The following is a 230686-nucleotide window of genomic DNA, read 5'->3' as shown; positions in this document are numbered from 1 at the left end:
AAGACGCCCGGGTCCGTCGCCAGGTTCCGGGCGGATCCCAACCACCCCTGGCCTTCACCGAGTACGTACCCATCACGACCGCTGTGACGCTCCGTCGAACTAGGCCAGTCGACCTCAATAGCCCGTTACCCGAGTCAGTTTTAAGCCAATTTTGCTTTCCCGCAAGGGTTACCGAGGGTCTCATGGACACCAGGAATCCCAGCAGGACAATGCTGGACATCCCCTCACGAGTGCGTGTACATGTGGAGACACTGCTAGCGGCGCAGAACGACATGGGGGTTTGCGATGCTATCGAGCAATACGCACCGGTCGGAAAGCCGGACAACATGAACGCCCCTCACGTTCCGAAAGTGGCCGGAATCGATTCCACGGTTCCCGCGCCCGCACACACTGTCGCGCCGACGGCCTCTTCCAAGAGTTCCGCTTCGGCCACCTCCTCCACCGGCCCCGGAGCCGTTCTCCAAGATCGGCTCGCCGGCTGGGTCTCCGATCTCACCACCCTCCACGAGCTCACCGAGCGCCTGGTGCGCACCGCGACGCTCGGCGACGCGCTCCAGGAACTGCTGCGCGCCGGAGCCGCCCTCGTGGGCGCCCGGCGCGGTCTCGTCGTCCTGGAGCCGGGCGACGGGCTCGGCCCGGACACCACCATCGGCCTGGGCCTCGCCCGCGCCGACCTCGGCCACATCGAGACCGTTCCGCGCAGCTGTACGGCGTACGGCCGGATCCTGGACGGGCTGCCGGGCGGCGACGCGGAGATCGCGCAACCGGATCTCTTCTCCGAGGACGGGCTCGACCCCCGCCACCGCGAGGTGGCCGCCCGCCTCGGCTACGCCGCGAGCTACGCACTGCCCCTGTCCACCCGGACGGCGGGCCGGCTCGGCGCCGCCGTATGGCTCTACGACGAGCCCGCCGAACCGGTGGAGCGCCAGCGTCACCTCGTCGGCCTCTACGCCCGCTACGCGACCGAACACCTGGCACGGCTGCTGGAACTGGACCGCACGCGCGCGTGCATGACGACGATCTCCGAAGAGCTGCTTCCGTCGCGGCTTCCCCGGGTCTCCGGCGTCCAGCTGGCCGCCCGGCACCGCACGGGCCCGCGCGGCGGCGGCGACTGGTACGACGCGCTGCCGCTGCCCGATGCCGCGCTCGGCCTCGCGGTCGGCTCCGTCACCGGGGCCGGGCCCAGCGCGGTCGCCGCGATGGGACGGCTGCGGGCCTCCCTGAGGGCGTACGCCGTGATGGAGGGCGAGGACCCCGTCGCCGTCCTGTCCGACCTCGAACTGCTGCTGCGGCTGACCGAGCCCGCCCGCTCCGCGACCGCCCTCTTCGCCTACTGCGAGCCCGCGCTGCGCAAGATCACGCTCGCCGGTGCGGGGCACAGCCCGCCGCTGATGATCGGCGCGCGGCGCACGGAGTTCGTGGAGACCTCCCTGTCCGCGCCCCTGGGCATGCTCGCCTGCTGGGAGGCGCCCAGCGTCGAACTGACCGCCGAGCCCGGCGAGACCGTGCTGCTCTACACGGACGGACTGCTGCACCGCACCGGTGACCCCATGGACCGTGCCTTCGCCCGGCTGCACACGGCGGCGGCGAGCGTCCCGCGGGCCGTGCGCGAGGATCCCGGCGCGGTCGCCGACCACGTCCTGCGGTCCGTGCTCCCGGACGGGCTCGACGAGGCGGACAGCCCGGAGGACGTGGTGTTGCTGGCGGCGCGCTTCGAGTGACCGTCTGTGGGCCGCCGGGCCGCCGGGCCGCGGCCTGCCGGGGCTTGGGCTGCCGGGCTGCCGACAGGCCTCCGATGGGCTCTGCCGGGGGCTGCCTCCGAGCTGTGGGCGGGACGGGGCTGCCAGCAGCCTGCCCACACACACGAACTACCTGCGGATGATCGGCGCACCGCCTACGGCCTACTTTGCCGCCCGCCCGCCTGCGTCCCGCCTGCGTCCCGCCTGCAACCCGCTTGCGTCCCGCCTGCGTCCCGCTTGCGACCTACTTGCGGGCCGCCTGTGCCTCGCCTGGGGGCTGGCTGCGGTCCGTCCGTATGGAGATCGACTGCGGCCTGCCTGGGGGTCGACTGCGGGCCCGCTGCGGGCCGCTTGCGCTGAGCTCTAGGCGTAACAGGTCTTCCGGCCCCGGGGCTTCTCCCGTACGACCGTACGATGGAGGCGGTCCAGAGTCGTATCTAGGAGGCAGACCGTGTCGGAGGCGCTCACCCCGGAGACCCCGGAAGCCGTGCTCGACGATGCCGCTGACGAAGCGGGCAAAGAAGAGCCGATCAAGCAGCGCAAGAACGTCCTGTATCCCGGCGTGTCCGACGAGCTCGCCGAGAACATGAAGTCCGGCTGGGCCGACACCGAGCTGCGCGGCCTGGAGCCGATCGCGCAGGCCGAGTACACCGCCGGCCGCCGCGCCGCACTCTCCGCGCGTTTCCCGGGCGAGCGCCTGGTGATCCCCGCGGGCAACCTGAGGACCCGGTCGAACGACACGGAGTACCCCTTCCGCGCCTCGGTCGAGTACGCGTACCTCACCGGCAACCTGGCCGAGGACGGCGTCCTGGTCCTGGAGCCCACTGCCGATGGCCACAAGGCGACGATCTACCTGCTGCCGCGCTCCGACCGCGAGAACGGCGAGTTCTGGCTCTCCGGACAGGGCGAGCTGTGGGTCGGCCGCCGCAACTCCCTCGCCGAGGCCGAGCAGCTGTACGGCATCCCCGCCTCCGACGTGCGCGAACTGGCCGACAAGCTGCGCGAGGCCACCGGCCCGGTCCGGGTCGTGCGCGGCTACGACGCCGGCATCCAGACGGCCCTGACCGACAAGGTCACCGCCGAGCGCGACGAGGAACTGCGGATCTTCCTCTCCGAGGCGCGACTGGTCAAGGACGAGTTCGAGGCCGGCGAGCTGCAGAAGGCCGTCGACTCGACGGTGCGCGGCTTCGAGGACGTCGTGAAGGTCCTGGACAAGGCCGAGGCGACCAGCGAGCGCTACATCGAGGGCACCTTCTTCCTGCGCGCCCGGGTCGAGGGCAACGACATCGGCTACGGCTCGATCTGCGCCGCGGGTCCGCACGCCTGCACCCTGCACTGGGTGCGCAACGACGGGCCCGTGCGCTCCGGGGACCTCCTGCTGCTCGACGCAGGCGTCGAGACGCACACGCTCTACACCGCCGACGTCACCCGCACGCTGCCGGTCAACGGCACGTACACGGAGATCCAGAAGAAGATCTACGACGCCGTGTACGAGGCCCAGGAGGCCGGTATCGCGGCCGTGCAGCCCGGCGCCAAGTACCGCGACTTCCACGACGCGGCGCAGCGCGTGCTGGCCGAGAAGGTCGTCGAGTGGGGTCTGGTCGAGGGCCCGGTCGAGCGCGTCCTGGACCTCGGTCTGCAGCGCCGCTGGACCCTGCACGGCACCGGCCACATGCTCGGGATGGACGTCCACGACTGCGCTGCCGCGCGGACCGAGACGTACGTGGAGGGCACCCTGGAGCCGGGCATGTGCCTGACCGTGGAGCCGGGGCTGTACTTCCAGGCGGACGACCTGACGGTGCCGGAGGAGTACCGGGGCATCGGCGTGCGCATCGAGGACGACATTCTGGTGACCGCGGACGGGAACCGGAATCTGTCCGACGGGCTGCCGCGGCGCTCCGCCGAGGTGGAGGCGTGGATGGCGGCGCTGAAGGGTTGATATCAACTGAACGGCCGGGTTGCCCTCTGGGTGCCCGGCCGTTCTTTTGTTCTTTCGGCTACGGGTCGTCTGTGGCTGGTCGCGCAGTTCCCCGCGCCCCTTGAACCGGCGGTGCGGTGGGCCGCCACGCGGGGCGCGACAGCCCACCACCGGGACCGGGTCAGCCGGCGACCCGTACCGGTGAACCGACCACCACCGGAAGCGAGTCCACGAACAGGGCACCCGCGAGCAGTCCCCCCGTGCCACGGGGGCTCCACGCGCGCGCGTGGAGGTCGTCGTCGAGGGCGGCCAGGGCCGTGCGGCCGGCCTCCGTCGCCGTGCCGCCCGCCTCCAGCACGCCCCGCGCACCCGCCTGGACATGACGAAGACCGTGCGGGCCCGCCGTGTACAGCAACTCGGTGTCCTGGAGGGTGGACATGACGGTCAGGAGGGCGTCGAGCCGGGCGTACGGCTCGGGCGCACCGGTGGAGCGGGAGGCGGCGAGCGCGTCCAACGCCCGCCGTATGTGCGGGAATCCGGCGCGGGCCTCGCCCCGGGCCCCGGCCGCACCGTACTGCGCGGACACGGACGACCCCCGGGAGGGCCGCCGTGGCGCCCGCCGGTCGGGGTGCGCCGCGATCCGCTTGGCGGTGGCGGTGACCTCGGTGCCCTTGGCCCCGGGTTCCAGGGCCGCGGCCGCGACCAGGAAGCCCAGGGCCCACAGCGCCCCGCGGTGGCCGCCGCCCGCCAGAGCCACCGAGTGCTCGGTGGACCGGCCGATCGCGCCCAGCTCCGTGCGGAGTTCGGGCGTGGGCCGGCCGGTGCGGCGGGCGACGGCCGCCATGGCCGCGAGGCCGGGTGCCAGCGCCTTGGCGGACCAGCGCAGGGAACACAGGTCCCGGCGGGTGGCCCGGGCGTCGAGATCGCGCGGGTCGGGCAGGCCGGGCTTGGGAGTGAGCTCCAGTTGCCAAGTCAGCGCGGCCACGGCGGCCCACGCCAGCGTCTCGTCCTCGGGACTGCTCATGGGCGAACCCTACGAGGACGCCGCGGACGCCGCGGACGCCGCGGACGCCGCGGATGCCGGGGACTCCGAGGACGCCGAGGACGCCGAGGACCGTCCGGTCGTCGGCGGTCGAGCCGTCCTCGCTCTCGGCGGGCGCGGAGCCGCCGGGGTTGGCGGTGGTGTAGCCGGAGTAGTAGCCCCAGGCGTCGCAGTGCCAGATCTCCACGGCCGCGCCCGCGACCGGGTCGCAGGAGTCGGTGGTGTCCTGCACGGTGATGCGCAGCGTCAGCGGGACGCCGCCCTTGCCCTCGGTGATGTCCTTCCGCACCAGGGCGCCGTCGAGGTAGTACGGCCCCTCGGTGACGCTGGACATCAGCACGCACTGGCCGCTGCCGGTGGATGTTGAGGCCGAGGCCGAGGTCGAGGTCGAGGTCGAGGTCGAGGTCGCCGAGGTAGTCGCCTCGGCGTCGGTGGTGGTGGTGGCGGCGGCGGTCGTCTCGTCGGCGAACGCCGTCTGGTAGCCGGCCACCGCGAGCCCGCCCGCGGCAACCGTGCCCCCGGTCACCGCGAGCGCACGGCGCCGGGTGATCGATGTGTCTTTGTGGCTTCTCGTCATGATCGGAAAGCTACGAAGGGCAACCCTCAGGGGCATGGGGTGGAACTGTGAGGGAGGTAGGAATGCTGAGAAAGCCGGTGGGACCGTCACCACGCGTACGGAAGATCCACCTCGATCTCGGTCGGCCCCCCGGCAGGGCTGTTCAGCCGCACGGTCCCGTCCAGCGCGGCGACCCGTCGGCGCATGCCCAGCAGTCCCGAGCCGCCCGCCTCTCCCTCAGAGCCGAAAGCCTGGGCGGTGCCCCCAGCGCCGCCCCGGCCCTCGTCGGCCCCGCCCCGGCCCTCGTCGCGTACGACCACGCTCAACCCCGTCGTCGTACGGGCGAGCCGGACCGACGCCCGCTCCGACCCGCTGTGCTTCGCGGCGTTCGTCAACGCCTCGGCCAGTACGAAGTAGGCGGCCGCCTCGATCGCCGCCGGAGCCCGGAGCCCGCTCTGCGCCCCGTCCTCCAGACCGTCCACCTCCATGGTCACGTCGAGCCCACTGCTCGCCGCAAGCGCCCGCGCCGCTCCGACCAGCCCTCGGTCGGTGAGGATCGGCGGATGGATGCCGCGGACCACGTGCCGCAGCTCGGTCAGTGCCTCTTCGGCCTGGTCCTGCGCGTCGTCGAGGAACTTGCGCGCGGTCTCCGGATCGCGTTCGTACGCCCGTTTGGCGATGCCGATCCGCATCGACAGCGACACCAGCCGCGCCTGCGTGCCCTCCTGCAGATCCCGCTCGATGCGGCGCAGTTCGGCCTCGTGCGCGGCCACCGCGCCCGCCCGCGTCTCGGTCAGTTCCTCGACCCGCTCGGCGAGCAGCGCCTTCGGAGAGGGCTTGAGCAGGGCGGTGGACCAGGCGGCGTCGAGGTCCGCTAGACGGCCGATCAGCGGCAGGACGAGCGGCGAACGGCCCAGCAGACCCTGCCGTACGCCGTCCACGAGCAGGCCCGCCGGCCAGAGCGGCAGCGCCAGCACGCCCAGGAAGCCGTAGGCGTAGTGGGCGACCATCCAGCGGAGGTCGTGGAAGGTGCCGGGGTCACAGACCGACGTGCGCAGCCGCTGACGGAGCGGGCCCTCGACGCGCTGGTACGCCTCCGGGATCTCCCGGCCGGTCCACTGCGCCACCTGGCGCCGCTTGGCCCCGGCGAACCGGCGCACGAGCAGCACCGTCTCGGGCAGCAGCCCGGCACCGACCACCGCGAGGGTGGCGACGGCCGTGAACAGCAGCACCGTGATGAAGATGATCGAGCCGAACGCCAGTGCGGCAGCCCTCGCCAGCTGGACCGTGGCCCGCGTCGCTTGCCGCACTGTCTTTCCCATGCCGACCAGGCTAGGCAGACCGAGGAGGCGGCGCGGGAGAGCGCGCTCCACATGAATGGTGTAGCCACCTACACCACCGGTTCGGGAGGGCGCTCTCTCGTGACGGCGGGCCCCGGACGGGATCGTTGAATCCGCAAGGTCAACGTCCCCCTCCGAAGGAAACCCCGTGAAGTCGCTGCTCTCCTCGACGCCGCTCTGGTCGCTGTTCCTGGTCGGCCTCGGTGCCGCCGCCGGCATGGGCCTCGTCTCCCTCGGAGCGGGCTTCGGCTTCCTCCAGAACCGCAAGGTCAGGCCCGACCCGGCCGGCACCGCCCCCGCGCGGCACCGACGCACCACCACTGCGCTGACGCAGGGCTGACGCAGCACGGATACGGCACCGGTGCCGCACCACTCGAAAGCACCGGTCGAAAGCACCGGTCGAAAGCACCACTCGAAAGCACCACTCGAAAGCACCACTCGAAGTACCCGAAAACCAGACCTTGGAGACCCCTCCCGTGGCTACCTTCCTCTATCGACTGGGCCGAACGGCCTTCCGGCGGCGCTGGTACGTCGCCCTCATATGGGTGGCCGTCCTGGCCGCCGTCGGCTTCGGTGCGGCCAAGGCGCCCGCCGCCCCCGACGACTCGAACGCCATGCCGGGCATCGAGTCCCAGAAGGCGTTCGACCTGATGGAGCAGCGCTTCCCCGGGGCCAAGGCCGACGGAGCGACCGCCCGGATCGTCTTCGTCGCCCCCGACGGCCAGAAGATCACCGCCACCGACAACAAGGCGGCCGTCGACAAGCTGGTGGACGAGGCGGCCTACGGCTCGCAGGTCGCCGGTGCGGTCAGTCCGTTCCAGGCGAACGCGGTGAGCAAGGACGGGACGACGGCGTACGCGACCGTCACCTACAAGGTGAAGGCCGACGACCTCACCGACGCGGCCAAGAACCACCTTGAGGACGCCATCGCGCAGGCCGAGCAGGCGGGCCTGACCGTCGAGGCCGGCGGTGACGCGCTGGCCACCACGCCCTCCGCGGGCGGCTCGGCCGAGGCGATCGGTATCGCCATCGCCGCCGTCGTGCTGCTGATCACCTTCGGTTCGATGGCCGCCGCCGGGCTCCCGCTGCTCACCGCGATCCTCGGCGTGGGCGTCTCCATGGCCGCGATCATGGCCCTGTCCAGCGCGTTCGGCCTCTCCTCCACCACCGGCACGCTCGCCACCATGCTCGGCCTCGCCTGCGGCATCGACTACGCGGTCTTCATCGTCTCCCGCTACCGCGAGGAACGCGCCAAGGGCCACACCCCGCAGGAAGCCGCGGGCCTCGCCACCGGCACCGCCGGATCCGCCGTCGTCTTCGCCGGCCTCACCGTCGTCATCGCCCTCGCCGGACTCTCCGTCGTCGGCATCCCCATGCTCACCAAGATGGGCCTCGCCGCCGCCGGAGCCGTCATGGTCGGCGTCTTCATCGCGCTGACGCTCGTCCCGGCCCTCCTCGGCTTCTGGCCGAACGCCGTACTGTCCCGCCGTACCCGCAAGCGCGGAAGGATCAAAGAGGCCGGCGAGAACAACGGCGGCAGCCGCTGGGCCCGCTTCGTCCTGCGCCGCCCGGTGCCCGTCCTGCTCGCCTCGGTCGCCGGTCTGGGCGCCCTCGCCGTGCCCGTCATGGACCTTCAGCTGGGCATGCCCGGAGCGGAGTCCAAGCCCACCTCGACCACCGAGCGCCGCGCCTACGACGACCTCGCCAAGGGCTTCGGCCCCGGCTTCAACGGCCCCCTGTCCATCGTGGTCGACGCCAAGGGCGCCGCGAACCCCAAGGCCGCGGTCAAGACCATCGAGGAGAAGATCAAGGCCACCGACGGGGTCGTGTCCGTCTCTCCCGCACGCTTCAACACCGCGGGCGACACAGCGATCTTCTCCGCCGTCCCGTCCACCGCGCCCACCAGCGAGAAGACCAAGGACCTCGTCAAGACCATCCGGAACGAACGCCCCGTCACCGAGGCCTCGACGGGTGCCGAGTTCGAGGTCACCGGCACCACCGCGCTGAACATCGACATGGCGGAGAAGACCCAGAAGGCACTGATCCCCTACCTGATCGTCGTCGTGGGCCTGGCCATCCTGCTCCTGATGGTGGTCTTCCGTTCCCTCCTGGTCCCGGTCAAGGCGGCCGTCGGCTTCCTCCTGTCGGTGCTGGCCGCCCTCGGCTCCGTCGTCGCGGTCTTCCAGTGGGGCTGGGGCGCCTCGCTCCTCGGCCTTGAGACGACCGGTCCGATCATGAGCATGATGCCGATCTTCCTGGTGGGCATCGTCTTCGGACTCGCGATGGACTACGAGGTATTCCTCGTCGCCCGGATGCGGGAGGCGTACGTCCACGGCGACAGCCCCAGCCAGGCCGTCCAGAGCGGCTTCCGCTACAGCGCCCGCGTCGTCGTGGCCGCCGCGCTGATCATGATGGCCGTGTTCTCCGGGTTCATCGGCGCCGGGGAATCGATGATCAAGATGATCGGCTTCGGACTCGCCATCGCCGTCCTGTTCGACGCGTTCGTGGTCCGCATGGCCTTCGTACCGGCCGTCCTGGCCCTGCTCGGCAAGGCCGCCTGGTGGATGCCGCGCTGGCTCGACAAGGTGCTGCCGAAGGTCGACGTGGAGGGCGAGGCGCTCACTCACCGGTCGGCCGTCACCCCGGCACACGCCGACCCGGCCGATCGAGAACCGGCCCACGTCTGACCGTCCCGAGGACCGGAGGACCGAGGGCCGGAGTACCGGAGTACCGGAGTACCGAAGGCCGGAGTACCGGAGTACCGAAGGCCGGAGTACCGGAGGGCCGCCCGTGCCGAGCACGGGCGGCCCTGGGCCTGTACAACCCGCCGCGCTCAAGCCCGTTCACCGGCCCGCGCCCAAGCCCCCGTACGGCCCGCGTCCCTCAGCCCCTCAAGTCCGTACGCCCCGTACACCCCCGTATGCCCTCACAGGACCGAAGACGGCACCCGACAGGAACCGGTGATGATCACCAACTGGCAGCGACACGTACGGAACAATCCCCGCGCCCAGGACACGACATCGGCCCTGCTGCTGTTCGCCGTCTCCTTCCCCGGCACCCTGTACGTCGCCACCGGCTCCGCCGACCCGGCGGCCCCTTGGTGGACCCCCGCGCTGCTGTCCTGCGTCTCCTGCACCGCCCTGCTGTTCCGCCGCGACCACCCGCGCACCGCCGTGGCCGTGGCCACCGTCGCCGCGGTGACCACGGCCGCGCTGGGCTACCTGCTCACCGTCCTGTCGCTGGCCCCCCTCATGGCGGCGACCACGGCCGCGCTGGGCTACCTGCTCACCGTCCTGTCGCTGGCCCCCCTCATGGCGGCGCTCTACTCGTTCGCGCTGCGTACCGACCACAACGCCCGCCGCAGGAGCTACGCCTTCGGTGTCGCCGCACTCCTGGTGATCACGGAGCTCATCACCGGGCCCGCCGACCGCTCGTTGGACCTCAAGACGGTCGGCCCGGTCGCCTGGGTCCTGCTGCCGACCGCCCTGGGCAGCGCGGTACGGCTCCGGCGCGCCTACTTCGACGCCGTGCGGACCCGCGCCGAGCACGCCGAGCGCACCCGCGACGAGGAAGCGCGGCGCCGGGTCGCCGAGGAGCGCCTGCGTATCGCCCGCGAACTGCACGACGTCACCGCCCAGCACCTCGCCCTGGCCAACGCCCAGGCCGGCACCCTCGCCCACCTCCTGCGCGGCCAGCCCGACCAGGTCCACCAGATCCTCGCCGGCCTCGCCACCACCACCTCCGCCGCGCTGCGCGAACTCAAGGCCACCGTCGGCCTGCTGCGACAGGAGGACATCGAGGGCGCGTCCCCGCCGACCGCGCCCGGACTCGCCCGGCTGGCCGAACTGACCGCTTCCTTCCGGGCCGCGGGTCTCACGGCCACCGTCAGTACCCAGGGGGAACCCCGGCAGCTCTCCCCGACCGCGGATCTCACCGCGTTCCGGATCGTGCAGGAAGCCCTCACCAACGTCACCAAACACGCCGTCACCGGGACGGCTCGCATCCGGCTCGCCTACTCCCACGACCTGCTGACCCTCACCGTCTCCGACGACGGCGGCGCCATCCCCACCACACCGATCACCCCGGCCACCGCCACCACACCAACCACCCCAACCACCCCAACCGGCTCAAGCAGTTCGAGCAGTTCGAGCAGTTCGAGCAGCCTGCCGGTCCGGAGCGGCGGCTTCGGTCTCATCGGTATGCGCGAACGCGCCCAGTCCGTGGGCGGCAGCCTCCTGGCGGGCCCCCGCCTCGGGGGAGGCTTCGAGGTCAGGGCCGAACTCCCGCTCGGCCGAACGGACGTCACGGTCCGCCGCTGAGCCCACGCACCCCTGACTCCTCGACTCCCGGCTCCCCGACTCCCGGCTCCCTGACTCCCCCTCAGGCACTACACCGCCAGCAAAGGAGCGTCCTTCTTCCACTTCAGGATCTTGTCGAAGCTGACCACCGCCCCGCCCCGCCCCGGCTCGTTGCCGATCTGGACGTGGTCGGCGAGCTCCTGGATCAGATACAGCCCGCGGCCGTGTTCGGCGTCGTCGCACAGCGGAGGACGGGTACGGACCGAGGTGAAACCCGGGCCGGAGTCGGCGACTTCGATGCGGCACTTCTCACCGTCGAGGTAGGCGGTCACCCGGTAGGCCTCGGAGGAGGCACCGGGCGCCGCGTGACCGCCGTGCTCGACGGCGTTGGCGCACGCCTCGCTGAGGGCGACGGAGAGGTCGTACGAGACGTCCGGGTCGACGCCCGCCGTCTCCATCGTGCCGAGCAGCAGGCGTCTGGCGAGCGGAACGCTCGCAGCTTCGCGCCGCAAATGGAGTGACCACCAGATGCTCATGCTCCAGCCTCCTGGCCGCGGCTCGACATACCGTTACGTATTGCCGCAGGCGCCCGTGTGCAATCGCCCCACATGACGTGATGCCGCCCATACGGCGGATGCGCGCGCGACAGAGCTCGGTGTATGTGCAGGTGGATTCGCCCAGATGGTGAGCTACCGCCGGATGGTGATCTACCGCACTTACCTCACGGAACGTCACCTTGTGGACCTGGCGTGGGGAGCGGATGGGCCGAGTGCGATGATGAGGCGGCCATGACTGCCCCCCACCAACGCAGGGCGCGCTCCGGACCCGAGCTCCGGATTCTGCGGGCCGCGGTGTTCGCCGCGGTCTGCGTCGTGCTGGCCGCGGCCGGTCATGGGATCGCTTCCTGCGCCACGGTTCCGCTGTGGACGCTGGGCGCCGGATTCCTCGTGGTCTTCGCCGTCGCCGCCGCACTGGCGGGACACGAGCGCTCACTGCCGGGCATCGCAGCGCTGCTCGCCGTCGGCCAGACCGCCCTCCACACGCTCTTCGGGCTCGGCGTGGCCGGTGCGACGACGGCCTCCGGCTCCATGCCGATGACCGACACCTCGCTCGTGGAGCGTGCCGCGCGCCTCGTGTGCGGTACCACCGCCGCGGCGATCAGCCCCGCGCAGGCCATGAAGATCATCGCCGACGCGCGGCTCGACACGGGCATGAGGGGGTCCATGCCCATGCACCACCCCGCGGACGCGATGTCGACCGCCATGGGTTCCTCGATGTCGGTGCTGCCGTCCGTGCCGATGCTGCTCGGCCACGTCCTCGCGGCCGTCGCCGCCGGTTGGGTGCTGCGCCATGGTGACCTGGCGCTGCTGAGGCTCATGCGGCTGTCCGCGCACGGAGTCACGGAGGGGGCGCTCGTACGGTCCCTGCGCGGGGCGCTCGCGCTCGTACGCGCCCTGCGGGCCGGCCTTCCGGGCACGCCCGGTATGGCACCCCGCACGCCGCGCACCGCGCTGCTCGCGCCGCCCAAACCCCGTATCACCGCACTCCAGCACAGCGTCGTCCGGCGCGGACCGCCACGCTCCACCGCTCTCGTCCTCGCCGCCTGACACGACGCGCCACTCCATCAGCCGCTGAGCCCGATGGGAGATGCCGTCGTACGGCACGCGCGCGTGCACGCCGTCGACGCCCCCGGGCGCCGTACAAGGCCTGCGTATGCGCCCTTCTGTCATGGATTTCACGGATTCCACGGAATCCAACGGACTGAAAGTGGAGTGTTCTCTTCCATGAAGGCTTCCCGTATCGCCGCCGCCGGTGCCGTCGCCGCCTCGGCCGTTCTCGCCGTCTCCGCCCCCGCCTTCGCGCACGTCAGCGTCCAGCCGGAGGGCGAGGCCGCCAAGGGCGGCTACGCCGTCATCGACTTCAAGGTCCCCAACGAGCGCGACAACGCCTCGACGAACAAGGTCGAGGTGAACCTGCCGGCCGATCACCCGCTCGCCTCCGTCATGCCGCAGCCCCTCGACGGCTGGTCCGTGAAGGTCACCAAGAGCAAGCTGGCCAAGCCGCTCACGATGCACGGCGAGAAGATCTCCGAAGCCGTCACCAAGGTCACCTGGACGGCCACCGGCAAGGGCATCGAGCCGGGCTTCTTCCAGAAGTTCCCGCTCTCCGTCGGCGCGCTCCCCGAGGACGCCGACGAACTCGTCTTCAAGGCGATCCAGACATACGACAACAAGGACGTCGTGCGCTGGATCGAGCCGCAGCAGGAGGGCCAGGAGGAGCCGGAGAACCCCGCTCCGGTGCTCGCGCTCACCGCCGCGTCCGCCGACGACCACCACGGGGCGTCCGCGACCGCCGAGGACGCCTCCGAGAAGTCCACGGCGGCCCCCGCCGCGGCCGCCGCCTCCGCCTCGTCCGCCGACAGTTCCGACACCACCGCCCGCGTCCTCGGCGTCGTCGGCATCGTCGTCGGCGCGGCAGGGGTGGCGTACGGCGTTCTGGCCGGCCGTCGGCGCACCACCGCCTGAGGCCCACCGCACTCCTCCGTTGCGCACCGGTGGTCGTACGGCGTCCTGAAACCGGCGTATGCCCTCGTGAACAGGTCATACGCCCGCGTCGACGGCGTCGTACGACCCCGGTGCACACCGGAGCCCTCACATCTGGGACATTTTTCTATGCGCAAGAAGACGTATGCCGCGGCCGCCCTGTTCGCCGCCGCCGCACTGACCCTCTCCGCCTGCGGCAGTGGCGACGACAGCAACAAGCCGATCGCCGACGTGTCCGCCGAGAGCGGATCGGGCAAGGCCGCGACGGTCCTCGACAAGGCGTTCGAGAAGCCCGACCTCGTCCTCACCGACACGAACGGCAAGAAGTACGACTTCCGGGCCGAGACCAAGGGCGCTCCGACGCTGGTCTACTTCGGCTACACCCACTGCCCGGACGTCTGCCCGACGACGATGAGCAACCTCGCCGTCGCCAAGAAGCAGCTGCCCAAGGCCGAGCAGGCCAAGCTCAAGGTCGTGTTCGTCACCACCGACCCGGCGCGCGACACCCCGGCCGCACTCGGCGAGTGGCTCAAGGGGATCGACCCCGCCTTCGTCGGCCTGACCGGCGACTTCTCCACCATCCAGGCCGGCGCCCGCACCCTCGGCATCTCCATCGAGCCGACGACGAAGGACAAGAACGGCAAGCTCGTCTCCGTGCACGGCACCCAGGTCATCGCCTTCTCGCCGAAGACCGACGGGGGCTATGTGATCTACGGCGAGGACGCCACCGTCGACGACTACACCAAGGACCTCCCCAAACTCATCAAGGGGCAGAACCCGTGAGGCGACTCGCGGGACGCGCGGCGCTGACAGTCACCGCACTGGCACTGGCCCCCGCACTGGCGGGGTGCGGCTCGGACGACTCCTCCTCGGGCCGGCCCGACCTGAAGGTCACCGGCGCCTACATGCCCGCCCCGGTCATGGACACCATGGCGGCCAGTTTCTTCACCGTCACCAACTCCGGCGGCGCCGACACCCTGACCTCGGTCACCAGCGGCCTCTCCGACGACGTCACGCTGCACTCCACCAAGGGCGGCGCGATGGAGGAGGAGAAGTCCTTCGCCGTGCCCGCCGACGGCACGCTCGACTTCGCCAGCGGCGGCAACCACCTCATGTTCGAAAAGCTCACCCACAAGCCCGTGGAGGGCGAGAAGGTGTCGGTGACGCTGCACTTCGCCAAGACCGGCTCCGTGAAGATCTCCATGCCGGTGAAGTCCGCGACGTACAACCCGAAGACCGGGCACTGAGGGAGGGATCACCGTGACGCAGACCATCGCTCCCCAGGCGACCGACCACCGTACGGCTGGGCGGGCCACCACTTCCGGTGTCGCTTTTCGGGACACGCACCGGGGCGTTTCCCGGCTACGAACGCTGGTGTTGCTGTTCCTCGCGGTGGCGGGCGCGGTCCTCGCCGGCGCCGCGCCGGTCTCCGCGCACGCAGCGCTGACCGGCAGCGACCCCCAGCAGGGAGCGGTGGTCAGCCAGGCGCCCACCCAGGTCTCGCTCACCTTCTCCGAGAGCGTCTCGATGTCCGACGGCTCGGTGCGCGTCCTCGACCCCAGGGGCAAGCGCGTCGACACCGGCAAGACGACCGACCTCGGCGGCACCACGTACGGCGTGAAGCTGCACTCGGGGCTGCCCGACGGCACGTTCACCGTCACCTACCAGGTGGTGTCGGCGGACAGCCACCCCGTGTCGGGCGCCTTCACCTTCTCCATCGGCGCGCCCTCGCAGACCTCCGTGGCGCTGTCCGACCCGGCGGTGGGCGGCGGAGTCGTCGGCACGCTCTATGGGATCGGGCGCTACATCTCGTACGCCGGATTCATCCTCCTCGTCGGCGGCGCGGCCTTCGTCCTGACCTGCTGGCAGCGCGGCGCCGGAGTCCGTGCGGTGCAGCGACTCATCGTCGCCGGATGGCTCGCGCTGACGGGCGCCACCCTCGCGCTGCTGCTTCTGCGCGGCTCCTACGTCGGCTCCGGCAAGATCGGCGACATCTTCGACCTGACACTGCTCGGACAGGTGCTGCAGACCAAGTCGGGCGCGGCGCTGGTCTCGCGCCTGCTGCTGCTCGCCGCGGGGGCACTGTTCATCGCGGTGCTCCTCGGGGCGTACGCGCGACGGGACGAAGCCGCGGACACCACCGGCGACGAGTCCGCGGACGCCGCTGCCACCGCCGCCACCGCTGATGGCGTCGATGGCGTTGATGGCGTCGGAAAGGACGTCGGAAAGGACCTCGACGAGGACCGCGAAAAGGACCTTGAGAGAGGCCTTGAGCGGGACCTCGAGAAGAAGGACCTCACCTTCGGGCTCGCGATCGGCGGCACCGTCGTCGCGGCGGGGCTGGCCGCGAGCTGGGCGATGGCCGAGCACGCCTCGACCGGCATCCAGGCGGGCCTCGCGATGCCCGTCGACGTACTGCACCTGCTGGCGGTCGCCGTCTGGCTGGGCGGCCTGTCGACGCTGCTCGTGGCGCTGTTCCGGGCGCCTGCCGACGCGCCCATCGAGGCCACGGCCGTACGGCGTTTCTCGCGTGTCGCGTTCGGCAGCGTGAGCGTGCTGGCCGCGACCGGGATCTACCAGTCGTGGCGCCAGGTCGGCTCCTGGTCGGCGCTCACCGACACGTCGTACGGACAGCTGCTGCTCGTCAAGATCGGCCTGGTCGCGGTCCTCGTCGGCATCGCATGGGTCTCACGGCGCTGGACGGCTCAGCTGTCCGAGGCGCCGGTGGCGAAGGTCCTGGCCACGGCCGGGGCGACAGCCACGTCGACGACTGGGGCGACAGCCGCAGCGACGAGCGGGGCGACGAGCAGCGCTACAGCCGGGGTCAAGCAGCGGGCGAAGGAGCCCACGACGGTTTCCGCGGACTCGGGTGGCTCCCGGCGTGCCGCCCAACTGGCCCGGCAGCGGACCGCCGTGGCCGACACGCGCCAGAAGCGCATCCGCGACGCCGATCCGGTCCGTACCGGGCTGCGCCGCTCGGTGCTCGCCGAGGCGGGCGTCGCCGTCGTCCTGCTGGCCGTGACGACCGTGCTGACATCCACCGAACCGGGGCGCACGGAGGAGGCGGCCCAGCAGACCACCGCCTCCACCTCCCAGCGGTCCGGACCGCTCTCCCTGAAGATGCCGTTCGACACGGGCGGCCAGGACGGCAAGGGAACGGTGGAGGTCACCCTCGACCCGGCCCGCACCGGCGGCAACGAGATGCACGTCTTCGTGGTGCGGCCGAACGGCAAGGCCTTCGACGTCCCCGAGGTGAAGGTCGCCTTCACTCTGGAGGCGAAGAAGATCGGGCCGCTGCCCGTGACCCCCGACCGCATCGCCACCGGCCACTGGTCGGCGATCGGGGTGCAGATCCCCATGGCCGGCGACTGGAAGGTCGCGGTGACCGTGCGCACCTCCGACATCGACCAGGCGACCGTGACCAAGAACGCGAAGATCGGCTGAACCTCACCATGGCTGACCAGTCCACTCCGGAAGCCACTTCCCAAGCCGCTTCGAAAGCCATCCCGGATGCCATCCCGGATGCCATCCCGGATGCCACTTCCAAAGGCACTCCCAAGGTCGCTTCGGAAGCCGCTTCGGAAGCCACTCGGGAAAAGGCCCCTCCAAGGGAGGCCGTCTCCGGAAATGCCACCCCCAAGGGGGTCTTTTCCCGTCGCCGACTGCTCGGCACCGCCGGAGCCACCGGGCTCGCCCTGGGCGCGGCCGGAGGTGTCGCCGGCTACGCGGCGGCGCCTTCCGCCGACCACACCGTGCCCCTGACCTCGCTCGGCGCGGACACGGTGATGTTTCACGGGAAACATCAGCCCGGCATCACCACCCCGCTCCAGGCCCGCGGTCACCTCGTCGCGTTCGACCTCGCCGCGGGCGCGGGCCGCAAGGAGGCCGCCGCACTGCTGCGCCGCTGGTCGACGACGGCCCAGCGGCTGATGGCGGGCGAGGCCGCCGCGCACGACGACACGGACGTGGCACGGGACGCCGGCCCGTCCTCCCTGACGGTCACGTTCGGCTTCGGGCACAGCTTCTTCGCGCGTACGAGCCTGGAGAAGCAGCGCCCGGTCGCCCTCGACCCGCTGCCCGACTTCTCCTCCGACCACCTCGACAAGACGCGCAGCAACGGCGACCTGTGGGTGCAGATCGGCGCCGATGACGCCCTGGTCGCCTTCCACGCCCTGCGCACGCTCCAGAAGGACGCGGGCGGCGCGGCCCGGGTGCGCTGGCAGATGAACGGCTTCAACCGCTCTCCCGGCGCCACCGCCCAGCCGATGACGGCCCGGAACCTGATGGGCCAGCTCGACGGCACCCGCAATCCGAAGCCGTCCGAGTCCGACTTCGACCAGCGCATCTTCGTACCCGCCTCCGGCGACCCGGCGTGGATGGCGAATGGCTCGTACGCCGTCGTACGCCGGATCCGGATGCTTCTCGACGACTGGGAGAAGCTCTCGGTCAAGGCCCAGGAGGACGTCGTCGGGCGGAAGAAGTCGACCGGGGCGCCGCTGAGCGGCGGTACCGAGACGACCGCGATGAACCTGGACAAGACCGACGCCGTCGGCAACCTGGTCGTCCCCCTCAACGCGCACGCCCGGATCACCCGGCCCGACCAGAACGGCGGGGCCGCGATGCTGCGCCGCCCGTTCTCCTTCCACGACGGGTTCGACACCGACGGCGTGCCCGACGCGGGCCTGCTCTTCGTCTGCTGGCAGGCGGATCCGCTGCGCGGGTTCGTCCCGGTGCAGCGCAAGCTCGACCGCGGCGACGCACTGTCCACTTTCATACGCCACGAGGCGAGCGGGCTGTTCGCGGTACCGGGCGGGGCGGCGCGGGGGGAGTACGTGGGGCAGTCGCTGCTGGAGGGGTGAGGGCCATCCCTGCAGGCGGCGGTTTCCACAGGCGGGGGCCTGGGTGCGCGAGGCCCACTAGGGTGAGGTCATGCCAGCCAGCTATGCGTATCTCGGTCCCGAAGGCACCTTCACCGAAGTCGCCCTGCGCACGCTTCCGGAGACCGCCACCCGGGAGCTCGTCCCGATGGTGTCGGTTCCCGCCGCGCTGGACGCCGTCCGCAACGGCGAGGCCGAGGCCGCCTTCGTCCCGATCGAGAACTCGGTGGAGGGCGGCATCACCACGACCCTCGACGAGCTGGTCGCGGGCACACCGCTGATGATCTACCGCGAGGTGCTGCTGTCGATCACCTTCGCCCTGCTGGTCAGGCCCGGCACGAAGCTGTCGGACATCAAGACGGTGAGCGCCCATCCCGCCGCCCAGCCGCAGGTGCGCAACTGGCTGAAGAACAATCTGCCGGACGCTCTCTGGGAGTCCGCCGCCTCGAACGCGGACGCCGCCCGGCTGGTGCAGGAGGGCCGGTACGACGCCGCCTTCGCGGGCGAGTTCGCGGCGGCCAAGTACGGTCTGGAGCCGCTGGAGACCGGCATCCACGACGCGGAGAACGCGCAGACACGCTTCGTCCTGGTGGGCCGGCCCGCCCGGCCCGCGGCGCCGACGGGTGCGGACAAGACGTCCGTGGTCATCTGGCAGCGCGACGACCACCCGGGTGCCCTGCTGGAGCTGCTCCAGGAGTTCGCGGTCCGCGGCGTCAACCTGATGCTGCTGCAGTCCCGGCCCACCGGTGAGGGCATCGGCAACTACTGCTTCGCGATTGACGCGGAGGGCCACATCGCGGACCGCCGTGTGGGTGAGGCGCTGATGGGGCTCAAGCGGGTCTGTCCGCAGGTGCGGTTCCTCGGCTCGTACCCCCGTGCGGAAGTCGATCCCAAGGACGTACGCCCGCCCCGGGCCGGCACGTCGGACAGCGAATTCTCCGCCGCGTCGGACTGGCTGGCACGCTGCCAGGACGGCCGCTTCTAACCCGCTCCCCGGCCAGTCCCGAGCCCGGTTCCCCCGGCCAGTCCCGAGCCCGGTTCCCCCGGCCAGTCCGGGCCTGGACCCCCGGCCAGTCCGGGCCCGGATCCCCGGCCAGTCCCGAGTCCGGATCCCCCGACTGGTCCACAAGCCGGGCACCGAAGCAGGTCCCCGGCCGGGCGCCGAAGGCGGTCCCAGGCCAGGCGCCGGGGCCGAGTTTCCCGGCCAGTCCCCAACCGGCTCCCGGGCCAAGCCGCCCTGCCCCAGTTCCAGGCCGGCCCCAGGCCGCGCCCCTGGCCCACGCCGGCCCAGCCCAGCCACACCGGCCCGGCCCGGCCCAGCCCGCCGGTCCTACGTCCAGATTTTCGTCATCCACAGACGTTATCCACAGGCGCGCTTCTCGACCTGGGGACAAGTCGACAACGAAGGGTTGCATCGTCGATAAATCGGCCTGCGGGGCCCTGGTTCGTCCACAGCCCTGCATGTCACCCCTCGTCCACTCTTTTCCCTTGATCAATCCGTTGGAGCGAAGCATTTCCACTCGAACGTGGGTGTACAGATGGTTTGACCCGCGAATCCTTCGTCCCGCATGCGGCTTTCGGAACGATCAGCCACGAAGTCCACAGATCTTCCACACACCCTGTGGATAACTCTGCGAGGGTGTGGACGCCTGTGGACAACCCCTTCTCAAGTCCCGTTCCCCACAAGGGAATCCAGTCAACCGCCGAGCGGCCATCTGCCCCGTTTCAGGGAGTACCGTCCCTTTTATTGACACCTCACCGGCGATCATCGACACTCATTGTCGATCAAGAGATTCGGCCCGGCATTTCACTCATAACACGGCAGAAGTGACGGAGTGGAATATCGAGTCGATGGCCGGAAGCGCGCACCGGTAGCCTTGAGGGGTGATTGACCTTCGCCTGCTCCGTGAGGACCCCGACCGTGTTCGCGCCTCCCAGCGCGCCCGTGGAGAGGACGTCGCACTCGTCGACGCCCTCCTCTCTGCCGACGAGCGGCGCAGGTCGTCCGGCATGCGCTTCGACGAGCTCCGTTCCGAGCAGAAGGCGCTCGGCAAGCTGATCCCCAGGGCCTCCGGCGACGAGAAGGCCGAGCTGCTGAGGAAGGCCGGTGAACTCGCCGCCGCGGTCAAGGCCGCCGACGCCGAGCAGCACGAGACGGACGAGGAGGCCAGGCGGCTCCTCCTCCAGCTCGGCAACCTGATCCACCCGGACGTCCCGGTCGGTGGCGAGGAGGACTTCGTCGTCCTGGAGACGCACGGCACGATCCGCGACTTCGGCGCCGAGGGCTTCGAACCCAAGGACCACCTGGAGCTCGGCGAGGCACTCGGCGCGATCGACGTCGAGCGCGGCGCCAAGGTGTCCGGCTCGCGTTTCTACTACCTGACGGGTGTCGGTGCCCTCCTGGAGCTCGCCCTCGTCAACGCGGCGATCGCACAGGCCACCGAGGCCGGCTTCACCCCGATGCTGACCCCGGCCCTGGTCCGCCCCCGCGCCATGGAGGGCACCGGCTTCCTGGGCCAGGCCGCGGAGAACGTGTACCACCTGGAGAAGGACGACTTCTACCTGGTCGGCACCTCCGAGGTCCCCCTCGCCGCGTACCACATGGACGAGATCCTGGACGCCGACCAGCTGCCGATGCGCTACGCCGGCTTCTCGCCGTGCTTCCGTCGTGAGGCCGGCACCTACGGCAAGGACACCCGCGGCATCTTCCGCGTCCACCAGTTCGACAAGGTCGAGATGTTCTCGTACGTCGACCCCGAGGACGCGGAGAACGAGCACCAGCGGCTCCTGGAGTGGGAGAAGCAGTGGCTGACCGGCCTTGAACTGCCGTTCCAGGTCATCGACGTGGCGTCGGGCGACCTCGGCGCCTCCGCGTCCCGCAAGTTCGACTGCGAGGCGTGGATCCCGACCCAGGGCAAGTACCGCGAGCTGACCTCGGCCTCGAACTGCGACGGCTTCCAGGCCCGCCGCCTGTCCGTGCGCATGCGCGACGGCAAGAAGGTCCAGCCGCTGGCGACGCTGAACGGCACGCTGTGCGCCGTCCCCCGCACGATCGTGGCGATCCTGGAGAACCACCAGTTGGCCGACGGTTCCGTACGGGTGCCGGAGGTACTGCGTCCGTACCTGGGCGGCCGTGAGGTCCTGGAGCCGATCTCCAAGTGAACGGCACCACTGGGTCGGCCGGGGCAGCCGCTTCGACCGGGCCGTTCCCCTACAAGCTCGTCGCGACCGATCTCGACGGCACGCTGCTGCGTTCCGACGAGACGGTCTCGGAGCGCACCCGTGCGGCACTCGCCTCGGTGACCGCGGCGGGCGCCGCGCACATCGTCGTCACCGGGCGCGCGGTGCCCTGGACCCGGCACATCCTCGACGACCTCGGCTACGAGGGGCTCGCGGTGTGCGGTCAGGGCGCGCAGGTGTACGACGCGGGGGAGCACCGGCTGCTCACCTCGGTGACGCTGGACCGGCAGCTGGCCGGTCTGGCGCTTGCCAAGATCGAGGCGGAGGTCGGCCCGCTGCTGCTCGCCGCGAGCCGCGACGGGCTGGACGGCGAGGTGCTGGTCGGCCCCGGCTACCGGAGGCAGGACGGCCCGCTCCCGGTCGTCCCGATCAAGGACGCGGCGGACCTCTGGTCGGCCCCTCTGAACAAGGTGTACGTGCAGCACCCGACGCTCTCCGACGACGAACTCGCCGCGGTGGCCTCGGAGGTCGCGGGCGGCCTCGTCGGCGTCACGATGGCCGGCGCGGGCATAGTGGAACTTCTCCCCCTCGGCCTCTCCAAGGCCACGGGGCTGTCGCTCGCGGCCCGCCGCCTCGGTGTCAGGGCCGCGGACACCATCGCCTTCGGCGACATGCCCAACGACATCCCGATGTTCGCCTGGGCGGCGCGCGGGGTGGCCATGTCGAACGCCCACGACGAGCTCAAGGCGGTCGCGGACGAGGTGACGTCCTCGAACGAGGAGGACGGGATCGCGGTGGTACTGGAGCATTTGCTCGCGCAACCGTAACCCACGCCCTGCTCCTGCTCCTGCTCCTGCTCCTGCTCCTGCTCCTGCTCCTGCTCCTGCTCGAACGTCTTGCGGAGGATGCGCGGATCGAACGCGCGCGGGCTTTTCGGGCCCGACCACGGCTTAGCAAGCCGGTGCCTTTCCACTCGGCCAATCCTCCGGGTGGGCGGCCCGCGCGAGATGCGCGCTCGAAGCGGCCGCCCCGGACAGCCCCCCGTGCGGGGTGGGTTCGACGGAGAGGTGACTACTCCGGAACCCGCCGCGGGCTGCCCTGTCGGGAGCTCGACGAACTGCTCCTGATGAACATCGTCGCACTCCTCTCCCAGAACGTGGCGCCGGCTCGATGCGGCGGCGTGGACAGAACCACTGTGCCCGCACGCCGACTTGGGCGCCACTGATTAAAGGCCGCCCCCGCGGGGGTTCACCGGCGGCGCCACCTGCGCCGACGGGCCTTGCTGAAGAACCACCCCGCGGGCGGTTCGTCGGAGCGCCAGGGCTGTGGATCGGGTCCCCCCTCGCGCCAACGGGCCGCGAGCATACGGGCGCGGGCGGACGGCTCGGCCGTTTCCGCGGACCGTATGAAGTTCTCGTCCAGTACGAGGCCGTCCCAGACGTCCTCGACATCCCCGGACCGCTCGCGATCGTCACTTTGTGGTTCCTCGACCGCCATCCCCGTTCCTCCTAGCCGTACGTCGGCCGTGCATCCCCTCGGCCCAGTGTGCCCGGACAGAGATGAAGTCGCTGTCAAGAAGCCGCTGTCAAGAAAAAAAGGGGGCTCCACGCAGAGGTGGAGCCCCCGCTCACTCCTCGCCGGCCAGCGTCAGCGACCGCAGCCTCTGCCCGGCGTACCAGGTGGCGAGCACGGTGACCGCGACCAGCAGCACCGTCGCGGTCGGCAGGCCCACGTCCGAGGTGACGAGGTCTCCACCGGTGACCTTGTGGCCCACCGCGAGCGCCCACTGCTGGACGCTGAGCGTGCGCGCGCCGGACACCAGCGACCCGAAGAGGGCCTCCCAGACAAGCGCGTAGACGAGTCCGAAGACCACCGCGTGCCGGGTCACCGTCCCCAGCAGCAGGAACAGTGCCGCGTACGCGATCGAGGCGACCAGCGCGGCCACGGTGTAGGCGACGGCGATCTGCTGGCCGTTGCCGTTCAGGATCATGCCCGCGATGAAGGTGGGCACCGCCGAGAACGCCATGGTCACGGCGACGGCGACGATCAGCTTGGTGAAGATGATCGTGGGCCGCTTCAGGGGCTTGGCCAGCAGATACACCACGGAGCCGTCGTCGATCTCGGGCCCGATCGCACCCGTGCCGGCGATGACGCCGATGATCGGCACCATGGTGGCGAGCGCGAACCCGCCGAGCAGGTCCGAGGCCACCTGGTCGTCGGCTCCGGAGAAGCCGCGTACGGCCACGGAGATCACGATGAGCAGGACGGGCAGCGCACAGAGGATGAGGGCCCGGCGGCGGCCGAGCAGGCCCCGATAGGTGAGCCGGGCGACTGTGGGGTCGTACATCTTGGGCCTCCTACGCCGCGACGAGATACGAGAAGACGGACTCGAGGGACTCGTCGGACGGCGAGACCGTGAGCAGCCGGATGCCGTGCTCCCGCGCGACACGCGGCAGCAGCGCGGTGAACCGGCCGAAGTCGACCGCCTGGATGCGCAACGCGCCCTCGGCGAGGTCCACTTCGATGCCGGACGTCGACGGGTCGGCGATCAGCGCGGCGGCCAGCGCCCGGTCGTCACTGGAGCGGACGAGGTAGCGGTGCGGGCGGTCGGTCATCAGACGGCGGATGCGCCGGAAGTCGCCGCTCGCCGCGTGCCGTCCGGCGACGATCACCTCGATGTGCGAGGCGAGTTGCTCGACCTCTTCGAGGATGTGGGACGAGAACAGCACCGTGCGGCCCTCGTCGCCCATGCGGCGCAGCAGATCCATGAGCTGCATGCGCTGGCGCGGGTCCATGCCGTTGAAGGGCTCGTCGAGCAGCAGCAGCGACGGGTCGTGGACGAGCGCGGAAGCCATCTTCACGCGCTGTCGCATGCCCTTGGAGTACGTCGAGATCTTGCGGTCCTGCGCGTACTCCATCTCGACCGTGGCGAGCGCCCGCTGGGCGGCCTTCGCGCCGAGGCCGTGCAACTCGGCGTTGGCGACGACGAATTCCTGTCCCGTGAGGAAGTCGTACATCGCCTCGCGCTCCGGGACGATGCCGATGTGCTGGTAGATCTGTTCGTTGCGCCAGACCTGCCGGCCGTCGAGGGTGACGGTGCCCGTGGAGGGGGCGAGGAAGCCGCCCATCATGTTGATGAGGGTGGACTTCCCGGCGCCGTTCGGGCCGAGCAGGCCGGTGACACCGGGGCCGATCGTCATCGTGATGTCGTTGACCGCCACCACGTTGCCGAACCAGCGTGAGACGTGGTCGATGTTGAGCGTGGTCACAGCCCGACCTTTCGGTAGCGGCGCATCAGGAGGCCGTAGCAGCCCGCGATGAGCCCCAGGACGACGATGAGGTAGACGACGCCCTGTCCGGACGAGGGGCCCTCCCCTCCGGGGAAGGCGGAGGTGGCGCCGAGGAAGGCCGTCTGCACTCCGTCGATGAGCGTGATGGGCGAGAAGAGCCCGAGCCAGGGGACGGCCGTGGAGCTGGACTGCTCGAAGGCGATGGCCTGGACGGTCGACACGGCTCCGTAGGAGATGGTCAGGGCGGCGATGACGGCCGCGATACCGAAGCCGCGGCGGGGGGTGATCGCCGAGATGACCAGGCCGATCCCGGCGAAGAGCAGCGACAGCAGCGCCACGGAGACCAGTCCCTGTCCGAAGCCCTTCGTCTGGTCGGCGAAGTCGAGCTTCGCCAAAAGCGCCCCTACGTAGAGCACGATCAGCGGCGCGGCCGTCAGGACGAACAGCGCCGAGGCCAGCGCCGCGTACTTGGCGCGTACGTAGTCGACGGTCTCGATGGGGCGCGAGAAGTACAGCGGTACGGTCTTGAAGCGCAGGTCGCGCGAGACGGACTGCGGTCCCTGGGAGGCGACGTACAGTCCGATGACGGCCTGCATGATCACCGCGTAGCGCGTGTAGTCGACGGGCAGGTCCTTCGCCTTGGTGGCGACCGCGACCGCCACCATGATGAGTGCGGGGACGCACATCACCACGAAGAGCAGCATCGGCAGCACCTTGGACTTGACCGAGCGGCCGAGGCCGTAGGAGCCGCGCAGGGACTGCGAGTACAGCGAGCGGCGGGCGTAGGCGCGGCCGAGGCGCGGGCCGTCGTAGTGGCGGTAGCCGATGTTGTGGATGCGGGTCTGCTCACCGCCCTGGGCATGTGCCGTCGTCCGGGTCTGGTCAATTGCCATGACCGACCGCCTCCTTCCGCTGCTCGTCGCTTCCCTTGGCGCCGTCCTCGTCGCTGTCCGTGAAGACCTCGGCGATGTGGTGACGGCGCTGTTCCATCCGGACCAGGCCGAGGCCGAGGTCGGCGACGACGTCGCGGACGAGGTCGTACGTCTCCTCGCTCTCGGCGGTCAGCAGCAGGATGTGTCCGGCGCCCGGCAGGCCGCTGCCGTCGTGGGTGTCGATCCCCCGCGCGTGGAGCGCGTCACGCACCGCGCGGGTACCGTCCGGGTGCTCGTCGGTGTCGGTGACCTCGATGGCGAGGGTCGTGGTGCTCTGGGTGAAGTCCGTGGTGGAGCTGGAGCGCAGCAGTTTGCCGCCGTCGACGACGACGACGTGGTCACAGGTCCGCTCCAGCTCGCCCAGCAGGTGCGAGGTGACCAGGACCGAGATCCCGAAGTCGGTGTGGATGCGGCGGATCAGGCCGAGCATCTCGTCGCGGCCGACCGGGTCGAGGCCGTTGGTCGGCTCGTCGAGGAAGACCAGCTGGGGGTCGTGGACGAGGGCCTGCGCGAGCTTGACGCGCTGCTTCATGCCCGTCGAGTAGCCGCCGATGGGGCGGTAGCGCTCCTCGTACAGGCCGACGTGGCGCAGGGTGTCCGCGGTGCGCTCGCGGGCCGCGGCCGGCGGGAGCCCGGACATGCGCGCCATGTGGACGACGAACTCGGTGGCCGAGACGTCGGGGGGCAGGCAGTCGTGCTCGGGCATGTACCCGACCCGCTCGCGGATGGCGCCGCCCTCGGTGGCGACGTCCAGGCCGAGCACCTGTGCGCGGCCCTCGGTGGCGGGGGACAGACCCAGCAGAATCTTGATCAATGTGGACTTGCCGGCCCCGTTGGCTCCGACGAGTCCGGTCACACCGGGCCCGACGTCCACGGAGAGCCGGTCAAGAGCGGTCACCCGGGGGTACCGCTTGCTCAGGCTTTCGGTCACGATCACAGTCACGTTCTCGAAGGTAGTGGCGCACGCCACAAGGGTCGTCAGCCCACGGAGCTGGATCCGCGTCAGACTCCAGTCGTACGGGCCCGTAGGGGTCCCCCTGAAGTCGAACAACCGGCGAGGGACTATCCACATCGGGCCGGTTGTCCACAGGCGCCGCGCAGGTCTATTGACGCAGCCTCTAACAACTGTCACATTCGCCAGTGTCAAGTTACGGACACGTACCGCAGTCGACGGGGACAGAGTGGGGCGGTGGCATGACGACGGCAGCGACGGGTGAACTCGCCGCGGAACTGCGGGGGTTCCGAAAGGTGCAGCGCCTCGCGTACGACTGCGCGGAGGCGGTCGCCGCACAGCTGCGGCCGGGCGTGACCGAGCGCGAGGCGGCGCGCATGCAGCGGGAGTGGCTGCGCGAGCGCGGGGTGCTCGACTGGTTCCACCTGCCCTTCGCGTGGTTCGGGGACCGCACGGCGTTCGTGGACTTCCGGATCCCGCTGCAGTTCTTCCCCACCAACCGCCGGCTGGAGCCGGGGATGCCCTTCATCCTCGACCTGGCCCCGGTCCACCGGGGATGCACGGCGGACGTCGGTTACTCCGGCTCCCTGGACCCGAACCCCGTCCAGGACAAGCTGATGGCCGACCTGGAGGCGCACCGCGAGCTGATCCTGCGCGAGGTGCGCGAGCGCAGACCGCTGCGCGAGATCTACGAGGACGTGGACCGGCTCATGGTCCGCCAGGGATATGCGAGCCGGCATCGCGCGTATCCGTTCGGCGTGATCGCGCACAAGGTGGACCGGGTGAAGGAGCGCGCCTGGTCACCCCGTCTGTTCGGGTTCGGTACGCAGTCCCTGAAGGGGCTGGCGAGTGACGTGCTCCACGGGCACCGGGACGGCTGGTCGCCGCTGTGGTCGCCGTACCGGTTCTCCGACCATCGTCCCCCAAGCTCTCGGCTTCGCTCGAGCAGGGGGGACCCCCATCGGCCGGGCCTGTGGGCGGTCGAACCGCATCTCGGATTCCGGGGCACGGGCGCGAAGTTCGAGGAGATCCTGGTCGTCACCGACTCCGGGGATCCCGAGCAGAGCGCTTTCTGGCTGGACGACGATCTGCCGCACGTGCGGCGCTGGGCGAAGGAGGGGTGAGTCCCGTGACTCTCGACGGAGCGCGCGAGCGCTGGGTGAGGACGGGCGGAATCGAGCTGTGCGTCGCCGAGTTGGGCGACCCGGCACAGCCCACGGTGGTCCTCGTGCACGGCTATCCGGACTCGAAGGAGGTGTGGTCCGAGGTCGCGACACGCCTCGCCGAGCACTTCCACGTGGTGCTGTACGACGTGCGCGGGCACGGCAGATCGACGGCGCCGCAGCCGCTGCGCGGCGGGTTCACCCTGGAGAAGCTGACGGACGACTTCCTGGCTGTCGTGGACGCGGTGAGCCCCGACCGTCCGGTGCACCTGGTGGGGCACGACTGGGGTTCGGTGCAGTCCTGGGAGTTCGTCACGGTCGCGCGCGCCCAGGGCCGTATCGCCTCCTTCACGTCGATGTCCGGGCCGTCCCTCGACCACTTCGGGCACTGGATCAAGCAGCGCGTCCGGCGGCCCACTCCGCGCAGGGTCGGCCAACTCCTGGGGCAGGGCGCCAAGTCCTGGTACGTGTATGTGCTGCACACGCCCGCTCTGCCCGAGCTCGCCTGGCGCGGCCCCCTCGGCAAGCAGTGGCCGAAGATCCTGCGGCGGATCGAGAAGCTGCCCGGGGGCGACTACCCGACCTCGTCGCTGCCGACGGACGCGGCGCACGGCGCCTGGCTGTACCGCGACAATGTCCGGGCCCGGCTGAACAGACCGCGCACGGACGCGTACGCGCACGCGCCCGTGCAGCTCGTCACGCCCCTGGGGGACGCGTTCCTCTCCGAGCGGCTCTACGACGACCTGGAGCAGTGGGCCCCGCGGCTGGTGCGCCGCACGCTCCCGGCCAAGCACTGGGTCCCGCGGACCCGGCCCGACCAACTGGCCTCCTGGATCACGGAGTTCGTCCACGCCAACGAGGACGGCGTTCCCCTGCGGGACACCGTGGCCACCGGCACGTACGCGGAGCGCTTCGGCGGGCAGCTCGTGCTGGTCACCGGCGCGGGCAGTGGCATCGGACGGGCCACCGCCTTCGCGTTCGCCGAGGCGGGCGCGCGCGTGGTGGCCGTCGACCGGGACGCGGCGGGCGCGGCCCGTACGGCGGAGATGTCCCGGCTGATCGGCTCCCCGCAGGCCTGGGCCGAGACGGTCGACGTCTCCGACGAGCAGGCCATGGAGAAGTTCGCCGAGAAGGTCGCCACCGAGTACGGCGTGGTGGACGTGCTGGTGAACAACGCCGGGATCGGGCTGTCCGGGTCCTTCTTCGACACGACTCCGGCGGACTGGAGGAAGGTCCTCGACGTCAACCTGTGGGGCGTGATCCACGGCTGTCGGCTCTTCGGCAGGCAGATGGCCGAGCGCGGCCAGGGCGGTCACATCGTCAACACCGCCTCGGCGGCGGCGTACCAGCCCTCGAAGGCGCTGCCCGCCTACAGCACCTCCAAGGCGGCCGTGCTGATGCTCAGCGAGTGCCTGCGCGCGGAGCTGGCGGGCCAGGGCATCGGCGTCTCGGCGATCTGCCCGGGTTTCGTCAACACGAACATCACCTCGACCGCGCACTTCGTCGGTGTCGACGCGACCGAGGAGAAGCGGCGCCAGAAGAGATCGGCGCGGCTGTACGGGCTGCGCAACTACCCGCCCGAGAAGGTCGCCGACGCGATCCTGCGGGCGGTCGTCCGCGACCAGGCGGTCGTGCCCGTCACCGCCGAGGCGCGCGGAGCCCGGCTCATCTCCCGCCTCGCGCCCGGGGCACTGCGCGCGATCGCACGGGTGGAGCCGCCGCTGTGAGCGACCGCCGCCCACAACAGAGCCGTGCACAAAGACCTGTTGCCCACCTGGAAGGAGCCCGGCACGGCCGTACCCCGTCGTCCGCGGCGGTCGTACCATCCCTCGCAGGAGGGCTCGTTGCGCAGGGCTGCCGCGTACCCGGCGCAGTCGACGGCGGCCCGCACGGCGGCGGGGGCGATCGGGCGGCCGGCGCGTAGCGTCCAGGGGAGCGGGAGGCAGGCAGCGTGAACGACGAGCCGGTCGGTGTCGCGTACCGCATCGAGGACCTGGCGCATCACAGCGGCGCCACGGTCCGCACGATCCGCGCCTATCAGGACCGCGGGCTGCTCCCGCGCCCCGAGCGGCGCGGTCGCGCCAATGTGTACGCGGACGCGCATCTGGCCCGGCTCCGGCAGATCGCCGACCTCCTCGACCGCGGCTACACACTGGCCTCGATCAAGGAACTCCTGGAGGCCTGGGACACGGGCCGGGGCCTGGGCGGGATTCTCGGGCTGGTGGCGGAGGTCGACGGACCGTGGACCGACGAGAAGGCGGTACGGATCTCACGGGCCGAGCTGGACGAGCGGTTCGGTGGCGTCCCGGACGACTCGGCGGTCGCGGAGGCCGTGGCGCTCGGTGTGCTGGAGCGCGTCCCCGGCGAGCACGAGGTCTATCTGGTCCCCAGCCCCCAAGAGCTGGCCGTGGCCGTGGAGTTGTACGCGGCGGGGGTTCCGCTGTCCGCGATCTCGGGCCACCTCAGGGAGTTGAGGGGCAAGGTCGAGCACATCGCCTCGCATTTCCTGGAGTTCACGACCGAGCACGTCTTCGGGCGGTATCTCGGCGAGCATCCGCCGAGCGACGCGGTAGCGGCCGAGGCGGCCTCCCTGGTCCGCCGTCTGCGACCGCTCGCGCAGCAGACCGTGGACGCGGAACTGGCCCGCGCCATGCGGCTGTTCGCAGTCCGGCACCTGCATGAACGCCTCAGCTCGGCGCAACCGCGCAGTCGTACGGACGAGACGCGTTCCGTGGAGATACCGCTGGCCACAGCACGGGCCGTGGAGCGGTTGGTTGGCGCGGAGCAGGTCGCGGACTTCGTCGCCGCCGCGGCCGAACGTGAGGTACAGGCAAGGATCTTGGATCGACTCACATCAAATGACCACGATGGAAATATTGTTGACGAAACACCCTGAATCATCGGTGAGTTGTCCACAGCTTCTTCAATTCCCCTGTGGATAACCGTACTTGGCTGTGGATCAAACCTCCGGACCAAAATCAAATGCGTGATCAGCGTCTCGTCAGGCACCCTGACGGGATGGATGAAAGACGCACCGTAAAGGTGTCGAAGTACCTTTCGAAGCATCTGCGACATCAGCCCGAGCGGATCGGGCTCACGCTCGGCGAGGGCGGCTGGGTCGAGATCGACACGCTGATCGCGGCAGCGGCGGCGCACGGCTTCCGGTTCACGCGCGAGGAACTCGACCACGTGGTGGCCACGAACGACAAGCGGCGCTTCGCCGTGGAGGGCACCCGCATCCGTGCCAGCCAGGGCCACTCCGTCGAGGTGGACCTCGGCCTGCCCCCGGCGACTCCGCCGGCGTACCTGTACCACGGGACCGTGGCCCGCAATCTGGACGCGATCCGCGCCGAGGGCCTGAGGCCCATGAACCGGCACGACGTGCACCTCTCGTCCGACCGCGAGACCGCCACCCGTGTCGGCGCCCGCCGCGGCCGGCCCGTCGTGCTCGGCGTGGACGCCGCCGCCATGCACCGCGACGGCCATGTCTTCCGGGTCAGCGCGAACGGGGTGTGGCTCACCGAGGCCGTACCGCCCGGTTACCTGCGGTTCCCCGGCCCGCACTGATCGAAGAACGACGTCGAACTGATCTGAGGACGACCACGCGCTGATCGAAAACCGACCTCGCGCCGATCAAGAGGTACCGGTGGAGTGATCACGGGGTGTCCACGACCACCCCGTGGCTCCGCTTACGCTCGATGCATGAGTCTGCGCCTGAGCACCGTGATCCTGCCGTACGTCCGCTGGCACGAGGGCGGGCGCGCCACCTGGCAACGTGCGGAGCAGCTCGGCTTCCACACCGCGTTCACGTACGACCACCTGTCGTGGCGGACCTTCCGGGACGGCCCCTGGTTCGGTGCCGTACCGACGCTCACCGCGGCGGCCGCCGCCACCGACCAGCTCCGTCTGGGCACCCTCGTGACCTCAGTCAAGCCTTTTTCGCCTATCGCGGCGTGACCTGGGCGGATTCGTTGTCTCCGACTCAGATGCCGATGAGTCGGACGCGGTCACCGCACAGCCGGGTCATGTCATCGACGTCGGACGTCAGCATGGCTACCGGCCCCGGCTGACGCAGTGCCACCTCGGCGACAGTCGCGTCGATCGCGTACCTGTGGCCGTGCAGACCCGCGGCCTTGAGCAGTTCCGCAGACGCTTTCGCCGCATCCTCGGTCACCGGCTCGACCTTGACGCGGGACAGCACCCACCGCAGCCGGGACATGTTCACCCGCGCATGGCCGACTTCCACGATGGTGTTGGCCCCGATGACGAAATCCGCGCCCATGGCATGGAAAACCTGGAACATCGCGAGAATCTTGCGATCCTGTGCGATCCAGGCGGAGAGCCCCTGGGAGTCCAGGACGACGGTCTCGACGTGCTCGTTCACGCAGCGCTCGCCGACCCGCCGGCGTCCGTCGTCCCGAAGATCCTGGAACGCGCCTCCGCCAGCTCCTCCTCGGTGAAGGCTCCGTTCTCCTCCTGGTGGCGCCGCAGGTCGGCGCCGAGCAGCTGGTGCCGCAGCTGACGCGCCACCGCTTCGGCGACATAGCCGGAGACGTTGTCGGTGAGCTTCCTCAGTTCGGCGACCTGCTCGGTCGGCAGCGTCACCGTGATGCGGGTCGTGTCAGCCATGACATCAGCATACTGCGATATGCGCCCCGTGGTCGTCTCGCTCGGCTCACGTCAGCAGGCGGGCGCAGGGTATCGACTGAGGGTGGACCCGAGGATGTGCTCGCCGAAAAGGGACCACCACCCGGCGTCCAGGTTTGAGCGCGGTGGTGCCCGGCCGTCATGATGGGCCTGCCCGGCGTCGACAAGCAGCCGACCGGCGTGTGTACGCCGCGTAGAGCAGGCCCGTACCTGAAAGGTGAGGGCGGGCCCGAGCGTGTCGGGTGGTGAGCGGGGCGCGGTGAGGGCCGCCTGGAAACGATGGGGCGAATGAGCGTGGCACGGGTCGTCGTACGAGAACCACGCACGGGCACGAGAGTCGCGCCGCCGCTGGCCACGCCGGAGGCAACCGCCTTCGCAAGGCGTCTGCTCGACGACGGCTGGGCGGCGGTGTTCCTGCCCGGCGAGCCCGCCCGCCTCGGACGGCTGCTGCTGTGGCAGCCCGTGGGGGCAGCCGTCGGCGACGGCGTGGCGCCCGCGGGCGTCGAGACCGAGTCGGTGGAACTGGTGCTGCCGCACGGCCGGTCGGTCCGGCGGCGCAGGGTGCAGGGCTACGCGCTTCCCATCGCCCTCGCCGTGTCCGCCCTGGCCGGGGCACAGCCGCCGCATCCGTCCGCCGCTGCCTGGCAGGCCGCCGCCCGCTTCGCGCTGCGGCTGCTCGCCGACGGCCGAGTCCACCCGGCCCTCACCCCCGCCGGCTACGACAGCTGGCGGACGGGCCCCTTCACCGCAGCTCAGCGGCAGACGCTGGACGCCCTCGCCGCCGCCTTCCCACCCCATGCCCACTGCCTGCCCGAGCCGGGCTCGGGCCCGCTGCGAATCGCCGAACCGGCCGCGCTGCTACGCCAGTTCTGCGACGCGGTCGCCGACGACCTGGTCCGCACTCCGGCCGCCCCGCTCGCCGTGGGAGCCCTGCCGTATGCCTGGCGCGAGGCGCGTGCCGTGCCTGCCCTGCGTGAGTGGGCCGAGGAGACCGTCGCCGCGTTCACAGCCGAGGTCGGCGTCTCGCTTCGCGTCGACGTACCCGAGGGGCGGCGCCGCCAGTTCCGGGCCGTCCTGCAGTTGCACACCGCGGCGGACCCGGCGCTCGTCGTCGAGGCCGCACGACTGTGGAACGAGCCGACCGAGGTGGAGCGGCTGCTCGGCCCGCGCGCCGAGACCGAGACGCTGCTCGCACTGCGCCGCGGTGCCCGCACATGGCCTCCGCTGCAGCGGCTGCTGAAGGACGCCGCCCCCGACGAGCTCCGGCTGACCGACGACGAAGCCTTCGACCTGCTGGGGGACGCCACCGACGCGCTGCGCGCGGCCGGTATCGACGTGCACTGGCCGCGCGAGCTGGTCAAGGCGCTCACCGCGACCGCGGAGATCGGGCAGCGGACCGCCCCCGGCTCCAGCGCGGGCGGCCTCCTCGACGCCGGCGCACTCCTCGACTTCCGCTGGCAGGTCTCGCTCGGCGGCGAACCGCTCACCGAGGCCGAGATGGACGCCCTCGCCGAGGCCCGCCGCCCTCTCGTCCGGCTGCGTGACCAGTGGGTGGTCGCCGACCCGAAGCTGGTTGCCCGCGCCAGGCGTCGCCGGATGGAACCGCTCACCCCCATGGAGGCGCTGAGCGCCGCGCTGACAGGCGAGGTGGAAAGAGACGGCGAGCCGATCCCCTGTGCGGCGGTCGGCGCGCTCGGCGACCTCGTCGCCCGTATCCGCGATCCCGAGTCACGTACTCCCGCCCCACAGCCCGCCGCGCTCAAGGCCACCTTGCGCGACTACCAGAAGCGGGGCCTGGCCTGGCTGGCCGAGATGTGCGGACTCGGCCTCGGCGGCTGCCTCGCCGACGACATGGGCCTGGGCAAGACCATCACCCTCCTCGCCCTGCATCTGCACCGCCAGACCGACCCCGCCACCGGGGGCCCCACGCTCGTCGTCTGCCCCGCCTCCCTGCTCGGCAACTGGCAGCGCGAGGCGGCCAGGTTCGCGCCCTCCACCCCCGTACGCCGCTACCACGGCGGCGACCGCCACCTCGACGACCTGGCCGGCGACGAGATCGTCCTGGTCACCTACGGGGTGCTGCGCCGCGACCGCGCAGTCCTCGCCGAAACCGCCTGGTCGCTGGTCGCCGCCGACGAGGCCCAGCACGTCAAGAACCCCTACGCCGTCACCGCCCGCGAACTGCGCGCCCTGCCCGCCCGTGCCCGCGTCGCCCTCACCGGCACCCCCGTGGAGAACAACCTCTCCGAACTGTGGGCGCTCCTCGACTGGACCACCCCCGGACTCCTCGGCCCGCTCACCGCCTTCCGCGACCGGCACGCCCGCCCCATCGAGGCCGGCGAGGATCCCGAGGCCGCCGAGCGCCTGTCCCGTCTCGTCCGTCCCTTCCTGCTGCGCCGCAGGAAGTCCGACCCAGGGATCGCACCCGAGTTGCCGGCCAAGACCGAGACCGACCGCGTCGTCGCGCTGACGGCCGAGCAGACCAGTCTGTACGAGGCGGTGGTCCGCGAGACCATGGCGAAGATCTCGGAATCCGAGGGCATCGCCCGCCGCGGCCTGGTGCTCAAGCTGCTGACCGCGCTGAAGCAGATCTGCAACCACCCGGCCCAGTATTTGAGAGAGCACAGCCTGCCCCAGTCCACACCGTTGCACGGCCGCTCCGGCAAACTGGCGCTGCTCGACGAACTGGTCGACACGATCACCGCCGAGGGCGAGTCTGTACTGGTCTTCACCCAGTACAAACAGATGGCAACCCTGCTGGAAAAGCACCTCGCCGAGCGTGGCATCCCCACACTCTTCCTGCACGGTGGCACCCCCGTCGCGCGGCGCGAGGAGATGGTGGAACGCTTCCAGCACGGCGAGGTACCCGTGTTCCTGCTGTCCCTGAAGGCCGCGGGCACCGGGCTCAACCTCACCCGCGCGACCCACGTCGTGCACTACGACCGCTGGTGGAACCCGGCCGTCGAGGACCAGGCCACCGACCGCGCGTACCGCATCGGACAAGACCGGCCCGTCCAGGTGCACAAGCTGATCGCGGAAGGCACTGTGGAGGACAAGGTGGCCAAGCTCCTGGAATCCAAGCGCGCGCTCGCCGACGCCGTCGTCGGCTCGGGTGAGGCCGCCCTGACCGAACTGTCCGACGCCGACCTCGCCGAACTCGTCGCCCTGGGGAGGCAGTCATGAGCCCCTCCGTCCCCGGACCGCGCCGCGCACCGGCTCGCGGCAGGCGCGGCTTCGCCACGACCTGGTGGGGCCAGGCATGGGTTGCGGCCCTGGAGGACTCCACCCTGGACTCCGGGCGTCTGTCCCGCGGACGCACCTACGCCCGGCAGGGCTTGGTCGGCCCGACCACCGTCGCCCCGGGCCAGGTCAAGGCCGCCGTCCAGGGCAGCCGACCGCGCCCGTACCGCTCCTCGGTCCATCTACCCGTCCTCACCGACACCCAATGGGACACCCTGCTCGACACCATCGCGGCCCGTGCCGGGCATCTCGCCGCCCTCCTCGACGGTGATATGCCCGCCGAACTCGTCGACGACGCCCGACAGGCAGGCGTCCCCCTGCTGCCGCAGCCCACCGAACTCGACCCGGCCTGCTCCTGCCCCGACTGGGGACACCCCTGCAAGCACGCCGCCGCGCTCTGCTACGCCATCGCCACCACCATCGACGCCGACCCGTTCGTCCTCTTCGCACTGCGCGGCCGCGGTCGCGAGGAGATCCTCGCCCAGCTGCGCGCACGCCGTACGACAACCCGGGAGACCGCAGGCCCACCGGCCCCGGCCGGCATCCCGGCCGCCGCCGCGTACACCCGCTGGGCCGAACACGCCCCCCATCTGCCCGAACCCCCCGAACCGGCCCCCCACACCGCCGCGCTCCCGGTCACCCCGCCGCCCGTCAGCGGCCTGGTCACCACGGACCTGGAGCGCCTCATGACCGACGCCGCCACCCGCGCCGCGCGGCTCCTCGCGGGCGACACCACCGACCTGCACCTGACCCGGCACCAGGACGCGGTACGGATCGCCGCGAGCGGCCCCGGGCCCGAGTGGTTCCACCGCCTGATCGTGAACACCGGCGCCAAACCGGACGCGTTCGCCCGCCTCACCCGCGCCTGGCGCCACGGCGGCCCCACCGGCCTCACCGTCGCCGAACACCCCCACACCCCCGCCCCGGTGACTATGAAGGCCGCCCGCACCGCCCTGACCGAGGCTCTCGCCGAGATGACCACCGCCCCGGTCCCCCTCAGGGCCTGGCGCAACCGCCTCACCCTCACCGACCACGGCATCCAGCTGCGGCTGGGCCCCGACGCCCGCTGGTACCCCTACTCCCAGGACGACGACGGCGAATGGTGGCCCGCTGCACCGGCCCACACCGACCCCGTCACCGCGCTCACCTCGGTCTGGCAGCCGACCAGGGTGTGACAGCGACGGCGGTTCCACCCCTGGACAGCGGCGCCGGGTCAGGGCAGACCGGTCAGGTGTAACCGAGTTCCTCCAGGCGGGCTCTGAGCCGTGCCGCAGCGGCCTCGCTCTGTCTCTCCAAGTCCGTGAAAGAAGTCCCGTACCGGTCACCCCATGAGCGGTAGACGTCGACCAGTTCCTGTCGCTCCGCGGCAACGAGCTTCTCCACCCGAGAGCAGAGATCGTTGCCAAGGACATCAAGCACTCGTTCGCGTGCCAGGCTCCCAGGAAGATACGAAGGTCGGCCGTCGGCCACCGCCCACCGATCGATCACCCCGGGAAAGCCCCGGAGGTCCAGGCTTCTGAGGTCGTCCTGCCGGTCGGCCCACCATGCCGCGAAGGTGCCGGTCAACTGGTACCGGTCCAGGATCCCGGCCGGCAGGAGCTCCTCGCGGAGGGAAGCCATGAGCCGGGAACGCAACATCAACAGCCTGCTGGTGCCCGCGAGTTCGGCAATACGCGATTCCGCTCCCTGCCACCAGGAACGGCAGTGGTCGATGAAGTCCCTCTCCCGGGCAGCGGCCAGGTCCGGGATACGCGCTGCGGTCGCCTCGCAACCGCAGCCGGGGAAATCGAGGTAGCCGGAACCCTTCGTCATGAACAGGTCGGCGAGGCCGATACCGAAGACCTGGAACTTCCTCATTTCCGCGTCGACTTCGCTTCTTGGCACCCCGCCGAACAGCGCGGCACGGACGTCCAGCGATGGCTCGGCGGGCGGACTGGCGTCGACGTAGCGCCGGATGTTGAGGTTGAAGTCGTTGTCCGCGATCTCGTCCGGAGAGACCACTCGCGAGAAGCCGGGGATGTCCGCCCACTCACGGAAAGCGCCCACGATCTTTTCCACGTTCTGCGGCTCCAGGCGGTTCTGTGACCGCCCCGTGACCACTTCGCGCTCGGCGTTGATGAACAGCACCTGGCCGCGCTGATCCGCCGGTGTTCCGTTCGTGCCCCGCAGCACCAGGATGCAGGCGGGGATGGCCGTGCCGAGGAAGACGTTCGGTCCAATACCGATCACCGCTTCGAGCCGGCCGTCCTCGACGATTCCCTGGCGGATCTCCGCCTCCGCCCCGCCCCGGAACAGCACACCATGCGGGGTGACCACCGCTCCGATCCCGTCCGGACGAAGTGTGGCCAGCACATGCTGGACGTTCATCAGATCGGCCTTCTTGCCCTGCCCGGGTGTCCAGCCGTACATCATCCGCTCCGGATGCCTCATCTCCTTCTCGGAGTAGTTCATCGAGAAGGGAGGATTGGTCAGCACACGGTCGAAGCGCCTGAGGTGCCCGTCCTCCAGAGAGTGGAGTGGGTCGGTCAGTGTGTCCCCGCAGAGCACCGAACTGTCGGTGAGTCCGTGCAGCAGAAGGTTCAACCGGGCCGTGGAGCACGTCGCGGCGTTCTTCTCCTGCCCGAAGAGGGCGAGATGCGCGCCCTCCCCGCCATGCTCGTCGACGTACTGCCCGGCCTGGACGAGCATGCCTCCCGAGCCCGCGAACGGATCGTAGACCGACTGTCCCTCCCGCGGCCGGACCAGGCGCACCATCAGCCGGACCACAGAACGGGGCGTGAAGAACTCCCCGCCCCGTTTCCCGGCACTGTCGGCGAACGCGCCCAGGAGGTGGTCGTAGGCGCGGCCGACCGCATCGCCGAACTCCAGGTCGCCGTCGTCGAGCGGAATACTGTCGAAGTGACCGACCAGTGCCTTCACCTCGGCACGGCTCAGCCTTACGTCGAAGTCGACGGCCTCGAACACACCCTTCAGGACTTCGGGGTTGCTCTGCTCGAGTTCCCACAGAGCCTCGTTCAGTACCCGCCCCGGCGCCTTGCCCTCGTAGTCGACGATCTGGGACCAGCGCGCACGGTCAGGCACCCGAAGGATGCCGGGCTGATCCGAGACCCGCTTGAGGACCAGCATCGCGGAGATGACCTCACGGTACTGCGACGCGTCCATCCTGCCGCGCAGGATGTCGGCAGCGGCGAAGAGGGCCCGCTCCAGTTGACCGACGGTAAACGGACTCATGTGCGCCTCGCTCCCTGGATCAGCTCTCCGAAGATGGCCGGCCGCAGTGCCTCCAGGCGATCGGCCATCTGCCGCTGGATCCTGATCCGGGTGTCGACATCCGCCAGGGCCTCGACGACAGCGTGCTGCCGGTCCAGGGGCGGCACGGTGACCGGCAACTCCTTCAGCATCGCCGAGTTGAGCGAGGGCACCGTACCCGGGATGGACTGGCTCAGCATGACCCGTTGCACGGGCGGATACGACAGATACGACACGAGGTACTCGGGCAGGAGGCGCTCCCGCTGGGGCCTGATGCGCAGACAGGACGAGCCGTAGAACCATGTGGCGTGTTCTGCCTCGATCAGCGCCAGCCGGCCGAGCGCCCCCTGCCGCACGATGAGGATGTCGCCCTCCCGCAGCGAGAACCGGGAGAGGCGTTTCGTCTCGTCCCACGGCACCCGCCGCAGCCGCCGGGTGTCCACTGTGTGGTGGGCGGTGAGATCCGGCGGTGAGATCACGGGCACTCCGTCGGGGCCGTCGTGCAGGCTGTCCAGCAAGGACCCGGACGGACCGGCCGTCACCTCACAAAGGCTCCCGAGCGGGATCTCGTGGTCCCAGATCATGGATACGTCGTCTCCTTTCACGGCTCCTCCGTCTCTCTTCCCGGCACTGCCGCTCTGCCGTGGTCCCGCGCGTGGGTGGCGGGGTGTGGTGCGGGTGCGCACCCGCACCACACCCCGCCACCCACGGTCAGGCGACGCGCATCCAGTACCGCATGGCGGCGCGCGCCAGCTCCTCCACGGCAGCGGCCAGCAGAGCCATGACGACCACGGTCAGCGCCGCCGCACCGTGCCCCACGGCAAAGGCGCCGACCACGGCCACGACGATGATCACTGCGAGCGGCACCACGGCCTTGATGGCCCGAGGCGGGAGGGACCATGCATGATGGGTAATGGCAATCCTCACGAGGATGTCCTTTCTGTCTTCGCACACTGTGCGGGGATGGGTTGAGCCGCACCCCCTGCCGGGCGTCCAAACCATGCAGGGTGGTGCGGCGGTTCACGTACGGCACCACACACGAAGTCCGGGTCAGGCCCGATCCTCGATGACACTGAAGACTCTACACCGCGAAGCTAGCTTCGCAGCATGTCGCGCACCCCAACTGCCCCGCAGAGGTCGGAGAGTTGGTCCGCATCCCCTGACGACGTCACCGCACCCGACGGGGCACCCCGACGGTCTCGCTTATCGTCGGGGGCATGCGTCTGAGCACTGTGATCCTTCCGATCCACCGATGGAACGACGGACAGAAGCTGTGGCAGAGAGCCGAGGACCTGGGCTTCCACACCGCGTTCACCTACGACCACCTGTCCTGGCGCGCCTTCCGGGACGGCCCCTGGTTCGGCGCCGTACCGACCCTGACGGCCGCCGCCACCGTCACCGACCGGCTGCGTCTGGGCACCCTCGTGACCTCGCCGAACTTCCGGCACCCGGTGACCCTCGCCAAGGAACTGATCTCCCTCGACGACATGTCGAACGGCCGGATCACCCTGGGCATCGGCGCGGGCGGCACCGGATTCGACGCCACGGCGCTCTCCAGGAGCGATCAGGAGCCCTGGACCCCGCGCGAGCGCGCCGACCGCTTCGGTGAGTTCGTACCGCTCCTCGACCGCCTGCTCACCGAGGACTCGGTGTCGTACGACGGGGACTTCTACTCGGCGCACGAGGCGCGCAACATCCCCGGCTGCGTCCAGCGCCCCCGACTGCCCTTCGCGGTGGCCGCCACCGGTCCGCGCGGCCTGAAGCTCGCCGCCCGCCACGGGCAGGCCTGGGTGACGACCGGCGACCCCAAGCTGTATGAAACGGGCACCCCCGAGCAGTCGGTTCAGGCCCTACGGGGACAGTCCGAGAAGCTGGCCGCCGCCTGCGCCGCGGTCGGCCGGGACGTCGCGGAGCTCGACAAGATCCTGCTCACCGGTTTCACCCCGGACCGCGGCCGTCCGCTGGAGTCCCTCGACGCGTTCGTCGACTTCGCGGGCCGGCACGCGGAGCTGGGCTTCACCGACATCGTGATCCACTGGCCCATCCCCGACTCGGACTTCGCGGCGGACGAGAAGGTCTTCGAGCGCATCGCCATGGAAGCCCCGGCGCAGCTGGGCTGACGGCCGCGACGGACACGGCTGACGAAGTCGGCAGGGCTGACGGCCGACGCCGTCCCGGGCGGCGAAACGGCGAGTTCCGCAAGGCCGCGAGTCCGCGAGTCCGAGCAGGGCCTGACGGCGTCGGCGAGCGCGGTGACCACTCACATGTGCGGACTCTCGCACGACCGTGCGGGCATATGCGCGAGAATGGCCCGGTGACCTCAGCGACTCGACAGCCCGAGACCCCGGCCTCCCCCAAGCTCTCGACCTCGCTCGAACAGGGAGGTACCCCCATCGTCCCCCCGCGGCTGATCGCCACGGACCTCGACGGCACCCTGCTGCGCGACGACAAGTCGGTGTCCGAGCGCACGGTCGCCGCCCTCGCCGCCGCCGAGGCGGCCGGTATCGAGGTCTTCTTCGTCACCGGCCGCCCGGCCCGCTGGATGGACGTCGTCAGCGACCATGTCCACGGCCACGGCCTGGCGATCTGCGGCAATGGCGCCGCCGTCGTCGACCTGCACGGCGGTCCCGGCGCCCACCGGTTCGTCAAGGTCCGGGAGCTGCCGCGGGCGAACGCGCTCGACGCCGTACGGCTGGTGCGCGAGGCCGCGCCGGGCACTGTGTTCGCCGTCGAGCAGACGTACGGCTTCTACCAGGAGCCCGCGTACCCGAAGCTGCACATGGAGGCTCCCGACACCCTCGCGCCCGCCGAGAAGCTCCTGGCACCGGACGGTCCCGGCGCCGACGAGCCCGTGCTCAAGATCCTCGCCTTCCACCACGAGCTCGACCCCGACGCCTTCCTCACCGCTGCCCGGCTGGCCGTCGGCGACCGGGCCACCATCACCCGCTCCAGCCCCAGCGCGCTGCTGGAGATCAGCGGCCCCGATGTCTCCAAGGCGAGCACGCTCGCGCTGTGCTGCGCCGAGCGCGGTATCTCCCCGGAGGAGGTCGTCGCCTTCGGAGACATGCCGAACGACGTCGAGATGCTCACCTGGGCAGGCATGTCGTACGCGATGGGCAACGCGCACCCCGCCGTGATCGCCGCGGCCTCCGGCCGCACGGTCGCCAACAACGAGGACGGGGTGGCGGTCGTGATCGAGCGGATCATCGCCGAGCGGCTGTAGAACGAGCGCCTGCGGAACGAGCGCCTGCGGAACGAGCGGCCCCAGAAGGAACGGCCGCAGAAGGAGACGGTCACGGAGGCGGGTCCGTTGCGATGCATGTCGGCCTCCGCCGGCCCTGGAGTGCGCTCAGTGTCCCCGTGTGTGCTCAGAGCGGCGCCTGCCACACCACCGTCGTACCGGCGCCGTCCTCACCGAGCCCCGGTCCGTACGAGCTGTCGCCGCCCAGCGACTCGGCGCGCCGTCCGAGGTTCCTGAGGCCGCTGCGCCGACCGCCCTCGGGGATGCCGACGCCGTCGTCCGCGATGGTCAGCCGGACACCCTGCCGCCCGTCGGGCAGCGCGACGGTCGCGTCGACGGTGACATCGATGCGGGACGCCCCGGCGTGCCGGAAGGCGTTGGAGAGGGTCTCGCGCAGGGCCGCGATGAGGTTCTTGCCGGTGAGTTCGCCGACCACCGTGTCCACGGGCCCGACGAAGTGCAGCGTGGGCCTGAAGCCGAGGGGCACGGCGGCCGTGTTGATCTCGCGCAGCACGCAGGTGCGCAGCCCGGACGGCACTTCCGCGGGCCCCTGCTGAAGCGCGAAAACGGCGGTGCGGATCTCCTGAATGGTGACATCGAGTTCGTCGACCGCCTTGCCGACGCCCTCCCGCACCTCGGGCACGGTGGAATTCCGCTGCACGCTCTCCAGCATCATCCCGGTGGCGAACAGCCGTTGGATGACGAGGTCGTGCAGGTCGCGGGCGATCCGGTCGCGGTCCTCGTAGACGGCGAGCCGCTCCCGGTCGCGCTGCGCCTCGGCCATCTTCAACGCGAGCGCCGCGTGCGAGGCGAACTGCGCCGCGAGGACGCGCTCCGTCCCGGTGAACGGGCGACTGCCCCGCGCTCGGGGCGTGACGAGGGCCCCCAGGAGGCGGCCGTCGCTCCGCAGGGGGAGCATCATCGTCGGCCCGTACTCGCGGGCGAAATCAGTGAGTATGGGCGCCTCGGTGGCCGCGTCCTCAAGGACCACGGCCACTCCGTCGAGGAGTTCGGCGACCAGATCGCTCTCCGGCGGGATGACGGCTCCGAGCGCCTCGGACGGGCTGTCCTTGGCGACCGCCGCGACCTCCAGGCCGCCCTCGGCGGCGGGCAGCAGGACGATCCCGGCCGCCGAGCAGGACAGCCGACGGGCGTGTTCGGCGACGACCTGGAGCGCGTCCTCGGCGTCGCCGCCCGCCAGAAGCGCCGTGGTGACGGCCACCGAGCCGTCGATCCACTGCTCGCGCTGCTGGGCGGCCTCGTACAGCCGCACGTTGCCGATCGCGATCCCCGCCTCCGCGGCCAGCACCCGGATCATGTTGAGGTCGTCGTCGTCGAATGAGCCGCCGCCGCGTTTCTCGGCCAGGTACAGATTCCCGAAGATCTCGCCCCGCACGCGGATCGACACCCCCAGGAAGCTGTGCATCGACGGATGGTGTTCGGGGAATCCGCAGGAGCGCCCGTCCTCGGCCAACCGCGCGAGTCGTACCGGCCCCGAATCGTGGATGAGCGCTCCGAGCAGCCCCTTGTGGCCGTCGGGCGGCCGCCCGATCCGCCGGGCGGTCTCCTCGTCGATGCCGTGGAAGACGAAATCCGCGAGTCTCTCGCCGTCCTCCGTCACTACCCCGATGGCCGCGTAGCGCGCATCGGCCAGCTCGGCCGCCGTCTCGCAGATCCGGTCCAGCGTCGAGTGCAGCTCCAGCCCCAACCCGACCGACCGCACCGCCTCCAGCAGCCGTCGTACGTCCGCGCCGCGGCGCGGGCCACCGTCCGGGACGTCGGCCGGGTCGGGCGAAGCGGAAGCTACTGACATGCCTAGAGAGTAATTAGTCCCATTTATTCAGGAAAGTCGGGCCGTTGCCGTTGCCCGGGAAGTCGGGTCCTACCGCGCCACAGCCCCGACCAGCAGATCTCCCGCCGCCTCCCGCTCCACCATCTCCCGCAGCGGCCCCTCCACCACGGACAGCTCGGCGTACGCGCCCCGCTGCACGACCCGCCCCGCCGCCAGCACGATCACCTCGTCCACCGCTTCAAGACCGGCCAGCCGGTGCGTGATCAGCAGCGTCGTACGGCCCTCGGTCGCGGTCAGCAGGTCCGCGGTGAGCGCGTCGGCCGTCGGCAGGTCGAGGTGTTCCGCGGGCTCGTCCAGGACGAGGACGGGGAAGTCGGCGAGCAGCGCGCGGGCGAGTGCCAGCCGCTGGCGCTGACCGCCGGAGAGCCTCGCCCCGTGCTCGCCGATCAGCGTGTCGAGCCCGTCGGGCAGCTCGTCCACCCACTCCAGGAGCCGGGCCCGCGCGAGCGCGTCGCGCAGTTCGGCCTCGGTGGCGTTCTTCCTGGCCAGCAGCAGGTTCTCGCGCACCGTGCTGTCGAAGAGGTGCGCGTCCTGGGCGCAGAGCCCGACCAGCCGCCGCACGTCGTCCCCGTCCATCCCGTACGCGTCCACACCCCCCAGCGTGTACGTCCCCGCGTCCGCATCCGCATCCAGGAAACGCAGCAGCACCTGCGCGAGCGTGGTCTTGCCGGCGCCGGAGGAGCCGACGACGGCGATCCTGTGGCCCTGTTCGAGGGTCAGGTCGAGTCCTGCGAGAGCGTCCCGGTCCTGTCCGGGATGGCGGGCCCGGAGCCCCTCCACACGCAGCGGGAACGGCGACGCGGGCGCCTGCTGCGGCCGCTCCGGTTCGCGTACGGGATCGGGGGCGTCCAGCACCTCGTACACGCGCTCCGCGCTCCTGCGCACCCGCTGCCGGTACTGCACGGCGAGCGGCAGCCCCAGAACGGCCTCGAACGCGGCCAGCGGGGTGAGGACGACCACGGCCATCGCCACGCCGCTCAGCCGCCCCGCGGCGACCGCCTGAGCGCCCACGAGGGCGGTCGCGGCAACGGTCAGCCCGGTCGCCAGCGCGGTGAGCCCGTCACCGAGCGCGGTCGCGGTGGCGGCCCGGGAGGCGATGCGGGTCAGCACGGTGTCGGCCCGCCGCACCTCGGCCGTACGGATGGGCAGCGCGCCCGCGACCGTCAACTCGGCCGTCCCGGTGAGGAGATCGGCGACGCGGGTCGCCAGGGCGCCGCGGGCGGGGGACAGCCGACGCTCCGCCCGGCGCGCCACGGCCCCGGTCAGGAGCGGTACGCCGACACCGGCCGCGAGCAGCCCGGCGGCGAGGGCGGCCCCCGCCTCGGGCAGCAGCCAGGCGGTGAACCCGACGGAGGCCGCGGACACCAGGACCGCCGCACCGGCGGGCAGCAGCCACCGCAGCCAGTAGTCCTGCAGGGCGTCCACGTCGGCGACGAGCCGCGAGAGCAGATCGCCGCGCCTGGTCGTCCGCAGTCCGGCGGGCGCCAGGCGCTCCAGGCGCCGGTAGACGGCGACCCGCGTATCGGCCAGCATCCGCAGCACCGCGTCGTGCGACACGAGCCGCTCCGCGTACCGGAAGACGGCCCGGCCGATCCCGAACGCCCGCGTGGCCGTCACGGCCAGCATCAAATACATCACCGGCGGCTGCTGGGACGCCCGCGAGATGAGCCATCCGGAGGTGGCCATCAGCCCGACCGCGCTCCCGAGCGCGAGGCTCCCGAGGAGGAGGGCGAGCGCGAAACGGCCACTCCTGGGCCCGGCCATGGCGCGGACCCTGCCTAGCACGCCTCCACGCCGCTGAGGGGCCCCGTACGCCGCTTCCGCGCCGACCGCGGGCACATCCCCCGGCTCGACGGGCCGGAGTTCCCTGGCGCCCTCGTTGTGCGCGGAGCCGGCCGCGACGACAGGTGTGCCGGGATCCAACCGCACCACCCGGTCCGCCACCCCCAGCAGCGCGGGCCGGTGCACCACCAGCAGCACGGTCCGCCCGGCGGCGAGCCTGCGCACGGCCGCCACGACCTCCGCCTCCGTCGCCCCGTCCAGCGAAGCCGTCGGCTCGTCGAGCAGCAGCACGGGCCGGTCCGCGAGGAACGCCCGGGCCAGTGCGAGACGTTGACGCTGCCCGGCGGAGAGTCCGGTGCCGTCCTCACCGAGGAGCGTCTCGGCGCCGCCGGGCAGGGCGTCCACGAACTCCAGCGCCCCCGCGTCGGCCAGCGCCCGCCGTACCGCCGCGTCCTCCGCGTCGGGCCGCGCCAGCCGTACGTTCTCGGCGATCGTGCCGGCGTAGAGGTGGGGCCGCTGCGGCACCCAGGCCACCTGGGAACGCCACCGCTCCACATCGGCCTCGGCGAGATCGACTCCCCCGATCCGCACCCGGCCCGCCGCGGGCTCCACAAATCCCAGCAGCACGTTCAGCAGTGTCGACTTGCCCACGCCACTCGGCCCGACGAGGGCCACCGTCTCACCGGGCTCGACCGCGAAGGAGAGCTCGCGGACCGCGTCCCCGGAGCGCCCCGGATAGCGGACCGTCACGCCTTCGAAGGCGATCTCCCCCTCCGGCGCGACAAGCGAGCCACTGGCCGGCACCGGGGTCTCCAGCACCGAGAAGATCTCCTCCGCCGCCGCGAGTCCCTCGGCGGCGGCGTGGTACTGCGCCCCCACCTGGCGCAGCGGCAGATACGCCTCGGGAGCGAGGACGAGGATGACGAGACCCACATACAGATCCATGTCGCCATGGACGAGTCGCATCCCTATGGTCACCGCGACCAGCGCGACCGAGATCGTGGCGAGCAGTTCCAGCGCGAAGGACGACAGGAAGGCGATCCGCAATGTCCGCATGGTCGCCTGGCGGTACTCGCCGGTGATCCGCCGGATCGACTCGGCCTGCGCCTTGGCCCGGCCGAAGACCTTGAGCGTGGGGAGCCCGGCGACCACGTCCAGGAAGTGACCGGAGAGTCGGGACAGCAGCCGCCACTGGCGGTCCATCTGGGATCGCGTGGCCCAGCCGATCAGCGCCATGAAGACCGGGATGAGCGGGAGAGTGACGACGATGATCGCCGCCGACACCCAGTCCTCGGTGACGATCCGAGCAAGCACGGCCAGGGGCACCACGATCGCGAGCCCCAACTGGGGGAGATAGCGCGAGAAGTAGTCGTCGAGCGCGTCCACCCCCCGCGTCGCGAGGGCGACCAGCGACCCTGTCCGCTGCCCGCTCAGCCACCCGGGACCGAGCGCGGTGGCCCGCTCCAGCAACCGTCCCCGCAGCTCCGACTTGACCGCCGCGCTCGCCCGGTGCGCGGCCAGTTCGGTGAGCCAGGCGACAACCGCCCGCCCGACGGCGACCGCGATCAACAAGAGCAGCGGCGTGCGGAGTTCGCCGGCCGAGTGACCGTGCTGGAAGGCGCCGACCACGACTTCGGCGATGAGCATGGCTTGGGCGATGACCAGCGCCGCCCCGGCTGCGCCCAGCCCCACGACCGCCATGAGGAAGAAGCGAGTGGCGCGGGCGTACCGCAGCAGACGCGGATCGATTGGTTTCACGTGAAACACACCCTTGGCTCATCCGGCATGTTTCACGTGAAACATGCCATGAGGGAGAAGTCGTGCCATGAGGTAGGCGCCATGCCTCGGGGGAGAAGTCATGCCATGGGCCAGGAGTCAGTGCGCAACATCCGCGGCGATGTGATGCGTACCGATCCGCTTGCGGAACACCCAGTACGTCCACGACTGATAGAGCAGGACCATCGGCGTGGCAATCCCCGCGCACCAGGTCATGATCTTCAGGGTGTACGGACTCGACGAGGCATTCGTGACCGTCAGACTCCAGTCCTCATTGAGCGAGGACGGCATGACATTCGGGAAGAGCGTCAGGAAGAGCATCGCGACGGCCGCCACGATGGTCAGCCCCGACAGCGCGAACGCCCAGCCCTCGCGCCCCGTCTGGGCCACCGCGATGGCAGCGACAAGGGCGACCACGGCCACGATCATCGCGACGAGGGACTTGGCGTCTCCATTGTCGGCCTGAGTCCAGATCAGGAAGACGAGCGCCAGCACGGCGGTCACGAGCCCGACCCGAAGCGAGAGTTTGCGTGCCCGCTCCCGGATGTCGCCGACCGTCTTGAGCCCGACGAACACGGTCCCGTGGAAGGTGAAGAGCGTCAGCGTGACCAGACCGCCGAGAAGCGCGTACGGGTTGAGGAGGTCACCGAAATTACCCACGTACTCGAAGCTCTTGTCGATCTTCACGCCGCGGGTGATGTTGCCGAAGGCCACACCCCACAGGAACGCGGGGATCACCGAGGTCCAGAAGATCGCCGTCTCCCAGTTGCGCTGCCAGTTCTCCTCGGGCCGCTTCACCCGGTACTCGAAGGCGACACCGCGCACGATCAGGCAGACCAGAATGAGCAGCAGGGGCAGATAGAAGCCGGAGAAGAGCGTGGCGTACCACTCCGGGAAGGCGGCGAAGGTCGCGCCGCCCGCCGAGAGCAGCCACACCTCGTTGCCGTCCCAGACGGGTCCGATGGTGTTGATGAGGACCCGCTTCTCGGTGCGGTTGCGCGCCAGCAGCTTGGTGAGGACACCGACGCCGAAGTCGAAGCCCTCCAGGAAGAAGTAGCCGGTCCACAGGACCGCGATGATGACGAACCAGACGTCGTGGAGTTCCATGACTCAGCAGCTCCCTGGGCCTAGTAGGAGAAGGCCATCGGCTTGTCGGCGTCATGGGAGTCGCCGCCGATCTTGGTGGGTGGGTTGAGGTCGGCCTCGGTGAGCTCCGGCGGTCCCTGCTTGACGTACTTGAGCATCAGCTTCACCTCGATGACGGCGAGGATCGCGTAGATGAGGGTGAACACGATCAGCGAGGTCAGCACCTCGCCCTGCGAGACCCCGGGCGAGACCGCGTCCCTGGTCCTGAGCAGGCCGTACACCACCCAGGGTTGACGCCCCGTCTCGGTGAAGATCCAGCCCCAGGAGATACCGATGAGCGGGAAGATCAAGGTCCACTGGGACAGCCGCCACCACCACACGCCGAGCTTGGGCGTCAGCTCCATGTTCTTGGTGAGCATGAGCTTCGGTACGTCCTCGTCCCCGGTGCGGTGTGCGGGTGCCAGCCAGAGCTTCCGCCTGGTCAGCCAGAGGCCGGCGGCGCACAGGGCCATCGACACCCCGCCGAAGCCGATCATCCAGCGGTACGCCCAGTAGGCGGTGGGGATGTTGGGGCGGTAGTCACCGGGTCCGAACTTCTCCTGCTCGGCCTTGTTGATGTCGTTGATGCCGGGGATCTTGGCGTTGAAGTCGTTCTTGGCGAGGAAGGACAGTATCCCGGGGATCTCGATGGCGACGGTGTTGTGCCCCTTGGCGACATCGCCGTACGCGAAGAGCGAGAAGGGCGCGGGCTGCTCCGAGTCCCACAGGGCTTCGGCGGCCGACATCTTCATCGGCTGCTGCTCGTACATCACCTTGCCGAGGGTGTCGGCGCTGACGACGGTGAGGATCGTGCCGACCAGCGCGGTGATCAGGCCGAGCCGCAGCGACATCCGCATGGTGCGGATGTGCCGCTTCTTGCGGAGGTGGAAGACGGCGATACCGGTCATGAAGGCGCCGCCGACCAGGATGGAGGCACTGATGACGTGCCAGAAGTTGACGAGCGCCGTCTCCTGGAAGAGCACCTTGGGAAAGTCGGTGAGCTCGGCCCGCATCGTGCCGTCCGCCTTCTTCACCAGCCGGTAGCCGACCGGATGCTGCATGAAGGAGTTGGCCGCCATGATGAAGTACGCCGACAGGACGGTGCCGATGGAGACCACCCAGATACAGGCGAGGTGGACCTTCTTCGGCAGCTTGTCCCAGCCGAAGATCCACAGCCCGATGAAGGTGGACTCGAAGAAGAAGGCGATCAGCGCCTCGAAGGCCAGCGGCGCACCGAAGACATCACCGACGAAGCGCGAGTAGTCGGACCAGTTCATACCGAACTGGAACTCCTGCACGATGCCGGTCACGACGCCCATGGCGATATTGATCAGAAACAGCTTTCCCCAGAACTTGGTCGCTCTGAGGTAGTGCTCCTTGCCCGTCCGCACCCAGGCGGTCTCCAGGATCGCCGTGAGGGCGGCGAGCGAGATCGTCAGAGGGACGAAGAGGAAGTGGTAGACGGTGGTGATGCCGAACTGCCAGCGCGCCAGAGTCTCGGGCGCCAAAGCCATTTCCACGTCGTCAGTCTCCTTACGCCGCGATGATTGCAGCGGCAGTTTGCCCCGTTCATGGCGCACATCATGGGACAACCGGGACACGCTTGTGAACGCATTCACATTCACAAGCAATTATGACGCATGCCCGTTCGAGACTGCAGAGGTGGGGGTCCCTAAGCCCGGTTCCGACCGGGCCCTGGCTCAAACAGGTCGGTCGGAACCCTGCCGGGCGCGGACTAGAGCTCCTTGCGGAACCCCTCCGTGGCCTTCAGGAAGATGTCGTTCGCCTCGGTCTCCCCGATCGTCACGCGCACCCCCTCCCCGGCGAAGGGCCGCACGACGACCCCGGCCTGCTCGCAGTGGGCGGCGAAGTCGAGCGTGCGCTCCCCCAGCCTGAGCCACACGAAGTTGGCCTGCGTCTCGGGCACCGTCCAGCCCTGGCCGCGCAGCGACTCGACCACGCGGGCGCGCTCGCACACCAGTGTGCCGACCCGGCCGAGCAGCTCGTCCTCGGCACGCAGCGACGCGACCGCCGCGTCCTGCGCGAGCTGACTGACGCCGAAGGGCACCGCCGTCTTGCGCAGCGCCGCCGCCACCGGCTCGTGGGCGATCGCGAAGCCGACCCGCAGGCCGGCCAGCCCGTACGCCTTGGAAAAGGTGCGCAGCACACAAACGTTGGGCCGGTCACGGTAGATCGCCACGCCGTCCGGCACCTCGATGTCACGGATGAACTCACGGTAGGCCTCGTCCAGGACCACCAGCACATCGCCGGGCACCCGGTCGAGGAACCGCTCCAGCTCGGCCCGGCGCACCACGGTGCCGGTCGGGTTGTTCGGGTTGCAGACGAAGATCAACCGCGTCCTGTCGGTGATCGCGTCGGCCATCGCATCCAGGTCGTGCACCTCGCCGGGTGTCAGCGGCACCTGCACCGGGGTCGCCCCGCTGATCCGCGTGATGATCGGGTACGCCTCGAAGGAGCGCCAGGCGTAGATGACCTCGTCGCCTGGGCCGCTGGTGGCCTGCAGCAGCTGCTGGGCGACGCCGACCGAGCCGGTGCCGGTCGCCAGGTGCGAGAGAGGGACCCCGAAACGATCCGCCAACTCGTTCATCAGGCCCGTGCACGCCATGTCCGGGTAGCGGTTGAACGACCCGGTCGCGGCCGTCACGCTCTCGATCACGCCGGGCAGCGGTGGGTAGGGGTTCTCGTTGGAGGACAGCTTGTACGCCACCGCACCGGCCGCGGCGGGCTTGCCGGGCTTGTAGGTGGGGATACCCTCCAGCTCGGTACGCAGCTTGGGGCTCGTCTCGCTCACCGCAGTCCTCCTCGCGACCACCGCTGGCTCATGACCACCACCGGCTACCAATGCTTCTCACCTTATGAGGATTCGGCGCCGCTGCGAATGGGCTGTGGACAACCACGCGATGCAGCCCGCCCGGGCCGGCGATCGGCCCCGTACCCCCTGGTGATCATCGTCATACTCCCCGATGATCACCCTCGTGCAACCCGGCGGCCATCTCGTACGTACGCGAGGGTCATCCTCGTACGAAGGCGTACGAAATGGGGGGGCGCGCCGCTCAGGAAGACATGCGCCGGTGGCTCACGCCGTGGCGCGCATCGCTCGTCAAGGTGAGTTGAGACCTCTTCGAAACATGGCCCAGTCGGCAGGCCCATGCGTGTCGACAAGTCACGTATTGCCATTGGATCGTTCAACTGACTTTGTTTCAAAGGCAATTGAGTCAATTTGACCTTGCAGAAACGTGCCTGTCAACGAGTGCATATGCGTCCGCACTACCCCACCGCATGAGCCCTACTATCGGCTCGCCATGACAGCAGCAGGGAAGCACCAGGTGAGCCGCGCAGAGACCTCCCGCCGAGGCGGTCGACCGGGCCGGGCGGGTATCAGAGACGTGGCCGCGGCCGCAGGGGTCTCCATCACGACCGTGTCCGATGCCCTCAACGGCAAGGGCCGGCTCCCGGACGCCACCCGACGCCACGTCCGCGAGGTCGCCGACCGGCTGGGCTATCGCCCGTCGGCCGCGGCCCGAACCCTCCGTACCGGCAAATCGGGCCTCATCGGCCTGACCGTGACGACATACGGGGATGAACCTTTCACCTTCACGGAGTTCGCGTACTTCGCGGAGATGGCCAGAGCCGCCACCTCGGCCGCGCTCGCCCGGGGCTACGCCCTGGTCATCCTCCCCGCGACCTCGCGCCACGACGTGTGGTCGAACGTCGCCCTGGACGGAACCGTGGTCATCGACCCGTCCGACCACGACCCGGTCGTCAGCGAGCTCGTCCGCCAGGGTTTACCGGTCGTCTCCGACGGCCGCCCCGCGGGCACGCTCCCGGTCACCGCCTGGGTGGACAACGACCACGAGGCCGCGGTGCTGGGCATCCTCGACCACCTCGCCGACGCCGGCGCCCGCCGGATCGGCCTCCTCACCGGCACTTCCACGGACACCTACACACATCTCTCCACCACCGCGTATCTGCACTGGTGCGAGCGGGTCGGACAGGACCCGGTGTACGAGGCCTACCCCGCCCACGACCCGTGCGCGGGCGCCGTCGCCGCCGACCGGCTGCTGGCCCGGCCCGACCGCCCCGACGCCGTCTACGGCCTCTTCGACCCGAACGGCACCGATCTGCTGGCCGCGGCCCGGCGCTACGGCCTGCGCGTCCCGGACGACCTGCTGCTGGTCTGCTGCAGCGAGTCCACCGTCTACGCCAGCACCGAGCCGCCCATCACCACACTCTCGCTCAAACCCCGCCGGATCGGCACGGCCGTGGTCCAGCTCCTCATCGACGCCATCGAAGGGGTCGAATCGGACCAACCGGTCGAGCAGGTGATACCGACGGAGCTGATCGTGCGGACGTCCTCCGAGCGGCGTCCGCCCCGCACGACGGTCAGCCCGCCCCGGTCACCCGAGAAGGGGTAGTCCGGCATCACCCGGGAAGGGGACGTCCGGCGCCGGCCGGGGAGGAATGTTCGGCGTCGGCGGGGAGAAACGCTCGGAGCCGACGGAGAGGAGTGGTCCGGCGGCCGCCGAGGTTGACGACCATCACACCCGTGGCGGGGCATCCACCAGGGAAAGCCCCGCCCAATTCGGGCGAAAACCGCAGTGAACAGGGCTCCTGCTCCGATTCACCACCCCTGGGTCACCACATGGCGCGATCCGCATTCCTATGATGGGCCCACGACACCGCGGGCCGCTGCGACCAGGCAGTCCGATCCGGTGCAGATGCGGCGCGATGGTGGTGGAGGGGTCGATGACTCAGGGGGCCGGTCAGGGACCCGAGGCGGTGCGGACGGAGACGTTGCGCGACTTCCGGGTGCCCGCGTACGTCCACGAGACCGGTCCGTACGCGCCGAGCACGGCTCTCGGCGAAAGTGCGGGACCCGCCGAGGAGCCCGAGGGCTACACGCCCACGCGGCGCGATCTGCCCATCATCAACCGGGGCGACACGGTCCAGGTCGTCATCGACCCCGAGGCCGTGCCCGCCCCGCAGCCCACCGACGGGCCGGGTCCGCTGTTCGTCGTCGGCGACGTGCACGGCTATCTCGACCAGCTGGTCGCCGCGCTCCAGGAGCAGGGCCTCATCGACGCGGCGGGCAACTGGTCCGCGGGGACCGCGCGCCTGTGGTTCCTCGGCGACTTCACCGACCGCGGCCCGGACGGTATCGGGGTGATCGACCTCGTGATGCGGCTGTCCGCCGAGGCGGCCGCGGCCGGCGGCTACTGCAAGGCGCTCATGGGCAACCACGAACTGCTGCTGCTCGGCGCCAAGCGGTTCGGCGACACCCCCGTCCACTCCGGCGCGGGCACCGCCACCTTCCAGGCCGCCTGGCTGCTCAACGGCGGCCAGAAGACCGACATGGACCGCCTCCAGGACCACCACCTGCAGTGGATGTCCCGCCTGGACGCCATGGAACAGGTCGACGGGCACCTTCTGGTGCACTCCGACACCACCGCCTATCTCGACTACGGCGACTCGATCGAAGCGGTCAACGACACCATCCGCGAAACCCTCACGCGCAACGACGCCGACGAGTGCTGGGACCTCTTCCGGAAGTTCACCAAGCGCTTCGCCTTCCGCGACGACGGCGCCGAAGCCGTCCTGTCCCTGCTGGACACCTACGGCGGCACACGCATCGTCCATGGCCACAGCCCCATCCCGTACCTCCTGGGCGAGGTCGGCTCGGAAGAGGGCGAGGACAACCCGACCCCCGTGGTCGAGGAACCACATCTTTACGCCGACGGGCTGGCCATCGCGATGGACGGCGGAGTGACCATGGCCGGAAAACTGCTGGTCCGGCAACTGCCCCTGGATAGCTGAGCGTTCTTCGGGCAGGCGTCCCCCACGGGGGACCGCGCTGGCCAGGGGGCAATTTCTGGAAACCCCCTGTCACGGCGTGCCGTCACCGCTCTACCATCGGCTTATCCGTAGCAGGCTCCCCTCCGTTTCTGCCCGACGGCTCGTCAGCGTGCGAGCCACCAGCCCTACGGAGCATCGGGGGATGCACATGAACAGCGTTCCGCAGCACCTGTTGAGTGAGGACCGCCAGGAATACGAGCGGATCCTCGATGAGGCGCTGCGCTCCGCCCCACACCACCCGGAACTCGCCGCCGTCGGCAAGCGGCTCAACCCCGAACAGCTGCGCACCATGGCGCTCAACGCCACCGCACTCATCACGGTGGCCGCGGCGACCGAGTACGCGCACTACGTGAAGGTCCGCGAGGAACTGCGCCACCCGGCGCCGTCCACCCCATCCGTGACCGAAGAGGCCGGCTCCATGGAGCCGGGCACGACCACGGTGGGGCTCGCCACCACCATGGGAGAGGTCACCGAGACCGCCGGAGCCGGCGCGATTGCCGTCGTCGCGGTGCTCGCCCCCGTCCTCGCCGGGACAGCCGCGGCGATCTTCCTGCTCGTGGGCTTCATCCTCAAGGTGCTCACCCCCGAGCTGGCCTTCGCCGAGACCCTCCTGACCACCGGGTGGGTCTTCGGCGCGGTCACGGCGGCCGCGATCCTGGTCGCCGCGGTCGGGCTGCTGCTCACCGCACTGCGCAACGGTTCGTCCTCGCTCCAGGCCGGAGCCCACGGCGAGCTGAACGAAGAGGTGGACCGGGCCAGGGAAGCCTGGCGCGAGGCCCTGCTGGAGCGCGGCATCATGCCGTTCCTCCGGGAGGCCCTCGCCGATCCGGGCACGGCGGTACTGGGCCGGCCGTCACCGACGCCGACCACCGGCCGCATTCCCCACCTCGGTTACAACCGACCAGGGTTCAGCAGCCCGGACGGCGGTCCCGCGGCGGGCCCCCGGCCGAGCTTCAGCAGCCCGGACTTCACCAGCCCGGACTTCGGAGGTCCGGAGCACCAGCCGGAGTGACACCCGAGGGGCCGACACCCGGGTGACGAGAGGAAGGGCCTGCGCCGATACGGCGTGGGCCCTGACCGGCGCCCGCGCCGACACGGCGTGCGGCCTCACCTGCGCCTGCCCCGCACACGTTCGTACGGTCCCTGGCGAGCGCCGTCAGATGATGCCGATCCGCCGGGCTGCCGTCACCCAGGCCGGGAACTGGGAGAGCAGCCGGTCGTACAGTTCCGGATCCGGTACGCCGCTGATGTCGTCCACGGCGAAGAAGCCGACGTTGTCGACGCGTCGGCCCGGCAGCACGTCGAACCGCTCCAGCACGCCGTAGTCGGACCGCCCCAGGCCCACGAACTGCCAGAAGATCGGCTCCTCCACCGCTGCCCGCAGCTCCTGCTCGATCTCCTTGTTGCGATAGACCCCTCCGTCGGAGAAGAACAGCACCAGTGTGGGATCGGCGGCCGGGTGCTCTCGCACATATGTGCGTACCTCGGCGATCGCCTTCTGCTCCTCGTTCTGGATACCGACGGCCCGCATGTCCACCTGCCCCGGGAGCAGTCCCTTCCGCGGCTTCTTGCTCCGCCGGAACAGGCTCAGCTCACCGACCCGGACATGAAGCCCGAGCCACTCGGGCAACTCGCCCAGGCTCAGATCCGGCAGCCGGGCCGCATGCGAGGCGAACGTCCACGCCTGCATCACACCGTCGTCGTCCAACTGGGCCGCCACCGCGGCCATCCGCTCCACCACATCGGCCACGACACCCTTCGCATACAGGAAGGACATGGAGCCGGAGGCGTCGAGGATCAGCACGACACGCGCCGTGATCCCCGCCGCGCCGTGCTTCCGCAGACTGACCGCCACCTGCTCCTTGCGCAGGGACAGCCGCTTGCGCATGTCGACGGGGAGCCGCTCCTCGCCCTTGCCGAGGCGTGGGGAGGGCGCCGGGAGAGCCTGCGGAGCGGGTGGGGAGACCGGGGCCGACGTGACCACCGGCGCGGCCGCAGGCGGCGCGACAGGCGTCTGCGCGGCCTGCCCCGGAAGCGGCCGGGTCGGCGTCACCGTGGGCGCGGCCGTCGGCTCCGACGCGGCGCCACCCGCCTCGTCGGACTCCACGCTGATGCCGAAGTCGGTGGCCAGCCCCGCGAGTCCGGACGCATACCCCTGTCCGACCGCGCGGAACTTCCACTGACCGCCGCGCAGATACAGCTCGCCCCCGATGAACGCCGTCTCCGTCGTGGCCTCCATCTCGAAGTGCGCGAACTCCTGCTGCGTCCCGGCGTCGAGCAGTCTCAGCGTCAGTCCGGACAGCTCGCCGAAGGTGCCGCCGTCGGCCGAGGCACACAGCACGACCCGCTCGATCTCCGGTTCCAGGGAGCGCAGGTCCACCTCGACCGTGTCCGTCGTGGCATCGCCGTCCCGCCGCTTCCCGAGATGCCGCACGGCGCGGGAGGCATGCTGCGGCTGGTTGTAGAAGACGAAGTCCCCGTCGTCCCGCACCCGTCCCCCCGCACCGAGCAGGAGCGCCGAGGCATCCGCGTCCGGCGCACCGGTCCCTCCTCTCCAGCCGAGCACGGCCTGCACCGCCCCGGCGGCGACGGGAAGATTGGCGCCCTTGCTCATGGATGTCGACGTCATGCGCCCAGTCTGCCGAGAGAACCCGGTCCCGGGGCCGTCCGATGCGCATACGTACGCATCGAACGGCCCCGGGCCGCCACGAAAGCCCGGCTCCACACACGACGCACCGCGTCCGTGCGCCTCAGTCGGCGAGCGGCAGATAGACCCGGTTGCCCGCGGCCGCGAACTCCTTGGACTTCTGGAGCATCCCCTCAGCGACCTCTTCCGGCGACGCTCCCTCGGCCGCCGCACCGCCGAACCGCTCTGCGATGCCTTGGCTGATCTTCATCGAGCAGAACTTCGGGCCGCACATGGAACAGAAGTGCGCCGTCTTGGCGGGCTCGGCCGGCAACGTCTCGTCGTGGAACTCCCGTGCCGTGTCCGGGTCGAGGGCCAGGTTGAACTGGTCCTCCCACCGGAACTCGAAGCGGGCGTCGGACAGCGCGTCATCCCATTCCTGCGCACCTGGGTGCCCCTTGGCGAGGTCGGCTGCGTGGGCGGCGATCTTGTAGGTGATGACGCCGGTCTTGACGTCGTCACGGTTGGGCAGGCCCAAGTGCTCCTTGGGCGTGACATAGCAGAGCATGGCCGTGCCCCACCAGGCGATCATCGCGGCACCGATGCCGGAGGTGATGTGGTCGTACGCCGGCGCGACGTCCGTCGTCAGCGGGCCGAGCGTATAGAACGGAGCTTCATCACAGATCTCCTGCTGAAGGTCGATGTTCTCCTTGATCTTGTGCATCGGGACATGTCCCGGGCCCTCGATCATCGTCTGTACGTGAAAACGCTTCGCGATCGTGTTGAGTTCCCCGAGCGTCCGCAACTCCGCGAACTGCGCCGCGTCGTTGGCGTCCGCGATCGAGCCGGGCCGCAGACCGTCGCCCAGCGAGTAGGTGACGTCGTACACCGCGAGGATCTCGCAGAGCTCCTCGAAGTTCTCGTACAGGAACGATTCCTTGTGGTGCGCTAGGCACCAGGCGGCCATGATCGAGCCGCCGCGCGAGACGATGCCGGTCTTGCGGTTCGCGGTGAGGGGCACATAGGGAAGGCGTACGCCCGCGTGGACGGTCATGTAGTCCACACCCTGCTCGGCCTGCTCCATGACCGTGTCCTTGTAGATCTCCCAGGTCAGCTCCTCGGCACGGCCGTCGACCTTCTCCAGCGCCTGGTAGAGCGGCACCGTGCCGATGGGGACGGGGGAGTTGCGCAGCACCCACTCCCGCGTGGTGTGGATGTTGCGCCCGGTGGACAGGTCCATGACCGTGTCGGCGCCCCAGCGGGTCGCCCAGGTCATCTTCTCGACCTCCTCCTCGATGGAGGACGTCACGGCCGAGTTGCCGATGTTGGCGTTGACCTTCACCAGGAACCGCTTGCCGATGATCATCGGCTCGATCTCCGGGTGGTTGACGTTCGCGGGCAGCACGGCACGGCCGGCGGCGATCTCCTCGCGGACGACCTCGGGGTCGACCTTCTCGCGGACCGCCACGAACTCCATCTCGGGTGTGACCTCGCCGCGGCGGGCATACGCGAGCTGGGTGACCGCCTCTCCGGGCCTGCCCCGGCGCGGCTGGCGCGGCCGCCCCGGGAAGACCGCGTCGAGGTTGCGGAGCCCCCCGCGCGGCGAGGTGCGCTTGACCCCGTCGTCCTCGGGACGGACGGGACGGCCCGCGTACTCCTCGGTGTCACCGCGGGCGATGATCCAGTTCTCGCGCAGCGGTACGAGACCCCTGCGTACGTCGGTGGCGACGGTCGGGTCGGTGTACGGGCCGGAGGTGTCGTACAGCGTGACGGACTGCCCGTTGGTGAGGTGCACCTGACGGACCGGCACCCGCAGATCGGGGCGCGAGCCCTCGACGTATGCCTTGTGCCAGCCGATGGATTTCCCGGCCCTCTGCGGCTGTTCGTCCTCGGCCTCGGCCACAGAAGGATCTCCGTCCGTCTGACTGGAGGCAGGCGTGCGTACGTCTTTGTCGGTCATGAGACCTACTCCCTACGCCGGCATTACCCGGTAACAGGTTCAGCGGTCGACGCAGCGGCTTCCGTCTGCAGACGTCTCTGGTGAAACATCGCTCGTTCCACGTGAAACATCGCGAAGACGGAGGTCAGCGCCCTCTCAGCCCGGTGCTCCGAGCTCCCGCGTGTGCAAAGGTGCCTCCACGCTAGCGTCATATCTGGCGCGGTGAACAGAGGGCCCTCGGCGTTCTTGCGATGATCGGGCGGTGACCACAACGCATCAGCCCCCGTTCCCGCCGTCCGAGCCTCCGCGCCGCCCCGGCCCCAGGGACGGCCATGGGTACGGCTCCGGAGGCGGGCAGGGACCTGGGCCGGGCGGTGGCCACGGCCCCGGGTCCGGAGGCGGCCACGGGCCCGGTCCGGGTGACGGACGTGGGCACGGCCACGGGCCCGGAGACGGGCATGGAGACGGACACGGCCACGGTTCCGGAGATGGGCACGGGCCCGGAGACGAACACGGGCGCGGGGAGGGACACGGTTCCGGGGACGGCCACGGGCAGGGCCACTCGCACAGTCACAGTCACGGCCCCGCCACGCCCGTCTCCAAGCACCTGCGCAAGGTGATCGCCGCCATTCTGATCCCCTTCGCCGCCGCGGTCGTTGTGGGGCTCGCGGTTCTCTGGCCCGGCGGCGCCCCGTCCCACGAGCGCACCGGCGTCGGCTTCGACCGGCAGACCCAGCAGGCCACGGTCGACAAGGTCGACAAGGTCGACTGCAAGTCCGTGAACGCCTCGGGGGAGACCCCGACCGGCGACACGTCCACCGCCGAGGGCTCCTCCGCGCAGCAACAGGCGACCGGCGACTGCAAGAAGGCGACGATCCGGGTCGACACCGGCAAGGACAAGGGCCGTACGTTCACGGAGATCGTGCAGCCGGACCAGTCACGGCAGTTGCACCAGGGCGAGAAGGTCGTGGTCGCCTACGAGCCCTCCGCACCCAGGGATCTGCAGTACTCGGTGACCGACGTGAACCGTAAGTTCCCGATGGCGCTGCTCGCCGGAATCTTCGCACTGGTCGTCGTGGTGGTGGGCCGGATGCGCGGCGTCATGGCGCTGGTCGCGCTGGCCGTCAGCTTCCTGATCCTGACGCTCTTCATCCTGCCCGCGATCCTGCAGGGCTCGAACCCGCTGATCGTGGCGGTGGTCGGGGCGAGCGCCATCATGCTGATCGCGCTCTACATGTGCCACGGTCTCTCGGCCCGTACGTCGGTGGCGGTGCTCGGCACACTGCTTTCGCTGGTGCTGATCGGTGTACTCGGTTCGGGGTTCATCGGCTGGGCGGCGCTCACCGGCAACACGGACGACAACACCGGGCTGATCCACGGCCTGTACCCGTCCATCGACATGAGCGGTCTGCTGCTCGCGGGCGTCATCATCGGATCGCTCGGTGTCCTCGACGATGTGACGGTGACCCAGACATCGGCGGTCTGGGAACTGCACGAGGCAAATCCCACCATGGGCTGGCGCGGCCTGTATCGCGCGGGCATCCGGATCGGCCGCGACCACATCGCCTCGGTCGTCAACACACTCGTCCTGGCGTACGCGGGCGCCGCGCTGCCGCTGCTGCTGCTCTTCTCGATCGCGCAGAGCAGTGTGGGCACGGTGGCCAACAGCGAACTGGTCGCCGAGGAGATCGTGCGCACCCTGGTCGGCTCGATCGGTCTGGTCGCCTCGGTTCCGGTGACCACCGCGCTGGCCGCGCTGGTGGTCTCGGCGGACCGTCCGGGCAGTGCGGAGGTCCCGGGGAATCCGGCGAATTCAGGGGGTACGGCCATCCCCGCGGAGTCCATGGCGAGCAGGGCACCGGCACGCGGTGGAAAGGGCCGTCGCCGCAAGCACTGAAGCCCGCCCGTGTCACGATGAGGAAGCGTTACGCCACTTGGGGGGCTTGGGGGGCGCGACAGCCCTTCAGCCCGCGCTCTGTTCCTCCGCCAGGATGCGGTCGAGCGCCTCGTCCAGATGGGTGTCGAAGTCCGCGAGGGAACGCTCCTGCCCCAGCGGCACCAGCTTGTCCGTGCGGTCGAGGAACGCCACGAGCGGCGCCGCCCCGGACCGGAACAGGGCGTGGTCGCCGCCCACCTGGAGCCGGATCAGCACCTCGCCGAATGCCTCCGGATCGGCCGGCGCGATATGCACATCGCCGTCGCCGCACGGCCGACCCACGCCGTCGATCAGCAGCTCCCGCCCGAACGCCCAGGTCACAGGCGCGTCGCCGGGCAAGTGAAAGGTGAGCCGCACGGCGTAGGGATCACAGGTCTCGTATCGCAGCTCCACCGGAATGCGGAAAGAGAGCTCCTCCGACACGAGGAAGCTCATCATGACCTCTGCCTGTACCGACTCGCGCATCGCCTACCCCGTCGTTTGCCGTCGACTGGCCAGGAATCATCCCCCTGACTCTGCTGAAATATTGCTCAACGTACACAAGAGATCACAAGGAGTGAGTTTTCAGATGCTGATAGAGATCGCGAGTGTCCCAAGTAGTCTGCCGATCTCACCTTGCAATTGTCGTGCCGCAGGTAGCAGGCGATCGGCCTGGTGAATAGGGAGAGAAATGGCCATTGTGGCCGCAATGGTGCCGGCCGTGATGGGGAGCGCGGCGCAGACCGTGCCCAGCGCGTACTCCTGCCGCTCGATGACGGGTTCCATCCGCCCCGTCCGTTCCAGGCGCCGCAACAGACTGGCACTGTCACGCACCGTGTAGGGGGTGATGGACTGCACCGGATAGCGGTCGAGGTGATCCCGGCGGGCCTTCTCGTCGAGTTGGGACAGCAGGCACTGGCCGATCGCATGGGCGTGCCCGGTCTCCCGGAAGTCGGCCCACTCCTCCACCGCCGGATTCGCGGGGGTGTCGGCCACGCACATGACCTCGATCTCGCCTTCGCGGTAGACCGCGTAGTACACGGGCACACCGATCGAGTCGCGCCACCGGGCGAGCGCGTCACTCACCGTGCTGCGACGTTTCTGCTGCGCTCCACTGCTGCTCAGCCGCTCGGCGGCCTCACCGAGGAAGAACAGCCCCTTCTCCCGGCACAGATAGCCCTCGTGGACCAGGGTGCGCAGCAGGTGGTACGCCGTCGGCAGCGCGAGACCGGCCTCGCGGGCAAGCTGCTTGGCGGGGGCGCCGTGCTCGCGCGCGGCAACGGCCTCCAGCAGCCGCATCGCCCGCTGCACGGAGCCGATCAGTGTCGTGGGATGCAGCTCCGACGAGGCAGGCTCCAGCTCAGGAGTGCGCGCCTCCGGCAGCGGAACACGTGCCTCCGCGGGGGAGGTACGTGGCTGGGCGGGTGGAAGACATGACCCCGTGGAAGCACTGGACCGCTGGAGGGGTGGGGCGGGCGATTCTGCGGGTGCGGTGTCAACCGTGGCCAAGGGGCACTCCCGAAGCGCGAGGGGAACCACCCGTGCGGGGGGACACGGGAGGGGGTGTGCGCTGCCGCGCGGGGGTCGGCCCCGCGGCGAATTCCGGACTTTAACCGCCTGCCACCGCCCGCTGACGGCCTCACCGGAAAACTTCCCTCGGCCGAGGGAACCTCGGGTTCCCTTTTCCGACCTGCCCGTTACCCGTTGCTCACCCGGTGGTGTGTCACCAGTCGCTTCGCGACGACGAACTCGACGTGAACTTCCGCACCACGTAGATCAATCCGCCGACGAGGGCCACGAAGATCAGCACCTTGAAAAGCAGACCGATCAGGACACTGAGCACACTGACGATCACCGTGCCGAAAACGACCAGAGCGATGACCGGCACCGCGATCCACTTCACCCACCACGGCATCCCGTTGAAGATCTCTCGCATCGCCCTGACCCTTGCCTCTCTTCGCCCGTCGTCCCAAGTCCGGGACTCTGCTTCCGGGTTCTCTGATGTCTTGCATTCGATGCTAGGGCCGAGGGCGGTCCGACGGGGGCCTCGCACCCCTTGTCCTCCCCTGACCGTTCCCCTAGGGAACCCTGAGACGGACGTCAGCTCTCGGGCGGAGAGAACATCACCAGAACCCGCAGATCCTCGGTGATGTGGTGGAACTTGTGGGCGACCCCCGCGGGTACGTAGACGACGCTGCCGCGTGCCACCTGGGTGGTCTCCAGACCGACCGTGATCGCGGCCCGCCCGCTCACGACGAAGTACACCTCGTCCTGCTGGTGCGGCTTCTGCGGATCCAGCTCACCCGCGTCGAGCGCGTACAGACCGACCGACATGTTCCGCTCGCGCAGGAACTGCAGGTAGGCACCGTCGTTGGCGGCGCGTTCCGCCTCCAGTTCGTCCAGCCGGAATGCCTTCATCGCCCTTGTCCGCTCCCGTGCTCCGCAGGCTGTGTCCACAGCCCCACTCGCCAGTCGATCTCGTCTGTCACGATCAGACACATGAAGAATTTCGTAGTCAAGACGATCGCCAACGCGGGGGCCCTGGCCATCGCCGTGTGGCTGCTCGACAAGATCACCCTGACAGGAAACAGCACCGGCAAGAAGATCGGCACGCTGCTGCTCGTCGCACTGGTCTTCGGTCTGGTGAACTTCCTGGTCAAACCGATCGTGAAGGTCCTGACCTTCCCGCTCTTCATCCTTACGCTGGGCTTGATCACCCTTGTGGTCAATGCCCTGATGCTGCTGCTCACGTCATGGCTGGCCGACAAACTCGACCTGAGTTTCCACGTGGAGGGCTTCTGGACCGCCGTCCTGGGCGGCCTGATCATCTCGATCGTGTCCTGGGCGCTCAATGTCGTGCTGCCCGACGGCGACAAGGACTGAGAGCGTCCGATGTCCTATCGCGTCTGTTTCGTCTGCACCGGCAACATCTGCCGCTCCCCGATGGCCGAGTCCGTCTTCCGTGCCCGGATAGAAGAGGCCGGACTCGCGGGCCGGGTCGAGGTCGACAGCGCGGGCACCGACGGCTGGCACGAGGGCGACGGTGCGGACTCCCGTACCGTCGCCGTGCTGGAGGCGGGGGCCTACGAGAGCGGTCATGCGGCCCGCCAGTTCCACGCCTCGTGGTTCTCCCGTCTCGACCTCGTCATCGCCCTCGACTCCGGCCACCTCAAGGCCCTGCGCCGGCTCGCACCCACTCCCGAGGACGCGGAGAAGGTCCGGCTGCTGCGGTCGTACGACCCCGCCGCGGGCGACGACCTGGACGTTCCCGATCCGTATTACGGACCCATGGAGGGTTTCGAGGAGTGTCTTGAGATGGTGGAGGCGGCGAGCCCAGGACTGCTCACCGCGGTACGGCAAGAACTGGAGGGACGCGCGGCATGACGTCAGGGGATTTCGTCACGGGGAGCGGCGACGGCACACGAGCGGTACGGGCGGGCCTGCCCGACCCTGTCAAGTACGAGCCGACGCTCCCGGGCCCGGTCTTCGCCGCGCACTTCCATCTGCCGGGCGATCCGACCGGCCCGTACACCTACGGCCGTGACGAGAACCCGACCTGGACGCTCCTGGAGCGCGCCATCGGCGAGCTGGAGGCGCCCGGGCAGGACGGTGTCGCCACGCTCGCCTTCCCCTCCGGGATGGCCGCCATCTCGGCGGTGCTCTTCTCCCGGCTGCGCGCGGGAGACGTGGTGGTCCTGCCCGACGACGGCTACCAGGTGCTGCCGCTGGTGCGTGAGCAGCTCACCGCGTACGGCATCGAGGTGCGCACCGCGCCGACCGGCGGCAACGCCCAGCTCGATGTGCTCGACGGCGCGAAGCTGCTGTGGATCGAGACCCCGTCGAACCCGGGGCTCGACGTGTGCGACGTACGACGGCTCGTCGCGGCGGCCCACGCCCAGGGCACCCTCGTCGCCGTCGACAACACTCTGGCGACCCCGCTCGGACAGCGCCCGCTGGAGCTGGGCGCCGACTTCTCCGTGGCCAGCGGCACCAAGATGCTCACCGGGCACGGCGACATCCTCCTCGGGTACGTCACCGCACGCGACGCCGATCTGATGGCGCCCGTGCGGCGCTGGCGGAAGATCGTCGGAGCCATCCCCGGCCCCATGGAGGCCTGGCTGGCCCACCGCTCCCTCGCCACGCTCCAGCTGCGCGCCGACCGGCAGAACGCCAACGCCCTGGCGATCGCCGAAGCGCTGCGGGGCCGGCCCGAGGTGGCCGGGCTGCGCTATCCGGGGCTGTCCGACGACCCCTCGCACAAGATCGCCTCGCAGCAGATGCGGCGCTTCGGGTGCGTGGTGTCCTTCACGCTGCCGACGCGGGCACGTGCCGAGCGTTTTCTCGACGCCCTGCGTCTGGTGGACGACGCGACCAGTTTCGGCGGGGTGCGATCGACGGCCGAGCGGCGCGGCCGGTGGGGCGGCGACGCGGTGCCGGAGGGCTTCATCCGCTTCTCGGCCGGCGCCGAGGACCCCGAGGACCTGGTGGAGGACGTACTTCGCGCGCTCGCCGAGTCCGCGAAGTGACCCATTCCTGAACGGCCGGTGAGTATGCTGCGGCACACATCCAGGCCGTCCGCTCAGTACCCCCGCTACGTACAACGGACGGTCCGAGCCTCCCCCCTCGTGGCTCGGACCGTCCCGGTTCTGCGCGCGAAGAACCGCGCGAACAAGGCTAGTTGACTCTGTGTCAGTGTCCAATCACAGTAGCGACAGCGACCTATCGACTTATTTATAGTTGGGGCTCGGCCGGGTGCGCCGGGAGGAGAGGGACACCATGGATCTGGCCCTGCTGCGCACGTTTGTGACCGTGCACCGGGCCGGTTCCTTCACCCGCGCCGCCGCGCTGCTCGGTCTCTCGCAGCCTGCGGTCACCTCGCAGATCCGCACCCTGGAGCAGCAGCTGGGCCGACCGCTCTTTCTGCGCCAGGCCCGTGGGGTGACCCCCACGACGATCGGTGACGAGCTCGCCCACAAGGCCGCGCCGCATCTGGACGCCCTGGTGGAGATCGCCGAGACAGGGCTCGACGAGGACTCGTCAGTACGCACCCTCCATCTCGCCGGACCGCCGGAGTTCACCGCCGAGCGAGCGCTGCCCGCACTGACGGAGCTGACCGGCGAGGACGGCCAGGGCTTCGCACTGCGCGCCTCCTTCGGGAACGCCGAAGAGACGCTGGAGGGACTCGCCGCCGGACATCATGATCTGGCCATCACCACGGCCCGTCCGCGCGGCACCCTGCTCACCGCGACTCCGCTCTGCGACGAGGAACACGTCCTGGTCGCCGCCCCGCGCTGGGCCGCCCGTATCGGTCCCGGAAAGCTCCGCCGCAAGGGTTCACCGGCGCTGGAGAACTTTCCCGTGGTCGAGGTGCACGAGTCGCTGCCGCTCGTCGCCCGTTACTGGGCGTCTGTCTTCGACTCCCGCCCGGCAGCCTCGGGCACCGTCGTCGTCCCCGATCTGCGTGCCGTGCTCGCCTGCGCCGCCACGGGCGCGGGGCTCGCGGTACTGCCCCGGTATCTGTGCGCCGAGGCACTGGAGCGCGGCGACGTCGTCTCACTCCTCGATCCGGCGGTGCCTCCGCTGCGGACGTACTTCTTGGTGGTGCGCACCGGCACACTGGCCATGCCGCACATCGCGCGTGCACACGACTGGCTGCTGCGTGCCGCAGCCGACTGGTCCTGAGACCTCCCCAGTACTCCCAGAGCTCCCTGAGTCCTCCCAGTGGCCTCCTGGGCCCCTCCTGAGGTCCTCGGGGCTCCACGATGTTTCACGTGGAACCAGCCGGGCCACATTTCTCCCATGACCGTCCGACCCGTGGTCAAGCGCACCGCCCGAGCCGTCCTGCTCGATGGTGACGACCTGATTCTGATCAAGCGCACCAAACCCGGCGTCGATCCCTACTGGCTCACACCTGGTGGCGGGGTCGAACCGGAGGACACGACTGTCGTCGAGGCGCTCCATCGCGAGGTGCACGAGGAACTCGGCGCCAAGATCATCGATGTGGTGCCCTGCTTCGTCGACACCGTCGAACACATCGGCGACGACGGCGGCGCCACCGGCGTGAAGGTGCAGCACTTCTTCGTCTGCCGTCTGGAGTCCATGGATCCAGCCCAGCGGCACGGCCCTGAGATGGACGAGCCCTGCGGCGAGTACGAGATCGTGCGGGTGCCGTTCACCCGGGTCGGCATCGCCTCCGTCCATCTCGTGCCGCTCTCCCTGCGGCACTATCTCGACGGGAACATCGAGGGCGTCCGGGCGATGCACGCACCCGACCTGGGCTGAACGTGCACGGTGGGGGCTTGTCGCGAACGAGCGGCCCCGGTCAGTCGCCGGCTGCGACAAGCTCCTCGACCGAGTCGTGGCGTATGCGGTCCGACGGGATGCCGGCGTCCTTCAAGGCGTCCACCCCGCTGCGGATCATGCCGGGTGGACCCGAGAGGTAGGCGTCGTACTCGTTCCACGGCCCGTACTCGCGCACGGCGTCCGGCAGCTGGAGATGAGCCTGTCCGTCGACGACCGGACGCACGGAAAGCCACGGGTGGCTCTGCTGCAGCCGCAGCATCGTGTCGATGTCGTACAGGTCGTGATCCGTGCGGGCGCCGTAGAAGACCTCGACCGGGCGCCGCTCCCCATGATCGGCGACATCCTCGACCAGAGCCTTGATCGGTGCGATGCCGGTGCCGCCTCCCAGACAGAGCAGTCCGCTGTCGGTGGTGTGGTCGACGGTCATCGATCCGGACGGCGGTCCCAGCCTGATGATGTCGCCCGGGCGGGCGCGGTGCACCAGCGCGTTGGACACCCAGCCCGCCGGAACCGCCTTCACATGGAACGACAGCAGCCCGTCGGACCGGGGTGCCGACGCGAACGAGTAGTGCCGCCATATCCGCGGCCACCACGGGGTCTCCAGGCTCATGTACTGCCCGGCGAGAAAGGGGTACGGCTGGTCGGGGCGGACGGTGATGACGGCGATGTCCGGCGTCCTCAGGTCGTGTGCGACGACCTCGGCGTACCACCAGGCCGGGGCACGCAGTTCGTCCGAGGCGGCCGCGTCGATCATGACCTGGGAGATCGTTGTGTACGCGCGAACCCAGGCAGCCTCGGTCTCCGCGTCCCAGATCGCCGAGGCGAACCGGCTGAGCGAGCCGATGAGGCACTCGCCGACGGCCGGGTAGTGCTCGGGCCGGGTGCCGTACTTGCGGTGTCCTCGACCGAGCTTCTGCAGATAGTCGACGAGGACCGGGGTGTTGTCGATGTGCTCGGCGGCGGTCAGCAGCGCCTTGAGCAGCCGGTCCCGCTGGGTGTCCATCGCCGCGGGGAACAGCGGCCGCAGATCCGGGTGGCGGACGAAGAGCAGCGCGTAGAAGTAGGACGTCACCTTGTCGGCGACGGGGCCGACCTCGGCCATGGTCCGGCGGATGAGCACGGCGTCGGGCGACGGCTCCGGCACGGGGACAGACCTCTGGGCCGGCAGCCGCGGCTCCTGAACTGCCGTCCCGGGCTCGGGCGACCGCGACGTTGGAAGCGGTGCGGGCGGCTCGGGCAACCGGTGCTCCTGGACGGGCACACGTGGCTCGGGCGCCCGGTACTCCTGGACAGGCACGCGGGGATCCGGGTCGAGGCCGGGCTGTTGTCGCCGGAGTTCCCTGCGCTCCCGTTCAGGAACGGACTGCTCCGGGGTGACAGCGGAGTGGGGAGCGCCGTGGTCGGGCCGGGCAGGACCTGCCGGCGGTCGTACGGATGCGTGGGCAGGCTCCGGTTCGGGGCGCGGTGTCTCGGCAGGCGGAGCCTCATGGGAAGTCGGGGCTGCTTCCACGGCCGAGGATATTCGTTCCTGCTCCACCGTCCCCCGACCCGTCACGGGCCGCCCTACGGGGCGCATCGCTGCCAGACGGCGACCGTCGGAGGGCTCCCGCTCTGTGCCGGATGACGCCGGTTCCTTGCGCGGGGTGAACCAGCCGGCCCCGCCATTGCCTCCGGAAGTGCCGTTGTCGGCCGACGTGGTGGTCGGAGCGTCCATGGTGTGCCTCGCCTCGAACATCTTTCGGTCGGTCTGCGCACCTCCGGCGGTCGGAAGATGCCTACTTTCCCCCGTAGAAGACTTGCTTGCCTGCCCCCGTTCAGCCCCCACCGGCCAATGCCGCCATATTCAACCCGGGTTCCCGCTCTCTACGGACAAGTAAGGCGAGAATGTGACATTGGCCGCACTACCCTCACGGCAGCATCCCACTCCGAGTCAACACCCGTTCGCACAACGGAAAATGCGGCTCTTCGATCTCTCCGTCCCGTTAGGCTGCATTGGCCTGCGTTCGTGCCCCACGAGACATGCATACATCGCGGCGGACGCGAACCGGAGTCGACCATACCGGCAGTCGCCTCACACACAAGCCCTGCCTTCCTTCAGCACGAATGGGCGCGCTCCCACCGTCAATTACCGTAATTACGGGGCGCGTCGGACCAATTCATAGGCATCCCACAGGTCACGTCCCACGTAGGAGTGCGTGGCAAGACCTGCCAGATGTCGATCCGCATTGACCGCGACGGATAGCGGCACCGCCGCGAACAGATCCTTGTCCGAGAGCGAGTCCCCGTAGGCGACACAATCGGCCCGGTTCACACCGAACTCTTCACAGAGCCGGTCCGCGATCTGCACTTTTGCCGCGGCACTGAGAATGCCGGCGAGGTCCACGGGCTCGGCGAAGGGAAGGGCGGGGAAGCGTGAACCGAATGCCGCATGCGCACCCCACCCCGTCAGTCGCTCCACGAAAAAGGAGGGCGAGAGCGAGACGACGGCGCAGTAGTCGCCGTTGGCTCCGATCTCCGCCCAGACGTCTTCGATGCCGGACAGCCACGGCGCTCCCTCGAAGGCCGCCGCCACATGTTCCTCCGTGAGATCGGCCCACAAGGCGTACACCTGCGTGGCGTACTCCGGCGGGCCGATCCGTCCTGCCGAGATCGCTTGCTCAAGCGCGATGGTCTCGGCCTCCAGGCCGATCTGCCGCGAGATCTCCAGGGGCGCTGAACTCCCGTACAGCAGCGTTCCGTCGAGGTCGAAGAGATGAAGTCGTGCCATGTGCACCGAGGCTAGCGGCAGGAACGCGGCCCGCTGTTTCACGTGAAACGTCTGTCCACATGCTGCGCGAAGGGACTCGGCATGGCCAAAAGCGCATACGTCCGAGGGCAAACAGGTGGACGTCAGAGGTGTATGTCAGACAGCCTGACCTGCGTGTCCACACCTTCCCCCGCCGTTCTGCCCATCCGTCGCCTGACGCCTCGCGATCTCACCGCCTGCGCCGACTTGTCCGAGGACCGGGGGTGGCCCCGCGAGGAACACAAGTGGGGTCTGCTCCTCGCGGCAGGGACGGGCTACGGCATCGACGACCCCGACGGTGGTCTCGTCACCGCTTGCGTCGTGACGGAGTACGGAACTCCGGGGAGGCCCGATCTGGGAGCGATCGGAATGGTCCTGGTAGCCGAGCGGCATGCGCGCCAGGGGGTGGGACGACGACTGATGCGGCACGTCGTGGCAGAGATGGGCACCACCCCGCTGACCCTTCATGCGACACCGTTCGGCAGACCGCTCTACGAGGAGCTGGGTTTCAAGGCCACGGGTCGCGCCGAGATGGTCCGTGGACACTTCGTCCCCGGCGGTCCGGAACCCGAGGCCACCACGCGCCCGGCCACCGCCGAGGACCTCTCAAGAATCCTCCGGCTCGACGCGGAGGTCTTCGGCTCGGATCGCACCCATCTGATCACGCGGCTGCCCGCCTTCTCCGACCAGTTGCGCGTCGCCGAGGACAACGGCCGGATCACGGGATACGCGGCCGCCTGGCCCAACACGCACACCCATGTGGTGGGTCCGCTGATCGCCCGTGACACGGAGACGGCGAAGGCGCTCATCACCTCCCTGGCCACCCGCACCGACCGCCCGGTGCGCACCGATATCGACGTGCGGCACGAAGAGCTGTTGTCGTGGGTGAAGGAACGCGGCCTGGAGTCCGTCGGCTTCAACACGGTGATGACGCATGGAGTCCCGGAGCTGCCCGGGGACTGGACACGACGTTTTGCACCGCTGACTGTGGCGGCCGGCTGAGGGCCACCGGGACACCGCCGCGCTCCCCACGCGGAGAAGCGCCGGGCCCGACCGATGTCGGGCCCGGCGCTTCTCCGCGTGGGTGCGGTCAGGCGAGTGTCTCCACGGCGGCGACGGCAAAGCCGTGGTCCTGCTCGGGTGCCCCGCCGCCGACTCCGATCGCGCCGATGAGACGGCCGTCACGGTGGACGGGCACACCGCCCGCGATGAACAGAAGGGGGCGGTCGAGGGCGGTGGGCAGGGTGTGGAAGGGAGCGCCGGGCTGGACCGCGTCAACGAGGTCGGCCGTGGCGGAGTCCAGCTGGAGTGCCGTGTAGGCCTTGCGTGTGCTGGTCTCCCCGGAAATCAGCACGGCGCGGTCGTCACGCCGGAAGGCGAGCAGATGGCCGCCCGCGTCGAGGACGGTGACACTGACCGTGGCCCCGGCGGCCTGGGCGGCGCGGTGGGCCGCGGAGACGAGAGCCTCGGCATCCTGGATGGTCAGGGGCGCGACGGCGGCGGTAGTGCTCATGTGGGGCTTTCTCCTGTGGGGCTGTGCTCGACCGGGGTCGGTCGAGGCTGTGGTGAGCCGTTGATGGTGGCCGACGGTTTCTCGGCGGCTCAGTCGTACTCAGCGGCTCGGTGGTACTCAGTGGCTCAGTGGTGAACGGCAGCTCAGTGGTGAACGGCCGCCCGCCGCTCGGTGGGTGTGCCTCCGGCGACGACCGAGCTGCGGACATCGGCGCGGCGTTCCAGGGCGGCCGAGAAAACGGCGAGGACCAGGGCGCCCGCAGCGAGTGCGGCACCGACCCAGTTCGGGGCGGTGTAGCCCAGGCCGGCCGTGATGACGAGACCGCCGAGCCAGGCCGAGAGGGCGTTGCCGAGGTTGAAGGCGCCGATGTTCACGGCTGAGGCCAGCGTGGGGGCGCCATGCGCCTGGTCGAGGACGCGCTTTTGCAGGGGCGGTACCGTCGCGAACCCGAGGGCGCCGATCAGAACGATCGTGACGGCCGCGAGGATCTTGTTGTGCGCGGTCACGGTGAACAGCGCGAGCACAACGGCGAGGCCGCCCAGGGACACGTACAGCATCGGCATCAGCGCGCGGTCGGCGAACTTGCCGCCGATGAGGTTCCCGCCGACCATGCCGAGGCCGAAGAGGACCAGCAGCCAGGTGACGGAGCTGTCGGCGAACCCGGTCACATGCGTCATCATCGGCGCGATGTAGGTGACGGCCGCGAAGACGCCGCCGAAGCCGAGCACGGTCATCGCCATGGCCAGCAGGACCTGGACGTTCTTGAAAGCGGCGAGCTCGTGACGGAGGTGTACGCCTTCGGGCTTCGGCATCTCGGGGACCAGCTTGGCGATGCCCAGCAGCCCGATCACTCCGAGCACGGCGACACCCGCGAAGGTGACCCGCCAGCCCGCGGACTGTCCGATCAGCGTGCCCAGGGGTACACCGACGACGTTGGCGATGGTGAGTCCGCTGAACATCATGGCGATCGCACCGGCCTTCTTCTCGGGCGCGACGAGTTCGGCGGCCACGACCGATCCGATGCCGAAGAAGGCACCGTGGGCGAGGGAGGCGACGACCCGGCCCGCCAGCATCAGGCCGAAGGTCGGAGCGACGGCGGAGAGCAGGTTGCCGAGCACGAACAGCCCCATCAGCAGCATCAGCATCCGCTTGCGGGACACCTTCGTGCCGAGTGCGGTCATGATCGGCGCACCGATCACCACGCCGAGGGCATAGCCGGTCACCAGCAGTCCGGCGGTGGGGATGGAGACACCGAAGTCACCGGCGACTTCGGGCAGCACACCCATGATCACGAACTCGGTGGTTCCGATTCCGAAGGCCCCGATCGCGAGAGCCAGAAGCGCGAGAGGCATGGTGGGGTACACCTTCCCAAACGATTGCAGGAGCGCTTTGCGTGCGTTCACAATAGTTGCAGACGCGGGCTATATGCAAGAGCGGGCTATTGCGCTCGTGCTCTATCCTGGTGGCAGCCGTTCCGGAACGGAGGAACACGCCATGACAGCCACGGATCCTGCGCTCACCGCCCTCGCTCAGGGGTGGTGCGCCCTCTCCCTGCTGCACGGAAGGATCGAGGCCCACATCGAGCGCGCTCTACAGGCCAAGCACGGCCTGAGTGTGCGGGAGTACTCCCTGCTCGATGTGCTCAGCCGACAGCACGACGGCGAGGGCGGTCATCTGCAGATGAAGCAGGTCGCGGACGCGGTCGTGCTCAGTCAGAGCGCCACCACGCGGCTGGTCACCCGGCTTGAGGACCGCGGGCTGCTCTCCCGCTATCTGTGCCCGACGGACCGTCGCGGCATCTACACGAACGTGAGCGAGGCCGGCCTCAAGCTCCTCGGCGAGGCGCGGCCCACCAATGACGCCGCCCTGCGCGAGGCGCTCGACCAGGCGGCCAAGAACCCTGAGCTGGCTCCACTGGTCCGCGTCGTGGAATCGGCGAACGTACTCGCCTAGTCCGACGGAGATGGCCTTCCCCGCCCGTACGGCGACCTGGATAGGCTGCCGCCATGGGAGATCTTGAGATTCGACCGGCTGCCGCTGATCACATCCCAGCCATTGTCGCAATGCTCGCCGACGATCCGCTCGGCGCCCAGCGGGAGTCGCCGGACGACCTGACCCCCTACTTGGCCGCGTTTGAGCAGCTGAGCGGTGATCCCCACCAGCACCTGATGGTCGCGGTACGCGAGGGACGTGTGGTCGGCACCCTGCAGCTCACCGTCATTCCCGGGCTGTCCCGCAAGGGCTCAACCCGCTCCCTCATCGAGGGCGTGCGTGTCCACGCCGACGAGCGTGGCAGCGGCCTGGGCACCCGGCTCATCGAGTGGGCGATCGACGAATCCCGACGCCAGGGCTGCCAGTTGGTCCAGCTGACCTCCGACGCCACCCGCACCGACGCCCACCGCTTCTACGAGCGGCTCGGCTTCACGGCCTCACATGTGGGCTTCAAGCTGGGGCTCTGAGGGCCGGCCTCGCCAGACTCCGGAGGGAGCATCCCCTGCATCCCCCGCATACGCCGAGGGGGCCTGTTTCACGTGAAACAGGCCCCCTCGCGCTGCAATGGCCCCTACTTGCCGCCTCGCCAGCCCTCCGGGTCCACCCCGCCCGGCACAGGAGCCCCCTCGTCGTACGGCTGGCGCGTGAAGACGAACGACCCGAGGTCGAGGTGGCTCAGCGAACCGTCCGGGCGCCATACGGCCCTCAGCGGCTCCCCCGTGTAGTAGCCGTCGAGTCCTGTCCAGGTCCCGTCACCGTTCGCCCGGAAGCGCGAACCGCGGCCGCCCCCTGACAACGGACCCAACTCGACCATGCCGTCGGCCTTCAGCCGCAACGCGCACGCCTGGGTGCCCCAGTACCAGGGCCCTGCCATCTCCAGTGCGCAGTGGTCGACTTCGACGGCCGGGCGCCAAGGCTCGGGGATGCGTGGCTCGGCCTCGGCGACGATGCGTACGAGATCGGTGGCCACCGTCAAGGACCTCACACCGGAGGTGCAGTTCGACAGCACCACCGCTGCCACATCGTCTTCCACACCGATCACGAGAGCCGCCACAAAGCCGGGCAGGGACCCTGAGTGACCTGCCAGGACCCGACCCGACCGATGCAGAACCTGCAGCCCCAGCCCGTAGGCATCCCCAGAGGCCAACTCCTCCGGCTCCAAAGGAGCCGCGGGGGTGCGCATCTCCCGGAGGGACTCCGCGCTGAGCACCCGCTCGTCCCCCTTGGCCAGGAAGACCGCGAAGCGCGCCAAGTCTCCGGTGGTGGACCACAGTTGCCCGGCCGGAGCCATTCGGCCGAGGTCCTCGGCAGGCTCAGGCATCATGACATCCGCCCAGGGGTGTACGGCCCAGCCTCCCGCGTGGGGTGCCTGCGGCTCCCCACTGGTGCGCTGCAGTCCCAGCGGTTCGAGCACCTCACGCCGCAGGACCTCTTCCCAAGGGGCTCCCCGCAGTTCCTCGACCAGCGCGCCCAGCAGCGTGTAGCCGGGGTTCGAGTAGTGGTGCAGCCGCCCGACCGGATGCAGGAAGGGCTGTGCGCCGAGCACGTCGGAGAGCTCGGGCCGCAGCGAACCGGGTGTGCGCTCCCACCAGGGTCCGGGCGTCTCGGCCGCCAGCCCGGCTGTGTGCGCGAGGAGTTGGGCGATCGTGGCCTCCCCCGCGCCAGTGCCCGCCAGGTGTTTCTCCAGTGGGTCGCCCAGGTCGAGCAGCCCCTCGTCACGCAGCCGAAGCACCAGCACGGCCGTGAAGGTCTTGGTGATCGAGCCGATCCGGTACTGCACGTTCTCGTCCGGACCGTGCCCGTCCACCGAAGTGCGCGATCCGTGCCACACGGTCTCCCCGCCGCGGACGACCGCAGCGACCAGCGACGGCGCCCGTCCCTCGGCCTGAGCGGCGGCGATGCGGTGCAACAGAGCCCGGCGCGTGGCGGGAAGGAGTTGTTCCTGGGGTGTCGTCATGCCCCCAGTCCACCCGGCCCCGCACTGCACGTCGAGTGCATTTCCGCGAAGACCGGCCGCATGTCCTCCGCATTCCCGCCAAGAGGTGTAGGGTCTCGCCGCTCGTGACATGTCGATCTTGCGTGACCTGGGCGTTCTTGGCTGTCTCACGGCCTTGTCACCCATGATCAGTCTCAAATCCGTGGCATTTCCTCGCGAGGGCGAGGTCGAGATCAGGCGGCTTGTCCGAGTCGGCCGAGTACACCACGCTGAGCCCCGAGCACGAGGGCTACCGGCGAGCCCAGATCGCGCACCGATGCGTTTCCCGCGCCGCGCTGGTCTATACGCCGGACACCCACGGACGGAAGGCTGAGCCATGCGGAAACTGATCTACGGCATGAACCTGACCCTGGACGGCTACATCGCCGCGGCCGGCGACGACATCGGCTGGAGCGGACCGCCGAGCGACGAGCTGTTCCAGTGGTGGCTCGACCACGAGCAGGCGAGTGGTCTGTCGCTGTACGGGCGCAAGCTGTGGGAGACGATGAGCTCCTACTGGCCGACCGGCGACCAGCAGCCCAACGCCACCCCGGCGGAGATCGAGTTCGCGCGGAACTGGCGGGACACGCCGAAGGTGGTGTTCTCCTCGACGATCGACAAGGTCGACTGGAACACCCGCCTGGTCACCGGCGACGCGATCGCCGAGATCACCCGGCTCAAGGCCGAGGACGGCGGCCCAATGAACATCGGCGGCGCAACGCTCGCCGGGGCGGCCATGCGCGCCGGGCTGATCGACGAGTACGTGATCGCCGCCCATCCGGTCCTGGTGGGCGGCGGCACGCCGTTCTTCACCGCGCTGGACAGCTGGGTGAACCTGAACCTGGTGGAAACGCGGACGGTTCCCGGCGGCGTGGTCCTGACCAGGTACGAGACGAGGCGCTGAGCAGCAGCACCCACGCGCTAGTCTCACGGTGATGTCGTATACGACATCGGTACGACACGGCCCGTGAGATTACGACATCAGCCGCGAGACCCTACAAGAGGACGGGTCAGGTCTGTGCCATGTCCACGAAGCGCGAGTAGTGGCCTTGGAAGGCCACCGTGATCGTGGCCGTGGGACCGTTACGGTGCTTGCCGACGATGATGTCCGCCTCGCCCGCGCGCGGTGACTCCTTCTCGTACGCGTCCTCGCGGTGCAGCAGGATCACCATGTCCGCGTCCTGCTCGATCGATCCCGATTCACGCAGGTCGGAGACCATGGGTTTCTTGTCCGTACGCTGTTCGGGACCACGGTTGAGCTGAGACAGCGCGATTACCGGCAGCTCCAGCTCCTTGGCCAGCAGCTTCAGGTTTCGCGACATGTCGGAGACCTCCTGTTGCCGGCTCTCCGACCGCTTGCCACCCGACTGCATCAGCTGCAGATAGTCGATGACGACGAGCTTCAGGTCTGCGCGCTGCTTGAGGCGACGGCACTTGGCGCGGATCTCCATCATCGACAGGTTCGGGGAGTCGTCGATGTAGAGCGGCGCTGCCGAGACGTCCGGCATACGGCGTGCGAGCCGGGTCCAGTCGTCGTCGGTCATGGTGCCGGACCGCATGTGGTGCAGAGCGACGCGGGCCTCGGCGGACAGCAGACGCATCGCGATCTCGTTGCGGCCCATTTCGAGCGAGAAGATCACGCTGGGCATGTTGTGCTTGATCGAGCAGGTCCGGGCGAAGTCCAGTGCGAGCGTCGACTTACCCATGGCGGGACGCGCCGCGATGATGATCATCTGGCCCGGGTGCAGCCCGTTCGTGAGCGAGTCCAGGTCCGTGAACCCGGTCGGTACGCCGGTCATCTCTCCCGACCGTGAACCGATCGCCTCGATCTCGTCGAGTGCGCCTTCCATGATGTCGCCGAGCGGCAGGTAGTCCTCCGTCGTGCGCTGCTCGGTGACCGCGTAGATCTCGGCCTGGGCGTTGTTGACGATCTCGTCGACGTCGCCGTCGGCCGCGTATCCCATCTGTGTGATGCGCGTTCCGGCCTCGACCAGGCGCCGCAGGACCGCGCGCTCGTGGACGATCTCCGCGTAGTACTCGGCATTGGCCGCCGTGGGGACCGTCTGGACGAGGGTGTGCAGATAGGAGGCACCGCCGACCTTGGTGATCTCGCCCCGTTTGGTGAGCTCGGCGGCGACGGTGATCGGGTCGGCCGGCTCGCCCTTCGCGTACAGGTCGAGAATCGCCGTGTAGATGGTCTCGTGCGCGGGCCGGTAGAAGTCGTGACCCTTGATGACCTCGACGACATCGGCGATGGCGTCCTTGGACAGGAGCATGCCGCCGAGAACCGACTGTTCGGCGTCCAGGTCCTGGGGCGGTACCCGCTCGAAGGACGAACCTCCGCTCTCCCACGGTCCGTTGTCCCGGTCGCGGTCGTGCTGTTCGTCGCGGCCCCGGCCACCTTCGCGGCGCTGACGGGAAACGGGCAGACGATCACTTGGACCGCTGTCGGCCCACGGGTCGTCCAAGGGCTCGGAAATACTCACCGAGCCACCTCCTCCCGTCCGCCGAGCGGACCTAGCCATGCCCTTCATTTCTACGGCACGGCACTGACAAATAAGAGGCCCAACTCCGGTTCTGACGCGTCGGTTTTGCGAGGTTTCCGAAGGCGGAGGAGAGAGCGGGCGCCGCACCACGTTAGGCCCGCGGGCACCGTCAGCCAATCTGGTTATCCACAGGCCATGTGGACGACGGCCCGGATGCTGTGGACAACCTCACAAAACCTGTGCACGACCCGGTGGACAGGGCTGTGAACAAGCCCTCAGCTGCTTGAAGGAATGCTCGCTGACCTGCGGTTTTCCCATCCACCGGCTGTGCAGAAGAAAAACTTTCCCAGTCGGATCAAGATCGCTGCAAACGGCACGCCGCGACACGCCCGACGAGAGCACGAGTAAGGGTCTTAGTCACTTTGCATCTCTTACCTGTGGAAGATTAGATTGGTGCTCATGACACAGGCTCCCGCGGCACCCAAGGCCGCCCGACGTCGGCACGACCGAGAGATCGTCGCGCTGGCCGTGCCGGCCTTCGGCGCGCTCGTCGCCGAGCCTCTCTTCGTGATGGTCGACAGCGCCATCGTCGGCCATCTCGGCACCGCCCAACTGGCCGGCCTCGGGGTGGCTTCCGCTCTTCTCACGACAGCCGTCAGCGTCTTCGTCTTCCTCGCCTACGCCACCACCGCCGCGGTTGCCCGCCGGGTCGGCGCGGGCGATCTGCGCGCCGCGATACGTCAGGGCATGGACGGCATCTGGCTCGCGCTGCTGCTCGGCGCCGCCGTCATCGTCGCCGTCCTGCCCACCGCACCCGACCTGGTCGAACTCTTCGGCGCCTCGCACAGCGCGGCCTTGTACGCGACGACGTATCTGCGTATCTCCTCGCTCGGCATCCCCGCGATGCTCGTCGTGCTCGCGTCCACCGGAGTCCTGCGTGGGTTGCAGGACACGAAAACCCCGCTCTACGTCGCGGTCGCGGGCTTCGTCGCCAACGCCGCGCTCAACGCGGGTCTCGTCTACGGCGCCGGCCTGGGTATCGCCGGGTCAGCTTGGGGCACCGTCATCGCCCAGTTCGGGATGGCCGCGGTGTATCAGTTCGTCGTCGTCCGCGGAGCCCGGAAGCATGGGGCCTCACTGCGACCGGACGTTGCCGGGATACGGGCCTGCGCACAAGCAGGTGCGCCCCTGCTCGTGCGCACGCTGTCGGTGCGGGCGATCCTCATGATCGCCACTGCCGTCGCAGCCGGCCTCGGGGATGCGGACATGGCCGCACACCAGATCATCATGGGGCTGTGGAGTCTGCTCGCCTTCGCGCTCGACGCGATCGCCATCGCCGGGCAGGCCATCATCGGACGCTATCTCGGCGCCAACGACGCCCAGGGTGCCCGCGATGCCTGCCGCCGTATGGTCCAGTGGGGCATCGCCTCCGGCGTCGTCCTCGGCCTGTTGGTCATCGCCGCTCGCCCGGTCTTCCTTCCCCTGTTCACCGGCGACTCGGTCGTCCAGAACACGGCGCTCCCGGCCCTGGTTCTGGTCGCCGTCTCGCAACCGATCAGCGGGATCGTCTTCGTCCTGGACGGCGTCCTGATGGGTGCGGGGGACGGTCCCTACCTGGCGTGGGCGATGCTGCTCACCCTCGTACTCTTCGCTCCCGTCGCGCTCCTGGTGCCCACGTTCGGTGGGGGACTCACAGCGCTCTGGGGAGCAATGACGCTGATGATGACAGTGCGGATGCTGACCCTGTGGCTGCGCTCCCGCTCGGGACGCTGGATCGTCACGGGCGCCACGCGCTGAACAACGCACTGTCGTGGCATGCCGACCTGTCCTGGCACACCGGCCTGTCCTGGCCTGCCGACCGTTTCACGTGAAACCCCCGCTTCACATGAACTCCCTTCGCGCGATGCCTCCGTTTCACGTGAAACGGTGAGTTTCACGTGAAACGAAGAGCGGAACGCACCCCCACACAAACGAAGAAGGGCCGTACCCCTACGGGTACAGCCCTTCTCTCAGCTATGCCGAGCGCAGCAGTCAGGCCGCGACGACCTCGATGTTGACCTTGGCGGCAACTTCGGGGTGCAGACGCACGGACGTCTCGTGGGCGCCCAGGGTCTTGATCGGCGAGCCCAGCTCGATGCGGCGCTTGTCGACCTCGGGGCCACCGGAAGCCTTGATCGCCGAAGCGATGTCGGCCGGGGTGACGGAACCGAAGAGACGACCGGCGTCGCCGGAGCGGACGGCCAGACGGACCTTCACGCCCTCAAGGCGGGCCTTGATCTCGTTGGCCTGCTCGATGGTGGCAATCTCGTGGATCTTGCGAGCACGACGGATCTGCTCGACGTCCTTCTCGCCACCCTTGGTCCAGCGGATCGCAAAGCTCCGCGGGATCAGGTAGTTGCGAGCGTAACCGTCCTTGACGTCGACGACGTCGCCCGCGGCACCGAGGCCGGAGACCTCGTGGGTGAGGATGATCTTCATGTGTCGGTCACCCTTCCCTTATCGCGCGGTGGAGGTGTAGGGCAGCAGCGCCATCTCACGGCTGTTCTTCACGGCCGTGGCGACGTCACGCTGGTGCTGCGTGCAGTTGCCGGTCACGCGGCGGGCACGGATCTTGCCGCGGTCGGAAATGAACTTCCGCAGCATGTTCGTGTCCTTGTAGTCCACGTACGTGACCTTGTCCTTGCAGAATGCGCAGACCTTCTTCTTAGGCTTGCGCACAGGCGGCTTCGCCATGGTGTTTCTCCTGTGTGATCAAGAAGTGGGGATACAGCCCACCCTCGGCCCGGGGGCCTAGAAGGGGGGCTCGTCCGAGTAGCCGCCGCCAGAGCCGCCGGAGCCGCCGGAGTTTCCACCCCAGCCGCCACCGCCGCCGCCCTGGTTGCCACTGGCAGGAGCGCTGGTCGCCCAGGGGTCGTCCGCGGGAGCTCCGCCGCCACCCTGCTGAGCGCCGCCGGAGCCTCCGCCCCAGCCGCCGCCCTGCTGGCCGGCGCCGCCGCCACCGCCGTAACCGCCCTGGCCGCCTCGACCGGTGGTCTTGGTGACCTTGGCCGTGGCGTTCTTCAGGCTGGCGCCGACTTCCTCGACGTCCAGCTCGTAGACCGTGCGCTTGACGCCCTCACGGTCCTCGTAGGACCGCTGCTTCAGCCGGCCCTGCACGATGACGCGCATGCCTCGCTGGAGCGACTCGGCGACGTTCTCCGCCGCCTGACGCCAGACCGAGCAGGTCAGGAACAGGCTCTCGCCGTCCTTCCACTCATTGGTCTGACGGTCGAAGGTGCGGGGGGTGGACGCGACACGGAACTTCGCGACCGCCGCACCGGAAGGGGTGAAGCGCAGCTCGGGGTCGTCGACAAGATTGCCGACGACCGTGATGACGGTCTCGCCTGCCATGGGGGAACCTCTCGGCGGGTTTGCTGCTGGCTGCTGGTGCTGCTACTCGATGCCCGAGATCAGCTGAGCTGCAGAGCTCAGTGGGTCTCGGGGCGGAGGACCTTGGTCCGGAGGACCGACTCGTTCAGGTTCATCTGGCGGTCGAGCTCCTTGACGACCGCAGGCTCGGCCTGCAGGTCGATGACCGAGTAGATGCCCTCGGGCTTCTTCTTGATCTCGTACGAGAGACGACGACGGCCCCAGGTGTCGACCTTCTCCACCTTTCCGTTGCCCTCACGGACGACGGAGAGGAAGTTCTCGATCAGGGGGGCGACAGCGCGCTCCTCCAGATCGGGGTCGAGGATGACCATCACCTCGTAGTGACGCATGTGGAACCCACCTCCTTTGGACTCAACGGCCACGGTCGTTCCGTGGCAGGAGGGTTGTGATGCGTACGCAACGGTATCCGCCGCCACTGACAATCGGACGCCGTCCGATGTACCGAGTGATCGGTGAACCGAAAGGGAATCCTTGTCGTGACCTGGCCATGGCCCGGGCAGACACCGGTGCAGAGGGTACAGAGTACCTGCACACCCGCTTCCGGTTGAAATCCGGCCGGGGTCACCGTCAATCTGTACACATCGGGTGTGTATGGCGCTACTATGCGCCGCCTTCCGCAGGAGGTGCCTTATGGCACAGACATCGCGACCCACCGTTGCCGGCTCCCTGCTCGCGACGGACAACAAACCCCACCCTCTCCAGGACACCCTGCTCGCGGTGACCCTGGTGCTCGGAGTCACGGCCCTCATCACGTCGGCCTTCAACAGCCTGCATCTCATCAGCTCGTGGGCAGGCCTCGTCGGGATCATCACCGGTGCGTCCGGGCAGTTCATCTCGGAGACGACCCGCGAGCGCTTCGGGCTGATCCTGGGTCTCGGTGCCTCGGCCATCGGCTTCTTCCTCGGGATGGCGCACGGCGGCCTCTTCGGCGGCGTCATCGGCTGAGACCGACGGTCGGATGTGCCCGGCCGGCCGGGCACATCCGACCGGGCAGCCGCGAATCCGCGGCTGCTCGAATCCGCGCAGCCGCGCAGCCGCGAATCCGGACAGCCGGACAGCCGTCGGACAAACGAATCACCGGACAACCGGAGCACCCTGGACGCGCGCAGTCCCAGCCCGCACACCTGCGCATCGGGGCATCCGGAACAAAACGGCAACCGACACCACACCTCAGGGCGTCCTGGCCGCACATCGGTCCGGACGCATGTTCCATGCGGCCAGACGAGGCGCTCGCAGGGCGCAGTAGGCTTCGGCGCGAGAGCCGGAGCCCCTGTACCCATGGGGACACACCAGCCCGAGGAGCGCCCCGAATGAGCCTGACCCTGAGGACCATCAGCCGAGAGCAGCATCTGGCCTACATCCAGAGCCTGCCCGCGGCGAGCCACATGCAGGTCCCGGCCTGGGCTGATGTCAAGGCGGAGTGGCGGTCCGAGAGCCTCGGCTGGTTCGACGAGCGGACCGGCGGGATGGTGGGCGCCGGGCTGGTGCTGTACCGCCAGCTGCCCAAGATCAAGCGCTATCTCGCCTACCTCCCCGAGGGCCCGGTCATCAACTGGTACGCGCCGAACCTCGACGAGTGGCTGCAGCCGATGCTCGCGCACCTCAAGCAGCAGGGCGCCTTCTCCGTGAAGATGGGCCCGCCGGTGATCATCCGGCGCTGGGAGGCCACGTCCATCAAGGGCGGCATCCAGAACCCGGACGTGAAGCGCCTGCGCGACATCGAGGCGGACTTCATCGAACCGCGCGCCTTCGAGGTCGCCGACAAGCTGCGCCGCATGGGCTGGCAGCAGGGCGAGGACGGGGGCGCCGGCTTCGGCGACGTCCAGCCCCGCTATGTCTTCCAGGTGCCGCTGGCGAACCGCTCCCTGGAAGAGGTCCACAAGAACTTCAACCAGCTGTGGCGCCGCAACATCAAGAAGGCCGAGAAGGAGGGCGTCGAGGTCGTCCAGGGCGGCTACCACGACCTTGAGGAGTGGCAGCGGCTGTACGAGATCACGGCGATCCGTGACCACTTCCGGCCCCGCCCGCTGTCGTACTTCCAGCGCATGTGGACGGCCCTCAACACCGAGGACCCCAACCGGATGCGGCTCTACTTCGCCCGGCGCGGGGGCGTGAACCTGTCCGCCGCGACGATGCTGGTCGTCGGCGGGCACGTCTGGTACTCGTACGGCGCCTCGGACAACATCGGACGGGAGTTCCGGCCCTCGAACGCGATGCAGTGGCGGATGCTGCGCGACTCGTACGCGCTGGGTGCGACCGTCTACGACCTGCGTGGCATCTCCGACTCGCTGGACGAGACCGATCACCTCTTCGGCCTGATCCAGTTCAAGGTGGGCACCGGCGGGCAGGCCGCCCGCCGGTGCCCACCCTGATCCAGTTCAAGGTGGGCACCGGCGGGCAGGCCGCCGAGTACCTCGGCGAGTGGGACTTCCCGCTCAACAAGCTGCTCCACAAGGCGCTCGACATCTACATGTCGCGCCGCTGAGTCGGCCGGAACCGCACCCCGAATCGCATGTCGGGCCGCTGATCCGGCCCGGCGTCGCCCCGTCGGTCCGGCGGATCCGCCACAATTTCCCTGCACACCTCTGATACACCGCAGCCACGAGAAAGGTTCCGGGACCGGCCATGGCGCTCACGCTCTACGTCGACACCGCGCGCTGGCGGGCACACCACAAGCAGGTGTCCGAGCAGTTTCCGGGGCTCGTACCCGTCTGCAAGGGCAACGGCTATGGCTTCGGCCACGAGCGACTCGCGGACGAGGCCACCCGCCTCGGCTCGGACGTCCTCGCCGTCGGCACCACCTACGAAGCCGCCCGGATCAAGGACTGGTTCGGTGGCGATCTGCTGGTCCTGACGCCGTTCAGGCGGGGCGAGGAGCCCGTGCCGCTGCCCGACCGTGTCATCCGCTCCGTGTCGTCCATCGACGGCGTGTACGGCCTCGTGGGCGCCCGTGTCGTCATCGAGGTGATGTCCTCGATGAAGCGGCACGGTGTCAGCGAGCAGGATCTGCCGCATCTGCACCAGGCGATCGAGAACGTACGGCTGGAGGGCTTCGCCATCCACCTGCCGCTGGACCGCACCGACGGCTCGGACGCCGTCGAGGAGGTCATCGGCTGGATGGACCGCCTGCGCGCCGCCCGCCTGCCGCTGCACACGATGTTCGTCAGCCACCTCAAGGCCGATGAACTCGCGCGGCTGCAGCAGCAGTTCCCGCAGACCCGGTTCCGCGCGCGGATCGGCACGCGGCTGTGGCTGGGGGACCACGACGCGACCGAGTACCGCGGGGCCGTGCTGGACGTCACACGCGTCTCCAAGGGCGACCGCTTCGGCTACCGCCAGCAGAAGACGGCCTCGGACGGCTGGCTCGTCGTCGTGGCGGGCGGAACGTCGCACGGAGTGGGCCTGGAGGCTCCGAAGGCGCTGCACGGCGTGATGCCGCGTGCCAAGGGCGTCGCCCGCGCCGGGCTCGCGACGGTCAACCGGAACCTTTCTCCGTTCGTCTGGGCGGGCAAGCAGCGCTGGTTCGCCGAGCCGCCGCACATGCAGGTCTCGATCCTCTTCGTGCCCTCCGACGCCACGGAGCCGAAGGTCGGCGACGAGCTGGTGGCCCATCTGCGGCACACCACCACGCAGTTCGACCGCATCGTGGAGCGCTGATCCCGGCGCACGATCCACTGCCACCAGGGCAACAGCTACCCCTGGGGCACAGCCGAAAGGCCGTACACAGATACCGTGTACGGCCTTTCGCGTTGCCTGTCGGAGCCGAGCTCGGGTCCTGTTCGCTCAGAGCGAACCGTCTCCCGTGGGCGGCCCGTGGTTGCCCCATTCCACCTGCGGCCCGTCGAAGTGGGCCGCGTGCCGCGGGGGATGAGCCGCCGCGCCGACCACGAAGACGTCCTGCGCGCCGTCCAGGACACCGCCCGAGGGATCGTCGTCCCCGGTCCGGCGCACCACATCACGCTCCGGCATGAAGATGTCGCGTACGACCACCGCGCACAGGTACAGCGTCCCCAGAACGTGAGCGGCGATCGCGAACTGGTAGCCGTGGGAGGAGAGGCCCTTGTGGGCGTCTCCGCTGGTCGTGTAGGCGAGGTACATCCAGATCCCCAGGAAGTACGCGACCTCGCACGCCTGCCAGATCAGGAAGTCCCGCCACTTCGGCCGGGCCAGCGCGGCCAGGGGCACCAGCCACAGCACGTACTGCGGCGAGTAGACCTTGTTGGTGAGGATGAAGGCCGCGACGATCAGGAAGGCGAGCTGGGCGAAACGGGGGCGGCGCGGGGCGGTGAGCGCGAGCACGGCCATGCCCACGCACACCAGCACCATCAGGACCAGCGCCCACATGTTCGCCGTCTGGTAGGTGATCGGGACGTTCCACCAGGTCGAGATGAACAGGAAGACCGAACCGAAGTCGATTCCCCGGTGCTGGCTGAAGCTGTAGAACTTCGCCCAGCCCTCCGGGGCGAGGTACATCACCGGAAGGTTCACGACGAGCCAGGCGCCGACGGCGCCCATGAGCGCGTTTCCGAACTCGCGCCACTTGCCGGCCCGCCAGCACAGCACGAACAGCGGTCCCATCAACAGGAACGGGTAGAACTTGGCCGCCGTGGCGAGGCCCAGCAGGACACCGAAGGCGAGTGCGCGGCCCCGCGACCACATGAGCATCGCGGCGGCCAGCAGGGCCACTGCGAGGAGATCCCAGTTGATGGTGGCCGTGAGCGCGAAAGCGGGCGCGAGAGCGACCAGGAGGCCGTCCCAGGGGCGCCTGCGGTGGGTGCGCGTGGTACACACGGCGATGATCGCCGCGCACACCATGAGCATCCCGGCGTTGACCATCCAGTAGATCTGCTCCTGGTGCTGGATGCTGCCGCCGCCCGGGGTGAGCCAGGCCGCGACCTCCATGAACAGACCGGTCAGCACCGGGTACTCGAGGTAGTCCATGTCGCCGGGCAGCTTGTCGAAGTACGGCACGAGCCCGTCGGCGAAACCGCGTCCCTGGTAGAGGTGCGGGATGTCCGAGTAGCACGCGTGCGTGTACTGCGTGCTGGCCCCGAAGAACCAGCCGCTGTCGTAGCAGGGCAGTTTCTGCACCATACCGAGGGCGAACATGCCGATCGCGACGAGCGCGACGATCCTTACGGGGGTCCACCAGGACGTCCCGAGGATCGCCCTTCGTCCGATGGGGCCGCCGATCAGCTCACTTCCGGCCTCGGCGACCTCGTCCTCCTTGGTCGGCCGCACCGGCTCCGGCTCGCGCACGCTCGCTCGCGTCGTCTCTGCACTGGGCATGGCGCACATCCTGCCGTACGGATCTGAGAGTGCAGTGTCGGGCGACGGATACCGCCGCCCTCCTCACTGTTCGTGACCGGGTTCGTGACGGGGTTCGTGACCGCATTTGTGACTGGGTTTGTGTACGGGGCTACGTACGCCCTGTACACGGCGCAGGGGCCGTCAGCCACAGCTGACGGCCCCTGTTCCCGGACTCCGCGTTCTCCTGCCGCTCAGCCCGTCTGTCCGGCGAAGATGCCACCGTTGCCGTTTGCGTTGCCTCTGGTGGTTCCGGTGGTAGTGCTCGTCGTCGGTGAGGGTGACGCGCTTCCGGTCTCACCGCCACTCCCGCTGCTCCCGGAACTCGTCCCACCGCTGTCACCGCAGTTCCAGTCGAATCTGCCGCAGGAGTCGCTCGGTGAGGGCGAGGGAGAAGTGCTGGGGGACGTGCTGGGAGTGATGCTCGGGGTCGGGCTCGACTCCTGCGACTGTGAGGTCGACGGGGTCGGGCTCGGCGTCGGGCTGGCGTTGAGGATCTCGCCCAGCTTCTCGGCCTTCGGGAAGGGCTCGTGCTCGGAGCCCTTCAGGGCCACCGACATGTAGTCCTTCCAGACCTGCGCCGGGATGTCACCACCGTGGACGGACTCCACACCGCCGGTGCCGTTCATCGATTCCAGCTTGCTCGTCTTCGGGTTCGACCTGAACAGGGTGACGGCCGTGGACAGCTCCCGGGTGTAACCGACGAACCACGCCGACTTGTTCTGGTCGGTCGTACCCGTCTTGCCGGCCACCGGGAACCCGATGTCCTTGACCTTCGTGGCGGTTCCGTTCTGGACCACGTTCTGCAGGACGTCGGTGACGTTGTTCGCGACCTTCTCGTCCATGGCCTCCTGCTTGACCGGAGGCTTGAACTGCGTGAGCGGCTTGCTGTCCTTGATCACCTCGTTGACCGAGTAGGGATCGTAGTGCGTCCCCGACGCGGCGAAGGTGCCGTACGCGTCGGCCATGCGGATGGCGCTCGGGGTCGAGGTACCGAGCGAGAAGGACACGTTGTTGAGGTTTCCCTGGTCGAAGGAGTCCGGCAGGATGCCCATCGACTGCGCGACCTTGCGGGTCTTGGAGAGGCCCACGTCGACGCCCAGCTGCGCGAACGGCGAGTTGATGGACTGCTCCATGGCCTTCTTGAGCGTCACCATCCCCCAGGCCTTGGTGCCCTCGTTCTTCTGCCGGAACGGCTTCCCGTTGTTGCCCATGATCGGATCGCCGTTCTGATCCTTGATCACGAGCAGGTCGTTGCCGTTGTACCGGGTCATCGGCGAGATGGGATCCCCACCGCTTTCGGCCGTCCCGTACTCCATCGCCGAGGCCAGCACGATGGGCTTCCAGGTCGAGCCGACCGGCACACCCGTGGTGTTGGCGTTGTTGGAGTAGTGGCCCTTGTCGAAGCCGTCGCCTCCGTAGAGCGCCACGATCGCGCCGCTCTTCGGGTCGACCGACGCGGCGCCGAACTGCACGTCCTTGTCGGTCTTGGGCCGCGCCTTGGTGTCGAGGAAGCTCTTCTTCGTCGCCTTGACGGCCTTCTCCAGCTCGCCGACCTTCTTCTTGTCGAAGGTCGTGTAGATCCGGTAGCCGCCCTGCTCCAGCTGTTCGGGCGTGATGCCGGCCTTCTTGGCGACGTATTCCTTGGCGATGTCGACGAGGTAACCGGTCTGTCCGGACAGCGACGACGTCGGCTTCTTGAACTTGGGGAACTCGGTGACCTTGCCCCGCTCCGCCTGGGTCATTTTCCCGACCTCGACCTCACGGTCCAGGATCCACGTCCACCGTTCCTCGACCCGCTTGGTGTTGGCCTCGGGCGAGGCCAGCGCCCCGACACCGCCGTCGGGGTTGTACAGGTTCGGTCCCTTGAGGACGGACGCGAGGAAGACACACTGCTCGGTGCTGAGGTTCTTGGCGTCCACGCCGAAGTAGGCCTGGGCCGCCGCCTGGATCCCGTAGGCGTTGCGCCCGTAGAAGGCGGTGTTGAGGTAGCCCGCGAGGATCTGGTCCTTGCTGAGCTTGGAGTTCACCTTGATGGAGATGAAGAGCTCTTTGAACTTGCGTGTGAGGGTCTGGTCCTGACTCAGGTACGTGTTCTTCACGTACTGCTGAGTGATGGTCGAGCCACCCTGGGTCTCACCACCTCGGGCCATGTTCACGAAGGCGCGGGCGATACCCGTCGGGTCGACGCCCTTGTCCTGGTAGAAGGACGCGTTCTCGGCGGAGACCACCGCGTTCTTGATGGCCTTGGGGATCTCCTCCGGCCCGACGATCTGGCGGTTCGTCTGGCCGCCGGTGGCGGCCATCTGAGTCTTGTCGGACCAGTAGAAGACGTTGTTCTGGGCCAGGGCGGTGTCATTGACGGTGGGGATGCCCACCATGGCGTAGCCGATCCCGGCCGCGACCATCAGGCCACCGATGAAGCCGACGAACGTACCCGTCGTCAGCTTCCAGGACGGTACCCAGCGCTTGGCTCCGGACTTGCCCGCGCGCGGGTAGTCGATGAAGCGCTTCTTGACGGGCCCCGAGGCCCGCCCGCGCCCGGGCCCGTTCGGGCCCCCGGGACCGCCACGGCGGCCACCGGACCCCGCGGCCTCGGCGCCTCTGCGGCGTCCGCCACCGTTGCTGCTTCTCTGTGCCGCCCGCCGGGCCTCGGCACGGCCGGTGTACGGCTGCTCCTCACCTCCTGACTCACGGGAGTCGGAAGGTGACTCATAGGAGTCGGATGGTGACCCGGTGGCGCCTCGCGGTGCCGCACGGCGGCCGGAGGACGGGCCGGTCTGGCCGCGTCGGGCCGCGGCACGTCCGCCGCCCTGCTGCGGCGGCGGTTTGCGACGGTGCTCGCTCATCGAACGATTACTCCTCGGGCAGGCGCACCTTTGCGCGCCTGGAAACGGCGGCTGGTTTCCGGTCCCCCCGAAGTACGGATGCGGTCGTTTACACATTCACCCGTACTGCACCGAGGACGAGGACGTCCTCAGACGTCACTCGGTTCCCGGTGGTTTTGCATGGCGCACAGACTACGCACCGTCAAAACCCACCTAGCTCCGAAGTTCACCCCAAAACAGGCAACTTGCTTCGTATGAATCGGTGATGTGACGCCGTTCACCATGCCCCCTCTTGTCGCAGGCGGACGGCCGATCTATCGTGCTGATGTATCGAGTCGATACATCAGCTCGGCATAAAGAGCGTGCCGAGGAGACCGCGACAGTGAGGAGGCGACGTGAGCCGGCGTTCCGGGATCCTTGAGTTCGCCGTTCTCGGCCTGCTCCGCGAGTCTCCGATGCACGGCTATGAGCTGCGCAAACGACTCAATACGTCACTGGGTGTGTTCCGTGCGTTCAGCTACGGGACGCTCTACCCCTGCCTCAAGACGCTGGTCGCGAGCGGCTGGTTGATCGAGGAATCGGGGAACACCACCGAGGACGCCCTCGCCGCTCCGCTCGCGGGACGGCGCGCCAAGATCGTCTATCGGTTGACCGCGGAAGGCAAAGAGCACTTCGAGGAGCTGCTCTCGCAGACGGGACCCGACGCGTACGAGGACGAGCACTTCGCCGCTCGTTTCGCGTTCTTCGGGCAAACGTCACGCGACGTACGCATGCGCGTACTGGAGGGCCGCCGCAGTCGGCTCGAGGAGCGCCTGGAGAAGATGCGTGCCTCTCTGGCACGCACCCGGGAGCGCCTCGACGACTACACCCTTGAGCTCCAGCGCCACGGAATGGAGTCCGTGGAGCGCGAAGTGCGCTGGCTGAACGAGCTCATCGAGAGCGAACGAGCGGGACGGGACGTCAAGGGCTCCGCCACCGGAGGCACCTCCCAAGGGGTCTCCGAAGGCGCCTCCCCGGGCGCCCCCGAAGGCTCCGCTCAGCAGAACAGCACATCTGGAGAGACGGGCGGCCTGCCCCGGTACCGGGACGAGTCCCGGCCGGATCCGTCCGACGACACCACCACGTGAGGTCCAGTCGGGGCTTCACCTCGTACACACAGGGAGCAACCGGAATGGGTTCGGTTCGCGTAGCCATCGTCGGCGTGGGCAACTGCGCCGCCTCGCTGGTGCAGGGCGTCGAGTACTACAAGGACGCCGATCCGGCGTCCAAGGTCCCGGGTCTGATGCACGTCCAGTTCGGCGACTACCACGTCGGTGACGTCGAGTTCGTCGCCGCCTTCGACGTCGACGCGAAGAAGGTCGGCCTCGACCTCTCCGACGCCATCGGTGCCAGCGAGAACAACACCATCAAGATCTGCGACGTCCCGAACAAGGGCATCACGGTCCAGCGCGGCCACACCCTCGACGGTCTCGGCAAGTACTACCGCATGACCATCGAGGAGTCCGCCGAGGAGCCGGTCGACGTCGTCCAGATCCTCAAGGACAAGCAGGTGGACGTTCTCATCTGCTACCTGCCCGTCGGTTCCGAGGACGCGGCGAAGTTCTACGCCCAGTGCGCCATCGACGCCAAGGTCGCCTTCGTCAACGCCCTCCCGGTCTTCATCGCCGGCACCAAGGAGTGGGCGGACAAGTTCACCGAGGCGGGCGTCCCGATCGTCGGCGACGACATCAAGTCGCAGGTCGGCGCCACCATCACGCACCGAGTGATGGCAAAGCTGTTCGAAGACCGCGGTGTCCGTCTTGAGCGCACCATGCAGCTCAACGTCGGCGGCAACATGGACTTCAAGAACATGCTGGAGCGCGACCGCCTGGAGTCCAAGAAGATCTCGAAGACGCAGGCCGTCACCTCGCAGATCCCGGACCGCGACATGGGCGAGAAGAACGTCCACATCGGCCCGTCGGACTACGTCCAGTGGCTCGACGACCGCAAGTGGGCCTACGTCCGTCTCGAAGGCCGTGCCTTCGGCGACGTCCCGCTGAACCTGGAGTACAAGCTGGAGGTCTGGGACTCCCCGAACTCCGCGGGTGTCATCATCGACGCCCTGCGCGCCGCGAAGATCGCCAAGGACCGCGGCATCGGCGGCCCGATCCTGTCGGCGTCCTCGTACTTCATGAAGTCCCCGCCGGTCCAGTACTTCGACGACGAGGCCTTCGCCAACGTCGAGAAGTTCATCAAGGGCGAGGTCGAGCGCTGAGGCGCCTCTCTTTGAAGGCTATTGAGGGTCCCCGGGCATTGCGCCCGGGGACCCTCCTCGTGTGTGAGGGCCAGCAGCAGTGCCTCGATTGGCCCGCTTCTCCTGGGTGTAGTTGTGATCTTTATGGGTTGCGTCCGGTCGGGTGTGACTTTCTGGGGTCGGGTTCGTTGGGCATGTCAGTGCGATCGTCGGACAGGTGAGTTATCGGGGCGGGGGTGGGTGGTGTGCGGCGGAAGGTCGTGGTGGGTGAGGGGGAGACGGAGCGGGTCGCGTGTGCTACCGCGTCTGCTTTCCGGGGCCTGGACGCGGTGACGGGTGAGGTACTGAACACGGCAGGGCTCGCGGAGCGGGTGGGCTGGCTGACCTGGCTGGTGGAGTCGATGGCCGCCGCCGTAATCGCCGGGCACTGGTCGCGGCCGGAGATCGAGCAGCTTGCTTCCGGGTGTGCCCCGTCGGGGGAGAAACTGCCGTCGAACGCGTGGATGGCGCTGCGCACGCTGGGCTGGACCGCAACCGTGCCCGAGGGGCTGTATGTGCCGGACCGGGTGCGCAGGATCGCGGAGGAGCAGGCCGGGAGGGTGCTGCGCGCCGCCCAGTGGCGCGCCCAGGTCGTGGACGCCGTCCTGGCCACCTGGCCTGCCGACAATCCTGATCCGATGCGGCGTAGCGAGGTGGAGTGGGAGGCGCTGCGTGCCGCGTGTCCGGACGGCGCTGCGGTGCCCGTGTCGGTCCTGCGGGGACGCACCCAGCAGGTCCAGCGCTTCCTCACCGCCCGTCACCGGCTGCCGGTGGATGTGTGCGAGATGGAGGCCGCTCCGGGCGCGGGCCGTCAGGTGGTCCTCGCCGCGGCGGACAAGCAGCTGACCACGCTGACCCGCTGCGAGGACGACCCCGCCCATTACGGGGTGCTGACGGTGCGCCTACCGGCGCGTCCCAACCCGCGTGGCCGTGCCGACTGGCATCCGGTGGTCCTGCGGTTCCGGCTGCCCCCGACCGTCGGCGCGACAGCCGCGCTACACGCCCCGACCCTGCGCCTGCGCGACGGCCAGGTCCGCGTGGACGTCGCCCACACCAGTCCCGCCCCGAAAACGAGGCGGGCCGGGCACACCCGTGCGGTGGCATTCGACTACGGGCTGAACACCCTCCTCACGGGCGGCACCCTCACCCTCACCGGCGGCATGCAGCCGGTCGTCCTGACCGACGCCCGGCCGGTGTTCCTGCGCGTGGACGGGATGCTGGCGAAAGCCGACCGGCTGCGTATCGAGGCCGAGCAGTTGTGGGCCAAGGCCGCTCACTTGGACGCTCTCATCGAGGGCCACTACACCCGGGGCTCGAGCCCCGACCCTATGGATGTGGCGAAACGGGCCGTGCTGCGGGCCGAGCACTGGTGGGTCAGCCGACGCCGCGAACGGCTGAACCGGGCGATCGCCCAGAGCGCCGCCCGTTTCATGGTGGACCACGCGCGGGCCACCGACGCGAGTGTCATTTACCTGGAAGATCTGCGGGACATGGAGGCCCGCGGCAAGGGCCGTACCCTCAACACCCGCCTGTCCAGCAGTGTCCGCGGCCAGATCGTCACCGCGACGATCCACGCCGCCGCCCGGCACGGCATCGCGGTGGTCATCGTCCCCGCGCGGGGTACGTCGAAGTACTGCCCCTGCTGCCTGACCGCGTTCCGTCACCATGCCGCCCCCGACCGCCCCGAACGCGGCTGGAAGTGGGCTACCTGCCCGAATCCGGCCTGCGGTTACAGCGCGGACCGTGATGTCGCGGCCTGGCAGCGGATCGGCGCCCGAGGCCTCCAACACCAACCCCACACCGTCCTGAACCGCACCGACGGCAGCTACCTGCTCCGCCGGACGGTTAAGGAGCTGGACCAGCCGGTCCGGCACACCCCCCACCCGGCACCGCTCTTGTCCACTCCGCGGGTTCGGCCTGCGGACCGGACGAAGGCAGGGCCGACGAGAAGATGCCCTGTGCCCAGGAAGCGACGCAGGGTCCCCGCCCCACCCGGACCACCAGCGCCGAATCCGGCCGCCGGTGGTCCGGGTGGAAAGCGTCCGGCGGGGCGGCCGCCCAAGCCACCCACCCACCGCACCCGGCGGTGGCGCAGGCGGCAGGCACCGCACACGATAAGCACCCCCGCACGGCACCAGCCGTACGGGGCCAGACTCGGCACAGGCTTCCACCTGAACGCCCACGCCACCCCCTGGGGACCAAGGCACCGGCAGCCGAGATCTCTTTTCCACCGGGGCGAAAACCCAGCCCCACCCAGGAAACCTAAGCTCATCTGAGACGCTGTGCCCCATGGCTGTCGTGCGCGACCTGCGTGTCCTCCTGCGCTTCCAGGACTTCAGACGCCTGCTCGGCGTCCGGTTGCTGTCCCAGGGCGCCGACGGCGTCTACCAGGTCGCGCTCGCCGCATACGTCGTCTTCTCCCCGGAGAAGCAGACCTCCGCGGCCTCGATCGCCTCCGCGATGGCGGTGCTGCTCCTCCCGTACTCCCTCGTCGGCCCCTTCGCGGGCGTCCTGCTGGACCGCTGGCGGCGTCGCCAGGTCCTGCTGTACGGCAATCTGCTGCGGACCGCGCTGGCCTGCGTGACGGCCGTGCTGATGCTCAGCCATGTCCCCGACTGGCTCTTCTACATCTCCGCGCTGTGCGTCACCGCGGTCAACCGGTTCGTTCTCGCGGGCCTCTCCGCCGCCCTGCCACGCGTCGTCGACTCCCACCGGCTGGTGATGGCCAACTCCCTGTCGCCCACCGCCGGGACCCTCGCCGCGACCGCGGGCGGCGGTCTCGCGTTCGTCGTACGGCTGGTCGGCTCGGACTCCGATGCGGCGGTCGTCCTTCTCGGGGCTGCCCTCTATCTGTGCGCCGCGTTCGCCTCCCTGCGGATCTCCCCGGAGCTGCTCGGCCCCGACCAGGAGTCGGTGCAGCCGAGCCTGCGGACGACGCTCGCCGGCACCGCGGGCGGTCTCGCGGCGGGCGTCCGGCATCTCGCCGAACCCGCACGACGGGAGGCGGCCTGGGCACTGCTGTCGATGACGCTGATGCGCTTCTGCTACGGCGCCCTGACGGTCATGGTGCTGATGCTCTGCCGGTACGCCTGGGCGTCCGACTCCGACGACGGGCTCGCGCTGCTCGGCCTGGCCGTGGGCGTCTCGGGAGCGGGATTCTTCGTCGCGGCCGTGGTGACGCCCGGGGCGGTGGGGCGGCTGCGCCCGGGCGGCTGGATCGTCGCGTGCGCCGGTTCGGCCGCGGTCCTGGAACCCGCGCTCGGCCTGCCGTTCGCCGAGGCACCGATGCTGGCCGCCGCCTTCGTTCTGGGCCTGACCACACAGGGCGCGAAGATCGCTACCGACACGATCGTGCAGTCCTCGGTCGACGACGGCTATCGCGGCCGGATCTTCTCCGTTTACGACGTCCTGTTCAACATCGCGTTCGTCGGCGCGGCCGCAGTGGCCGCCTTGATACTGCCTCCTGACGGTCGCTCGGTTCCGCTCGTGATAACAATTGCCGTTATCTACGCGGCGATTACTGCCGCTATGGCCCGCTTTGAGCTTCAGTAAGTGTCACATCAGTGCCACAGAGCCCCCACTGAGGCACAGCGTTGTCACTGGGGACCGATAACTTACGTGCGTCTTATTTCACGCCACGTGCTCTTTCCGTCCGAGGGGGACCCACAAGTGACCGTTCCGCCGCCGCCCCAGGGCCAGAATCCGTACGCCCAGCAGCCCACCGCCCCCATGGGGCAGCAGCCCGTCCAGCCGGGGGTCCCCCAGCAGGCGCCGTACGCCCCGTTCCCCGACCAGGGCGCTCCCGTTCCGCCGCCGGCACCTGCCAGGCGCGGGCGCAAGAAGATGATCCGCATCATCGGGACCGTCATCGTCGGCATAGTCGTCCTGGCCCTCAAGTTCGGCCTGGGCTGGTTCGCGAGCGAGACCGACGCGGAAACCACGTCGGTGGGTAGCTGTATGCACAACGACGGTACGGACAGCAACGCCGACCTCAACGAGGTCGACTGCTCCTCCAGTGATGCGCAGTACAAGGTCGTCCAGAAGTTCGACGGCTCCAGCGACGAGAACAAGTGCAAGGACGTCACGGAAGCGACGATCTCGTACATCCAGTCGGGCGGCGGTCACGACGTGGTGCTGTGCCTGAAGGAAGCCAAGTAGCAGCACGGCAGACATACGGCCAGGGGCGGTGTTTCACGTGAAACACCGCCCCTGGCCGTTCCCCGACGAAGACCCCCGGAATGATGTTTCACGTGAAACATCACTCCGCATGGCCCCGTTCCCGACACCTCAGCCCTGCTCGGCCCACCACTCCTTGAGGGCCGTCACGGCCGCGTCGTGCTCCATCGGCCCGTTCTCCAGCCTCAGCTCCAGCAGGAACTTGTACGCCTGGCCGATCGCCGGCCCAGGGCCGATGCCGAGGATCTCCATGATCTGGTTTCCGTCGAGGTCGGGGCGGATCGCGTCGAGCTCCTCCTTCTCCTGGAGCTGGGCAATCCGTTCCTCCAGACCGTCGTAGGCACGGGAGAGCGCGGCCGCCTTGCGCTTGTTGCGAGTGGTGCAGTCGGAGCGGGTCAGCTTGTGGAGACGGTCGAGCAGCGGGCCCCCGTCACGCACATAGCGACGGACCGCGGAGTCGGTCCACTCGCCGGTGCCATAGCCGTGAAAGCGCAGATGCAGCTCGACCAGACGTGAGACGTCCTTCACGAGCTCATTGGAATACTTGAGCGCCGCCATCCGCTTCTTGGTCATCTTGGCGCCCACCATCTCGTGGTGGTGGAAGGAGACCCGCCCGTCCTTCTCGAAGCGCCGCGTCCTCGGCTTGCCGATGTCATGCAGGAGTGCGGCCAGCCGCAGCGTCAGGTCCGGACCATCCTCCTCAAGCGCCATGGCCTGCTCCAGGACGATCAGTGTGTGGTCGTAGACGTCCTTGTGGCGGTGGTGCTCATCCCGTTCCAGACGCAGCGCGGGAAGCTCCGGCAGCACATGGTCGGCGAGCCCGGTGTCGACGAGCAGCGTCAGACCCTTGCGGGGGTACGCGGAGACGATGAGTTTGTTCAGCTCGTCCCGCACCCGCTCCGCCGAGACGATCTCGATACGACCGGCCATGTCCGTCATGGCGGCAACGACGTCGGGAGCCACCTCGAAGTCGAGCTGTGCGGCGAACCGCGCGGCCCGCATCATGCGCAGCGGATCGTCGGAGAAGGACTCCTCGGGCGTGCTCGGTGTGCGCAGCACGCGAGCGGACAGGTCGTCCAGGCCGCCGTACGGATCGATGAACTCCTTCTCCGGCAGTGCCACGGCCATGGCATTCACGGTGAAATCCCGGCGCACGAGATCTTCCTCGATCGAGTCGCCGTAGGACACCTCGGGTTTGCGCGAGGTCCGGTCGTACGCCTCCGACCGGTAGGTCGTGATCTCGATCTGGAAGGACTGCTGTACGTCGCCCACCCGGGCGTCCTTCTGTGCGCCAACGGTGCCGAAGGCGATCCCGACCTCCCAGACGGCGTCCGCCCAGGGCCGCACGATCTTCAGTACGTCCTCGGGGCGGGCGTCGGTCGTGAAGTCCAGGTCATTGCCGAGCCGACCGAGGAGCGCGTCCCGGACCGAGCCGCCGACCAGGGCGAGGGAGAAGCCTGCCTCCTGGAAACGGCGGGCGAGGTCGTCGGCGACAGGGGACACCCGCAGCAGTTCACTCACCGCGCGGTGCTGCACCTGACTCAGGGCACTGGGGTTGTCTTCGTTGGCGTTCGGCACAACAGAAAAGGGTACGTGGCCGAGGCGCCCCCGGGCGCCTCCATAAAACGTGCACAGACGACGTCCCGTCACGGAGGATCGGGGCGTCCCTTTATAGAGGCATCAATACGTACACATACGGGACGGCCGGCCCAGTCTCTCGATCTTGTGGAGTGGACCGCGGCACTTCCCCTCAGCGCGCATCGTTACCATGCGTGGACGCACATTGCGACGACCACTGACGACGAAGAGGGACGGGCGAGCGCGTGGCCGAGGCGGCAGACTTCCAGGGGATGAGTCCCTCACCTGCCCGCCGGTGGCTGAGGCGCACCGGCACACTGCTCGCCGGGGCACCTCTGCTGGCCGGCGTGCTCCAGCTGCCCGCCTCCCCGGCCGCCCACGCCGCACCACAGGCCTCGTTGGCCGATGCCACCGGGTCCAGGACGGTCGACGTCTCCCTCGACTCGTTGAGCCCCAGCGCCCCCACCGACGGCGACACGATCACGGTCTCCGGCTCGGTCACCAACAAGGGCAAGCAGACGATCACGGACGCCCACGTGGGCCTGCGGGTGGGGCCGACCCTGCAGAGCCGGGTCGCCATCGACAACGCGGAGAAGCGCACGGGGTTCCAGTTCGGCCTCGACCCCTTGGAGGTCGGTGGCAAGTACGTCGAGAAGTTCACCAAGCTCGCCGCGGGTGTCTCCCAGCACTTCAGCATCTCGGTACCCGTCAAGGAGCTGAACCTCGACTCCGACGGGGTGTACCAGCTCGGTGTCTCCCTCACGGGCCAGACCTCCGCGGAGCCGTGGGACCAGGTGTTCGGCATCAAGCGGACGTTCCTGCCCTGGCAGCCCGACGAGGCGGACACGAAGACCCGGACGACATATCTCTGGCCGCTGATCTCGACCGTCCACCTCAGGGCGGAGACCGGTTCGGACGCCCAGCAGACGCCCGTCTTCCAGAACGACGACCTGGCCAAGGAGATCTCCCCCGGCGGCCGTCTGGACCAGCTTCTGGCCCTGGGCAGCGATCTCGATGTCACCTGGGTCCTCGACCCGGACCTGCTGGCCTCCGTCGACGCCATGACGCGCAGCTATCAGATCCAGAACGGCGACACCACCACGGCCGGCAAGAACCAGGCCGTCGCCAAGCAGTGGCTGGACAAGCTGGAGAAGACGGTCGCGGACAAGGAAGTCGTCGCCCTCCCCTTCGCCGACCCGGACCTCGCGTCGCTGGCGCACAACGGCAAGAACGTCACCGGCTCCCTGAGCCACCTCAAGGACGCCACGGACGTGGCCTCCAGCACGGTGGACACGATCCTCCACGTGCAGCCGAACACCGACTTCGCCTGGCCCGCCGAGGGCGCCGTCGATCCCTCCATCGTCAAGGTCGCCACCTCCGCCGGCGCCGACAAGGTGATCGCCCGCAGCGACAGCCTGCGTGAGACCGGTGGACTGTCCTACACGCCCAGCGCGGCCCGCCCCATCGGGGGCGGTACGACGGCGGTGGTCGCGGACTCCCGGCTGTCGACGGCGTTCGAGGGCGACATGACGAGGACCGAAAACTCCACGCTCGCCGTGCAGGAATTCCTCGCGCAGAGCCTGATGATCAACCTGCAGGAGCCGAACAAGCAGCGCAGCATCGTCGTCGCCCCGCAGCGCATGCCCTCCGTGAGCCAGGCCCAGAGCATGGCGACGGCGGTGAAGGCCCTCCAGGACGGGACCTGGTCGGACACCCAGGGCCTGTCCGCGGCTGCCAAGGCCAAGCCGGACCCGGGCGCCACCACGAAGGTGCCCTCGGCGTCCTCGTACCCCTCCTCGCTGCGCAAGCAGGAGCTGCCGCGGTCGGCCTTCGAGCAGATCCAGACCACGCAGAGCACGCTCGACAGTTTCAAGGTCATCCTCACCGACAAATCCCGCGTGGTCACCCCGTTCGGCAGGGCCATAGACCGGGGGATGTCCACGTCCTGGCGCGGCCGAGCCACCCAGGCGCACACCTTCCGCCAGGGCGTGAAGACCTACCTCGACGACCTCACCGGTCTCGTCAGGCTGATCGACAAGTCCGACGCGAAACTCTCGGGCCGCAGCGCCACCATCCCCGTGACGGTGCAGAACAACCTCGTGCAGGGCGTCGACCACCTGGTGCTGCGCCTCACCTCGCGGCAGCCCACCCGCCTCAAGATCGGCAACAACGACTATGCCGAGCAGCCGATCCAGGTGGCCGGTGAGCACAGCCAGTCGGTGAAGTTCACCACCTCGGCCAAGGCCAACGGTCCGGTGACGGTCGTCGCGCAGTTGTTCACGGACGACGGCCGGGCGTACGGTCCCCCCGTCACCTTCGAAGTGAAGGTCACCGAGATCACTCCCACCGTGATGCTGGTCATCGGCGGCGGCGTCCTGCTCCTCGTACTCGCCGGATTCCGGATGTACACCCAGCGCAAGCGCGCGGCCGCCCGGCAGGCCGCGGAGGAGCAGGAGACTCCCGACGCCGAGGGCGGGAACGAGGGCGAGGGCGAGGGCGAGGGCGAGGGCGAGACCAACGACGCCGAGGCCGTGGAGGGCCTGAACAAGGTCACCGAAGGCACCGTAGACACTGAGGACAGCGAGCGCTCCAAGGACGGTCCCGAAGGGGAGTCCACGCGGGAGCCCCGGGCAGACGATCCGGAGCACCCGAGTGACCCGACACCGGACACCGCTCCGGAAAGCACCGACCCGTCCGGCACGGGTGAGAGAGTGGACCGTTGAGCGATGTCGTGGCCGGTGGGCCCGGGGACGATGAGGTGGGGTAACCATGAACGCGCCGTACGACGGTGACCGCGGCCAGGGCGCGGGCAGCTCGGGCTACCCCGAGGGCTACCCAGAACAGGGCATGGGCAACGCCGGCTACCCGGAGGGTTACCCCGAGGGGCCGCCGCCCGAGCCCGGCCAGCTGCCGCAGGGGCAGTACCAGGACATGTACTTCCAGGACGCCTACGCCCAGGACCCCTACCGGGCACAGGACCTCGCCGCGCAGGACCCGGTGACCGAGGCGCTCTACGACCGAGCGGCGCACCCCCCGCCGCCTCCGGGCACGTACTACCAACAGCAGCCGCCGCTCTACGCCCAGCCGGCCACCCCTCAGTACGCTCCCGACCCGCGCGTCTGGGCCCAGACACCGCCCCCGGAGCCGGCGGGCCCGACCCGGCACCTGCCCTACGGCGAGGACGCGCGCACGACCCAGTTCGTCGGCGTCGACGACCTCGTCACCCAGGCCGGCGAGCAGCACCACGAGCCCGACGCCTTCGCCCACCTCTTCCGCGACCAGGGCCAGGCCACCGTCCGTCCCCCCGTCGGCGCACCCGGCGTACCGTCGCCGGCCCCTGAGGCGACTCCGGCCGCCCCGCAGCCCCCCGCGCCCGAACCCGCGCCCTCGGCGCAGAAGTCCGGCGGTCGTGCGTCGGGGCTGCTGAAGTCGAGCGCCGTGATGGCGGCGGGCACGCTGGTGTCCCGGCTCACCGGCTTCATCCGGTCCGCGTTGATCGTCTCCGCGCTGGGCGTCGGCCTCCTCGGCGACACCTTCCAGGTCGCGTACCAGCTGCCGACGATGATCTACATCCTGACCGTCGGCGGTGGCCTGAACTCCGTTTTCGTGCCGCAGCTCGTGCGCGCCATGAAGGAGGACGACGACGGCGGCGAGGCCTACGCCAACCGGCTGCTCACCGTCGTCATGGTGGCTCTCGGCGCCCTCACCGCGCTCGGCATCTTCGCCGCGCCGGTCCTGATCCGGCTGCTGTCGAACCCGGTCGCCAGCGACCCGGCGGCCAACCAGGTCGGCATCACCTTCGTCCGGTACTTCCTGCCCTCGATCTTCTTCATGGGCATCCATGTGGTGATGGGCCAGATCCTCAACGCGCGCGGCAAGTTCGGCGCGATGATGTGGACCCCGGTCCTCAACAACATCGTCATCATCTTCACGCTCGGCACGTTCATCTGGGTCTACGGGTCCGCGGCGAACTCCGGCATGAAGGTCACGACCATCCCGCCGGAGGGCGAGCGCCTCCTCGGCATCGGTGTCCTGCTCGGCCTGGTCGTGCAGGCCCTCGCGATGATTCCGTATCTGCGCGAGACCGGATTCCGGCTGCGGCTGCGCTTCGACTGGAAGGGCCACGGCCTCGGCAAGGCGGCGATGCTCGCCAAGTGGACCGTGCTCTTCGTTCTCGCCAACCAGGCGGGCGCGATCGTGGTGTCCCAGCTGTCCACCGCCGCGGGCAAGGACTCTCCCGTCGACGGCACCGGCTTCGCGGCCTATGCCAACGCCCAGCTGATCTGGGGCCTGCCGCAGGCGATCATCACCGTGTCGCTGATGGCCGCCCTGCTGCCGCGACTGGCTCGCTCGGCGCACGAGGGCGACGGCGGTGCCGTGCGTGACGACATCTCCCAGGGGCTGCGCACCACGGCCGTCGCCATCGTGCCCGTCGCCTTCGGGTTCGTCTCGCTCGGCATTCCGATGTGCACCCTGATCTTCGGCTCGTCCGGGACGAGTGAAGCCACGAACATGGGCTTCATGCTGATGGCCTTCGGCCTCGGCCTGATCCCGTACTCCGTGCAGTACGTCGTACTGCGGGCCTTCTACGCCTACGAGGACACCCGGACGCCGTTCTACAACACGGTCATCGTGGCCGCCGTCAATGCCGGGGCCTCGGCACTCTGCTACTTCACGCTGCCGGCCCGCTGGGCCGTGGTCGGCATGGCCGCCGCATACGGCCTCGCCTACGCGATCGGCGTCGGTGTCGCCTGGAACCGGCTGCGCAAGCGGCTGGGAGGCGACCTGGACGGAACCCGCGTCCTGCGGACGTACGCCCGTCTCGGCATCGCCTCGGTGCCCGCGGCCCTGCTGAGCGGTGCGGCCTGCTACGGCATCGGCCACAGCCTCGGACAGGGAGTGGGAGGCTCCCTCGCAGCCCTTCTCGCGGGTGGCATCGCCCTGCTCGGCGTCTTCTACATTGCCGCGCGCAAGATGCGCATCGAAGAACTCAACTCAATGGTCGGGATGGTCCGCGGGCGCCTGGGGCGCTGAGGCGGGAGTACGCGCACAACCATCGTCCGTCGCTGTGTGTCGTGCATAGCGTCGGACTGTGGGCACAATTGGTTTCTGCGTCGGACAGCGCGCAATGGATGGGGAGGCGGGAACGACGGTGGCGGAACGGAGCACGGCTGCCGTCGACGTGGCAGACAACAGCGGTGACGAGCCGCTGACCGCCAAGGCGGGCCAGTCCACGTCCGACGGGGTGGCCCAGGACCGGGAGCGGGAGACGAACAGCGAAGAGGCACAGGGGAGCGGCGGGACCGAGAGTCCCGGAAAGGCCTCACCGCCCGAACTGCACAGCGGCCACAAACTCGCCAGGCGCTATCGCCTGGAGGAGTGCGTCACCCGTCTGGACGGTTTCAGCAGTTGGCGTGCGGTGGACGAGAAGTTGCGCCGCGCCGTCGGCGTGCATCTGCTGCCCGCCGACCATCCACGGGCCCGCTCCGTGCTGGCGGCTGCGCGTTCCTCCGCCCTGCTGGGCGATCCCCGCTTCGTCCAGGTCCTGGACGCGGTCGAGGAGAACGATCTCGTCTACGTGGTCCACGAGTGGCTGCCGGACGCCACGGAGCTGACGACGCTCCTGGCCTCGGGCCCGCTGGAGGTCCACGAGGCCTACCAGATGGTCAGCCAGGTCTCCCAGGCCATGGCCGCCGCCCACCGCGAGGGTCTCGCGCATCTGCGGCTGACGCCGAGCGCCGTGCTGCGCACGTCGACCGGCCAGTGGCGCATCCGCGGACTCGCCGTGAACGCCGCGCTGCGCGGTATCACCTCGGAGACTCCGCAGCGCACCGACACGGAAGCGATCGGCGCCCTGTTGTATGCCGCGCTCACTCAGCGCTGGCCGTACGACAACGACGCCTACGGCCTGTCGGGGCTGCCCAAGGGCGTCGGCCTCATCGCGCCTGACCAGGTGCGGGCCGGCGTCCACCGTGGCCTGTCGGAGCTCGCCATGCGCGCGCTCGCCAACGACGGCGCGACCGCCTCCCGCCACGAGACTCCGTGCACCACACCGGAGGAGCTGGTGAAGGCGATCGCCGAGATGCCCCGCATCCGCCCGCCGGAGCCCGCGTTCACGGCCCCGCCGGAGTACCAGCGCACGACGTACCAGCAGGGCAGCTACGGCCGCCCCGCGCCCCACATGGGCGCCACGCAGTCCGTACCGGCCCCGCCGCCCCCGTTGCAGAGCCGGACCGGCAAGGCCCTCAAGTGGGCCGTGTCGGCCCTGCTCATCGCTGCTCTGGGCCTCGGTAGCTGGCAGCTCGCGGACGTGCTGATGGAGCGCAGCAAGTCCGACGACACCCAGCCGACGCAGCCGACGGACGGCAACGACAAGAACACCGACAAGGCCAAGCCGGTCCAGCAGATCACCATCAAGGGTGCGCAGGAGTACGTCGCGAAGGGTGACGCCCAGGCACCCGGGGACGTGGGCAAGACGTACGACGGGGACAGCTCGACCTATTGGCGGAGCAAGAGCTTCGTGGACGGTCCGGAGATGAAGCCGGCCTTCAAGCCCGGCGTCGGTATCGTCTACGACCTCGGCTCGCAGCAGACCGTCTCGGCAGCTTCGATAGGGCTCCGGTACCCCGGTGATCACACCACGATCACCCTCTACGCGACGGATTCGATGGGTTCCTCTACGTCAGTGGATTCGATGACGAAGATCGGGACCGTCACGACGACCGGCGGCACCGCGAAGATCACGGTCAGCAAGAAGGCGAAGAGTCAGTACGTGCTGCTGTGGATCACGGCGATGCCCTACGCGTCCGGTGACCAGTACAGCGGCGCCGGCTACAAGCAAGCCATCACGGACGTGAAGTTCACCGGCTGACGCTCGTCGACGAAGGGGAGGGGGTCCGATGGCCGATGAAGCCGCGTATGGCGATGCAAGCGATCAGGACCTCCTCGCCCGTCATGTAGGAGGCGATCCGGAAGCCTTCGGTGAGCTCGTGCGGCGCCACCGCGACCGGCTCTGGGCGGTGGCCCTGCGAACGCTGGGAGACCGCGAGGAGGCCGCTGACGCCGTCCAGGACGCACTGGTCTCCGCCTACCGGGCCGCCCACACCTTCCGCGGCCAGTCCGCCGTCACGACCTGGCTGCACCGCATCACGGTGAACGCCTGCCTGGATCGCGCCCGCAAGGCCGCCTCCCGGAGGACCTCTCCCGTCGATGACACCGAACGCCTGGAACAGCTTCTCGAACCGCACGAGTCTGCCTCCGCTCCGGCCGAGCGCAACGATCTGCACCGCGAGCTGCTGACGGCCCTGGGCACCCTCCCGGCCGACCAGCGCGCCGCCCTCATCCTGGTGGACATGCAGGGCTACCCCGTGGCGGAAGCGGCACGCGTCCTCGACGTGCCGGTCGGCACGGTGAAAAGCCGCTGCGCACGTGGCAGAGCCAGACTGCTCCCGCTGCTCACCCACCTCCGTACGGAGAACGGAAGCGGTGAGGGCGGCAACAAGTCGGGCGGCGGAAGGAACCGGACGCAGGGGACATCCGTCCCACCGGCAGCGGGACCGCACGACGCGGGTCCACATGATGCAGGGCCAAGCGATTCAGCTGCTGTGAAGGGCGGAGGTGGGCGAGCGTGACATCCACGACGGATACGGCCGGGCACCCGGATGTCGCGGAGATCTCCGACCTCACCGAGGGTCTGCTCCCGCCCTCCCGCACTGCGGACGTACGCCGGCACCTTGACGTGTGCGTGCTCTGTACCGACGTGTACGACTCCCTGGAGGAGATCCGGGGGCTGCTCGGCAATCTGCCGGGCCCGATGCGTATGCCCGACGATGTGGCCGGTCGCATCGATGCCGCCCTCGCCGCGGAAGCTCTCCTGAGCGCAACGGCACCCGGGCATGAGTCCAGGGACGAGGACGACCGCGCGAGTGTTTCACGTGAAACATCGGTCGCCGGGGTCTCCGTTTCGCCGGGTGAGCCGAACGCGGCTTCCCCTCTGAACCGCCCCTCGGGACATCCCCACGCCGCCACCGGCCCCGGCCGTTCCCGTCGGGGACGCGGCGGCCGCCGCAGGGTTGCCGTTCTCGGCACGGTGTTCACGGCCGCGGCTCTGGGGCTGGGCGCGATCCTCGTTCAGTCCTTGGGCGACGGCAGCTCCGGCACAAGGCCCCAGACCGCGACGCAGGGGACCACCTTCTCCGAGGGGAAGCTGGGGAGTCAGGTCGCGGATCTCCTCGCGAAGAACAAGAGCATGAGCACTCGCTCCGCCAGCCCGAAGCAACCCTGGGGAATCGAATCCCACAAGGCGGGCACCGGGTCCGCGGGGGTCGACACCTTGATCACCCCCACTGTGCAGATCCCTGACTGCATTCAGAAGGGGACCGGAAGCAGCGCGGCTGTCCTCGCCGCGAAGAAGGGCACGTACAAGGGAACGAGTGCCTATCTCGTCGTGATGCCCGACGCCTCCGACAATACGAAGGTCACGGCGTACATCGTCGATGCAACGTGCACGAAGCAGTCCTCTGCGTCCCCGGGCAAGCTTCTGCTGACACACTCGTACAGCCGCTCCTGAACGCGTCGGCATCGACCGGGCTCCTCCCCAGTAACCCCATGGCATCTCTGTGCGGTGTCTTGTCTCCGTGCGCTCGGGGACACCGGGAATGCAAGCCCCTTAGGATCCGTTGGGTGGGGTGAGAGTTCTGAGAGAAGCTCCCACCGGTAGTACGTAGCAGTCTCCAGAGACGAGGAATCAAGCCGTGAGCGACGTTCGTAACGTGATCATCATCGGCTCCGGGCCTGCCGGCTATACGGCAGCGCTCTACACCGCTCGCGCGTCGCTGAAGCCGCTGGTGTTCGAGGGCGCCGTCACCGCTGGTGGCGCGCTGATGAACACCACCGAGGTGGAGAACTTCCCCGGCTTCCAGGACGGCATCATGGGCCCCGAGCTCATGGACAACATGCGGGCCCAGGCCGAACGCTTCGGCGCTGAGCTGATCCCGGACGACGTCGTCGCCGTCGACCTGTCGGGTGAGATCAAGACCGTCACGGACACCGCGGGCACCGTGCACCGCGCCAAGGCCGTCATCGTCACGACAGGCTCGCAGCACCGCAAGCTGGGCCTGCCCAGGGAGGACGCCCTCTCCGGACGCGGCGTCTCGTGGTGCGCCACCTGTGACGGCTTCTTCTTCAAGGACCAGGACATCGCTGTGATCGGTGGTGGCGACACCGCGATGGAGGAGGCCACCTTCCTCTCGCGGTTCGCCAAGTCCGTGACGATCGTGCACCGACGCGACACCCTGCGTGCCTCGAAGGCCATGCAGGAGCGCGCCTTCGCCGACCCGAAGATCAAGTTCGTCTGGGACAGCGAGGTCGCCGAGATCGACGGCGACCCCAAGCTCTCCGGCCTGAAGCTGCGCAACCTCAAGACCGGCGAGATCTCCGAGCTGCCGGTGACCGGTCTGTTCATCGCGATCGGTCACGACCCGCGCACCGAGCTCTTCAAGGGCCAGCTCGACCTGGACGACGAGGGCTACCTCAAGGTCGAGGCGCCCTCGACCCGGACGAACCTGACCGGTGTCTTCGGCGCCGGTGACGTCGTCGACCACACGTACCGCCAGGCGATCACCGCGGCCGGCACCGGCTGCTCCGCCGCCCTCGACGCCGAGCGCTACCTCGCTGCCCTTGCGGACAGCGAGACCGCCGCGGCTGCCACCGTCTGACCCCCGTCCGCCCCACCGCACCAACCAGTTAAGGAGCCCGCCGTGGCCGGCACCCTGAAGCATGTGACCGACGATTCCTTCGAGCAGGACGTCCTCAAGAGCGACAAGCCCGTCCTGGTGGACTTCTGGGCCGCCTGGTGCGGTCCGTGCCGCCAGATCGCGCCGTCCCTCGAAGCGATCGCCGCCGAGTACGGCGACCAGATCGAGATCGTCAAGCTCAACATCGACGAGAACCCGGGTACAGCCGCCAAGTACGGCGTCATGTCCATTCCGACCCTGAACGTCTACCAGGGTGGCGAGGTCGCCAAGACCATCGTCGGTGCCAAGCCGAAGGCCGCGATCATCCGCGATCTGGAGGACTTCATCAGCGACAGCGTCGAGAAGACCGCCTGATCGACATCCGCGCCCCACAACGGCGGCGATGTTTCACGTGAAACACGAATGGGCCAACCCACACGGGTTGGCCCATTCGCTTTACAGTCCTTTCGCCTCGCCTACAGGGGACGCAGCGCTGGTTCCTTCTGTACCGCGCCCAGGAGGCGATCCAGCGCCAGCTCCACGTCTTCCTTCCAGGAGAGCGTCGTCCGTAGCTCCAGCCTCAGGCGGGGGTACGTGGGATGCGGACGCACCGTCTTGAAGCCCACCGCCAGGAGATGATCCGCGGGCAGCACACAGGCCGGTTCCCTCCACCGCGCGTCCCCAAAGGCCTCGATCGCCTTGAAGCCTCTGCGCAGCAGATCCTTGGCCACCGTCTGCACCATCACTCGGCCGAGTCCCTGTCCCTGATAGCCCGGCATGATGAAGGCGGTCATCAGCTGGACGGCATCCGGCGAGACCGGGCTGGTGGGAAACGCCGTGGCACGGGGGACATAGGCAGGGGGTGCGTACAGCACAAAGCCCACCGGCACGTCGTCCACGTAGACCACGCGGCCGCAGGATCCCCACTCCAGCAGGACAGCGGAGATCCACGCCTCCTTCTCCAGTTCGGGGGTCCCCGCTTTTACCGCGGCTTCCCCGCTGACTGGGTCCAGTTCCCAGAAGACACACGCGCGACAACGCTGGGGAAGGTCCGGAAGGTTGTCCAGCGTGAGCGGTACGAGCCGACGCCCCATGAAGGATGTTCCTCGCTTCCTTCGCCCGCAGCGTCGCGGGCGGCTGTCAGAGCGCTTCGCTCCCTGAGCAGGCTGCCGACGAACCCGCCGACCGCCCCCAGCCCCAGACCCGCGGTCACCAGTCCGGTACGGCTCACGGTTTGCATGGCCCCCGCCTCCCCAATGAAGGTGCCGCCAGGTGGATGCGCCATACCCGATCGCATCGTATCCACGATGCGATTCCATCGATACCGCCTGAAAGCAAAGAGCGGGCCGTGTTCCGGTACACACCGGACACGGCCCGCTCGTGGTCGCCGCTCGGAGACCGTGCCGTCTGGGGCGGCTCAGTCCTCCGTGTCTTCGGAGTCGTCGTCCAGGAGACTCCTCTGCAGGACCCCTCCCTCGCCCGGGGCGAGGGAGCTGAGGATCCGCTCAAGGTCGTCCATCGAAGCGAACTCGACGGTGATCTTGCCCTTCTTCTGCCCCAGGTCGACCTTCACCCTGGTCTCGAAGCGGTCGGAAAGACGGCTGGCAAGGTCACTCAGCGCCGGGGAAAGCCGGGTGCCGGCTCGCGGCCCCTTGGACCGCGGAGCGGTCTGCGGGCGCGATCCCATCAAGGTGACGATCTCCTCGACGGCCCGCACGGACAGCCCCTCGGCCACGATGCGGTGCGCCAGCCGATCCTGCTCCTCGGAGTCCGCAACGGACAGGAGGGCCCGGGCATGCCCCGCGGAGAGAACTCCGGCGGCCACGCGACGCTGGACCGCCGGCGAGAGCTTCAGCAGACGCAGGGTGTTGGAGACCTGTGGGCGCGACCGGCCGATGCGGTCCGCCAGCTGATCGTGCGTGCAGTTGAAGTCCTGGAGCAGCTGGTCGTAGGCGGCCGCTTCTTCCAACGGGTTCAGCTGAGCACGGTGCAGGTTCTCCAGCAGCGCGTCCAGGAGAAGCTTCTCGTCCTCCGTAGCCCGCACGATCGCAGGAATGGCCTCAAGCCCCGCCTCACGGCAGGCCCTGAACCGCCGCTCGCCCATGATGAGCTCGTAGCGCGTCGGACCCACCTGCCGTACGACGACCGGCTGGAGCAGGCCGACCTCCTTGATGGAGGTGACAAGCTCGGCAAGAGCATCCTCGTCGAACACCTCACGGGGCTGACGCGGGTTGGGGGTGATGAAGTCGAGGGGCAGCTCGGCAAAGTGCGCACCGACCGGCGCAGGAGGCATCTCCGGAACTCCTCCGCCCGCCGACGGCTCCTCTGTTTCATGTGAAACAGGCGGCAGCGTGGTCACCTTCGCCGCCGCCACCCCGCGCTCCGCAGTAAGCACGGGTCCGGCCGTCGGCGAGCCGGAGATTCCACTCGCCGGCGCGGGAACCGTCTTCTCTGTCGGAGCCGCGGGGATCAGTGCGCCGAGGCCCCGTCCCAGCCCTCGTCGTCGCTCACTCACTGGATCCCCTCCACCATGTTCTGACTGTTCTGTACGCCCATATGAGCGTTCTGCGCGTCGTACGCCACACCGACTCCTCGGAGGGCGATCTCTCGTGCGGCCTCAAGATACGAGAGGGCACCGCTTGACCCCGGATCGTAGGTCAGCACCGTCTGCCCGTAGCTCGGTGCCTCTGAGATACGGACCGAGCGAGGAATGCTCGTCCGCAGCACCTCGTCGCCGAAGTGGCTGCGCACCTCGTCCGCGACCTGGGACGCGAGACGCGTCCGGCCGTCGTACATGGTGAGCAGGATCGTCGAGACATGGAGATTGGGGTTGAGGTGCCCCCGTACCAGATCGACGTTACGCAGGAGCTGGCCCAGGCCTTCCAGCGCGTAGTACTCGCACTGGATAGGGATGAGGACCTCCGCACCGGCGACCAGGGCGTTGACCGTCAGGAGGCCGAGCGATGGCGGACAGTCGATGAGGATGTAGTCCAGCGGCTGCTCGTATGCCTGGATCGCTCGCTCCAGGCGGCTCTCCCGCGCCACCAGAGACACCAGCTCGATCTCCGCACCGGCGAGATCGATCGTGGCAGGTGCGCAGAAGAGACCCTCGACGTCAGGGACCGGCTGAACGACCTCGGAGAGCGGCTTGCTGTCGATCAGCACGTCGTAGATGGAAGGAACTTCGGCGTGATGATCGATGCCCAGAGCGGTGGAGGCATTGCCCTGAGGATCGAGGTCGATCACCAGGACACGGCCGCCGTGCAGGGCGAGTGAGGCAGCAAGGTTGACCGTGGTCGTGGTCTTTCCCACCCCACCCTTCTGATTGGCGACCACCATGACGCGGGTCTGCTCGGGCCGTGGAAGGCCTTCACCGGCGCGACCTAGCGCCTCGACCGCCAATTGGGCAGCACGACCGATGGGAGTGTCGTCCATCGGGGGCGGTGTTTCACGTGAAACATCCTCCCCCATCGACTCGGTTCGGGGACCGGGGACCGGATCGGTCATCGGTCCCGCGATGTTGGCGTCGGACCGCAAGGATTCACTCTCCTCGACTTCAGGCTCGCAATGAACAGAGCCTCCCATGTCTTCGGGGTCGTGAACCAGCGAGGCCCGTGGTTCTGTGGAGAAATCCACCTCTGTGGACAACTCCGCACCCTCTCGGAGTGAACCGAGAGGCTTCCGGTCGCGGGGTTCGGCCGCGGCCCGGCCGCGACTGATGATGCCGTGTAGCAGTGAGCGACGTTTCACGTGAAACACGATGCATAGCGACCGAGGCCATCACGGGGCGACACTCCGAGATGCATGGGTTTGGCAGCTTGTGTGGCGTACGGCTCTTCGTCAGGACGGATCAGCGGGAGTGACAAAGAACTCTTTGTCACGCATGCCGTGTCGCATGCCGTCCCGCACACCGGCTCGTACAGAAAAACTCTCGGCTCCACTCAATGGAGCCGAGAGCTGAAGGTTACTTGTGAGCCCCTGAGGAGCAAGTCCCGCAGGGGCCCCAGAGCTCATCGGCGGCGTCGTGTACGCCCTGTCCTGGCCGCCTTGGCCCGCTTCGCCGCAAAGCGCACCCCTCCCGGGCTCTCCCCGACCTCGACCCGCACCACGGTCGCCAGAGGGTCCACGATGCCCTCACCGACGTGCAGGACGGAGGTCTCCACGGCTCCGAGCTTGCCGAGGGCCGTGGCAGCGCTCTTCAGCTCCTCCTCCGCCGTGTCGCCCTTGAGAGCGAGCATCTCGCCGTACGGGCGAAGAAGCGGGATGCCCCACGCCGCCAACCGGTCCAGCGGAGCAACGGCTCGGGCCGTCACCACGTGGACCGCGGGCAGCTTGCCCATGACTTCCTCGGCACGGCCGCGTATGACCGTCACATGGTCGAGGCCGAGGAGTTCGACGACCTCCGCGAGGAAGTTGGTCCGTCGCAGCAACGGCTCCAGCAGAGTGATCTTGAGGTCTTCCCGGACGAGGGCCAGCGGGATACCGGGCAGTCCGGCGCCGGAGCCCACGTCGCACACGGTCACGCCCTCGGGTACAACCTCGGAGAGCACCGCGCAGTTCAGCAGGTGCCTCTCCCACAGTCGCGGCACTTCACGGGGGCCGATCAGCCCGCGCTGCACTCCCGCCTCGGCCAGCAGCTCCGCGTACCGGACCGCGTCCGCGAAGCGATCGCCGAACACCTCACGCGCCTGCTCGGGCGCAGGGGGAAGCTCCGCTGCCTCCGTCACGGGGACCGTCCTTCCGTACCGCATAAGCGCAGTGAGCGCTGACCACCAGGAGTATCAGGGATTATCAGGCTGACAAACTTCGGCCCCGCCTGCTCAACAGACGGGGCCGGAGAAAACGTACGTACCGATCAGGCGGGGAGCACGACGACGAAGCGCTGCGGCTCCTCGCCCTCGGACTCGCTGCGCAGACCCGCGGCCTTGACCGCGTCGTGGACGACCTTGCGCTCGAAGGGCGTCATCGGCTTCATCTTCACCGGCTCACCGGAGCTCTTCACCTCGGCCGCGGCCTTGGCGCCCAGCTCAGAGAGCTCCTCGCGCTTCTTGGCGCGGTAGCCCGCGATGTCCAGCATCAGCCGGCTGCGGTCCCCGGTCTCCCGGTGAACGGCCAGGCGCGTGAGCTCCTGGAGGGCCTCAAGCACCTCGCCATCGCGACCGACCAGCTTCTGCAGGTCACGGCTGCTGGCGTCACTGATGATCGAGACAGCGGCGCGGTCGGCCTCGACGTCCATGTCGATGTCGCCGTCGAGATCGGCGATGTCCAGCAGACCCTCGAGGTAGTCCGCCGCGATCTCGCCTTCCTGCTCAAGGCGGGTCAGGGTGTCGCCCTCAGCGGCGGCGGAGGTGGTGCCTTCCGTCACGGGATGGACTCCTTCTTACTTCTTGGACGGGGACTTGGGCCGCTGCGGACCCTTGCGCTGTCCGGACTGGGCTTTGCTGCGGGTACCGGCGCCCGGCTTGTTGCCGCCGCCTGCCGGCTTGGCGGCGGGCTTGGCGTCCTGGGGCTCGTCGGACTTGGTCAGCGAGGTCTTCGGCTCGGGCTCACCCGCCGCCTTCGCCCCACCGGCCGCCGTGCCCGACTGACGCTGGGACTTGGACTGGCGCTTCGGCTGCTGACGCTTGGGAGCGCCGCCGGTGGTGGTCGTGGTGCCGTCCTCTGCCTCGACAACCGTCTCGGCCTGACCCTTCACCACAGTGCCGTCGGCCTGGGCCACCAGGCCCACCTTGGTCAGGCTGTTGATGAACTTGCGCTCGAACTCGTTGCGGTCGCGGCCCTTGGCGACGATCGCCTTGACGATGGCCTTCTCGCCACGGCTACGCGTCTTCTCGTGGTGCGTGACGTGCTTCTGCAGGCGCTCGAGGTACGCAGCCTGAGCCTTGGAACCCGGGGTCGGGTTGTTGCGGATGACGTACATCTGCTGGCCCATGGTCCACACGTTGGTGGTCAGCCAGTAGACGAGGACACCGACCGGAAAGTTGATGCCGAAGATGGCGAACATGACCGGGAAGACGTACATCAGCATCTTCTGCTGCTGCATGAACGGCGTCTTCACCGTGGTGTCGACGTTCTTCGTCATCAACTGGCGCTGCGTGTAGAACTGCGACGCCGACATCATCACGATCATGATCGCGGTGACGACCCGGACATCGGTCAGCGTGGCACCGAGTGCCTCGACCTTGCTGCTGCCGTCCGTGAACTTCGCGGCGAGCGGGGCACCGACGATGTGCGCCTTACGCGCGCTGGCCAGCAGCGAGTCGTTGATGACGCCGATCGTCGAGCCCGTCGCGATGCCGTTGAGCACGTGGTACAGGGCGAAGAAGAACGGGGACTGCGCCAGGATGGGAAGGCACGAGGAGAGCGGGTTGGTACCCGACTCCTTGTACAGCTTCATCATCTCTTCGGACTGGCGCGGCTTGTCGTTCTTGTAGCGCTCCTGGATCTTCTTCATCTCGGGCTGCAGGGTCTGCATGGCCCGAGTGGCCTTGATCTGCTTCACGAAGAGCGGGATCAGGCAGATACGGATCAGGATCACCAGGGACACGATGGACAGGCCCCAGGCCCAGCCCGTATCGGGACCGAAGATCTTCCCGTATACAGAGTGGAACTGGACGATGACCCAGGAAACGGGTGTCGTGATGAAGCTGAAAAGACTGGCAATCGTGTCCACTAATCAGGCTCCTTGAGCATGGGACGGGGTCTCGGCGGCCGGGCTCGAGGGATGGTCGGACATTCCATGACCCTCAATGGCCGGTTCGGCGGCGGAGTTCCCGCCCTTGCGTGCGCGCCAGGCGTTGCGCAGCATTTCGTGCCACCGCGGACGCTTGCGCGGCGGAACATGGTCCACACCGCCCAGCGACCACGGATTGCACCGGAGGATGCGCCAGGCGGTGAGTGCCGTTCCCTTGATCGCACCGTGCCGGTCGATGGCCTGGTAGCCGTAGTGGGAGCACGACGGGTAGTACTTGCACACCGGCCCGAGCAACGGGCTGATCGTCCACTGGTACAGCTTGATAAGAGCCAGCAGCGGGTACTTCATCGCGCGCCCCCTCCCAGCAGCCGCTGAAGGGCGGCATCCAGGTCTCGGGCCAGCTGTTCATGGTCGGCGTCGCCCGCACCGGGCAGCGCTCGTACGACTACCAGGCTACCGGGGGGCAACTGGACGACTCGGTCTCGCATCAGATGGCGAAGTCTGCGCTTCACCTTGTTGCGGACAACCGCTCCACCCACGGCCTTGCTCACGACGAAACCCGCACGCGTCGGGGGAGCGCTCTCCCCAGGCGCGTGCGGGTCCGTTGCACCGCTACGAAGATGGACGACGAGGAGCGGGCGTCCGGCCCGGCGTCCTCGACGTACCGCGGTCGCGAAGTCCTCGCGCCGCCTCAGCCGATGCTCGGTAGGCAGCACGACATCATGACCTGTTGTTATCAGGCGGACAGGCTGGCGCGACCCTTGCCACGGCGGTTCGCGAGAATCGCGCGGCCGGCACGGGTACGCATCCGCAGGCGGAAGCCGTGGGTCTTGGCGCGACGACGGTTGTTCGGCTGGAAGGTGCGCTTGCTCACTCGGGGGCTCCAGAAAGAATCGGTGGTGGCGGGGTGCCGCCTTGGCTGTCACCGTGCGCCCACGAGGTAGCTCGTAATTACGCCCGAGTGCACCGCTTCCCGATCACTCGACGTGACCTGTGCCCATCGGAGGCAGGCGGCAGCAGCCATCGACAACTCGACCTGGTCACGGTACGCGCGGCTACGCCATCCGGTCAAACCGGCTCTTGCCGAGAGACACTATCCACAGGCTGGGGACAACAACTTGAACCGCAGCGGTTGCCCTGACTACCGTGGCTGAACTCCGATTCGTTCCCTTCCCACCGCCCCAGCGGATTTGTTCCCACCGCCCCACCCGACTGACTTCCCAACCTGTTCCCAGAACCACACGTTCGTGGGACCCGTGAGAGAGCGTGCCCTGTGGCTGATGTACCTGCCGATCTTGCCGCAGTGTGGCCACGAGTACTGGAACAGCTCCTCGGTGAGGGCCGTGGGCAGGGGGTCGAGGCGAAGGACGAGCACTGGATCAAGCGCTGCCAGCCCCTGGCGCTGGTCGCGGACACCGCTCTGCTCGCGGTTCCGAACGAATTCGCGAAGGGCGTGCTGGAAGGCCGTCTCGCGCCGATCGTCAGCGACACGCTGAGCCGCGAGTGCGGCCGACCGATCCGTATCGCGATCACCGTCGACGACTCGGCCGGGGAACCCCAGTCTCCGGCGCCGCCCGCCCCTCAGCCCCGGTACGAGGAGCCCGAGCTGCCCTCCGGCTCGGGCCAGGGCCGTGACGCGTACGACGGCCAGGGCGGCGAAGAGCGGAACGCCTACGGCGGCCAGGGTCGTGACGAGCGTCACGGCTACGACGCCCAGGGCCGCGAAGAACGCAACGGCTACGGCTCCCCGGGCCGCGAAGAACGCAACACCTACGACGCACAGCGCCGCGAGGGATACGAGGGGTACGGCCGCCACCGCGCCGACGACCGCCGGGGCGACCACCGGGGCGGCCGCTCCGACCAGCTGCCGGGAGCCCCGGGCGACCAGCTGCCGTCCGGCCGCCCGGACCAGCTGCCCCCGTCCCGCGGCGACCATCTCCCGACCGCCCGCCCTGCCTACCCGGACTACCAGCGCCCCGAGCCCGGTGCCTGGCCGCGGCACGCCCAGGACGACTACGGCTGGCAGCAGCAGCGCCTCGGCTTCCCGGAGCGCGACCCGTACGCCTCGCCCTCGCAGGACTACCGGCCGCAGTCGATGGACCGCCCGCCCTACGAGCAGCAGCGCCAGGACTACGACCAGCCGCGTTCCGACTACGACCAGCGCCCCGACCGCCGTGACCTCCAGGAGCCGTCCTCGGGTGGTGCTCCGCTGCACCGCGGCGGCCCCTCGCTGCCGTCCTCCGGCGGCGCACCCGGCCCACTGGGCGCGAAACCCGCGCCGGCGTCCGGTCCGGGCGAGCCCACCGCACGCCTCAACCCGAAGTACCTCTTCGACACCTTCGTCATCGGTGCCTCGAACCGCTTCGCGCACGCCGCCGCGGTCGCCGTGGCCGAGGCGCCGGCGAAGGCGTACAACCCCCTCTTCATCTACGGGGAGTCGGGTCTGGGCAAGACGCACCTGCTGCACGCGATCGGGCACTACGCTCGCAGCCTCTACCCGGGCACGCGTGTGCGGTACGTGAGCTCCGAGGAGTTCACCAACGAGTTCATCAACTCCATCCGCGACGGCAAGGGCGACAGCTTCCGCAAGCGGTACCGCGAGATGGACATCCTGCTGGTCGACGACATCCAGTTCCTCGCGGACAAGGAGTCGACGCAGGAGGAGTTCTTCCACACGTTCAACACGCTCCACAACGCGAACAAGCAGATCGTGCTCTCCAGCGACCGGCCGCCCAAGCAGCTGGTGACCCTGGAGGACCGGCTGCGGAACCGTTTCGAGTGGGGTCTGATCACGGACGTCCAGCCGCCCGAGCTGGAGACGCGTATCGCCATCCTTCGTAAGAAGGCGGTGCAGGAGCAGCTCAACGCCCCGCCGGAGGTGCTGGAGTTCATCGCGTCCCGGATCTCGCGCAACATCCGCGAGCTGGAGGGCGCGCTGATCCGGGTGACGGCGTTCGCGTCGCTCAACCGGCAGCCGGTGGATCTCGGTCTCACCGAGATCGTCCTCAAGGACCTGATCCCGGGCGGCGAGGACTCCGCCCCGGAGATCACCGCGACCGCGATCATGGCGGCCACCGCCGACTACTTCGGTCTCACGGTGGACGACCTGTGCGGGTCCTCGCGCAGCCGTGTCCTGGTGACGGCCCGGCAGATCGCCATGTACCTGTGCCGCGAACTCACCGATCTCTCACTGCCGAAGATCGGCGCACAGTTCGGCGGCCGCGACCACACGACCGTCATGCACGCGGACCGCAAGATCCGTGCGCTGATGGCCGAGCGACGCTCCATCTACAACCAGGTCACCGAGCTCACCAACCGCATCAAGAACGGCTGACGGAGACCACGACACACCGCTGAAGGGCGCCCCGGGACACGCTCCTGAGGGCGCCTTTCGCCGTTCCCAGACGCGGTTCTCAGGCGCCGTTCCCAGACGCGCACACGCGTGCCGAGAGGTCGCGCACACGCCTGCCGAGAGGTTCTGACAGCCGCCCCAAGAGCCTCCGGCACCCGTCCCGAGGGGGCTGCGGGAGCGTCTGGGGCCCGTCCCGAGGCCGTGGCCCCTCTTTTCACCGCTACCGAAACGACATCAGCTGTTCGAATACGGGCCGGGTTACGGCCACTCTCCACAGATTCGGTGACTTTCTGGCGTCCACACCCTGGGGACCGGGAAGTTGTCCCGATCGTGTCCACAGGGGGCACTGTTGAAGGACCATCGGACCAGGTCACCCCCCTGTGGATTCGTGGACGAAGACTCTCCACAGACTGTGGACAAAGAAAAGATCCACAGGGTGTGCACGAAGTTGTCCACCGATGGCCCACAGGCTGGAGCCGGTTGTCCCCAGTGATCCCCAGCTTCTCCACACCCCTGTCCACTGTTCGGCAACGCGACGCGCCCGATCACCGAGTCGAGTGAAAGGCGTCACACCGAGGTGCCGGATTGGGCTGTGGGGAACGTGGGTAAAGCTGGGGACGGATCTGGGGAGAAGTGGCCCAAGGCTGTGCATCGAGTGTGCAGAACTTTTCGTCGTCCACAGAGACCCCCGGTTGTCCACCGCCTCCGCCCACAGGGTCAGTGGACAAAAAATCCCCGCTGAGCTGCGAAAACGCGGTTGTCCACGGTTTCCACAGGGCCTACTACTAAGACCAACTAGAGAGAGCCTGGGAATCGATTCGAAGACGGGGCTGTGCACAACTCGCTCTCGGAGCCTCCGGTGCCGCTCGGCACGACTTGACCCCGAGGGGCACCGACTGTCAGTGCGGTGCGTCAGACTGGTCCCCGGTGTCCTTCCCCTCACAGGACCGAACGACACCGAGTCAGACGACGAAGGCCAGCAGGGCGAGAGCGCCGGCAACAGACGGAGGCGGCAACGGTGAAGATCCGGGTGGAACGCGACGTACTCGCGGAGGCAGTGGCCTGGGCGGCACGCAGCCTCCCGGCCCGTCCGCCGGCGCCTGTACTCGCCGGCCTCCTTCTGAAGGCCGAGGAGGGCGCCCTGAGCCTCTCCAGCTTCGACTACGAGGTCTCGGCGCGGGTCTCCGTGGACGCGGAGATCGAGGAGGAGGGCACGGTCCTCGTCTCGGGCCGTCTGCTCGCGGACATCTGCCGCGCCCTGCCCAACCGGCCGGTGGAGATTTCCACAGACGGTGTACGGGCGACGGTGGTCTGCGGCTCCTCCCGATTCACACTCCACACCCTGCCTGTGGAGGAGTACCCGGCGCTGCCGCAGATGCCGTCGGCGACCGGCACCGTCCCCGGTGAGGTCTTCGCCTCGGCGGCCGCCCAGGTGGCCATCGCGGCCGGCCGTGACGACACGCTCCCCGTGCTCACCGGTGTCCGCATCGAGATCGAGGGCGACACGGTCACCCTGGCCTCCACCGACCGCTACCGCTTCGCGGTCCGCGAGTTCCTGTGGAAGCCGGAGAACCCCGATGCGTCCGCGGTCGCCCTGGTGCCCGCCAAGACGCTCCTGGACACCGCCAAGGCGCTCACGAGCGGCGACAGCGTCATCCTGGCGCTGTCCGGCTCGGGCGCCGGCGAGGGCCTGATCGGCTTCGAGGGCGCGGGCCGGCGTACGACCACCCGCCTGCTGGAGGGCGACCTCCCGAAGTACCGCTCGCTGTTCCCGACGGAGTTCAACTCCATCGCAGTGATCGAGACGGCCCCGTTCGTAGAGGCGGTCAAGCGTGTGGCTCTGGTGGCCGAGCGAAACACTCCGGTGCGGCTGAGCTTCGAGCAGGGCGTGCTGATCCTGGAGGCCGGCTCCAGCGACGACGCACAGGCTGTGGAGCGGGTCGACGCACAGTTGGAGGGCGACGACGTCTCGATCGCCTTCAACCCGACGTTCCTGCTCGACGGCCTGAGCGCCATCGACTCGCCGGTGGCGCAGCTCTCCTTCACGACGTCCACGAAGCCCGCGCTGCTGAGCGGCAGGCCCGCCGTGGACGCCGAGGCGGACGAGGCCTACAAGTACCTGATCATGCCTGTGCGTCTGAGCGGCTGATGAGTGGCTGAGCGATGTGAGCCCGCCGGACGGTCGGTCTGATCGGCCCGATCCGTCCGGCGGACGCATCCGCAGGTGGGGCGTACGCCTGAGCGGCTATGCCCACAGGTGTGCGTGAGAGTCCGGGTTTAGGCTCAGACACAGGTACGAAAGTGCCCTCACGCCACGTCGCAAACCTAAGGAACAACTGATGGAGCTCGGTCTCGTCGGCCTCGGCAAGATGGGCGGCAACATGCGCGAGCGGATCCGCCGCGCAGGCCACACCGTCATCGGATACGACCGCAACCCGGACCTCGCCGATGTCCACAGCCTGGAAGAGCTTGTGGGCAAGCTCAAGGGCCCGCGCGTGGTGTGGGTGATGGTTCCGGCCGGTGCCGCCACACAGTCCACGGTCGACGAGCTCGGCAAGCTCCTGGAGCCCGGCGACATCGTCGTGGACGGCGGGAACTCGCGCTGGACGGACGACGAGAAGCACGCCGAGGAGCTGGCCGCCAAGGGCATCGGATTCGTCGACTGCGGCGTCTCCGGCGGCGTCTGGGGCCTGGAGAACGGCTATGCGCTGATGTACGGCGGCGATGCCGAGAACATCGTGAAGGTGCAGCCGATCTTCGACGCCCTCAAGCCGGCGGGCGACTTCGGCGCGGTGCACGCCGGCAAGGTCGGCGCCGGCCACTTCTCCAAGATGGTCCACAACGGCATCGAGTACGCCATGATGCAGGCCTACGCCGAGGGCTGGGAGCTCCTGGAGAAGGTCCACTCCGTCACCGACGTACGCGAGGTCTTCCGCTCCTGGCAGCAGGGCACGGTCATCCGTTCCTGGCTGCTGGACCTGGCGGTGAACGCCCTGGACGAGGACGAGCACCTGGAGAAGCTGCGCGGTTACGCACAGGACTCCGGTGAGGGCCGTTGGACGGTGGAAGCCGCCATCGACCACGCGGTGCCGCTGCCCGCGATCACCGCTTCGCTGTTCGCGCGGTTCGCCTCGCGGCAGGAGGACTCGCCGCAGATGAAGATGGTCGCGGCGCTGCGCAACCAGTTCGGCGGCCACGCGGTCGAGACGAAGTGATCCACAGATCCACAGGCTGTGAGGCCGCGGATCCACAACCCTGGGGGAGGTCGGCGAACGACCATGCACGTCACGCATCTGTCGCTGGCCGACTTCCGCTCGTACACCCGGGTCGAGGTCCCGCTCGACCCGGGCGTCACCGCGTTCGTGGGCCCCAACGGACAGGGCAAGACGAACCTCGTCGAGGCGGTCGGCTATCTCGCGACCCTCGGCAGCCACCGCGTCTCCTCCGACGCGCCGCTGGTGCGCATGGGCGCCGACCGGGCGATCATCCGGGCCAATGTCCGCCAGGGCGAGCGCGATCAGCTGGTTGAGCTGGAGCTGAACCCCGGCAAGGCCAACCGCGCCCGCATCAACAGGTCCTCGCAGGTCAGACCTCGTGACGTCCTCGGCATCGTGCGGACCGTGCTGTTCGCGCCCGAGGACCTCGCACTGGTCAAGGGCGACCCGGGCGAGCGGCGCCGATTCCTCGACGAGTTGATCACCGCCCGCTTTCCGCGCATGGCGGGTGTCCGCTCCGACTACGAACGGGTCCTCAAGCAGCGCAACACCCTCCTCAAGACGGCCGCGATGGCCCGCCGGCACGGCGGCCGCACCATGGACCTCTCCACGCTCGACGTGTGGGACCAGCACCTCGCCCGGGTGGGCGCCGAGCTGCTCGCCCAGCGGCTCGACCTGGTCGCCGCCGTCCAGCCGCTGGCCGACAAGGCGTACGAGCAGCTGGCCCCCGGCGGCGGACCCGTCGCCCTGGAGTACAAGTCGTCCGCACCCGGCGAGGCACACATACGCGACGATCTGTACGAGCAGCTGATGGCGGCGCTCGCCGAGGTCCGCAAACAGGAGATCGAACGGGGCGTGACCCTGGTGGGACCCCATCGGGACGATTTGGTTCTCAAACTCGGTCAGCTGCCCGCCAAGGGATACGCGTCCCACGGCGAGTCCTGGTCGTACGCGCTGGCGCTGCGCCTGGCCTCGTACGACCTCCTGAGGGCCGAGGGCAACGAACCGGTGCTGGTCCTCGACGACGTCTTCGCCGAGCTGGACAGCCGTAGAAGAGAGCGCCTCGCGGAACTCGTCGCTCCCGGTGAGCAGGTTCTTGTGACGGCCGCGGTCGACGACGACGTACCGGGCGTACTGGCGGGGACGCGGTACGCGGTCTCCGAGGGCATGGTGGAGCGGGTATGACGGAGAACACACCCGGCGAATCGCCGGCCTCCGGGAAGACCCCCGGGAAGGCTCCGGAGACGGTCTCCAAGAAGACCCCCGAGCCCTCCGGCGTCGACCTCGCGCGCGTGGCGTTGCGCGCCGCGAAGGAGCAGGCACGCGCGCGCGGGGACGCGGCGCAGCAGAAGAAGCAGGCGCGGCGCGGCGGCGGCCTGCGCTCCGGTGCGCGCGCCGACAGGCGCGATCCGATGGCGCTCGGCGCCGCGATCAACCGGCTGCTCACCGAGCGCGGTTGGGAGACCCCGGCCGCGGTGGGCGGCGTGATGGGCCGCTGGCCGCAGATCGTCGGCGACGACCTGGCCAAACACTGTGTCCCGCTGCGGTACGACGACGATCCGGCCGAGCGGGTGCTGACCGTGCAGTGCGACTCGACCGCCTGGGCCACCCAGCTGCGGCTGCTCGCACCGCAGCTGGTCGCGCGGCTGAACCAGGATCTCGGGCACGGCACGGTCCGGCTGATCAAGGTGCAGGGCCCCGGGGGTCCCCCGCGTCGTTTCGGCCCCCTGCGCGCCCCCGGGAGCACGGGTCCCGGTGACACCTACGGGTGACCCCGGCCACATCGTGGGGGCCCTGCGCGGGAGCGCACGCGGTTGCGAACACCGACCTGACTCCGTAGTAGCCAAGGGTTGACACCCAGAAGCGCTGAGTGCCGCTGTAAGCCACTTTGAGCCCGGGTCCACATATGGGGAGTCGGGAGAGACCGGTTCAGGGCGGCACATGCGGACTCAGGTACCGGCAAACCCCCATCACTGTCGGCGCTACCGGTAGACTGGAAGCTAATCCCGCCCCGCTTGCGGGGACCGTCCGGGAAAAGCTGAGCAACGCTGATCAAGGCTTACCAACGCAACGTGCCGCAGCCGCTCCGGCAACCCGCCGACGAGCTTGGCTTGTGCTGTGCCAGAAAGGGCGCTTCGTGGCCGATTCCGGCAACCCCAACGAGAACATCCCGTCCACCGACGCCGGCGACAAAGCCGAGGCCACGACCTCGAACGGCGAGGTCACAGCCTCGTACGACGCCAGCGCCATCACCGTCCTCGAGGGTCTGGACGCGGTACGCAAGCGACCCGGTATGTACATCGGCTCGACCGGCGAGCGCGGACTGCACCACCTCGTGCAAGAGGTGGTCGACAACTCCGTCGACGAGGCGCTGGCCGGCCACGCGGACACGATCGACGTGACGATCCTCGCCGACGGCGGCGTGCGGGTCATCGACAACGGCCGTGGCATCCCTGTGGGCATCGTCCCCTCCGAAGGGAAGCCGGCCCTTGAGGTCGTGCTGACGGTCCTGCACGCGGGCGGTAAGTTCGGCGGCGGCGGCTACGCGGTCTCCGGTGGTCTGCACGGTGTCGGTGTCTCCGTCGTGAACGCCCTGTCGAGCAAGGTCTCCGTCGAGGTCAAGACCGACGGCTCCCGCTGGACGCAGGACTACAAGATGGGCGTCCCGACGGCCCCGCTCGCGCAGCACGAGGCCACGGACGAGACCGGCACCTCGGTCACCTTCTGGGCCGACCCCGACATCTTCGAGACCACCGAGTACTCCTTCGAGACGCTCTCGCGGCGCTTCCAGGAGATGGCGTTCCTCAACAAGGGTTTGACGATCAACCTCACTGATGAGCGCGAGCTGGCGAAGGCCACGGCCGGTGCGGACGAGGCGGGCGCGGACGAGAAGGACGAGGTCCGGTCCGTCACGTACCACTACGAGGGCGGCATCGTCGACTATGTGACGTACCTCAACTCCCGCAAGGGAGACGTGGTGCACCCCACCGTCATCGACCTCGAAGCCGAGGACAAGGACAAGAGCCTGTCCCTAGAGGTCGCGATGCAGTGGAACAGCGGCTACAGCGAGGGCGTGTACTCCTTCGCCAACATCATCCACACCCACGAGGGCGGTACGCACGAGGAGGGCTTCCGTGCGGCGCTGACCTCGCTGATCAACAAGTACGCGCGCGACAAGAAGCTGCTGCGCGAAAAGGACGACAACCTCACCGGTGACGACATCCGCGAGGGTCTGACCGCGATCATCTCGGTCAAGCTGAGCGAGCCCCAGTTCGAGGGGCAGACCAAGACCAAGCTGGGCAACACGGAGGCGAAGACCTTCGTCCAGAAGGCGGTCTACGAGCACCTCAACGACTGGCTGGACCGCAACCCGAACGAGGCCGCGGACATCGTCCGCAAGTCCATCCAGGCGGCCACCGCGCGCGTGGCGGCCCGCAAGGCCCGTGACCTCACCCGTCGCAAGGGCCTCCTGGAGACGGCGTCCCTGCCGGGCAAGCTCTCCGACTGCCAGTCGAACGACCCCGTCAAGTGCGAGATCTTCATCGTCGAGGGTGACTCCGCCGGCGGCTCGGCCAAGTCCGGCCGCAATCCGCAGTACCAGGCGATCCTCCCGATCCGAGGCAAGATCCTCAACGTCGAGAAGGCGCGGATCGACAAGATCCTGCAGAACCAGGAGATCCAGGCGCTGATCTCGGCCTTCGGCACCGGAGTCCACGAGGACTTCGACATCGCGAAGCTCCGCTATCACAAGATCATCCTGATGGCGGACGCCGATGTCGACGGCCAGCACATCAACACCCTGCTGCTGACGTTCCTGTTCCGCTTCATGCGGCCGCTGGTCGAGGCCGGACACGTGTTCCTCTCGCGTCCCCCGCTCTACAAGATCAAGTGGGGCCGGGACGACTTCGAGTACGCGTACTCGGACCGCGAGCGCGACGCGCTGATCGAGCTGGGCAAGCAGGCCGGCAAGCGCATCCGCGACGACTCGGTCCAGCGCTTCAAGGGCCTCGGCGAGATGAACGCCGAGGAGCTGCGCATCACGACCATGGACCAGGAGCACCGGGTCCTCGGCCAGGTCACGCTCGACGACGCCGCCCAGGCCGATGACCTGTTCTCGGTCCTGATGGGCGAAGACGTCGAGGCACGCCGCGCGTTCATCCAGCGCAATGCCAAGGACGTCCGCTTCCTCGACATCTGAGTCGGTCTCAGCTGACCGCAGCAGAAAGGATCTTCACCAGCAATGGCCGACGAGAACATTCCGAGCACGCCTGAAGAAGGCGGCGAGATCATCCTGCGCGTCGAGCCCGTCGGGCTCGAGACGGAGATGCAGCGCTCCTACCTCGACTACGCGATGTCCGTCATCGTGTCGCGCGCGCTGCCCGACGTCCGGGACGGCCTCAAGCCCGTCCACCGCCGCGTCCTGTACGCCATGTACGACGGCGGCTACCGGCCCGAGAAGGGCTTCTACAAGTGCGCCCGTGTCGTCGGCGACGTCATGGGCACCTACCACCCGCACGGCGACTCCTCGATCTACGACGCGCTGGTCCGCCTCGCGCAGCCGTGGTCGATGCGGATGCCGCTGGTGGACTCCAACGGCAACTTCGGCTCTCCGGGCAACGACCCTGCGGCCGCCATGCGCTACACCGAGTGCAAGATGGCGCCGCTGTCCATGGAGATGGTCCGTGACATCGACGAGGAGACCGTCGACTTCACGGACAACTACGACGGCCGCAACCAGGAGCCGACGGTTCTGCCGGCCCGGTTCCCGAACCTGCTGATCAACGGTTCGGCGGGCATCGCGGTCGGCATGGCCACCAACATCCCGCCGCACAACCTCCGTGAGGTCGCGGCCGGCGCCCAGTGGTACCTCGAGAACCCCGAGGCCAGCCACGAGGAGCTGCTCGACGCCCTGGTCGAGCGCATCAAGGGCCCCGATTTCCCGACCGGCGCCCTTGTAGTGGGCCGAAAGGGCATCGAGGAGGCGTACCGCACGGGCCGTGGCTCCATCACGATGCGCGCGGTCGTCGAGGTCGAGGAGATCCAGAACCGCCAGTGCCTGGTGGTCACCGAGCTCCCCTACCAGACCAACCCCGACAACCTCGCGCAGAAGATCGCCGACCTGGTCAAGGACGGCAAGGTCGGCGGCATCGCGGACGTCCGCGACGAGACGTCGTCCCGTACCGGCCAGCGGCTCGTGATCGTGCTCAAGAGGGACGCGGTCGCCAAGGTCGTCCTGAACAACCTCTACAAGCACACCGACCTGCAGTCGAACTTCGGCGCCAACATGCTGGCGCTGGTGGACGGCGTTCCGCGCACGCTGTCGCTCGACGCGTTCATCCGCCACTGGGTGACGCACCAGATCGAGGTCATCGTCCGTCGTACGCGTTTCAGGCTGCGCAAGGCCGAGGAGCGTGCGCACATCCTGCGTGGCCTCCTGAAGGCCCTGGACGCCATCGACGAGGTCATCGCGCTGATCCGGCGCAGTGACACCGTCGAGATCGCTCGTGAGGGCCTGATGGGCCTCCTGGAGATCGACGAGATCCAGGCGAACGCCATCCTCGAGATGCAGCTGCGCCGACTGGCCGCCCTGGAGCGTCAGAAGATCATCCAGGAGCACGACGAGCTCCAGGCGAAGATCACCGAGTACAACGCGATCCTCGCCTCGCCGGAGCGCCAGCGCACCATCATCAGCGAGGAACTCACGGCGATCGTCGACAAGTTCGGCGAGGACCGTCGCTCCAAGCTGGTGCCCTTCGACGGCGACATGTCCATCGAGGACCTGATCGCCGAAGAGGACATCGTCGTCACCATCACACGCGGTGGCTACATCAAGCGGACCAAGACCGAGGACTACCGCTCGCAGAAGCGGGGCGGCAAGGGCGTACGCGGCGCGAAGCTGAAGCAGGACGACATCGTCGACCACTTCTTCGTGTCGACCACGCACCACTGGCTGCTGTTCTTCACCAACAAGGGCCGCGTCTACCGCGCGAAGGCGTACGAGCTCCCGGACGCCGGGCGTGACGCGCGTGGCCAGCACGTCGCGAACCTGCTGGCCTTCCAGCCGGACGAGGCGATCGCCGAGATCCTCGCGATCCGCGACTACGAAGCGGCGCCCTATCTGGTCCTGGCCACCAAGGGCGGCCTTGTGAAGAAGACGCCTCTCAAGGATTACGATTCGCCCCGCGCGGGCGGCGTCATCGCCATCAATCTCCGTGAGACGGAGGACGGTTCCGACGACGAACTGATCGGAGCCGAACTGGTCTCGGCCGAGGACGATCTGCTTCTGATCAGCAAGAAGGCCCAGTCGATCCGGTTCACGGCAACGGACGACGCCTTGCGCCCCATGGGCCGTGCCACCTCGGGTGTCAAGGGAATGAGTTTCCGCGAGAGCGACGAGCTGCTCTCGATGAATGTTGTTCGACCCGGTACGTTCGTGTTCACTGCTACGGACGGTGGGTACGCGAAGCGAACCGCTGTCGACGAGTACCGCGTCCAGGGTCGCGGCGGCCTCGGCATCAAGGCCGCCAAGATCGTTGAGGACCGCGGATCCCTCGTCGGTGCGCTGGTGGTCGAGGAGACGGACGAGATCCTCGCCATCACTCTGTCCGGTGGTGTGATTCGTACGCGAGTCAACGAGGTCAGGGAGACAGGCCGTGACACCATGGGTGTCCAACTGATCAACCTGGGCAAGCGCGATGCCGTGGTCGGCATCGCTCGTAACGCCGAGGCCGGTCGCGAGGCGGTGGAAGTCGACGGTGCCGACGCCGAGGACGAGACCGCCGAGGGCATCGAGGCCGTCGGTACGGACGAGGGCGAGCAGTCCTCGCCCGAGTAGCGCGAGGAGTGAGGCATCGTGAGCGGAGCCACGGGCGCCGGATCGACCGGTACGGAAACGGACGGCGGCCGTGGCTCCGCCGCGGAGGCGACTGACTCCCATGACTCTCATGGATCCCAGGGGGGAACTGTGACGGACACCCGAGGCCCGCAGGCCCAGCAGTACGCGGCCGGAGCGGGCCCGGCGGCTCCGGGCGGCGTACCGGTGGCGACCGGTCCTGCCACGACCAAGGCCGCACACGGCGCGGCGTCCGCTTCGGCGTCCGCCGCACCCGGCGCGGCCGCTCCGACGAGCGCGGCGGGGGCCGCGCCGGCGGCCGGCTCCGCGCTGCCGGGAGAGCGGCAGCCGCAGCAGCCCGCGCAGCCGTACCACCCGCCGCAGGCCTACCCGGCGCAGACGCCGTCGGGTGCGGTGCGCCGGCCGCGGACCGGCGCGCGCACCACGCCCCGCACCCGCAAGGCGCGCCTGCGGGTGTCCAAGGCCGACCCTTGGTCGGTGATGAAGGTCAGCTTCCTGCTCTCCATCGCGCTCGGCATCTGCACGATCGTGGCGGCGGCGGTGCTGTGGATGGTCATGGACGCGATGGGCGTCTTCTCGACGGTCGGCGGCACGATCTCCGAGGCAACGGGTTCGAACGAGTCGAACGGCTTCGACCTGCAGTCGTTCCTCTCCCTGCCGCATGTCCTGATGTTCACGTCGATCATCGCGGTCATCGACGTCGTGCTCGCCACGGCGCTCGCGACGCTCGGCGCGTTCATCTACAACCTCTCCGCGGGCTTCGTCGGCGGCATTGAGCTGACCCTCGCCGAGGACGAGTAGCAGCAGCTCGTCGGCCCTGGCCGGGAGGCCCGCGATACCGATTTTGGGACTGGCCGCGTCGTGCGCTAATCTTCAGAGGTCAGCGCGCGGGACACACACCGCAAAGCGCGGCGGGGCTATAGCTCAGTTGGTTAGAGCGCATCCCTGATAAGGATGAGGCCACAGGTTCAAATCCTGTTAGCCCCACCAGTACGAAGACCCCCAACCGATCTCGGTTGGGGGTCTTCGTCATCTACGGCCCTACGGTCGACATCAATAGCCGTCGTCCTGCGTCAAGAGAATTGCACTGCGCCGCTCTGTTCCAGCTGTTCCGGGGTGGATTCGAAACTCTCCTATGAGCAAGCGGAGTTCGGGCCGCTTATGTGCTCGTGCCGGGCCATGCCGGACCGGGGCTTATACGCCGAGGCCGGGTCCGGGCCATGGAACGGGCTTGCCCTGACAGCGGCGGGGCGCACCCGGGCACTCCGGCGAGAGACGAGTACGCCCCTGAACGTCCTGGTAGGGGTGCACTTCCTGGCCGGCTCGGGCCTGAACTCGGGCCCGAGCCGGAGAGAAGGGCCGGTCAGCCTGATTCCGGCCCGAGACGAGCACCCGCAGTGAGGGTGTTTCTGACGTGGCGAAGGCCCGGCAGCTCTTTCGAGGTGCCGGGCCTTGGTTCTGGGTGTGGCGGTGTACGCAAGTTCGCCGCTACATCAGCTACGTCAGGAGGGGATGGGGTGGTGGCGCGCCGGTCAGCGCCGCAGGGGAGTGGAGGCGGGCTGGAGGGGTGTCTGGAGCTTGGCGAGGACTTCGGGGGCGCAGAGGGCCGCGGGGGCGGCCGCGTCGGCATTGGTGACGTCGGTGGTGGCGACGGCGGTGGCATCGGTCGGCGGGCGGTGGCGGCAGCTCGGTGAGGAGCCGTGGGCCTCGGCGCGGATGCGTTGTTTCATCGTGGGGGGCAGGGCCCGGCTGTAGGGACCGGTCCAAGGGGCGATCGTCGGCGCTGTCGCGGAGGTCGCGCTGTTGGGCGTGCTCTCGTCCTGCGGTACGGCCGCGGCGGCGGCGGTGGTCGTGATGAATCCGAGCGCCGTGCACAGCGTCAGGAAGGCGGTGACGATGGCGGTCCACAGCTTCATGACCTTGTTCTGGGTCATGGCCCCTCACTTTCGGGTCAGGCGATTTGCGTACTTTCCTCATGATGTGTATGCAGGTCGCGAAGTGGTGGACCGACGCCCGTGGCGCGTCGATGTTCAGATCAACACCACCCGGATGGGCGCAAGAGGTCAGGAAAGTGCCTGAAAGGCGCGAGGGTGCGAGGAAAGTCACTGTGTGCTAGGCGCGATCACGCTGCGACACGACAGTGATTCGGAGTGATCGGGCCCGCGCCTACTGCTCTCCGCCGGGCGGGAGTTGGGGGTCGATGCAGGTCACCGATCGATATCGGTCGGTGTGTATAGTCGGGCGCCAGAGGTCCCCTACGTCAACGAAAGACGAGGTCGCGCGGTGAAGAAGCTTCTCCTGGTCGCACTGGCCGCCATCGGCGGGCTCCTCGTGTACCGCCAGATCCAGGCGGATCGCGCCGAGCAGGATCTGTGGACGGAGGCGACTGACTCCGTGCCCACGGGTTCGTGAGTATCGACAACAGTCTCAGAACAGACCCCGGCCGCCCTCGCGGTCGGGGTTTTGCGTTGCCCGGGGCAATCTTGGAATTCCCCTTAGTGAATAGATTAATTGCGTAAGCAAATCTGTCGGCCCCCTGGACGGGCCCTTTCGGCCGCTTGTACGGATAGCACGGGTGGCCCCGTGGCAGGCGGGGCAGGATGGGCCACGATCCAGGGCTAGGACGAGGGGTGGCGCGTGATGGGGCGGCGCACGGCGAGATGGCGCGCGACGTCATGGCACGGCCGGGCACCGGTGCCTCTGGCGGGGGCGCTGGCAGCGGTGCTGGCAGCGGTCGTGTGCGCGACGGTGGCGCTGCCGGGGCGGTCGGCCGCGGCAGCCGGGACGGCAGCATCGGCTGGGACGGCAGCATCGGCTGGGACGGCTGCGTCAGCCGATACGGCCGCGGCAGCCGAGGACGGTTCGCCGAAGCCGTACCCGTACTCCTTCGCCGAGGGCGACAAGGCGGTCGAAGGCGCCACGGACACCACGAACGCCGTACGACTGGAGCCCGGCGGGACGTACCGGAGTTCCCTCGGCAAGGACGCCAAGCTCTACTACCGGCTCGAACTCGACGCCACGTCCCACGCGTACGTCTCCGCCACCGCCATCCCCAGGCCGGGCACCACGGTCTCCTACGCGGACGGCGTCAGTGTCTCCGTGCAGGACGGCGACAGCCGTCGCTGCTCCTCCTCCGCGGCCGCTCACTTCGGCGGCTCCCAGAGCCCGCGCCCCATCGCCTCCTGGGCGTCGCGCGAGATAGGCCCCGACAAATACGCCTGCCAGGCGGCAGGGACGTACTACGTGGTCGTCGAGCGCAGCGGCGCGTCGGGCTCCTCGGCCGCCGCGTCCTCCTCCCCCGACGACTGGGATCTCGAACTGAGCTTTGTGTCGGAACCGCGGCTGCAGCAGGCGGGCTCGACGAGTGCTCCCGAGGTCTGGAACTCCGCCTCGCCCGAGGCCCTCCTGGGGGACGCGCGGCCGAGCAAGGGCGGAACGGGGTTCGCGACGGCCGGCGCTCTTGGGCAGGGAGTCTGGAAGGACGGGATCGGCCCCGGCCAGACGCTCTTCTACAAGGTTCCGGTCGACTGGGGACAGCAGTTCTACGCCACCGCGGAACTCGGCAGTTCGACCGGCGGCGACGGATTCGTGGGTACGGCCCTGGTCATGTCCCTCTACAACCCGGTGCGCGGATTCGTCGACGACGTGGGCTCCGGATACGACGGCAGCCAGCGCTCGGCCGCGCTGAATCCCCTGCCACCCGTCGAGTACGACAACCGCTACGCCCTCTCCGACCGGATCAGCGGCATGCGGTTCGCGGGGTCGTACTACCTCGTGGTCCATCTCGCCGCTCAGGTCGCCGAACGGTTCGGCGACGGGCCGTTCGGGCTGACGCTGCGCGTACGGGTGGACGGCGCCGCGCAGGCCGGCCCGGCGTACGCGGGGCGGTCCGTACCCCGGGACGTGTTCGACGCCGCGGCGGGTGGCTCCGAGGAGACGTCCGGCGCGACCGCGGGGAGCGCCGGCGGCCGTGACGCGGCGGGTACCGAGGGTGGCCGGAGCGGCGCCGACACCCCCATGAAACTGGTTGCCGCGGGCGGAATCGGTACCGGAACCGCCCTGCTGCTGGCCCTTGGGCTCTGGACGATCATTGCGCGGCGGCGGGCGGGGGTGACGCCGGAGGAAGCGGATACGACCACGACCAGGGCCGCGGCTCCCGCCCCGGCTGCCGCTCCCTGGGACCGAGGGGCGCCGCGGGGCCGGTAGGCCGGTCGAAGCGGTGGGCGGGGGTTCGGTTCCTTCAGATCTGGGTCAGCGCCCAGAAGCCCACCGCGAAACAGGCCAGCGCGAGAAGCAGGACCGGGACGGCCACCTTCGCGGGAGGCCCGGGACGGGGCTGTGCGCGCCCGGCGCGGTGGTCCGGAATGGCCCGTGGCTGATGCGGAACCTGCGTTGGTGTGGGGTCGAAAGGTGGAGCGTGGGCGGGCGTTGGAGCCGGCAGGGCGACCGCGGTGGGGGGAGTGGGCGGCTGCGCGGGCGGAAGCTGCGAGTGGTGTGGGACAGGGTTCTGCTGAGTCTCGTGCCACGCCTCTTGTGGCTGCGGCTGTGGCCAGTGCTGTGGTGGGGATTGTGGCTGGGGCTGTGCGTGGGGGATGGGCGCTTGGGGCGGTGGCAGGTGGAAGCTGCCGGTGTCCGACATCGTGGACGGCTGTGGTGGTACGGCGTCGGGGGTGGGGCGCGGTGGTACGCCGCCGGGGGCGGGCGTGTGCTGTACGTCGGCGGGGACGGGGGTGGGATCCGGTCGTACGCCACCCGAGCGGGGATCCTGTCGTACGCCTCCGGAGTCGGGGTCCGACCATGCGCCCCCGGAGACGGGCTGCTGAGACGGCACCCCGCTTTCGTGAAGCCACGGTCCCGATCCGCGATGCCATTGCCCGGAGCCGGAGCTGCGCCCGCTCTCAGGCCCGACTTCGGATCCAGCGCCAGGCTCAGCGCCAGGCCCAGCGCCAGAACCAAACCCGGTCCCACGGGCCGCGACGGACTCCGACAACGAAGTCGTTCTCCGGAGGCCGAGTTGGGGTGCCGCGTGACGCGGGTGTGAGGGGGGAGCGTCGCCCCGCCCGGTCTCGGGGCTCGGCCCCGACCCGTCGACGGGAGCGAGGGGGGCACTGGCGGGCATCTCCGACGAGCCGTCCGCCCCCGCTTCCTGGAGGCCGGGCGGACCCCCTCCCGGCGGCCGGCCGAGTGGGTCGAGCGGGCCCTCCGGGCCGAACCCGGCCGGGAGCGGGCCGAGTTGGTCGAAGACTTCGACCAACTCGTCGTCGGGGCCCGGCTCGGGCAGCAGTTCGGCGGCCGCGGCCAGCGCCTTGCGGGCCCCGGTCGCGGTGCGGAACCGCGCCTGCGGGTCCGGCTGCAGAAGCGTGGCCACGACCTGCCACAGCGGTTCGGGTATGCCCTGGGGCGCGGGGGGCGTGCCGTTCTCCGCGAAGTACTCGATCAGGGCTTTGGCATCGGGTTTGGCCCCCTCCAGCAGATAGAGGGCGACCAGACCCACGGCGAAGAGGTCGGCGGGGAAGTCGGGTTCGGCGCCCATCATCTGCTCGGGCGCGAAGTATCCGGGCGTCCCCACCACGTAGTTGGTCTCGGTCAGCCGCGGTTCGCCCAGTCGCATCGCGATGCCGAAGTCGGACAGCCGGAGCCGGGGACGGGCGGTGCCCGTCGCCTCCAGCAGTACGTTGGCGGGCTTGATGTCGCGGTGCACGACCCCCTCCGCGTGCACCGCGCCCACCCCCGCCAGGAGCTGGTCGAGCAGGGTGCAGACGAAGGGAGGAGGCAGCGGACCGTAGTCATTGACCAGGTGGACCAGCGAGCCCCCGGCGACCAGGTCCATGGTGAACAGGACCTTGTCGTCGTCGGCGGCCCAGCTGGCGGGCGCGAGCACATGCGGGTGATCGATCCGCAGGGCCTGCTCCCGTACGAAGCGCAGCAGGGCGTGTGCGTCGCTCTGCTGCAGTACCTTCGCGGCCACATACCGGCGCCGCCGCCGGTCCCAGGCGCGCCAGACCGCACCGACTCCCCCACGGCCGATCGGGTCGAGCAGTTCGTACCGTCCGGCGAAGACCTCACCCATCGTCGTGCGTCGCTCCCCTTCGGCGGTCGGTCCGGCCGGGCGCGCGGTGGCCGGGCCCTGGGCTCAGCTCTGGTGCGACTGGTAGTGCGCGACCGCGTCGGAGGTGCGGCCGGCGCCGTACACCCGGAGGAACTCTGCCAGTTCCGGGTGGGTCGGGGCGAGGGTGTCGGCGGCGTCGATGATGTCTCCGGCGGCCGCCACGGAGCGCAGCAGCGACTGGATCTCGCGGACCACCCGCTTGACCGTGGGCGCACCCGAACTGCTCGTCGTCTGCGTGGTGTTGCTGAGCACGGAGCCCCCCTGTGACTTCTTGATCTCGTCCATGCGCTCCGTGGCCTCTGCGGCGCTGACGCTGCCGTCCGCGACCTGCCCCGCCAGGTCTTGCAGCAGCTGCACTCGCTGGACCACCGCTGGGTTGCCGATCTTGGCGCGCTGGCCGCTCATCAGCTGCGACAACATGGGCGCGGACAGGCCCAGTACCCCGGCAAGACGCGCCTGGTTGAGGCCCAGATCGTCTATGAGCCTACGGAAGAGCGCCCCCAATGGCTCTCCGTACCAGTTCCGCTGTAGCTCCTGGGCTCTTGCGGTTGCTTCTTGCTGTGCGGCGTCCATTGCGTCTCCCCATCGCTTCCCCAAATGCGGTGGTTCGCTGTAGCGAACCACGTCGAGCATCTTACGGAGAGTGGTCGCCCACGGGGACCCCCAATCTTTTTGCGAGAACCCGGGGGTGACCCGGTACTCTGGTCTGCGAAGCCCGCCGGTTCCGGTCGGACGCTTCCCTTCCGGGGCCTTAGCTCAGTTGGTAGAGCGCTGTCTTTGCATGGCAGATGTCAGGGGTTCGACTCCCCTAGGCTCCACTCATTGAATGCCCCCTGAACTGCGGAAACGCAGTTCAGGGGGCATTTTTGGCGACCTGCGGACCCCGGCCGGTTCCACGTGAAACATGTGAAACATCGCCGTGGGGCGGGAGACTCTCAAGTCTCCCGCCCCACGGCGATGTTGATGCCCTGACGCAGGGCTCAGCGGCGGTCGTCGCGCTTCGCTGCTTCCTCCTCGGCCTGCTTGGCCTCGACCTCGGGGTCCAGATCGGACCGGTCGCTGCCGTCGACCGAGGACAGACGGCCCGTCTCGGACACTTCTGTCGCGGCGGGCGGTTCGACCAGCCAGTCGGGGTTGGCCTGCTTGTCCCACCACTTCCAGGCGGCGAAGGCGCCGCCCGCGAGGACTCCCAGAACGGCCAGTCCCTTGGCGAGACGGCCGGCCTTCGCCCGCCGCTGCTGCTTGCGGACCAGCTTCCGGATCTCCTTGGGCGAGACCTGCCCGCGCAGCGCGGCGAGCGCCGCCACACCACGCGACGCGGCCTCCTCCCGTACGGGCTGAGCCGCGGCCACTACCTGCTCGATCCTCGGTTTGGTGTAGTCGGCGGCCTGCAGAGCCGCCTGGCGGGTACGGACGGCGGCCGTGTGGGCGGCGTGGTCCACCTTCGGCGGCACATGCGTACGGGCCTGCTCAAGGCGCGGCGCGAGATGGGCGCAGTACTGGACGCGGGCCTGTTCGGCGGCCAGCGACACCTTGGGCGCGAGCCGTACGCGTGCCTCGTTCGCGTAGTACGAGGCCCGGTCCTTGGCCGTGTCGGCGTAAGGCGCCACCACTTCCGCGGCGTGCAGCACGCTGTCTTTCGCCGAGCCGGTCGCGGCGCGCACGCTGTCAATGCGGGTCACGGGTTTTCCTCCTCCTCGGTGGCGTATGTGGGCGTTCGGGTACCCCAAAAAGGCACAGTTCACCTTTCCACCCTGTTCGAAATCATGCCCCTCGTGGGACCGCGAGGCATGCGAGATAGGGCATACGGGGCAACGGGAGCTTGTCGCCGACAATGCCACGGATCGATGCTTCGCGCCCTGTGCACGGAAGGACTGAAACGGATTTCTGCAAGGGCGACGCCCGGATGTTCGCTCAGAGGTGGTGGTCGGGCGACGTGCGGCCCGGTCCGTGCGAGGATCGGGGAGTCAAAGAAGGCAACGGAAGGCAGATCGTGGCTGAGCAGCTTTACGCCACCCTGAAGACCAACCAAGGCGACATCGATGTCCGGCTTCTGCCGAACCACGCGCCCAAGACGGTCCGGAACTTCGTCGAGCTCGCCCAGGGCGAGCGTGAGTGGACCAACCCGACCACCGGTGAGAAGTCCACGGACAAGCTCTACGACGGCACGGTCTTCCACCGGGTGATCAGCGGATTCATGATCCAGGGCGGTGACCCGCTGGGCAACGGCACCGGTGGCCCCGGCTACCAGTTCGAGGACGAGTTCCACCCGGAGCTCGCCTTCGACAAGCCGTACCTGCTGGCCATGGCCAACGCCGGTCCGAGCACCAACGGCTCGCAGTTCTTCATCACCGTCTCCCCGACGGCCTGGCTGACCCGCAAGCACACCATCTTCGGCGAGGTCTCCGACGCGGCCAGCCAGAAGGTCGTGGACGCCATCGCGGGCACCCAGACCAACCCGCGTACCGACCGCCCGGTCAACGACGTTGTCATCGAGTCGGTCGTCGTCGAGACCCGCGAGGGCTGAGTCCGAGCCGCGAGGGCTGGGACCGAGCCGCGAGGGCTGGGACCGCAGGACTCGCACTGTCGGATCCTGAGACTTCCGCAGGGAACCAAACGCCCCGCTCATCCGTAAGGATGGGCGGGGCGGTGCATTGCGTACGACCGAATGAGGGGACCCCATGGACCAGGCGCCAGGCAGCCCACAGGGCCCACAGGACCAGGGACCGAAGGATGCCCAGGCCCTGCCCACCTGTTATCGCCACCCGGATCGCGAGACCGGCGTGCGCTGCACTCGTTGCGAGCGCCCCATCTGCCCCGAGTGCATGATCAGCGCCTCCGTGGGCTTCCAGTGCCCCGAGTGCGTCCGCGGCGGCTCCGGTACGGGGCATGCGCCGACGGCCTCCCAGCCCCGCACGCTCGCGGGCGGCACCGTCACCGCGGACCCCCGGCTCCTCACCAAGGTCCTGATCGGGATCAACCTCGCGGTCTTCCTGGTCAAGATGTCGGTGGGGGACCGCTTCACCGACCGCTTCGACTTCATCGGCCACGCGTACGTTCCGCTGCTCGGCTCGGTCCAGGGCGTCGCGGACGGACAGTGGTACCGGCTGCTGACAGCGATGTTCCTGCACGGCAGCTATGTCCACATCCTGTTCAACATGCTCAGCCTGTGGTGGATCGGCGGACCTCTGGAAGCGGCTCTCGGCCGCGCCCGCTATCTCGCTCTGTACTTCGTCTCGGGGCTCGCGGGCAGTGCCCTCACCTATCTCCTCGCCGCCCCGAACCACCCTTCACTGGGCGCCTCCGGCGCGATCTTCGGCCTCTTCGGCGCGACCGCCGTCCTCATGCGTCGGCTCAACTACGACATGCGCCCGGTCATCGCCCTGCTGGTGATCAACCTGATCTTCACCTTCGAGTGGCCCAACATCGCTTGGCAGGCCCATATCGGTGGCCTCGTCGGCGGTGTCGTCGTCGGCTACGCGATGGTTCACGCCCCGCGGGAGCGGCGGGCGCTGATCCAGTACGGGGTGTGTGCCGTGGTCCTGGCCGCGGTGGTTGTCACGACGCTGGTCAGGACGGCTCAGCTCACTTGAGGAGCCCCTCGGCTCACCTGTGGACCGGCTCGGCTCACCCGACGAACAGGTGTTGTCCACAGATCGTGGTGGATCTTGTGCACGCTGTGTGGGAACAGCTGTGCCCCCTGTCACTGACCCGAGTTTTCGCAGGTCGGACAGGGGGCGAACAGGTTTGCGGATCGCGGTAGGCCAGTCACACCGGCGTCAACCCTGGATGGGTTATCCACAGATCGTCGTTCTTTTTCCACCTGTGGAAAACCGTTGTGGATAACTCAGTGGATAACCGTGGGCAGAGCTCCCGCGGAGCTGCTCCCGAGGACTTCCCGGACGCTTCCGGAAGCTACTTCCACAGGCCCGGGGGCCACTTCCACAGGTCCGGAGCTACTTCCACTGAGTGGAGACGCCGAAGCCTGCCGCGATGAAGCCGAAGCCGACCACGATGTTCCAGTTGTCGAGCGCATCGATCGGCAGCGAGCCGTCCGTCACATAGAAGACGACGATCCAGGCGAGACCGATGAGGAACATGGCCAGCATGACCGGGGCGACCCAGCTGCGGTTGGTCAGTTTGATGGCGGTCGCCTGCTTCGCCGGGGGCGGCGTGTAGTCGGCCTTCTTGCGGATACGTGACTTCGGCACGAGGGTCTCTCCTGTCGATGCGCTGCGTGGCCGCGCAGGGATCTGGGGGCGGGCTCCGGGGCAGCGTACAAGGGGACACTGAGTGCTCCCCCGGGCGTCCGTTAGCGTAGTGCTTCCGCGGCGCCGAAGGAGATAAGGGTACGTTGAGCAATTCTGCCGACTCCCCCGGGACGGGTTCCAGTCCTGCCGGTACGCGTCGTTTCCGGCCCGTACGTGTACTCACCGCGGCCGTCTTCGCGCTCGCCGGCCTGATTTTCTTCACCAGCTTCAACACGGCCAAGGGCACCAATATCCGCACGGACGCGTCCCTGCTGAAGCTGTCCGACCTCATTCAGGAACGCAGCCATAAAAACGCGTCGCTGGACGAGTCCAACGGCGCCCTGCGCGACCAGGTCGACGCCCTCGCCGGGCGGGAGAACGGCGGCAGCAAGGCCGAGACGGCCAAGGTCGCCGCACTGGAGAAGAACGCCGGCACCCAGAAGCTCAAGGGCAAGGCCGTCACGGTCACCCTCAACGACGCCCCGCCGAACGCCACCGCCAAGCTGCCCGGCTACCCCGAGCCGCAGCCCGATTACCTGGTCATCCACCAGCAGGACCTACAGGCCGTGGTGAACGCCCTGTGGCTGGGCGGCGCCCAGGGCATCAAGGTGATGGACCAGCGGCTGATCTCCACGAGCGCCGTACGCTGCGTCGGCAACACCCTGATCCTCCAGGGCAGGGTCTACTCGCCCCCGTACAAGATCACCGCGGTCGGTGACCCTCAGAAGCTCCAGAAGGCCCTTGCCGACTCCCCGGCGATCCAGAACTACATGGTGTACGTCAACGTCTACGGGCTCGGCTGGAAAGTCGAGGAGAACGGGACGGTGACTCTTCCTGGCTACTCGGGCACAGTGGATCTCCACTACGCAAAGCCCGTGGAGTAGTGGAGTAGTAGCCGGAGCAGCTGCCGCTGGGGGGTCCTGTGTCGGTGCGAGTGCTCGTCAGGACGTTGAGCGAACTGTGCCTCACCATCGGGACGCTGATCGTGCTCTTCGTCGTCTATGTCCTGTTCTGGACGGGCGTGAAGGCCGACAACGAGATGAACCACCAGATCGACCAGCTCCAGAAACAGTGGTCGCAGGGCCCCGTGGCGCAGGAGTCGAAGGCGCCCACGCCCGCCCCGGTCACCGGGAGTCCGAAGGCGACGACGGCCACCGGGAGCCCGAAGGCACCCCGCCCCTACGCCTACGGCAAGCCCTTCGCGGTGATGTACATCCCGCGTCTTGGTTTCACGTGGAACAAGCCCGTGCTCGAAGGCACCGGCACCGACGTCCTGAAGAAGGGGCTCGGTCACTACCGCGGGACCGCCCAGCTCGGGCAGGTGGGGAACTTCGCCGTCGCAGGTCACCGTCGAACGTACGGCGATCCGTTCAAGGACTTCCCCGAGCTGCGCCGTGGCGATGCGGTGGTGCTGAGCGACGGGACGACCTGGTTCACGTATCGGATCGACAAAGGCCCCTACAAAACACTGCCCACAGACATTGAGGTGATCGATCCTGTGCCACGTACGTCCGGGTACACGGCTCCGGGCCGCTACCTCACACTGACCACGTGTGAACCGGAGTGGGGACACAGTCATCGGCTGATCGTCTGGGCACACCTCGACTCCACACAGCCAGTGGAGGCCGGGAAACCTGAGGCGCTACGCCGTTAGTCTGGTCCCGTACGGCGTGGGTCCGGTGGTCTGGGGCGTGGCTCTGGTGCCGTGATGCGACGGAAGGGACGGCATGTACGGCTTCATCTGGCGGCATTTGCCGGGGAACGCATGGGTGAAGGCGCTGGTCTCACTCGTGCTCATCCTCGCGGTGGTCTATGTGCTCTTCCAGTACGTCTTCCCGTGGGCCGAACCGCTGCTCCCCTTCAACGATGTGACGGTGAACAACCAGTGAGCGCGCGGATCCTCGTCGTCGACAACTACGACAGCTTCGTCTTCAACCTGGTCCAGTACCTGTATCAGCTCGGCGCCGAGTGCGAGGTGCTGCGCAACGACGAGGTCTCGACCGCGCACGCCCAGGACGGCTTCGACGGCGTGCTGCTGTCGCCCGGCCCCGGCGCCCCCGAGCAGGCCGGCGTCTGCATCGACATGGTCCGGCACTGCGCGGACACGGGTGTCCCCGTCTTCGGCGTCTGCCTCGGCATGCAGTCGATGCAGGTGGCGTACGGCGGGGTCGTGGACCGTGCGCCCGAGCTGCTGCACGGCAAGACGTCGTTGGTGGAGCACGCGGGCAGAGGCGTCTTCGCCGGGCTGCCGTCGCCCTTCACCGCGACGCGCTACCACTCGCTGGCGGCCGAGCCGGAGACCGTGCCGACCGAACTGGAGGTCACCGCCCGGACCCACGACGGGATCATCATGGGGCTGCGGCACCGTGAACTCCCGGTCGAGGGTGTGCAGTTCCACCCGGAGTCGGTACTGACCGAGCACGGTCACCGGATGCTCGCCAACTGGCTGGTGGAGTGCGGCGACCAGGGGGCCGTGGCGAGGTCGGTGGGGCTCGCCCCGGTGGTGGGCAGGGCCACGGCGTGACCGCGCTGCGCCCCGAGCGCGAGTCCGGCGCCGCCTACGGAGGTGCCGGCGAGGACGGGTCCCGGTACGGGCAGCAGCCGTACGGGGCGCCCGGCGCGTTCGAGGCCGCGGTCGACCGGCTCGCGGATCCCCTCACCGACCCGCTGACCGATCCCCAGAGCAACCCCCAAAGCAATCCGCTCGCCGATCCCCTCACCGATCCGCTTCCGGGGGCGCGGGCTGCCGGCCGGCCACCGGGACGGCACGCTGCCCCGCCGCCCGTCCCCGCGCCGTCCGCTCCCGTACCGCCCGTCGCCGGATCGGGGCCCGGGCACCAGCAGGAGTGGTCCGGTCAGCACCAGTACGCCGTGGACGGCCCCGAGGGGTACGCACGGGACTGGCAGGGGGCGGCGTCGCAGCAGGGCGTACAGGCGCAGGGCACACAGGCCACACAGGCCACACAGGGCGCCTACGAGGACGTACGGCAGCCGTATATGGGGCCGATGGCCCCGCCGCCCCGTGTGCCTGCCCACGACGAGCCGCTGACCCGGCCCATGCCCCTGTACGACGAATCGGTCGTCGCGGCCCGTCCGGTGGACGACGAGACCGTGGGGTTGCGGGCCTCGGACGTCTCCGAGGCGCGCCGCAGGGCCGCGGAGGTGGCTGCCGGCGCCGCGGGCGAGGGGATATCCGCGCCCGGCGGTCGCGCGGCGCGGCGCAAGGCGGCCCGTCGTAACGGCCACGGGCGCCATGGAGGGGCTCAGGAGTCCCAAGAGCCCCAAGACCCCCAGGGCCCCCAGGGCCCCCAGGAGTCGGCCGAGAGGGCCGCTGAGGGGTCTCTGAGCCGTATGGAGGCCCGGCGGGCGGCGCGGGCGCAGAAGCCGGGCGCCGCGGTCGTCGTGAGCCGGGTGATCGGCGAGGTGTTCATCACCACCGGCGTCCTGATGCTGCTGTTCGTGACCTACCAGCTGTGGTGGTCGAACGTGCGGGCGCACCAGCAGGCGGGCAGCGCCGCGCACCACCTCCAGGAGGACTGGGCGAGCGGCAAGCGGAGTCCGGGAACGTTCGAACCCGGGCAGGGCTTCGCCATCCTGCACATCCCGAAGCTGGACGTGGTCGCGCCGATCGCCGAGGGCACCAGCAAGACGAAGGTGCTCGACCGCGGAATGGTGGGCCACTACGGCGAGGACGCCCTGAAGACGGCGATGCCCGACGCCAAGACGGGCAACTTCGGTCTCGCGGGGCACCGCAACACGCACGGTGAGCCGTTCCGGTACATCAACCGGCTCAAGCCCGGCGACTCGATCGTCGTCGAGACGCAGGACGACTACTTCGTCTACAAGATGACGTCGATCCTGCCGGTGACGCCTCCCTCGAACACGAAGGTGCTGGATCCGATCCCGCAGGGGTCGGGATTCACTGCGCCGGGCCGCTACATCACCCTCACCACCTGTACGCCGGAATTCACCAGCAAGTACCGGATGATCGTGTGGGGCAAGATGGTCGAGGAACGCCCGCGCAGCAAGGGCAAGCCGGACGCGCTTCTCGGGTAGGAGCCTCGTCGGGCGGAGCACGTGAGACAACCTGAGACAGACCAGACGGGGCAGATGCACAGTGGCAGCGAGGACCGACCACGACGAGCGCGCCGGATCCGAAGAGTTCGAAGAGTCCGAAAAAGATACCGACACCCCGGCCTCGTCCCCCACGGCGCGACGCCGAGGCCCCGGCCGGATCGCGATGGCGGTCAGCTTCCTCGGTGAACTCCTCATCACCGCGGGCCTGGTGCTCGGCCTTTTCGTCGTCTACTCGCTGTGGTGGACGAACGTCGTCGCGGACCGCGAGGCGAACAAGCAGGGCGACAAGGTCCGCGACAACTGGGCACAGGACAAGGGCGGTCCCGGCGCCCTGGACACCAAGGACGGCATCGGCTTCCTGCACGTACCCGCGATGAAGAACGGCGAGGTCCTGGTCGAGAAGGGCACCTCGACCAAGGTCCTCAACGACGGAGTGGCCGGCTACTACATGGACCCCGTCAAGGCGGCCCTGCCGATGACCGGCAAGAACGGCAACTTCACGCTCGCCGCCCACCGCGACGGCCACGGCGCCAAGTTTCACAACATCGACAAGATCGAGAAGGGCGACCCGATCGTCTTCGAGACCAAGGACGACTGGTACGTCTACAAGGTCTTCTCGATCCTTCCGGAGACCTCGAAGTACAACGTCAAGGTCCTCCAGCAGGTCCCCCAGCAGTCCGGCAAGAACAAGCCGGGCCACTACATCACCCTGACGACCTGCACGCCCGTCTACACCTCCCGCTACCGCTACGTCGTCTGGGGCGAGCTGGAGCGCGTGGAGAAGGTGGACAGCGCGCGTACGCCGCCGAAGGAACTGCGCTGACGCGAGCCGTTGACCTGAACCGACGCTGACGCGAGCCGTTGACCTGAACCGACGCTGACGCGAGCCGTTGACCTGAACCGACGCTGACGCGAGCCGTTGACCTGAACCGCCGCTGACGCGAGCCGTTGACCTGAACCGCCGCTGACGCGAGCCGTTGACCTGAACCGCCGCTGACGCGAGCCGTTGACCTGAACCGCCGCTGACGCGAGCGCATCAGGTGCCTTGAACAAGACGGTGCCCCGCCCGGAAGCAGTCCCGGGCAGGGCACCGTCTTGTTCAACCGCTGCGTCAGCCTCCGTTGAGGCCGCCGAAGAAGTTGGTGCCGCCGTTGTTGTTACCGCCGTTGTTGTTATTGCCGGCGCTCACGGTGGTCAGTGTGATCTGCGTGTTGTTCGGGTCCGCCTGGGTTCCCGGCTGGGGGTCCTGGCCGATCACGATCGCGTCGTCGTTCTGATCGCTGCCGTTGTTGAACTGGATGTTGTTGAAGCCGTTCTGCTGCAGGGTCTGCCTGGCCTGCTTGACGGTCTGGGTGACGACGCTCGGGACCTGCGTCTGGGTCTGTGTCAGCTTGCCGACCGAGATGGCCACCGGGGAGTTCTTGGGGACCTGGTTGCCCGCCTGCGGAGAGGTCGAGATGACCTTGCCGTCCTGGGAGGCGTCCGTGGTCGCCACATCGGTGCAGGTGCCGACGAGGTTGTTGGCCGTCATCTGGGCCTTGGCATCGTCACAGGACTTGCCGAGGACGTCGGGGACCGTGGACTTCTCGGCGGCCTTGGCGATGGTGAGGGTGATCGTCGATCCCTTCTCCACCTCCTTGCCGAGCTTCAGGTCCTGATCGAGGACCGTGTTCGGGTCCTCTGTGGACTCCTGGGCCTTGGTCTTGACCACGAACTGGTAGTCGTCGCCCTCAAGCAGGGTCTTGGCGTCGTCCAGGCTCTTGCCGAGGACGTTGGGCACCGCGACCTTGGGCGCGCCCGTGGACACCACCAGGGCGATGGTGTCGTTCTTCTTGACGTCCACGCCGGGCTTCGGGTCCTGGGAGCAGATGTTGCCCTTGGGCTGGTTCTCGCAGGTCTTGTCGGTGGTCGTCAGTTGCAGGTCGCTGTTGATCGCCATCTTCTTGGCGTCGGCGAGCGACTGGCCGACGAAGGTCGGGGCCGCGAAGGGCTTGTCGGTGCTGTCGTCGCTGAACACCCACTTGCCGATCAGGATGGCGCCGACGAGGACCAGGACGCCGGCCACGACCAGCAATATCGTCGAGGCGTTCGACTTCTTCTGCTGGCGGCGCCGGGCCGGGCGGTCGTCGTAGCCGTATCCGCCGTCGTCCGGGTTCATCGGCGGCAGCATGGACGTGGCCTGCGCGTCCGCGGAGCGCAGGGCGGTGGTGGCCTGGTCGTCCGGGTAGCCGCCGTAGCCGACGGAGCCCATGGCCGCGGTGGCCGCGACCGGCTGGCCGTCGAGGCAGGCCTCGATGTCCTGGCGCATCTCGTCGGCGGACTGATAGCGGTAGTCCGGGTCCTTGACCAGCGCCTTCAGCACGATCGCGTCCATCTCGGGCGTGATCTCGGGGTCGAAGACGGACGGGGGCTGCGGCTCTTCCCGTACGTGCTGGTAGGCGACCGCGACCGGGGAGTCGCCCACGAACGGCGGGCGGACCGTCAGCAGCTCGTAGAGGAGGCAGCCGGTCGAGTAGAGGTCGGAGCGCGCGTCCACCTGCTCGCCCTTGGCCTGCTCCGGAGAGAGGTACTGGGCGGTGCCGATGACCGCGGCGGTCTGCGTCATCGTCATGCCGGAGTCACCCATGGCGCGGGCGATGCCGAAGTCCATCACCTTGACCTGGCCGTTGCGCGTCAGCATGACGTTGGCCGGCTTGATGTCACGGTGGACGATGCCGGCGCGGTGCGAGTACTCCAGGGCCTGGAGGATGCCGATGGTCATCTCCATGGACCGCTCGGGCAGCAGTCTGCGACCCGAGTGCAGCAGCTCGCGCAGCGTGGATCCATCGACGTACTCCATCACGATGTACGGGATGGAAATGCCCTCGATGTAGTCCTCACCCGTGTCGTACACGGCGACGATCGCGGGATGGTTGAGCGAGGCGGCCGACTGGGCCTCCCGGCGGAACCGGGCCTGGAACGACGGGTCGCGTGCGAGGTCTGCTCGCAGCGTCTTCACCGCCACCGTGCGTCCGAGCCGAGTGTCATGGGCGAGATGTACCTCCGCCATGCCACCACGGCCGAGCACCTGGCCCAGCTCGTACCGGCCGCCGAGGCGACGCGGCTCTTCCATAGCTACCTACCAGCCCTCTCCGTCGGTCCCGACCGCACATGATGTGTGGTCCGGCGGTGTGCCGTCCGGGCATACCGTACCCGGCTCGACTTCTGTGACCTGGCCAAGCCCGTCACCCGATACAGGACCGGTATCGCAACGTGCACCGATGTGAAGGGGACGTGACAGGAGTCACTTCTTGCTGTCGATTACTGCCTGCATCACACTCTTCGCGATGGGGGCCGCGAGGCCACCACCCGTAATGTCGTCTCGGTTGGCGCTCTCGTCCTCGACCACCACGGCGACAGCGACCGGGGAGCTGCCGTCACTGAGCTTGGCGTACGAGATGAACCAGGCGTAGGGGTTCTCGCTGTTGGCGACGCCGTGCTGGGCAGTGCCGGTCTTGCCGCCGACGGTGACGCCGGAGATCTGGCCCTTCTTGCCCGTGCCCTCCTTGACGACCGTCTCCATCATCGACTGCAGGATCTGGGCGTTGTCCTTCGAGAGCGGCTCGCTCATCTTCTGCGGCTCGGTCTGCGAGATGACGTCCAGGTTCGGGGCCTGCAGCTTGTCGACCATGTACGGCTTCATCAGGGTGCCGTCATTGGCGACGGCGGAGGCCACCATGGCCATCTGCAGCGGGGTCGCGGCGGTCTCGAACTGGCCGATGGAGCTGAGCGCGGTCTGCGGCTTGTCCATCGTCTTGGGGAAGACGGAGGCGCTGGAGCGCACCGGCGTGAACTGCTCGGAGTTGAAGCCGAACTTCTCCGCCTCGGACAGCATCTTGTCCTTGCCGAGGTCGGCGCCGATCTTGCCGAAGACCGTGTTGCAGGAGACGCGGAGCGCGACCCGCATGGTGGCGTCCTTGCAGGGGATGTTCCCCTCGTTCTTCAGCTCGGTCGTGGTGTTCGGCAGGGTGTACGGCAGCGGCGAGTTCGTCTTCTGGTCCGCGGACGTGTACAGCCCGTTCTGCAGCGCCGCGGCCGCGGTGACCACCTTGAAGGTGGAGCCGGGCGGGTAGGTCTCGCGCAGTGCCCGGTTGAGCATCGGCTCGTTGACGTCGTTCTTCTTCTGCAGCTTCGTCCACGCCTTGCTGTCGACGCTCGTCGAGTTCCCGGCGAAGGTCGACGGGTCGTACGACGGGGTGGAGGCGAGGGCGAGGATCGCGCCGGTCTCCGGGTCGATCGCGGCGACGGCGCCCTTGCCCTGCTTCAGCAGGCCCTGGTACGCGGCCTTCTGCGCGGCGGCGTTGAGGGTGGTGACGACATTGCCGCCCTGCTTCTTCTTACCCGTGATCATGTCGAGGGTGTTGCGGAAGAAGAGCCGGTCGTCGTTGCCGGTGAGGATGCCGTCTTCGATGCTCTCCAGCTGGGTGGCGCCGAAGGCCTGGGAGGCGTACCCGGTGACGGGGGCCCACATCGCGCCGTCCTTGTAGGTGCGCTTGTACTCGAAGTCGTTGATGCCGTTCTTGGTCGACTTGGTGGCCCCGGTGATCGGGTTGCCGTCGACGATGATGTCGCCGCGCGGGGTGGCGTACCGCTCGATGGCGACGCGGCGGTTGAGCGTGTCGGTCCGCAGGCTGTCGGCCTGGACGTACTGGATGTAGTTGTCGCGGATGAGCAGGGCGAGGACGAGGAGACCGCAGAAGAGCGCGATCCGGCGCAGGGGCTTGTTCACGGGCGGACCACCTGGGTCATCTCGGCATCGGGGCTGGGGGCGGGTGCGGGTGCCGGGCGGCGGGCGGTGTCGCTGATTCTGATCAGGATGCCCATCAGCGCCCAGTTGGCGATGACGGAGGAGCCTCCGTAGGCCACGAACGGCATCGTCATACCGGTGAGCGGGATCAGGCCCATGACGCCGCCCGCGACGACGAAGACCTGGAGCGCGAAGCCGCCGGAGAGGCCGACGGCGAGGAGCTTGCCGAACGGGTCGCGGGCCGCGAGCGCCGTACGGATGCCGCGCTCCACGATCAGGCCGTAGATGACCAGGATCGCCATGATCCCCGCCAGGCCCAGTTCCTCGCCGAAGCTGGCGAGGATGAAGTCGGAGTTGGCGGCGAACCGGATGAGTTCGGAGTGGCCCTGCCCCCATCCGGTGCCGAGCGTGCCGCCGGAGCCGAAGGCCCACAGCGCCTGCATGGCCTGCTCGGAGTGGAGGATGCCGTCGTGGGTTCCGGCCTGGCTGAGCTTGTACTCGTGCAACGGGTTGAGCCAGGCCTGGACACGCGTCTGGATGTGAGGTTCGAAGCTCGCCACGCCGACGGCGCCGACCGCCGACATCAGCAGACCGAAGACGATCCAGCTGGTCCGCTCCGTGGCGACGTACAGCATGATCACGAACATGCCGAAGAACAGCAGCGAGGTACCGAGGTCGGTCTCGAAGACCAGGATCAGGATGGAGACGAACCAGACCACCAGGATCGGGCCGAGGTCGCGGCCGCGCGGCAGGTAGAGGCCCATGAAGCGGCGGCTGGCGAGGGCCAGCGCGTCGCGCTTGACCATGAGGTAGCCGGCGAAGAAGACCGCGAGGATGATCTTCGCGAACTCGCCGGGCTGGAGGGTGCCCAGGCCGGGAATCGAGATCCAGATCTTGGCGCCGTAGATGTTGGCGCCGAGGCCCGGAACCAGCGGAAGCAGGAGCAGGAGCAGGGCGGCGAACATGGAGATGTAGGTGTAGCGCTGCAGGACGCGGTGGTCCTTGAGGAAGATCAGCACGGCGACGAACAGACCGATGCCCAGCGCGGTGTACATCAGCTGGCGGGGCGCTGCCGGGGTGAAGTTGGGCAGCGACTGGAGCAGCTTGGACTGGTCGAGACGCCAGATCATCACCAGCCCGAGGCCGTTGAGCAGCGTCGCCAGCGGCAGCAGCAGCGGGTCGGCGTACGGGGCGAACTTGCGGACGCCGAGATGGCCGACGCCCGCGAGCAGGCCGAGGCCGAGGCCGTAGCTCAGCAGGCCGGCGGGCACTTTGTCGTCGATGGCGAGGCCCACGTTGGCGTACGCGAAGACCGGGATGACGACGGCGAATACCAGCAGCGCCAACTCGGTGTTGCGTCGGCTCGGTGTGCCGATCGAACCGATGGTCGACGTGTGGTGCGTCGGCGTGTTCGTACTACTGCTCATGGTGTGACAGGGCCCCTCACGGCTTCTTACTGCTTACCGCACAGCGAGACCAGCTTCTGCTCCTCGTCGGAGAGGCTGGGGCCGGGTGTGGGAGTGGGTGCGGTGGCGGTGGACGACGGGGTCGAGGACGGAGCCGAGCTCGATGGGTTCGGCGTCGCCGACGGGCTGGGCGTGGCCTTGGACGTCAGAGAGGTCTTTGTGGTTCCCGTGGTCCCACCTGCCTCGCCCGTACCGGTCTTTGCGCTGTTCTGGGTCTCGGTGGAGCGGCGCTCGGCGTCCTTCTGGCAGGCGGACGCCTGCACGGCGAGCTCGCCGATCTTCGACTGGGCGTCCTTGAGGCCACCCTCCGCGATCGTCGCCTTGACCTGCTTCTGCTGATACGGCGGCAGGTACTTGAGTTCGATCTCGGGGTGGTCCTTCTCCACCTTCGAGAGCGAGACCCAGGCCAGGTCCTGACTGATCCCGCGGTACAGCGCGACGTGCTCGTCCTGGGTGCCGACGTAGTACTGCGTCTGTGTCCAGCGGTAGCCGCCGTACAGACCGCCGCCGATGACGGCGAGCGCCAGCACGCCGTAGAGGGATCTCTTCAGCCACCTGCGTCCGCCGCGCGGCTTGATGAAGTCCTCGTCGGAGTAGTCGCCGAAGCCGCCCGCGGGGACGTAGCCGGTGGTGTCGCCGCTGCCGGGCGGGCCGAACTCGCCGCCACCCTGTCCGGGTACCGGACGGCCGAGGCTGGAGGCGCGGCCTGCGGGTGTCTGCATGGCGCCGTTGTCGTGCAGCTGGTGCTGGTGCTGGTTCTCGGCGACCGCGCCGACCACCACCGGGGTGTCGGAGAGCTGTGCGGCGAGGGTGTCGCCGGCGTCGATGTCGAGGACGTCGGCGACGATGACGGTGATGTTGTCGGGGCCGCCGCCGCGCAGCGCGAGCTCGATGAGGTTCTGGACGGTCTCCTGCGGGCCCTGGTAGCTGGCGAGGGTGTCCTCCATCGTCTGATGGGAGACGACGCCGGACAGGCCGTCGGAGCAGATCAAGTAGCGGTCGCCGGCCCGGACTTCGCGGATGGAGAGGTCCGGCTCGACATGGTCGCCGCTGCCCAGCGCGCGCATGAGGAGGGAGCGCTGGGGGTGGGTGGTGGCCTCTTCCTCCGTGATGCGGCCCTCGTCGACGAGGCGCTGCACCCACGTGTGGTCCTGGGTGATCTGCGTGAGGACGCCGTCCCGCAGGAGGTACGCGCGGGAGTCGCCGACATGCACCAGGCCGAGGCGCTGACCGGTCCACAGGAGCGCGGTGAGGGTGGTCCCCATGCCTTCCAGCTGGGGGTCCTCCTCGACCATCATCCGCAGCTGGTCGTTGGCACGCTGTACGGCCGTGCCCAGCGAGGTGAGGATGTCGGAGCCGGGCACGTCGTCGTCGAGCGCGACGATGGTGGAGATCACCTCGGAGGAGGCGACCTCACCGGCGGCCTGGCCGCCCATCCCGTCGGCGATCGCGAGCAGCCGGGGACCGGCGTAACCGGAGTCCTCGTTGCCCTCGCGGATCATGCCTTTGTGCGATCCGGCGGCGAAGCGCAGTGACAGACTCATGCGCACCTCGCCCGTCGGCTCCGGGTACATCCGCACGGTGCCCACCCTCCGGTCGGGAGCGCGCCGGGGTCCGTCGTGTGGACCGCTGCTGCGTGCTCGCTCCGCTCGCGCTCATTCATGACGTAGCACTACTTCCGCAGCTCGATGACGGTCTTGCCGATGCGGATCGGCGCGCCCAGCGGAACGGGCGTGGGAGTCGTCAGTCGGCTCCGGTCGAGATACGTGCCGTTGGTGGAGCCGAGGTCTTCGACGATCCACTGGCCATCCCGGTCCGGGTAGATCCTGGCATGGCGGCTGGACGCGTAGTCGTCGTCCAGCACGATGGTGCTGTCGTGCGCGCGGCCCAGGGTGATGGTCTGGCCCTGCAGCGCGACGGTGGTGCCCGTGAGGGTGCCCTCGGAGACGACCAGCTTGGTGGGAGCGCCGCGGCGCTGTCGGCCGCCGCCGCTGCTGGGCGGCGCCTGCTGGCGCTGCTGCGGCGGCGGTGTGGCCTGGCGCGCGGTCTGTTGCGGCCTGGAGGCGTCCCTGCGCGAGCCGCGCTGTGTGACGCGCGTTCCGAACAGGTCGCTGCGGATGACCTGCACGGCCACGATCACGAACAGCCACAGTACGGCCAGGAAACCCAGCCGCATGACCGTGAGGGTCAGCTCTGACATTGCCCCCGCTTCACCCTTCGGCTTGCCGGTAAATGATGGTGGTGCTGCCCACGACGATCCGCGAGCCGTCGCGGAGCGTAGCGCGGGTGGTGTGCTGCCCGTCCACCACGATGCCGTTGGTGGACCCGAGATCCTGGATCGTCGAGGGCGTTCCGGTCCGGATCTCACAGTGCCGGCGGGATACGCCGGGGTCGTCGATCCGCACGTCGGCTTCGGTGCTGCGGCCCAGCACCAGCGTCGGGCGGGAGATCTGATGGCGGGTGCCATTGACCTCGATCCAGTGCCGCATACGGCCGCCGGGCACGGGGCCCGCGGCCGCGCCGGGCCGCTGTCCCATGGGCTGTCCCGGGGACTGCCCCATGGGCGAGGGACCGGGACGCCCGCCGGGTGGCGGCGCGGCCGGCATCGGCGGAGCGGCGGCCGGCGGGTAGCCGTAGCCGCCCTGGCCGCGCGGGGCCGCCGGGGCGGGGCCCGCGGGGGCGCGCTCGGGTGCCTGCTGGTCGGTGGAGGAGGCGAGCGTGCGACTGCGTACCCGGTACAGGCCGGTGTCGAGGTCGTCCGCTTTCTCCAGGTGGACCTTGATGGGTCCCATGAACGTGTAGCGCTGCTGCTTCGCGTAGTCGCGCACCATGCCGGCGAGCTCGTCGCCGAGCTGGCCGGAGTAGGGGCTGAGGCGCTCGAAGTCCGGCGCGCTCAGCTCCACGATGAAGTCGTTGGGCACGACGGTTCGGTCGCGGTTCCAGATGGTGGCGTTGTTGTCGCACTCGCGCTGCAGCGCTCCGGCGATCTCCACGGGCTGGACCTCGGACTTGAACACCTTGGCGAAGGTGCCGTTGACCAGACCTTCGAGACGCTGCTCGAACTTCTTCAGGACTCCCATGGGGCACCTCCTCCTTCGTAGCCGTCCTGGTACTGCTTACTGATCGTATCCACGCGTCGGGAAATCGGCTGGTTCCCCCTGTCGGCCCGGTCGACGGGTGTCGACGGCTTCCGGAGTCCCCTCCCGGAGTTCCCTCCGAGGCCCCTCTTCGAACTCTTCCCGGCACTACTCCTGCCATGGATCGTAGAGGCGCTACGAGACCAGTGTCCCGCACCTGACTGTGCACCTTGTCCTGCTCCTGGAGAGATGGCCTGGACCGGTACGAGGTTGATACGTGAACCGGTTCCGGTTGAGACGTGTGGTGCCCGCGGGGCCTGTGGCCGTGGGAAAGGGATGTGATTCCACCCCCGGCAGCGTGCTAATCTTCTGCATGTCGGAAGGCGCTCACCCCACGTGGTGGGAGACGGATGACACACCCAATGCGCGGGTGGCGGAATAGGCAGACGCGCTGGATTCAGGTTCCAGTGCCCGCAAGGGCGTGGGGGTTCAACTCCCCCCTCGCGCACAGCGAAACACCACGAAAGGTGTCTCTCGGCGGTGACGGAAGTCACTGGTGAGGGGCACCTTTTGGCGTTGGTCGGAGCGGGGTTGGTGGGGCGGGTCGGAGTGATTCATTTCACGGGGTCGTGGTGCCGGTGGGGGCCCGGTTGTCGAGGCCGACGCCGAGGCCGATGGTGATCGTGAGGGTGATCGTGACTCGGTCGGTGTCACTGGGCTCAGGGGTGGGTGATGGCGCAGGGGCAGGTGGATCTCCAGCAGGGTGCCGGTGGGGGTGCCGGGAGTGATGCGGGTTCGGCCGCCGAGTTCCTCGATGCGGTCGGTGAGGGAACGCAGAGCCTCCGTGGGGCGGGCGGTCGCGGGGCTGCTGTGGCCGTCGTCGGTCACCTTCGCGTACAGCGAACGCCTGGTGATGCGTACGCCGGTGTCCAGGCGGCGTGCGCCCGAGCCGGTCAGACGGTCGCGCAGGGCCTCGCGCAGCGGCGGCAGGTCGGCATGGCGGCGGATGCCATGGCGGCGGATGTCCTCGATGAGGGCCTGGTTCTCCTGGGCAGTGGCAGCCTCGGCCAACGTCCGTTCCGCGGTGGCGAGATGGGACGGCTCTCGCCGGGTGGGGGAGGGGCAGGGAGAGGTCACGGGTATGCGTGGGACCGTCGTGTTCGGGGTGCGGGCGCGGGTGTACGGCCCTGTTCCGGTGCCGGTGCCTGGGAGGCGGTGCGTGCTCAGACGGCCTCGGGCGGTGGGGGCGGGGTCGTGCGCAGACGGCCTGGCAAGCCCGGGGTGGCCAGGCCGGGCAGCACGAAGCGCCAGAACGCGCCGATGCGTTCCGGCAGGTCCTCGCCGTTGCTGTGGACCTGGGACATCAACTGCAGCCCGGTGAAGGCGCCGACGATGGTCGACGTGGCTTCCTGGACGTCCACGCCGGGCAGGATCTCGCGCTGCTCCTCGGCCTGCCGCAGCAGGGCGAGTATGGCCGCGCCGGACTGTTCGTACGTGGTCCGGGGCGGGCGCGAGAAGGACGTCTGCTCGACCGCGAGCCGCACACTGGCACGCAGCACCGGATCGCGCTGGAGGCGCAGGGCGAAGTCCAGGGTGAGGTCGATGACGGCTTGGAGCTTCACCGCCCGGTCCGGCACCACCGGTGCCTCGCTGTGTGCGGTCACCAGGGCCACGGCGACGGTGTGATCACCGGCTGGGGCACGACGGTGACGGCCACCCTGTCGGCATCGTCGCCAACCGGCCGGCCGCCATGGCGGGCGTCCCGGACATCAAGGCGAGCGAGAAGGCGGCGCGGTTCGTGCCGTTCTGCCGGGGCGTACATCGTGAGGGACTCCCGTTGCATCGGCGCCGACATCGCGCCGGCCCGGCCGACCGACGAGATCGCGGCCATGGGGGCGGAGGACGCCGCCCACGTGGGTCTTCCGGCGGGAGATCGCGGCCGCGGACGACTCCGACGCGATGCGTAGAGAGAAAATAGACCAGTACAAGAGGGAGCCGGTTCACCCTGACTACGCCGCTGAACGCGGGCTGGTCGACGACGTCATCGACCCGCGCGAGACCCGGGCGGTGCCGGCGCGCTCGTTCGCGATGCTCGCCGCCAAGCATGCCGAGCTGCCGCGCCGCAAGCACGGCAACCCGCCCCAGTGATGGAGTCAGTGAGGGAGGAACCATGACCGCACAGCACAACGACCCCGTGGCCGGTCCGTCTTTCCGGATCGAGCGCGGCTGCCCCTCCGCGGAGGAGCTCGCCGCGCTGACCGCGGTACTCATGGCGGTGACCGCGGGACCCGGCGTCGCGCCGGACGACACGGCCCGCAAGCATCAGGTCGTCGCCCTGTGGCGCCGCCCCGAGCGCACCGCCGGATACGAAAGCCCGCGTACCTGGCGAGCGGCGGCCTGAGCCGCCACCTGCACCACAGCCCGAAGGGGCCGGAGAGTTCTTGTGAACTCTCCGGCCCCTTCGCTCATGTGCACGGGGCTTCGGGCCGCCTCCTTCCTCAGCGTTCCGGATCCCCGTGCTGCGCGGGATCCCGGAGCATGGAACGCGACCCCGGCTCCATCCCCACCGGACGCGCGACCGCGTCCGGGGCGTACAGCTGGCGGTGGGCACGGCGCGAATGGCGACGGGCCGATCCCCCGCCCCGGCCGGCGCGATAGCTGTACGTCGGCTCCCACCCGTGACTCCGCCACCAGCATGATCGCCGGGCCGTGGCTGTGGGAGAGCGAGAACTGCGGGGCGCCACCCGGTACGCCGAGCACCACGGGCCGGCCGTGGCGCTCACCGTTGCTGTCGTACCGCTCACCGGCGAGGTAGAGCCGGCTCGGTTCGATGCCGGTGTATTTCGATCTCGGTTCGATGCCGGTGTATTTCGATGCCGGTGTATCCGGAGAGGACCCGGCGCAGCCCCACGTGCGCCGCGGCGTACATCTGGCGGTCGTCGGGCCGACGGTAGGAGTCGGCCCGTCCTCTCTCGTACGGGTCGAGTTCGCCGTACGGGACGTCACGCGGCGACCTGAGGGACTCACCGCACTCAGGGGCGGCGGGCCGCGGTCTGTTCCTCCGCCTCGTCGAACTGCTGCCGCGCCCGCTCCACCAGCGGCAGGTGGTCGGTGGACCAGTCGAAGAGCGAGGCGAACAGCGGGGCCAGGCTGCTGCCCAGCTCGCTGATCGTGTACTCCACGCGCGGCGGGACCTCCGGGTAGTACGTGCGGATCACCAGTCCGTCGCGCTCCAGCTGCCGCAGCCGCTGGGTCAGCACCTTCGGCGTGATGGCGCCGATGTTGCGGTGCAGTTCCACGAAGCGCTGGGTGCCGAAGGCGTTCAGCGTCCACAGGATCGGTGTGGTCCAGCGGCTGAACACGATGTCGAGGACCGGCGCGATCGGGCAGGCCTGCTGGGAGCCGGCGCCGGCCGCGTGCGCGGCTTCGGGGCTGGTCATGACCGGGACGGCGCCTTTCGGGACCGTGCTGTCGCTCTGTGCAGCGGTGCTCTTCATGCCGACCGTCACCCTCCGGGAAGTCACTTTCCTCTAGGTACCTACTTTACCCAGGATGCTAGCTTCCGAGGAGCCGGCAAAGACAGTACCTCCCTGTACTTCTTAGTGCGTCCGCTTACGTCCCTGTATGTCTCCATCCTGTATGTCTCCGTCCGGGAATCCTCATGCTCCTAGGGAGTGACATGTCCATCCAAGAGTCCACCCACAGCCCCGCCACGGCGGCGGGCGAGGCCGGGCCGGTCCGTCGCCCCGGAGTCATCCTGGCCTTCCTCTGCCTCGCCGGCTTCATGACCTTCCTCGACGTGTCGATCGTGAACGTCGCCCTGCCGACCATCGAGGACGAGCTCAACATCTCCGCCACCGCCCTGCAGTACGTGGTCACCACCTACGGCATGCTCCTCGGCGGCTTCCTGTTGCTGACCGGCCGGCTCGCCGACACCCTCGGCCGCCGCCGGATGCTGCAGACCGGCCTGCTGCTGTTCGCCGGTGCCTCGCTGTTCGCCGGTGTCGCCCAGAACGCCGCGATGCTGATCGGCGCCCGTGGCGCCCAGGGCCTGGGGGCCGCGTTCATCGCCACCGCCGCGCTGAGCCTGCTGACGAACAACTTCGAGGAGGGCGCGGCCCGCAACAAGGCGCTCGGTGCCTGGGGCGCGCTCAGCGGTCTCGCCGCCGTCGCCGGTGTCACCCTCGGCGGTCTGCTCACGGACGGGCCCGGCTGGCGCTGGATCTTCTTCATCAACGTGCCGATCGGCATCATCGGCGCCCTGATCGCCCCGATGGTCGTCGACGAGAGCCGATCCGCCCAGCGCAGCAAGTCCTTCGACGTCGCCGGTGCGGTCACCCTCACCGCCGGCCTGGTCCTGCTGATCTTCACCCTCGGTCAGACCGTCTCCGACTCCGACGTCCCGACAGGCCGGGTCATCGGCGGCTTCATCCTCTCCGCGATCCTGCTCGTCTCCTTCCTCGCCGTCGAGCGCCGCGCCAAGGAGCCGCTGATGCCGCTGGGCATCTTCCGCCGCCCCTCGTTGCGTGCCGCCAACGGCATCGCCGTCCTGCTGCTGGGCACCTGCGTCACCCTGTTCTTCTTCGCCAGCCTCTTCATGCAGCAGGTCCTGGACTACTCCGCCGTCAAGACCGGCTTCGCGTATGTGCCGCTCGCGGTGCTCACCGCCGTCGGTGCGGGGATCGCCTCCCAGGTCGTCACCAAGGTCGCCGCCAAGCCCGTCCTGCTGATCGGCCTCGCGCTCGCCGCGACCGGCATGATGCTGCTGTGGCGGGCCCCGTCAGACGCCTCGTATCTGATTGACGTGCTGCCCGCCTTCGTCCTGATGGGCCTCGGGCTCGGTATGTCCTTCGTCCCGCTGCAGGTCTCGGCCTTCGCCGGGATCGAGGAGCGTGAGTCGGGTCTGGCCGCCGGTCTCATCAACACCGCCCAGGAAGTCGGCGGCGCGCTCGGCCTCGCGGTCGCGGCGACCTACGCCTTCCGCCGCGTCGACGAGCTGACGACCAAGGCGCACGGTGTTCCCGCCCTGGTCCTGGACGCCCGTACGACCGTCTTCCACGACGCGTTCCTCGTGGGCGCCTGCTTCGCCGCGGCCGCCTTCGTGGTGACCCTGGTGCTGCTGCCGCTCACCAAGTCCTCCGAGCAGTCCGCCACCGTCCCCGCGCACGCCTGACGGATGAACCAGAGAGCGAAGTCGGACGACGGAAGAACGGACCCGGCCATGTCCAAGCACCTGCCTCTGTCCGCCGCGGCGGAGGAGTTCCTCGCCGAGAACGCCCTGTGCACCCTCACCACCCTGCGCCCGGACGGCACACCGCACGTCGCGCCCGTACGGTTCACCTGGGACGGCGAGGCGGGCCTGGCTCGGGTGATGACCACGGTGCACCGCCGCAAGTCCCGCAACCTCTTGGCCGCGATCGGCTGCCGGGCCGCCGTTTGCCAGTTGGTCGGACCCCGCTGGATCACCCTGGAGGGGCCGGCCACCGTCTCCACCGATCCGCTCCGGGTGGCGGAGGGGATGTGCCGCTACGCCAAGCGGTACTGGTCCCGGCCGCCGCAGCCGCCGGGCCTCGCGGTCATCGAGATCGCCGTCGACCGTGTGATGGGCCTGTACTGAACTCCTGAAGCACATACGGGTCGAGAGGGGGCCGGAAGACGCTTCCGGCCCCCTCTCGCATGCCCCGCTTTGTAGTAGGCATCCCGTACCGCGCCCAGTAGCCGCAAGGCCTCTGACGAGCTTGTGTCCGACGGCCCGCCACTCGCTCGGTTGTCTGCTCGCTGGCTCGCTAGTTCGGCAGTTCGATAGTTCGGTAGCTCGCTTGTTTGATTATTGGCTTACTGAGTCAGGGACGGCGGCCGTACCAGCCCACCAGCTTGTCGATGTCGGGGGCGTCCTCGTGCACCTCCACCACCGGTCCGAACGGCACCTGGCCGCCGCGAGGTTCCGCGGGCACGGCGCGGTGCATGCCGGCCAGCGGCGCGGCGAGCATCTCCGGGTCCCACTCGGGGGTCTGGACCGTGGCCTTGGCCAGGTCCCAGGCGTGCAGCACGAACTCGTTGGTGTAGATCACCGAGGCGACCACGCCGGGAACGGGGCCCCAGGGCAGGCCGATCTGGCGGCCCAGTACGGCCGGGTCCGACCAGACGGCGTCGAACTCCTGCGTCGCCGCCGCCCAGGCCTTGGCCCAGTCACCGTCGGCGACGTCCTCGGCGAAGTGCGGAACGCTCATGAAGGAACCGCCCGCGCCCAGGACGGCGACCCGGCGCAGTACGGACACCACGTGGTTGGCCATGTCACGGACCGAGTAGTCGGGACACGGGGTGACGGTGTCGTACTGCTCGGGCCGCAGCGCGGCGAGCGTACGTCCGGTGAGCGTGACGGCCTTGAAGAGGCCGCCACGGGGGTCGGCGGGGGGAGCGGAAGGGGCGGGGGAGGCGGCGTTCGCGGTCTCATTCATGTCTCCATCGTCAGCGTCAAATAGGTCACCCTGTGGCCTATTACTGAAGGTGCATCAGATATTGCTGGAAACTCACTTAATGGGACGCTGCGGCAACTGCTCGGCGGACGGCTGCGCACCGGTGCGGTCCAGCCCGACGGCCGGGCCGAGTTCACGGCCGACGGCCCGTCGGTGGAGATCCTGGCCGCGCAGCTCGCGGGCCTCGGCGGCCGCGTCGAGGTTGCTCGTTCCGCCGGAGGTGCGCGAGTCGCTCGTACGGCTGGAGCAGTCGTTGACGGCGGTGTGCGGCGAGGGTGGGGAGTGCCGCCCGCCGATCCGTCATCCGGATAGTCACTTTCCTCTAGGTACCTACTATACGGAGGATGCTAGCGTCCTTGTCATGGCCGCCGACCCCGCTTGACCGGCTGTTTTCGACGACCTGATGTCTGCGCATGTCCAGGGATGTCAACGGATGTCGCGGATGTCTACAGGTGTCGACTAATCACTGACTACGGATCAACGCACTAGGGAGCTGTTCCATGATTGTTGTCACCGGAGCCACCGGAAATGTCGGGCGTCCGCTGATCGAGGCGCTCGTCGAGGCGGGGGAGGAGGTTGTGGCGGTCTCGCGCCGCCCGCTGCCCGCCCCGGCGGACGGCGTCCGCCATGCCCAGGCCGACCTCGGCAGCGCCGAGAGCATGCGGCCCGTCCTCGAAGGCGCCGACGCCTTCTTCATCCTGCTGGCCGGCGAACTGCTCGGTTACGGCGAGGCGGCGACCGATCTGCTGGCCACGGCCAAGGACGCCGGAGTCGAGCGGGTCGTCCTGCTCTCCTCGCAGATCAACGCCACCCGCCCCGACTCGGCCTCGCACGGCAGGCTGCGCGAGTTCGAGGAGGCCGTACGCGGATCCGGCCTGGACTTCACGATCCTGCGTGCGGGCGGTTTCGCCTCCAACGCCTTCGCCTGGGCGGAGACGGTCCGTGCCGACCGTACGGTCTTCGCCCCGTTCGGGGACGTGGCGCTGCCGGTCGTCGACCCGGCGGACATCGCCGCGGTGGCCGCGGTGGTCCTGCGCGCGGACGGACACGCCGGGCGTACGTACGAGCTGACCGGCCCGGAAGCGGTCAGCCCGCGGGCCCAGGCCGAGGTGATCGCCGGGGTCATCGGCGAAGAACTGACCTTCGTGGAACTGACCCGTGAGGCCGCCCAAGCGCATATGGCCCAGTTCATGCCCGAGGACGTCATCCCCGGCACGCTGGACATCCTCGGCGCTCCCCTGCCCGCCGAACAGCAGGTCAGCCCCGATGTGGAGCGGGTCCTGGGCCGCCCCGCCGGCCCCTTCTCCGGCTGGGTGAGCCGGAGTCTGTCGGCGTTCAAGTAGCTCTGCCGGCAGCGGTACCGGTACCGCTGCCAGTACCGGTACTTGCATCGGCCCGTCCCTCCCCGTCCCGCTTCCGTTCTTTCTCCCCTATCTCCCCTGTCTCCCCTATCTCTGCTATCTCTGCTCCGCTCGTCCCCTCCGCTTCTCCCTTGCTCCTCCAGACGGCCCATACGGCACGACAGCCCCGCAGGTCACGTACCTGCGGGGCTGTCCTGCCGTACCGGGTCGTTCCCCGGAGGGGTTACGCGGCGAAGCGCTCGGCGTACTCCTTGGCCTTCGTGACCGCCTCGTCGACGGCCTTGGCGCGGGAGGCCTCGTACATGGGGATCAGGTCGGACATCGCCGGGTTGTGCGGGGCCATCGTGAGCTCCGGGACGATGAAGTGGACGTCCAGGGCGAGGGTGTCGCGGAGGATCGCCTCCAGGTAGTTCTGGACGTACTCGTAACCCTCGCGCGGGGTGCCCGGCGCGTAGGAGCCGCCCCGGCTGGCGACGACCGTGACCGGGGTGCCCTTGACCTTCGAGTCCTCGCTCATGGCGGTGCGGCCGATGAGGATCACCTGGTCCAGCCATGCCTTGAGGGTCGAGGGGATCGTGAAGTTGTACATGGGCGCGCCGATCAGGATCGCGTCCGCCTGCTCCAGTTCCTCTATGAACTTCACGCGCTCGGCGAAGGCGGCAGCCTGCTCGGGGGTGTGCGCGTCGGCGGGGGCGAAACCGGCGGTGTGGGCATCGGCCGTGATGTGCGGGGCCGGGTTCGCGGCGAGGTCACGGTGGATCACGGTGCCCTGGGGGTGCTGCTCCTCCCAGGCCTTGCGGAACGCGTCCGTGACCGTGCGGGAGGCGGAGGCGGTGCCCGGGAACACGGACGAGTCGATGTGAAGAAGGGTGGCCATGGGGATCTCCAAGGGGAGGGGTGAACTTTTTGTACTCGACTAGAGATAACACAGCTACTTACTTTTTTTCACCCCCCTATCGGAGCGCAGTACCCTGGACCCATGCCAGAGCCGGGGACTCACGACGCGGGGCCGTGCCAGAGGGTTGACGACGGCATGACGCGCGTCTTCCAACTGCTTGGAAAGCGCTGGACGGGGCTGATCGTGACGGTGCTGCTCCAGCACCCCGCGCACTTCGCCGATCTGCGCAGGGCGATCACCGGCATCAGCGAACGGATGCTCTCCGACCGCCTCACGGAACTCGGCGCGGCGGGACTGGTCGTGCGTGAGGTGGACGAGGGTCCCCCGCTGCGGGTCGTGTACGGCCTGACGGATGCCGGCGCCGCGCTGGAGCCCGCGCTCCTGGAGCTCGGAACATGGGCGGAGAAGCACCTGCCGGGAAGCCCGCCGTGCCAGGAAGAACTCCAGAAGTGAAGGTGATCCCGCACGGATCCGTCTTGCCCTCGACCCCTCCCCGACCCCTCCCGACCCCTCCCCACTCCCGCTCCGGCCCTGCTCCGATTTGTCTCTGATCTCTCTCTGATCCTGAGTGACGGGCTTGTCCACAGGCGCGGAGTTGTCCACAGGGTCTGACGCGTTTCGGCCACCGGCTGTACGGTCATCACGAGTTGATGTTCGTGCGCACGGGGGAGGCAGCCGGTATGACGGACCTTGGTACAGCGGATCAAGGGCAGCGGGAGCAGCAACGACAGCAGGAACAGCAGGAACAGCAGGCGTCCAGGATTTCCGGAGTCTTCGGGGTGCCGGGATTCGCGGGCCGGTCCATGCACGGAGGTTCGCCCAAGGATGAGGGCAAGGCGTTGCGCGGACGGGTACCGCGCAGCGCCCACGCCGAGCTGACCGTCGACACCGACCGGCCGGACGCGCTGACCGCGGTCGAGGAGTCCAACCTCGGCAGGATCCCGGGGCTCGCTCCGCTACGGGTCGGCAGGATGGCTGCCACCCCCTTCGCCTTCCTGCGCGGTTCGGCCGGCCTCATGGCGTACGACCTCGCCCGCACCCCCATGACCAGCATCGCCGCCCAGATCTGCGGCGACGCCCACGCGGCGAACTTCGGCCTGTACGGTGACGCGCGCGGCGACCTGGTCATCGACCTGAACGACTTCGACGAGACGGTGCACGGCCCCTGGGAGTGGGACCTCAAGCGCCTCGCCACCTCCCTCGTGCTCGTGGGCCGAGAGGCCGGAGCGGACGAGGACACCTGCCGCAAGGCGGCCCACGACACGGTCGGCTCGTACCGACGCACGATGCGGCTGCTCGCCAAGCTCCCGGTGCTGGACGCGTGGAACGCCATCGCGGACGAGGAACTCGTCTCGCACACCGACGCCCACGACCTGCTCGGCACCCTGGAGCGAGTCATGGAGAAGGCGCGGGCCAACACCAGCGGGAAGTTCGCCGCCAAGTCGACCCGGCCGGTGGAGGGCGGCGGACGCCGCTTCGTGGACGCGCCCCCGGTGCTGCGCCGCGTGCCCGATGCGGAGGCGGCGGCGGTCGCGGCCTCGCTGGAGCACTACCTGACCACCGTCTCGGAGGACCGCCTTCCCCTCCTCGCCCGGTACGCGGTACACGACGTCGCCTTCCGCGTCGTCGGCACCGGCAGCATCGGCACCCGCTCCTACGTCGTGCTGCTCCTGGACCACCGCGGCGAACCCCTCGTCCTCCAGGTCAAGGAGGCGCGGGCCTCGGCGCTGCTCCCGCATCTGGCGACGGCCGGCCACGCGATCCCCGACGTGCCGCACGAGGGCCGCCGGGTCGTCCTTGGCCAGAAACGCATGCAGGTCGTCAGCGACATCCTGCTGGGGTGGACCACGGTCGAGGGCCGCCCCTTCCAGGTACGCCAGTTCCGCAACCGCAAGGGCAGCGTCGACCCCGCCGCCCTCGCCGCCGACCAGGTCGACGACTACGCCCGCATGACCGGCGCCCTCCTCGCCCGCGCTCACACCCACACCGCCGACCCCCGCCTCATCGCCGGCTACTGCGGAAAGAGCGAGGAACTGGACGAGGCCATCGCCTCCTTCGCCGTGGCTTACGCCAACCGCACAGAGGCGGACCACGCGGACTTGGTGTCGGCGGTCCGGGACGGCCGGGTGGCCGCGGAGCTGGGGGTCTGAGGGACAGAGGGCCGAGGACCGCTGGGGACAAGGGACAGCGGGCAGAGAACAGGGACTGAGAACAGGGACTGAGAGCGGGGACTGAGATACAGAGGCAGAGAACAGAGCAGAGGGCTGACGGCCGTTGGGCGGCAAGGGCGACTGCGTCGCGCTCTCGGGCCGAGCGGCCGAGGACCTGATCGTGCGTGCGCTGTTCGATGGGCCCGTGCACCGGCAGGGAGAGGGAGAGGGGGAGGGGAGGGAGGGGGAGGGGGGAGGGGGGAAGCCCCCCAGGTAGGTAGTTTCGCGTGAGCTCCGCGAGGTGTGGCCTACGCTGGGCGGGTGACGACCCCGGAAGCCGAGCACAGCCAGCCCGACCGTACCCAGGCCGAGGATGCCCGGCCCCAAGGAGTGGGGGATGCCCCTCCCCAGGACGAGCCCGCCTCGGAGGTGGCGCCCGAGGCTCAGGCGCGGCCCGAGGAGCGGCTGGAGCGGGCCGTGCGGGCGGCCGAGCAGGCGTTGATCGAGTTCGAGATCGCCGTGGAGACCTTCCGCGTCGAGGTCGAGAACTTCTCGCGGTTGCACCACCAGAAGCTCGGCCCGATGTACTCCCGGCTCGACGAGCTGGACGCGCAGATCGCCGAGGCACAGGCCGCGCGTACCGGCGACCCGGAGGACATACGCAAGGCGGACGAGGCGCGGGCACGGGTCATGCCCATGCCCGGGGTCGAGGAGCTCTTCCACGGCTGGATGGACTCGGAAGGCCTGTTCCCCGAGGCCGTGGCGATGCTGACGGACCAGCCCGTGCGCCCCCCACAGCGCGTGCGTCCCAGCGACGAGGCCCGCAAGCTCTACCGTGAGCTGGCTCGCAAGTCGCACCCCGACCTGGCCCAGGACGAGGACGAGCGCAGGCGGCGCGAGGAGTTCATCGCCCGGGTCAACGCCGCGTACGCCCGGGGCGACGAGGCGTTGCTGCGGGAGCTCTCCGAGGAGTGGGCCGCGGGTCCGGTGCCCAAGGAGTGGAAGCCGAGCCGTAGCGAGGAGCTCTACGCCCGTCTCGAATGGCTCTCCCAGCGCAAGGAACTGCTCACTCTGGTCGCCCACGAGCTGGAGGAGAGCGCCATCGGCGCGATGCTCAAGCTGGCTCCGGACGACCCCGACCGGCTCCTCGAAGAGATCGCCGAACAGTTGCTGGTCCAGGTCGCTGAACGCGAGGCGGAGCTGGCCCGACTCGTCGGCTAGGCCGTCCCAAGGGTCTCCCAAGGGTCTCCCACGTGTCTTCCCAAGGGTTTCCGCACCGCTCCCTCCCAGGGGTACCTCCCCGTCGGCCCCTCCCACTGGTCTCCGTACTCGGCACCCGTCTTTCCACAGGGGGGTCGGGGCGTCCGCCTGGTCAGGTAGCGTCGGGGTATGAGTTTTGGTTCTGGTGTGCCCACGGTCGAGGTCGGGGATCTCGCGGACGGAGACTTCCTGCTGGACGTCCGGGAGGACGACGAGTGGCAGGCGGGTCATGCCGCAGGGGCGCTGCACATCCCCATCAGTGAGTTTGTCGCGCGCTACGGCGAGTTGACGGAGGCGGCGCCGCAGGACGGCAAGGTCCATGTGATCTGCCGTTCCGGGGGCCGTTCGGCGCAGGTCGCGATGTACCTGGTCCAGCAGGGCATCGACGCCGTGAATGTCGACGGCGGCATGCAGGTCTGGGCAGCCGCCGGCCGCCCGGTCGTGGACGACAAGGGCGCCCCCGGCTTCGTGCTGTAGCCAACCCGGCACAGGAGCTCGGCCTACGGCCCCCCGAGGCCTCGCCCCACGGCCCGCCGGGCTGCGTTCTGCGCCCGCCGGGCCGCGGCCCAGGCCCTCGGGGGTCGACCTCAAGATCCGCTCTACGGTGCTCAGCCCAGGGGATGAGCCGCGAGCAGATCCCCCAGTGCCTCCTCGTACGCCGCGGCCGGTCCGAGCGACAGCTCCAGTTGCTTGGCCCAGGCGTGGTACCGGTGCAGGGGGTAGTCGACGTCGGCACCGAACCCTCCGTGCAGATGCTGCGCGGTCTGCACGACCCGCCGTACCCCCTCCGACGCCCAGATCTTGGCGACGGCCACGTCCCCGGACGCAGGCAGCGCACCCCCCGCGCCCGTACTGATCCGCCACGCGGCCTGCCACAGCGTCGCCTCCATCGCGCGCAGGTCGATATAGCGGTCGGCGGCCTGTACGGCGACGGCCTGGAACGTGGCGACCGGGAACCCGAACTGCTCCCGCTTGCCGGTGTACGCGCTCGTCATCGCGAGCACCCGTTCACCGAGGCCGAGCGCCAGCGCGCACGTCCCGGTGGTCAGCAGCTCCCGCAACCACTCCCACGCCCCGTCCGCGTCGATGACATCCCGGGCGGCGATCCGGGCGGACTCCAGGCGCAGCTCGCCGAGCCGTTCACCGGTCGTGGAGATCTGTTCACCGAGGACGACTCCTTCGTGGCCCCGGGGCACCAGCGTGAGAACCGTCCGGTCACCACCCGTGTGCGCGGGTACGACGGTGAAGTCGGCGTTCCGCGCCCATGGAACCGCCGTCTGCACCCCCTCCAGTACCCAGGCGTCACCGTCCTGCCGTGCGGACACGGCGAGTTCGGCCGGGTCGTGCCCGGTCCGGCCGTTCGCCGCGACGGTCAGCACGACCTCGCCCCGGCCCGCCCGCGCGAGCAGCTCCGCCTTCAACTCCTCGCCGCCGTATGCCTGTACGGTCGCCGCCGCCGCACTGCTCTCCAGCAACGGCACCCGCGCGAGCACCTTCGCCGCCTCGCGCAGCACCAGGCACAGCGCGATCGCGTCCAGGCCCGCCCCGTCGTACGCGGAGTCCAGCAGCAGGCTCAGCAGGTCCGCGTCGGCGAGTTTCGCCCACAGTGCCCGGTCGAAGTCGTCGGCGACGGCGCCCGCGGTGAGCGCGGGGCTGGGCACCCCGTCCGGCGCGACCCCGCCGAACACCGCCCTCGCCGCCTCGACCGCCGCCTGCTGCTCTTCGGTGAAGGTGAAGTCCACGGTCCTGTCCTCCCACGCACCGACCACCGATCAGGCAGGACACCTGATCTGACGGAGCGTCAAGATAGAACAGGTTCTACAAGAAGGGAACGGATCAGCCGCGACCCAAGAGAATCGATCACCCGGCATCACCCGACATCACTCGCGCCCACCGGTCCGCCCCCGGGGCCTACCGGATCCCTCCCACCTATCGGATCCCCCCTACCGGTCGAAGTCCAACTCCACTTCCTCCGTGGCCGGATGCGACTGACAGGCCAGCACATACCCGGCCTCCGTCTCCTCCGGCTCCAGCGCGAAGTTGCGCTCCATCCGCACCTCGCCCGAGACCAGGAAGGCCCGGCAGGTCCCGCAGACTCCGCCCTTGCAGGCGTACGGCGCGTCCGGCCGGTTGCGCAGCACCGCCTCCAGGAGCGATTCCCCGTCCTGGACGGGCCAGGTCCCACCACGGCCGTCGAGCCGCGCGGTCACCGTGCTGTGCACGGGGGCCCGTACGGCGGAAGCCGGCGCGGCGCCGTCCGCCACGTGGAAGATCTCCTCGTGGATACGGGTCCGCTCCACACCCAGCCCGCGCAGCGCCCGCTCCGCCCCTTGCACCAGTCCGAACGGCCCGCACAGGAACCACCCCGCCACCCGGTCCACCGGCAGCAACGCGGGAAGCAGCCCCGCCAGCCGCTCCTGGTCGAGCCGCCCGGACGGCAGCCCCGCCTGCTGCTCCTCCCGGGAGAGCGCGGTCACCAGTTGGAACCGCTGCGGAAAGCGGTCCTTGAGGTCGGCGACCTCCTCCAGGAACATCGTCGAGGCGGACGTCCGGTCGCTGCGTATCAGGCAGAAACGGGCCTCCGGCGCGCGTGCCAGCAGCGTGGAGACGATCGACAGCACCGGGGTGATGCCGCTGCCACCGACGATCGCGGCGTACAGGCCGGGTGCGGGCTCCAGCGTGAAACGGCCGGCGGGGGTCATCACCTCAAGCTCGTCGCCCACGTTGATCTCTTTGAGCGCGTACGTCGAGAAGGCCCCGTTCTCGACCAGCCGTACCCCGACCCGCAGGGTCCGTGGACCCGTGTCGTCCGGGGCGGGCGCCGGTGAGCAGATCGAGTACGTACGTCGTATCTCCGTGCCGTCGACCGTGCGCCGCAGGGCGAGGTGCTGGCCGGGCGCGTGCCGGTACTCCTCGCGCAGTTCCGTGGGCACCGCGAGGGTCAGGGCGACCGAATCGTCGGTGAGCCGCTCGACCGCGGCCACCGGGAGCGGGTGGAAGCGGGCCATCACAACTCCTTGAAGTGGTCGAACGGTTCGCGGCAGGACAGACAGCGCCGCAGTGCCTTGCACGCGGTGGACGAGAAACGGCTGAGCAACTCGGTGTCGGCCGATCCGCAGTGCGGACAGCACACGGGCTCCGCCTGGTCCGCCCGCGCGGACCACTCCGCGTGTTCGGACCGCCTGGACCGCTCGGCTTGTTCGGACTGTCCGGACCACGCGGCCTCCGGGACGGCGGTGACCGTTCGGGTCGGTCCCAGCCCGACCGGCACCGGGCCCGCTGCCGTACGCCCGCCCCGCGGCGGTGCTATCCCGAACTCCCGCAGCTTGCGGCGCCCTTCGTCCGAGATGTCGTCCGTGGACCAGGCCGGGCTGAGCACCGTACGCACGGACACTTCGCGTACGCCGTGCTCGTGCAGCACCCGCTCGATGTCCACGGTCATCGCCTCGATGGCGGGGCAGCCGGTGTACGTCGGGGTCAGTTCGACCTCGACCGCGTCCGCGCCGCGGATGTGCACGGCACGCAGTACGCCCAGGTCCTCCAGGGTGAGTACGGGCAGCTCGGGGTCGGGCACTGACCCGGCGAGCCTGCGCAGCTCCTCCTCCAGAGCGGTGGCCGTCGTCACCATGACGCCCCCGGATGACTGCGGTGCAGATGCTGCATCTCGGCGATCATCCGGCCGAAGGATTCGGTGTGCAGCCCCTGCCGCCCCGCGCCCGCGGCCCACGCCCCGGACCGCGGGCCTTCCGGGATCTCCAGAGTCGCCCGGCGCAGCACATCACCGACGGACTCCAGCCAACCGGCGCCGATCGTCTCCCAGTCGACGGCCACGCCCTCGACGGGCTGGAACATCTCTCCCGTGAACCGCCACAGCGTCTCGCACGCCCGTCGCATCCGCTCATGGCTGGCGTCGGTGCCGTCGCCGAGTCGCAGGGTCCACTGCTCGGCATGGTCCTGGTGGTAGGCGACTTCCTTGACGGCCTTCGCCGCGAGCGGGGCGAACGGGCCGTCCCCGGCGGCCAGTTCCGCGTAGAGAAGCCGCTGGTAGGTGGAGAAGTAGAGCTGGCGGGCGATCGTGTGTGCGAAGTCGCCGTTCGGCTGCTCGACGAGCTGGAGGTTGCGGAAGGCGCGCTCCTCGCGCAGATACGCCAACTCGTCCTCGTCGCCGGCCAGGGACAGCAGCACCCGGGCCTGGCCCAGCAGGTCCAGTGCGATGTTGGCGAGGGCGACCTCTTCTTCGAGCACGGGAGCGTGGCCCGCCCACTCCCCCAGACGGTGCGAGAGCACCAGGGCGTCGTCACCGAGGGCCAGGGCCGCGGCGGTCGCCGTCCCGGACAGTGCGGGCGTCACGGACGCGTTCGTCTCCGATGACGAGGTCACAGGTGCTTCACCCCTTCCGGGATCTCGTAGAACGTCGGGTGGCGGTAGGGCTTGTCCGCGGACGGTTCGAAGAACGGGTCCTTCTCGTCCGGCGAGGACGCCGTGATCGCGGCGGACGGGACGACCCAGATCGAGACGCCCTCGCCGCGCCGGGTGTAGAGATCGCGGGCGTTGCGCAGGGCGAACTCAGCGTCCGGTGCGTGCAGGCTGCCGGCGTGGGTGTGCGAGAGGCCGCGGCGCGAGCGCACGAAGACCTCCCACAGGGGCCAGTCGGTGTTCGTCATGCTCGCGTCGCTCCTGTCTCACCGGTGTGCTTGTCCGCGTACGCCGCGGCGGCCTCCCGTACCCACGCGCCTTCTTCGTGGGCCTGCCTGCGCTGGGTGATGCGCTGGTCGTTGCAGGGGCCGTTGCCCTTGAGGACCTCCCGGAACTCCGTCCAGTCGATCGGGCCGAAGTCGTGGTGCCCCCGCTCCTCGTTCCACACCAGATCGGGGTCCGGCAGGGTCAGGCCGAGCGACTCGGCCTGGGGGACGCATATGTCGACGAAACGCTGGCGCAGCTCGTCGTTCGAATGGCGCTTGATCTTCCAGGCCATCGACTGGGCGGAGTGCGCGGACTCGTCGTCGGGCGGGCCGAACATCATCAGGGAGGGCCACCACCAGCGGTTCACCGCGTCCTGTGCCATCTCGTGCTGCTCGGGGGTGCCGCGGCTGAGGGCCAGCAGCAGCTCGTACCCCTGCCGCTGGTGGAAGGACTCCTCCTTGCAGACGCGGACCATCGCGCGCGCGTACGGCCCGTACGAGCAGCGGCACAGGGGGACCTGGTTGGTGATCGCGGCGCCGTCCACCAGCCAGCCGATGGCGCCGACGTCCGCCCAGGTCAGCGTTGGGTAGTTGAAGATCGACGAGTACTTCTGACGGCCGGTGTGCAGCTTGTCGAGCAGCTCGTCGCGGCCGGTGCCGAGCGTTTCGGCGGCGCTGTAGAGATACAGCCCGTGGCCGGCCTCGTCCTGGACCTTGGCCATGAGGATCGCCTTGCGGCGCAGGGAGGGCGCCCGCGTGATCCAGTTCGCCTCCGGCTGCATGCCGATGATCTCGGAGTGGGCGTGCTGCGCGATCTGGCGGACCAGCGTGGAGCGGTACGCGTCGGGCATCCAGTCGCGGGGCTCGATGCGCTCGTCGGCCGCCACGGAGGCGTCGAAAGCGGCCTCGTACGCCGCTGCCCGTTCGGCTGCGTCGGCGGGTCCTTCCGCCTGTGCGCGGGCCGTGCGGTGCGCTGCTGCTGTCGCCATGCGGTCCCCCTCGACCTCTCACTCCCGACCGACCGATCGTTCGGTTCGCTCGATTCAATGGTGGGACGCGCGCCGTAAGGTGTCAACCGCTGTGGATAACCTCGGGGCCGCTGCTGTGCCCGCTGTGTCCTGTGGGGCTGTGCCGGGCGGCCGGGGCTGAGTACCGTTCGCGTGCGCATGCCGCGGTGTGGTGCGCGTGGGCGTTGCGGCGCCGCGCGGCCCGGCGGCGGGAATCGGACCGGGATCGGGAATCGGGGCGGAATGGACGCGTACGACGAGGGCTCGAACGTCCGGCACGGGCCGGACGGCCCCGACGACTCCCTGCCCGAGGGCACCGCCTCCGCCGACCTGCGACAGGCCGACCTGCAACGGGCCGATCAGCAGCAGGGCGACCGGGAACGGACTGACCGGCAGCAGGCCGACCGGGAACGGACTGACCGGCAGCAGGCCGACCGGCAACGGACTGACCAGCGAGACACCGACCGCGAGCCCGTCGTTCATGACCCAGTCGTCTACGAACCCGTCGTTCATGAGCCAGTCGTCCGCGAGTCCGCGGGTGAGGAGCGCGTCGTCCACGAGCCTGCCGGTCAGGAGCCCCCTGTCCAGGTACCGGACGACGCCCAAGCATCCGGCACTCCCGTACCCGCCCCCCACGCACCACCCTCACCTCCCTCACCACCACCCTCACCTCCCGCCGGGAGTCCCAGCCCCAGCCCCAATGGCATAGCCGCCCTCCCCCTCCGCTCCCAGATCGTCGCCGCCCTTGGCCTCGCGGTCGTCGCGGTGGTCGCCTGTGTGCACCTCGGCATGGTGTTCCTGCATGTCGCGCCCTCGAACACCGTCACCAAGCAGCACGGCCGGGCGATCGACGACTGGATCTACCCGGAGTTCGAACAGAACTGGAAGCTCTTCGCGCCCAACCCGCTGCAGCAGAACATCGGCGTCCAGGTCCGCGCCCAGGTCCGCACCGCGGACGGTGGTGTCAACGAGACCGGCTGGTACGACCTGTCCGCCCTCGACGGTGCCGCGATCGACGGCAATCTATTGCCCAGCCACACCCAGCAGAACGAACTCCGCCGGGCCTGGGACTTCTACATGGGCACACACGACAACGAGAACCGCCCGGTGGGCCTGCGCGGCGACCTCTCCGAACGCTATCTGCGCCGTGTGGTCGTCCTGCGCCTCGACCGTGAGGGGGCGGGCGGCAGGGGCGCCGTCGTCGAACGCGTCCAGGTCCGCTCCAGTACCACCAACGTCCCGCCCCCCAAGTGGAGCGAGGAGCAGGTGTCCGACAAGCCCGTTCTCCGCGAGCTGCCCTGGTGGACCGTCCCGGAGGAAGACGTGAAGGACGCGCGGACGGAGGCGAGCGCACGATGAACCGATTCGCAGTGTCGATCTCGCGCGGCATCGCCCGGGTCACCGACTCCGCCCTCGGCCCGTACCAGACGGCCGTGATCCGTATCGGCTTCTGTGCCACCTGGCTGCTGTTCCTGCTGCGCGAGTTCCCGCACCGCCAGGAGATGTACGGCCCCGACGGGCCGTGGAGCTGGAACCTCGCCCAGCGGCTCGTTGCGGACAATCACGCCTTCACGGCCCTGATGTGGTCTGACAGCCAGGTGTGGTTCGAGATCGTCTACGTCCTCGCGGTCCTGTCCAGCGCCCTGCTGCTCGTGGGCTGGCGGACCCGCACGATGTCCGTGCTCTTCATGGTCGGTGTGCTCTCGCTGCAGAACCGCAGCGTCTTCATGGGGGACGGCGGCGACAACGTCATCCACCTGATGGCGATCTATCTGGTGTTCACGCGCTGCGGACAGGTGTGGTCGCTGGACGCGCGGCGGGCCCGGCTCGCGCGAGAGGCACGCGCGCGTGGAGATCTCCTTCGGACCGGTGCCATTACCAATCCCAATCCCAATCCCAACGCCATTGACGACCCCAACCCCAAGTTCACCCCCAATGCCGGCGCCGGCGCCCCGGACCGGGTCGGTCTCGCCCTGTGGGGAGGCCTCGGCCTGCTGCTGGCCGCGGTGACGTTCGCGGGGCGGCTCAGTTCCGGCTGGCTGGTGGTCTTCTGGGGGCTGTGGGCGGTGCAGGCCCTGTGGTGGGTTGTCGGCCACCACGCGCGCACCGCGGAGCCGCGGATCCTGCTGGACGTCGTCGCCAACGCCGTGCACAACGCGGCCCTGCTCGTGATCATGGCCGAGGCGTGTCTGATCTACGCGACCGCCGGCTGGTACAAGATCCAGGGCTCGCGCTGGCAGGACGGCACCGCCGTCTATTACCCGCTCCGCCTGGACTATTTCTCGCCCTGGCCCGCCCTGTCCGACCTGCTGGCCGCCCACGGCACGATCGTGATGCTGGTGACCTACGGGACGGTCGTCGTGCAGGTCGCCTTTCCCTTCACCCTGTTCAACCGGCGGGTCAAGAACGTCCTGCTGGCGGCCATGATGACCGAGCACGCCGTCATCGCCGTGGTTCTCGGACTGCCGTTCTTCTCGCTCGCGATGATCGCCGCCGACGCGGTGTTCCTGCCGACGTCCTTCCTGCGCCGCCTCGGCGGATGGGCGGCACGCGCGCGTGGACGGCTGATGCCGGACGGCGTCCGCAAGCTGCCGGGCCAGCGCGTCGCAGGCGGCCCGCGCACCCCGGAGCCCGTCGAGGATCCGCCCGTAGGCTTCACCGCATGAAGGACCCCGCAAGCGCCCGTACGAACCGTCCACTGGAGCCGGTGAGCGATCGTCCACCGGACTCGGTCGGCGACCGCCCGCAGCACACGGCGAGCGACCGTTCACCGGACTCGGCGAGTGCCCGTCCGCAGGACCCCGTGACCGCCTGGCACCGGCTCGCCGACACCGCCGTCCTGCTCGACGGCTTCCACGCCCTCAAGCACGCGGTGCGCTTCCGGGCCGAGGTCCTGGTGGCCGTCACCAGTGACCGAGAGGCGGCGCTCGCCCTCGCCGACGAGCTGGCCCCGGACGTACGGGACGCCCTGGGCGGTCTCCTGGTGGAGGTCACGGAGGCCACCTACCGGGCCCTCGTCCCGCGTCCGCACCCCACCGCCGTGGCCGCTCTGGCGGTACGGCCGTCCCGCGAGGCCAATCTGCGGACGCTGGCCGGTATCCCGCGCACCACGCCCGTGGTCGTCCTCGACCATCCGCGCAACCTCGGGAACGCCGGTGCCGTGATCCGTCTCGCGGCGGGCTTCGGCGCGACCGGTGTCGTCACCACGGGCACCCTCGACCCCTGGCACCCCACCGTCGTGCGCGGCGGGGCCGGCCTGCACTTCGCGACCGCCGTGGAACGGCTGACGGTGGCCGAGCTGCCGCCCGGACCGGTGTTCGCCCTCGACCCGGAGGGCGCGGACATCCGGGAGCTGAAACTCCCGGACGACGCCGTGCTCGCCTTCGGCTCCGAGCGCAGTGGCCTTTCGCCCGACCTGCGCGCGCGTGCCGATCATTTGGTGTCCCTCCCGATGCGCCCCCAGGTCTCCAGCTACAACCTGGCGACGAGCGTGGCCATGACCTTGTTCCACTGGAGCGCCGCCGCGGGGGTTCCCCGCACCCCTTAGGGGCGCCGGCCGACACGCGACCGGCCGACACGCGACCGGCCGGCAACGGCCCCGCAGCCACCCGGCGCCCCCAGTGGAGGGAGAACTAGCGCCGAACCTCCACCACCCGGAACCGATTGGCCACGAACGCCCCGTCGCACAGTGCGGCGTTCGCGGCCGGGTTGCCACCCGACCCGTGGAAGTCCGAGAACGCAGCCGTCTGATTGACGTACACCCCGCCGGTCAGATTCAGCGACAGCTGGGCGCACTCCTCCAGGCAGGCCTCCCGCACGTCCTGCTCGACGACCTCGTCGGTGGTGTACGCGCCGACGGTCATCGCCCCCTTGTCCCGGATGGTCCGCCGCAGCAGTTCGACCGCGTCCGCCGCCGAGTCGACCGCGACCGCGAAGGACACCGGTCCGAAGCACTCGCTCAGGTAGGCGGCCTCGTCCTCGGCGCCCTCCCAGTACTTCCGCGCCCCGTCGAGCTTCACGATCACCGGTGTGCGGACGACGGCGTCGGGGAACTCCGGGTTGCCGATCTCCCGTGAGGCGAGCGCGACCTCGCCGAGCCCAGCCGCGGCCTCCAGCCGGGCCTTCACGTCCGGGTTCACGATGGCGCCGAGCAGTCCATTGGCGCGGGCGTCGTCCCCGAGGAGTCCGTCCACCGAACGGGCGAGGTCGGCGACCACCTCGTCGTACGACTTGGGACCCTGCTCCGTACGGATGCCGTCGCGCGGAACGAGGAGGTTCTGCGGGGTCGTGCACATCTGGCCGCTGTACAGGGACAAGGAGAAGGCCAGGTTGGACAGCATCCCCTTGTAGTCGTCGGTGGACTCCACGATCACCGTGTTGACGCCGGCCTTCTCCGTGTAGACCTGCGCCTGGCGGGCGTGGGTCTCCAGCCAGTCGCCGAACGCCGTCGAGCCGGTGTAGTCGATGATCCGGATCTCGGGGCGCACGGCCAGGGTCTTGGCGATGCCCTCTCCGGCGCGCTCGGCGGCCAGCGCCACCAGGTTCGGGTCGAAGCCCGCCTCGGTGAGCACCTCGCGCGCGACCTGGACGGTGAGCGCGAGCGGCAGCACCGCGCGCGGGTGGGGCTTCACCAGCACCGCGTTGCCGGTGGCGAGGGAGGCGAACAGGCCCGGATAGCCGTTCCACGTCGGGAAGGTGTTGCAGCCGATCACCAGTGCGATGCCGCGCGGCACCGGCGTGAACTGCTTGGTCAGCGCGAGCGGGTCGCGCTTGCCCTGCGGCTTGGTCCACTCCGCGGTGTCCGGGGTGCGGACCTGCTCCGCGTACGCGTACGCCACCGCCTCCAGGCCGCGGTCCTGCGCGTGCGGGCCGCCCGCCTGGAACGCCATCATGAAGGCCTGGCCGCTGGTGTGCATGACCGCGTGCGCGAACTCGTGCGTGCGGTCGGCGATCCGCTTGAGGATCTCCAGACAGACCATCGCGCGCGTCTCCGCGCCCGCGTCGCGCCAGGCCCGCTGTCCGGCCCGCATGGCGGGCAGCAGCACGTCGACGTCCGCGTGCGGATAGGTGACGCCCAGCTCGATGCCGTACGGGGAGACCTCGCCGCCCACCCAGTCGTCGGTGCCGGGCTGGCCGAGGTCGAGGCGGCTGCCGAGGAGGGCGTCGAAGGCGGCCTTGCCCTCGGCCATGCTCAGGCTGCCGTTCTCGCCGTATGCCTTGGGGTGCTCGGGGTGCGGGGACCAGTACGCGCGCGTACGGATCGCTTCCAGCGCCTGGTCGAGGGTGGGCCGGTGCTGGGCGATCAGCTGGTGCGCGGTGAGTTCGGCGGACATCAGGGACCAACTCCTCGTCTCAAGAACTCTTCTTTGAGCTCACGACCTGGGCAGAAACAGCCGGACAGAGTTAGAGTAACCGAACGATCGGTCGGGACAAGGGGGACCGCCGCATCTGTGGAAAACCCCGTGCGGGAGGATCGCGCACATGACAGCACTCGACCTCAGCAGCCCCGTGGCCGTCGTCGGCACCGGCACCATGGGCCAGGGCATCGCCCAGGTCGCGCTGGTCGCGGGCCACCCCGTGCGGCTCTACGACACGATGCCGGGCCGGGCCGACGCGGCCGCCGAAGCGATCGGCGACCGCCTCGACCGGCTCGTCGAGAAGGACCGGCTCTCCGCCGCCGACCGGGACGCCGCCCGAGCCCGGCTGCATCCCGCGCACAGCCTCGACGAGCTGGCGGACTGCGTGCTCGTCGTCGAGGCGGTGCTCGAACAACTCGACGTCAAACAGCAGCTGTTCCGCGAGCTGGAGGACATCGTCGAGCACGACTGCCTGCTCGCCACCAACACCTCGTCCCTGTCCGTCACGGCCATCGGCGGCGCCCTGCGCAACCCCGGCCGTCTGGTCGGACTGCACTTCTTCAACCCCGCGCCACTGCTGCCCCTGGTGGAGGTCGTCTCCGGGTTCGCGACCGACGTCACCTCGGCCACGCGCGCGTACGAGACGGCACGCGCCTGGGGGAAGACCCCCGTCGCCTGCGCCGACACCCCCGGCTTCATCGTCAACCGCATCGCGCGGCCCTTCTACGCCGAGGCCTTCGCGGTGTACGAGGCGCAGGCCGCCGACCCCGCCACCATCGACGCGGTCCTGCGCGAATCCGGTGGCTTCCGGATGGGCGCCTTCGAGCTGACCGACCTGATCGGCCAGGACGTCAACGAATCGGTCACGCACTCCGTGTGGCAGTCCTTCTTCCAGGACGTGCGCTTCACACCCTCGCTCTCCCAGCGCCGGCTCGTCGAGTCCGGGCGGCTCGGCCACAAGACGGGACACGGCTGGTACGACTACGAGGACGGCGCCGAGCGCTCCGAGCCGCACACCGCGGAGCAGGCCCAGGCGCCCGCGTACGTCGTCGCCGAGGGCGACTTGGGCCCGGCCTCCGAACTCCTCGCGCTGATCCGCGAGGCGGGCATCCAGGTCCGCGAGGACGAGGAGGACCACGGCACCCGCCTCGTGCTGCCCAGCGGCGGACAGCTGGTCCTCGCCGACGGCCAGACCTCGGTCGAGTTCCGCGACGTCGTCTACTTCGACCTGGCGCTCGACTACCGCCGGGCGACCCGCATCGCCCTGTCGGCCTCCCAGGACACCGCCCCCCAGACCCTCTCCGAGGCCGTCGGCCTCTTCCAGGCACTCGGCAAGACCGTCAGCGTTCTCGGTGACGTCCCCGGCATGATCGTCGCCCGGACCGTGGCGCGGATCGTCGACCTGGCGCACGACGCCGTCGCCAAGGGAGTCGCCACCGAGGAGGACATCGACACCGCGATGCGGCTCGGCGTCAACTACCCCCTGGGCCCCTTCGAATGGTGCCGCAGGCTCGGCCGCAGCTGGGCGTGCTCGCTGCTGGACGATCTGCACCAGCGCGACCCCTCCGGACGCTACGCGCCCTCCCTCGCGCTCTACCGCCACGCCTACGCAACCGAGAAGCGAGAGGGCACGTCATGACCACCGGAATACGGGAGGGCACCTCATGACCACCGCCAAGCGCGACACGTACACCCCGGAGACCCTGCTCGCCGTCGCCGTCCAGATCTTCAACGAGCGTGGCTACGACGGCACCTCCATGGAGCATCTCTCCAAGGCGGCCGGCATCTCCAAGTCGTCGATATACCACCACGTCGCGGGCAAGGAGGAACTGCTGCGCCGCGCCGTCAGCAGGGCCCTCGACGGCCTCTTCGGGATCCTCGACGAGGAGCACGCGCGCGTGGGGCGTGCCGTGGAGCGCCTGGAGTACGTCGTACGGCGCATGGTCGAGGTGCTCACCGCCGAACTGCCGTACGTGACCCTGCTGCTGCGGGTGCGCGGCAACACCGACACCGAGCGCTGGGCCCTGGAGCGGCGCCGCGACTTCGACCACCAGGTGGCCGAACTGCTGAAGGCCGCGGCCGCCGACGGGGACGTACGCGGCGACGTGGAGGTCCGGCTCGCCACCCGGCTGGTCTTCGGAATGATCAACTCGATCGTGGAGTGGTACCGGCCCGACGGGCGGGGCATGGGCGAACGGGAAGTCGCCGACGCGGTGGCACAGTTGGTCTTCGGAGGACTCCGAAAGGAGTCGTAGCTCTCCGGCTCTCCGAAGCCTTTCGGAATCTCCAGGCCCCCAGGCCCCCAGGCCCCCAGGCCCCCAGGCCCCCAGGCCCCCCAGGACCCCCAGGACCCCCAGGACCCCCAGGACCCCCAGGACCCTTCGGAATTCTCCTGAGCTCTCCTGAGCTCTCCGGAGGTCAGCCCTGGGGCAGCCCTGGTCAGCCCTCCGGCTCCAGATCCTCCTCCTCGAACACCAGCAGTGTCCGTGTACTGAGCACCTCCGGAATGGCCTGAAGGCGGGTGAGGACCAGCTCGCGCAGCGCCCTGTTGTCCGGTGTGTGCACCAGCAGCAGGACGTCGAAGTCGCCGCCCACCAGGGCGATGTGAGAGGCCCCCGGGAGCACCCGCAGCTGTTCGCGGACCGTGCGCCAGGAGTTCTGCACGATCTTGAGGGTGATGTACGCCGAGGTGCCCTGCCCGGCGCGTTCGTGGTCGACGCGCGCCCCGAAGCCACGGATCACCCCGTCCTCGATGAGCCGGTTGATGCGGGCGTAGGCGTTGGCCCGTGACACATGGACCCGTTCGGCCACGGAACGTATCGAGGCGCGGCCGTCCGCCTGCAGCATCTGCAGGATGTCCTGATCTATGGCGTCGAGCGGGCGGGCAGGCGGCTGGACGCGGCCGGCCTCCGGCGGCTCGGCCATTTGTTCAGGTGCCATGTCCCCCCGCCTCCCTACCATGGACGTACTGCGTCCATCTCAGGTTGTGCAGAACCGTTTGTCCACAGCCTGGCGGTGCCTGTAGCCAAAATGCGCCGACGACCGAACAATCGGTAGGTGAGGCGCCTCACACTCGTGACGCGTCCGAAGCCGCTCCCACGAGGAGGTGCCGTCATGACGGTCATGGAGCAGCGAGGCGCATACCGGCCCACGCCGCCGCCCGCCTGGCAGCCCCGCACCGACCCCGCGCCGCTGCTGCCCGACGCGCTGCCGTACCGCGTCCTCGGCACCGAAGCGGCCGCGCGGGTCGACCCGGGTCTGCTGCGCCGGTTGTACGCGGAACTGGTGCGTGGCCGCCGCTACAACGCGCAGGCCACGGCCCTCACCAAGCAGGGCCGCCTCGCCGTGTATCCCTCCAGCACCGGCCAGGAGGCCTGCGAGGTCGCCGCCGCGCTCGTCCTGGAGGAGCGTGACTGGCTCTTCCCGAGCTACCGCGACACCCTCGCCGCCGTCGCCCGCGGCCTCGACCCCGTCCAGGCCCTCACCCTCCTGCGCGGCGACTGGCACACCGGGTACGACCCGTACGAGCACCGCATCGCGCCCCTGTGCACCCCTCTCGCCACCCAGCTCCCGCACGCTGTGGGCCTCGCCCACGCCGCGCGTCTCAAGGGCGACGACGTGGTCGCGCTCGCCCTGGTCGGCGACGGCGGCACCAGCGAGGGCGACTTCCACGAGGCACTGAACTTCGCCGCCGTCTGGCAGGCCCCCGTCGTCTTCCTCGTCCAGAACAACGGCTTCGCCATCTCCGTCCCGCTCGCCAAGCAGACCGCCGCCCCTTCCCTGGCCCACAAGGCCGTCGGCTACGGCATGCCCGGGCGGCTGGTCGACGGCAATGACGCGGCCGCCGTGCACGAGGTCCTGGGCGACGCCGTGCGCCACGCGCGCGCGGGGGGCGGTCCGACGCTCGTCGAGGCCGTGACGTACCGCATCGAGGCCCATACGAACGCCGACGACGCCACCCGCTACCGCGGTGACTCCGAGGTCGAGACCTGGCGCGCGCACGACCCGATCGCCCTCCTGGAGCACGAGTTGACCGAGCGGGGCCTGCTCGACGACGAGGGCATCCGGGCCGCCCGCGAGGCCGCCGAGACGATGGCCGCCGACCTGCGGCTGCGGATGAACCAGGACCCGGTGCTCGACCCCATGGACCTGTTCGCCCATGTGTATGCCGAGCCCACACCGCAACTGCGCGAGCAGGAGGCGCAGTTGCGCGCGGAGCTCGCGGCCGAGGCCGAGCCGGAGCCGGAAGCCGGGTCCGGGGCCGGGTTCCAGGGTGGGTTCGAGTCGGAAGGTGCCCGTCGATGACGACTGTCGCCCTCAAACCCGCCACCATGGCGCAGGCCCTCACCCGCGCGCTGCGTGACGCCATGGCCGCGGATCCGGCCGTCCACGTGATGGGCGAGGACGTCGGCACCCTCGGCGGCGTCTTCCGGGTCACCGACGGACTCGCCGAGGAGTTCGGCGAGGACCGCTGCACGGACACCCCGCTCGCCGAGGCGGGCATCCTCGGGACGGCCGTCGGCATGGCCATGTACGGCCTCAGGCCGGTCGTGGAGATGCAGTTCGACGCGTTCGCCTACCCGGCGTTCGAACAGCTGATCTCGCACGTGGCGCGGATGCGCAACCGCACCCGCGGTGCCATGCCGCTGCCGATCACCATCCGCGTCCCGTACGGCGGCGGCATCGGCGGCGTCGAGCACCACAGCGACTCCTCCGAGGCGTACTACATGGCGACTCCGGGGCTCCATGTCGTCATGCCCGCGACGGTCGCCGACGCCTACGGGCTGCTGCGCGCCGCCATCGCCTCCGACGACCCGGTCGTCTTCCTGGAGCCCAAGCGCCTGTACTGGTCGAAGGACTCCTGGAACCCGGACGAGCCGCGGGCCGTTGAACCGATAGGCCGCGCGGTGGTCCGGCGCTCCGGCAGCAGCGCCACGCTCATCACGTACGGGCCGTCCGTGCCCGTCTGCCTGGAGGCGGCCGAGGCGGCGCGGGCCGAGGGCTGGGACCTCGAAGTCGTCGACCTGCGCTCGCTCGTGCCGTTCGACGACGAGACGGTGGCGGCGTCGGTGCGGCGGACCGGGCGCGCGGTGGTCGTGCACGAGTCGGGTGGTTACGGCGGCCCCGGCGGCGAGATCGCCGCCCGCGTCACCGAGCGCTGCTTCCACCATCTGGAGGCGCCGGTGCTGCGCGTCGCCGGGTTCGACATCCCGTATCCGCCGCCGATGCTGGAGCGGCACCACCTGCCCGGCGTCGACCGGATCCTGGACGCCGTGGGGCGTCTGCAGTGGGAGGCGGACAGCTGATGGCCCAGGTGCTCGAATTCAGGCTCCCCGACCTCGGGGAGGGGCTCACCGAGGCGGAGATCGTCCGCTGGCTGGTGGAGGTCGGGGACGTCGTCGCCGTCGACCAGCCCGTCGTCGAGGTGGAGACCGCCAAGGCGATGGTCGAGGTCCCCTGTCCCTACGGGGGCGTGGTCACCGCCCGCTTCGGCGAGGAAGGCACGGAACTGCCCGTGGGGTCGCCCCTGTTGACCGTCGCGGTCGGCGCGCCGGCCTCCGGCGGAGCGGACGGGGCCTCCGGCATCGAGGGGGGAGGTTCCGGCAACGTGCTGGTGGGCTACGGCACGGGGGCTCCCCCGGCGCGGCGCAGGAGGGTACGTCCGCACGCCGGGGCAGCGGCTTCGGGACGGCGCTCGCCGAACGCTCCGGCCGACGCGAGCGGAGTGACAGCAGGAGTGACAGCAGCGACGGAGGTGACGGCAGCGACAGCGGCGACGGCAGTGACGGCCGATGGCAGCGGCGCGGCCGGCGCTCCGCCCGGGGCGCACACACAGGACCGTCCCGCGCACCGCCCCTCCGCCGGGCACCGCCCGGTCACCCGGGAGCGGGGACAGGCGGCAGCCGGCGAGGACACCCTGACGGCGGCAGCCGCCGCCGGCCCCGTACCGGTGATCTCCCCCCTCGTCCGCAGGCTCGCCCGGGAGAACGGCCTGGACCTGCGGAAACTCGTGGGCTCCGGCCCCGAGGGGCTGATCCTGCGCGCGGACGTGGAGCACGCGTTGCGCTCCGCCGGACCCCCCGCCCGCGCGCCGGAGGCCGCTCCCGCCCCGTACACACCCGGACCCACCACCGTGGCGCCCGCCGCGGTCCCCACCCCCATGGCCCGCGCGCACGGCGCGGCCGGCACCCGCATCCCCCTCCGCGGCATTCGCGGCACGGTCGCCGACAAACTCTCCCGCAGCCGTCGTGAGATCCCCGACGCGACCTGCTGGGTGGACGCCGACGCGACGGAACTGCTGCACGCGCGCGAGGCGATGAACCAGGCGGGCGGCCCGAAGATCTCCCTGCTCGCACTGCTCGCCCGTATCTGCACCGCCGCACTGGCCCGCCACCCGGAGCTCAACTCCACGGTCGACATGGAAGCCCGCGAGATCGTCCGCCTCGACCAGGTCCACCTGGGCTTCGCGGCACAGACCGAGCGGGGGCTGGTCGTCCCGGTCGTACGGGACGCCCACGCGCGGGACGCGGAGTCGCTGAGCGCGGAGTTCGCCCGGCTGACCGAGGCCGCGCGCACCGGGACGCTGACGCCCGCGGAACTCACGGGCGGCACCTTCACGTTGAACAACTACGGAGTGTTCGGCGTCGACGGCTCCACGCCGATCATCAACCACCCCGAGGCGGCCATGCTCGGCGTCGGCCGGATCGTCCCCAAGCCCTGGGTGCACGAGGGAGAGCTGGCCGTGCGGAAGGTCGTCCAGCTCTCGCTGACCTTCGACCACCGGGTGTGCGACGGCGGCACGGCGGGCGGCTTCCTGCGCCATGTCGCGGACTGCGTCGAACAGCCGGCGGTGCTCCTGCGTTCCCTGTGATCGTGGCGGCACGCATACTCGGGGGATGACCGCGTACGAGCCACCGGCCACCCCGGTCACCCCGAGTGCCCCGGGTCCTTCGGGTCCCGACGCCGCGTACGACGCCGTCGTGCTCGCGGGCGGCGCCGCCCGTCGGCTGGGCGGCGCGGACAAGCCCGGCGTACGCGTGGGCGGGCGCCCGTTGCTGGACCGGGTGCTCGCCGCCTGTGCCGGTGCCACCACCACGGTGGTGGTCGCCGAGCCCAGGGCGACCGCGCGCCCCGTGCGCTGGGCCCGCGAGGATCCGCCCGGCGGGGGACCGCTCGCCGGGCTCGACGCCGGCCTGCGGGGCACCACCGCGGAGCATGTCGTGGTGCTCTCCGCCGATCTGCCGTTCCTGGACGAGGGGACGGTACGGCGCCTGCTGAGCGCCCTTCGGACGGGCGACGCCGTCGAGGGCCCGGCGCGACCCGAAGGCGTGCTGCTCACCGACCCCGGCGGCCGTGATCAGCCGCTCGTGGCCGCCTATGGCGCGGGGGCCCTGCGCCGGGAGCTGGCCGCGCTCGCCGCCGAGCACGGCGGACTCACCGGGCTGCCGCTGCGGCGGCTCACCACCGCGCTCCACCTCACCCGCATCTCCGACCCCGTCGCGTCCTTCGACTGCGACACCTGGGACGACATCGCCGCCGCCCGGGCACGTATCAGGGAGCATGGGCACGTGTTGGATGAATGGATTTCCGCAGTCAAGGACGAGCTGGGCATCGATCTGGACGTCGACACCGGCGTGCTGCTCGACCTGGCCCGTGATGCCGCGCACGGGGTGGCCAGGCCCGCCGCACCGCTGACCACGTTCCTCGTCGGGTACGCCGCCGCGCGAGCCGGGGGAGGCCCCGAGGCGGTCGCGGAGGCGTCCCGCAAGGCCGCGGCGCTGGCGCTCCGCTGGGCGGACGAAAACACCCCCGCCCCGGGGCCGACCCCCGACCCCAAGCCCGCCACCGAGGCAACGCCCGCCCCCGACCCCAAGCCCGCCACCGAGGCCACGTCGGCCTCCTCCCCCGGGTCGACGCCCGGTAACACGCCGGACGCCGGATGAGCGCGCCGCGTGCCCGGACCGCCGGCCAGGATGCCGACGACCTCGATGTGGAGGAGGCCCTGGCCTTGGTCAAGGACCCCCGAGGCGCCGCCGACCCCGGGCACGGCCACGGCACCACCGCCGTCCCCCCGCCCACCCCCGGCGGCGAGAGTCACGCCCACGCCTCCGAGGACGGCCGACACCACAAGGCCACCCCGTGGCCCCAGGCCCGTACGACCGCCGAGCGGGCCGCCCGATCCGTCCCGCGCCGCGCCCCGGTCTCCGTGCCCCTCGACGCGGCCCTCGGCCTGGTCCTCGCCGCCCCGCTCAGCGCGCTCACCGACCTCCCCTCTTTTGACACCTCGGCGATGGACGGCTGGGCGGTCGCCGGACCCGGCCCCTGGGACCTCCGCGACGAGCACGTCCTCGCGGGCCACACGAAGCCGCGATCGCTCACCGACGGCGAGGCGGTGCGGATCGCCACCGGCGCCCGCATCCCGCAGGACGCCACCGCCGTGCTGCGCAGCGAGCACGGACGCCTCGACGACAAGGGGCGGCTGCACGCCACCAGGGAGGCCGTGCACGGGCAGGACATCCGGCCGCGCGGCCAGGAATGCCGCAGCGGCGACCAGCTCCTGCCGGCCGGAGCCCTGGTCACCCCCGCCGTACTGGGTCTCGCCGCGGCCGCCGGATACGACACGCTCACCGCCGTCCCCCGGCCCCGCGCCGAAGTACTGGTCCTCGGTGACGAACTGCTCACCGCGGGGCTCCCCCAGGAGGGACTGATCCGGGACGCGCTGGGCCCGATGCTGCCGCCCTGGCTGCGCGCGCTCGGCGCCGAGGTCGTCGCGGTGCGCAGGCTCGGCGACGACGCCAAGGCCCTGCACAAGGCGATCACCCGCTCCGACGCCGACCTGATCGTCACGACCGGCGGCACCGCCGCGGGCCCCGTCGACCACGTCCACCCCACGCTGAGCCGCATCGGAGCCCAACTCCTGGTGGACGGCGTCAAGGTCCGCCCCGGTCACCCCATGCTGCTGGCCCGCACCAAGGAGGGCCAGCACCTCGTCGGCCTGCCCGGCAACCCCCTGGCGGCCGTCTCCGGCCTGCTCACGCTCGCCGAGCCGCTGCTGCGTGTCCTGGCCGGACGGGCGGCCCCGGAGCCGTACACGCTGCCCCTGAAGGACTCCGTTCACGGGCATCCGTACGACACCCGGCTCATCCCCGCCGTGGTGCGTGCCGATTGGGCCGTGCCGCTGCACTACAACGGCCCCGCCATGCTGCGCGGCATCGCGGCGGCCGACGTCCTCGCGGTCGTACCTCCCGGCGGCGCCCGCCCGGGCCAGGAGCTGGAACTCCTGGACCTGCCCTGGGCGTTGGCCGGTATCGGTGCATGCCTGACATGAATCCGGGCATGCACCGGACGCCAGGCCGGATCGGGGAGTGTTTCACGTGAAACTTCCGGGCCATGACGCGATGGCTCGCCAAGCGGACGAGCATCTTGTGACCCATCGGGTGACACTGCCGAGAAAAGTGCTGGAACGCCCCATCCGCCAGGTCGGCAAACGGCTGGCGATGGCTCTGTTCGTGCTCGCCGCGACCGCCTTCATCGTCTGGGTCGACCGCGACGGCTACAACGACAACGCGGGGGACGGCGTCGACCTGCTCGACTCCTTCTACTACGCGACCGTCACCCTCTCGACCACCGGATACGGCGACATCACTCCGGTCAGCGACGGCGCCCGGCTCACCAACATCTTCGTCATCACGCCGCTGCGCGTGCTGTTCCTGATCATCCTGGTCGGCACCACGCTCGAGGTCCTCACGGAACGCACCCGGGAGGAGTGGCGATTGACCCGCTGGAGGGCGGCTTTGAGGGACCACACCGTCGTTGTCGGCTTCGGGACCAAGGGGCGGTCCGCGGTGCAGACCGTCTGTGCGACCGGACTGAAGAAGGAGCAGGTGGTGGTCGTCGACCCCAGCTCCAAGGCGGTCGACGCGGCGACGGCCGAAGGGTACGCGGGGGTCGTCGGGGACGCCACGCGCAGCGATGTGCTGATGCGGGCCGAGGTCCACAAGGCGCGGCAGATCATCATCGCGACCCAGCGCGACGACACGGCGGTGCTGGTCACGCTGACCGCACGGCAGCTCAACCGTCAGGCGAAGATCGTCGCCGCGGTGCGCGAGGAGGAGAACGCGCCGCTGCTGCGGCAGTCCGGCGCCGACGCCGTCATCACCAGCGCCAGCGCGGCCGGACGGCTCCTCGGGCTTTCCGTGCTCAGCCCCAGCGCCGGCATGGTCATGGAAGACCTCATCCAGCAGGGCAGCGGGCTCGACATCGTCGAACGGCCGGTCGTCAAGGCCGAGGTGGGCAAGGGCGTCCGTGAGACGGACGACCTGGTGGTGAGCGTCGTACGAGGGCATCGTGTGCTCGGCTACGACGATCCGGCGATCGGGACCCTGCAGCTGACCGACCGGCTCATCACCATCGTGCGGGCCACTGCGGGCACTCGGGTGGCTCTTGGCACCCGGCCGCTGCCCAAGCAGTAGTGGCCCCCACTCGTCCCCCTTCCGCAGGAGTAGCGTCCCCTTCATGTACGCGATCACGATTCCTGAACCTGGTGGGCCCGAGGTGCTGGTGTGGGAGGAGGTCCCGGATCCCGTACCCGGCGAGGGCGAAGTGCTCGTCGAGGTGGTGGCCAGCGCCGTAAACCGCGCCGATGTGATGCAACGGCAGGGCTTCTACAACCCGCCGCCCGGTGCGTCCCTGTACCCCGGTCTCGAATGCTCGGGCCGGATCGTAGCGATCGGGCCCGGTGTCTCCGGGTGGGCCGTCGGCGACGAGGTCTGCGCGCTGCTGGCGGGCGGCGGTTACGCCCAGAAGGTCGCCGTTCCGGCCGGACAGCTGCTGCCCGTGCCCGAGGGACTGGACCTCAAACAGGCGGCCGCGCTGCCCGAGGTGACCTGCACCGTCTGGTCGAACGTCTTCATGATCGCCCACCTGCGTCCGGGCGAGACCCTGCTCGTGCAAGGCGGCTCCAGCGGCATCGGCACGATGGCGATCCAGCTGGCGAAGGCCGTCGGCGCCAAGGTCGCGGTCACGGCGGGTACCAAGGCGAAGCTCGACTTCTGCGCCGAACTCGGCGCGGACATCCTCGTCAACTACCGCGAGCAGGACTTCGTCGAGGAGATCGAGCGGGCCACGGACGGTGCGGGCGCCGACGTCATCCTCGACAACATGGGCGCCAAGTACCTCGACCGGAACGTGCGGGCCCTCGCGGTCAACGGGCGGCTCGCGATCATCGGCCTGCAGGGCGGCGCCAAGGCGGAGCTGAACATCGGCGCGCTCCTCACCAAGCGTGCCGCGATCAGCGCCACCTCGCTGCGGGCCCGCCCGCTCGGTGAGAAGGCGGCGATCGTCGCGGCCGTACGCGAGCACGTGTGGCCGTTGATCGCCTCCAGCCATGTGCGTCCGGTCGTCGACCGTGAACTGCCGATGAGCGAGGCCGCGACGGCGCACCGGATCCTGGAGGAGAGCGGTCACATGGGGAAGGTGCTGCTCGTCGCCCCGTAGAGCACGGCAGGGGGCCGCTCGGCCGCCCCTGGCGCCCGACGGGGGATGCTCAGCCGCGCCGCAGGCGCAGGGCCAGGAAGGCCAGCCCCAGGCCGAGACCGATGAGGATCAGCCCGCTGCCCAGGGGCAGGATCTGGAGGACCGGTTCGGGGGCCGGCGCGCGGCCGACCACGTTCTGCTGGACGGGGACGGCCGCGTGCCGTGAGGGCTCGGAGGTCGCGGTGGCGTCCGGGCGATGCGGGGCGGTGCTCCTCCCCGGCTTCTCCGTCTTTCCGGTGTCCCCGGCCTCCGCGTGCTTCCCGGTCCTCCCGGTGTCCCCGGTCTCCGTGTTCCTGCCGGTGGGGTCGCGGTCCGTGTACGTCGGCACGGTGTCCTCGTCGCTCTCATCGTTCTCGTTCTCGTCGCTCTCGTCCTCGTTCTCGTCCGAGCCTTCGCGGTGCGGCGCGCGTTCCTCGCGCCCCGGCCGCGCACGGCCCTCCCCCGCGCTGCTCCCGGCGCGCGAGGCGTCCGGGGTCGGGGTGGACCCGGCGGCGCGTGGGCCGGTGTACGAGTCGGCGGCGTACCCGGGGGGTGCCGCGCCGGTCGCCAGGGCCAGCAGCAGTCCGGTCACGCGTAGCGCGGTGAGCCATGGAGTCACTTCGGTGACCCCCTCCCAGTGAGGAGTCCCATGATCATTGGGGCAAGCCTCACATGACCTCACCTTCCCGGCATCTCGACGATCACCTGGACGGTGGATCGCGGTGCATGGGGGGCACCACCGTGATGGGGTGGAGGCGTGCGAGAGAATGACGGCATGGAGATGCCGAGGAACGAAAGGTCGCCGGAGAACCCCCAGATCCTGGTTGTGGGCCAGGACGGTATGGCTCTCGGTGGCACCGGTGACGAGGGCTCCCACGAGGTCCCGGTGACGGAGATGGTCGAACAGCCCGCGAAGGTCATGCGTATCGGGAGCATGATCAAGCAACTTCTCGAAGAGGTGCGCGCCGCACCTCTGGACGAGGCGAGCCGGGTGCGGCTGAAGGAGATCCACGCCAGCTCCGTGAAGGAGCTGGAGGACGGCCTGGCGCCCGAGCTGGTCGAGGAGCTGGAGCGCCTTTCGTTGCCCTTCACGGACGACGTGATCCCCACCGACGCCGAGCTGCGGATCGCGCAGGCTCAGCTGGTGGGCTGGTTGGAGGGCCTCTTCCACGGGATCCAGACGACCCTGTTCGCGCAGCAGATGGCGGCCAGGGCGCAGCTGGAGCAGATGCGGCGCGCGCTTCCGCCGGGTGTCGGCGGCATGGAGGGGGACGAGGACCCGCGCGCGGGCGGCCGCTCGGGCGGACCGTACCTGTAACCCCGGGGCGACCCTTTCCTGCGAGGCGACCCTTTCTCACGAAACGGGCCCGGCACGTGAAGTGCCGGGCCCGTCCTTACGCGCGGCGGTTCAGGCAGGGTCGCCCGTCGAGACGCTCAGCTCGATCTCCGGCATGTTCTTGGGGTCGACGTCGCCGCCCGCGGACGGGAACTGGTCCATGACCGTGTCCTGACCGTAGGTGTTCTCGTCGACCTTCTTGATCTTCATCTTCCAGCCCGCGGCCTGGAAACAGGACTTCACGGACGTCAGGTTCTTGTACTTGAAGTCCGGGATCTGGATCTTGTTCGGGTCCTCGTACGACTCCAGCGGATCCGTGCACTTCTCCTTGTCGATCGTCTTCGACATGTCCGGACCCTTGTGCTCCGCCACCACGGACGACGCCGGGCTGGTGTCGCCGCCTCCCTGGTTGTCGTCGCTGCCGTTGTTGTTCAGCGCGATGGCGGTGAGCAGACCGCCCACCGCGACGAGCGCGACCACGACGGAGCAGATGACGACCGCCTTGCTGCCCTTGCGCCCACCGCCCGGAACGGGGGTCGGGGGCTGCGGCGCGAGGTGGTAGGGCGGCGGGGTCGACGCGCCCTGCTGCGGGGCGTACGCCGCGGTCTGCGGCACCGGATAGCCGCCCTGCTGCGGGTACCCGTACGTCGGGGACGGCGCGGGCGGCGGTGGGGTCGGCGCGCCGTACGGACCGGGCTGGTACGGCATCTGTACGGGGCCCGGGGCCGGTGCCGCCCGGTCGACCGGCGGGAACACGGCGGAGCCGACGCCCGCGCCGCTCGATGTCCTGGCCCCCGGCACGATGCTCGGCGCGGCCGCCTGCAGCGACTGGGCCACCCGCAGACACTCGTTGCGCATGGTCTCGGCGCTCGGGAAGCGCTCGTTCGGGTTCTTCTTCAGCGCGCGGGCGACGAGCGCGTCCACGGCCGGAGGCAGCGAGCGGTTGATCGAGGAGGGCGCGACCGGCTCCTCCTGGACGTGCGCGTAGGCGATGGCCAGCGGCGAGTCCGCCTCGAACGGCAGCCTTCCGGAGACCAGTTGGAAGAGCATGATGCCGACCGAGTACAGGTCGGACCGGGCGTCCACGCCGCGGCCGAGTGCCTGCTCCGGGGAGAGGTACTGCGGGGTGCCGACGACCATGCCGGTCTGCGTCATCGAGGTGACACCGGACTGCATGGCGCGGGCGATGCCGAAGTCCATCACCTTGACGACGCCGCGCTTCGTCGTCATCACGTTGCCCGGCTTGATGTCCCGGTGGACCAGGCCCATCTCGTGGCTGATCTCCAGGGCCGCCAGCACATCCGCGGTGATCTTCAGCGCCTTGTCGGCGGGCATGGCGCCGTACTGCGCGATGTCCTGGTCGAGCACGGAGCCGAGCGGACGGCCCTCGACGTACTCCATCACGATGTACGGCGTCGTCATGCCGTCCAGTTCGTCCTCGCCGGTGTCGAAGACGGAGACGATGTTCGTGTGCGTGAGTTTCGCCACGGCCTGGGCCTCGCGACGGAAGCGCTCGCGGAAGGCCTGCTCGCGGCCGAGCTCGGTGTGCAGTGTCTTGATCGCGACCTGGCGGTCGAGCACCGAGTCGTAGGCGAGATGCACCGAGGCCATGCCGCCCTCGCCGAGCAGATCGCGCAGCTGGTAGCGGCCGCCGGCGACCGCGCGCCCCGCGTACCGGCCCTGTGCGCCGTCCTGGCTCATGTTCTGCGTCCCCCATCGGCGCGGATTGTTCTGCCTGTGCCGCGAGCTGTGCCGCGAGTTGTGCCGCGAGCCGTGCCCTGCGCGATCCTGCCGCGCCCCGTGCTGTCCGTGCTGCCTGTACTGCTTGTACTGCCCGTGCTGTGATCCGTGTTGTGATCTGTACTGCGACCCGTACTGCGACCCGTACTGTGATCGATCTGTGTCTCGGTGATCGATTGGCTGATTCCCGGCCAAGTCTGCCGTAGGGCACTGACACGTCAAGCGCGGTGCCCGTTCCGTGACCGTCTGCGAAAGAAGCGTCGCGGAAGCGTTACAGGTGCTGTACGGGCGGTACTCAGAATTTGCACCAGGGCACATGCGACGGGTTTGATGGCCGGCCCATCTCACTTCCATCTCGGGCCGGAGCGTTGCGCGAAGCCTGTAGCGTGGCCCGACGGAGACCGTAACAACCACCGCGCAGACCGCGGGCAGAAACGACGGCGAGGACTGATGGCACAGCAGCAGCGCGCTCAGGGCCCGTCCGACCCCGAGGCGACTGGCGGCGGTATGTCAGATGCGCCGGAGATGTGGGGTAACGGCGGACTTGTGGGGGACGGCCGGTACCGGCTGACCCACAGACTCGGCCGGGGCGGTATGGCCGAGGTGTTCGCGGCCGAGGACGTGCGCCTCGGGCGCACGGTGGCGGTGAAGCTGCTCCGCTCCGACTTGGCCGAGGACCCGATTTCCAAGGCCCGCTTCACGCGTGAGGCGCAGTCGGTGGCGGGGCTCAACCACCATGCCGTCGTGGCGGTGTACGACTCGGGCGAGGACGTGGTCGGCCACGCGACCGTGCCGTACATCGTGATGGAGCTCGTCGAGGGCCGCACGATCCGGGACCTGCTGATCAACGCCGAGGCCCCGGGGCCCGAGCAGGCGCTGATCATCGTGTCCGGTGTCCTGGAGGCGCTCGCCTACTCGCACCAGCACGGCATCGTGCACCGCGACATCAAGCCGGCGAACGTGATCATCACGCACACCGGCGCCGTGAAGGTGATGGACTTCGGCATCGCGCGCGCCCTGCACGGCGCGCAGTCGACGATGACCCAGACCGGCATGGTCATGGGCACACCGCAGTACCTCTCCCCGGAGCAGGCGCTCGGCAAGGCCGTCGACCACCGCTCCGACCTGTACGCGACCGGCTGCCTGCTCTACGAACTCCTGGCGCTGCGGCCCCCGTTCACCGGCGAGACGCCGCTGTCGGTGGTCTACCAGCACGTCCAGGACATCCCGGTGCCGCCGTCCGAGGTCGCGCAGGGGGCGCCGCCGGAGCTCGACGGGCTCGTCATGCGCTCCCTCGCGAAGGAGCCGGACGACCGGTTCCAGACCGCCGAGGAGATGCGCGGACTCGTCCAGTACGGGCTGCAGATGCTGTACGACCAGGGCGGGCACACCGGCACCTGGAACACGGGCCCGGTCACCGTGCACGACGGGCTGCACACCCCGGCGTCCGGTTTCGCCGGTACGACCGCGCTGCCGCACTCCGGTGACTCCGGCACCACGCAGATCCCCTCGCCGATACTGCCCCCGGGCGGTGGCCGGGACGACGGTGGTTTCGAGGGGCACGGCAACCACGGTGGCGGCCGCGGCAAGCTGTGGATCCTCGCGGTCCTCGCGGTGATCGCGATCGCGGCGGGGGTCGCGCTCGCGCTCAACCAGACCGGTGGCGGCGGCGAGGGAGGGACCGGTACGACGGTGTCAACGACGGCCTCGCAGACGAACAAGGACGACGAGGCCAGCGCGACGCCCAGCGACACGGACACGGACACCGCGACGGAGACTGCCACGGACAGCGACACCTACCCGGGCTCCGGTTCGGAGTACACGCCGTCCTACACGCCGTCGTACACGCCGTCCGAGAGCTACAGCAGCCGGCCGTCGGACGAGCCGTCGGACGAGCCGTCGGACACGACACCGACGAAGTCGGCGTCGTCGCAGCCGTCGGACGAGCCGAGCACGGATCCGCCGGTGTCGTCGGACCCGCCGGACGAGGGCGGCGAGGGCTAGGGCGGCTCGCGGGGCCCTTGAAGGACACCGACCGAAACGCCGTCCACGCGCGCGTGAGGCCCGAAAACGGGCGTCACGCGCGCGTGGCGTTTCTCCCCCGCCCTCCCCGGCCGGTGCGGTGATCAGTCCGCGAACGCCTCGCACACCGCGTCGTACTCCCGCGTCCACCACACCGCCAGCGCCGAGGCCGCCGGGAACTGGGGGTCGGCGCGGGTGTCGCCGCGCTCGTAGTGCCAGCGCAGCATCCAGAAGTCGTTGAGGCGCTCCCACCACACGCGGTGCACGGCGGCCGCGAGTTCGGAGGGGGTGGCGCCCGCGGTACGCCGGTACGCGCGGGCGTAGGCCCGCACTTTCGCCAGGTCGAGCGCGCCGACGGGACGTACGAAGAAGATCACCGCGGCGCGTACGGCCTCCTCGGCGCGGGGATGGACGCCGAGCCGGTCCCAGTCGACGATCGCGGCCGGTTCGCCGTCGCGGTAGAGCAGGTTGAAGGGGTGGAAGTCGCCGTGCACCCAGCCCACCGGGCCGCTCTGCGGGGGCCGTCGGTCGGCGTGCTGCTCCAGGAGGGTGCGCCGCTCCAGGAGTCGGTACCGGGCCAGTTCGTCGAAGGCGTCGCACGGGCGGTGGCGGCGTACCTGGGCGAGCAGGCGGTCGATGAGCGCGAAGGTGTCGACGGGGTTGGCGCCCCGGGCCGGATCGGCGCCCTCCGCCGGGTCGGTGCGTTCCGCCGGACCGCTGCCGTCGCGCGGTTTCGCCGGGGCGCGTCCCTCCGGCGGCATCACCCGCTCCAGACTCGCGTGGACGACGCCCAGCAGGGCGCCCAGTCGCGCGCACTGCTCCGCGGTGAGCTGGCCGCCGTGCCGGTGCCGGCCGTCGATCCAGGGGTGCAGCGCGTACGCGTGGCCCCCGATGACGGCGACCGTACGTCCGTCCGTGCCGGTCAGCGGTGGGGCGACGGGGACACCGAGGTCGGCGAGGCGCTGGGTCGCCCGGTGCTGGCGGTCGATCGCGACGGGGTCGGCGGTCTCGGGGTCGAAGTGGTGCTTGAGGAAGTAGCGGCCGCGCGTGGTGCGGAGCCGGTAACCGCGGTTGAGCAGCCCCTGTTCGACGGGATCGCAGGTCAGCGCGGACCCGGCGGCGTACTGGCGGAGGAGGGCGCCCAGAGGGGGCGCGTGAGACACAGGGGGTGGTACAGATGAGCGCGGCACGCGGCAGATGCTAGGGCACGATCCGGGCCCCTGACCTGGTGATTGTCACAGACAGTCGTCTTCGATCACGGACGGGTCACAGGATGTGCTGGAACCGCCGTTCCAGGCCATCGTCGGTGGAGTGCACGGTGGCGAAACGGGGCTCGATGCCCAGATAGACCGGGTCGAAGGGCTCGCCGTCCACGAGCCGCGGCGCGGGGCCGAAGAGCTCCTGGTGGGCCGCGGTCGGCTCGACGGCCTCGCAGCGGCCCACGATCTGCACGGACCACAGAGCCTCGCCGGGCCGCGCGGAACTCAGGTTGTCGGTGCCGTACGCGACGACACCGCCGACGCAGGCCCGGTAGCCGCAGCCCCGGTGCATGCGCAGCAGGACGTGGCCCTCGGCCACGACGTGGCGCGCGAACGCGAGGAAGGGCATGGCCCGCACACTGGCGGCCAACCGTCCGTGGTCGGTGCGGGTGATCAGTTCCACGGCGAGCTGTTCATCGGTCGGCATGACCCCAATTTCCGGCACCCTGAAGGGCCCGAAAAAGAGGCGTCCGCCCCCTGAAGAGGGGCCATAAGTCCCGAATAAGTGATAAATGGCGCCGATTCTCCGCCTGGATGCGTGCCACGTAGGCGGCCGCCTGGGCACGCCGTTCCATGCCCAGTTTGGACAGCAGGCTCGACACGTAGTTCTTGATCGTCTTCTCGGCGAGATGCAGTCGCTCGCCGATCGCGCGGTTGGTGAGTCCCTCGCCTATGAGGTCGAGGATCCTGCGTTCCTGCTCGGTGAGGTGCGCGAGTCTGTCGTCGCTCCTGGTCCGGCCGCCGTGCCGCAGCCGCTCCAGGACCCGGGCGGTGGCCACCGGGTCGAGCAGGGATTTTCCGGCCGCGACATCGCGTACGGCCGAGAGCAGTTCATCGCCGCGGATCGCCTTCAGCACATAGCCCGAGGCGCCCGCCATGATCGCGTCGAAAAGGGCCTCGTCGTCGGCGAAGGACGTCAGCATCAGGCAGTTGACGTCCTCGTTCCCGGACCGGATCTCTCGGCAGACCTCCACCCCGCTGCCGTCCGGGAGCCGTACGTCGAGCACCGCGACGTCCGGGTGTGTGGCCGGAATCCGTACCAGCGCGTCGGCCGCCGTGCCCGCCTCCCCGACCACCTCGATGTCGTCCGCGGACGAGAGCAGCTCATGGACGCCCCGCCGCACCACCTCATGGTCATCCAGGAGAAATACGGTAATTTTTCCGTTTCCGGGCACAAAGAAAGTGTCACACACCACCTGTGGCCCCGCCCGGGTGAAGTCTTCCCGTGCCTGGGGTGACCGGGATAACGTGCCCGTGTTCCGGCCCCCTGCAGGGCTGTGGCCAGTGCTGTGACCAGCGACTGTTCCCGACCCGGGCGCATTACTCGGAAATCCGACTGGAAAGTAGTTGGAAATCCAAGCAAAAACCCAGGTCAGGGGCGGTTACACAGAAATGTGGAGCACTGGGTAACGTGGCCGTTGCAGGGCGCTCGCCGGGGCACCTGTCACGCCTGTTCCCGGCCGAGTGCACCCACCCCGTGCACGGGTACTGGAGCAGGCGAGCCGTACTGGCCTTCCGGCAACCCCGGGGGCCGGACCGACGGAGGAGCACACGTGACCGTGGAGAGCACTGCCGCGCGCAAGCCGCGACGCAGCGCCGGTACGACCGCTGCGAAGAGTGGCGTCAGTACGACCGGTACGAAGAGCGCCGCGAGCAAGCGCACCAGCGCGGCCGGCAAGAAGTCACCGGGCGCACCCGGCGCACCTGGCGCATCGGGCACCGGTCCCGAGCTCGTCCAGCTGCTGACCCCGGAAGGCAAGCGGGTCGAGGACGCCACGTACGACCCGTACGTCGCCGACATCACCCCCGAGGAGCTGCGCGGTCTGTACCGGGACATGGTGCTGACCCGCCGCTTCGACGCCGAGGCCACCTCCCTGCAGCGCCAGGGCGAGCTGGGCCTGTGGGCCTCGCTGCTCGGCCAGGAGGCCGCCCAGATCGGCTCCGGGCGGGCCACCCGGGAGGACGACTACGTCTTCCCGACCTACCGCGAGCACGGCGTCGCCTGGTGCCGCGGGGTCGACCCGACCAACCTGCTCGGCATGTTCCGGGGTGTGAACAACGGCGGCTGGGACCCGAACAGCAACAACTTCCACCTGTACACGATCGTCATCGGCTCGCAGACGCTGCACGCCACCGGCTACGCCATGGGCGTCGCCAAGGACGGCGCGGACTCGGCCGTGATCGCGTACTTCGGAGACGGCGCCTCCAGCCAGGGCGACGTCGCCGAATCGTTCACCTTCTCCGCGGTCTACAACGCCCCGGTCGTGTTCTTCTGCCAGAACAACCAGTGGGCGATCTCCGAGCCGACCGAGAAGCAGACCCGCGTCCCGCTCTACCAGCGCGCGCAGGGCTACGGCTTCCCGGGCGTCCGCGTCGACGGCAACGACGTCCTCGCCTGCCTCGCGGTCACCAAGTGGGCCCTGGAGCGGGCCCGCCGCGGCGAGGGCCCCACGCTCGTGGAGGCGTACACCTACCGGATGGGCGCGCACACCACCTCCGACGACCCGACCAAGTACCGGGCCGACGAGGAGCGCGAGTCCTGGGAGGCGAAGGACCCGATCCTGCGCCTGCGCGCCTATCTCGAAGCCTCAAACCACGCGGACGAGGGATTCTTCGCGGAACTTGAGGCCGAGAGCGAGTCGTTGGGCAAACGAGTACGCGAAGTCGTCCGTGCCATGCCGGACCCGGACCACTTCGCCATCTTCGAGAACGTGTACGCGGACGGGCACGCGCTCGTCGACGAGGAGCGGGCCCAGTTCGCCGCCTACCAGGCGTCGTTCGCGGATGAAGGGGAGGGCAAGTAGCGATGGCTGCGGAAAAGATGGCGTTGGCCAAGGCGATCAACGAATCGCTGCGCACGGCCCTCGACGCCGACCCCAAGGTGCTGATCATGGGTGAGGACGTCGGCAAGCTCGGCGGTGTCTTCCGGGTCACCGACGGGCTGCAGAAGGACTTCGGAGAGGACCGGGTCATCGACACCCCGCTCGCCGAGTCGGGCATCGTCGGCACGGCGATCGGCCTCGCCCTGCGCGGCTACCGTCCGGTGGTGGAGATCCAGTTCGACGGCTTCGTCTTCCCGGCGTACGACCAGATCGTCACGCAGCTCGCGAAGATGCACGCCCGGGCGCTCGGCAAGATCAAGCTCCCCGTCGTCATCCGCATCCCGTACGGCGGCGGCATCGGCGCGGTCGAGCACCACTCCGAGTCCCCCGAGGCGCTGTTCGCGCACGTGGCGGGCCTGAAGGTGGTCTCTCCCTCGAACGCCTCCGACGCCTACTGGATGATGCAGCAGGCCATCCAGAGCGACGACCCGGTGATCTTCTTCGAGCCCAAGCGGCGGTACTGGGACAAGGGCGAGGTCACCACCGACGCGATCCCCGGACCGCTGCACAAGGCGGTCGTGGCGCGCCAGGGCAGCGACCTCACGCTCGTCGCCTACGGTCCCATGGTGAAGGTCTGCCTGGAGGCTGCCGCCGCGGCCCAGGAGGAGGGCAAGTCGATCGAGGTCCTGGACCTGCGCTCGATGTCCCCCCTCGACTTCGACTCCGTCCAGGCCTCGGTCGAGAAGACCCGCCGCCTGGTCGTGGTGCACGAGGCCCCGGTGTTCCTCGGTACGGGCGCGGAGATCGCCGCCCGCATCACCGAGCGGTGCTTCTACCACCTGGAGGCACCCGTTTTGCGGGTCGGGGGCTATCACGCCCCCTATCCGCCGGCGCGCCTGGAGGACGAGTACCTTCCGGGCCTGGACCGGGTGCTCGACGCCGTCGACCGCTCGCTGGCGTACTGAGGAGAGGGTCGTGACGACGATGACCGAGAACGCGTCGGGGCTCCGCGAGTTCAAGATGCCCGACGTCGGCGAGGGTCTCACCGAGGCGGAGATCCTCAAGTGGTACGTCCAGCCCGGTGACACCGTCACCGACGGCCAGGTCGTCTGCGAGGTCGAGACCGCCAAGGCCGCCGTGGAACTGCCCATCCCGTACGACGGTGTGGTGCGCGAACTCCGCTTCCCCGAGGGGACGACGGTGGACGTGGGCCAGGTGATCATCGCGGTGGACGTGGCCGGCGGCCCGGCTCCTGCCGAGCAGGTCCCGGCCCCCGTCGCCGAGCAGGCTGCCACCGCTCCTTCCGCTCCCTCCGCTCCGGCCGAGGAGCCCAAGCCCGAGGGCCGCACGCCGGTTCTCGTCGGGTACGGGGTGGCGGAGGCCTCCACGAAGCGCCGCCCCCGCAGGGGCACCGAGGTCCCGGCCCAGCAGCTCGAACCGCTCCTCGCGGCCACCGCCATCCAGGGCGAGCTCAACGGCCACGGCCATGCCGGGCAGCAGCGTCCCCTCGCCAAGCCCCCCGTCCGCAAGCTCGCCAAGGACCTCGGCGTCGATCTGACGACGATCACCCCCTCGGGCCCGGACGGCATCATCACGCGCGAGGACGTGCACGCGGCGGTGGCCCCGCCCCTGGCTCCGGCCCCGCTCGTGGAGCAGATCCCGGCCGCCGTCCTTGCCCAGGCACCCGCCGGTGTTCAGGCACCGGCCCCGGTCGTCGCGTACGACACGGCACGGGAGACCCGTGTCCCGGTCAAGGGTGTCCGCAAGGCCACGGCCGCCGCGATGGTCGGCTCGGCGTTCACGGCGCCGCATGTCACCGAGTTCGTGACGGTGGACGTGACGCGCACGATGAAGCTCGTCGAGGAGCTCAAGCGGGACCCCGACAAATATGGGATGCAGGGACTGCGGGTCAACCCGCTGCTGCTCATCACCAAGGCCCTGCTGGTCGCGATCAAGCGCAACCCGGATGTGAACGCGTCCTGGGACGAGGCCAGCCAGGAGATCGTCCTCAAGCACTACGTCAACCTGGGCATCGCGGCGGCGACCCCCCGTGGCCTGATCGTCCCGAACATCAAGGACGCGCACGTCAAGACGCTCCCGCAGCTCGCCGAAGCACTGGGCGAGCTGGTGGCCACGGCCCGGGAGGGCAAGACCTCCCCGGCCGCGATGCAGGGCGGCACGGTCACGATCACGAACGTCGGCGTCTTCGGCGTCGACACCGGCACACCCATTCTCAACCCGGGTGAGTCGGCGATCCTCGCGATCGGCGCGATCAAGCTCCAGCCCTGGGTCCACAAGGGCAAGGTCAAGCCCCGTCAGGTCACCACGCTGGCCCTCAGCTTCGACCACCGCCTGGTCGACGGAGAGCTGGGTTCCAAGGTGCTGGCCGACGTGGCGGCGATCCTGGAGCAGCCGAAGAGACTGATCACCTGGGCGTGAGCCGAGTGACCCGCGTGAGCCGCGTGAGCCGAGTGAGCCGCTGACACGGTGCCGCTGCCCCGAGGTGGCGGCACCGTCCTCGCCGTCACCTCGTCGGCCGGCGCCGCCGAGGGCTCAGGACATGAGCGGCCTATGACGAAGGGGGCCCACCGCTGACAGCGGCGGGCCCCCTTCGTCATAGGCCGGGAGTGCTTCCCGCGTCCGGGGGTGTTTCCCTCGCGCCGGGGACTACCTGGCGAAGCCGTAGTTCAGGAGCTTCGTCGCGTCCGTGCCGCGCTGGGCGACCGAGGTGGAGGCGAGGACGGTGCCGATGATGGTCTTGCCGTTGCGGGTGGCGGCGAAGACGAGGCAGTACTTGGCCTCGGGGCCGGAGCCGGTCTTCACGCCGATGGTGCCGCTGTAGCTGCTGAGCAGCGTGTTGGTGTTGGTCCACGCCGCCATGGTGCGGATGCTGCCGGTCTTGGTGACCGTCTTCGCCTTGTACGACTTGGTCTTCACGACCGCCTTGAACGTGGCGCTCTTCATCGCGTTGCTGGCGAGCTTCGTCAGGTCGCGCGGCGTCGAGTAGTTGCTGCCGTTGCCGATGCCGTCGAACGAGTCGAACTTCGTGTTCGTCATGCCGAGGCTCCGCGCGGTGGTGTTCATCTTGCCGATGAACGACTTCACGCGGGCGGCGCGCGTCGTGCCCGAGCCGAACTTGTCGGCGAGCGCGTACGCGGCGTCGCAGCCGGACGGCAGCATCAGCCCGTAGAGGAGCTGACGGACGGTGACCTTGTCACCGACGATCAGGTGGGCGGAGGAGGCCGTGTTGGCGACGATGTAGTCGCTGTACGCCTTCTGGATCGTGACCTTGGCGTCGAGGTTGAGGTTCGGCTGCGCGAGCACGACCTTGGCGGTCATGATCTTGGTGGTGGAACCGGTGGAACGCTTGGTGTCCGCGGCCTTCTTGTACAAGGTCGTGGCCGTGCCGTTGTTCATCACGTAGCCGCCGGCGGCGGCGATGGTGGGCGTGGTGACGGCCCCTGCGGGGGCGGCCCCGAAGGCTCCGGCCGCCAGCACGGCGCCAGTGGTGACGGTGACAGCGGCGGCTCGACGGAAACGCGTGCCCTTAATGCCGGTAATCAAAATGAACGCTCCGAATGCGCGATATGCCCCTGGGAGAACGGCACATGGCAGTGCCGTCTCACCTACGGACTCGCGACAGGCCCAAAGGGATGCACGGAAAGGGGGGTTGAATTATGTGATGTGGGTTACGTAGGTGGCCCGTGGGGTCTGAACGGGGCCTGGATGGGGCCCGACGGGTCCGCATCCTGGACGGCGCGCGACCATGCGTACATGTTGTATCTATGATGTGCGCATGCCTGCCGCCCCGTCCGTGTCCGCTCCGCCCGCCATCAAGCAACCCCCCGCCGCAGACCGTGTCTACGCCCACGTCAAGCGGGGTGTTCTGGAACGTCGTTACGAGGGCGGGACGCTGCTCACCGAGGGCGAGCTCGCCGAGGCCGTGGGGGTCTCGCGCACTCCGGTGCGTGAGGCACTGCTCCGGCTTGAGGTCGAGGGCCTGATCAGGCTCTACCCGAAGAAGGGCGCGCTCGTACTGCCCGTCTCCGCGCAGGAGATCGCGGACGTGGTCGAGACGCGGCAGCTCGTGGAGGAGCACTCGGTCCGCAAGGCCGTACCCGCCTCGCCGCACCTCATCGCGCGCCTGGAGGAACTCCTCGCCCAGCAGAAGGAACAGGCGGCCGCGGGGGACCTGGCCGGCGCCGCCGTCACCGACCGCTGCTTCCACGCCGAAATCGTCCGCAGCGGCGGCAACGAGATCCTCTCCCGGCTCTACGACCAGCTCCGCGACCGGCAGTTGAGGATGGGCGTGGCGGTCATGCACGCCCACCCCGACCGGATCACCAAGACGCTCACCGAGCACGAGGAGATCCTCGAAGCGCTGCGCTCGGGCGACGCGGAGGTGGCGGTCGGCATCGTCCACCGGCACGTCAGCTGGTTCTCGAACCTGGCGCGGGGAGAGGTGCGATGAGTTCCCACTCGGCCGTGTCGCTCCCCGGGGACCCGCCCGGCGGCCGCCGCGCCATCGGCGTCTGGGGCATCGGCGTCTCCGTCTACTTCGTCGCCGTCATCTTCCGTACGTCGCTGGGGGTGGCCGGGCTCGACGCCGCGGACCGCTTCCATGTGAACGCCTCCGCCCTCTCCACCTTCTCGATCCTGCAGCTCCTCGTCTACGCGGGCATGCAGATACCGGTGGGCCTGCTGGTCGACCGGCTCGGCACGAAGAAGATGCTGACGATCGGCGCCCTGCTCTTCACCGCGGGCCAGGTGGGCTTCGCGTTCTCCCCCTCGTACGGCATGGCGCTGGCCTCGCGCGCGCTGCTGGGCTGCGGGGACGCGATGACCTTCATCAGCGTGCTGCGGCTGGGCACCCGGTGGTTCCCGGCACGGCGGGGGCCGATGGTCGCGCAGCTCGCCGGGCTGGTGGGCATGGCGGGCAACCTGGTCTCCACCCTCGTCATCGCCCGGCTGCTGCACGGGGTGGGGTGGACGGCGGCGTTCGCGGGCAGCGCGTTCGCCGGGGTCGTCGTCCTCGTACTTCTTCTGCTCTTCCTGAAGGACCACCCCGAGGGGCACGAGCCGGAACCGTTCCCGCATCAGGGGGCCGCGTATGTGCGGCGGCAGATCGCGGCGTCCTGGCGGGAGCCCGGCACGCGGCTGGGGATGTGGGTGCACTTCACGACCCAGTTCCCCGCGATGGTCTTCCTGCTGCTGTGGGGCATGCCGTTCCTGGTCGAGGCGCAGGGGCTGTCGCGGGCGGCGGCCGGTGAAATGCTGACGCTCGTGGTGCTCTCCAACATGCTCGTGGGGCTCGTCTACGGGCAGATCGTCGCCCGGCATCACGCGGCGCGGCTTCCGCTGGTGCTGGGAACGGTGTCGGCGACCGCGGTGGTCTGGGCAAGTGCGCTGGCGTATCCCGCCGAGCGCGATCCCCTGTGGCTGCTGGTGCTGCTGTGTGCGGTGCTGGGGGCCTGTGGCCCGGCGTCCATGATCGGGTTCGATTTCGCGCGGCCCGCGAATCCGCCCGAGCGGCAGGGGACCGCGTCCGGGATCACCAATATGGGTGGTTTCGTCGCCTCCATGACGACGTTGTTCGCGATCGGTGTGCTGCTGGACGCGACCGGGGACAACTATCGCGTCGCGTTCTCGGTCGTGTTCGTCCTGCAGGTGGTGGGGCTGAGCCAGATCTTCCGGTTGCGGAAGCAGGCGGCGCGCAGGGAGCGGGAGCGGTTGGTGGCCAGCCGGGTGGAGACGGTGCACGTCCCGGCGTAGCGCCCTTTCCGGGGCGCGGGGAACCGCGCGACCAGCCCTCACCCACCGGTGGCCCCACCTACCTGTAGTCGAAGGACCCCCCTGCTACGGCGTGACCGCGAAGTTCCTCAGGATGGCCGTGGTCAGTTCCGGGTCGCCCTCCGTCTTGATGCGGTCGGAGACGGCCTCGGCCGAAACGCGACCGCAGGCGAGGCGGAAGAACGTCTCCCAGTCGAGGGTGAGGGTGGCGGCCGGCCCGAGGGAGGGGGCGCCGTCTATCGAGCCGCGCCCGTCGGCATCGACGCGCACCGTACGCAGGAACTCCATCGGCCCGTGCACGTCGAAGACCACCGCCGAATTGGCGGGCGCCCCCGCGTCCTTGGCGACGACCTTCGGAAGGGCCGCGAGCAGTTCGTCGCGGACGATGTGGGCGCCCGGGGAGTCGAGGTTGCCGGGCACGCCGAGCGCGGTGCGGAGGTCCTGCTCATGGACCCACACGTCGAAGGCCCGCTTCAGCATGGCCTGTTCGAGGGTGACCTCCGTACCGAGGGGGCCACGGACCTTGGTCTCGGGCTGCCGCGACTCGTTCCGCAGCTGACGGTTGCGGCGGATGATCGTGTACTCCAGCTCGGAGGTCATCTCCGGCGCCGTGTGATGGCGGCGCACGTCGACCTGCATCTCCATGTACCGCTGGTGCTCGTTCGTCACATGGAACAGGTCGCGCGGGAGCGTGTGGATCGGCCGCGGGTCGCCCAGCATCTCGCAGTCGAGCCCGATGACATGCGAGACGAGGTCTCTCACCGACCAGCCGGGGCAGGGGGTCCGCCGATTCCACTCGCCCTCCACCAGCGGCGACACCAACTCGGATATCGCGTCGATGGAGTGGGTCCAGGCGTCGGCGTAGGACTGAAGGCTGGGATGCAGACTCACGGAACGGGACCCCTCGGGCGGTTGGACGCGGGCAGTGCACAGGTAGCGGGTGTCTTGGGACGCTAAGTTACGCTGCTGTGAGGCACCCCGGCAGTGCTTTCGTGTGACGATCGTAGGCCTGTATGGACGGCTCGAATGCCAGGACGGTGGTAGTGTGCGCGCCTCTCTCCTCCAGATCGACGTAAACGACAGCGAATCGGTCGATTCACGTCGGCGGCGTGCAGCGGCTCTGGTGCGAGAACAAGCCGGAGTCGATCTCGTCGTGCTGCCGGAGCTGTGGACCACGGGGGCCTTCGCCTACGAGTCGTTCGACGCGGAGGCCGAGACCTTCGAGGGGCCCACGTTCGAGGCCATGGCGAAGGCGGCGAGCGACGCGGGCGTATGGCTGCACGCGGGCTCGATCCCCGAACGGGACGCCGACGGCACGCTCTACAACACCTCCCTCGTCTTCACCCCCTCCGGCGACCTGGCCGCCGTCTACCGCAAGATCCACCGCTTCGGCTTCGACAAGGGCGAGGCCGTGCTGATGGGCGCGGGCGGCGAACTGGTGACCGTCCGGCTGCCGGAAACCACCGTCGGCGTCGCCACCTGCTACGACCTCCGCTTCCCCGAGCTCTTCCGCGGGCTCGTCGACGCGGGCGCCGAGACCCTCGTCCTCCCGGCCGGCTGGCCCGAGCGGCGTCGCTCCCACTGGACGCTGCTCGCCCAGGCGCGTGCGGTCGAGAATCAGGCGTTCGTTCTTGCCTGTGGAACGGCCGGTACGCACGCGGGGGTTCCCCAGGCCGGTCACTCGATCGTGGTCGATCCGTGGGGGGAGGTCCTGGCGGAGGCCGGGGCCGACGAACAGGTGCTCACGGTGGACTTCGACCCCGGGAAGGTGGCGACCACGCGGGAGCAGTTCCCGGCGCTGAAGGACCGGATGCTGGGGCTCCGCTCTCCGCGCGGCTGAGTCAGTCCCCGGCCCGCTCCTTCTCCGCCAGGTGGATCACGCAGACCGTCACCGCGATCAGCAGCGCGGGGTCCGCGTCCTCGCGTACGACGTCGACGCCGTACGTCTCCCGTACGTGCAGCCACCGGCGTGAGATCACCGCCAGCAGCTCACCGTCGTACTCGACGGCGAACTCGCGGTCCAGGATCTTGCCGCTGACGTCGAGTTCCGTACCGTCCACCAGGGACACCCGGTAGTGGTTGCGGAGCAGGGACAGCCGTTTGCGTCTGATCGTCGCCAGGGGTTCCCCGTCCCGCTCGATCACCATCGTGTCCCGCAGGGCGAACATCTTCTGGTGGATGTCGACGAGGACACGCCCGCGGGTGTCCTTCAGCTCGAAGGTGTCCCGCAGCCGCATCGCCTTGCCGTCGACGAGGAACACCTTGTTGCCGTGGTCGTCCTCGATCCAGTAGTCGTCACCGAAGCCGAGGAGCCGGTCGCGCACGAGGAATCTCATACCGTGACGGCTTCCCCGGCCACCGCCGCGAAACGCCGTCGGTAGGCCGACGGGCTGACTCTCCTGGAGCGAGCGGCGCGTGGCGGGGAAGCAGGACGGAGGCCGAGGGGTGGCTGAAACGGACAGAGCCGGGCGCGCTCGCGGACGAGGAGTGTCATTCACGGACGAGGAGTGTCATTCGCGGACGGGGAGTGTCATTCGCGTACGAGGAGTGCCGGAGGGATCTCATGCGGGTGCGGTGTTCCCGGTGGCCGGTCCGAAACGTCGTCGGTAGGCCGACGGGCTGAGTCCCGTCTCCCGTCGCAGCCGCGCCCGCAGGTTCGCCGCGGTGCCGAGACCGCTGCGTCGCGCGACGACGTCGAGCCGGTGCTCGCCCCGCTCGATGAGCCGGCAGGCGAGCGCGACCCGCTCGCCCGTGAGCCAGGCCAGCGGGGTGGTGCCCAGTTGGGCACGGAAGCGCCGGTGCAGCGTGGCCGGACTGCAGGCCGCGTGCGCCGCGAGGTCCGCCACGGTGAGCGGTTCGCCCGTCCGCTCCTGCGCCCAGGCCAGCAGGGGCGCCAGGGACTCGTCGGGTACGTCGGGCACGGGGCGTTCGACGAACTGCCGCTGTCCTCCGTCGCGGTGCGCCGCGAACACGAGCCGTCGACTGACGGCATTGGCGATCTCGGCGCCATGGTCACGCCGTACGACGTGCAGCCCCAGGTCGAGTGCCGAGGCGCTGCCGGAGGCGGTGAGGATGTCGCCGTCGTCCACGAAGAGGACGTCCGGCTCCAGCCGCACCCCTGGGAAACGGGCCCGGAACGACTCCGCCCACATCCAGTGACAGGCCGCCCGCCGCCCCTCCAGCAGTCCCGCCTCCGCGAGGGTGAACGCGCCGGAGCAGAAACCGAGAAGCCGTGCGCCCCGCGCGTGCGCCCGGCGTATGACGTCCAGCACCTCCGGGGAACGCGGCGCGTCGGTGTCGGGCCGGTTCGGCACGATCAGCGTGTCCGCGTCCTCGGCCGCGTCGAGAGCGGCGACATCGGTGAGCGTGAAGAACCCGTCCCGCATCCGGGTCCGGGACCCGGCGGCGCACAGCCCGAAGTCGTACAGCTCCCGCCCGAGCTCGGGCCTGCGCAGGCCGAAGACCTCGATGGCACAGCTCATCTCGAACGGGTTGGAGTTCTCGTCGACGACGAGTACGACGCGGTGAGGGGCTCCGGCGGCTCCGGCGGCTCCGGCGGCTCCGCCGACCCCGCCCGGAGACGCCTGAGAGGATTCTTGCGGCATACGCGATTTCTAGCACTCGCGGCCGGGCCGGACCACCGCCGAGGATGCCGTCATGGCCTCTTCGATCAGCAGCAGCAGTGAACCCGTCGCCCTCTCCACCGCCCTCGCCTCCTTCTCCGACCTCTGGAGCCCCCGGATCGTCACCGCCGTCAACGACTACGACGTACGCATCGCCAAGGTCGAGGGCGAACACCTGTGGCACGTGCACGACCACACGGACGAGTTCTTCCTGGTCCTGGAGGGCGAGCTGACCATCGCGCTCCGGGAGCCGGCGGGCGAGCGGACCGTCGTCCTGCCCAAGGGCTCCGTCTTCACCGTCCCGCGCGGCACCGAACACAAGCCGAGCGCCCCCACCGGCGCCGCGATCCTCATGTTCGAGCCCACCGGAACCGTCACCGTCGGCGACCGCCACGACGAGGTCCCGGACCATGTGGACGCCACCACGGGGCACGCGCTGAGGTGAGTTCATTACCCGGCTTACATGGCCTGGTCGTCCGCAGAGTGCACGTCGACCGAGGTCGGTCCGGCCACAAAGATGTGAGCAGGGGAGGCTTCGACAGTGCGAGAGCGGCTGTCACGTCGGGTGCGGTCCGCACGCTGATCGTGTGGAAGCTGGACAGGCTCAGCCGCAAGGGAACCGCCGAGGTCGGTCCTCTGCTGGATGAGTTCGATCAGGTCGGGGGCCGTTTGGTTTCCGTCATGGACAAGTTGGATTCAGGTTCCCCTGGGGCGAGACTCGCCATCGCGTCGCTGTCGGAGTGGGCCCGTGTCGAGTCGGAGACCCAGGGTGAGCGCATCCGTCATGCCAAGCAGTACTTGCGCAACCGGGGGAGGTGGATCGGAGGTCAGCCCCCTACGGGCTGTGCGTCGACCCTGATTCAGGGCGATTGACCCCGGACGCGGAGACTTCCGTGTATGCGCGTCTGATCGCGGACGAGGCACTCTCTGGCAGCCCGCTCGTAAGGATCGCGAGGCTGCTCAACGAAAACGGGATTCCCTCGCCCCGGGGTGGGCTCTGGCAAGTGGGCTCGCTGTCCCAGCTGCTCAAGGCGCCGGCATTCGCGGGACTGCTTCCTGAGACCGAGACCGTCTGGGACGAGGAGCGTGGCCGGCGCAAGTACACCGGGGTGGTCAAGCCCTACCGGGACCCGGCGACCGGAGGCCCGGTCATCGTGGGTGAGGGAATCGTCACCGTTGAGGAGCAGAAGCGGATCATGGCCGCTCTGGAGTCCAGGACCCGGCTCAGGGGCGATGGTGTGAAGCACCCGGTTCGAGCGTCGGTGCACCTGCTGACAGGACTTCTGTACTGCGGAATCGACGGATGCGGAACCCGCATGAGCCTGAGCGGCAAGTCGTATGTCTGCCAGGGCGTGCGACTGGGTCACACCTGTCCGGGTGCGCGGGCGCTGGCGGCGCCTGTCGAGAGGGCGGTGGCGGAATCCTTCATCGCCAGGGTCCCGTCCCTCCCTGCAGGGCATCCGACGCGTAAGGCGATGGCCGACCAGAATGTTCCGTTCGAGCGTGCAGGCCTGACGGCTCTGTGGGAGCGAAGTGAGGTGGGGAGTAAGCGGGGACTCCTGTCCAAGGTCATCGAGCGTGTCTCGGTCGCGCGTGCCGAGGGGCGGGGGCGACGGTTTGATCCCGAAAGGGGACTGCGGATCGTCTGGGCCGGGGAAGGCCGGGCGGAACAGGGCTCAGCGGGGTGTGGTTGGCTTGATCCATGGCAAAGCGAGCACGTGTCCGAGCCCCCGAACTGACAGGTAAGGGTGGCTGGATCAACACAGTCGGTGGGCAGCTCGGCCTCACTGAGCTCCGAGGCCGCATCGTCATTGTTGATTTTTGGACATTTTGTTGCGTGAACTGTCTGCATGTCCTGGACGAGCTGCGGGAGCTGGAGGAGAAGCACCGGGACACGGTGGTGATCATCGGGGTGCACTCGCCGAAGTTCGTTCACGAGGCCGAGCACCAGGCGGTGGTCGACGCCGTCGAGAGGTACGGGGTCGAGCACCCGGTGCTGGACGACCCCGAGCTCGCGACCTGGAAGCAGTACGCCGTACGCGCCTGGCCGACGCTCGTCGTGATCGACCCCGAGGGGTACGTGGTCGCACAGCACGCCGGTGAGGGGCACGCGCACGCGATCGCCCGGCTGGTGGAGGAGCTGGAGGCCGAGCACACGGCGAAGGGCACCCTGCGGCGCGGCGACGGTCCGTACGTGGCGCCCGAGCCCGAGCCGACCGTCCTCCGCTTCCCCGGCAAGGCGCTCGCCCTGCCGAACGGGAACCTCCTGGTCAGCGACACGACCCGGCACCAGCTGGTCGAGCTGGAGGGCGACGGGGAGAGCGTCGTACGGCGGATCGGTTCCGGCATACGGGGGTTCGTGGACGGGGCGGCCGAGGCGGCCGGCTTCAGCGAGCCGCAGGGGATGGCACTGCTCGACGACGGTTCGGTCGTCGTCGCGGACACCGTGAATCACGCGCTCCGCCGACTGGACCTGGCGACCGGCGAGGTCACCGCCCTCGCGGGGACGGGCCGCCAGTGGTGGCAGGGTTCGCCGACGTCCGGCCCGGCGCGCGAGGTCGACCTGTCCTCGCCGTGGGATGTGGCCCTGTTCGGCGGCAAGGTCTGGATCGCGATGGCCGGAGTGCACCAGCTGTGGGCGTACGACCCGGCCGGGGGCCCCGCACGGGCTTCCGGCGCCGACGCCGGGGGCGGGACGATCGCTGTCGCCGCCGGTACGACCAACGAGGGGCTGGTCGACGGGCCGGGCGACGAGGCCTGGTTCGCGCAGCCCTCCGGGCTCGCCGCCACCGCCGACCGGCTGTGGGTCGCCGACTCCGAGACGAGCGCCCTGCGCTGGGTGGACCTCGACGGGGTCGTCCACACCGCCGTCGGTACCGGCCTGTTCGACTTCGGGCACCGGGACGGCGCCGCCGAACAGGCGCTGTTCCAGCACCCGTTGGGCGTCACGGCCCTGCCCGACGGCTCGGTCGCCGTCAGCGACACCTACAACCACGCGCTGCGCCGCTACGACCCCGCGACCGGCGAAGTGACCACGCTGGCCACGGACCTGCGGGAACCCAGTGACGCGGTGCTGGTCGGGGACGACATCGTGGTCGTGGAGTCGGCGCGACACCGGCTGACCCGGCTGCGGCTTCCCGAGGAGGCCGTGCGGGTGGAGTCGGTGGCCCACCGGACCCAGCGCGCGGCGACCGAAGTCGCGCCGGGAGGGCTCCGGTTGGACGTGATCTTCCAGGCGCCGGCCGGCCAGAAGCTCGACATCCGCTACGGCCCGTCCACCAGACTCCTGGTCTCCTCGACCCCGCCCGACCTGCTGCTCTCCGGCGAGGGTGCGGGCACGGACCTTTTCCGTGACCTGGAGCTGAACCCGGCCGTCACCGAGGGCGTCCTGCACGTCTCCGCGATGGCGGCGTCCTGCGACGACGACCCGGCGAACGAGTACCCGGCCTGCCATGTCCACCAGCAGGACTGGGGTGTACCGGTCCGCCTCACCGAGGGCGGCACGGATCGGCTGCCGCTGGTGTTGGCGGGTATGGACGACTGAGGAGGGTGAAGGGGGACCACCGACACCGGCGAAGGGACGGCTGACGTCGGCGAGGACGTGATGTGAGATGGCGCGGGGAGGCGGCGCGACTCTGCGCAACCGGCGTCCGGGTCGGTGCCGACCGCCTGCCGGGCGGGCCGTACGACGCGGCCCGCCAGTAGCGGCGCGGGCTCATCCCTCCAGGAACGCCACCAGCGCGTTGGCCAGCAGGAACGGGTCGTCCGCGCCGCACAGTTCGCGGGCGCTGTGCATGGAGAGGATGGCCACGCCGATGTCGACGGTCCTGATGCCGTGGCGGGCCGCGGTGATCGGGCCGATGGTGGTGCCGCACGGCATGGAGTTGTTGGAGACGAAGGACTGGAAGGGAACGCCGGCCTTCGCGCAGGCGGCGGCGAAGACCGCGCGGCCCGAACCGTCGGTGGCGTAGCGGTTGTTGACGTTGACCTTGAGGATGGGGCCGCCGTTGGCGCGCGGGTGGTGCGTCGGGTCGTGCCGCTCCGCGTAGTTGGGGTGGACGGCGTGGCCGGTGTCGGAGGAGAGACAGATCGTGCCCGCGAAGGCGCGTGCCCGGTCCTCGTACGAGCCGCCGCGCGCGAACACCGAGCGTTCGAGGACGCCGCCGAGCAGCGGACCGTCGGCGCCGGTGTCGCTCTGCGAACCGTTCTCCTCGTGGTCGAAGGCCGCGAGGACGGGGATGTAGGGCAGCCCGGAGCCGGAGCCGGAGCCGGAGCCGGAGCCGGAGCCGGAGCCGGAGCCGGAGCCGGAGCCGGAGCCGGAGCCGGAGCCGGAGCCGGAGCCGGAGCCGGAGCCCGCGCCCGCGCCCGTCGCGACCGCGACCAGCGCCGCCGTACCCGAGTGCAGGGACAGCAGGTTGTCCATGCGCGGTCCGGCGACCAGCTCCTTGTCACGGCCCAGGTGGGTGGGGCGTTCGACGGAGTGGGTCATCAGGTCCCAGCCGGTGACCTCGCCCGCCGGCAGGCCCGACTCCTCCTCCAGGAAGGCGATCAGATCGCCCTCGTGGGGCTCGCCCAGACCCCAGATGGGCTGCAGATGACGCTGCTTGTCGAGCTTGAGCCCGTCGGTGGAGACGGAACGGTCGAGGTGGACGGCGAGCTGGGGCACACGCAGCAGGGGCCGGTCGATGTTCACCAGGTGCGAGGAGCCGTCCTTGAGCGTCAGCCGCCCGGCGAGGCCCAGGTCCCGGTCCAGCCAGGAGTTCAGCAGCGGCCCGCCGTAGATCTCCACGGCGACCTGGCGCCAGCCGTGCGCTCCGCTGTCCGGCTGCGGCTTCACCCGCAGATTGGGAGAGTCTGTGTGCGCGCCCACGATCCGGAACGGGGTGTGCGGCTCGGCGCCCTCGGGCACGTACCAGGCGATGATCGCGCCGCCGCGCAGCACGTACTTTCCGCCGCTGGTCCCCTCCCACGCGTCGGTCTCGGCGACCTGACGGAATCCGGCCTTCTCCAGCCTTTCGGCGGCGTTCGCCACGGCGTGGTACGGCGTGGGGCTCGCCGCCAGGAAGGTCATGAGGTCGTCGGTGTGGCCGCGGTCGAAGCGGGCGCTTGTGCTCATGGGGTTCACCTTAACGACGCCTGGGGGCCCGCTCCGGGGGATGGGGAACGGGCCTTCGTAAGAGGGATGTGAAGGCCGGACACCTGACTGGAAGGACAGATTCCTTTTCAGTCGGGATTCCCGAGGGTGAGCTGGGCGGTTCTGTCGGGGCGGACCGGCGGACCGGCGGACCGGCGGGAGCGGGCGGCGGGCGGCCGGGCACGGTACGAAGACGGCGGCCCGCTCCCGGACAACCCAATCCGGGAGCGGGCCGCCGCCATCGATCAGACGCCGCACACCACTTCGGGCACCGACGCCCACGTTTCACCGTCAGGCACCGGCACCCACGTTCCACCGTCAGGCACCGACGCCGTACGTCCTAGAACGCCGCCTCGTCCAGCTCCATCAGGTCCAGGTCCACGCCCTCGGCGAGCTTGCGGGCGCCGGTGACGCCGGGCAGGACGTTGGCCGCGAAGAACTTCGCCGCGGCGATCTTGCCGGTGTAGAAGGGCCGGTCCTTCGCCGAGGCCGTCTCCAGCTTCTCGGCGGCGACCGCGGCACCGCGCAGCAGCAGGTAGCCGACGACCACGTCGCCCGAGGCCAGCAGCAGGCGGGTGGTGTTCAGACCGACCTTGTAGATGTTCTTGACGTCCTGCTCGGTGGCCGCCAGGTCCGTGAGCATGAGGCCGACGATCGCCTCCAGCTCCACCGCCGCCTTGGCGAGCTGCTCGCGGGCCACGGACAGCTCCTCGCCGCCCGTGCCGAGCGCGAGGAACTCCTTGATGTCCTCGGCGAGGGAGTTCAGCGCGGTGCCCTGGTTGCGGACGATCTTCCGGAAGAAGAAGTCCTGGCCCTGGATCGCGGTCGTGCCCTCGTAGAGGGTGTCGATCTTGGCGTCGCGGATGTACTGCTCGATCGGGTACTCCTGCAGGAAGCCGGAGCCGCCGAAGGTCTGCAGCGACTGGGCGAGCTGCTCGTAGCCCTTCTCGGAGCCGTAGCCCTTCACGATCGGCAGGAGCAGGTCGTTGAGGGCCTCAAGGGCGGTGGTGTCCTCGCCCGCGGTCTCCTTGAGCATGATCTCGTCCTGGACGGCCGCGGTGTGCAGCACCAGCGCGCGCATGCCCTCCGCGTACGCCTTCTGCGTCATCAGCGAGCGGCGCACGTCCGGGTGGTGCGTGATGGTGACCTTGGGCGCGGTCTTGTCCATGAAGTTCGCGAGGTCGGGACCCTGGACGCGCTCCTTGGCGTACTCAAGGGCGTTCAGATAACCGGTCGAGAGGGTCGAGATGGCCTTTGTGCCGACCATCATGCGGGCGAACTCGATGATCCGGAACATCTGGCGGATGCCGTCGTGCTTGTCGCCGATCAGCCAGCCCTTGGCGGGGTGGCGGTCGCCGAAGGTCATCTCGCAGGTGTTGGAGGCCTTGAGGCCCATCTTGTGCTCGACGTTCGTCGCGTACACGCCGTTGCGCTCGCCCAGCTCGCCGGTCTCGAAGTCGAACAGGTACTTGGGGACGAGGAAGAGGGACAGGCCCTTGGTGCCGGGGCCGTGGCCCTCGGGGCGGGCGAGGACGTAGTGGAGGATGTTCTCCTCCATGTCGTGCTCACCGGAGGTGATGAACCGCTTCACGCCCTCGATGTGCCAGGAGCCGTCCTCCTGCGGGACCGCCTTGGTGCGCCCGGCGCCGACGTCCGAGCCCGCGTCGGGCTCGGTGAGGACCATGGTCGAACCCCAGGTCCTGTCGACCGCGATCTGCGCGAGCTTCTTCTGCTGCTCGGTGCCCTCGTCGAAGAGGATGCGGGCGAAGGCCGGGCCGGACGAGTACATCCACACGGCCGGGTTCGCGCCGAGGACCAGCTCCGCGTACGCCCAGATCAGCGAGGGGGGCGCGGTCGTGCCGCCGAGCTCCTCGGGCAGGCCCAGACGCCAGTACTCGGAGTCCATGAAGGCTTTGTACGACTTTTTGAAGGATGCCGGTACGGGAGCCGTGTTGGTCTCCGGGTCGAAGACCGGCGGGTTGCGGTCGGCGTCCGCGAAGGACTCCGCCAGCTCGTTCTCCGAGAGGCGGGTCAGCTCGTCCAGGACACTCTTGGCGGTCTCGACGTCCATCTCCGCGAACGGCCCGGTGCCGTACAGCTTGTCGCGCCCGAGCACCTCGAAGAGGTTGAACTCGATGTCGCGGAGATTCGACTTGTAGTGCCCCATGGCGACGGCTCCGTAAGGGATCGGGGAGGCGGAGGTACTCGCAGCCTCGTTACACGTACCGGCTAGTAGCCATGATGATGCTACCCGTCGGTAATAAGAATCAACCCCCGATGGGCAGATGTGGCCGACTACTCTTTGACTCATGTACGGATACGGCCAGCACGCCGACGGCACTGCCGGGCAACAGGGGTACATTCCGCCGCAGCAGCAGATGCCCGGGCAGATGCCGGGCGGACAGATGCCCGGCGGGTACGGCCAGCAGCCGCCGCTCTATCCCGAGCCGTCCCCGCCCTCGCTGGCGGACGCGGTCCGCGCGTTCACCACGGGATCACTGTCCGCCGAGGACTTCCAGCAGGTCTTCGCGACGTCGAAGGTCTACTGCCCGCGCGGCGACAACCCCGGATTTCTGGCGCTGCACAACACCCAGCAGCCGGTCATCCCCATGTTCACCTCGCTCAAGGAACTGCGCCGGTACGCCGGCAAGGAGTCCAAGTACTTCGTGATCACCGGTGCCGAGGTGATCGACCTGCTCCCCACCGGCTATGGCTTCGTCCTCGACATGGAGGGCGAGCACCGCATGGTCTTCGACGCGAAGGCCGTGGAGCAGATGGTGGACTTCGCCATGCGGCGTATGTACGGCTAGACGCCCTTGGTTCGTCGGCGGCCGACGGCCGTGGCGACGCGCAGGCGCACCGGAAGCCCGGAGGGAATGCCCGCCGGGCTTTCGTCGTTACGGGTGGCAGAAAGTTCAACAATCAACTAACCTCGAAGCACAAGGAGGTACCGACATGCCTGCAGTGACCGTCGAGAACCCGCTGACCCTTCCCCGTGTGGTCGCGCCGGCCGACGCCGTGGCCCGCCCCGTGCTCACCGTGACGACCGCGCCCGGCGGCTTCGAGGGCGAGGGCTTCCCGGTCCGTCGCGCGTTCGCCGGGATCAACTACAAGCACCTCGACCCGTTCATCATGATGGACCAGATGGGCGAGGTGGAGTACGCGCCGGGCGAGCCCAAGGGCACCCCCTGGCACCCCCACCGCGGCTTCGAGACCGTGACCTACATCATCGACGGCATCTTCGACCACCAGGACTCCAACGGTGGTGGTGGCACCATCACCAACGGCGACACCCAGTGGATGACCGCGGGCTCCGGTCTGCTGCACATCGAGGCGCCGCCGGAGTCGCTCGTCATGTCCGGCGGCCTCTTCCACGGTCTGCAGCTGTGGGTGAACCTCCCGGCCAAGGACAAGATGATGGCCCCGAGGTACCAGGACATCCGCGGGCGTACGGTCCAGCTGCTGAGCACCCCCGACGGCGGCGCCCTGCTGCGCGTCATCGCCGGTGAGCTCGACGGGCACGAGGGCCCGGGCATCACGCACACGCCGATCACCATGGTCCACGCGACCCTGGCACCCGGCGCCGAGCTGACCCTCCCGTGGCGCGAGGACTTCAACGGCCTCGCGTACGTCCTCGCCGGCCGCGGCAGCGTCGGAACGGACCGTCGTCCGGTCCACACCGGCCAGACCGCCGTCTTCGGCGCGGGTTCGTCGCTGACCGTCCGCGCGGACGAGAAGCAGGACTCCAACACGCCGGACCTTGAGGTCGTCCTGCTCGGCGGACAGCCGATCCGTGAGCCCATGGCCCACTACGGCCCCTTCGTGATGAACACCCGCGAGGAGCTCCAGCAGGCCTTCGAGGACTTCCAGAAGGGCCGCCTGGGCACGGTCCCGGCGGTGCACGGGATGTCCGAGGGCGGGCTGTAAGGTCTGCGTGACCTTGCGCGAATGCCCCGTCCGGAGAGGGGCCCTGTTGGCAAATCCGCCGCGGAGCCATCCTCCGTGGAAGCCGTGAGCACTAAATTGATTTAGTGCTCACGGCTTCCGGCACACATGCTGGGCAGCCGACATGACCGACCGGATTCGCCAACAGCATCCGGAGAGGGACGGGGCATTCGGTGTTCCTCGCGGCGCAGTCTCGGGCCGACAGTCAGGTGGACAGGTGGCCGACGAAGATCCCGATCAGGATCCGGTCGTCGTACGCGCGTATCGGGAGCGAGAAATGCACTCGGTCCCGGTCCCACTTCCGCTTTCCGTGCCACTCGCAGCGATAGGGCTCTTTTTCGTAGGTGACCATCCGCTGCTCCCACGCCTTCGTGTTCTTCTTCGTGTTCGGGCTCTCCGGGGAGATGTCCAGACCGAGAGCGGAGAACCTGGCCATGACCTGGTTCTGATCGCCGCCGCAGTCGGCCAGGGTCCGGGCGAAGTCGTCGTTCAGCGCGCCGAGCAGTTTCACCAGCCAGGGCAGGACTTCGGCGTAGGAGCCCCTGAAGTGGTGGAAGCGCAGGGAGTCGGCGAACAGAAGCCGGGGAAAGGCGGGGCTGGTCAGGGCGAAGAACTGGTCCTCCGGGGCGTGCTCGTGGGTGAGGATTCCGCGCCAGAAGCCGACCGCATCCTCCGGGGAGCGCAGAACGTGCAGCGCCACCTCGTCCCGACCCGTGTCCCTGTCCCGCTCGACGGTGAGCCATCCCGACGGCCAGTCGGTTTCGGCCGCTCCCCCGGATTCCGCCGCTGTCCCGGATCCGGTGGTGGCGGTCGGCGCGATGAGGCAGGACATCGCGCGGCCTGTGGCGGCACGGGACAGAGCGTGGGCCATGCCCCAGGACGGTTCCTGCCACGGCCCGTCCGGCGCGCGTACCGGCTGGGGGAGGTCCTCGTCGCGCGGTTGGACGACCCGGCACTTGTTCAGCAGCGCCTGGAGGCGACGGCGTTGGTCCGGCGGGAACCCACCGTCGGGTGAGTACAGGGCGTCGATGAGGGTGACGGACGGCAGGCACTCGGTGTCGTAGGCCGACTCCATGAACGCGGCCTTCCGGCCGTCGGCCAGCGGTTCGAGCAGGTCCGCGAGCGTGTCGAGAACCTCGCGCAGTTCAGTGTCCGTCAGTCCGTGCCAGTCGAGGCTCTCCTCACCCAGGACCACTCGGTAGTCGTCGTCATCGGGCGCGCCTGGCACGGGCCAGCCTCCCCAGGTCGCTCTCGATCTGGTCGAAGAAACCGGTGGGCCAGTGGCTGAGTTCACCCTGGTCGTTGATCCGGATCGGCAGGGCCTGATCGTGGTCGAAGTAGTGCACGACCATGTCGGCCGCTGCGATGGAGTGGTCCTGTGCGACTGCCAGCCGCGCCCCGTTGAGGACGTGATCGCTGTGCGTCTCCATGACGACCTGCACGCCGCTGCCGGCCACCCGGGCGAGGAACCGGCCGAGTTTGGACTGGCCCGCAGGGTGCAGATGGGCCTCGGGGTTCTCCACGAGCAGCATGTCTCCCGGCTCCGTCAGCAGGCCCGCGACGATGATCGGCAGGGCGTACGAGACGCCGAACCCGGTATTGACCGGGCGTACCTGCTCACCTCCGTACGCCGTCTCCGTGAAGCGGACCGTGCTGGCCATGATCCCTACAGCCATCTGCGCCGTGATGCGGAGGGGCCGGATGATGTCCGACGCCCACGCTTCGGCCTGAAGTCGGGGCAGGGGACTGTTGACGTCCGGGTGGTGGAGTTCCGGTCGGACCGTCGTGCGGGCACTGACCGCCCGCGTTTCGCGCAGCGCCAGCACCTGGGCGGTGAACTCGCCCTGCACGCCGACTCCGATCTCGTCGGGTTCCTGGGCGGAGACGGACAGGGTGTCGCGGGGACCGAGCCGCTCGGCGCACAGATAGGTGAAGCCGGGTCCGGGTTTGGCGATGCCCAGCGTTGAGGGGGTTGAGGTCCGGGGGATGTTGACGTGCAGGGCGTTCTCATCCTCCGGGAGGAAGAACGGACACTCCCACGACGTGTCACCGTCCAGACTGCTCAGACGCACGTCGAATCTGTTCTCCGCGGCGGCCCAGTTCAACACGTCACGGGCTTCGCCGAGGGCGAGCCCCATCGGCCCGTTGAGCTGAACCGCCCCTCCGCGCGAGCCGGCGGCGACCCGGGCCAACAGCAGGGACTGGAGCACGGTGCTCTTGCCGCCGCCGTTGACACCGGTCAGGACGGTGAGCGGACGCATCGCGAACGTCGCCGCTTCGAAGCACTTGAAGTTCTTGATCTCCAGGGAGTCGATCACAGACCGGCCTCCGCGTCGTCATCGGCGGCCCGGAACCGGTAATCGACGCGGCGCCGGTCCGCGGTGGACGCGGTGATGGCGTTCAGGTAGCCGACGTCGTTGGTCATCCGGTCGCGGGCAGTCGACACGATCTCCGTACGGCGATAGGCGAGATCGGCGGCGTCAAAGGGCGCCAGCGCGATCGACCAGGTCTCGAACAGCGCGCGGTTGATCGGACTGCGGCCCGTCGCGCCCAGGGGCCACTTGCGGAAGGCGTGCTCCCCGAAGACCAGATACGCGTTGTACATCGCCTTCTCGAAGGCCGCCTCCAGCTCCGCCACGCGCTGGTCCGGCACCTTCTGCGGGTCGTCCAGCATTTCGGTGGCCTCCATGAGGAAGCTCTCCATCACCGGCCGTTCCAGGTACGCGTCCAGTCCCAGCAGCCAGAACGCGGCGAAGCGCAGCGCCATCTCGCGGTCGTTCATCCTGATGTGATCCTTGAGACGACCGCCGGTGGCTGTGTCGAAGGCCTCCGTGTGAGTCATGCGCTTGAGGATGTCGCGGCTGCGCGGCCGGCTCATGCAGTGCCGGATCTCCTGGGCGTTGAGCGGGGTGCCGCCCGTGTTGATCCGCTTGAAGATCTCGTAGGTGACTTCCCTGGGCGTCGAGGGATCGATCACGTTGACGGTCAGTTGGGTGTTGTTGATCCGGCGCTGGAACGGTACGGGGAGGTCCGTGAAGCGGCGCCCCTCCAGGTCGTGCAGGTGATCCAGGGAGGTGAGGGTGAAGCCGCTGTCCACCCCGCGTACGAAGGCGTGCAGCGTGGACAGCCGTTGGAGGCCGTCGACGACGCGGAAGGCGCCGTCGCTGTCCTCGGCGAAGTAGAACGCCGGGAGAGGGATCTGCAACAGCAGCGACTCGACGAGCAGGGACTTCTGGTCCGACCGCCAGACCTGGCCGCGCTGGAAGTCCGGGGCGAGTTCCAGGGAGTCCTCGTCGATCAGGTCGAGGATGTTGCGCAGGGAGAAGGCGCTCGTCGACACCCGGATCTGTTCGGGATTCCACGGCCGTTTGATCAGGGCCCGGTCCTCGCCGGGGTCCTCGACCTCGACGCCGGTGGCGCGGCCGTCGAAAACGTCTTCCACCACGTCCGGAGCCGTCTGGACACCCTCCATAGTCATGCGGTCATCCTAGGGGCGGCTGCCATACGGACCTGGACGGCTGTCAGCTGTGGCACGGCTCGCGGAGGACGGTGCGTAGCTCTTCGATCCGGCGGTGTACGTCGGTTGCCGGGAGGATGGTGGTGCGTGAGGGTGGCGTCGGGGCGGTGCCGGGGTTCGTGGCTTCGTTCGTGTTCCGGCACGCGCGGCAGAGTCCGCCGGGCAGGGCTTCCGGGCGGCCGGGTACCCCGCAGTCGGTGCACTCCAGGAGCGTACGGGGTGCGCGGACGGTCGGGGCGGGCCGTTCGGGAAGCGCGGGCAACTCGGGCGGCATCTTGTCGCGAAGCCGCCGCTGGACCAGGGCCCGGGGTGAGTGCACCTGTTCGGGGAGCCCTGCGGCAAGGCTCCGCACCAGGTGGGCGGCGTCGGCCCCGCGGGTGAGCCAGTCGGCGGCGAGTGTTTCGAGGGCGACGCAATCGGCGTGGGAGAGCGCCAAGCGGGGCTCGGTGCGGCCGAGTCGGGCGAGGGCCGTGTATGCGGCGGACGGACCGGTCTTCGGTTGTACGTCGCTGGGGGCGCCCTGGGGTGCGGGCTCCCGTGATGCCTCGGCGGGCGTATCGGGAGGTACGGCACCCGGTTCGACACCGGATACGTCTGATACATCTGATACGTCACCGTCCAGGAACCGGACCCACCATTCGTTGCCACGTGCGGTACGGGACCAGTAGGTGCGGAACACCCAGCGGGTTCCGGTGTCGTCGCTCTCCGGGTTCTCCGCGCGGCGGCGTACCCGACGCAGATGTCCCGCCACGGAGAGGTTGTTGAGCGCGGTCCGGACCGCCTGCTGGCCGTAGAGGGGCAGGGCCTTGGCGAGGGTCTTGGCGTCCATCGCCGCGCCGTCGGGAAGCCGGTCAAGGAATCCGGCGACGTACGCCTCGCGGGCGGGGAGGTGTTTGAAGGCGTCTGCGCGGGCGGGCAGTTGGGCCGGGGCGCAGCGCTTGCCGTAGCCGGGGTTCGCCATGGGGTGTGCGGGCGTGGGCAGGGCAGCGTTAAGGTCTTCGCAAGCCATGAGATCGCTTTCGACAGGTATCGATCTTGCGGTCAGACCCCGGTTCGGTGTTGGTAGCACCTGCCGGGGTCGTTTGTTGCTGCGAACGGTAGAGGGTCGCGACCGTGCGTCGCAAGCCGGTCACGAAAAGTCATGTTCGCTGGTGTGTGTGGCAGTTGAGGTACGGGGAGGGTGGGAGGGTGGGTTGAACCCACCACCCAATCCTTGCAAAAGGGGCTCGGATCCCGGAGCTCGAAGCTCAAGCTCCCGTTGCGTACGTGATGAAGGCGGCCCAGGCGTCGACGGGGACTTCGAGCTCGGGGCTCCGAGCGCCGAGCTTCGAGTCGTGCACCAGCGCCACGGCCCGCACGGGGACCTGCCGTGAAGCGGCGGGTGGGCATGGAACAGTCGGTGGTCAGTGATCTTGCGGGATGGGCAGATCCGGACTGTCGGGAGCCCCTGGGACACCTGGTCGCGGTCGTACGGGCCGGCCCGGATCGGCCAGTCCCTGCCGCATCCGGGGGAAGGCGGAACCGGGCCCACTCGGTTCGAGGCCCGCCTCGCCGTACCTCCTTCGGCCCTCCCGAGGTGACGACACGCCTGACGCATGATCAGGTCGAAGCGTGCAGCTACTCCCCGAAGGTTTCCGGCGGCTGGCCGCCTGGTGCGCCGTGATCCTGCTGGTCGCCGGTGTGGCGTGGGTCGGGATCCGGCTCGCCGGGGAGCTGCGTACGGCGGTCGTGCCGGTGTTGCTCGCGCTGCTCGGCACCGCGCTGCTCGGGCCCCTGTACCGGCGGCTGGTGAAGGTCGGCGTCAACCGGTCGCTGGCCGCCGGGCTCACCTGTGTCGCGGTGGTCGTGGTCGTCGGCGGCGCCGTCTACATCGTGGTCGCCGCGCTCATCGACACCGGCGGCGAGATCGTCGCCTCACTCAAACGGGCCGCGCAATCCGTCTCCGAGCACTTCGGGGCGGCGGGTACCTCCCTCGACGACCTCGCCTCCAACGCCAAGGAGCTGCTGAGTAAGTTCGGCGGCACGGCCGCGTCCAATGTCATCAGCGGTGTGAGCGTGGTGGGCGAGACCATCGCCATGGCCGTACTGGCCCTGCTGCTCGTCTTCTTCTTCCTCCGTGACTCCCACCGCACCACCGGACTGCTGCGCTCGCTGGCGCCGCGCGGTACCGCCGACACCGTGGAGACCATGGCCCGCCGTGCCTTCGAGGCCGTCGAGGGTTTCATGCGCGGCACCACACTGATCGCCCTCATCGACGCCCTGTGCATCACCGTCGGTCTGCTGATCCTGCGCGTCCCGGGTGCGGTCGGACTCGGCGCGCTGGTCTTCGTGGGCGCGTACATCCCGTATCTCGGCGCGTTCCTCTCCGGCGCGGTGGCCGTGCTGGTCGCCCTCGCCGACCGGGGGTTCGTCGTCGCGCTGTGGGCGATCGGGGTCGTCCTGGCCGTACAGGTCCTCGAAGGGCATGTGCTGCAGCCGATGATCCAGAGCCGGACCGTGCAGATGCATCCGGCGGTCGTCATGCTGACGATCACGGCGGGCGCGTCCGTCGCGGGGATCCTGGGCATGCTGCTCGCCGTACCGCTGACGGCCGCCGCGTTCGGGGTGCTCTCGGAGCTGCGGGCCCGCTTCGAGCCGGCGACCAAGGCCTCACCGGAGGCCCCGGCCCCGCCCGCCTCGTAGAGCCCGGGCTCCGCCCGCCTTCTGGAACCCTGGCCGGGGCCGGCTCTCAGAACCCGGCCCCGGCCGTCTCGTGGAGACCGGCCCCGTCCGCCTCGTAGAACTCGAACCAGATGCTCTTGCCCTCGCCGCGCGGGTCGACGCCCCAGGAGTCCGCGAGGATCTCCATGAGGAGCAGCCCGCGCCCGGAGGAGGCCAGTTCGCCGGGGTGGCGGCGGTGCGGCAGGTCGTCGCTCGCGTCCGTGACCTCCACCCGCATCTGGCGCTCGTCCGGCCCGCCGGTCACCTCGGCGACGAGCAGCGCGTCGGCGTCGGTGTGGACGAGGACGTTGGTCAGCATCTCGGAGACGAGCAGGACCGCCGAGTCGCGCTGGTCCTCGGAGGCCCAGTCGTGCAGCATCTCGCGCAGCTGCTGGCGGGCCCCCGCGATCCGCTCGGGTTCGGCCTGCGCCACGGTCAGCACGGTGCGCCGGACCGCGGAGAAGACCGGGGCCGTGACGGTGCCGCCGGATCCCTCGGCCGGTCTGTTCAGCAGCAGGACCGCGATGTCGTCCTCGCGGCGGTCGGCCAGCGGCCCGGGGGTGTGGTGCGAGGAGGGTCCGTGCACGCCCTGGACCAGCGCGTCGGCGAGTTCCTCCATGTCGCCGTCGTGGGACTCCAGGATCCGGCGGATCCGGCGCCAGCCGGTGTCGAGGTCGTGGCCGCCGGTCTCGATCAGTCCATCGGTGCAGATCAGCAGGGTCTCGCCGGGCTCCAGGACGAGCCGGGTGGTCGGGTAGTCGGCGTCCGGGTCGATGCCCAGCGGCAGCCCGCCCGCCGTGGGCCGTATCAGCACCGTCCCGTCCGCCATGCGTATCGCGGGGTCCGGGTGCCCGGCGCGGGCGAAGTCCAGCACGCCGGTCGCCGGGTCCACCTCGACGTACAGGCAGGTCGCGAAGCGCGGGTCCGCGGTGTTGCCGCCGCTCTCGCCGGTGGAGCCGTACGTCACCGAGTCAGTGATCCCGCACAGGAAACGGGAGGCCCGCGAGAGGACGGCGTCCGGCCGGTGGCCCTCGGAGGCATACGCGCGCAGGGCGATGCGGAGCTGGCCCATCAGCCCGGCGGCGCGCACGTCGTGGCCCTGGACGTCGCCGATGACGAGGGCGAAGCGGCCGGTCGGCAGCGGGATCACGTCGTACCAGTCGCCGCCGACCTGGAGACCGCCGCCGGTGGGGACATAGCGCGCCGCCACACCCATGCCCGGCATCCCCGGGCCCAGCGTGGGCATCATCGAGCGCTGCAGGCCGTCGGTGAGCTCCCGCTCCGTCTCGGCGGCCACGGCCCGGGAGAGGGCCTGCGCGAGCATGCGGGCCACGGTCGTCAGGACCGAGCGCTCGTCGGGCGTGAAGCTGACGGGGTACTTGAAGGCCGCCATCCACGCGCCCATCGTGCACCCGGCGACGGTCAGCGGCAGAAAGGCCCAGGACTCCCGGCCGAAGCGCTCGGCGAGCGGCCAGGAGACCGGATAGCGCTCCTTGTAGGCCTCCGGGGAGGAGAGGTAGACGGCCCGGCCGGTGCGGACGACCTCCGCGGCCGGATAGTGCGAGGTCAGGGACATATGGGTGAACGGGCCCTCGTCTCCGGGCTGGTGCCCGTGGTGGCCGATGACGGTGAGCCGGTCGCCCTCCGCACCGAAGACGGCGAGCCCGTCCGGAGTGAACCCCGGCATCGACAGGCCCGCCGCGACCCGCAGCACCTCCGCCGTGGACCGTGCCTCGGCCAGTGCCCGCCCCGCGTCCAGCAGGAACGCCTCGCGCGAGCGGCGCCAGTCGCCGGTGAGGGGGGTGCGCGCGGCGGTGGCCGGCGAGGGTTCGGTGACCTCCTGGAGGGTGCCGAACAGCTCGAACTTCCGGGTCGTCGGGTTGACGGTCGGCTTGGAGCGGCTGCGTACGGTACGGATCACCCGCCCGTGCTCGTCCATGATCCGCAGCCGTACCTCGGCGAGCGTGTTCTCGGCGGCGGCGAGCTGGACGACGCTGACGACCTCGTTCCAGTCGGCCGGGTGGAACCGGGAGCGCACGGCCACCTCGGTGACGGTCGCCGCCACCGAGGGCAGCCCGAGGAGCCGGGCGGCCTCGGCGTCGAGGGTGACCAGTCCGCGTGTGTTGTCCCAGCGCCACAGGCCGGTCGCAAGGGCGGCCAGGACGTCCCCCACGGCGGGCAGGGGCTCACCAGTGCGCATTGACCCACTGTATGAAGAGGTGATCGGAAGATGCCACCGAGAGTATTCGGAGAGCTGATCATTGGGTGGCCGGTACCCTTGGGGGATCCGGGCGTCGGCCCGGAAGTTTCACGTGAAACAGACCCAAGCTCATGTGAAACAGACCCCGATCCGCGAAGGCTGGATGAACGACGATGCATCGGTACAGGTCCCACACCTGCGGCGAGCTCCGCGCCTCTGACGTCGGCAGCGACGTCCGGCTGAGCGGCTGGCTGCACAATCGCCGAGACCTGGGTGGCATCCTCTTCATCGATCTGCGCGACCACTACGGCATCACGCAGCTGGTCGCCCGGCCCGGCACGCCCGCCTACGAGGCCCTCGACAAGGTCTCCAAGGAGTCGACGGTCCGCGTCGACGGCAAGGTCGTCTCGCGGGGCGCGGAGAACGTCAACCCGGACCTGTCGACCGGCGAGATCGAGGTCGAGGTCGGCGAGGTCGAGCTGCTCGGCGCTGCCGCCCCGCTGCCGTTCACGATCAACGCCGAGGACGGCGTCAACGAGGAGCGGCGCCTGGAGTACCGCTTCCTCGACCTGCGCCGTGAGCGGATGCACCGCAACATCCTGCTGCGTACGGCCGTGATCTCCGCGATCCGTCACAAGATGACGGCGTTGGGCTTCAACGAGATGGCGACCCCGATCCTCAGCGCCACCTCCCCCGAGGGCGCGCGCGACTTCGTGGTCCCCTCCCGTCTGAACCCGGGCAAGTTCTACGCCCTGCCGCAGGCCCCGCAGCAGTTCAAGCAGCTGCTGATGATCTCCGGCTTCGACCGCTACTTCCAGATCGCGCCCTGCTTCCGCGACGAGGACGCGCGCGCGGACCGCTCGCCGGGCGAGTTCTACCAGCTCGACGTGGAGATGTCCTTCGTCGAGCAGGAGGACGTCTTCCAGCCCATCGAGAAGCTGATGACGGAGCTGTTCGAGGAGTTCGGCGGCGGCCGTCATGTGACGTCTCCCTTCCCCCGCATCCCGTTCCGCGAGGCGATGCTGAAGTACGGCTCCGACAAGCCCGACCTGCGGGCCCAGCTGGAGCTCGTCGACATCACCGACATCTTCGAGGGCTCGGAGTTCAAGGCCTTCGCGGGCAAGCACGTACGGGCGCTGCCGGTGCCGGACGTGTCCGGCCAGACGCGGAAGTTCTTCGACGGCCTCGGCGACTACGCGGTCGAGCAGGGCGCGAAGGGCCTGGCCTGGGTGCGGGTCGGCGAGGACGGCACGCTGAGCGGCCCGATCGCCAAGTTCCTGACCGAGGAGAACGTGGCGGAGCTGACGAAGCGTCTGTCGCTCGCTCCCGGCCACGCGGTGTTCTTCGGCGCGGGCGAGTTCGACGAGGTCTCGAAGATCATGGGCGCGGTGCGGGTCGAGGCCGCGAAGCGCTCGGGCAACTTCGAGGAGAACGTCTTCCGGTTCTGCTGGATCGTCGACTTCCCGATGTATGAGAAGGACGAGGAGACCGGGAAGATCGACTTCTCGCACAACCCCTTCTCGATGCCGCAGGGCGGTCTGGAGGCCCTGGAGACCCAGGACCCGCTGGACATCCTGGGCTGGCAGTACGACATCGTGTGCAACGGCGTCGAGCTGTCCTCCGGCGCGATCCGCAACCACGAGCCCGAGATCATGCTCAAGGCCTTCGAGATCGCGGGCTACGACCGTGACACCGTCGAGGAGCAGTTCGCCGGCATGCTGCGTGCCTTCCGCTTCGGCGCTCCGCCGCACGGCGGTATCGCCCCGGGCGTCGACCGCATCGTCATGCTCCTCGCGGACGAGCCGAACATCCGCGAGACGATCGCGTTCCCGCTCAACGGCAACGCGCAGGACCTGATGATGGGCGCGCCGACGGAGCTGGACGAGACGCGGCTGCGGGAACTGCACCTTTCGGTGCGCAAGCCGCAGCCGAAGTAGGCCCTGTCGGGCCCAGTGCGCCCGAGTGGCTCGGAATCGTCGCCGGTTCCGAGCCACTTTTACGTGTGCATGTAAACCACAGCCCTTACCCATGTGGTTCACAGGTGGCGTTCCTAGCGTGCCCGCCCATGACTGAGAAACAAGGACCGGCCGACAGCCGGGACATGACGAGACGCAAGGTTGTCGTCGCAGGTGGCGCGGCCGTCGTGGCCGTGGGCGTGGGCGGCGGCCTTGCCGTGGACGCGTTCGCGGACGACGCGACCGCCGGCATCCCGTCCTCTTCCGGCACGGCACCGGAGACGTGTTACACGCTGACCTCGGAGACCACCGAGGGCCCGTACTACATCGACGCGGACAAGATCCGCCAGGACATCACCGAGGAGCTGCCGGGCATCCCGCTGACCCTCAGGCTCAAGGTGATCGACGCCGACACCTGCAGGCCTGTGAAGAACGCGGCGGTCGACATCTGGCACTGCAGTGCGGTGGGCTTGTACTCCGGCTACGAGTCGATGAGCAACGGCGGCGGTGGCGGCGGTACCCCGCCGACCGGGACGCCCACCGGTGAGCCCCCGTCCGGCGGGCCGACCGGTGGTCCGGGCGGTCCGGGCGGCGGCCACGCCGAGCCCACCGACGACAAGCGGTATCTGCGCGGCACCTGGAAGACCGACCGGCGCGGTTACGTCACCTTCAAGACGGTCTTCCCGGGCTGGTACCCGGGCCGCGCCGTCCACATCCACACGAAGGTCCACGTCGACGGCACCTGGACCGACGCGGGGTACGAGGGCGGGCACACCTGCCACACGGGCCAGTTCTTCTTCGACGAGAGGTCGGTGCTGGCCTCGGCGGTGGTCTCCCCGTACTCCACCAACACCGCCACCCGCACCACGCTCACCGAGGACACGATCTACCCCCAGAACGGCCACGCGGGCGGCCTCCTGTACCTCAAGTACGACAAGAGGCACATCGCGAGGGGAGTCCACGGCCACCTGACGATGGGCGTGGCCCCGGACGAGACGCATGACACCACGGACACACCGCCGAACGCTTCGGCGTCGGCGTCGCCCTCGGCGTCGTAACTCCTCGCCCACGCAGGATGGGCGTCCCGGGGCGTGAAGTCCCGGGCGCCTATTCGCGTATGAGCCCATCAGGGAGTTCTGTAGGCATCAGTCCGTGCCCCGGCCGGGGAAGTAGCTGACGAAACTCAAGATTTCCCTCCACTTTTCTCCCGCCGGGGTCTTCCCCAGGGAGTTGTCCAGACGAGTACGAAGGTGTCTCCGACGGACGGGGCGATGCGCAGCACGGTGTCCACGCGGCGCTCCACCGGCCGGATCTCCGTCACGTCGGAGGTGAGCGTGTCCACGGTCACCTTCTCGGGTAACGGGATGCCGAGTACCGCGAACACCGGGGCGAGGATCACTCTTTCGGGGGTCGATGGAACGTTCACGCTGCCGGGGTCAGTTCGCACCAGATGTACTTGCCGGTGCCGACGATGTTTCTGACGTCCCGTTGGTGAACCCATCCCCAGGTGCTCGCACAGCTGTGGACAAGTGCGGGGCCGCGGCCCGTTTCGGCGTCCGGAGTGGCGTGCCGGGCGGGGTGGCGTGGGGTCCGCGTCCCAGACGCCGATCCTGAGGGTGCCGTTCTCCGCGCGGACCGTGCGTGGTGAACCGGACCCCCGTCCGGCAGGTTGAAAAAAGGGCGGCAACCTTTTCGGTCGCCGTGACCACTGATGAGTCAGAAACACCGTTCACCACCACGTAAGGACTCATCCGTGGCATCCCCCTCGCACCGCAGGTCCCTCCGTAAGCGCCGTACCGTCATCGTCTCGGCCGCGGCCGTGTCGGCCGTCGGGCTCGGTGCCGTCGCCTTCGTGATGAACGCGAACGCGGGTACGGTCGACCTCGCGCACCAGGTGCTGCCCGCCAAGGACGGCTGGGCGGCCTCCGGGTCGGGAACTACCGGTGGCTCGCAGGCCGACTCCGCGCACGTCTACACCGTCAGCACCCGCGCCCAGCTCGTGAAGGCGCTGGGCAAGGCCGACAACTCCACGCCCAAGATCATCCAGGTCAAGGGCACGATCGACGCCAACACCGACGACTCCGGCAAGAAGCTGACCTGCGCCGACTACTCCGCCGGTACGGGTTACTCGTTGGCCGCCTACCTGAAGGCCTACGATCCGGCCACCTACGGCACCTCCAAGCTGCCCTCCGGCACGCAGGAGAAGGCCCGTGACGCGGCCAAGCAGAAGCAGGCGAAGAACATCGTCTTCAAGGTGCCCGCCCACACCACCATCGTGGGTGTGCCGGGCACCAAGGCCGGGATCACCGGCGGCAGTCTGCAGGTGCAGAGCGTCGACGATGTCATCGTCCGCAATCTGACCTTCTCCGCGACCGAGGACTGCTTCCCGCAGTGGGACCCGACCGACGGCGACAGCGGCAACTGGAACTCCGCGTACGACGCCGTCACCCTGCGCGGGGCCACCCATGTGTGGGCCGACCACAACACCTTCACCGACGCGCCCTCGTTCGACAGCGCCAACAAGAAGTACTACGGCCGTGAGTACCAGATCCACGACGGCGACCTCGACATCACCAACGGCTCCGACCTGGTGACCGTCGAGCGCAACCAGTTCACCAACCACGACAAGACGATGCTGATCGGCAGCAGCGACACGGACAGCGTCGGCAAGCTGCGCGTCTCCATCCACCACAACGTGTGGAAGGGGATCATCCAGCGGGCGCCGCTCACCCGTATCGGGCAGGTGCACCTTTACAACAACTACTTCGACACCACGACCGTCAACGGGTACACGGTCCTCTACAGCATCAACTCCCGTGCCAAGGCGCAGGTCGTCGCCGAGGACAACTACTGGAAGGTCTCCGCCGGCCAGAAGGTCGCGAAGCTGCTCAGCGGCGACGGCACCGGTTCGATCGCCGGCAGCGGCAACCTCGTCAACGGCACCTCCACCGACCTCGTCGCCGCGTACAACGCCGCGAGCTCGAAGAAGCTGAAGACGACCGTCAACTGGACGCCGACCCTGAACGCCGGGATCCAGTCCTCCGCGAAGAACCTTCCCACCGAGCTGGCCACCACCACCGGCGCGGTGCTGACGTCGTAGGTACGGGTACGTAGAGGGCGCCCGGGGCTGGAAAGTCCCGGGCGCCCTGTCGTATCCGTGAGGTTCAGGACAGCGTCTTGTAGCCGCCCCAGCCCGTGGCGATCTGTGTACGGCTGCCGAAGGAACCGGCCCCGTTGCCGTTCTGGCGCCAGAGCTTGCCGCTGGTGTCGCGGGCCACGAGGTCGGCCTTGCCGTCGCGGTTGAGGTCGCCGGTGCCGACGACCGCGTTGTAGGCGGCTCCCCAGTTGGTGAAGAGTTTCACGCGGGGCCCGAAGGTGCCGTTGCTCCTGCCGTTGTAGCGGTAGAGGTTGTTGGCCTTGTCCTGGGCGAGCAGGTCGCCGATGCCGTCGCCGTTGAGGTCGCCGGCGCCGATGATTTTCTTGTACGTCTTCCAGTTGTCGTAGAGCTTCACGCGGGCGGACAGCTTCCCCGTGCTGGTCCCCTTGTAGAGGTAGACCGCACCCGTGGACGTATTGCGGGTGATGAGGTCGGGGCGGCCGTCGCCGCTGATGTCGCCGGGTGAGGTCAGGGTGTCGTACTGGGTCCAGCCGCTGGTGCCGATCGTCGTGTACGGCGTCGACGGCTTGACCGCGCTGGAGCAGCCGGGCTTGTACAGGCGCAGGGCCCCGCTGCTCAGCCGCACCAGGACGTCGTTGCAGCGGTCGCCGCTCAGATCGCCGAACGGGACCGCCTTGATGGTGGTGGCCCAGCCGGTGCCGGTCGTCCTGGCGGAGAACGTGCCGCTGCCGGTGCCGAGCTGGTAGGTCAGGCCGCCCGAGGAGCTGAGGGTGAGGAGATCACCGACGCCGTCCGGGCCGTCGAGGCTGCCGAAGTCGTGGCGTACCGCCGAGCCGCCGATCACCGATCCCGTGCCGCCGGCCAAGCTGGTCGCCGTGGAGCTGCCGAGGGCGGTCGCCCTGAGGTTCCACGTGAAACGTCCGTTGGGGAAGTAGCTCCCGTCCGTCGCCTTCGCGTTCCAGTCCGCCGACAGCCGTGCCGTGGCGGCGCCACCGGTGACGGTGCGGGTGGCCCTGCCGGTCTCGCCGCTCTCGACCGAGGTGAACGTCAGGGACCAGGAGGTGACCGGGCGGGACACCAGCCAGCGGCCGTTCCACGTCTTGTACTCGGTGCTCGACTCCTTCGGCCAGACGATGTCGTCGGTGACCGCCTCGAACAGGGTCGGGTTGGACGGGGCCACCCCGGTCGTCGCGACGTGCGTCCGCTCGTACGTGTCGAACCAGGCGACCAGACCCGTGTACTCGTCCACCGTCCACCGGTAGCGGCGGTCGGCGGCCAGACCGGAGTCCGGGAGCCCGGAGGCGACGACCCGGGTCGTACCGGTGGTCGCGTCGGTCAGGACGAGTTCGTCGCTCGCGTGGTCGTGGCGCACGGTGAATCCGTCGCCGAGCAGCACATCACCGGGCCGGGTGGCCACCGACGTACCGGCCCTGGTGTCGTACACGCCCGCGGAGTTCCCGCAGGACCAGTACACCCAGCGGCCCGCCGCCTGGAGTTCGGTCGGGACGCAGCCGGCGCCCGGGACCGTGACCGTGGAGAGGGTCTTGTTCTCGGTCAGGCTGTACGAGGTGAGCTTGCCGGCGGTGGAGGTGGCGCTCCAGAGGGTGGAGCCGTTGAGGGCGGCGGCGCGGACCGAGCGCTTCAGTTTCTGGCCCTCGTCGAAGTCACCGACGTACTGCATGGGCGTGGCGCCGCCGGAGTCGTAGACCGCGTAGTCGTCGGAGACGTCCACGATCGCGCCGCCCTCGGTGGCGAACTTCAGCTCGACGACGCCCCCGCCGTCACTCATCCTGACCAGCCGGTCGGCCCTCGGGAGGCCGCTGCCCCCCTCGTCGACGTCGCTGAACGTCTCGAGGTAGACGTCGTAGGGGCCGGAGCCGCGGTTGCCCCACAGCCCCGAGCAGGTGATGCCGGCGTACGGGCACGCGGCGTCGACCGAGGAGCCCGCCGTGGCGTCGGAGGCGGTCAGCGTGGTGCCGCCGTCCGTGGTCAGGGTCCGTACCGATGTGGTGGCGTAGGTGCGGGCGGGGTCGTGCTCCGCCACGCGCAGGCTGCCCCGGCTGAGCGCGAGGCCCGTCTTGGTGTTCTCCGTCGCCGGGATCTCCCGCACCTTCGTCAGCTCCACGGAGCCGTCCGCGGCCTGGCCGACGCGCCGCACCCACCAGTCGGTGGCGCCGGTGCCGCCGGTCACGAGAGCGTCGTCGCCGGGAGCATGGATCGCGTAGTAGCCGGCGGTTCCCAGCAGGGTCCGGGAGGAGCCGTCGGCGAGCGACATGGCCGTGATCGCGGTGCCGGTACGTGTGTGCGTGGGCAGCAGCAGCCAGTCGCCGGTCAGCACCGGTTCGCCGTCGAGGGAGCCGAGGCGTGGCCCGCCGATGAGCTCGATCTGCGGGAGGTCGACGACCTGTTCTGCCGCGGCCGGGTCGGTACGGGACTTGAGGTGGAGGTCGCCGGTGCTGGGCTCGTACCAGCCGATCCGGTCCTCGCTCTGCACGGGGAACGCGCCGGCGGCGATGTCCGTGAAGGCACGGGTGCCCACGGCCGAGGCGATGTCCGCGTAGTACAGGTCGTCGCTGTTCTCGACCAGGACACCGGAGGAGTCGGCGGCCACGACCGCCTTGTCCTGGAGGGTCGGCCAGTCACCCGTGACGGGGCGTTCGCGCCGCTCGCCGTCCACGGAGTCGATCAGCGTGCGGCCGGTGACGACGGTGTCACCGGCCAGCGCCCGGTAGTAGTAGTCCGAGGTCACGGTCGAGGTCGTGCGCGTCGCCGGGTCCCAGAGAGTGACGGACTTGCCGGCCGAGGCCGTCGGCAGGGCGACCAGGTCGCTGTCCGAGCCGAACCAGGCCGTCCGGCACTCCGAACCCAGGGACGCGCAGGGCGAGACAGGTGTGTAGACGCCGCCCGCGTTCTCGACGGTGACGGTGGTGCCGTCCTCGTAGTCCGTCCACAGCAGTCCGGCGACGCCGTTCTGCCGGTGCAGGAAGCCGGTGGCGCCGGCGGTGAGCGGCCGGTCGACGCGCGGAGTGTCCGAGCTCGGGTCGACGAGCGTGATCTCCTTGGTAACGGTGCCCGCTGCCGGGGCCGCCTGGGCGGAGGAGCCGCCCGGACCCTCCGCGAACACGGTGACCGCCGCGGCCGTGACGGCGACGGCGAGTGTGGAGACGGCGGCGGTCAGACCGCCCCGTCTCAGGGCGTGTCTGCCCACGTGAGTTTCCCTCCCCGCGAGGGTCCCCACCCCCGCCAAGTGGCGGGATGCTACCAGCGAGTCTCAATTTTCTTCAAGAAAGAGCAAAGGGAGGCTAAAAGGTGACGGCGGGGGGGCGGTCACTGCGGCGTGCCGCCGAGTGGCTCAGGTGTCGTACCGGCCGTCCCACGGCTCGCCGAACGCGAGGCGGTCCGGGTAGAGCTCGGCCCAGGTCTCCTCTTCGTCCTCCCTGATCACCAGGCCGAAGAGGACGCCGTCG

Annotated in this window: 196 protein-coding genes, 4 tRNA genes and 4 pseudogenes (1 of these 204 cut by a window edge); 114 read left to right on the top strand and 90 right to left on the bottom strand. The window is 69.4% G+C overall.

All coding sequences use genetic code 11. The features are described from left to right. Positions 1 to 209: 209 nt before the first annotated feature. Complete coding sequence (locus RV986_RS26885; protein WP_475924442.1) at positions 210 to 1721, top strand: PP2C family protein-serine/threonine phosphatase; 1512 nt, start codon at positions 210 to 212, stop codon at positions 1719 to 1721. A gap of 469 nt (positions 1722 to 2190) precedes the next feature. Further along, a complete protein-coding gene (locus RV986_RS26880; protein WP_475919855.1) occupies positions 2191 to 3678 on the top strand; it encodes an aminopeptidase P family protein in 1488 nt (495 codons plus the stop codon). Positions 3679 to 3838: 160 nt separating this feature from the next. Here the strand turns inward: RV986_RS26880 and RV986_RS26875 are convergent, their stop codons facing one another. Next, positions 3839 to 4681, bottom strand: coding sequence for a triphosphoribosyl-dephospho-CoA synthase (locus tag RV986_RS26875; protein ID WP_475919854.1), 843 nt, complete (start codon positions 4679 to 4681; stop codon positions 3839 to 3841). A gap of 338 nt (positions 4682 to 5019) precedes the next feature. Between RV986_RS26875 and RV986_RS26870 the strand changes: the two genes are divergently transcribed. Continuing rightward, positions 5020 to 5181, top strand: a complete 162-nt coding sequence (locus RV986_RS26870; protein WP_475919853.1) for a hypothetical protein — start codon at positions 5020 to 5022, stop codon at positions 5179 to 5181. Between the two features lie 181 nt (positions 5182 to 5362). On the opposite strand, the gene RV986_RS26865 is transcribed toward RV986_RS26870, so the two are convergent. Then, on the bottom strand, positions 5363 to 6577 hold the full coding sequence (locus tag RV986_RS26865; RefSeq protein WP_475919852.1) for a sensor histidine kinase: 1215 nt from the start codon (positions 6575 to 6577) through the stop codon (positions 5363 to 5365). 166 nt (positions 6578 to 6743) lie between these two features. Between RV986_RS26865 and RV986_RS26860 the strand changes: the two genes are divergently transcribed. From RV986_RS26860 to RV986_RS26850, 3 genes are all read left to right on the top strand, one after another. Then, positions 6744 to 6935 carry a hypothetical protein gene (locus RV986_RS26860; protein WP_475919851.1) on the top strand — a complete coding sequence of 64 codons (192 nt, stop codon included), beginning with the start codon at positions 6744 to 6746 and terminating at the stop codon, positions 6933 to 6935. A 136-nt stretch (positions 6936 to 7071) separates the two neighbouring features. Continuing rightward, positions 7072 to 9282 (top strand): MMPL family transporter, encoded by a 2211-nt coding sequence (locus RV986_RS26855; RefSeq protein ID WP_475919850.1) that lies wholly within the window; start codon positions 7072 to 7074, stop codon positions 9280 to 9282. A 276-nt stretch (positions 9283 to 9558) separates the two neighbouring features. Beyond that, positions 9559 to 10914, top strand: coding sequence for a sensor histidine kinase (locus tag RV986_RS26850; RefSeq protein ID WP_475919849.1), 1356 nt, complete (start codon positions 9559 to 9561; stop codon positions 10912 to 10914). A 68-nt stretch (positions 10915 to 10982) separates the two neighbouring features. Here the strand turns inward: RV986_RS26850 and RV986_RS26845 are convergent, their stop codons facing one another. Beyond that, the gene (locus RV986_RS26845; RefSeq protein WP_475919848.1) at positions 10983 to 11429 is read right to left on the bottom strand and encodes an ATP-binding protein; all 447 of its coding nucleotides are present in this window, start codon (positions 11427 to 11429) and stop codon (positions 10983 to 10985) included. 252 nt (positions 11430 to 11681) lie between these two features. On the opposite strand from RV986_RS26845, the gene RV986_RS26840 reads away from it, so the two are divergent. From RV986_RS26840 to RV986_RS26800, 9 genes are all read left to right on the top strand, one after another. After that, entirely contained in the window at positions 11682 to 12500 is an 819-nt protein-coding gene (locus tag RV986_RS26840; RefSeq protein WP_475919847.1) for a hypothetical protein, read from the top strand. A gap of 177 nt (positions 12501 to 12677) precedes the next feature. Then, a complete protein-coding gene (locus RV986_RS26835; RefSeq protein ID WP_475919846.1) occupies positions 12678 to 13418 on the top strand; it encodes a YcnI family copper-binding membrane protein in 741 nt (246 codons plus the stop codon). A 147-nt stretch (positions 13419 to 13565) separates the two neighbouring features. Then, positions 13566 to 14219 carry an SCO family protein gene (locus RV986_RS26830; RefSeq protein WP_475919845.1) on the top strand — a complete coding sequence of 218 codons (654 nt, stop codon included), beginning with the start codon at positions 13566 to 13568 and terminating at the stop codon, positions 14217 to 14219. Further along, positions 14216 to 14683 carry a copper chaperone PCu(A)C gene (locus RV986_RS26825; RefSeq protein WP_475919844.1) on the top strand — a complete coding sequence of 156 codons (468 nt, stop codon included), beginning with the start codon at positions 14216 to 14218 and terminating at the stop codon, positions 14681 to 14683. Before RV986_RS26830 ends, RV986_RS26825 begins: the two co-directional genes overlap by 4 nt. Before the next feature lie 124 nt (positions 14684 to 14807). Next, a complete protein-coding gene (locus RV986_RS26820; RefSeq protein ID WP_475924441.1) occupies positions 14808 to 16880 on the top strand; it encodes a copper resistance CopC/CopD family protein in 2073 nt (690 codons plus the stop codon). Between the two features lie 8 nt (positions 16881 to 16888). Continuing rightward, the gene (efeB, locus tag RV986_RS26815; protein ID WP_475919843.1) at positions 16889 to 18295 is read left to right on the top strand and encodes an iron uptake transporter deferrochelatase/peroxidase subunit; all 1407 of its coding nucleotides are present in this window, start codon (positions 16889 to 16891) and stop codon (positions 18293 to 18295) included. A 70-nt stretch (positions 18296 to 18365) separates the two neighbouring features. Beyond that, positions 18366 to 19298: a prephenate dehydratase gene (pheA, locus tag RV986_RS26810; protein ID WP_475919842.1), complete on the top strand. Its 933-nt coding sequence runs from the start codon at positions 18366 to 18368 to the stop codon at positions 19296 to 19298. 899 nt (positions 19299 to 20197) lie between these two features. Further along, entirely contained in the window at positions 20198 to 21475 is a 1278-nt protein-coding gene (gene serS, locus RV986_RS26805; protein ID WP_475919841.1) for a serine--tRNA ligase, read from the top strand. Further along, positions 21472 to 22320 (top strand): HAD family hydrolase, encoded by an 849-nt coding sequence (locus RV986_RS26800; protein ID WP_475919840.1) that lies wholly within the window; start codon positions 21472 to 21474, stop codon positions 22318 to 22320. The genes serS and RV986_RS26800 overlap by 4 nt, the downstream gene beginning before the upstream one ends. A 72-nt stretch (positions 22321 to 22392) precedes the next feature. On the opposite strand, the gene RV986_RS26795 is transcribed toward RV986_RS26800, so the two are convergent. The 6 genes from RV986_RS26795 to RV986_RS26770 form a co-directional block, all read right to left on the bottom strand. After that, positions 22393 to 22480 (bottom strand) — tRNA-Ser (locus RV986_RS26795). A gap of 261 nt (positions 22481 to 22741) precedes the next feature. Continuing rightward, on the bottom strand, positions 22742 to 22990 hold the full coding sequence (locus RV986_RS26790; protein WP_475919839.1) for an SGM_3592 family protein: 249 nt from the start codon (positions 22988 to 22990) through the stop codon (positions 22742 to 22744). Between the two features lie 130 nt (positions 22991 to 23120). Next, the gene (locus RV986_RS26785; protein WP_475919838.1) at positions 23121 to 23840 is read right to left on the bottom strand and encodes an ABC transporter permease; all 720 of its coding nucleotides are present in this window, start codon (positions 23838 to 23840) and stop codon (positions 23121 to 23123) included. Positions 23841 to 23850: 10 nt separating this feature from the next. Further along, positions 23851 to 24762: an ABC transporter ATP-binding protein gene (locus RV986_RS26780; RefSeq protein ID WP_475919837.1), complete on the bottom strand. Its 912-nt coding sequence runs from the start codon at positions 24760 to 24762 to the stop codon at positions 23851 to 23853. Continuing rightward, complete coding sequence (locus tag RV986_RS26775; protein ID WP_475919836.1) at positions 24759 to 25676, bottom strand: ABC transporter permease subunit; 918 nt, start codon at positions 25674 to 25676, stop codon at positions 24759 to 24761. Before RV986_RS26775 ends, RV986_RS26780 begins: the two co-directional genes overlap by 4 nt. Next, positions 25666 to 26652 carry an ABC transporter ATP-binding protein gene (locus RV986_RS26770; protein WP_475924440.1) on the bottom strand — a complete coding sequence of 329 codons (987 nt, stop codon included), beginning with the start codon at positions 26650 to 26652 and terminating at the stop codon, positions 25666 to 25668. The genes RV986_RS26775 and RV986_RS26770 overlap by 11 nt, the downstream gene beginning before the upstream one ends. 257 nt (positions 26653 to 26909) lie before the next feature. Between RV986_RS26770 and RV986_RS26765 the strand changes: the two genes are divergently transcribed. From RV986_RS26765 to RV986_RS26740, 6 genes and pseudogenes are all read left to right on the top strand, one after another. Next, positions 26910 to 27791 (top strand): M24 family metallopeptidase, encoded by an 882-nt coding sequence (locus tag RV986_RS26765; protein ID WP_475919835.1) that lies wholly within the window; start codon positions 26910 to 26912, stop codon positions 27789 to 27791. 5 nt (positions 27792 to 27796) lie between these two features. Next, positions 27797 to 29557: an SDR family oxidoreductase gene (locus tag RV986_RS26760; protein ID WP_475919834.1), complete on the top strand. Its 1761-nt coding sequence runs from the start codon at positions 27797 to 27799 to the stop codon at positions 29555 to 29557. Between the two features lie 12 nt (positions 29558 to 29569). Further along, positions 29570 to 29785, top strand: a pseudogene (locus RV986_RS26755) (hypothetical protein); the annotation flags it as partial. Continuing rightward, a complete protein-coding gene (locus tag RV986_RS26750; RefSeq protein ID WP_475919833.1) occupies positions 29782 to 30726 on the top strand; it encodes a MerR family transcriptional regulator in 945 nt (314 codons plus the stop codon). The pseudogene RV986_RS26755 and the gene RV986_RS26750, both read left to right, overlap by 4 nt. Positions 30727 to 30848: 122 nt before the next feature. After that, positions 30849 to 31397: an RNA 2'-phosphotransferase gene (locus RV986_RS26745; protein ID WP_475919832.1), complete on the top strand. Its 549-nt coding sequence runs from the start codon at positions 30849 to 30851 to the stop codon at positions 31395 to 31397. A gap of 135 nt (positions 31398 to 31532) precedes the next feature. Beyond that, positions 31533 to 31787 carry an LLM class flavin-dependent oxidoreductase gene (locus RV986_RS26740; protein WP_475919831.1) on the top strand — a complete coding sequence of 85 codons (255 nt, stop codon included), beginning with the start codon at positions 31533 to 31535 and terminating at the stop codon, positions 31785 to 31787. Positions 31788 to 31812: 25 nt separating this feature from the next. On the opposite strand, the gene RV986_RS26735 is transcribed toward RV986_RS26740, so the two are convergent. Together RV986_RS26735 and RV986_RS26730 are read right to left on the bottom strand one after the other, a co-directional pair. Continuing rightward, positions 31813 to 32214, bottom strand: coding sequence for a DNA-binding protein (locus RV986_RS26735; protein WP_475919830.1), 402 nt, complete (start codon positions 32212 to 32214; stop codon positions 31813 to 31815). Then, positions 32211 to 32459 carry a hypothetical protein gene (locus RV986_RS26730; protein WP_475919829.1) on the bottom strand — a complete coding sequence of 83 codons (249 nt, stop codon included), beginning with the start codon at positions 32457 to 32459 and terminating at the stop codon, positions 32211 to 32213. Before RV986_RS26730 ends, RV986_RS26735 begins: the two co-directional genes overlap by 4 nt. Before the next feature lie 306 nt (positions 32460 to 32765). On the opposite strand from RV986_RS26730, the gene RV986_RS26725 reads away from it, so the two are divergent. Both RV986_RS26725 and RV986_RS26720 read left to right on the top strand, forming a co-directional pair. Beyond that, positions 32766 to 35660 carry a DEAD/DEAH box helicase gene (locus RV986_RS26725; protein WP_475919828.1) on the top strand — a complete coding sequence of 965 codons (2895 nt, stop codon included), beginning with the start codon at positions 32766 to 32768 and terminating at the stop codon, positions 35658 to 35660. Then, the gene (locus tag RV986_RS26720; RefSeq protein WP_475919827.1) at positions 35657 to 36892 is read left to right on the top strand and encodes an SWIM zinc finger family protein; all 1236 of its coding nucleotides are present in this window, start codon (positions 35657 to 35659) and stop codon (positions 36890 to 36892) included. Before RV986_RS26725 ends, RV986_RS26720 begins: the two co-directional genes overlap by 4 nt. 52 nt (positions 36893 to 36944) lie before the next feature. Here RV986_RS26720 and RV986_RS26715 read toward each other — a convergent pair whose 3' ends face one another. From RV986_RS26715 to RV986_RS26705, 3 genes are all read right to left on the bottom strand, one after another. After that, positions 36945 to 38948 carry a type I restriction-modification system subunit M gene (locus tag RV986_RS26715; RefSeq protein WP_475919826.1) on the bottom strand — a complete coding sequence of 668 codons (2004 nt, stop codon included), beginning with the start codon at positions 38946 to 38948 and terminating at the stop codon, positions 36945 to 36947. Continuing rightward, positions 38945 to 39550, bottom strand: a complete 606-nt coding sequence (locus tag RV986_RS26710) for a restriction endonuclease subunit S (protein ID WP_475919825.1) — start codon at positions 39548 to 39550, stop codon at positions 38945 to 38947. The genes RV986_RS26715 and RV986_RS26710 overlap by 4 nt, the downstream gene beginning before the upstream one ends. A gap of 127 nt (positions 39551 to 39677) precedes the next feature. Beyond that, a complete protein-coding gene (locus RV986_RS26705) occupies positions 39678 to 39893 on the bottom strand; it encodes a hypothetical protein (protein WP_475919824.1) in 216 nt (71 codons plus the stop codon). A 290-nt stretch (positions 39894 to 40183) separates the two neighbouring features. Here RV986_RS26705 and RV986_RS26700 point away from each other — a divergent pair, with 290 nt between their 5' ends. Both RV986_RS26700 and RV986_RS26695 read left to right on the top strand, forming a co-directional pair. After that, on the top strand, positions 40184 to 41086 hold the full coding sequence (locus RV986_RS26700) for an LLM class flavin-dependent oxidoreductase (RefSeq protein WP_475919823.1): 903 nt from the start codon (positions 40184 to 40186) through the stop codon (positions 41084 to 41086). Positions 41087 to 41262: 176 nt separating this feature from the next. Beyond that, on the top strand, positions 41263 to 42189 hold the full coding sequence (locus RV986_RS26695; protein ID WP_475919822.1) for a Cof-type HAD-IIB family hydrolase: 927 nt from the start codon (positions 41263 to 41265) through the stop codon (positions 42187 to 42189). 145 nt (positions 42190 to 42334) lie between these two features. On the opposite strand, the gene RV986_RS26690 is transcribed toward RV986_RS26695, so the two are convergent. From RV986_RS26690 to hisC, 5 genes are all read right to left on the bottom strand, one after another. Then, on the bottom strand, positions 42335 to 44020 hold the full coding sequence (locus tag RV986_RS26690; RefSeq protein ID WP_475919821.1) for a GAF domain-containing sensor histidine kinase: 1686 nt from the start codon (positions 44018 to 44020) through the stop codon (positions 42335 to 42337). 69 nt (positions 44021 to 44089) lie between these two features. After that, positions 44090 to 47599 carry a thiol reductant ABC exporter subunit CydD gene (cydD, locus tag RV986_RS26685; protein ID WP_475919820.1) on the bottom strand — a complete coding sequence of 1170 codons (3510 nt, stop codon included), beginning with the start codon at positions 47597 to 47599 and terminating at the stop codon, positions 44090 to 44092. Positions 47600 to 47716: 117 nt separating this feature from the next. Then, positions 47717 to 48724, bottom strand: coding sequence for a cytochrome d ubiquinol oxidase subunit II (gene cydB, locus RV986_RS26680; protein WP_475919819.1), 1008 nt, complete (start codon positions 48722 to 48724; stop codon positions 47717 to 47719). A 20-nt stretch (positions 48725 to 48744) separates the two neighbouring features. Beyond that, on the bottom strand, positions 48745 to 50262 hold the full coding sequence (locus RV986_RS26675) for a cytochrome ubiquinol oxidase subunit I (RefSeq protein WP_475919818.1): 1518 nt from the start codon (positions 50260 to 50262) through the stop codon (positions 48745 to 48747). A gap of 215 nt (positions 50263 to 50477) precedes the next feature. After that, positions 50478 to 51554, bottom strand: coding sequence for a histidinol-phosphate transaminase (gene hisC / locus RV986_RS26670; RefSeq protein ID WP_475919817.1), 1077 nt, complete (start codon positions 51552 to 51554; stop codon positions 50478 to 50480). Between the two features lie 511 nt (positions 51555 to 52065). Between hisC and RV986_RS26665 the strand changes: the two genes are divergently transcribed. The 3 genes from RV986_RS26665 (at position 52066) to RV986_RS26655 (ending at position 55628) form a co-directional block, all read left to right on the top strand. Further along, complete coding sequence (locus RV986_RS26665) at positions 52066 to 53178, top strand: LacI family DNA-binding transcriptional regulator (protein ID WP_475919816.1); 1113 nt, start codon at positions 52066 to 52068, stop codon at positions 53176 to 53178. Between the two features lie 331 nt (positions 53179 to 53509). Beyond that, positions 53510 to 54577 carry a metallophosphoesterase gene (locus RV986_RS26660; protein ID WP_475919815.1) on the top strand — a complete coding sequence of 356 codons (1068 nt, stop codon included), beginning with the start codon at positions 53510 to 53512 and terminating at the stop codon, positions 54575 to 54577. A 181-nt stretch (positions 54578 to 54758) separates the two neighbouring features. Next, the gene (locus RV986_RS26655; RefSeq protein WP_475919814.1) at positions 54759 to 55628 is read left to right on the top strand and encodes a hypothetical protein; all 870 of its coding nucleotides are present in this window, start codon (positions 54759 to 54761) and stop codon (positions 55626 to 55628) included. A 144-nt stretch (positions 55629 to 55772) separates the two neighbouring features. On the opposite strand, the gene RV986_RS26650 is transcribed toward RV986_RS26655, so the two are convergent. Both RV986_RS26650 and thiC read right to left on the bottom strand, forming a co-directional pair. Next, on the bottom strand, positions 55773 to 57245 hold the full coding sequence (locus RV986_RS26650; RefSeq protein WP_475919813.1) for a VWA domain-containing protein: 1473 nt from the start codon (positions 57243 to 57245) through the stop codon (positions 55773 to 55775). Positions 57246 to 57366: 121 nt separating this feature from the next. Further along, positions 57367 to 59202 (bottom strand): phosphomethylpyrimidine synthase ThiC, encoded by a 1836-nt coding sequence (gene thiC / locus RV986_RS26645; RefSeq protein WP_475919812.1) that lies wholly within the window; start codon positions 59200 to 59202, stop codon positions 57367 to 57369. A 241-nt stretch (positions 59203 to 59443) separates the two neighbouring features. Between thiC and RV986_RS26640 the strand changes: the two genes are divergently transcribed. Further along, on the top strand, positions 59444 to 61078 hold the full coding sequence (locus tag RV986_RS26640; protein ID WP_475919811.1) for a YibE/F family protein: 1635 nt from the start codon (positions 59444 to 59446) through the stop codon (positions 61076 to 61078). A 66-nt stretch (positions 61079 to 61144) separates the two neighbouring features. Here the strand turns inward: RV986_RS26640 and RV986_RS26635 are convergent, their stop codons facing one another. The 4 genes from RV986_RS26635 to RV986_RS26620 all read right to left on the bottom strand — a co-directional run bounded on the left by RV986_RS26635 (position 61145) and on the right by RV986_RS26620 (position 63514). Further along, complete coding sequence (locus tag RV986_RS26635) at positions 61145 to 61582, bottom strand: SsgA family sporulation/cell division regulator (protein ID WP_356798107.1); 438 nt, start codon at positions 61580 to 61582, stop codon at positions 61145 to 61147. Between the two features lie 99 nt (positions 61583 to 61681). Further along, on the bottom strand, positions 61682 to 62479 hold the full coding sequence (locus RV986_RS26630) for an IclR family transcriptional regulator (RefSeq protein ID WP_475924439.1): 798 nt from the start codon (positions 62477 to 62479) through the stop codon (positions 61682 to 61684). A 340-nt stretch (positions 62480 to 62819) separates the two neighbouring features. Next, a complete protein-coding gene (locus RV986_RS26625; protein ID WP_475919810.1) occupies positions 62820 to 63032 on the bottom strand; it encodes a DUF5326 family protein in 213 nt (70 codons plus the stop codon). A 164-nt stretch (positions 63033 to 63196) separates the two neighbouring features. Next, the gene (locus RV986_RS26620) at positions 63197 to 63514 is read right to left on the bottom strand and encodes a cupin domain-containing protein (protein WP_475919809.1); all 318 of its coding nucleotides are present in this window, start codon (positions 63512 to 63514) and stop codon (positions 63197 to 63199) included. Between the two features lie 81 nt (positions 63515 to 63595). Here RV986_RS26620 and RV986_RS26615 point away from each other — a divergent pair, with 81 nt between their 5' ends. The 5 genes from RV986_RS26615 to RV986_RS26595 all read left to right on the top strand — a co-directional run bounded on the left by RV986_RS26615 (position 63596) and on the right by RV986_RS26595 (position 67378). Next, positions 63596 to 63979 carry a phage holin family protein gene (locus RV986_RS26615; protein WP_475919808.1) on the top strand — a complete coding sequence of 128 codons (384 nt, stop codon included), beginning with the start codon at positions 63596 to 63598 and terminating at the stop codon, positions 63977 to 63979. A gap of 9 nt (positions 63980 to 63988) precedes the next feature. Then, on the top strand, positions 63989 to 64480 hold the full coding sequence (locus RV986_RS26610) for a low molecular weight protein-tyrosine-phosphatase (RefSeq protein ID WP_475919807.1): 492 nt from the start codon (positions 63989 to 63991) through the stop codon (positions 64478 to 64480). Continuing rightward, positions 64477 to 65622, top strand: a complete 1146-nt coding sequence (locus RV986_RS26605; protein WP_475919806.1) for a cystathionine gamma-lyase — start codon at positions 64477 to 64479, stop codon at positions 65620 to 65622. Before RV986_RS26610 ends, RV986_RS26605 begins: the two co-directional genes overlap by 4 nt. A gap of 250 nt (positions 65623 to 65872) precedes the next feature. After that, complete coding sequence (locus RV986_RS26600; protein ID WP_475919805.1) at positions 65873 to 66778, top strand: LysR family transcriptional regulator; 906 nt, start codon at positions 65873 to 65875, stop codon at positions 66776 to 66778. A gap of 117 nt (positions 66779 to 66895) precedes the next feature. Then, on the top strand, positions 66896 to 67378 hold the full coding sequence (locus tag RV986_RS26595; protein WP_475919804.1) for an NUDIX domain-containing protein: 483 nt from the start codon (positions 66896 to 66898) through the stop codon (positions 67376 to 67378). Between the two features lie 40 nt (positions 67379 to 67418). Here the strand turns inward: RV986_RS26595 and RV986_RS26590 are convergent, their stop codons facing one another. Next, positions 67419 to 69134 (bottom strand): globin domain-containing protein, encoded by a 1716-nt coding sequence (locus RV986_RS26590; RefSeq protein WP_475919803.1) that lies wholly within the window; start codon positions 69132 to 69134, stop codon positions 67419 to 67421. Positions 69135 to 69533: 399 nt separating this feature from the next. Continuing rightward, on the bottom strand, positions 69534 to 70166 hold the full coding sequence (locus tag RV986_RS26585; RefSeq protein WP_475919802.1) for an HAD family hydrolase: 633 nt from the start codon (positions 70164 to 70166) through the stop codon (positions 69534 to 69536). 153 nt (positions 70167 to 70319) lie between these two features. On the opposite strand from RV986_RS26585, the gene RV986_RS26580 reads away from it, so the two are divergent. Beyond that, positions 70320 to 71186: a GNAT family N-acetyltransferase gene (locus RV986_RS26580; protein ID WP_475919801.1), complete on the top strand. Its 867-nt coding sequence runs from the start codon at positions 70320 to 70322 to the stop codon at positions 71184 to 71186. 88 nt (positions 71187 to 71274) lie between these two features. Here RV986_RS26580 and RV986_RS26575 read toward each other — a convergent pair whose 3' ends face one another. Both RV986_RS26575 and RV986_RS26570 read right to left on the bottom strand, forming a co-directional pair. After that, positions 71275 to 71697, bottom strand: a complete 423-nt coding sequence (locus tag RV986_RS26575; RefSeq protein WP_475919800.1) for a GlcG/HbpS family heme-binding protein — start codon at positions 71695 to 71697, stop codon at positions 71275 to 71277. Positions 71698 to 71840: 143 nt separating this feature from the next. Next, positions 71841 to 73049 (bottom strand): MFS transporter, encoded by a 1209-nt coding sequence (locus RV986_RS26570; protein WP_475919799.1) that lies wholly within the window; start codon positions 73047 to 73049, stop codon positions 71841 to 71843. Positions 73050 to 73191: 142 nt separating this feature from the next. On the opposite strand from RV986_RS26570, the gene RV986_RS26565 reads away from it, so the two are divergent. Further along, positions 73192 to 73650 (top strand): MarR family winged helix-turn-helix transcriptional regulator, encoded by a 459-nt coding sequence (locus RV986_RS26565; RefSeq protein ID WP_475919798.1) that lies wholly within the window; start codon positions 73192 to 73194, stop codon positions 73648 to 73650. Between the two features lie 53 nt (positions 73651 to 73703). Next, a complete protein-coding gene (locus RV986_RS26560) occupies positions 73704 to 74156 on the top strand; it encodes an N-acetyltransferase family protein (protein ID WP_475919797.1) in 453 nt (150 codons plus the stop codon). A 104-nt stretch (positions 74157 to 74260) separates the two neighbouring features. Here the strand turns inward: RV986_RS26560 and RV986_RS26555 are convergent, their stop codons facing one another. Then, positions 74261 to 75646: a serine hydrolase domain-containing protein gene (locus RV986_RS26555; protein WP_475919796.1), complete on the bottom strand. Its 1386-nt coding sequence runs from the start codon at positions 75644 to 75646 to the stop codon at positions 74261 to 74263. Positions 75647 to 76001: 355 nt separating this feature from the next. Here RV986_RS26555 and RV986_RS26550 point away from each other — a divergent pair, with 355 nt between their 5' ends. After that, positions 76002 to 76568: a dihydrofolate reductase family protein gene (locus RV986_RS26550; protein WP_475919795.1), complete on the top strand. Its 567-nt coding sequence runs from the start codon at positions 76002 to 76004 to the stop codon at positions 76566 to 76568. Positions 76569 to 76674: 106 nt separating this feature from the next. On the opposite strand, the gene dnaB is transcribed toward RV986_RS26550, so the two are convergent. After that, the gene (dnaB, locus tag RV986_RS26545) at positions 76675 to 78150 is read right to left on the bottom strand and encodes a replicative DNA helicase (RefSeq protein ID WP_475919794.1); all 1476 of its coding nucleotides are present in this window, start codon (positions 78148 to 78150) and stop codon (positions 76675 to 76677) included. Positions 78151 to 78609: 459 nt separating this feature from the next. Here dnaB and RV986_RS26540 point away from each other — a divergent pair, with 459 nt between their 5' ends. Beyond that, complete coding sequence (locus tag RV986_RS26540) at positions 78610 to 79947, top strand: MATE family efflux transporter (RefSeq protein ID WP_475919793.1); 1338 nt, start codon at positions 78610 to 78612, stop codon at positions 79945 to 79947. A gap of 234 nt (positions 79948 to 80181) precedes the next feature. Here the strand turns inward: RV986_RS26540 and rplI are convergent, their stop codons facing one another. The 4 genes from rplI to rpsF all read right to left on the bottom strand — a co-directional run bounded on the left by rplI (position 80182) and on the right by rpsF (position 81908). Continuing rightward, entirely contained in the window at positions 80182 to 80628 is a 447-nt protein-coding gene (gene rplI / locus RV986_RS26535) for a 50S ribosomal protein L9 (protein WP_388416111.1), read from the bottom strand. An 18-nt stretch (positions 80629 to 80646) separates the two neighbouring features. Further along, entirely contained in the window at positions 80647 to 80883 is a 237-nt protein-coding gene (gene rpsR, locus RV986_RS26530; protein ID WP_003949403.1) for a 30S ribosomal protein S18, read from the bottom strand. 57 nt (positions 80884 to 80940) lie between these two features. Then, positions 80941 to 81540 carry a single-stranded DNA-binding protein gene (locus tag RV986_RS26525; protein WP_475919792.1) on the bottom strand — a complete coding sequence of 200 codons (600 nt, stop codon included), beginning with the start codon at positions 81538 to 81540 and terminating at the stop codon, positions 80941 to 80943. 77 nt (positions 81541 to 81617) lie between these two features. Next, positions 81618 to 81908, bottom strand: coding sequence for a 30S ribosomal protein S6 (gene rpsF / locus RV986_RS26520; RefSeq protein WP_005482942.1), 291 nt, complete (start codon positions 81906 to 81908; stop codon positions 81618 to 81620). Between the two features lie 301 nt (positions 81909 to 82209). Between rpsF and RV986_RS26515 the strand changes: the two genes are divergently transcribed. From RV986_RS26515 to RV986_RS26505, 3 genes and pseudogenes are all read left to right on the top strand, one after another. Next, positions 82210 to 82524 (top strand): hypothetical protein, encoded by a 315-nt coding sequence (locus RV986_RS26515; RefSeq protein WP_475919791.1) that lies wholly within the window; start codon positions 82210 to 82212, stop codon positions 82522 to 82524. A 365-nt stretch (positions 82525 to 82889) separates the two neighbouring features. Further along, positions 82890 to 84064: pseudogene (locus tag RV986_RS26510) on the top strand (lipid II:glycine glycyltransferase FemX). Between the two features lie 140 nt (positions 84065 to 84204). Next, entirely contained in the window at positions 84205 to 85236 is a 1032-nt protein-coding gene (locus RV986_RS26505; RefSeq protein WP_475919790.1) for an alanine racemase, read from the top strand. A gap of 126 nt (positions 85237 to 85362) precedes the next feature. Here the strand turns inward: RV986_RS26505 and RV986_RS26500 are convergent, their stop codons facing one another. Beyond that, on the bottom strand, positions 85363 to 86868 hold the full coding sequence (locus tag RV986_RS26500; RefSeq protein WP_475919789.1) for a glycosyltransferase family 87 protein: 1506 nt from the start codon (positions 86866 to 86868) through the stop codon (positions 85363 to 85365). Between the two features lie 212 nt (positions 86869 to 87080). Further along, positions 87081 to 89735: a transglycosylase domain-containing protein gene (locus tag RV986_RS26495; protein WP_475919788.1), complete on the bottom strand. Its 2655-nt coding sequence runs from the start codon at positions 89733 to 89735 to the stop codon at positions 87081 to 87083. 374 nt (positions 89736 to 90109) lie between these two features. Here RV986_RS26495 and RV986_RS26490 point away from each other — a divergent pair, with 374 nt between their 5' ends. The 5 genes from RV986_RS26490 (at position 90110) to RV986_RS26470 (ending at position 96144) form a co-directional block, all read left to right on the top strand. Further along, complete coding sequence (locus RV986_RS26490; protein ID WP_475919787.1) at positions 90110 to 90841, top strand: PadR family transcriptional regulator; 732 nt, start codon at positions 90110 to 90112, stop codon at positions 90839 to 90841. A 44-nt stretch (positions 90842 to 90885) separates the two neighbouring features. Then, entirely contained in the window at positions 90886 to 91968 is a 1083-nt protein-coding gene (locus tag RV986_RS26485) for an inositol-3-phosphate synthase (RefSeq protein WP_475919786.1), read from the top strand. Between the two features lie 224 nt (positions 91969 to 92192). Beyond that, complete coding sequence (locus RV986_RS26480; protein WP_475919785.1) at positions 92193 to 94262, top strand: zinc ribbon domain-containing protein; 2070 nt, start codon at positions 92193 to 92195, stop codon at positions 94260 to 94262. Between the two features lie 13 nt (positions 94263 to 94275). Further along, entirely contained in the window at positions 94276 to 95538 is a 1263-nt protein-coding gene (locus RV986_RS26475; RefSeq protein WP_475919784.1) for an MFS transporter, read from the top strand. A gap of 117 nt (positions 95539 to 95655) precedes the next feature. Continuing rightward, complete coding sequence (locus RV986_RS26470; RefSeq protein WP_475919783.1) at positions 95656 to 96144, top strand: LppU/SCO3897 family protein; 489 nt, start codon at positions 95656 to 95658, stop codon at positions 96142 to 96144. A 129-nt stretch (positions 96145 to 96273) separates the two neighbouring features. Here the strand turns inward: RV986_RS26470 and RV986_RS26465 are convergent, their stop codons facing one another. Further along, on the bottom strand, positions 96274 to 97740 hold the full coding sequence (locus RV986_RS26465; protein WP_475919782.1) for a CCA tRNA nucleotidyltransferase: 1467 nt from the start codon (positions 97738 to 97740) through the stop codon (positions 96274 to 96276). Positions 97741 to 97985: 245 nt separating this feature from the next. Between RV986_RS26465 and RV986_RS26460 the strand changes: the two genes are divergently transcribed. From RV986_RS26460 to trxA, 7 genes are all read left to right on the top strand, one after another. Beyond that, the gene (locus RV986_RS26460; protein WP_475919781.1) at positions 97986 to 100463 is read left to right on the top strand and encodes a DUF6049 family protein; all 2478 of its coding nucleotides are present in this window, start codon (positions 97986 to 97988) and stop codon (positions 100461 to 100463) included. Between the two features lie 46 nt (positions 100464 to 100509). After that, on the top strand, positions 100510 to 102774 hold the full coding sequence (gene murJ / locus RV986_RS26455) for a murein biosynthesis integral membrane protein MurJ (RefSeq protein WP_475919780.1): 2265 nt from the start codon (positions 100510 to 100512) through the stop codon (positions 102772 to 102774). Between the two features lie 118 nt (positions 102775 to 102892). Next, on the top strand, positions 102893 to 104611 hold the full coding sequence (locus tag RV986_RS26450; RefSeq protein WP_475919779.1) for a protein kinase family protein: 1719 nt from the start codon (positions 102893 to 102895) through the stop codon (positions 104609 to 104611). Positions 104612 to 104639: 28 nt separating this feature from the next. Then, positions 104640 to 105371 (top strand): RNA polymerase sigma factor SigM, encoded by a 732-nt coding sequence (gene sigM, locus RV986_RS26445; RefSeq protein WP_475919778.1) that lies wholly within the window; start codon positions 104640 to 104642, stop codon positions 105369 to 105371. Beyond that, the gene (locus RV986_RS26440; protein ID WP_475919777.1) at positions 105368 to 106309 is read left to right on the top strand and encodes an anti-sigma factor; all 942 of its coding nucleotides are present in this window, start codon (positions 105368 to 105370) and stop codon (positions 106307 to 106309) included. Before sigM ends, RV986_RS26440 begins: the two co-directional genes overlap by 4 nt. Positions 106310 to 106493: 184 nt before the next feature. Continuing rightward, complete coding sequence (gene trxB / locus RV986_RS26435; protein ID WP_475919776.1) at positions 106494 to 107456, top strand: thioredoxin-disulfide reductase; 963 nt, start codon at positions 106494 to 106496, stop codon at positions 107454 to 107456. Positions 107457 to 107498: 42 nt separating this feature from the next. After that, positions 107499 to 107849: a thioredoxin gene (trxA, locus tag RV986_RS26430; protein ID WP_475919775.1), complete on the top strand. Its 351-nt coding sequence runs from the start codon at positions 107499 to 107501 to the stop codon at positions 107847 to 107849. Positions 107850 to 107950: 101 nt separating this feature from the next. Here trxA and RV986_RS26425 read toward each other — a convergent pair whose 3' ends face one another. The 9 genes from RV986_RS26425 to rpmH form a co-directional block, all read right to left on the bottom strand. After that, positions 107951 to 108568, bottom strand: coding sequence for a GNAT family N-acetyltransferase (locus RV986_RS26425; RefSeq protein WP_475919774.1), 618 nt, complete (start codon positions 108566 to 108568; stop codon positions 107951 to 107953). 323 nt (positions 108569 to 108891) lie between these two features. Next, entirely contained in the window at positions 108892 to 109989 is a 1098-nt protein-coding gene (locus RV986_RS26420) for a ParB/RepB/Spo0J family partition protein (RefSeq protein WP_475919773.1), read from the bottom strand. Next, complete coding sequence (locus tag RV986_RS26415) at positions 109986 to 111059, bottom strand: ParA family protein (protein WP_475924438.1); 1074 nt, start codon at positions 111057 to 111059, stop codon at positions 109986 to 109988. Before RV986_RS26415 ends, RV986_RS26420 begins: the two co-directional genes overlap by 4 nt. 425 nt (positions 111060 to 111484) lie before the next feature. Next, positions 111485 to 112201, bottom strand: coding sequence for a 16S rRNA (guanine(527)-N(7))-methyltransferase RsmG (gene rsmG, locus RV986_RS26410; RefSeq protein WP_475919772.1), 717 nt, complete (start codon positions 112199 to 112201; stop codon positions 111485 to 111487). Between the two features lie 128 nt (positions 112202 to 112329). After that, on the bottom strand, positions 112330 to 112839 hold the full coding sequence (locus tag RV986_RS26405; RefSeq protein WP_060901646.1) for a Jag family protein: 510 nt from the start codon (positions 112837 to 112839) through the stop codon (positions 112330 to 112332). A gap of 15 nt (positions 112840 to 112854) precedes the next feature. Next, the gene (gene yidC / locus RV986_RS26400) at positions 112855 to 114147 is read right to left on the bottom strand and encodes a membrane protein insertase YidC (RefSeq protein WP_475919771.1); all 1293 of its coding nucleotides are present in this window, start codon (positions 114145 to 114147) and stop codon (positions 112855 to 112857) included. A 3-nt stretch (positions 114148 to 114150) separates the two neighbouring features. After that, entirely contained in the window at positions 114151 to 114516 is a 366-nt protein-coding gene (yidD, locus tag RV986_RS26395) for a membrane protein insertion efficiency factor YidD (RefSeq protein ID WP_054236429.1), read from the bottom strand. Next, a complete protein-coding gene (gene rnpA / locus RV986_RS26390) occupies positions 114513 to 114884 on the bottom strand; it encodes a ribonuclease P protein component (RefSeq protein WP_475919770.1) in 372 nt (123 codons plus the stop codon). Before rnpA ends, yidD begins: the two co-directional genes overlap by 4 nt. Before the next feature lie 20 nt (positions 114885 to 114904). Beyond that, complete coding sequence (gene rpmH / locus RV986_RS26385) at positions 114905 to 115042, bottom strand: 50S ribosomal protein L34 (RefSeq protein WP_006381191.1); 138 nt, start codon at positions 115040 to 115042, stop codon at positions 114905 to 114907. A 399-nt stretch (positions 115043 to 115441) separates the two neighbouring features. Between rpmH and dnaA the strand changes: the two genes are divergently transcribed. The 9 genes from dnaA (at position 115442) to RV986_RS26340 (ending at position 128578) form a co-directional block, all read left to right on the top strand. After that, a complete protein-coding gene (gene dnaA / locus RV986_RS26380) occupies positions 115442 to 117502 on the top strand; it encodes a chromosomal replication initiator protein DnaA (protein ID WP_475919769.1) in 2061 nt (686 codons plus the stop codon). Positions 117503 to 118538: 1036 nt separating this feature from the next. Further along, positions 118539 to 119669: a DNA polymerase III subunit beta gene (dnaN, locus tag RV986_RS26375; protein ID WP_475919768.1), complete on the top strand. Its 1131-nt coding sequence runs from the start codon at positions 118539 to 118541 to the stop codon at positions 119667 to 119669. Positions 119670 to 119859: 190 nt separating this feature from the next. After that, positions 119860 to 120735 carry a phosphogluconate dehydrogenase (NAD(+)-dependent, decarboxylating) gene (gene gnd / locus RV986_RS26370; protein WP_475919767.1) on the top strand — a complete coding sequence of 292 codons (876 nt, stop codon included), beginning with the start codon at positions 119860 to 119862 and terminating at the stop codon, positions 120733 to 120735. A gap of 63 nt (positions 120736 to 120798) precedes the next feature. Next, positions 120799 to 121920 carry a DNA replication/repair protein RecF gene (recF, locus tag RV986_RS26365; RefSeq protein WP_475919766.1) on the top strand — a complete coding sequence of 374 codons (1122 nt, stop codon included), beginning with the start codon at positions 120799 to 120801 and terminating at the stop codon, positions 121918 to 121920. Beyond that, entirely contained in the window at positions 121917 to 122507 is a 591-nt protein-coding gene (locus RV986_RS26360; RefSeq protein ID WP_475919765.1) for a DciA family protein, read from the top strand. Before recF ends, RV986_RS26360 begins: the two co-directional genes overlap by 4 nt. Before the next feature lie 365 nt (positions 122508 to 122872). Beyond that, positions 122873 to 124933 (top strand): DNA topoisomerase (ATP-hydrolyzing) subunit B, encoded by a 2061-nt coding sequence (gene gyrB / locus RV986_RS26355; RefSeq protein ID WP_475919764.1) that lies wholly within the window; start codon positions 122873 to 122875, stop codon positions 124931 to 124933. Between the two features lie 42 nt (positions 124934 to 124975). After that, on the top strand, positions 124976 to 127570 hold the full coding sequence (gene gyrA, locus RV986_RS26350; RefSeq protein ID WP_475919763.1) for a DNA gyrase subunit A: 2595 nt from the start codon (positions 124976 to 124978) through the stop codon (positions 127568 to 127570). A gap of 18 nt (positions 127571 to 127588) precedes the next feature. Then, positions 127589 to 128389, top strand: coding sequence for a DUF3566 domain-containing protein (locus tag RV986_RS26345; protein ID WP_475919762.1), 801 nt, complete (start codon positions 127589 to 127591; stop codon positions 128387 to 128389). Between the two features lie 112 nt (positions 128390 to 128501). Next, a tRNA-Ile gene (locus RV986_RS26340) sits at positions 128502 to 128578 on the top strand. A gap of 542 nt (positions 128579 to 129120) precedes the next feature. Here the strand turns inward: RV986_RS26340 and RV986_RS26335 are convergent. After that, on the bottom strand, positions 129121 to 129522 hold the full coding sequence (locus RV986_RS26335; RefSeq protein WP_475919761.1) for a DUF6344 domain-containing protein: 402 nt from the start codon (positions 129520 to 129522) through the stop codon (positions 129121 to 129123). Positions 129523 to 129871: 349 nt separating this feature from the next. On the opposite strand from RV986_RS26335, the gene RV986_RS26330 reads away from it, so the two are divergent. Further along, positions 129872 to 130000 carry a DLW-39 family protein gene (locus RV986_RS26330; RefSeq protein ID WP_003999697.1) on the top strand — a complete coding sequence of 43 codons (129 nt, stop codon included), beginning with the start codon at positions 129872 to 129874 and terminating at the stop codon, positions 129998 to 130000. 228 nt (positions 130001 to 130228) lie between these two features. After that, entirely contained in the window at positions 130229 to 131794 is a 1566-nt protein-coding gene (locus RV986_RS26325) for a hypothetical protein (RefSeq protein ID WP_475919760.1), read from the top strand. 34 nt (positions 131795 to 131828) lie between these two features. Here the strand turns inward: RV986_RS26325 and RV986_RS26320 are convergent, their stop codons facing one another. Together RV986_RS26320 and RV986_RS26315 are read right to left on the bottom strand one after the other, a co-directional pair. Further along, a complete protein-coding gene (locus RV986_RS26320) occupies positions 131829 to 133658 on the bottom strand; it encodes a serine/threonine-protein kinase (RefSeq protein WP_475919759.1) in 1830 nt (609 codons plus the stop codon). Between the two features lie 63 nt (positions 133659 to 133721). After that, entirely contained in the window at positions 133722 to 134270 is a 549-nt protein-coding gene (locus RV986_RS26315; RefSeq protein ID WP_475919758.1) for a helix-turn-helix domain-containing protein, read from the bottom strand. Between the two features lie 172 nt (positions 134271 to 134442). Here RV986_RS26315 and RV986_RS26310 point away from each other — a divergent pair. Beyond that, positions 134443 to 134515, top strand: a tRNA-Ala gene (locus RV986_RS26310). 162 nt (positions 134516 to 134677) lie between these two features. On the opposite strand, the gene RV986_RS26305 is transcribed toward RV986_RS26310, so the two are convergent. After that, complete coding sequence (locus RV986_RS26305) at positions 134678 to 135379, bottom strand: DUF5324 family protein (protein ID WP_475919757.1); 702 nt, start codon at positions 135377 to 135379, stop codon at positions 134678 to 134680. Positions 135380 to 135690: 311 nt separating this feature from the next. Between RV986_RS26305 and RV986_RS26300 the strand changes: the two genes are divergently transcribed. Together RV986_RS26300 and RV986_RS26295 are read left to right on the top strand one after the other, a co-directional pair. After that, positions 135691 to 136224, top strand: coding sequence for a peptidylprolyl isomerase (locus tag RV986_RS26300; RefSeq protein ID WP_475919756.1), 534 nt, complete (start codon positions 135691 to 135693; stop codon positions 136222 to 136224). A gap of 154 nt (positions 136225 to 136378) precedes the next feature. After that, entirely contained in the window at positions 136379 to 137290 is a 912-nt protein-coding gene (locus RV986_RS26295; RefSeq protein ID WP_475919755.1) for a rhomboid family intramembrane serine protease, read from the top strand. 363 nt (positions 137291 to 137653) lie between these two features. Here RV986_RS26295 and crgA read toward each other — a convergent pair whose 3' ends face one another. Then, on the bottom strand, positions 137654 to 137908 hold the full coding sequence (crgA, locus tag RV986_RS26290) for a cell division protein CrgA (protein ID WP_475919754.1): 255 nt from the start codon (positions 137906 to 137908) through the stop codon (positions 137654 to 137656). A 143-nt stretch (positions 137909 to 138051) separates the two neighbouring features. Here crgA and RV986_RS26285 point away from each other — a divergent pair, with 143 nt between their 5' ends. From RV986_RS26285 to RV986_RS26260, 6 genes are all read left to right on the top strand, one after another. Then, on the top strand, positions 138052 to 138831 hold the full coding sequence (locus RV986_RS26285; RefSeq protein ID WP_475919753.1) for a DUF881 domain-containing protein: 780 nt from the start codon (positions 138052 to 138054) through the stop codon (positions 138829 to 138831). A gap of 44 nt (positions 138832 to 138875) precedes the next feature. Beyond that, a complete protein-coding gene (locus RV986_RS26280; RefSeq protein WP_475924437.1) occupies positions 138876 to 139601 on the top strand; it encodes a class E sortase in 726 nt (241 codons plus the stop codon). A gap of 73 nt (positions 139602 to 139674) precedes the next feature. Continuing rightward, complete coding sequence (locus RV986_RS26275; protein WP_475919752.1) at positions 139675 to 139836, top strand: hypothetical protein; 162 nt, start codon at positions 139675 to 139677, stop codon at positions 139834 to 139836. Continuing rightward, positions 139833 to 140471: an aminodeoxychorismate/anthranilate synthase component II gene (locus tag RV986_RS26270; protein WP_475919751.1), complete on the top strand. Its 639-nt coding sequence runs from the start codon at positions 139833 to 139835 to the stop codon at positions 140469 to 140471. Before RV986_RS26275 ends, RV986_RS26270 begins: the two co-directional genes overlap by 4 nt. 347 nt (positions 140472 to 140818) lie before the next feature. After that, a complete protein-coding gene (locus RV986_RS26265) occupies positions 140819 to 142003 on the top strand; it encodes a class E sortase (RefSeq protein ID WP_475924436.1) in 1185 nt (394 codons plus the stop codon). A gap of 61 nt (positions 142004 to 142064) precedes the next feature. Further along, positions 142065 to 142847 carry a class E sortase gene (locus tag RV986_RS26260; RefSeq protein ID WP_475919750.1) on the top strand — a complete coding sequence of 261 codons (783 nt, stop codon included), beginning with the start codon at positions 142065 to 142067 and terminating at the stop codon, positions 142845 to 142847. 288 nt (positions 142848 to 143135) lie between these two features. Here RV986_RS26260 and pknB read toward each other — a convergent pair whose 3' ends face one another. From pknB to RV986_RS26230, 6 genes are all read right to left on the bottom strand, one after another. After that, entirely contained in the window at positions 143136 to 145136 is a 2001-nt protein-coding gene (gene pknB / locus RV986_RS26255) for a Stk1 family PASTA domain-containing Ser/Thr kinase (RefSeq protein ID WP_475919749.1), read from the bottom strand. A gap of 171 nt (positions 145137 to 145307) precedes the next feature. After that, positions 145308 to 146792 carry a peptidoglycan D,D-transpeptidase FtsI family protein gene (locus tag RV986_RS26250; RefSeq protein ID WP_475919748.1) on the bottom strand — a complete coding sequence of 495 codons (1485 nt, stop codon included), beginning with the start codon at positions 146790 to 146792 and terminating at the stop codon, positions 145308 to 145310. Further along, on the bottom strand, positions 146789 to 148237 hold the full coding sequence (locus RV986_RS26245; RefSeq protein ID WP_475919747.1) for an FtsW/RodA/SpoVE family cell cycle protein: 1449 nt from the start codon (positions 148235 to 148237) through the stop codon (positions 146789 to 146791). Before RV986_RS26245 ends, RV986_RS26250 begins: the two co-directional genes overlap by 4 nt. Positions 148238 to 148263: 26 nt before the next feature. Further along, positions 148264 to 149850: a Stp1/IreP family PP2C-type Ser/Thr phosphatase gene (locus RV986_RS26240; protein WP_475924435.1), complete on the bottom strand. Its 1587-nt coding sequence runs from the start codon at positions 149848 to 149850 to the stop codon at positions 148264 to 148266. Between the two features lie 98 nt (positions 149851 to 149948). After that, positions 149949 to 150476, bottom strand: a complete 528-nt coding sequence (locus RV986_RS26235) for an FHA domain-containing protein FhaB/FipA (RefSeq protein WP_475919746.1) — start codon at positions 150474 to 150476, stop codon at positions 149949 to 149951. A gap of 10 nt (positions 150477 to 150486) precedes the next feature. After that, positions 150487 to 151356 carry an FhaA domain-containing protein gene (locus RV986_RS26230; RefSeq protein ID WP_475919745.1) on the bottom strand — a complete coding sequence of 290 codons (870 nt, stop codon included), beginning with the start codon at positions 151354 to 151356 and terminating at the stop codon, positions 150487 to 150489. A gap of 421 nt (positions 151357 to 151777) precedes the next feature. Between RV986_RS26230 and RV986_RS26225 the strand changes: the two genes are divergently transcribed. Next, positions 151778 to 151861 (top strand) — tRNA-Leu (locus tag RV986_RS26225). Here the strand turns inward: RV986_RS26225 and RV986_RS26220 are convergent. Then, positions 151843 to 152424 (bottom strand): hypothetical protein, encoded by a 582-nt coding sequence (locus RV986_RS26220; protein ID WP_475919744.1) that lies wholly within the window; start codon positions 152422 to 152424, stop codon positions 151843 to 151845. The genes RV986_RS26225 and RV986_RS26220 overlap by 19 nt on opposite strands. A gap of 152 nt (positions 152425 to 152576) precedes the next feature. Next, positions 152577 to 153017 (bottom strand): TetR/AcrR family transcriptional regulator, encoded by a 441-nt coding sequence (locus RV986_RS26215; protein ID WP_475919743.1) that lies wholly within the window; start codon positions 153015 to 153017, stop codon positions 152577 to 152579. 44 nt (positions 153018 to 153061) lie between these two features. Between RV986_RS26215 and RV986_RS26210 the strand changes: the two are divergent. Beyond that, positions 153062 to 153501: pseudogene (locus RV986_RS26210) on the top strand (carboxyl transferase domain-containing protein); the annotation flags it as partial. A 22-nt stretch (positions 153502 to 153523) separates the two neighbouring features. Beyond that, positions 153524 to 153754 (top strand): acyl-CoA carboxylase subunit epsilon, encoded by a 231-nt coding sequence (locus RV986_RS26205; protein ID WP_475919742.1) that lies wholly within the window; start codon positions 153524 to 153526, stop codon positions 153752 to 153754. A 631-nt stretch (positions 153755 to 154385) separates the two neighbouring features. Here the strand turns inward: RV986_RS26205 and RV986_RS26200 are convergent. Continuing rightward, positions 154386 to 154793 (bottom strand): winged helix-turn-helix transcriptional regulator, encoded by a 408-nt coding sequence (locus RV986_RS26200; protein ID WP_475924434.1) that lies wholly within the window; start codon positions 154791 to 154793, stop codon positions 154386 to 154388. Positions 154794 to 155032: 239 nt separating this feature from the next. Here RV986_RS26200 and RV986_RS26195 point away from each other — a divergent pair, with 239 nt between their 5' ends. Continuing rightward, positions 155033 to 156526: an MFS transporter gene (locus RV986_RS26195; RefSeq protein WP_475919741.1), complete on the top strand. Its 1494-nt coding sequence runs from the start codon at positions 155033 to 155035 to the stop codon at positions 156524 to 156526. A 48-nt stretch (positions 156527 to 156574) separates the two neighbouring features. Continuing rightward, positions 156575 to 156970: a pyridoxamine 5'-phosphate oxidase family protein gene (locus RV986_RS26190; protein ID WP_475919740.1), complete on the top strand. Its 396-nt coding sequence runs from the start codon at positions 156575 to 156577 to the stop codon at positions 156968 to 156970. A 226-nt stretch (positions 156971 to 157196) separates the two neighbouring features. Here the strand turns inward: RV986_RS26190 and RV986_RS26185 are convergent, their stop codons facing one another. After that, positions 157197 to 157811 (bottom strand): TIGR03086 family metal-binding protein, encoded by a 615-nt coding sequence (locus RV986_RS26185; protein ID WP_475919739.1) that lies wholly within the window; start codon positions 157809 to 157811, stop codon positions 157197 to 157199. 518 nt (positions 157812 to 158329) lie between these two features. Here RV986_RS26185 and RV986_RS26180 point away from each other — a divergent pair. Then, the gene (locus tag RV986_RS26180) at positions 158330 to 159172 is read left to right on the top strand and encodes an SDR family oxidoreductase (RefSeq protein WP_475919738.1); all 843 of its coding nucleotides are present in this window, start codon (positions 158330 to 158332) and stop codon (positions 159170 to 159172) included. A 241-nt stretch (positions 159173 to 159413) separates the two neighbouring features. Here RV986_RS26180 and RV986_RS26175 read toward each other — a convergent pair whose 3' ends face one another. Beyond that, entirely contained in the window at positions 159414 to 160067 is a 654-nt protein-coding gene (locus RV986_RS26175) for an FMN-dependent NADH-azoreductase (RefSeq protein ID WP_475919737.1), read from the bottom strand. Between the two features lie 102 nt (positions 160068 to 160169). Here RV986_RS26175 and RV986_RS26170 point away from each other — a divergent pair, with 102 nt between their 5' ends. From RV986_RS26170 to RV986_RS26155, 4 genes are all read left to right on the top strand, one after another. Next, positions 160170 to 160541, top strand: coding sequence for a winged helix-turn-helix transcriptional regulator (locus tag RV986_RS26170; protein ID WP_475919736.1), 372 nt, complete (start codon positions 160170 to 160172; stop codon positions 160539 to 160541). 227 nt (positions 160542 to 160768) lie between these two features. Next, entirely contained in the window at positions 160769 to 162238 is a 1470-nt protein-coding gene (locus tag RV986_RS26165) for a DUF2252 domain-containing protein (RefSeq protein WP_475919735.1), read from the top strand. 390 nt (positions 162239 to 162628) lie between these two features. After that, positions 162629 to 163459 carry a hypothetical protein gene (locus tag RV986_RS26160; RefSeq protein WP_475924433.1) on the top strand — a complete coding sequence of 277 codons (831 nt, stop codon included), beginning with the start codon at positions 162629 to 162631 and terminating at the stop codon, positions 163457 to 163459. Between the two features lie 186 nt (positions 163460 to 163645). Then, the gene (locus RV986_RS26155; protein ID WP_475924432.1) at positions 163646 to 163975 is read left to right on the top strand and encodes a rhodanese-like domain-containing protein; all 330 of its coding nucleotides are present in this window, start codon (positions 163646 to 163648) and stop codon (positions 163973 to 163975) included. 131 nt (positions 163976 to 164106) lie between these two features. On the opposite strand, the gene RV986_RS26150 is transcribed toward RV986_RS26155, so the two are convergent. The 6 genes from RV986_RS26150 to paaA form a co-directional block, all read right to left on the bottom strand. Continuing rightward, a complete protein-coding gene (locus RV986_RS26150) occupies positions 164107 to 165240 on the bottom strand; it encodes an acyl-CoA dehydrogenase family protein (RefSeq protein WP_475919734.1) in 1134 nt (377 codons plus the stop codon). Positions 165241 to 165441: 201 nt separating this feature from the next. Next, the gene (locus RV986_RS26145) at positions 165442 to 166506 is read right to left on the bottom strand and encodes a 2Fe-2S iron-sulfur cluster-binding protein (RefSeq protein WP_475919733.1); all 1065 of its coding nucleotides are present in this window, start codon (positions 166504 to 166506) and stop codon (positions 165442 to 165444) included. Continuing rightward, positions 166506 to 167123 (bottom strand): 1,2-phenylacetyl-CoA epoxidase subunit PaaD, encoded by a 618-nt coding sequence (gene paaD / locus RV986_RS26140; protein ID WP_475924431.1) that lies wholly within the window; start codon positions 167121 to 167123, stop codon positions 166506 to 166508. The genes RV986_RS26145 and paaD overlap by 1 nt, the downstream gene beginning before the upstream one ends. Further along, on the bottom strand, positions 167120 to 167878 hold the full coding sequence (paaC, locus tag RV986_RS26135) for a 1,2-phenylacetyl-CoA epoxidase subunit PaaC (protein ID WP_475919732.1): 759 nt from the start codon (positions 167876 to 167878) through the stop codon (positions 167120 to 167122). Before paaC ends, paaD begins: the two co-directional genes overlap by 4 nt. Next, complete coding sequence (gene paaB / locus RV986_RS26130) at positions 167875 to 168162, bottom strand: 1,2-phenylacetyl-CoA epoxidase subunit PaaB (RefSeq protein WP_450946527.1); 288 nt, start codon at positions 168160 to 168162, stop codon at positions 167875 to 167877. The genes paaC and paaB overlap by 4 nt, the downstream gene beginning before the upstream one ends. Beyond that, positions 168159 to 169169: a 1,2-phenylacetyl-CoA epoxidase subunit PaaA gene (paaA, locus tag RV986_RS26125; RefSeq protein ID WP_475919731.1), complete on the bottom strand. Its 1011-nt coding sequence runs from the start codon at positions 169167 to 169169 to the stop codon at positions 168159 to 168161. The genes paaB and paaA overlap by 4 nt, the downstream gene beginning before the upstream one ends. 723 nt (positions 169170 to 169892) lie before the next feature. On the opposite strand from paaA, the gene RV986_RS26120 reads away from it, so the two are divergent. From RV986_RS26120 to RV986_RS26110, 3 genes are read left to right on the top strand one after another with little or no spacing between them, the layout of a single operon-like run. Then, complete coding sequence (locus RV986_RS26120) at positions 169893 to 170546, top strand: DUF5819 family protein (RefSeq protein WP_475924430.1); 654 nt, start codon at positions 169893 to 169895, stop codon at positions 170544 to 170546. Then, entirely contained in the window at positions 170543 to 171853 is a 1311-nt protein-coding gene (locus RV986_RS26115) for an HTTM domain-containing protein (RefSeq protein WP_475919730.1), read from the top strand. Before RV986_RS26120 ends, RV986_RS26115 begins: the two co-directional genes overlap by 4 nt. After that, positions 171850 to 172734, top strand: a complete 885-nt coding sequence (locus tag RV986_RS26110) for a TrmH family RNA methyltransferase (protein WP_475919729.1) — start codon at positions 171850 to 171852, stop codon at positions 172732 to 172734. The genes RV986_RS26115 and RV986_RS26110 overlap by 4 nt, the downstream gene beginning before the upstream one ends. 85 nt (positions 172735 to 172819) lie before the next feature. On the opposite strand, the gene paaN is transcribed toward RV986_RS26110, so the two are convergent. Beyond that, positions 172820 to 174520, bottom strand: a complete 1701-nt coding sequence (paaN, locus tag RV986_RS26105) for a phenylacetic acid degradation protein PaaN (protein WP_475919728.1) — start codon at positions 174518 to 174520, stop codon at positions 172820 to 172822. A 148-nt stretch (positions 174521 to 174668) separates the two neighbouring features. On the opposite strand from paaN, the gene RV986_RS26100 reads away from it, so the two are divergent. Then, a complete protein-coding gene (locus tag RV986_RS26100) occupies positions 174669 to 176183 on the top strand; it encodes a 3-hydroxyacyl-CoA dehydrogenase (RefSeq protein WP_475919727.1) in 1515 nt (504 codons plus the stop codon). Positions 176184 to 176208: 25 nt separating this feature from the next. Then, positions 176209 to 176799, top strand: a complete 591-nt coding sequence (locus tag RV986_RS26095; RefSeq protein ID WP_475919726.1) for a TetR/AcrR family transcriptional regulator — start codon at positions 176209 to 176211, stop codon at positions 176797 to 176799. A 184-nt stretch (positions 176800 to 176983) separates the two neighbouring features. Here the strand turns inward: RV986_RS26095 and RV986_RS26090 are convergent, their stop codons facing one another. Then, complete coding sequence (locus tag RV986_RS26090; RefSeq protein WP_475919725.1) at positions 176984 to 177484, bottom strand: Lrp/AsnC family transcriptional regulator; 501 nt, start codon at positions 177482 to 177484, stop codon at positions 176984 to 176986. 174 nt (positions 177485 to 177658) lie between these two features. Between RV986_RS26090 and pdhA (RV986_RS26085) the strand changes: the two genes are divergently transcribed. The 7 genes from pdhA (RV986_RS26085) to RV986_RS26055 are packed head-to-tail and all read left to right on the top strand — an operon-like array spanning position 177659 to position 186040. Continuing rightward, complete coding sequence (gene pdhA / locus RV986_RS26085; RefSeq protein WP_475919724.1) at positions 177659 to 178849, top strand: pyruvate dehydrogenase (acetyl-transferring) E1 component subunit alpha; 1191 nt, start codon at positions 177659 to 177661, stop codon at positions 178847 to 178849. Then, the gene (locus tag RV986_RS26080; RefSeq protein ID WP_475919723.1) at positions 178846 to 179850 is read left to right on the top strand and encodes an alpha-ketoacid dehydrogenase subunit beta; all 1005 of its coding nucleotides are present in this window, start codon (positions 178846 to 178848) and stop codon (positions 179848 to 179850) included. Before pdhA (RV986_RS26085) ends, RV986_RS26080 begins: the two co-directional genes overlap by 4 nt. Next, positions 179850 to 181415: a dihydrolipoamide acetyltransferase family protein gene (locus tag RV986_RS26075; RefSeq protein ID WP_475919722.1), complete on the top strand. Its 1566-nt coding sequence runs from the start codon at positions 179850 to 179852 to the stop codon at positions 181413 to 181415. Before RV986_RS26080 ends, RV986_RS26075 begins: the two co-directional genes overlap by 1 nt. Before the next feature lie 25 nt (positions 181416 to 181440). Then, a complete protein-coding gene (locus tag RV986_RS26070; RefSeq protein ID WP_475919721.1) occupies positions 181441 to 182487 on the top strand; it encodes an NTP transferase domain-containing protein in 1047 nt (348 codons plus the stop codon). After that, positions 182484 to 183872, top strand: a complete 1389-nt coding sequence (locus RV986_RS26065; RefSeq protein ID WP_475919720.1) for a molybdopterin molybdotransferase MoeA — start codon at positions 182484 to 182486, stop codon at positions 183870 to 183872. The genes RV986_RS26070 and RV986_RS26065 overlap by 4 nt, the downstream gene beginning before the upstream one ends. 46 nt (positions 183873 to 183918) lie before the next feature. Then, positions 183919 to 185016, top strand: coding sequence for a potassium channel family protein (locus RV986_RS26060; protein WP_475919719.1), 1098 nt, complete (start codon positions 183919 to 183921; stop codon positions 185014 to 185016). A 43-nt stretch (positions 185017 to 185059) separates the two neighbouring features. After that, complete coding sequence (locus RV986_RS26055; protein WP_475919718.1) at positions 185060 to 186040, top strand: NAD(P)H-quinone oxidoreductase; 981 nt, start codon at positions 185060 to 185062, stop codon at positions 186038 to 186040. A gap of 49 nt (positions 186041 to 186089) precedes the next feature. Here RV986_RS26055 and RV986_RS26050 read toward each other — a convergent pair whose 3' ends face one another. Next, positions 186090 to 186650, bottom strand: a complete 561-nt coding sequence (locus RV986_RS26050; RefSeq protein WP_475919717.1) for a hypothetical protein — start codon at positions 186648 to 186650, stop codon at positions 186090 to 186092. Between the two features lie 183 nt (positions 186651 to 186833). Between RV986_RS26050 and RV986_RS26045 the strand changes: the two genes are divergently transcribed. Continuing rightward, a complete protein-coding gene (locus RV986_RS26045) occupies positions 186834 to 187376 on the top strand; it encodes a bacterial proteasome activator family protein (RefSeq protein ID WP_475919716.1) in 543 nt (180 codons plus the stop codon). A gap of 90 nt (positions 187377 to 187466) precedes the next feature. Here RV986_RS26045 and RV986_RS26040 read toward each other — a convergent pair whose 3' ends face one another. Then, a complete protein-coding gene (locus tag RV986_RS26040; protein WP_475919715.1) occupies positions 187467 to 189095 on the bottom strand; it encodes a protein kinase domain-containing protein in 1629 nt (542 codons plus the stop codon). A 489-nt stretch (positions 189096 to 189584) separates the two neighbouring features. On the opposite strand from RV986_RS26040, the gene RV986_RS26035 reads away from it, so the two are divergent. Then, on the top strand, positions 189585 to 191138 hold the full coding sequence (locus RV986_RS26035) for a protein kinase domain-containing protein (RefSeq protein WP_475919714.1): 1554 nt from the start codon (positions 189585 to 189587) through the stop codon (positions 191136 to 191138). Between the two features lie 122 nt (positions 191139 to 191260). On the opposite strand, the gene RV986_RS26030 is transcribed toward RV986_RS26035, so the two are convergent. The 3 genes and pseudogenes from RV986_RS26030 to RV986_RS26020 form a co-directional block, all read right to left on the bottom strand. Continuing rightward, a complete protein-coding gene (locus tag RV986_RS26030; protein WP_475919713.1) occupies positions 191261 to 192319 on the bottom strand; it encodes a phosphotransferase in 1059 nt (352 codons plus the stop codon). Positions 192320 to 192422: 103 nt separating this feature from the next. Continuing rightward, the gene (locus RV986_RS26025; protein ID WP_475919712.1) at positions 192423 to 192842 is read right to left on the bottom strand and encodes a pyridoxamine 5'-phosphate oxidase family protein; all 420 of its coding nucleotides are present in this window, start codon (positions 192840 to 192842) and stop codon (positions 192423 to 192425) included. Between the two features lie 91 nt (positions 192843 to 192933). Continuing rightward, a pseudogene (locus RV986_RS26020) lies at positions 192934 to 193590 on the bottom strand (response regulator); the annotation flags it as partial. A 378-nt stretch (positions 193591 to 193968) separates the two neighbouring features. Between RV986_RS26020 and pdhA (RV986_RS26015) the strand changes: the two are divergent. Genes pdhA (RV986_RS26015) through RV986_RS26005 form a run of 3 tightly spaced genes read left to right on the top strand, consistent with a single transcriptional unit; the run spans position 193969 to position 197676 of the window. Continuing rightward, positions 193969 to 195219: a pyruvate dehydrogenase (acetyl-transferring) E1 component subunit alpha gene (gene pdhA / locus RV986_RS26015; protein ID WP_475919711.1), complete on the top strand. Its 1251-nt coding sequence runs from the start codon at positions 193969 to 193971 to the stop codon at positions 195217 to 195219. Between the two features lie 2 nt (positions 195220 to 195221). Next, positions 195222 to 196202, top strand: a complete 981-nt coding sequence (locus tag RV986_RS26010; RefSeq protein ID WP_475919710.1) for an alpha-ketoacid dehydrogenase subunit beta — start codon at positions 195222 to 195224, stop codon at positions 196200 to 196202. Positions 196203 to 196212: 10 nt separating this feature from the next. Next, positions 196213 to 197676, top strand: a complete 1464-nt coding sequence (locus RV986_RS26005; RefSeq protein WP_475919709.1) for a dihydrolipoamide acetyltransferase family protein — start codon at positions 196213 to 196215, stop codon at positions 197674 to 197676. Between the two features lie 228 nt (positions 197677 to 197904). Here RV986_RS26005 and RV986_RS26000 read toward each other — a convergent pair whose 3' ends face one another. Then, a complete protein-coding gene (locus tag RV986_RS26000; protein ID WP_475919708.1) occupies positions 197905 to 198801 on the bottom strand; it encodes a D-alanyl-D-alanine carboxypeptidase family protein in 897 nt (298 codons plus the stop codon). A 232-nt stretch (positions 198802 to 199033) separates the two neighbouring features. On the opposite strand from RV986_RS26000, the gene RV986_RS25995 reads away from it, so the two are divergent. Further along, complete coding sequence (locus tag RV986_RS25995; RefSeq protein WP_475919707.1) at positions 199034 to 199708, top strand: GntR family transcriptional regulator; 675 nt, start codon at positions 199034 to 199036, stop codon at positions 199706 to 199708. Beyond that, the gene (locus RV986_RS25990; RefSeq protein WP_475919706.1) at positions 199705 to 201009 is read left to right on the top strand and encodes an MFS transporter; all 1305 of its coding nucleotides are present in this window, start codon (positions 199705 to 199707) and stop codon (positions 201007 to 201009) included. Before RV986_RS25995 ends, RV986_RS25990 begins: the two co-directional genes overlap by 4 nt. Positions 201010 to 201093: 84 nt before the next feature. On the opposite strand, the gene RV986_RS25985 is transcribed toward RV986_RS25990, so the two are convergent. Further along, positions 201094 to 201918, bottom strand: coding sequence for a maleylpyruvate isomerase family mycothiol-dependent enzyme (locus tag RV986_RS25985; protein ID WP_475919705.1), 825 nt, complete (start codon positions 201916 to 201918; stop codon positions 201094 to 201096). Positions 201919 to 202072: 154 nt separating this feature from the next. Here RV986_RS25985 and RV986_RS25980 point away from each other — a divergent pair, with 154 nt between their 5' ends. Beyond that, positions 202073 to 202867, top strand: coding sequence for a carbon-nitrogen family hydrolase (locus RV986_RS25980; protein ID WP_475919704.1), 795 nt, complete (start codon positions 202073 to 202075; stop codon positions 202865 to 202867). Position 202868: 1 nt separating this feature from the next. Here RV986_RS25980 and RV986_RS25975 read toward each other — a convergent pair whose 3' ends face one another. Then, positions 202869 to 203363, bottom strand: coding sequence for an LURP-one-related/scramblase family protein (locus RV986_RS25975; RefSeq protein WP_475919703.1), 495 nt, complete (start codon positions 203361 to 203363; stop codon positions 202869 to 202871). Positions 203364 to 203588: 225 nt separating this feature from the next. Continuing rightward, on the bottom strand, positions 203589 to 204632 hold the full coding sequence (locus RV986_RS25970) for a GlxA family transcriptional regulator (protein ID WP_475919702.1): 1044 nt from the start codon (positions 204630 to 204632) through the stop codon (positions 203589 to 203591). A gap of 52 nt (positions 204633 to 204684) precedes the next feature. On the opposite strand from RV986_RS25970, the gene RV986_RS25965 reads away from it, so the two are divergent. From RV986_RS25965 to RV986_RS25950, 4 genes are read left to right on the top strand one after another with little or no spacing between them, the layout of a single operon-like run. Further along, positions 204685 to 205095: a cupin domain-containing protein gene (locus tag RV986_RS25965; protein ID WP_475919701.1), complete on the top strand. Its 411-nt coding sequence runs from the start codon at positions 204685 to 204687 to the stop codon at positions 205093 to 205095. Further along, positions 205092 to 205523 carry a recombinase family protein gene (locus tag RV986_RS25960; RefSeq protein ID WP_475919700.1) on the top strand — a complete coding sequence of 144 codons (432 nt, stop codon included), beginning with the start codon at positions 205092 to 205094 and terminating at the stop codon, positions 205521 to 205523. The genes RV986_RS25965 and RV986_RS25960 overlap by 4 nt, the downstream gene beginning before the upstream one ends. A 20-nt stretch (positions 205524 to 205543) precedes the next feature. Next, entirely contained in the window at positions 205544 to 206389 is an 846-nt protein-coding gene (locus RV986_RS25955; protein WP_475919699.1) for a recombinase family protein, read from the top strand. Next, positions 206353 to 208194, top strand: a complete 1842-nt coding sequence (locus RV986_RS25950; RefSeq protein WP_475919698.1) for an NHL domain-containing thioredoxin family protein — start codon at positions 206353 to 206355, stop codon at positions 208192 to 208194. Before RV986_RS25955 ends, RV986_RS25950 begins: the two co-directional genes overlap by 37 nt. A gap of 171 nt (positions 208195 to 208365) precedes the next feature. On the opposite strand, the gene RV986_RS25945 is transcribed toward RV986_RS25950, so the two are convergent. Both RV986_RS25945 and RV986_RS25940 read right to left on the bottom strand, forming a co-directional pair. Then, entirely contained in the window at positions 208366 to 209766 is a 1401-nt protein-coding gene (locus RV986_RS25945) for a M18 family aminopeptidase (protein ID WP_475919697.1), read from the bottom strand. Between the two features lie 358 nt (positions 209767 to 210124). Next, positions 210125 to 211951 carry an acyl-CoA dehydrogenase gene (locus tag RV986_RS25940; protein ID WP_475919696.1) on the bottom strand — a complete coding sequence of 609 codons (1827 nt, stop codon included), beginning with the start codon at positions 211949 to 211951 and terminating at the stop codon, positions 210125 to 210127. A gap of 142 nt (positions 211952 to 212093) precedes the next feature. Here RV986_RS25940 and RV986_RS25935 point away from each other — a divergent pair, with 142 nt between their 5' ends. Beyond that, positions 212094 to 212594: an SseB family protein gene (locus RV986_RS25935; protein WP_475919695.1), complete on the top strand. Its 501-nt coding sequence runs from the start codon at positions 212094 to 212096 to the stop codon at positions 212592 to 212594. Positions 212595 to 212739: 145 nt separating this feature from the next. Beyond that, on the top strand, positions 212740 to 213711 hold the full coding sequence (locus RV986_RS25930) for a pirin family protein (RefSeq protein ID WP_475919694.1): 972 nt from the start codon (positions 212740 to 212742) through the stop codon (positions 213709 to 213711). Between the two features lie 223 nt (positions 213712 to 213934). On the opposite strand, the gene RV986_RS25925 is transcribed toward RV986_RS25930, so the two are convergent. Genes RV986_RS25925 through RV986_RS25910 form a run of 4 tightly spaced genes read right to left on the bottom strand, consistent with a single transcriptional unit; the run spans position 213935 to position 218207 of the window. Beyond that, entirely contained in the window at positions 213935 to 214957 is a 1023-nt protein-coding gene (locus RV986_RS25925; RefSeq protein ID WP_475919693.1) for a hypothetical protein, read from the bottom strand. Beyond that, complete coding sequence (locus RV986_RS25920; protein ID WP_475919692.1) at positions 214938 to 216047, bottom strand: AAA family ATPase; 1110 nt, start codon at positions 216045 to 216047, stop codon at positions 214938 to 214940. The genes RV986_RS25925 and RV986_RS25920 overlap by 20 nt, the downstream gene beginning before the upstream one ends. Next, positions 216044 to 217207 carry a DUF262 domain-containing protein gene (locus RV986_RS25915; protein ID WP_475919691.1) on the bottom strand — a complete coding sequence of 388 codons (1164 nt, stop codon included), beginning with the start codon at positions 217205 to 217207 and terminating at the stop codon, positions 216044 to 216046. Before RV986_RS25915 ends, RV986_RS25920 begins: the two co-directional genes overlap by 4 nt. A 43-nt stretch (positions 217208 to 217250) precedes the next feature. Then, positions 217251 to 218207, bottom strand: coding sequence for a MarR family transcriptional regulator (locus tag RV986_RS25910; RefSeq protein WP_475919690.1), 957 nt, complete (start codon positions 218205 to 218207; stop codon positions 217251 to 217253). A gap of 650 nt (positions 218208 to 218857) precedes the next feature. Between RV986_RS25910 and RV986_RS25905 the strand changes: the two genes are divergently transcribed. Then, positions 218858 to 219928 carry an AI-2E family transporter gene (locus RV986_RS25905; protein WP_475919689.1) on the top strand — a complete coding sequence of 357 codons (1071 nt, stop codon included), beginning with the start codon at positions 218858 to 218860 and terminating at the stop codon, positions 219926 to 219928. A gap of 46 nt (positions 219929 to 219974) precedes the next feature. Here RV986_RS25905 and RV986_RS25900 read toward each other — a convergent pair whose 3' ends face one another. Next, the gene (locus tag RV986_RS25900; protein ID WP_475919688.1) at positions 219975 to 222146 is read right to left on the bottom strand and encodes an ATP-binding SpoIIE family protein phosphatase; all 2172 of its coding nucleotides are present in this window, start codon (positions 222144 to 222146) and stop codon (positions 219975 to 219977) included. A gap of 173 nt (positions 222147 to 222319) precedes the next feature. Between RV986_RS25900 and aspS the strand changes: the two genes are divergently transcribed. Together aspS and RV986_RS25890 are read left to right on the top strand one after the other, a co-directional pair. Beyond that, complete coding sequence (aspS, locus tag RV986_RS25895; RefSeq protein WP_475919687.1) at positions 222320 to 224083, top strand: aspartate--tRNA ligase; 1764 nt, start codon at positions 222320 to 222322, stop codon at positions 224081 to 224083. 128 nt (positions 224084 to 224211) lie between these two features. Beyond that, the gene (locus RV986_RS25890) at positions 224212 to 225159 is read left to right on the top strand and encodes an intradiol ring-cleavage dioxygenase (protein WP_475919686.1); all 948 of its coding nucleotides are present in this window, start codon (positions 224212 to 224214) and stop codon (positions 225157 to 225159) included. A gap of 125 nt (positions 225160 to 225284) precedes the next feature. Here the strand turns inward: RV986_RS25890 and RV986_RS25885 are convergent, their stop codons facing one another. Further along, a complete protein-coding gene (locus RV986_RS25885) occupies positions 225285 to 225527 on the bottom strand; it encodes a hypothetical protein (RefSeq protein ID WP_475919685.1) in 243 nt (80 codons plus the stop codon). Between the two features lie 285 nt (positions 225528 to 225812). Between RV986_RS25885 and RV986_RS25880 the strand changes: the two genes are divergently transcribed. After that, complete coding sequence (locus RV986_RS25880) at positions 225813 to 227201, top strand: pectate lyase family protein (protein ID WP_475919684.1); 1389 nt, start codon at positions 225813 to 225815, stop codon at positions 227199 to 227201. A 64-nt stretch (positions 227202 to 227265) separates the two neighbouring features. Here the strand turns inward: RV986_RS25880 and RV986_RS25875 are convergent, their stop codons facing one another. Continuing rightward, a complete protein-coding gene (locus RV986_RS25875) occupies positions 227266 to 230427 on the bottom strand; it encodes an FG-GAP repeat domain-containing protein (RefSeq protein ID WP_475919683.1) in 3162 nt (1053 codons plus the stop codon). Between the two features lie 144 nt (positions 230428 to 230571). Further along, on the bottom strand, positions 230572 to 230686 hold the 3' end of the coding sequence (locus RV986_RS25870) for a hypothetical protein (RefSeq protein ID WP_475919682.1). 362 nt of this gene lie beyond the right edge of the window; only the last 115 of its 477 coding nucleotides appear in the window; the start codon falls outside the window, past its right edge — the gene reads right to left on this strand; the stop codon is at positions 230572 to 230574.

It is taken from the genome of Streptomyces sp. RLA012 (assembly GCF_056270325.1).
The sequence above is the reverse complement of the archived record's forward strand: the minus strand, read 5'-3'. Positions and strand labels throughout refer to the sequence as shown.

What these genes read in the sequence shown, in the direction of transcription:
- RV986_RS25970 (WP_475919702.1), bottom strand. Translation starts at nt 204,632, where the DNA reads ATGCCGCAAGAATCCTCTCAGGCGTCTCCGGGCGGGGTCGGCGGAGCC.
- RV986_RS26600 (WP_475919805.1), top strand. Translation starts at nt 65,873, where the DNA reads ATGGATCTGGCCCTGCTGCGCACGTTTGTGACCGTGCACCGGGCCGGT.
- RV986_RS26570 (WP_475919799.1), bottom strand. Translation starts at nt 73,049, where the DNA reads ATGCCTCTCGCGCTTCTGGCTCTCGCGATCGGGGCCTTCGGAATCGGA.
- RV986_RS26025 (WP_475919712.1), bottom strand. Translation starts at nt 192,842, where the DNA reads ATGCCGACCGATGAACAGCTCGCCGTGGAACTGATCACCCGCACCGAC.
- RV986_RS25900 (WP_475919688.1), bottom strand. Translation starts at nt 222,146, where the DNA reads ATGCGCACTGGTGAGCCCCTGCCCGCCGTGGGGGACGTCCTGGCCGCC.
- RV986_RS26325 (WP_475919760.1), top strand. Translation starts at nt 130,229, where the DNA reads ATGGGGCGGCGCACGGCGAGATGGCGCGCGACGTCATGGCACGGCCGG.
- sigM (WP_475919778.1), top strand. Translation starts at nt 104,640, where the DNA reads ATGGCCGATGAAGCCGCGTATGGCGATGCAAGCGATCAGGACCTCCTC.
- RV986_RS26190 (WP_475919740.1), top strand. Translation starts at nt 156,575, where the DNA reads ATGTCCAAGCACCTGCCTCTGTCCGCCGCGGCGGAGGAGTTCCTCGCC.
- RV986_RS26715 (WP_475919826.1), bottom strand. Translation starts at nt 38,948, where the DNA reads ATGAGTCCGTTTACCGTCGGTCAACTGGAGCGGGCCCTCTTCGCCGCT.
- RV986_RS26575 (WP_475919800.1), bottom strand. Translation starts at nt 71,697, where the DNA reads ATGAGCACTACCGCCGCCGTCGCGCCCCTGACCATCCAGGATGCCGAG.
- RV986_RS26080 (WP_475919723.1), top strand. Translation starts at nt 178,846, where the DNA reads ATGACGACTGTCGCCCTCAAACCCGCCACCATGGCGCAGGCCCTCACC.
- RV986_RS26200 (WP_475924434.1), bottom strand. Translation starts at nt 154,793, where the DNA reads ATGACCAGCCCCGAAGCCGCGCACGCGGCCGGCGCCGGCTCCCAGCAG.
- RV986_RS26170 (WP_475919736.1), top strand. Translation starts at nt 160,170, where the DNA reads ATGCCAGAGCCGGGGACTCACGACGCGGGGCCGTGCCAGAGGGTTGAC.
- RV986_RS26835 (WP_475919846.1), top strand. Translation starts at nt 12,678, where the DNA reads ATGAAGGCTTCCCGTATCGCCGCCGCCGGTGCCGTCGCCGCCTCGGCC.
- RV986_RS26425 (WP_475919774.1), bottom strand. Translation starts at nt 108,568, where the DNA reads ATGGGGCGTCGGCTCGTACCGCTCACGCTGGACAACCTTCCGGACCTT.
- RV986_RS26245 (WP_475919747.1), bottom strand. Translation starts at nt 148,237, where the DNA reads ATGAGCAGTAGTACGAACACGCCGACGCACCACACGTCGACCATCGGT.
- RV986_RS26165 (WP_475919735.1), top strand. Translation starts at nt 160,769, where the DNA reads ATGACGGACCTTGGTACAGCGGATCAAGGGCAGCGGGAGCAGCAACGA.
- RV986_RS26495 (WP_475919788.1), bottom strand. Translation starts at nt 89,735, where the DNA reads ATGAGCGAGCACCGTCGCAAACCGCCGCCGCAGCAGGGCGGCGGACGT.
- RV986_RS25915 (WP_475919691.1), bottom strand. Translation starts at nt 217,207, where the DNA reads ATGACTATGGAGGGTGTCCAGACGGCTCCGGACGTGGTGGAAGACGTT.
- RV986_RS26665 (WP_475919816.1), top strand. Translation starts at nt 52,066, where the DNA reads ATGACAGCAGCAGGGAAGCACCAGGTGAGCCGCGCAGAGACCTCCCGC.
- RV986_RS26720 (WP_475919827.1), top strand. Translation starts at nt 35,657, where the DNA reads ATGAGCCCCTCCGTCCCCGGACCGCGCCGCGCACCGGCTCGCGGCAGG.
- RV986_RS26010 (WP_475919710.1), top strand. Translation starts at nt 195,222, where the DNA reads ATGGCTGCGGAAAAGATGGCGTTGGCCAAGGCGATCAACGAATCGCTG.
- RV986_RS26595 (WP_475919804.1), top strand. Translation starts at nt 66,896, where the DNA reads ATGACCGTCCGACCCGTGGTCAAGCGCACCGCCCGAGCCGTCCTGCTC.
- RV986_RS26035 (WP_475919714.1), top strand. Translation starts at nt 189,585, where the DNA reads ATGGCACAGCAGCAGCGCGCTCAGGGCCCGTCCGACCCCGAGGCGACT.
- RV986_RS26625 (WP_475919810.1), bottom strand. Translation starts at nt 63,032, where the DNA reads ATGCGAGAGATCTTCAACGGGATGCCGTGGTGGGTGAAGTGGATCGCG.
- RV986_RS26830 (WP_475919845.1), top strand. Translation starts at nt 13,566, where the DNA reads ATGCGCAAGAAGACGTATGCCGCGGCCGCCCTGTTCGCCGCCGCCGCA.
- gyrA (WP_475919763.1), top strand. Translation starts at nt 124,976, where the DNA reads ATGGCCGACGAGAACATTCCGAGCACGCCTGAAGAAGGCGGCGAGATC.
- RV986_RS26040 (WP_475919715.1), bottom strand. Translation starts at nt 189,095, where the DNA reads ATGAGCCAGGACGGCGCACAGGGCCGGTACGCGGGGCGCGCGGTCGCC.
- RV986_RS26315 (WP_475919758.1), bottom strand. Translation starts at nt 134,270, where the DNA reads ATGGACGCCGCACAGCAAGAAGCAACCGCAAGAGCCCAGGAGCTACAG.
- pknB (WP_475919749.1), bottom strand. Translation starts at nt 145,136, where the DNA reads ATGGAAGAGCCGCGTCGCCTCGGCGGCCGGTACGAGCTGGGCCAGGTG.
- RV986_RS26845 (WP_475919848.1), bottom strand. Translation starts at nt 11,429, where the DNA reads ATGAGCATCTGGTGGTCACTCCATTTGCGGCGCGAAGCTGCGAGCGTT.
- RV986_RS26875 (WP_475919854.1), bottom strand. Translation starts at nt 4,681, where the DNA reads ATGAGCAGTCCCGAGGACGAGACGCTGGCGTGGGCCGCCGTGGCCGCG.
- RV986_RS25930 (WP_475919694.1), top strand. Translation starts at nt 212,740, where the DNA reads ATGCCTGCAGTGACCGTCGAGAACCCGCTGACCCTTCCCCGTGTGGTC.
- RV986_RS26045 (WP_475919716.1), top strand. Translation starts at nt 186,834, where the DNA reads ATGGAGATGCCGAGGAACGAAAGGTCGCCGGAGAACCCCCAGATCCTG.
- RV986_RS25910 (WP_475919690.1), bottom strand. Translation starts at nt 218,207, where the DNA reads ATGGCGAACCCCGGCTACGGCAAGCGCTGCGCCCCGGCCCAACTGCCC.
- RV986_RS26525 (WP_475919792.1), bottom strand. Translation starts at nt 81,540, where the DNA reads ATGGCAGGCGAGACCGTCATCACGGTCGTCGGCAATCTTGTCGACGAC.
- thiC (WP_475919812.1), bottom strand. Translation starts at nt 59,202, where the DNA reads ATGACCGACAAAGACGTACGCACGCCTGCCTCCAGTCAGACGGACGGA.
- RV986_RS26550 (WP_475919795.1), top strand. Translation starts at nt 76,002, where the DNA reads ATGCGGAAACTGATCTACGGCATGAACCTGACCCTGGACGGCTACATC.
- RV986_RS26295 (WP_475919755.1), top strand. Translation starts at nt 136,379, where the DNA reads ATGGACCAGGCGCCAGGCAGCCCACAGGGCCCACAGGACCAGGGACCG.
- RV986_RS26070 (WP_475919721.1), top strand. Translation starts at nt 181,441, where the DNA reads ATGACCGCGTACGAGCCACCGGCCACCCCGGTCACCCCGAGTGCCCCG.
- RV986_RS26785 (WP_475919838.1), bottom strand. Translation starts at nt 23,840, where the DNA reads ATGTACGACCCCACAGTCGCCCGGCTCACCTATCGGGGCCTGCTCGGC.
- RV986_RS26660 (WP_475919815.1), top strand. Translation starts at nt 53,510, where the DNA reads ATGACTCAGGGGGCCGGTCAGGGACCCGAGGCGGTGCGGACGGAGACG.
- RV986_RS26235 (WP_475919746.1), bottom strand. Translation starts at nt 150,476, where the DNA reads ATGTCAGAGCTGACCCTCACGGTCATGCGGCTGGGTTTCCTGGCCGTA.
- RV986_RS26700 (WP_475919823.1), top strand. Translation starts at nt 40,184, where the DNA reads ATGCGTCTGAGCACTGTGATCCTTCCGATCCACCGATGGAACGACGGA.
- RV986_RS26605 (WP_475919806.1), top strand. Translation starts at nt 64,477, where the DNA reads ATGACGTCAGGGGATTTCGTCACGGGGAGCGGCGACGGCACACGAGCG.
- RV986_RS25995 (WP_475919707.1), top strand. Translation starts at nt 199,034, where the DNA reads ATGCCTGCCGCCCCGTCCGTGTCCGCTCCGCCCGCCATCAAGCAACCC.
- RV986_RS26240 (WP_475924435.1), bottom strand. Translation starts at nt 149,850, where the DNA reads ATGTACCCGGAGCCGACGGGCGAGGTGCGCATGAGTCTGTCACTGCGC.
- cydB (WP_475919819.1), bottom strand. Translation starts at nt 48,724, where the DNA reads ATGGAACTCCACGACGTCTGGTTCGTCATCATCGCGGTCCTGTGGACC.
- RV986_RS26065 (WP_475919720.1), top strand. Translation starts at nt 182,484, where the DNA reads ATGAGCGCGCCGCGTGCCCGGACCGCCGGCCAGGATGCCGACGACCTC.
- RV986_RS26275 (WP_475919752.1), top strand. Translation starts at nt 139,675, where the DNA reads ATGTACGGCTTCATCTGGCGGCATTTGCCGGGGAACGCATGGGTGAAG.
- rpsF (WP_005482942.1), bottom strand. Translation starts at nt 81,908, where the DNA reads ATGCGTCACTACGAGGTGATGGTCATCCTCGACCCCGATCTGGAGGAG.
- RV986_RS25945 (WP_475919697.1), bottom strand. Translation starts at nt 209,766, where the DNA reads ATGAGCACAAGCGCCCGCTTCGACCGCGGCCACACCGACGACCTCATG.
- RV986_RS26695 (WP_475919822.1), top strand. Translation starts at nt 41,263, where the DNA reads ATGCGCGAGAATGGCCCGGTGACCTCAGCGACTCGACAGCCCGAGACC.
- RV986_RS26740 (WP_475919831.1), top strand. Translation starts at nt 31,533, where the DNA reads ATGAGTCTGCGCCTGAGCACCGTGATCCTGCCGTACGTCCGCTGGCAC.
- RV986_RS26615 (WP_475919808.1), top strand. Translation starts at nt 63,596, where the DNA reads ATGAAGAATTTCGTAGTCAAGACGATCGCCAACGCGGGGGCCCTGGCC.
- RV986_RS26635 (WP_356798107.1), bottom strand. Translation starts at nt 61,582, where the DNA reads ATGCGCGAGTCGGTACAGGCAGAGGTCATGATGAGCTTCCTCGTGTCG.
- RV986_RS26650 (WP_475919813.1), bottom strand. Translation starts at nt 57,245, where the DNA reads ATGACGTCGACATCCATGAGCAAGGGCGCCAATCTTCCCGTCGCCGCC.
- RV986_RS26775 (WP_475919836.1), bottom strand. Translation starts at nt 25,676, where the DNA reads ATGGCAATTGACCAGACCCGGACGACGGCACATGCCCAGGGCGGTGAG.
- paaN (WP_475919728.1), bottom strand. Translation starts at nt 174,520, where the DNA reads ATGTCCGCCGAACTCACCGCGCACCAGCTGATCGCCCAGCACCGGCCC.
- recF (WP_475919766.1), top strand. Translation starts at nt 120,799, where the DNA reads ATGCACGTCACGCATCTGTCGCTGGCCGACTTCCGCTCGTACACCCGG.
- RV986_RS26585 (WP_475919802.1), bottom strand. Translation starts at nt 70,166, where the DNA reads ATGGCACGACTTCATCTCTTCGACCTCGACGGAACGCTGCTGTACGGG.
- RV986_RS25950 (WP_475919698.1), top strand. Translation starts at nt 206,353, where the DNA reads ATGGCAAAGCGAGCACGTGTCCGAGCCCCCGAACTGACAGGTAAGGGT.
- RV986_RS26885 (WP_475924442.1), top strand. Translation starts at nt 210, where the DNA reads ATGCTGGACATCCCCTCACGAGTGCGTGTACATGTGGAGACACTGCTA.
- RV986_RS26100 (WP_475919727.1), top strand. Translation starts at nt 174,669, where the DNA reads ATGACAGCACTCGACCTCAGCAGCCCCGTGGCCGTCGTCGGCACCGGC.
- RV986_RS26415 (WP_475924438.1), bottom strand. Translation starts at nt 111,059, where the DNA reads ATGGGAGGCTCTGTTCATTGCGAGCCTGAAGTCGAGGAGAGTGAATCC.
- gnd (WP_475919767.1), top strand. Translation starts at nt 119,860, where the DNA reads ATGGAGCTCGGTCTCGTCGGCCTCGGCAAGATGGGCGGCAACATGCGC.
- RV986_RS26110 (WP_475919729.1), top strand. Translation starts at nt 171,850, where the DNA reads ATGAAGGACCCCGCAAGCGCCCGTACGAACCGTCCACTGGAGCCGGTG.
- RV986_RS26710 (WP_475919825.1), bottom strand. Translation starts at nt 39,550, where the DNA reads ATGATCTGGGACCACGAGATCCCGCTCGGGAGCCTTTGTGAGGTGACG.
- yidD (WP_054236429.1), bottom strand. Translation starts at nt 114,516, where the DNA reads ATGAAGTACCCGCTGCTGGCTCTTATCAAGCTGTACCAGTGGACGATC.
- RV986_RS26505 (WP_475919790.1), top strand. Translation starts at nt 84,205, where the DNA reads ATGGCGCTCACGCTCTACGTCGACACCGCGCGCTGGCGGGCACACCAC.
- RV986_RS26620 (WP_475919809.1), bottom strand. Translation starts at nt 63,514, where the DNA reads ATGAAGGCATTCCGGCTGGACGAACTGGAGGCGGAACGCGCCGCCAAC.
- RV986_RS26175 (WP_475919737.1), bottom strand. Translation starts at nt 160,067, where the DNA reads ATGGCCACCCTTCTTCACATCGACTCGTCCGTGTTCCCGGGCACCGCC.
- RV986_RS26540 (WP_475919793.1), top strand. Translation starts at nt 78,610, where the DNA reads ATGACACAGGCTCCCGCGGCACCCAAGGCCGCCCGACGTCGGCACGAC.
- RV986_RS26515 (WP_475919791.1), top strand. Translation starts at nt 82,210, where the DNA reads ATGGCACAGACATCGCGACCCACCGTTGCCGGCTCCCTGCTCGCGACG.
- paaA (WP_475919731.1), bottom strand. Translation starts at nt 169,169, where the DNA reads ATGGCGACAGCAGCAGCGCACCGCACGGCCCGCGCACAGGCGGAAGGA.
- RV986_RS26145 (WP_475919733.1), bottom strand. Translation starts at nt 166,506, where the DNA reads ATGGCCCGCTTCCACCCGCTCCCGGTGGCCGCGGTCGAGCGGCTCACC.
- RV986_RS25935 (WP_475919695.1), top strand. Translation starts at nt 212,094, where the DNA reads ATGTACGGATACGGCCAGCACGCCGACGGCACTGCCGGGCAACAGGGG.
- RV986_RS26475 (WP_475919784.1), top strand. Translation starts at nt 94,276, where the DNA reads ATGGCTGTCGTGCGCGACCTGCGTGTCCTCCTGCGCTTCCAGGACTTC.
- RV986_RS26655 (WP_475919814.1), top strand. Translation starts at nt 54,759, where the DNA reads ATGCACATGAACAGCGTTCCGCAGCACCTGTTGAGTGAGGACCGCCAG.
- RV986_RS26090 (WP_475919725.1), bottom strand. Translation starts at nt 177,484, where the DNA reads ATGGCACCTGAACAAATGGCCGAGCCGCCGGAGGCCGGCCGCGTCCAG.
- rpsR (WP_003949403.1), bottom strand. Translation starts at nt 80,883, where the DNA reads ATGGCGAAGCCGCCTGTGCGCAAGCCTAAGAAGAAGGTCTGCGCATTC.
- RV986_RS26185 (WP_475919739.1), bottom strand. Translation starts at nt 157,811, where the DNA reads ATGAATGAGACCGCGAACGCCGCCTCCCCCGCCCCTTCCGCTCCCCCC.
- RV986_RS26765 (WP_475919835.1), top strand. Translation starts at nt 26,910, where the DNA reads ATGACGACGGCAGCGACGGGTGAACTCGCCGCGGAACTGCGGGGGTTC.
- RV986_RS26610 (WP_475919807.1), top strand. Translation starts at nt 63,989, where the DNA reads ATGTCCTATCGCGTCTGTTTCGTCTGCACCGGCAACATCTGCCGCTCC.
- RV986_RS26560 (WP_475919797.1), top strand. Translation starts at nt 73,704, where the DNA reads ATGGGAGATCTTGAGATTCGACCGGCTGCCGCTGATCACATCCCAGCC.
- rplI (WP_388416111.1), bottom strand. Translation starts at nt 80,628, where the DNA reads ATGAAGATCATCCTCACCCACGAGGTCTCCGGCCTCGGTGCCGCGGGC.
- RV986_RS26850 (WP_475919849.1), top strand. Translation starts at nt 9,559, where the DNA reads ATGATCACCAACTGGCAGCGACACGTACGGAACAATCCCCGCGCCCAG.
- RV986_RS26195 (WP_475919741.1), top strand. Translation starts at nt 155,033, where the DNA reads ATGTCCATCCAAGAGTCCACCCACAGCCCCGCCACGGCGGCGGGCGAG.
- RV986_RS26485 (WP_475919786.1), top strand. Translation starts at nt 90,886, where the DNA reads ATGGGTTCGGTTCGCGTAGCCATCGTCGGCGTGGGCAACTGCGCCGCC.
- RV986_RS26075 (WP_475919722.1), top strand. Translation starts at nt 179,850, where the DNA reads ATGGCCCAGGTGCTCGAATTCAGGCTCCCCGACCTCGGGGAGGGGCTC.
- RV986_RS26095 (WP_475919726.1), top strand. Translation starts at nt 176,209, where the DNA reads ATGACCACCGCCAAGCGCGACACGTACACCCCGGAGACCCTGCTCGCC.
- RV986_RS25880 (WP_475919684.1), top strand. Translation starts at nt 225,813, where the DNA reads ATGAGTCAGAAACACCGTTCACCACCACGTAAGGACTCATCCGTGGCA.
- RV986_RS26335 (WP_475919761.1), bottom strand. Translation starts at nt 129,522, where the DNA reads ATGACCCAGAACAAGGTCATGAAGCTGTGGACCGCCATCGTCACCGCC.
- RV986_RS26725 (WP_475919828.1), top strand. Translation starts at nt 32,766, where the DNA reads ATGAGCGTGGCACGGGTCGTCGTACGAGAACCACGCACGGGCACGAGA.
- RV986_RS26055 (WP_475919718.1), top strand. Translation starts at nt 185,060, where the DNA reads ATGTACGCGATCACGATTCCTGAACCTGGTGGGCCCGAGGTGCTGGTG.
- RV986_RS25975 (WP_475919703.1), bottom strand. Translation starts at nt 203,363, where the DNA reads ATGAGATTCCTCGTGCGCGACCGGCTCCTCGGCTTCGGTGACGACTAC.
- RV986_RS26555 (WP_475919796.1), bottom strand. Translation starts at nt 75,646, where the DNA reads ATGACGACACCCCAGGAACAACTCCTTCCCGCCACGCGCCGGGCTCTG.
- pdhA (WP_475919724.1), top strand. Translation starts at nt 177,659, where the DNA reads ATGACGGTCATGGAGCAGCGAGGCGCATACCGGCCCACGCCGCCGCCC.
- RV986_RS26790 (WP_475919839.1), bottom strand. Translation starts at nt 22,990, where the DNA reads ATGGCGGTCGAGGAACCACAAAGTGACGATCGCGAGCGGTCCGGGGAT.
- RV986_RS25940 (WP_475919696.1), bottom strand. Translation starts at nt 211,951, where the DNA reads ATGGGGCACTACAAGTCGAATCTCCGCGACATCGAGTTCAACCTCTTC.
- RV986_RS26115 (WP_475919730.1), top strand. Translation starts at nt 170,543, where the DNA reads ATGAACCGATTCGCAGTGTCGATCTCGCGCGGCATCGCCCGGGTCACC.
- murJ (WP_475919780.1), top strand. Translation starts at nt 100,510, where the DNA reads ATGAACGCGCCGTACGACGGTGACCGCGGCCAGGGCGCGGGCAGCTCG.
- RV986_RS26360 (WP_475919765.1), top strand. Translation starts at nt 121,917, where the DNA reads ATGACGGAGAACACACCCGGCGAATCGCCGGCCTCCGGGAAGACCCCC.
- RV986_RS26205 (WP_475919742.1), top strand. Translation starts at nt 153,524, where the DNA reads ATGACCGCACAGCACAACGACCCCGTGGCCGGTCCGTCTTTCCGGATC.
- RV986_RS26590 (WP_475919803.1), bottom strand. Translation starts at nt 69,134, where the DNA reads ATGTTCGAGGCGAGGCACACCATGGACGCTCCGACCACCACGTCGGCC.
- aspS (WP_475919687.1), top strand. Translation starts at nt 222,320, where the DNA reads ATGCATCGGTACAGGTCCCACACCTGCGGCGAGCTCCGCGCCTCTGAC.
- RV986_RS26865 (WP_475919852.1), bottom strand. Translation starts at nt 6,577, where the DNA reads ATGGGAAAGACAGTGCGGCAAGCGACGCGGGCCACGGTCCAGCTGGCG.
- RV986_RS26840 (WP_475919847.1), top strand. Translation starts at nt 11,682, where the DNA reads ATGACTGCCCCCCACCAACGCAGGGCGCGCTCCGGACCCGAGCTCCGG.
- RV986_RS26500 (WP_475919789.1), bottom strand. Translation starts at nt 86,868, where the DNA reads ATGCCCAGTGCAGAGACGACGCGAGCGAGCGTGCGCGAGCCGGAGCCG.
- RV986_RS26565 (WP_475919798.1), top strand. Translation starts at nt 73,192, where the DNA reads ATGACAGCCACGGATCCTGCGCTCACCGCCCTCGCTCAGGGGTGGTGC.
- RV986_RS25990 (WP_475919706.1), top strand. Translation starts at nt 199,705, where the DNA reads ATGAGTTCCCACTCGGCCGTGTCGCTCCCCGGGGACCCGCCCGGCGGC.
- pheA (WP_475919842.1), top strand. Translation starts at nt 18,366, where the DNA reads ATGCCAGCCAGCTATGCGTATCTCGGTCCCGAAGGCACCTTCACCGAA.
- RV986_RS26230 (WP_475919745.1), bottom strand. Translation starts at nt 151,356, where the DNA reads ATGGGAGTCCTGAAGAAGTTCGAGCAGCGTCTCGAAGGTCTGGTCAAC.
- RV986_RS25890 (WP_475919686.1), top strand. Translation starts at nt 224,212, where the DNA reads ATGACTGAGAAACAAGGACCGGCCGACAGCCGGGACATGACGAGACGC.
- efeB (WP_475919843.1), top strand. Translation starts at nt 16,889, where the DNA reads ATGGCTGACCAGTCCACTCCGGAAGCCACTTCCCAAGCCGCTTCGAAA.
- RV986_RS26320 (WP_475919759.1), bottom strand. Translation starts at nt 133,658, where the DNA reads ATGGGTGAGGTCTTCGCCGGACGGTACGAACTGCTCGACCCGATCGGC.
- RV986_RS26180 (WP_475919738.1), top strand. Translation starts at nt 158,330, where the DNA reads ATGATTGTTGTCACCGGAGCCACCGGAAATGTCGGGCGTCCGCTGATC.
- paaB (WP_450946527.1), bottom strand. Translation starts at nt 168,162, where the DNA reads ATGACGAACACCGACTGGCCCCTGTGGGAGGTCTTCGTGCGCTCGCGC.
- RV986_RS26745 (WP_475919832.1), top strand. Translation starts at nt 30,849, where the DNA reads ATGGATGAAAGACGCACCGTAAAGGTGTCGAAGTACCTTTCGAAGCAT.
- RV986_RS25965 (WP_475919701.1), top strand. Translation starts at nt 204,685, where the DNA reads ATGGCCTCTTCGATCAGCAGCAGCAGTGAACCCGTCGCCCTCTCCACC.
- RV986_RS26730 (WP_475919829.1), bottom strand. Translation starts at nt 32,459, where the DNA reads ATGGCTGACACGACCCGCATCACGGTGACGCTGCCGACCGAGCAGGTC.
- RV986_RS26690 (WP_475919821.1), bottom strand. Translation starts at nt 44,020, where the DNA reads ATGTCAGTAGCTTCCGCTTCGCCCGACCCGGCCGACGTCCCGGACGGT.